We start from the raw sequence: 224528 nt of genomic DNA on the forward strand, positions 1-224528 counted from the left end.
GGGAGTTCCCCACCCCGAACGACGCCGTCGGGACGGACCCGGTCTGGGTCGGCCGGGTCAGGGTGGCGCTGGACGATCCCACCGCGCTCGACCTCTTCGTCTGCGGCGACAACCTGCGCAAGGGCGCTGCCCTCAACGCGGTGCAGATCGCCGAGCTGGTGGCGGGCGAGTTCTCCGTCCGGGGTTGAGCCCAGGTGAGTGGGCCTCCGTGGTCGGGCCCTTGCGGTTGAGTCCCGGTGAACGGGAGACGATCCGTCAGATTCCCCCGCAGGAGCACTGGAGGGGCTCCGGTCGGTGCGGGAGAATGACCCGCAGTCCGGGGCAACCATGACAGGGGATCAAGTGTCCAACATGCGTGGCGAACGTGGTGGTGGGGGCAGTGGTGGTGGGCACCGTGCGCGTGGCGGCACGGCCGGTCGATAGTCGGATGGGCACCGCCGCGGCGGGTGCGGCGGGAGCCAGCGTCGACCACCTCACCGCGACCTACCAGGCGCATTACCGCTCCCTGCTCCGGCTGGCGGCGCTGCTGCTGGACGACGTCGCCTCCTGCGAGGACGTGGTGCAGGAGGCGTTCATCCGGGTGCACGCCGCCCGCCGCCGGGTCCGTGAGCCCGAGAAGACCCTCGCCTACCTCCGGCAGACCGTGGTCAACCTGTCCCGGTCCACCCTGCGCCGGCGCATCCTCGGGCTGCGGCTGCTGCCCAAGCCGATGCCTGACATGGCCAGTGCAGAAGAAGGCGCCTACGATGCGCTGGAGCGCGACCAGTTGAAGGCCGCGCTACGGGGGTTGCAACGCCGTCAGCGGGAGGTCCTGGTGCTGCGCTACTACGCCGACCTGACGGAGGCCCAGGTGGCCGAAGCGCTCGGGATCTCGGTCGGCTCGGTCAAGGCGTACGGTTCGCGTGGACTGGCCGCCCTGCGGGTGCTGATGGAGAGCAGCAATGACTGACGATCAACGGTCCCCGGGGGAGGACGCGTTGGAGCACGCGCTGCGCGCGCGGCTGCACCGCGCGGTGGCCGAGGTGCAGCCGGACCCGACCGCGCTGCCCCGGCTGCGCAGCGCGGTGCCGCGGCGGCGGGCCAGGCACCGCTCGCTCTGGACCGGGGCGGCGGCCGCCGCCCTGCTCACCGTGGCAGTGCTGCCGACCCTCCGGGGCGTGCAGGAGCTCGACCTCTCCGGCGGTCCGGTCGACGGCCCGACCGTGACCGGTGCGACCGGCGCCACCACGGTGCCCCGGCCCTCCGCCGACGGCACCGCCCGGCCGAACCCGCCGCTGTCGTCGGCCACCGCCGCCGCCTCCGGCAGCCAGTCGGGACCGAGCACCGAGGTCACCGCCAGCGGGTCGCTGGCCGGCGTCCCCGGTACGCCGACGGCCGGGACGGGCCCGGCGCCCGGCTGCGGCCAGGCCGACCTCGGGCAGGGCAGCTCCCACCTGGAGGCGGCCGACGCGGACGGCCGGGTGTACGGCTGGTTCCGGGTGGTCAACACCTCGGGGCGGGCCTGCGAACTCATCGGCGGCGGGCAGTTGGTGACCGACTCGGCCAAGGTCAGGGTGGTCGCGCACACCGCCGGGGGGCCGGCCTCCGGGCTGGCCGACCCGGTCGCGGGCGGGCCGTTGCTGCTGGCGCCGATGAAGGGGTACCAGGTGCGGTTCGGCTGGGTGCCGGACGGTTCCTGTCCCGGTGCCGAGAACGCCAAGTCCCGGGCGGCGATGGCCGCCCTGCCGGGGCCGTCCGGTTCGGCCGCCCCGAGTGAGGCCCCGGGCTCCGACCCCTCGCCCACTCCGGCCCAGTCGCCCGAGCCGACCCCGAGCCCCACCGCCGCCCCGACCACCGTCACCCTCACCCACACCCCGGACCCCGGCGGCCGCCCGGTCGTGGCCACCCTCTCCAACGCCTGCACCGGCACCGTCTACCGCACCGGCGCGGAACGCATCCCGGAGCCCTCGCCTTCCGCGACTCCCTAGCCAGGGCGCGGCCAGCGGCACATGGGCGGCGGGCATCCGGGCCCCTGGTCGGGCGCTGCGGGACGGCCCTGGTGTCGGGGAGCGGTGTAGGGGTGGTTACCGTGGTGCGTGTGTACCGGTTTCTCCTGACTTCGCGCTGGCTCGGCGGCACCGTGGTCGCCGTCCTGGCGGTCGTGGTCTGCCTGTTCCTCGGTTCCTGGCAGCTCAGCCGGTTCGAGGACCAGGTGAACCGGCACCAGGACGCCGTCCGCTCCGCCGACGCGGCCACCAGCGGAGCGGCGGTCCCGTTCGCGGAACTGCTGCCGGACCCGCAGGCCCGCGTCACCACCGAGACGGTCGGCCGCACCGTCACCCTGACCGGGCGCTACGACCCGGCCCATCAACTGCTCGTCCCGAACCGGACGGTGGACGGCAAGCAGGGCTACTACGTGCTCACCCCGCTCTGCCCGGGCGAGGGCCGCTGCGTCGCGGTGGTCCGCGGCTGGGCGCCGGGACAGGCCACCGGCCGGACCGCGCCGGAGGTGGGCACCGACCCGGTGACCGTCACCGGGCGGCTGCAGGCGCCGGAGAACAGCGGCAGCAACGGCGCGGTGGCCGGTGGGCTGCCGGTCGGGCAGCTGGGCACGATCAGCCCGGCGGCGCTGGTGAACGTGGTGCCGGACGTCGGCTACGACGGCTGGGTGGCCGCCGACACGGTGCCGGCCGGGCTGAGCGCGGTGCCGACGGTGCAGCCGGAGGGCGGCAACGGGCTGAGCCTGCGGGCGTTCCAGAACCTCGGCTACACGCTGGAGTGGTTCGTCTTCGGCGGCTTCGTGGTGTTCATGTGGTTCCGGCTGGCCCGCCGCGAGGCGGAGAACGCCAGGGACCGGGCCCTCGGACTGGACCCGGTCACCGACTAGCAGCAGCCCTCAGTCGTCGCAGTCGTCGCCGTCCGCGCTGCGGTGGGTCGAGCCCTTGTGGCTCTTGGCCTTCTTCGAGGACTTCGACGACTTCGAACTCTTCGACCCCTTGCTCGACTTGGCCAGCAGCTGGGCCGAGACCGGTGACACCTGGGAGGTGCCGGTCACCCCCGCCGAGCGGTTGTCGTCGCAGTCGTCGTCCGAGCCGGTCGAGCAGCCCGCCGCGCCCAGCAGCAGCGCCAGTACGGCGGCGGAGGCCGCCACCCCACGTCCGATGGTCAACGCGTTCTCCCCAGGTGCCGCCGTGCGAAGTCGATCTCCAGTCGGAGCTGCTTGATCCGCTCCTCGACCACCAGCGAGCCGTGCCCGGCATCGTAGCGGTAGACCTCGTGCTCCTTGCCGAGCTGTTCCAGCCGGGTGACGTAGTTGTCGATCTGCCGGATCGGGCAGCGCGGGTCGTTCAGCCCGGCGCTCAGGTAGACCGGGGCCTTGACCTGCTCGACGTAGGTCAACGGCGAGGAGGCGTGCCAGAGTTCGGGCACCTCCTCGGGCGAGCCGCCGAACAGCGTGCGGTCCAGCGACTTCAGCGCCTCCATCTCGTCCTCGTACGCGGTGAGGTAGTCCGCGACCGGGACGGCGGCCAGGCCGAGGGTCCAGCTGTCGGGCTGGGTGCCGAGGCCGAGCAGGGTGAGATAGCCGCCCCAGGAGCCGCCGGAGAGCACCAGCTGGGACGGGTCGGCCAGGCCGGAGTCGACCGCCCAGGCCCGGACGGCGGCGATGTCCTCCAGCTCGATCAGGCCGACCCGGCCGTGCAGGGCGTCGGTCCAGGCCTGGCCGTAGCCGGTGGAGCCGCGGTAGTTGACCCGGACCACCGCGAAGCCGTGGTCGAGCCAGGCGGCGGGGCCGGCCGCGAAGGAGTCGCTGTCGTGGTGGGTCGGTCCGCCGTGCACCTCGAACAGGGTGGGGAACGGGCCGCTGCCGGAGGGGCGTTGGACCAGCGCGTGCACCCGGCCGCCGGGGCCATCCACCCAGACGTCCTCGACCGGCACCGAGCCGGGCGGCACCGGGCCGGGGGCCCGCAGCACCACGGTGCCCGCGGTCGACCGGACCGCCGAGGGCTCGGCCGCGGAGGACCAGAGGAACTCCACCGTCCCGTCCGGCCGGGAGGTCGCACCGGAGACGGTGCCGCGCGGCGTGTCCAGCCGGGTCAGCTCGCCGGAGGCCAGCTCGTACGAGAACAGCTCGCTGCGTGCCTCGTACTCGTGCTCCACCAGCAGGGCGCGGGCGTCCGGGCGCCACTGGGCGGAGAGGTCGCCGGGGAACTCCCGGCCCTGGTCGTCGCGGAGGGTCAGCGCGGTCTCGGTGCCGGTGGCCACGTCCCAGAGGGCGGGCTCCCAGCGGCCGGTGCGCTGGTGGGCGATCAGCAGCCGGGTGTCGCCGTCGGCCGGGGCGAAGCCCAGGCAGGCCACCCCGCACGGGTTCTGACGCCCGGTCACCTCGTCCAGCTCGGCCACCGTGGCGCCGTCGGCGAGCCGGATCACCCGGATCGCGGAGTGCATCGCGTCACCGTGCTCGGTGTGGTCGATCGCCAGCAGGGCGGAGTCGTGGCTGAGGTCGCCGACCCCGCCGTACTCCTCGTGCCGGTAGACCTGCTCCACCTCGGTGGCGCCGGGGCGGCGCAGGTAGAGGGTGGTGCCGTCCTCGTCGCCCGAGGTGCCGACCACCACGGTGCCGTCCAGGCCGAGCGCCAGGCCGGCGTCGTACGCGGCGGGCACCCCCGGTACTGCCTGTTCGTCGGGGCCGCCGGTGAACGGCTGGCGGCGCCAGACGCCGAGCTCGTCGCCGTCGGTGTCGTCGAACCACCAGATCCACTCGCCGTCCGGGCTCAGCTCGGCGTCGGTGGTCCCGTTCGAGCGGGAGGTCACCTGGCGGTGGGTGTCGGCCGCCCGGTCCCAGGCGTAGATCTCGTACGTGCCGGTCGAGTTGGAGACGTAGAGGGCTCGTTCGGGGGCCTGCTCGGCCCAGTCGGGCAGGGAGACCCGCGCCGCCCGGAACCGCTGCTCCCACTCCGGTACGGGACTCTTCTCGTTGCTCATCCCCCCATCAAACCCGATCCCGGCGGCCCGGCGGAACGCCGCGGACGCGCGGAACGGGGTACCGGCCGCCGGCTCAGGGGAACGCGCACTCCACCACCCGGATCCGGTCCCGCCAGACCGTCACCGCCGTGGAGCCGCCGCCGGGGCCGCCGAAGGACTCGGCCAGGGCCCGGTCGAACGAGCCGGACTCCAGGGCGTCGGCCAGCTGCCTGGCCCGGCCGAACCTGGCCCGGTCCGGGCCCTGGTACGGCAGCCGGCGCCAGCGCAGCGGGGAGGGGCCCGGGCCGTAGTGGTGGCCGCCGAGGCTGGGGTGGGGGAGGTCGAGCGAGAGCGCGTACAGGTCCTGTTCGGCGTGGTCGGCCGTGGTGCGGAACCAGGGCGGGCCGATCCGGAGCCCGGCCGAGCCGGACTCGCCGAGGCCGGGGCCGATCTGGGACCAGCCGAAGGCCGCGATCACCGGGTCCCGGAGCACCGCTTCGAACAGCGGCCGGAGCGCCGAGAGCGGGCGCTGCGGCACCCGGGTCGCGACGGGTTGGCGGCTCCGCTGGATCGGGACTCCGAAGAACTCGGTCGACATGCTCACGGATGGCCTCCTGCTGCTGCTCTGATCTGCTGCGCTGAACCCTCGGTCGTTGCTCGCGGACAGGACCTTACCTAGATGCGTTCGCGAACGCGAACACGTATTCGATTTATTTTCGATTCGCGGGGCACGTCACCGAACCGGCTGGTCATGGGCGCCGGTAAGTGGCAGCATCGGCAGGTTGGCGCTGTTAGCCTCGTTCGCGAACGCGGCTGTCGGCCCGCCGACCGCCCGTGCTCTCGCCCAGGCCGGGGCGAGGGGAGAGTGCCGCGAGGGAGACCACGAGATGCCTGCGACGACGACCGGCGGGGCCGACGACGCGCTCTCCCGGCTGGTCCGCGAGGCCCTCGACCGCCCAGGCGTGACCTTCCGCCGGCTCACCGAGTCCACCGTCGACCCGGCCACCGGCTACCGCCCCGGCACCACCTGGCTGCACAAGCTGGTCCGCAACGAGGTGGTCCGCGCGCCCGAGCCGCAGGTGCTCCGCGCGCTCGCCGCCGGGCTCGGCCTGCCGCTGCTCCGGGTCCAGCAGGCCGCCGCGGCGCAGTACCTGGACTACGTGACCACCGAGCTGACCGGCCTGCCCGCCGACGCCCGGGCCATCGTGGCGCACCTGGCCGAGCTCGACCCGGCCGACCTGCCCAAGGTCCGGGCCGTGATCGAGGCCTTCGTGGCCGGTCGGAGTGCTCCCCGGGGCCCCGGCGAAGGCTGATTGTCAGACCCGTGCGGTATTGCGGTACCGCGCCTTCCTCGCCAGCCCCCATAATCGGGTGTACGTTCGATTCCGTCCCGGGTCGAACGCGTCCGCCGTCGCCGGGAGGGGGCCGTATGAACAGAGTCACCTGGTACCACGCCGAACTCGACGACGGTGCTCCCCTCGTCCTGCTCACCTTCCCGGACGAGTCCGTCCTGATCGGCGACCCGCGCACCCTGCCGCCGAACCTGCTCCCCGACCTGGCCGCCACGCTGGCCAGCGGCCCGCTCACCGCGACCCGGATCGCGGAGCTGATGGCTGAGCTCTGGCGACCGCAGCTCGGCCCGCCGGCCTGAGCGGCCGCCCGGGTTTTCGCTTGGCGGTCAGCGGAAGGCCGCGGCGTGCTCGGCCGCCCAGGCCGCCAGGGTGCGGGCCGGGGCGCCGGTGACGTCCTGCACCGTGCTGGAGACCGGCTCGGGCGAGTCGATCCGGGCGGCCATGAAGTCCAGGGCGCCGTCGACGATGCCGGCCGGCCAGCCGGTGCCCAGCAGCCGTTCGCGGGCGGCGGCCCGGGGGAGCTCCTCCCATCGCAGCGCCCGCCCCACTGCCCGGCCGATGATCGCCAACTGCTCGGCCTGGGTGGGCGACTGGGGGCCGGTCAGGTCGTACGCGGAACCGTTGTGCCCGTCCTCGGTCAGGGCGCGGGCCGCTACGGCGGCGATGTCCCGCTCGTCGATCAGGGTCAGCCCGGCGGCGCCGCCGTAGCCCCGCACCGTGCCGTCGGCGCGGATCTCCGGCGCCCAGCGGAGCGTGTTGGCCATGAAGCCGTGCGGCCGCAGGAAGGTGTGCCGCAGGCCGGAGTCCGCGATCAGCCGCTCCAGTTCGGCATCCGGCCGCCCGGGTGACTCGGGCCCCCGGCCGGGGACGTCGCGGACGGCGGCCGAGGAGAGCAGGACCACCCGCCGGGCCTGCCGCGCGATCCGCCCCACCACCTCGGCGGCCCCGTCGGAGGTTCCCAACGGCCAGGCCAGGAAGACGCTTTCGACCCCGGCCAGGGCCTGCTCCAGCGACCGGGGCACGGTCAGATCGCCGGTCACCGCCACCGCTCCGTCGGCCCGCGCTCCGGGGTCCGCCCGCCGGGTCAGCGCCCGTACCTCGTGCCCGGCGGCCAGCAGCTCCGCCACCACGTGCCGCCCGACCGCACCGGCCGCGCCCGTCACCAGAATCCTCGCCATGTCCCGCTCCCTCTGCCCGTCCTGACGTCTGCTCAATGACCGTATGGGCGCAGCCGGAGCGGACCAATGCGTTCTCGTCCGCACTTCATACGCGATCGTCCACAGGCTGTGGACGTATCCTCGCCGGATGGACGTCCTGAGCGATGTGGTCTCCGTCATGCGCACCGGCGAACCCCGGTCGGCCCGGGTCGAGTGGTACGCGCCGTGGGGGCAGCACTTCCTGCCGGGGCGCGGGGTGGGGTTCCAGCTGGTGCTGCGCGGATCGTGCTGGCTGGTCCCGGAACACGGCGAGCCGTACGAACTGGGCGCGGGCGACCTGGTGTTCATGCCCCGCGGGCACGGCCACGCGCTGGCCGACCATCCGTCGACCCCGCTGCGGGAAGCCAGCTGCGACGCACCGGACGACGGCTCCCGGGTCGAACTCCGCTACGCCGCACCGCCGGTGGGGCGCCCGCGCCCGGACGGTCCGGAGCCGGGTGCGGTCACACTGTGCGGGGCGTACCAGCTCGACCCCGGGCGGGCGCACCCGCTGCTGGACGAACTGCCCGACCTGCTGTACCTGCCCGCCGGGCCCGGCCGGCCGCCCGAGATCCGGTCCGCCGTCGAGCTGCTGGCCGGTGAGCTGGAGCGTCCCCGGCTCGGTGCGGACACCGTCGTTCCGGCGCTGCTGGACCTGTTGCTGCTGTTCGTGCTGCGCACCTGGTTCGACCAACGGCCGCCACCGGAACGGGCGGTGGGCTGGGCCGCCGCGCTGAACGACCCGGCGACCGGGGCTGCCCTGCACGCCATGCACCGTGCCCCGGGGCACCCCTGGACGGTCGAGCAGTTGGCCGCGCTGACCGGGCTCTCCCGGGCCGCCTTCGCCAAGCGCTTCAGTGCGTTGGTGGGCCGCCCGCCGCTCGGGTACCTGACCTGGTGGCGGCTGACCACGGCGGCCCGGCTGCTGCGGGAGTCGGACGCGACGCTCGGCGCGATGTCGGCCCGGGTCGGCTACACCTCGGAGTACGCCCTGGCCAACGCGTTCAAGCGCGAGTTCGGGATGGCGCCGGGACGGTACCGGCGGCAGCAGCGGGCCCGCGGTTGAGGTGTCCGGTGGCCTCCCGGACCAGGACGGTCAGGAAGGCGGCGGTCAGCGGGTCGGGTTCGGTCCTGGTCCAGACGGCCAGCGGGCGTCTGACCGGCGGCTCGGGCCGCAGCAGCCGGCCGTCGAAGCCGGGCGGGACGACGTGCGCGGCCGCCAGGGTCGGGCCGAGTCCGGCAGCGGCCAACAGCGGTGCGGCAGCGGTCTGTTTGGTCCGGACCGCGGCCCGGGGGCGGAAGCCGGCCGCCGCGCAGACCCGGTCCAGCAGCTCGGCCAGGCCGTTGCCGGGGGTGTAGTGCACCCAGGCGCGGTCGGCGAGCGCGGCCAGCTCGACCCGGTCGGCGCCGTCCGCCGCCACCGGGTCGTCCGCCGCGACCACCACCACGAACTCCTCCTCGCCCAGCGGGTGGACCGGCCCGCTCCAGCCGGGCGGCGGCGGCCCGAGGGCCAGGTCGGCCTGCCCGGCGGCCATCGCGTCGCGCAGCTCGTCGGCGTGCCGGTGCTCGAACAGCCGGATGCCGATGTCGGGCCGGGCCCGCCGCCAGGCCCGCAGCACCACCGGCAGCAGCCCGAGGCTGTAGCCGTACAGCGTGGCCAGCTCCACCTCGCCGCTCGCGGTGCCGGCGGTCCGGCGGGCGGCGAGCTCGGCCCGCTGGGCCTCGGCCAGGGCGGCCCGGGCGTGCGGGAGCATCGCGCGCCCGGTGGGGGTGAGCCGGACCAGGCGGGGGAGGCGTTCCAGCAGCGGTCCGCCCGACTGGCGCTCCAGTACCCGGATCTGGTGGGACAGCGCGGGCTGGGTGACGTGCAGCAGCTCGGCGGCGCGGGTGAACGAGCCCTGGTCCACGATCGCCACCAGGTACTCCAACTGCCTCAGCGTCACCATGAGCCGATGTTATGACAGTCAGTAGAAAGAGAACCTGGACTCATGGCACGGGCCCGACGGAGGATCGGTGCAGGCCCGCAGCAGCGGTGCCGGCGCCAACACCCCCGGGAGCATCGGGACATGAGGACCGCACTTGTCGTCGGAGCGAACGGAGTGATCGGCCGCAACCTGGTCGACCACCTGGTGGAGACCGGCGAGTGGGAGGTGGTCGGCCTGTCCCGCCGGGGCGGCGAACCGGCCGAGCGGGTGCGGTACATCAGCGTGGACCTGCTCGACCGGGCCGACACCGAGGCGAAGCTGGCCGGGCTCACCGAGGTCACCCACGTCTTCTACACCGCCTACCAGGACCGGCCGACCTGGGCCGAGCTGGTGCCGCCCAACCTGGCGATGCTGACCCACGTGATCGAGGCGATCGAGCCGGTCGCGCCGGGCCTGCGGCACGTCAGCCTGATGCAGGGGTACAAGGTGTACGGCGCCCACCTCGGCCCGTTCAAGACCCCGGCCCGCGAGAGCGACCCGTACTTCATGCCGCCGGAGTTCATGCACGACCAGCAGGAGTACCTGACGGACCGGCAGCTCGGGAAGGACTGGACCTGGTCGGCGATCCGTCCCTCGGTGGTGACCGGATTCGCGCTCGGCAACCCGATGAACCTGGCCATGGTGATCGCCGTGTACGCCGCGATCTCCAAGGAGTTGGGCCTGCCGCTGCGCTTCCCCGGCAAGCCCGGTGCGTACGACGCGCTGCTGGAGGTCACCGACGCCGGCCTGCTGGCGCGGGCCACCGTCTGGGCGGCGACCGACGAGCGGTGCGCCAACCAGGCGTTCAACATCAACAACGGCGACCTGTTCCGGTGGAGCGAGCTCTGGCCGAGGATCGCCGGGTTCTTCGAGCTGCCGACCGCCCCCGGCCTGCCGCTCGCGCTCGACACGGTGATGGCGGACAAGGAACCGGTCTGGGACGCCATGGTCGCCAAGTACGGTCTGGCGCCGAACAGTTACCGCGAGGTGTCGTCCTGGGGGTTCGGCGACTTCGTCTTCTCCTGGGACTACGACATGTTCGCCGACGGGTCGAAGGCGCGGCGGTTCGGCTTCCACGAGTTCGTCGACACCGAGGCGATGTTCCTGGAGATCTTCGCGGACCTCCGCCGCCGCCGGGTGATCCCGTAGCCCTACCGTCCCCGGACCGGCAGCGGCCCTGCCGGGTCTCCCCGGCAGGGCCGCCGTAGCTCGGATCCGTCGGTCCGTCACTCCGTCCGACGGGCCAGCGGCACCCGCGAGCGGGTGAAGCCGGCCGCGAGCAGCCAGGAGAGCAGGGGCAGGCCGACCGCCAGCGCGGCCAGGAAGGCCCACGGGATCACCAGCGGTCCGGCGGTCGCCACCTGGAGGCTCCCGCTGGAGCCGGCCCCGCCGGTGAAGCCGAGGTTGAGCACCCGCTGGATCGCGGCGGCGGGCACCAGGCCCGCCAGCACCCCGGTCACGGCCCCCATCCCGGCGACCACGGCGCACTGGAATCCCGACAGCCGGCGCCGGACGCCCGGGGGAGCGCCCACGGCCGCCAGCGTTGCCAGGTCGCCCTGGGTGTCCGTCGCCGCCAGCCCGGTGGCGATGGCGGCGGCCGCGATCGCCACGGCTGCGGCGGCGATCGCCAGTCCGAGCACGACGGCGTTGGCGGAGCCCGCCTGGTAGCCGCGCTCGACGCTGAGCTTCCCGTGGTCGCCGGTCTGGACGACGGCCGCCTTGGTGCGCTGCTCCTCGGCCGAGGCCAGGGTCCGGGCGGGCCGCCAGACCGACTCGGTCGAGCTCGGGAGCAGCCCGGCCGCCTGGGCGGCGGTCGGCGACAGCACCGCACGGGCGCCCTGCACCTCGCCCTGGACCAGGGTGCCCGGCAGGCTGACCGTGCTGAGCTGGTTGCCGTCCGGGCCGGTGGCGCCGTACCGGGTGAGCTGGAGGACGACCTTGCCGTCCACCAGGTAGCGCGGGTCCTGCACCAGCACCCGGCCCTGGTCGAGCGCCTGGGTGGCTGCGGGGGAGTCCACGCCGAGCAGGTTGTGCAGCACGGTGGCGTCGCCGCTGATCAGCTCGCGGATGTCGTCGGGCTCGCGCAGCAGGGTCGCGCAGGCGGGGTTGGCAGCCGCCGCCCGCTGCACTCCCAGGTCGATCGCCCCGGGGCCGGACAGGTCCGGGCAGTTGCCCTGGATCAGCAGCCGCGCGTTGCCGCAGAAGGAGCCGGGCGCCCCGTCGCAGGCCCCGTAGCCGAGCACGGCCAGGTCCGCCCGGCGTCCCAGATCGGGGACGGTCCGCTCGATCGCGGTCCGCAGGTCGGTGGCGTTCTTCGCGCTGGCCGGGGCCGAGACATGGCCCCCCTCCGAGACCGGGTACGCCCGCAGGACCACGGCGCCGGTGGGCGCCGAGGCGGAGTACGAGGACCGGGAGGCCGAGTCGCTGCTCGACTGGAAGGTCAGCACCGCGACCGCGCCGGCCACGGCGGCCATCACGGCCGCGACGGCGGGTGCGGTGCGGCCGCGGTGCCGGGCCGAGTCGCGCAGCGCCAGCCGGGACGAGAGCGGGAGGAAGCGGCCGAGCCGGCCGAACAGGCTCACCAGCAGCGGGGTGCAGGCGATCAGTCCGAGTTCGGCGAGCACCGAGCCGGCCAGCACAGACCTCGACCCGGTGGACTCGACCCGGCCGAGCAGCGCGACCGCCACCCCGGTCAGGATCAGGCCCGCACCGGCGAAGGCCAGCCACCTGGCCGGCGGCCGGGCGGTGACCCGGCCGGTGAGCGCGGCCAGTACCGGCTGCCGGGCGGCCTGGACCGCCGGCACGATCGCGGCCAGCAGCCCGGTGACCAGACCGATCGTCATGATGCCGAGCAGATCGGCCGGTTCGAGCGCGAAGTGGCCGAACCGGACACCGGAACGGGCCTCCAGCCACGACCGGCCCGCCAGTACGGCGAGCCCGCCGAGCACCGCACCCGCGGCGGCGCCCGCCGTACCGAGCACGATGCCGCCGCCGAGCACCACCCGGCGGACGTGCGCGCGGTTGCCGCCGCAGGCCGCCAGCAGCCCGAGCTGCCGCCGCGACCGGCGGGCCCCGACCGCGAACGCGGGACCGGCCAGCAGCACGATCTCCAGCAGGGCCATCCCGACCACGGTGACCGCGATGGTGCGCTTGTTGAACGCGGTCCGGTCGTCCTCGGCCCGGGTGCTCGAACTGACCGCCGTGGCCGGCGGCGGGTCGGCGAGCACGGCGCGCGAAGCCACCGTGAAGCCGTACGCGTTGGCGTTCTGCACCGCCTCCCAGCTGAAGGCGGCGTGGCCGGGCAGGGCGAGCAGGTAGTCCCGGGCGCCGGGCGCCGTGGGGCTCGTGCTCTCCTCGGGCAGCGCCGCGAGCAGCCCGCTCAGCTCGCCGGGGCGGCCGGTCAGCCGGGACACCTTCAGGTCGCCGGGGTACTCGACCTCGGCGGTGATCCGCAGCGGCTGGGTGGTGCCCTTGAGAGTGGTGTCCTGCCCGACCTTCAGGCCGGAGTCGGTCAGGAAGCCGGTGGACGCCGCGATCTCGTACGGCGCGGCGGGCCAGCTGCCCTGACGGAGCGTCGTGATCCCCCGGGCGAGCGGATCGGCCAGGTCCAGGCCCCAGGTCTGGGTCTGCCCCTGGCCGTACGAGGTGCTGGTCAGGTGGGAGACGACGGTGGCCTCGACCGGAAGGAGCCTGGCCTCGGCCGGGAGCGCCTGCTTCAGCAGCCGCTCCAGCGGCAAGGCGGCCCTGGCCTCCTCCTCCGGGGTGGGCGTGGGCTTCGGGCCGCTCTGGGACAGGACCGTGGTGGTCCGCGGGTCCGGGTCCGGTGCCTGCACCAGCCGCCAGCCGGGCTGCCGGCCGGTGCTGACGTACGCGTCGGCGGTGCCCATCAGGCGGGTGCTGCGCTCCTGCGGGGTCAGCTGGCTGCTGCGGGCGACGATGTCGGCGCCGGTGACACCCACCACCGGGAGCGCGATCATGGCGATGATGAGGGCGCTGCGGCCCTTGGCGCGGAGCGCGTCGCGGCGGGCGATGCGGAGCGCGGCCCGCCAGGCGGAGAGGCTCATCGGGCCACGTCCGTCCCGGCGGCGGAGTCGTCCTGCCGTTCCCGCTCCTCGATCACCTGACCGTCGGTCAGCATCACCACCCGGTCCGCCCAGGCCGCGTGCCGGGAGTCGTGGGTGACCATGACGGCCGCCGCCCCGGCGTCGCAGCGGGCCCGCAGGACGGCCAGCACGGTCTCGCCGGTGGTCGAGTCGAGGGCGCCGGTCGGCTCGTCCGCCAGCACCAGCCGGCGTTCGCCGACCAGGGCCCGGGCGATCGCGACGCGCTGCTGCTGACCGCCGGACAGCTGGTCGGGGAAGCGGTTGGCGAGGTCGGCGACCCCGGTCTCGGCGAGTGCGCTGAGCGCCTCGGTGCGGGCCCGCCGGGTGGAGACGCCGTCCAGCTCGCGCGGCAGCGAGACGTTCTCGGCGGCGGTCAGCGCGGGGATCAGGTTGAAGTCCTGGAACACGTAGCCGATCGCCCGGCGGCGGACGGCCGACAACGCCGCCCCGGACAGCTTGCCCAGGTCCTGCCCCTCCACCCGGACCTGCCCCGAGCTGGCACTGTCCAGTCCCCCGGCCAACGTGAGCAGGGTCGACTTGCCCGACCCGCTGGGGCCCATGACGGCCACGAACTCCCCGGGACGGACCGTCAGGTCGATCCCGCGCAGGGCATGCACCCGGTTCGGGCCGTTGCCGTGCACCCGGGACACGCCCCGCAGGCGCAGGACCGCGCCCTCGGGGTCCCTGATCTCTGTGGTTGTCACTCGTCGGCTCCTTCTTCTCTGCCCTCGCCGCCCTCGCCCGAGGTGCCGGGCGCAGGCGCGGCTGCCGTTCCCCGTGGAGCCCGGTCCCCCCGGCCCGTCGGGGGCCGACACCCCGTCACTGTGCTGGCAGGCCGGTCGGTGAAGCACCGAAGAAGCCTGCATACCGAGTATGTATACCCGGTATGCAGGTCTACGTACAAGGGGAGACGCCCGTGGGAGGTGGTTCGGTTTCGTCGCCCCGGCAGCGCGAACCCGCAGGTCGGACCGCCTCCGGCCGCCCGTCCGACCGGGGCGAGGAGCGCGGTGGCGGCGAGCGGGCGAAGGATCTGCACGGGCCGCGGGATCTGAAGGCGGACGGGCCGACGCGGCGCCACGGCGACCGGCCGGACGATCGTGCAGTGACGAACCGTCGCGGTGAAGCGGTACCCCGGCAGCCGGGGCCGGAACGCCTCGGGGATACTGCTGTGCGCGTCGCCGGGTGATCGACATCCCTCCGCGGAGGAGGAGTCGCCGGCCGTCGCTCGTCCACTGGGGGATCAATCTTGCCAACACGTCGTCATGTCGGTCTGGCCGCAGCCTTCGTCAGCTCCACCGTGCTCGGAGCGGCACTGCCGGGCTTCGCCGCACAGGCCGATCCGACCACGCTCTACGTCAACAGCGCAGCCGGGATCTGCTCGGTGAGCGGACCGGGGTCCGAGGCGCAGCCGTTCTGCACCGTGCAGGCAGCGGCGGACGCCGCGCAGCCCGGTCAGACCGTGCAGATCGCACCCGGGAGCTACCCGGAGCAGGTCACCGTCACCCGCTCGGGCACCGAGGGCCATCCCATCACCTTCAAGGGTGCCGCGAACTACACCCAGGCCACCGCTGTGGTCGGCGTCCACCCGAGCAACGCGAACGCACCGACCCGGTCGCGCGCCTTCGTGCTCTCCGGCGTGCACGACGTCGTGGTGACCGGCCTGCGCCTGCAGGCGCTCCAGGAGGCGGTCCTGGTCTCGGACGCCGACCGCATCACGGTGGACGCGAACTCCCTCCGGCCGATCGGGTTCGCCGCTCCGCGGGCGGTACCCGGCATCCGGCTCACCGGGCGGACCACGGACTCGAAGGTCAGCCGGAACTTCGTCTACAAGGGCCAGAGCGGCATCGCGGTCGACGCCGGGGTCACCGGCGCAGTGGTCACGACCAACCTGGTCACGCTCAAGGGCGCGGGCATCACGGTCACCGACGCCCCTGGCACCGTACTGGCCGGCAACACGGTCTCCGCCGACTGCGGGGTCCCCGTGGTGCTCGCCGGAAACTCGGCGAACTCGGTGATCGTGAACAACGTCCTCTCGTCCGACAGCGATGGTGAGCTGTGCCCCACCCAGCCGGACCTGACGGTCTCGGCGGCCTCGGTCAGCGGGACCAGGGCGGACTACAACGTGGTGTCCTTCGGACCGGGCAAGACGAACTACGCCTGGGGCGGCAGTACGTACACTTCTCCGGCCGCATTCACCACCGCGACCGGTCGGGGCGGCCACGACGTGGCCGGCGCCGAGTACGACCTGAGCGAACCCATGCCGGCGGCCGTTGACTCGGCCGACGCCACCGCACCCGGCATGCCGGCCACCGACATCCTGGGCAAGTCGCGGATCGACGACCCTTTGGTCGCCAACACGGGCACCGGCGCCGGCACCGTGGACCGCGGGGCGGTCGAACTCCAGGACCGGCTCTCGTCCAGCGTCCAGGGCAGGCCGAGCCAGGAACTCTGGCGCCTGCTGGACGTGAACATCACGGCCCGGGCGAACGAAGCCTGGGGCCCGGTCACCGGGACGCTGGACTTCGGCGACGGCAGCCCGAAGGCAGCGGTCACCGACTGGGCCCAGGTGACCCACACCTACCCGAGCTCCGGCACCTACACCCTCACCTACACCGTCACCGACGGCGTCGTCACCAGCACGAGCACCAGCACGGTCACCCTCGACCCGATCGGGCCGATCAAGCCGGTGGTCTCGTCGTGGCAGCAGGACTGGTCCGTGCCCCGCACGTCGCTCAACGTCTACGCGGAAAGCCCTTGGCCCATCACCAAGTTCACGCTGGACTTCGGTGACGGTTCGCCGAAGGTGACCGCCCCGGGACCGTACTCCCCGGACGCGTTCGTGCACACCTTCCCGGGCTCCGGCACGTACCAGGTGGTCGCGACGGTGACCGACGACCACGGTCGTACGGCCACCAGGACCGAGCCCCTCCAGGTGGGCAAGCTGCTGCCGCTGAACCGCACCATCGAGGCGGTGAAGTACGGGCGCGTGACGGAGATGTACAACGACGGCGGCGTCTGGCACGACAGCGGCCTCGTCATCGGGGCGTCGTCGTCGCTGATCCCCGCGAGCGCGCTCGCCTTCACGTACAGCCCGTCGGGCGCCCGCGTGATCGAGGCGGTCGAGAACGGCGTGCTGCACGAGATCTACTCGGCCCCGGACGGCTGGCACGACGCCCCGATCGTCGGCGCCGGTGCCAACATCACCGCCCTCTCGTTCGCCTACAGCCCGTCAGGCGCCCGGGTGATCGAGGCGATCGAGAATGGTGTCCTGCACGAGATCTACTCGGCCCCGGACGGCTGGCACGACAACCCGATCGAGGGCGTCGCACCGAATGTCACCGCGATGAGCTTCGCCTACAACGCGGCCGGTCAGCGGGTCATCCAGGCGATCGAGAACGGCGTGCTGCACGAGATCTACTCGGCCGCCGACGGCTGGCACGACAACCCGATCGAGGGCGTCGCACCGAACGTCACCGCCCTGAGCTTCGCCTACAACCCCGCCGGCCAGCGCGTCATCGCGGCCGTCGAGAACGGCGTGCTGCACGAGATCCGCTCGGCCGCCGACGGCTGGCACGATACCCCGATCCCCGGCGCCGGCACCGACATCAAGAGCCTCTCCCTCAAGGTCCGCCCCACCGGCGACCGCGTCATCGAGGCCGTCGAGGGCAACACCCTGCACGAGATCTACACCAACGCAGGCACCTGGTACGACTCCGCCACCCCCATCAACGGCGGCGACCTGACCTCCATCTCCCTCAACCTGCGCTGACCCCACCCTCCCCAGCCGGCACGGCCCACCCACCCGGGCGGTCCCCGCGCAACGACTCAGGGCCCCACCGGATCCCTCCGGCGGGGCCCTGAGCCGTGGTCCTCGGGCGCACCAGGGCCAGCGGCGCTGACGTCCGCTCAGCCTGCAGCTCGGCGGCAACTGACGCGGGATCACGCCCACAGTGACGGATGGACAGTTCTGACGGCCGGTCACGCAGAACGAGGAAGGGCCCTGCCGGATTTCTCCGGCAGGGCCCTTCCTGCGTACTACTGGGTCGGGGTGGCGGGATTTGAACCCACGGCCTCTTCGTCCCGAATGAGGTCCGGCTGTCTCGCCCACCTGTGCGAACTGTCAGACTCGCAGTTCAGAGCATTGGGGTGCGTTGGTCTCACTAGTGGTTGAACGGTGCCGCTACCAAGATCATCTCCCAAACTTCTCCCAGCAGGGAGGCGGTGCTTGGCTGAACCGTACTGACCGGGCTCTCGATGATGGGCCTCAGACTGCGGCATCCTTCATTGTGGCCGGAGAGCACACGACCAGGAAGGGGCGGCCAGTGGCAGAGCGGAGTCCGCGTGGGACGTACTTGCAGATCGCCGAAGCGCTGCGGGCTGAGATCGGTATGGCTTCCGGAACGAGCACCTTGCCGTCCGAGGCCGAGCTGATGGCACGGTACGGCGTTGCGCGGAGCACAGTGGGACGCGCGCTCAAGATCCTGGCGGGCGAGGGGCTGATTCGCTCCCAGCAGGGTGCGCGCCGCACCGTGACAGCAACAGACCGGACGCCTTCGGTCTACGACCAAATCGCGGGTGTGATCGCCAGGGACGGGCTGGAGCCAGGCGATGCATTTCCGTCGGAGAGCGCACTTTGCAGCCAGACGTCAGCTTCGAGGGGCACTGTCCGACGGATCCTGGCACAGCTCGAAGGAGCTGGGATTCTGGAAGTCCGGCAGGGTACGGGCCGCTTCGTCCGCACGGTTCCGAAGCTGGAGAGCACACCACCCAACCTATAGAAACGGATGTTGCTGTGTGGGCCTACGACCTCGCTGAATCTCTTCTCTCGGACGATCTGCCCCGCCGATGGGCCCACTCCCAGGGCGTGGCCGGCCGGGCTCGCACCTTGGCACCGATCCTCGGGCCGAACGCCGAAACTCCTCGTGTCTGCAGCGGTGCTGCACGACATCGGGTACTCGCCGCGCCTCACCGACAGCGGATTCCATCCCCCTCGATGGCGCTCGCTTCCTGCGCAACGTCGAGCGGGCGGATGAGCGAGTTGTGCGACTGGTTGCGCACCACTCGTGCGCGCTACTGGAAGCAGAGGAGCGAGGGCTCCGCGGTGAGCTGGCGGCGGAGTTCCCGCTGGAGACTCCAGAGTTGGTCGATGCGCTGATCTACTGCGACATGACGACCACACCCGACGGAAGCCGAACCGGAAATCCATGCTGCGGTCGAGCGCGTGCAGCACCGGTTGACGCTTGTCCCGTCGCCCGAGTGAAGCCTGATGCGCCAGGCCAGCTTCGGGTGACCCCCGTATAGGGCGTGTGCTGGGACCCATCTAGCCATCCACGAGCCACAATGACGGGCCCATGCGAGGCGAAGTGCTCGTCGCACTTGCGCTCTCCGCTGGCGGGTGCTGGGTAGCGGCGCATACTGAAGGGGCGGATAAGCGAGGAGTCCGTCATGGGTGAACCTGAAAGCAAAGTCAAAGGACTTCAGCAATTCGAAAGCTCGACTCTGATTGAGCTGGCAGAGTTTATAAAGGCATTTGAAGAGAAGTTTGACATTAAGGCATCGGTGCCGGTGGCGGCAATGGTGGTCGGCGATATGGAGGGAATATCCGCAGGGGAATTCCTGCATCATGGGCTGATTGCTGAGCTTTATGAGGGGATGGCGAATCTGCGCGACAGGAGAGTCGCTGAAGAATCGCCTGTCCCCATGTCGGCCTCAGCTCAATCTGAAATAGGCGCTTCGGCGGGCAAAGTGCCGTCGGCTGCTCCGCCCTCCAGAGGGGAAGGGGGAATCGGAAAGCGGCCCACCTCGCGGGCGCACTGGGAGTGGCTGACGAACGCTCTGGTAAATGCCGCCGGTCTGTTCGATCTCTTCGGTGTGGCTGACCCGGTGCCATCCCGATTCGCTCCCCATCCGTTCACCGAAGGATTGGAGGAGCGAGTAGATGAGGCTCTTGCCCTTCTGAGTGCCAGCAGCGGCGAGCCCATAATCTATGGGGGTGAGCAGCGTTGACTCCGGAGGTGACCATGCCGACAACGGCTGACCAGGAAGCATTAATATCGGATCAGCTGGCTAAAAAGCTAGTTGCGCTACAAAAGGCATCACCAGCTGCCTTTGATGTGGTTGTGAAGAGATGGAAGTCGGATCAGGAACATGCTCAAAAAATGGAGCTAGCTCCTGGGCGTAGTGTCTGGATATGTCGGATTGCCGCTCTGGGGGCAGTTGCCGCACTCTGTGTTCTGGCGTGGCATGCCATTGATAAGGGCTATGCTGCCGAGGGTGTCACAATTGTCACATCTCTTGCTGCTTCGCTCGCCTTTGTCTTCATCACGGGACGCCTGACTGACGGCGATAAAAAGGGGTCGAGTGGAAAAGAGTGAGAGGGCTTTTCGTGGGATTTGTGCGGCTAGCCAATGTGTGGCTGAGTTCGGGCTGGGTCAATAGCATGCTCGATACGAAGCCGCATGGACGGGTGAATGGGAAGATCACGGAGGTCCGCTGGGTTAACCCAACGGACCTCTTTTGACTCCTCGCTCGTCCGGAGCGCTCCGCCGACAGGGCGGGCGAGGAAGCAAATGGAAAACTGCTGGCGAACCTCCCCGTTGTCGTACGCCATGCGGTGCCCGGGGTCGGTGTAGAGCCCCGTAATGGCGATGACCTCAACGTCGATACCTGTCTCCTCAAGCACCTCCCGGACCACCGTGTCGGCAACGAACTCTCCAATGTCGTGCCCACCTCCGGGGAGGGCCCAGAGCCCGTTGTCCGTCTTGTGGATGAGAAGTACTTGCCCAGCATCGTTCTGGACGAGTGCCACGACGGAGGGGACTACCGAGTTCGCCGCCGGCGCATCGGGGTCGTTGATGTAGTCGATCCTCGGCGGCCTCCCGGACACGATCATGAGCCGCTCCATCGTCATCCGGATGCGCCGCCGTGCCCCCAACGAGACGGTCGAGCCGTTCCGCGAGCGCATCAACGAGCCCGAGGGCCACGTGCTGCGCGACCGCCTCGCCGACTGGGCGGAGTCCGTGCGCGAGCTGGTCGACGGGGCGTGGCCCGAGATGCCCGACGGGGTCACTGACCGGCCCGCCGACGTCTGGGAGCCGCTGCTCGCCTACATCACTGCCCCCGTTGTTGGCGCCCCGACGGAGTTCACCACCGTCGGCTGACCGCCGTAACCGCTACAGCTACGCCATCCGCTACAACTGCACCCCATCTGAGCTGCGCTGTAGCGGCTGTAGCGGCACTTCAGAGAACAAGGCTTAGGGGAGGAACGATGTTGCCGCAGAACCGGACCGTGCTGGCTGCTCTCTACAACCCAGCCGACATCGCGAGGGCACTGGGTAAGTCCGAGTGGTGGGTGAAGGAGCAGGCCCGACGGGAGCGCATCCCGTTCACGAAGCCTGGCCGCGCATATCGCTTCACCGCCGAGCAGTACGAGGAGATCGTCCGGCTCTACTCGGTGCAGCCGATTGCGCCAGCCCGCTCCCAGGAGCGTCCGCCACCAGCTCGGCCCCGACCGACTGCCCAGACCGCCACCGCGATGGGAGCTGCGCGACTCCGGGCACGGACCCCGCGCCGCACAGCCGCGCACCAGCAGCAGGTGGCCTAGCAACTGCCCCGCCCGGCACAGCCGGGCGGGGCGCCAACTGAAGAAGGAACACGTGGGATACGCCGAGAACCGTGGTGACTACTGGCGCGGGCGCTACAAGATCGCCCCCAAGCAGTACGGAACCGTCAAGGACGAGAACGGCCGGACGCGGCGCTTCACCACGAAGCGCGCTGCAGAGAAGGCGGCGGCTGTGGAGGAGGAACGTGTCCTCACGGTCAAGCCGGTGACCGTGGTGAAGCGGGCCACCTTCGGGGAGTACGCAAACCGCTGGTACGAGCGGCAGGACCTCGCGTCCTCCACCATGCAGAACTATCGGCGGCACCTTGAAGACCACCTTCTACCAGCGTTCGAGGCTGTTTACATCGATGAGATTGAGCGAGACGCGGTGGATTCCTGGGAGAAGAGGGAGCGCGAGATCTACGCCGCGAGCAGCGTCAAGACCTGGCGGAGCACCCTCCATCTGGTCCTCAGTGACGCGGTGGACGACGGATTGCGTGAGTCCAACCCGGCCACCAAGCGGCGGGGCCGGGGCAAGCGTGCCGGCCGGTCACGCAACCGGGGCCCCGAGAAGGTCGTGACCAATGCGCTCGGCATCCTGCTGATCGCTGAGCGGGCCGCTCTGCTGGCCGGGCGGGAAGACGACTTCACCGCCGTGGTGCTCAAGGGGTACACCGGCATGCGTTGGGGGGAGATTGTCGGCCTGGAGCCGGAGTTCATCCGGCCGGCGGCAGTCCGGGTCGAGTGGCAGCTCTACGAGCTGGACAACGGAGCGTTTGACCGCTGCCCGCCGAAGGACGATTCGTACCGGACGATCGACTCCCCGGGATTCCTCTCCCGGCTGCTGGCTGACCAGGTGGAGCGCGCCCCAGCCAAGCCGTGCGAGTGCCACGGCCTGCGGTACCTGTTCAACGGTCACGGTGCCGCCAACGGCGCCGCGCGCCGACCGGGCGCGAAGCTCGTGGACGTGGCCCGGTTTGCCGGTGTCTCCACCGGAACAGTCTCCAACGTCCTTAACCGCCCCCATGTGGTCGCCCTCGATACCCGGGACCGGGTCGAGAAGGCGATGACCGATCTTGGCTACATCAGGAACTGGGCATCCGGGGAGAACGCCGCGCACTGGCGACGGAACGGCTTTGCCACCTGGCTGTTCAAGCCCGCGACGACGGGGTGGTACCCGAAGAAGGCACCAGAGGAGGCTCGCCCGGTGCCGCTGCTCGCCGAGCCGTGGCCGGGCATTCCGGCGCGTGGCCGGGGAGCGGCCGACCGGTCTGAGGCATGCTGGTTGCCGATCGCTCCGGGGCTCACGCCGCACGGGCTGCGGCACACGCACAAGACGATGATGGATCTCTTCCGGACACCCGAGAAGCTCAAGGACGAGCGCATGGGCCACGAGGACGGTTCGGTGCAGGCTCGGTACTCCCACATCTCGCCTGAGATGCGTGCCGAGCTGCTGGGGAGCCTCAGCCGGGCCTGGGAGGAGGCTCTCGCCGTCCGCCGGAGGATGTCGCCGGGCTTCCCGGTTCTGACACTCGACGCCCTGTTGAGGGAGGGTCAGTAACCGTTTGCCTGAGGGCCTTCCGGACCGCTTTTCTCCCAGGATTCTCCCGGGAGGGTCCTGAGAACCAGTCAGGGCCGGTCTCCCTTGCGGGAGACCGGCCCTGAGCTGGTCTTACTGGGTCGGGGTGGCGGGATTTGAACCCACGGCCTCTTCGTCCCGAACGAAGCGCGCTACCAAGCTGCGCCACACCCCGGTCCTGCTTCGTTGCTCTCCGTCTCCGGTGCAACGAGTAGAACTCTACCGGACGCCTGCCGAGAGACGAAATCCGGTTTCCCGGGGTGCTGAGCAGGGGGTCAGCGGCGGGGGGTGAGGGTGAGGAGGGTGGCCTCGGGGGGGCAGGCGAAGCGGACCGGGGTGTAGCGGTTGGTGCCGCAGCCGGCCGAGACGTGGAGGTAGGACTGGTGGCCGCCGGCGCGGTGGGCGGAGAGGCCCTTGACCCGGCGGGTGTCGATGTCGCAGTTGGTGACCAGGGCGCCGTAGAAGGGGACGCAGAGCTGGCCGCCGTGGGTGTGGCCGGCCAGGATCAGGGGGTAGCGGTCGGCGGTGAAGGCGTCGAGCACCCGGAGGTAGGGGGCGTGGACGACGGCGATCGAGAGGTCGGCCTCGGGGGAGGGGCCGCCGGTGACGTCGGTGTAGCGGTCGCGGCGGATGTGCGGATCGTCCAGCCCGGTGAACTCGACGTCCAGGTCGGCCAGCTTGAGGCGGCCGCGGGTGTTGGTGAGGTTGAGCCAGCCGGCCGCGTCGAAGCCGTCGCGGAGCTCCGTCCAGGGGTTGTGGACGGCGCCGGTGATGCCGCGTCGGCCGGTGCCGTCGGGGTTGTTCAGGCCGTGGACGCCGCTCTTCAGGGCCTTGAGGTAGCGGGTGGGGCTCTTCGGGCTCGGGCCGTAGTAGTCGTTCGAGCCGAAGACGTACACGCCGGGGAAGTCCATCAGCGGGCCGAGCGCGTCGAGGGTGGCGGGTACGCCGAGCGGGTCGGAGAGGTTGTCGCCGGTGTTCACCACCAGGTCGGGGCGGAGGCCGGCCAGGCTCTGCAGCCAGCGCTGCTTCTTGGCCTGCCCGTTGACCATGTGGATGTCGGAGACCTGCAGTACCCGTACCGGCTTGGCCCCCTTCGGCAGGATCGGTACCTCGACCCGGCGCAGCCGGAACGAGCGGACCTCGAACCCGGCGGAGTAGGCGAGGCAGGCGGCGCCGGTGGCGGCGATTCCGAGTGGGACGGAGTACAGCGGTCGCATCGGTCCATGGTCTCAGACGCATGATCGGAGCGGGAACGGCCGGGTACCGACGGGTGTACTGACGCTGCGTCAGCAGGCGGGCCGGGGGCAATCCGGTTGCCCGTAGCCGGACGGCGGCATATGAATGGCCTATGACTACGCTCAAGCAGCAGCTGCAGGAGGACCTCACCGCCGCGATCAGGTCCCGGGACGAGCTCAGCTCCTCCACCATCCGACTGACCCTGTCCGCCGTCACCGCCGAGGAGAAGTCGGGCAAGACGGAGCGGACGCTCTCGGACGACGAGGTGCTGAAGGTGATCGCCCGGGAGGCGAAGAAGCGTCGGGAGGCGGCTGAGGCGTTCGATGCCGCGGGCCGTACCGACTCCGCCGCGCAGGAGCGGGCCGAGGGCGAGCTGCTGGCGCGTTACCTGCCGAAGCAGCTGACCGACGAGGAGCTGACCGCGATCGTGGCCGAGGCCGTGGCGGCCAGCGGGGCGACCGGGCCGCAGGGCATGGGTGCGGTGATGAAGCTGGTGAAGCCGAAGGTGGACGGCCTGGCCGAGGGTGGCCGGGTGGCCGCCGCGGTGAAGGCCGCCCTGCAGTAACCAGCGAGCAGAGCAGCGCCGACGGATAGCAGCGCAGCGCAGACGGAACGCACAACAGACGCAGCGCACAGCAGAGGGCCCGCCCCGGTTCGACCGGGGCGGGCCCTCTGCTGTGTCGGTTACCGGCGGCCGTCAGTGCCGGCCGCCACCGTTACCGCCGTTGCCACCATTGCCGCCGTTCCCGTTGCCGTTCCCGCCGATGATGCCGGGCGGCAGGGTGAAGTTGCCGCCGATCAGCCCGCCGTTGGCGGTCGCGCCGTCGCTGGAGGGCGGGGAGGCGCTGGCGTTCGGGTCGGTCTTGGGCAGCGGGTCGGGGATGCTGACGGTCTGGAAGTTGCCCTTGGCGGTGCCGTCGAGGGCGTCGTCCATGGCCATCTTCCAGATCGGCCCGGGGCCGGTGGCGCCGTAGACGCCGCCGTTGAAGCGGGTCGGACCGATCTTGATGTTCTTCATCGAGACGTTGACGGTCGGGCCGCCGAGCCAGACCGAGGTGGCCAGCTCGGGGGTGTAGCCGGTGAACCAGGCGGCGTACCGCTCGTCGGTGGTACCGGTCTTGCCGGCGATCTGGCGGCCGTCGTCCAGCTGGAGCGAGGAGCCGGTGCCCTTCTCGGTCACGCCGAGCAGCAGCGTGTTGATGCCGTCCGCCGTGGTCTCCGACATCACCTGGGTGCAGTTGGCCGCCGGGACGGGCAGCTGGGTGCCGGCCGTGTTGACCACCGACTTCACCGCGACCGGGGTGCAGTACTTGCCGCGCGCGGCGAAGGTCGCGTAGACGTTGGCCATGGTCATCGGGGAGACCTCCTGGGTGCCGAGCACCATGGAGGGGACCTCGAGCAGCGGCTTGCCGCTGGCCAGGTTCTTGATGCCGAGCTTGTTGGACATCTGCTTGACCGCGCAGAGCCCGGTCTCCTGCTCCATCTGCACGAAGTAGGTGTTGACCGACTTCGCCATCGCCTCCTTGAGGGCGTACGGGCCGACCTCGCCCTTGCTCTCGTTCTCGACCGGGACGCCCTTCTCCTTCCAGGTGCCGGAGCACTGGGTCATCGAGGGGTAGTCCATCTTGTACGGCGAGGGGTACTCCTGGGTGATCGGCACCCCGCTCTCCAGCGCCGCCGCGGCCAGGATCGGCTTGTAGGTCGAGCCGGGGGAGAAGCCGTTGCCGCCGCCCATCGCCGCGTCGGCGTTGAGGTTGAGCACGGTCTGGTTCTGCTTGGCGTCCAGGCCGTACGGGCGGCTCTGGGCCATCGCCAGGATCTCGCCGGTGCCCGGCTTGATCATGGTGGCGGCGGCCGCGACCGAGTCGGTCGGGTAGACCTTGGTGGTCACCGCCTTGTACGCGGCGGCCTGCTTGTCCGGGTCGATGGTGGTGTAGATCTTCAGGCCGCCCTGGCTCCACAGCCGCTGCCGGTCGGTGGCGCTCTTGCCGAAGGTCGGGTCCTGCTTCACCACGTGCCGGACGTAGTCGCAGAAGAAGCCCATCCCCGCCTGGGCGGTGATGCAGCCGTTCAGCGGCTCCTTGTACTTGAGGTTGAGCGGCGTGGCGATCGCTTCCTTGGCCTGCGCGTCGGTGATGTGCTTGTTCTCGAGCAGCTTGCCGATCACCGTGTCGCGGCGGGCCTGGGTCGCCTTCGGGTGCAGCAGCGGGTCGTAGGCGGTGGGGTTCTGCACCAGCCCGGCCAGCGTGGCGGCCTCGGCGATGGTCAGGTCCTTGGCGCTCTTGCTGAAGTAGCGGTTGGCGGCCGACTCGACCCCGTACGCCTGGTGGCCGTAGAAGGTGATGTTCAGGTAGTTGGTGAGGATCTGATCCTTGGTCAGCTCCTCCTCCAGCTTGATGGCGATCTTCAGCTCCTGGATCTTGCGACCCAGGCTCTTCTCGGTGGCCTTGCGGAAGAGGTCCTTGTCGTCGCCGGCCAGCTCGACGTTGACGTTCTTCACGTACTGCTGGGTCAGGGTGGACGCGCCCTGCGAGGCCTCGCCCGACTCGGCGTTCTTCCCGATCGCGCGCAGCACGCCCTTGAGGTCGATCGCGCCGTGCTCGTAGAACCGGGCGTCCTCGATGTCGACCTGGGCCTGCCGCATGATCGGGGCCATCTGCTCCTGGGACAGGATGGTCCGGTCGCGGTCGAAGACCCTGGCGATCAGACCGCCCTTGGCGTCGTAGATGAACGAGGCCTGGGAGAGGGTCGGTGCCTTGAAGTCGGTCGGAACGTTGTCGAAGCTCTCGGCGGTGTCCTTGGCGGTCAGACCGAGCGCGCCGACGGCCGGTAGGGCCATGCCCGCGACCAGTACTCCGCCCAGCACGCTGATGCCCAGGAACTTGAGCCCGAGCCCGGCCTTGTCAAGCGGGGATCCCGCGGGTCGCTGAGGTGCCATGGAGAGAACACTACGTCGCTGATTCCCGTACATAGGGGCAGGTGTTCGCCTAGGCTTGTCACAACACTGCGACAGCTTCGCTCTGTTCATCATCGTCACTCTTGTGAGTGATGAGCTTTGCCCGAATTGACCGACTGTCGGGTGATATGTCGCCAGCTCTGCCGGGGGTGCTGTGGCAGAGGGTGACGAAAGTGGTCCGAGGGTCCCTGGCAAGGCCCCCGACCTGCGATCACTCCAACGAGTGAGAAGACGGATACCCATAGTCCGATTGGGCCATTTGAGATTGGGCCCGAAGGGGCTGTTGCGTGCTGCCGTTCTTCCGTAACGTCCTCAACTGGCAGCGGTGAATATGCCGTTGCCGCCGTGGGGGAGCCCCGATTCGGGAGAGGACGGCGCCGGGATGGGCTGGGTGGACGACTGGAGTGCGCAGGCAGCCTGCCGCACGAGTGATCCAGATGAGCTGTTTGTGCAGGGGGCGGCGCAGAACCGCGCCAAGGCGGTCTGCAGCGGGTGCCCGGTACGCACCGAGTGCCTCGCGGACGCGCTGGACAACCGGGTGGAGTTCGGCGTCTGGGGTGGGATGACCGAGCGCGAGCGGCGGGCGCTGCTGCGCCGCAGGCCGACGGTGATGTCCTGGCGCAGGCTGCTGGAGACCGCCCGTACCGAGTACGAGGAGTCACTCGCCACGGGTGTCATCCTGACCGACTACGCGCAGGCGGGCTAGCCCGGGCGGCGGGTTCCATCAGGTACGGCGCCGGCGGTCCAGGTCATCGGCGCCGGGGGGTGCCATCAGGTGGACGGCGACGGCGGGCTGACCTGGGGTCAGCCGCCCCGCCGGGCCGGGGCCCGTCAGCCCCGGCCGCCCAGGCGCTCGCCGATGGTGCGGAGCCCGGCCAGGTCGTGCACGTCGCCCGGCAGGGCCGGCACCTCGACGATCGGCACGTCCGGGTAGACCGAGACGAACCGGTCCCGGGTGAGCCGCTCGCGGTCCAGCACCTGCATCCGCTCGGCATGCAGGCGGAGCAGCCCTGCGGTCAGCGTCTCGGCCTCCACCGTGGTGCTGCCCGAGCCGTTCTCCTCCAGTGCCTCCGCCGCGGCCAGGGCGCGCTCGGCGGTGAGCTGCGGCGCGCCGGTGCGGTGCACCCGGTTGAGCACCAGGCCGGCCAGCGGCATCTCGTCCGCGGCCAGCCGGTCGACGAAGTACGCCGCCTCGCGCAGCGCGTCCCGTTCGGGTGCGGCCACCACCAGGAAGGCCGTGCCGGGGGCCTTGAGCAGCTGGTAGGTCCGGTCGGCGCGCTCCCGGAAGCCGCCGAACATCGAGTCCATCGCGGAGACGAAGGTCTGCACGTCGGTCAGCAGCTGGGCGCCGAAGATCTTGCCCAGGGTGCCGGTGATCAGGCCCATGCCGACGTTCAGCACCTTCATCGCGCTGCGCCCGCCGACCTTGGCCGGGGCGGTCAGTATCCGGATCAGCTTGCCGTCCAGGAACGAACCGAGCCGGTTCGGCGCGTCCAGGAAGTCCAGCGCGGAGCGCGACGGCGGGGTGTCCACCACGATCAGGTCCCACTCGCCGGCCGCCCGCAGCTGGCCGAGCTTCTCCATCGCCATGTACTCCTGGGTGCCGGCGAATCCGGCCGAGAGCGACTGGTAGAACGGGTTCTCCATGATCGCCTTGGCCCGTTCGGGCTCGGCGTGGGCCAGCACGACCTCGTCGAAGGTCCGCTTCATGTCCAGCATCATGGCCTGGAGTTCGCCGTCGCCGGTGACCTGCTCGACCACCCGGGGGGTGTTGTCGAGCTCGGTCAGGCCCATCGACTGGGCCAGCCGCCGGGCCGGGTCGATGGTCAGCACGACCACCTTCCGGCCGCGCTCCGCGGCCCGCAGGCCGAGCGCGGCGGCGGTGGTGGTCTTTCCCACCCCGCCGGAACCGCAGCAGACCAGGATCCGGGTCTTCGGGTCCCCGATCAGGGCGTCGATGTCGAGCTCGGTCATGCTGCCCCCTGCCGCTTCAGCTCACCCGCCAGGCGGTACAGACCGCCCAGGTCAACGCCCCCGCCGAGCAGCGGGAGCTCGTACGTCGGCCGCTTCAGCTGCTGCACCGCCGCCCGCTGCCGGGTCTCCAGCTCGACCCGCTCGGCGTGCTCGCGGGCCTGGTCCAGCAGCGGGTCGAGCAGCGGCTCGACCGCGGCCCGGACCGTCGCCGCGGTCCGGGACCGCCCGCCGAGGCCGGCCTCGCCGAGCGCCAGCGCGATCTCCTCGCGGTGGTCGCCGTCCACCGCCGTGACCGCGGCCGCGTCCAGCAGGGGCGGGCGGACCATGTTCACCAGTACGCCGCCGAGCGGGAGTTGGGCCTCGGCCAGCTCGGCGAGTCCGTCCACGGTCTCCTGCACCGGCATCTCCTCCAGCAGTGTCACCAGGTGCACCGCCGTCTCGGGTGATCTGAGCACCCGCATCACGGCCTGCGCCTGCCCGTGGATCGGCCCGAACCTGGCCAGCCCGGCCACTTCGGAGTTGACGTTCAGGAACCTGGTGACCCGTCCGGTCGGCGGCGCGTCCATCACGATCGCGTCGTACGTGCGCCGCCCGTCCGGGCCCTTGCGCCGGGCCGCCTCGCAGGCCTTCCCGGTCAGCAGCACGTCCCGGACGCCGGGGGCGACGGTGGTGGCGAAGTCGACGAAGCCGACCTTCTGCAGCGCCTTCCCGGCCCGGCCCAGCTTGTAGAACATGTCCAGGTACTCGAGCAGGGCCTGCTCGGTGTCGATCGCCAGCGCGTACAGCTCGCCCGCCGGACCCCGGCCGTCCAGGCCGAGCCTGGCCCGGGTGACGGTGGCGACCTTGCGCTCCTCGTACGGCAGCGCGGCTATCCCGAACAGCTCGGCGACGCCCTGCCGGCCCTCCACCTCGATCAGCAGGGTCCGGCCCCCCTCGGCGGCCAGGGCCAGCGCCAGGGCGGCCGCGACGGTGGTCTTCCCGGTGCCGCCCTTGCCACTGACCACGTGGAGTCGGACACCCTCCCAGTCCGGATCGCGCCGCTCGACCTGGTCCACGCTCCGCCTCCGTCCGTCTCAGCGGCACCGCACGCGCGGGGTGCCTCCTCCCGCGAGCGTAACCAGCCGCCGCCCCCGATGCCGGGAGCCCCGGGGGAACAGACGTGATTCATGCCCGCCCTGTGTCCCGGATCACACCCCTCCCGGTCGTCTAGAGTCACCCTCATGACCAAGTGGGAATACGTCACCGTGCCGCTGCTCGTCCACGCCACCAAGCAGATCCTGGACTCCTGGGGCCAGGACGGCTGGGAGCTCGTCCAGGTCGTTCCGGGCCCCAACCCCGAGCAGCTGGTCGCCTACCTCAAGCGGGAGAAGAGCTGATGAGCAAGGTTGAGCAGAGGCTGGCCGAGCTCGGCCTGACGCTGCCCGAGGTGGCCGCCCCGGTCGCCGCGTACGTCCCGGCGATCCGCTCCGGCGAGTACGTGCTGACCGCGGGTCAGCTCCCGATGGTCGCGGGCAAGCTCCCCAGCACCGGCAAGGTCGGCGCCGAGGTCACCGCCGAGGAGGCCAAGGAGCTGGCGCAGATCTGCGCGCTCAACGGCCTCGCCGCGATCAAGTCCGTGATCGGCGACCTGGACAAGGTCGAGCAGGTCGTCAAGGTGGTCGGCTTCGTCGCCTCCGCCCCCGACTTCACCGGCCAGCCCGGCGTGATCAACGGGTGCAGCGAGCTGCTCGGGCAGGTCTTCGGCGCGGCCGGCGTGCACGCCCGCAGCGCGGTCGGCGTCACGGTGCTGCCGCTGGACGCCCCGGTCGAGATCGAGTTCCAGGTCCGCGTCTCCGCCTGACCGCAGGACGCGCTGTCGCAGGAAGCGACAGGAAGCAGCAGGAAGCAGCAGCAAGGGGCACGGGGCTCCGCAGAGATGCGGCCCCGTGCCCCTTCTCGTACCACCCTTCCCGCATTAGCATCCGGATCATGAAGCCGATGCCACCGTCCTGGCCCGCCCGGATCAGGGCGCTCGCGGCGGGCGGGCTGACCCCGCCGACGCCGAAGCCGTCCGCCACCGTGGTGCTGCTGCGGGACGGGACGGCGGGCCCGGAGACCTACCTGCTGCGCCGCCGCACCTCGATGGCGTTCGCCGCCGGGATGTACGCCTACCCGGGCGGCGGCGTCGACCCGCGGGACGCGCAGGCCGAGATCGGCTGGGTCGGGCCGACCCCGGCCGAATGGGGCGAGCGGCTCGGGGTGGACGCCGCGACCGCGCAGGCGGTGGTCTGCGCCGCAGTCCGGGAGACCTTCGAGGAGGCCGGCGTCCTGCTGGCGGGACCGGACGCCGCGACCACGGCGGACCCGGCGGACTGGTCCGCCGAGCGGGCCGCGCTGGAGGCGCACGAGCTCTCCTTCGCCGACTTCCTGCGGGCGCACGGCCTGCTGCTCCGCTCCGACCTGCTCTCCGCCTGGGCCCGATGGGTAACCCCCGCGTTCGAGGAGCGGCGCTACGACACCTGGTTCTTCGTCGCCGCGCTGCCGGCCGGGCAGCGGGCCGCCGACACGGTCGGCGAGGCGGACCGGGTCGCCTGGCTGACTCCCGCCGAGGCGGTCGAGGGCCACGCCGACGGCCGGTACGGCATGATGCCGCCGACCGTGACGGTGCTCCGTGAGCTGCTGCCGGCCGCCACGGCGGCGCAGGCGGCCGTGCTCGCGGCGGACCGGAAGATCGAGCCGATCCTCGGTGCGGCGGAACTGACCGGTGATCGGATCTCGGTGCGATGGTCGGGGTATGAAGAGCTGACCATCGACGGTATTTTTCCTCCCAACTGACCGCTCCGTCCAGGAAGGACTCGCCCGATGACCCACAACGACGTGGCTCGCCGTGCGGCGCACACCCAGCCCGCCCTCTCCGCCCGCCCCCTGACCCTCCGTTCGCTGGCCGGACAGCTCGACCGCATCCCGGCCGAGCCCACCCTGCGCTCGCTCGAACGGCCGCTGCCCGCGCGCAGCCTGCACCGGATCACGGAGGGCGGCCGGTGAGCGGACTGCTCCCCGGTGACCCCGCCGCCGAGATCGGCGGCGGGGCCACCCCCCGGGCGTTCTGCGTACTGGCGCCGAACGCCTCGCCGATGACGCTCGACGGCACCAACACCTGGCTGCTGTCCGAGCCCGGCTCCGACCTCGCGGTGGTGATCGACCCGGGCCCGTTGCACGAGGGCCACCTGCGCCGTGTGATCGACACCGCCGAGCAGCAGGGCAAGCGCGTGGCGCTGACCCTGCTGACCCACGGCCACCACGACCACGCCGAGGGCGCGGCCCGCTTCGCCGAGCTGACCGGCACCGGTGTCCACGCGCTCGACCCGGCCCACCGGCTCGGCTCCGAGGGCCTGCACGGCGGCCAGGTGGTCGAGGTCGGCGGTCTGGAGATCCGGGTGGTCGGCACCCCCGGGCACACCGCCGACTCGCTCACCTTCCACCTGCCCGCCGACGGCGCGATCCTGACCGGCGACACGGTGCTCGGCCGGGGCACCACGATGGTCGCCCACCCGGACGGGACGCTCGGCGACTACCTGGACTCGCTGCGCCGGCTGCACACGATGGCGGCCGAGCACGGCGTCCGTACGGTGCTGCCGGGCCACGGCCCGGTGCTGGCCGACGCGCTCGGCGCGGTCGACTACTACCTCGCCCACCGGGCCAACCGGCTGGCCCAGGTGGAGACAGCGGTGGAGGCGGGCTACCGGACCGCCGAGCAGGTCGTCGCCCGGGTCTACGCCGACGTGGACCGCGCGCTCTGGCCGGCCGCCGAGCTCTCCGTCCGCGCCCAGCTGCGCTACCTGGAGGACCACGGCCTGATCTGACGGCCCGTACGTCTGACGAGCCGTACGCCTGACGGCCCGTCCTCCTGACGACCCACAGGTACGCCCGAGGGCCCGTGAGCAGCAGCTCACGGGCCCTCGGGGTCAGGTGTCAGCGCGACCGGCGGGAGAGCCGCTCGACGTCCATCAGGACCACCGCGCGCGCCTCCAGCTTCAGCCAGCCGCGGCCGGCGAAGTCGGCCAGCGCCTTGTTGACCGTCTCGCGGGAGGCGCCGACCAGCTGGGCCAGCTCCTCCTGGGTGAGGTCGTGCGCGACGTGGATGCCTTCGTCGGACTGCACGCCGAACCGGCGGGACAGGTCCAGCAGCGCCTTGGCCACCCGGCCGGGCACGTCGGAGAAGACCAGGTCGGACATCACGTCGTTGGTCCGGCGCAGGCGGCGGGCGATCGCCCGGAGCAGCGCGATCGAGACCTCGGGGCGGGCGTGCAGCCAGGGCTGCAGGTCGCCGTGGCCGAGGCCGAGCAGCTTGACCTCGGTCAGCGCGCTGGCGGTGGCGGTGCGCGGGCCCGGGTCGAAGAGCGAGAGCTCGCCGATCATCTCGCTCGGGCCGAGCACGGCGAGCATGTTCTCCCGGCCGTCCGGCGAGGCGCGGTGGAGCTTGACCTTGCCCTCGGCCACGACGTAGAGCCGGTCGCCCGGGTCGCCCTCGTGGAAGAGCGACTCGCCACGGGCCAGCGTCACCTCGGTCATGGAGGCACGCAGCTCGCCGGCCTGCTCGTCATCGAGAGCCGCGAACAGCGCGGCACGCCGCAGAACGTCGTCCACGTGCTTCCTCCTGCTGGTGGTGGGGCGGTGCTTCTGGTCAGGACTTGCATCACCAAGGATGACGCATGTCGCTCCGATCATATGAGGAGGGGTACGAGCGAGGAGTACGGTACGGGGCCATTTGTACTCATCGGCGCACCCCGGACGGCTCGAAGACCGCCCCATCACCTGTTTGCAGCAGCCCTTCCGGTCGGCCCGGGTCAGCTCCCCAGCAGGGCGTGCCCGACCAGCGCCGCCGCGTTGGCGTGGCCCTTCGCGTTGGGGTGCACGAAGGCGTAGCTCAGCGGCAGGACGCTGGTCATGATCCCGTCCACCCAGTTGTTGCCGCCGGCCCGGTCGCAGACGGTGTGCCCCTCGGTCGACGGGTACAGGTCGACGAAGGTGTCGCCGTGGTCGGCGGTGCTCTTCGCGATCACCGCGTTCAGCCGGTCCAGGATGTCGGTCCTGGCCCAGGCCAGGTCACCGGCGGTCATGGTGCCGAAGCCGAGCGGGTCGCCGAAGCCGCAGCGTCCGGTGTCGGCCGGGATCACCTGCGGGTACCCGACGGTGATCACCCGGGCGGACGGCGCCTTCGCGTGCAGCGCGGTCAGCATGGCGTCGTACTCCCGGGCCAACTGCTCCAGCCGCCCGGGAAGTCCGGCCGCCAGCTTGTCCCGGCACGGGGTGCCCCGGCCGCCGCCGAGCGCGCCCAGGGTGAGGCACTCGGTCAGGATCGGCCCGAAGCCCAGCGAGTTGCCGCCGATCCCGACCGTCACCAGGCCGGTGTCCGGGGACACCGCGTCGAGCTGCGGCGGCACCGGCGCGAACGGTGCGTCCGGGTCGGCGCCGAGCGGCGGCAGCGGCCGGCCGCTCGGGGCCTGCTGCGCCTGCTCGACGTCCGCGACCTTCGCCCCGCCGCAGCTGACGTTGCGCAGCGAGACCAGCGGCCCGAGCTCACGCGCGATCAGCTCCGGATAGGACAGGTCGGTCCGCGCGCAGCCGTCCCCCGGCTGCTCGAACTCCGCCCCGGCGGCCTGCACCACCCCCGCCGTGTACGAGTCCCCGAGCGCGGCCCAGGCCGGCCCCGGCCGCTTCGCCGCCTGCGCGGGCACCGTCACGGCACCGAGCGCCAGCACCGCCGCCGCCCCCACCGAACCGAGCCTGCGGAACCGCATTCCCGCCATCACCACTCCTCGTCGACCGACCCGGAACGCGTTCGCGCCCCGTCCCGGAGATCGGTTGCTCCCGGCGGGTGAATTGATAGGCCGTCAGGGTGGTCCTGCGGCAGCGCCGGTGACCGGCGGCGCCGGCGGGCGCCGCTCGCCCGCCGAACCGCTCCGCCCGGCCGACGGTTCGGCGTAGCCTTCGGGCATGGTGCAGAGCAAGACCGTGAAGCCGGGGAAGCCCGAGAGCCGGCTGGCGATGGTACGGCGGGCCCGGAAGATCAACCGGGAGCTGGCGGAGGTCTATCCGTACGCGCACCCGGAGCTGGACTTCGAGAACCCGTTCGAGCTGCTGGTGGCGACGGTGCTGTCGGCGCAGACCACCGACCTGCGGGTGAACCAGACCACCCCGGCGCTGTTCGCGAAGTACCCGACGCCGGAGGACATGGCGGCGGCGGTGCCGGAGGAGCTGGAGGAGATCATCCGGCCGACCGGGTTCTTCCGGAACAAGGCGAAGTCGCTGATCGGGCTGTCGATCGCGCTCCGGGACGACTTCGGCGGCGAGGTGCCGGGCCGGCTCAAGGACCTGGTCACGCTGCCCGGGGTCGGCCGCAAGACCGCCAACGTGGTGCTCGGCAATGTCTTCGGCGTCCCCGGGATCACCGTGGACACCCACTTCGGGCGGCTGTCGCGGCGGTTCGGGTGGACCACGGACGAGGACCCGGTCAAGGTCGAGGCCACCGTGGCGGAGATCTTCCCGAAGTCGGAGTGGACGATGCTCTCGCACCGGGTGGTGTTCCACGGCCGCCGGATCTGCCACGCCCGCCGCCCGGCCTGCGGCGCCTGCCCGATCGCCGCCCTGTGCCCTTCGTACGGAGTCGGTGAAACCGACCCCGAGAAGGCCGCGAAGCTGCTGAAGTACGAGAAGGGTGGCCAGCCGGGCCAACGGCTGAAGCCGCCGGCCGACTACCCGGGCGAGCCCGCGCGACCGGCCGGGACGGTGACGGTGGAGGTGTCCGGGTGACGGGGCTGGCGGAACTGATCCAGCGGGACGGGCTGCCGCAGTGGCTGCTGCCGGTACGGGAGGCGGCCGAGACCGTCCGGCCCGAGCAGCTCAGCCGGTTCCTGCCGCCGGCCGAGGGGGGCAGGGCATCGGCCGTGCTGGTGCTGTTCGGTGACGGCCCGTCGGGGCCCGACCTGCTGCTGATCGAGCGGGCCAGGGCGCTGCGCTCGCACGCCGGCCAGTCGTCCTTCCCGGGCGGGGCGCTGGACCCGGAGGACGGCGACCCGGCCGGCGCCGGCCCGGTGGCCGCCGCGCTGCGGGAGGCGGAGGAGGAGACCGGCCTCGACCCGTCCGGGGTCCAGGTGTTCGCCACCCTGCCCGCGCTGTACATCCCGGTCAGCGACTTCGTGGTGACCCCGGTGCTGGGCTGGTGGCGTCGGGAGACCCCGGTCGCACCGGTCGACCCGGCCGAGACCGGCGCGGTGTTCCGGGTGCCGCTGGCCGAGCTGACCGACCCGGCCAACCGGGCCCGGCTGAGGCACCCGTCCGGCCACGTCGGTCCGGCGTTCCAGGTGGCCGGACGGCTGGTCTGGGGCTTCACGGCGGGGGTGATCGACCGGGTGCTGCACTACAGCGGTCTGGAGCAGCAGTGGGACACCTCCAGGACCGTCGATCTCTAGGGCCTGTCGTCAGACCCCCGTCGTCCGCCCGGAGGGCGGGCGGGGCGGCGTTGGGGTGCGTGCATCGGCGGCGCCGAGGAGGAAGTAGATGCAGAGCATCGGCGACCGACGAGAAGCCGGCGAAGGGCCCCTCCTGCCCGTTGCCGGGCAAGGAGGGCGCGTGGCCCGGCGGCGGCCCGCAGACGGGGGTCTGACGACAGGCCCTAGGGTCCACCCCCTGGCTCCCGCCGGGCGTACCGCCGTTCGGGCGTCGGCCCGTGGGAGGGTAGCCGGGTGAACGTCCTGGATCTGTTGCTGATCGTTGCCGCCCTGGGCTTTGCCGTCACCGGCTACCGGCAGGGCTTCGTGGTCGGCGTGCTGTCGGTGCTGGGCTTCCTGGGCGGCGGTCTGATCGCCGTTCAGCTGCTGCCGCTGCTGCTGCGCCACCTCGACCCCGGCACGGTCGCCTCGGTGGTCGCGGTGGTGGTCGTGGTGGTCTTCGCGGCGGTGGGCCAGGCCGTCACCACCCACTTCGGCTGGAAGCTGCGGGGGAACATCGGGCGGCGCCCGGTCCGGGCGCTGGACGCGGTCGGCGGCTCGCTGGTCAACGTGGTCTCGATGCTGCTGGTGGCCTGGCTGATCGGCTCCATGCTGGCCCGGACCTCGATGCCGACCGTCTCCAAGCAGGTCCGCAACTCGCAGATCCTCGGCGGGGTGCAGGCCGCGCTGCCGGCCGACGCACCGAACTGGTTCTCCGACTTCACCAAGGCGCTGGCCAGGAACGGCTTCCCGGAGGTCTTCAACCCGTTCGAGCAGGAGTCGATCACCGAGGTCGAGCCGCCCGACCCGGCGCTGGCCGGCAGCCCGGTGGTGGCGAAGGCCAGGCAGAGCCTGGTCAAGGTGGTCGGCACCGCCAGCGCCTGCGGCAAGACCCTGGAGGGCACCGGTTTCGTCTTCGCCCCGCACCGGGTGATGACCAACGCGCACGTGGTCGGCGGGGTGGACGAGCCGACGGTGCAGATCGGCGGCACCGGCCAGCTCTACGACGCCACCGTGGTCCGGTACGACTGGCAGCGCGACATCGCGGTGCTGGACGTGCCCAAGCTGAACGCCCCCGCGCTGGCCTTCGCCGAGGAGGCCAGGACGAACGACAGCGCGATCGTCGCGGGCTTCCCGGAGAACGGCGCCTTCAACGTCCAGCCCGCCCGGATCCGCGGCCGGATCCAGGCCAACGGCCCGGACATCTACCACCGCGGCCAGGTGGTCCGGGACGTCTACTCGGTCCGCTCGCTGGTCCGCCAGGGCAACAGCGGCGGCCCGCTGCTCAGCCCGGACGGCCGGGTGTACGGGGTGGTCTTCGCCAAGTCGCTGGACAGCTCGGACACCGGCTACGTGCTCACCGCCGCCGAGGTGCGCGGCGAGGCGCAGGCCGGCGCCTCGGCCACGACGCGGGTCGACACCGAGGGCTGCGCACTCTGATCCGCCGCCCCCGCCGCCCCTGACTGGTAGCGTCGCCCCGGGCTCACCCGTTCGGCTCAACAGCCGTGCGGCGCACCGGGTCCGACGGCAGGTCAGAAGCGGTACAGGGCATTGGAGGACGGCCGGTCATGATGGGTCACTCGCACGCGGTCAGCGGAGCGATGCTGTACGCGGGCAGCGCGCCGTTCCTGGCGCCGATGCTGTTCGACGTCCACCTGGCGCCCGCGGACGTCATGATGGGCACCATCCTGGCGGCCGGCGCCGCCCTGCTGCCCGACCTGGACCACCACGACGGGACGATCGCCAACTTCCTCGGCCCGATCTCCAAGGTGCTCTGCCGGTTCGTGGCCTGGGCCTCCGGCGGGCACCGCAAGGCCACCCACTCGCTGCTGTTCGTGGCGCTGATGGGCGGCGGCGCCTGGGCGGGCGTGACCCACCTGGGCCGCAACTTCACCCTGGGCCTGACGTTCTTCCTGCTCGCGCTGGCGATCCGGGCGCTGCGGCTGCACCCGCCGGGCGACGGGCCGACGATGTGGATCACCATCATCGGCCTCTCGGTGCTCGGCACCTTCGGGATGAACAACTGGATGCCCAACGCGCCCGGCTGGCTGCCGTACGCGGTCGCGCTGGGCACCCTGGCGCACCTGCTGGGCGACTGCCTGACGAAGAAGGGGGCACCGCTGCTCTGGCCGCACAAGGAGCGCTACGAGGTGGTCCTGATCAAGCGCACCGGCAACTCGGTCGAGACCAAGGTGCTGGTGCCGATCATGTCGGTGGCGACCTTCGTGCTGCTCTGGTTCACGGCCGTCTCGCCGACCGTGCTGACCTGACGGCGGCCGGGGCCTGACGGCAGCTCAGGCCTCGCGCCGCAGGCGCGCCCCGACCCAGCGGGCGCGCCGCCTCAGGATGCGCGGGATGCCCATCGGGTGCGCCTCCGGCTCCCGCTGGCGGCCGATCCGGCCGTAGCCCTCGTAGTCGTGCGGCCAGTGGCCGGGCGCGGGGCGCGGCTCGGTGTGCTGTTCGGTGTACTGCGAGCTGCTGCTGCGGCGGCGTCGGCGCGTGACAGCTTCGCGATCGGGCATCCAGGTCATATCGGAGGGATGCCCGCCATCCGGGCGGAGTAACCGCTACCGGCTGGTCGGCCTGTCCTATGCACTTGTCATATGAACATGTGTCAATTCTGGTGCTCGCGGACCCAGTCGACCAGCTCGGCCGAGAACTCCGCCGGCGCCTCCTCGTGCGGGAAGTGGCCGATCCCGGGCAGCAGCCGCCAGCGGTACGGAGCCTCGACGAACTCGCCCGCCCCCAGCGCGGTGTGCGAGAGCAGCACCGGATCGGCCGCCCCCTGGATGTGCAGGGTCGGCGCGCTGATCGGCTTCTTCATCCGGCGGGCGAACTGGATGCCGTCCGGCCGCGCCATCGAGCGCAGCAGCCAGCGGTACGGCTCGATCGAGCAGTGCGCGGTGCTGGGGATCTGCACCGCCTGGCGGTAGGCGTGCAGCGCCTCGGGGGAGGGCTGGTTGGGGCCGCTCCACCGGGTCAGGTACTCGGCGACCAGCGCCGCGTCGTCGGCGACCAGGCGGCGCTCGGGCACCCAGGGGCGCTGGAAGCCCAGCACGTGGTCGAACGCGGCGATCTGCCGACGGTCCGTCAGCAGGGCCCGGCGCAGCTGCCGGGGGTGGGCGGCGGAGACCACGGTCAGGCTGCGGATCACCGAGGGCCGCATCACGGCCGCCACCCAGGCCAGCGAGCCGCCGAGCGCGTGCCCGACCAGGTGCGCCTGCCGCTCGCCGAGCGAGCGGATCACACCGGTGATGTCCAGTGCCAGGTTGCCCGGGTCGTAGCCCCGTGGGGTGCGGTCGCTGCCGCCGACCCCGCGCAGGTCCAGCGCCACCGCCCGGAAGCCGGCCCCGGCCAGCGCGGACAGCTGGTGTCGCCAGGCCCACCAGTACTCGGGCCAGCCGTGCACCAGCAGCACCAGCGGTCCCTCACCGGCCTCGGCGATGTGGAACCGGGCGCCGTTCGCCGCCAGGTCGCGGTGGGTCCACGGACCGGCGGAGCGGAGCTCCCACGGGGTCTCGGCGATCTCGGTGGTCCTCGGAGTACTGGCCCGGGAGGGCAGGGGCATCTGGTCCAGCGGCATACCGAGAGCCTGTCACACCCGGTTGCCGAACGCGTCTCCGGCACTCACCCGGGCCGCCATCGGTCTGCGCCGGGTCAGGGGCGGCGGCCCAGGCCCCGGTCGATCTCCTCCTGGGTGGCCGGGCGCGGCCGGGCGTTCTTCAGGACGTCCGCGGTCTTCTGCGCGCCCTCGATGGTCCGGTGCGGCTTCTCGATCTTCTTGAACGAGCGCAGCGCCAGCAGCCCGAGCAGCGCGGCCAGCAGCAGGTAGGCGCCGGCCACGATCAGGAACGACCAGCCGAGGGTCAGCCCGAGCGCCTGCAGGCCGTACGCGGCGGCGAAGCTGAGCATCGGGACGGAGGCCAGCGCCACCACGCCGGCCACGGCGAGCGAGACGCCGCCGGAGACGCCGCGCTTGACGTCCTGTCGGATCTCGGCCTTGGCCAGTGCGATCTCGTCGTGCACCAGGGCGGACAGGTCGGCGGTGGCCGCCGCGAACAGCTGCCCCACCGAACGCTCGCCCTCGTAGGGCGCCCGGGCGTCGCTGGTCGGGTCTGCGGTTCCTGCGGGCATCAGCGGTTCTCCTTCACGAGGCCGGGCAGTTGCGGTGGCGGGATTTGTTGCCGACAGCTCTGAATCATGCCCCTACCGACCAGTCCGGCACCACTCCGGGGCGGCCCTTTGGCGACGGCGTGTCACCTGACGGGCGCTCAGCGGCGCTGCGGGGTCAGTGCGCGGGCTGCTGGTAGACGTCGGGGATGCCGTCGCCGTCCTCGTCGAGGTTCTCCTCGTCGACCAGCTGCTGGTAGTGCCGGTTGCGCAGCTTGAGCAGCACGGTGGCGATCAGGGCGCAGAGCAGCGAGCCGACCAGGACGGCGGCCTTGGCCCGGTCGGCCAGTTCCAGGTCGTCCGGGAAGGCCAGTTCGCTGATCAGCAGCGAGACCGTGAAACCGATGCCCGCCAGGGTGGAGACCGCGAACAGGTCGGCCCACTTGAGCTGCGGGTTCAGCTCGGCCCGGGTGAACCTGGCGGCCAGCCAGGTGCCGCCGAAGATGCCGACCGTCTTGCCGATCAGCAGGCCGAGCACGATGCCGAGCGGCGCGGCCTGGGTGAACACCTCGCCGAGGGCCGGGCCGGTGATCGCCACACCCGCCGCGAACAGGGCGAAGACCGGCACCGCGAAGCCCGCCGACAGCGGCCGGACCAGGTGCTCGATGTGCTCGCCCGGGGAGACCTTCTCGTCGCCGACCTTGTGGCAGCGCAGGATCAGGCCCATCGCGACGCCCGAGACGGTCGCGTGCACCCCGCTCTCGTGCATCAGCGCCCAGATCACGAAGGCCAGCGGCACGAACAGGTACCAGCCGTGCACCCCGCGCCGGTGCAGGAACCAGAACAGCACCAGCCCGGCCAGCGACAGCCCGAGCGCCCAGAACTTGATCCCCGAGCTGTAGAACACCGCGATGATCAGGATCGCGATCAGGTCGTCCACCACGGCCAGCGTGAGCAGGAACGCCCGCAGCGCGGACGGCAGGTGACTGCCCACCACGGCCAGCACGCCGAGCGCGAAGGCGATGTCGGTCGCGGTCGGGATGGCCCAGCCGGCCGGGTGCCCGCCCGGGCCCGAGTTGGCCAGGGTGTAGACGATCGCGGGCAGCGCCACCCCGCAGACGGCCGCCACCACCGGCAGCATCGCGGCGCTCGGGCTGCGCAGCTCACCGGCCACGAACTCGCGCTTGAGCTCGATCCCGGCCACGAAGAAGAAGATGGTCAGCAGCCCGTCCTTGGCCCAGGCGTCCAGGCTGAGGTCGAGGTGCAGCGGCGCGGAGGGGCCGATGGTGTACCCGCGGACGGTGTCGTACGCGCCGGGCCAGAGGTTCGCCCACAGGAGTGCGGCGGCGGCGGCCAGCAGCAGCAGGATGCCGCCCACCGTCTCGGTGCGCAGGGCGTCGGCGACGTACGTCCGCTCGGGCAGCGAGAGCCGTCCGAGGAACTGACGGCGGGTGGGGCTGGGCGGCGGCGTGGCCACGTGGGAGACCTCCAAGGCGGGGAACGGCGGGTGGATACACCGGTGGTGCAGTGCCGACCAGTCTTCCCGGCGCGCCTCAGAAATCTTGTTGTGTTTTTGACAGTCTATCGGGTGGTCTGGGAGCCCTGAGGCGGTGTCCGGTTTGTCCAGTTTATGAAGGGAGCCCGCTTCCGCCCGGGGAGGTCCGGGCACTCCGCGCGCGCCCCTCCCGTGCGCTCGCTCGGATGGCTGCCGTGCGGTGCGGCCGACCTGCGGTGTTCCTATCGTCGGGGGCACAGGCCGCCCGGACCGGGCGGCTTCTCCTGATCCCGGAGCTCGTGATGCCCAGTCAGATAACCGACGACCCGCCCGCGCCCGCGTTACCCGCTCTCTCCCCCGAGCTGGCCCGGCTGATCCGGCCGCTGTTCAGCGGGGCCGCGCCGACCGGCGGCATCGCGGTCGCCGTCATCCGGGGCAACGAGCGGACGGTGATCTGCCGGGGGTACGCGGACCGGTCCGGCGCCAAGCCCGTCCGGGCCGACACCCGGTTCGCGCTCGGCTCGGTCACCAAGACCTTCACCGGGCTGCTGCTGGCCGAGATGGTGGCCCGGGGCGAGGTGGGCTACGAGGACCCGATCGACCGCTACCTGCCCGCCGAGGTGCTGCCCGGCTATCCGCAGGAGCGCCCGATCACTCTGCTGCACCTGGCCACCCACACCTCGGGCCTGCCCCGGCTGCCGGTCGGCCTGATCCCGGCGGCGCTGCCGCGCTGGTTCACCGATCCCTACGCCACGTTCAGCCGTTCGCACCTGCTGCGGGCCCTGCCGCGGACCCCGGTCCGGGGCATGCCGGGGGCCCAGGTCAGGTACTCCAGCCTCGGCTGCGGGCTGCTCGGGCTGGCGCTGGAGAACGCGGCCGGGGTCCGCTACGAGGAGCTGCTGGCGAGCCGGATCTGCGGGCCGCTCGGGTTGATCGACACCTCCTGCGGGCCGGACCGGGAGCCGTCGCACGGCTACCGGCGCGGCCGGCGGGTGCCGTCCTTCCGGCTGCCCGCCCTGCCCGGGGCGGCCGCGCTCAGCTCGACCGCCGACGACATGCTGCGCTACCTCCAGGCGCACCTGGCGGTGGACGCGGTGCCGATCCCGGACCGGGGCGGTACGGCGGCGGCGCTGAAGGCGGCGCTGCGGGAGGTGCGGCTGCCCCGGGTCGAACGGCGGCGGGCCGGGGGCGGGCGGTCCGGGGCGCGGATCGCCCTGACCTGGAATCAGCGGCAGGTGGAGGAGGGCGAACTGATCTTCCACACCGGGGCGACGGGCGCCCTGCGCGGTCGGGCCGGGCGGTCGGTGCCGAGCGCGCCGGGCGCGGTGGAGACCGGGGCGGCCTCGGCGGTCTTCGCCGGGTTCAACCCGGTGGCCCAGGTCGGGCTGGTCGCGATGGCCAGCACCCTGCCCGGACTGCGGCGGCGCTTCACCCAGACCGCGTACGCGACGCTGCGCCGACTGGCGGGCTGAGCGGACGGGCTTGGCGGACGGGCCGAGCGGGGGCGGAACGCTGCGGGCGGGGCCGGTTACGGCCCCGCCCGCAGTACTGCTGATGCCCGGTCAGCCCTGGTTCGAGCCGCCCGGCAGCTGGGACTGGATCAGGTTCATCACGCTGCTGTCGGCGAGGGTGGTGGTGTCACCGACCTCGCGGCCCTCGGCGATGTCGCGCAGCAGGCGGCGCATGATCTTGCCGGAGCGGGTCTTCGGCAGCTCGCTGACCACCTTGATCTGCTTCGGCTTGGCGATCGGGCCGAGCGTCCGGCCGACGTGGTTGCGCAGCTCGGCGACCAGCTCCTCGCTGTCGGTCGCGGTGCCGCGCAGGATCACGAAGGCCACGATCGCCTGACCGGTGGTGGCGTCGGTCGCGCCGACCACGGCGGACTCGGCCACGGCGGGGTGGCCGACCAGGGCGGACTCGACCTCGGTGGTGGAGATGTTGTGGCCGGAGACCAGCATCACGTCGTCCACCCGGCCGAGCAGCCAGATGTCGCCGTCCTCGTCCTTCTTGGCACCGTCACCGGCGAAGTAGCGGCCCGGGAAGCGGGACCAGTAGGTGTCGATGTAGCGCTGGTCGTCGCCCCAGATGGTGCGCAGCATGGACGGCCACGGCTCGGTCAGCACCAGGTAGCCGCCGGAGCCGTTCGGCACCTCGTTGGCCTCGTCGTCCACCACGGTGGCGGCGATGCCGGGGAGCGCGCGCTGGGCGGAGCCCGGCTTGGTCTCGGTGACGCCCGGCAGCGGGCTGATCATCATCGCGCCGGTCTCGGTCTGCCACCAGGTGTCGACGATCGGGGTCTTGTTGCCGCCGATGTGCTCGCGGTACCAGACCCACGCCTCGGGGTTGATCGGCTCGCCGACGCTGCCCAGCACCCGGAGGCTGGAGAGGTCGAACTTGGCCGGGATGTCGTCGCCCCACTTCATGAAGGTGCGGATCGCGGTCGGCGCGGTGTAGAGGATGGTGACGCCGTACTTCTGCACGACCTCCCAGAACCGGCCCTGGTGCGGGGTGTCCGGGGTGCCCTCGTAGATCACCTGGGTGGCGCCGTTGGCGAGCGGCCCGTAGACGATGTACGAGTGCCCGGTGACCCAGCCGATGTCGGCGGTGCACCAGTAGACGTCGGTCTCCGGCTTGAGGTCGAAGACCGCGTGGTGGGTGTAGGCGGCCTGGGTCAGGTAGCCGCCGGAGGTGTGCAGGATGCCCTTGGGCTTACCGGTGGTGCCGGAGGTGTAGAGGATGAAGAGCGGGTGCTCGGCCTCGTGCGCCTCGGGGGTGTGCTCGGTGGACTGGCGGGCGGTGATCTCGTGCCACCAGACGTCGCGGCCCTCGGTCCAGGAGACCTCCTGGCCGGTGCGGCGGATGACCAGGACCTTCTCGACGCCGTCGACCTTGGTCAGCGCCTCGTCGATGGCCGGCTTCAGCGCGGACGGCTTGCCGCGGCGGTAGCCGCCGTCGGCGGTGATCACGATCTTGGCGTCGGCGTCCTCGATCCGGGAGGCGACGGCGTCGGCCGAGAAGCCGCCGAAGACCACCGAGTGGGTGGCGCCGATCCGGGCGCAGGCGAGGATCGCCACCACTGCCTCGGCGATCATCGGCAGGTAGACCGCGACCCGGTCGCCCTTGCGGACGCCGAGCTCCAGCAGCGCGTTGGCGGCCTGCGAGACCTCGTCCTTGAGCTGAGCGTAGGTGATCGAGCGGCTGTCGCCGGGCTCGCCCTCGAAGTGGATCGCCACCCGGTCGCCGTTGCCCGCCTCGACGTGGCGGTCGACGCAGTTGTACGCCACGTTGAGCTTGCCGTCGGCGAACCACTTGGCGAACGGCGGGTTCGACCAGTCCAGCGTCTCGGTGGGCTCGACGGCCCAGCTGAGCCGGCGGGCCTGCTCGGCCCAGAAGCCGAGCCGGTCCTCGGAGGCCTGCGCGTACGCGGCCGCGGTGACGTTGGCGTTGGCCGCCAACTCCGCCGGCGGGGCGAAGCGGCGCTCCTCCTTGAGCAGGTTGGCCAGGCTCTCGTTGCTCAACGCGCACTCCTCATCGAGTCTCAATCTGCCGGGTGATCCCGTGCGGAAGGGATTGTCCCGTGTGTCCCAGCGCACAGCTCACCAGGCGAACCGGCATGTTGACAAGAGGGACCGGAGAATTGGTGTAGACCTTTGACCGATGTGTGACCGGCGCGCCGGAGGCCCGGTCGGCCGGCCCGGCCGACCGGCCGGTGCGGCGCACCTTGACGGAGCCTCCGGGCGGTACTCCACTGACGGTGAGGGTGGGGCCCGACCGGCACGGGGCCGGTGGCGAACCACCCTGGTGGGGGACAGCCGTGTCCGGACTTCCCGCGAGTGCCAACTCCCTTCCCACGCCCGACTCCCGGCCCGAACCGCAGCCCGGCGACTTCGCCGTGGTGCAGATGGGCGGCCGCGGCGGCCGCCTGATCAGGATCGGCCAGTGGCTCAACGGCGACGGATTCGCCGACTTCGAGCACGCCTTCGTCTACGTCGGCGGCGGAGAGCTGGTCGAGGCCCAGCCCGGTGGGGCCGAGCTCCGACCGCTCTCCGTCTACGACAACCGTCCGGCCCGCTGGTCCAGCGGGCGGATCCAGCTGACCGAGGAGCAGCGGCGGGCGGTGGTCGCGGCCGCCCGCGGCTACATCGGCACGCCGTACAGCGTGGCCGACTACTTCGCCATGGCCGCGCACCGCTTCCACCTCCCGATCGGACCACTGCTCAGGAAGTACGTCGCGGACAGCCGGCACATGATCTGCTCCCAGCTGGTGGACCAGTGCTACTGGGACGCCGGGGTGCACCTCTTCGCCGACGGCCGGTGGCCGGGCTACGTCACCCCGGCCGACCTGGCCGGGCTCCTCGGGCCCTGACCTCTGGCCGGGACCGGTGCTGCCGGTCCTTCCTGACGGCCGCTCAGGCCGCCAGGCTCGGGCTCTCGGTGGGGTCGGGGCCGACCGGGCCCCGCCGCAGCTCGGACACCGGGACGAAGCAGCGCAGCACCGGGTCGAGCACGTACGCCTGGGCATCGGCGAAGTCGAAGTACATGCCCACCAGGCGAAGGGTGCCCGCCGCGACCCGGCGCTCCACCGCCGGGTGCGCCAGCAGTTGGTCCAACTGCTGCACCACGTTGGTGATGCAGAGCTGCTCCACCTCGCTGACCACCGGCCGGTCGGCGAACTCGGCGGGGGCCCGGCGCAGCCGGTCCAGTGAGCCGCGCCCGTTCCGCAGCCAGCGTCCGAGCGGGGTGGGCGGGCCCGGCTCCAGGTGCACGCCGTCCAGCAGGGCCTTCATCGCCCCGCAGCCGGAGTGGCCGCAGACGGTGATGGAGCGGACCTCCAGCACCTCGACCGCGTACTGCACCGCGGCCGCCACCGAGTCGTCGGCGGCGCCGGGCTCGTACGGGGCCGGGACCAGGTTGCCGACGTTGCGGACGGTGAACATGTCGCCCGGCCCGCTGCTGGTGATCATGCTGGTCACCAGCCGGGAGTCGGCGCAGGTGAGGAAGAGCTGCGAGGGCGTCTGCCCCTCCCGGGCCAGCCGGGCCAGCTCGGGCCGCACCAGGTGGGCGGTGTGCTGCTGGAAGCCGCGGACACCGTCCAGCAGGCGCCCGTGCGGGTCGTCCGCCCCGGGCTCGATGCAGTGGTGTCCGGCCCAGGGCGTCCAGGCCCGGCAGCGGTGCGGGCCGGGCGAACTGCCCACCCGGACCGTGCCGTCCGGGTCCAGCACCTCCTCCTCGGGCACGGTCAGCATCGAGACCCGGCCGCCCGAGGCCTGGTGCCCGGCCCGCCAGGTGTGCACCTGCTCGTAGGCCGCGTGGTCGAGGAAGGAGCCGTCATGACGGACCGTCACCTCGGCGCCGGACGGGATCCCGGACAGCGCCCGGCTGAGCCGGGGCACCACGGCGAAGGTGAGCGGGCCGTGGGTGCGCACGGTGTAGGAGCCGTCCGGCTCGGCCAGCACGTCGACCCTGGCCCGGGTGAGCCGGTGCAGGGCGAGCAGGGCGGCGACGGCGCCACCGACCAGCACCCCGAGCGGGACGTCGAGCAGCACCACCCCGAGCACGGTGGCCAGGTAGACCGGGAACTCCCGGTGCCGGTGCACCCGCCGGATGTGCGCGAAGCTGACCATCTGGATGCCGATCACCAGCACCAGCGCGGCGAGCGCGGCCAGCGGGATCAGCCGCAGACCGCCGCCGAGCGCGAGCGCGGCCACCAGGACCCAGCAGCCGTGCAGCACGGCGGACCACCGACTGACGGCACCCGCACGGATGTTGGCGGTGCTGCGGACCGCGCCGCCGGCCACCGGCAGACCGCCGAGCAGACCGGTGAGCAGATTCGCGACGCCCTGGCCGCGCAGCTCGCGGTCGAGGTCGATCGGGCCCGGGGCCATCCGGTCCACCGCGACGGCGGAGAGCAGCGACTCCACTCCGGCCACCGCCGTCACCGTCAGCACGGCGGCCAGCAGGACCGGCCAGTGGGCGCCGAGTTGGGCGGGTGAGGGGAGGGCGGCGAAGTCGTGCTGCTCCCAGGTGGGGAGCTCGACCCGGGCCAGGGTGAGGCCCAGGGACATCGAGAGCCCGGTGGCGGCGGCCACCGCGACCAGCGCGGCGGGCACCCGGGCGGCGGCTGCGCCGATCCGGCCGGCCCGGCCGGGGAGCCGGCCGAGCCGGGGCCAGCCGAAGAGCAGCGCGATCGCGAGCACGCCGACCGTGAGGGCGGGCAGGTGTGGCACGGAGAGCTGGCCGGGCAGCGCGATCAGATTGGCCAGCGCGGCGCTCTGCGGCGATCCGCCGAGCACGACGTGGAGTTGGGCGATGGCGATGGTGAGCCCGACGCCGGCCAGCATCCCGTGCACGACGGCGGGGGAGACGGCCAGGGCCGCGCGGGCGACCTTGAAGGTGCCGAGCAGCAGTTGCAGCAGACCTGCGGCCACCGTGACCGCGCAGGTGACCTGCCAGCCGAACTGGGCGATCAGGCCGGCCACGACCACGGTCAGGGCGGCGGACGGGCCGGTCACCTGGAGCGGGGTGCCGCCCAGGGCTCCGGCCACCATGCCGCCGACGGCGGCGGCCACCAGCCCGGCGGTGAGCGGGGCTCCGGTGGCCAGCGCGATCCCGAGCGAGAACGGGACGGCGATCAGGAAGACCACCAGGGAGGCCGGCAGATCCCGGGCCAGCCGCTTGCGGGGGCCCGGCGGGGCGTGGTCGGTGGTGTCGGAGGCGATGGGTGCGGAGGAGATGTCGAGGGTCATGAGGTCCCGTCTTTTCCGGGGGAACGAACGCAGTCAGGTCCGGGGAGGTGCTTCGGGGGTCGGATCGGCTGTCGTGGGTCGCGACGGTGTGGCGGGGAGATGGTCGTGGGGTGCAGGCACGGCGGGGTTGGGCTCGTCCACCCCTGGAACCATCAAGATTCGGTAAACCGAGAGTAATGAGAGCTTTGCACAGCGTAAAATCGAGCGGTAGGCCTCGGCCCCTGATTCACCCCATTGGGGAGTGGTCGAACCATTGGGGAATATGCAAGGAGACGCACTGGGCGGCCCCGGAGTCCGGAGCCGCCCAGTGCACTGCGGCGATGGCCGCCGGTCGGTCAGACGCCCGCGGCGTCCAGGTGCTCGGCGCCGAGCACGAAGCCCTCGTCCACCTGGGTCGCCAGGTCGATGCCGGTCTTGGCGTTGCCCCAGCTCTCCGCGTTGCGCAGGTGGAAGTGGACCGCCTGGCCCGTCCACCGCTCCGGGTCGCGCCGCCCGAAGGCCTGGTCCGCCTGCTCCTTGAGCCTGGTCAGCACCGCCCGGTTGGCGGGCTCCAGGGCGCGCAGCGGCGGCTCCGCGCCCTGCTCCAGGCGGCGCACCCAGTCGGACTGGCCGAAGCAGGTGAGCAGGTCGTCGCCGACCTCCCGACGCAGAAAGGCGAGGTCGTCCGCCCCGTTCACCTTGTTGCCGACCACGCGCAGGGCGACGCCGAAGTCCCGGGCGTACTCCTTGTACTGGCGGTACACCGAGACGCCCTTCCGGGTCGGTTCGGCGATCAGGAAGGTCAGGTCGAAGCGGGTGAACAGGCCGGAGGCGAACGAGTCCGAACCCGCGGTCATGTCGGTGACCAGGTACTCCTCCGGGCCGTCGACCAGGTGGTTCAGCAGCAGCTCGACCGCGCCGACCTTGGAGTGGTAGCAGGCCACGCCGAGGTCCTGCTCGGTGAAGGCGCCGGTGGCCAGCAGCCGGACCGAGCCCTCGTCCAGCGCGACCGGCCGGGCGCAGGCGGCGTACACCGGGTTCTCCTCGACGATCCGCAGCAGTCGGGAGCCCCGGCCGGGCGGGGTGGTCTTGATCATCTCCTCGGCGGAGCCGATCAGCGGGTTGTCGCCGCGCAGGTACTCCTTGATCTCCGGCAGGTGGGCCCCGAGCGAGGGCAGCGCTGCGGCCTGATCGTCCGTCAGGCCGAGGGCCGGGCCCAGGTGCTGGTTGATGTCCGCGTCGACCGCGATCACCGGACAGCCCGCTGCGGCGAGGTGGCGGATGAACAGTGCGGACAGCGTGGTCTTCCCGCTGCCGCCCTTGCCGACGAAGGCGATCTTCATCTGAGACTCCGGCTCTCGGCCCGGTCGCAGGGCGGCCGGAAGTTTTTGGGAATCGTTATCGTCACCGATAGCGGTCATGCTATCGAGGGTTTGGCCCACCCGGAGGGCGGGAAAGGCGGATTGCCTCGAACGGGTGATGGTGGGGTTGCTGTCGGGCCCCGGGGAAGGGGTTCATTACCCTCGGGTAGGTGACCACTGGAACAGACCCTCTCGCCCCGCTGGCCGAACTCCCCGGAGTCCCCGAGGCCGTCGCGGAGGTGCGCAAGGCCGTGGACCGCCTGTACGGGCACCGGGCGATGCGCCGCCGGGCCGCCGAGGTGACCTCGGAGTCCGCCCTGCGCGGGGCCCGCGGCTCCGCCGCCCTGGACGGCGCGGACTGGCCGCTGGAGGAGGTCCGCCGCCGGACCGACTTCGGCGCCGACCCCGAGGCCAGGACGGTCGGCGGCGCGCTGCGGATCTCCGCCGAGGCCGGCCAGCTGCTCAGCGTCTGGCGGCACTCGCCGTTGCAGGTGCTGGCCCGGCTGCACCTGCTGGCGGTCGGCGACGGCGCACCGGAGGCCGGTCGCCCGCGCCGGGCCGGCGAGTCCGCCCCCGAGCCGTTCCCGCTGGAACTGGCGCCGGCCGAGGGCCTGGGGGAGGAGGGGCCGGAGCCGGTGGCCGTGACCCTGCCGCCCGCGCCGTCGGCGGAGGAGGCGGCCGCCCGGCTGGACCAGCTCGCCCAGCTGCTGGCCGCCCGCGCCGACCGCGCGCCCGGCGCCGGGGCCCCGGCCCTGGTGGTGGCGGCGGTGGTGCACGGCGAGCTGCTCGCGCTGCGGCCCTTCGCCTCCCACAACGGCCTGATCGCCCGGGCCGCCCAGCGGATCGTGCTGATCGCCGAAGGGCTGGACCCGAAGGCGATCTGCCCCGCCGAGGTCGGCCTGGCCGAACTCGGCACCGTGGCCTACCGGCAGGCCCTGCACGGCTACCTCAGCGGCACGGCCGAGGGCATGGCGGCCTGGATCGCGCACTGCGGCCGGGCGCTGCGGCTGGGGGTCCGGGAGAGCACGGCGGTCTGCGAGGCGATGCAGCGCGGCATGGTCTAGAAACTAGAAAAGCGTCCGGACAGAGTTGCGGCGACGCCTGATGGTGCCGGGCGTCGCCGCTGGTACAGGTACCGGGTTACCAAGCATGCACCGGAATTGCCCATCAGGTGGGGATCTACTGCCCGTTCACCTGGTGCGGCGGCCCGACAGCGGGTCGGCTGCATGTGGGTGCTCAGTTATCTGTACTCGGTCCGTGGGGCCTGAACTGCGTTGTCGGTTTGACCTCTCGGTCCTGACCGGGTCTCGCGGGCCGTAAGTCCTTTCTACCGCTAAATGGGACAAAGGGGAACCCGAAACGGGAAGTCTTTGTGCCGGAGCCGCAGTAGGGCAGTCCGGTCCGGAGGCCCGGCCGGGTCGGGCCGGGTCCGGCGGCGGATCAGGCGATCGGGCGGCGGCGCTTCGCGGCGTACCAGAGCATCCCGGCGGTCAGGGCCGCGGTGCCGATCGCGACCGCGAGCAGCACCGAGCGGCTCGGTGCGGAGAACTCCGGGAGCCGGCGGCGGAGTTCGACCGGCCGGTCGAAGACCAGGATCGGCCACTCCCGGGCCGCGGCCTCCTTGCGCAGCGCCCGGTCCGGGTTCACCGCGGACGGGTGGCCGACCGCCTCCAGCAGCGGCAGGTCGGTCGAAGAGTCGCTGTACGCATAGCAGTTGGCGAGGTCGTACCCCTCGGTGCCGGCCAACTCCCGGATCGCTGCTGCCTTGTTCTCGGCGTAGGCGTAGTAGTCGATCTCCCCGGTGTAGCGCCCGTCCTTGACCTGGAGGCGGGTGGCGATGACGTGGTCCGCGCCGAGCAGCTGCCCGATCGGCTCGACCACCTCCGAGCCCGAGCTGCTGACGATCACCACGTCGCGGCCGGCCTGGTGGTGCTGCTCGATCAGCGAGGCGGCCTCGTCGTAGATGATCGGGTCGATCAGGCCGTGCAGGGTCTCGGCGACGATCTCGCGGACCTGCTGTACGTTCCAGCCCTTGGTGAGGGCGGAGAGGTACTCGCGCATCCGCTCCATCTGGTCGTGGTCCGCGCCGCCGACCAGGAAGACGAACTGGGCGTAGGCGCTCTTCAGCACGGCCCGACGGTTGATCAGGCCGCCCTGGTAGAACGGGCGGCTGAACGCCAGAGCGCTCGACTTGGCGATGATCGTCTTGTCCAGGTCGAAGAACGCGGCGGTGCGCGTTGCTCTGAACGGGCGAACCGCGGCGGTCGAGGGCATCGGCTGCGGGCCCTGCGGGGCGCCCTCCGGCGCCGAACCGCGGGCGGAGTTCTCGCCGTGGTCGGCGGTGTCGGCGTTCTCGGTGGTGTCCACGGGATCAGAGGATAGAGGGCTGGGCAAAAGACCCCGCCATATGGCGTACTCGCAGCGATGCGGGTTTGTGTTTCTGGGCCGTCGGGTACACCATGGAAGTCACGGATCGTTCGCGACCGTGCTAACCCGGTCCGGCTCCTCCCCCCCGAGTCGGACCGTGGATAGACGACCCCCGCTCTCCCCCCCGGCGGGGGTCGTCGCACGTCCGGGGCCATTTTCCGGGCCCGAGGGCATCTGGGTGGGGGTCCGCAGTGCGGTGTTTCCTGCGGCGCCAAGGTGGTTGGGCGTTCAGCCGACCGGCACGAGATCGTCACTCTGCGTATCGAGATCGACGGGGCCTTTCGAAGCCCGGTCGATCTTCCTTTGTGTCCGTCCGGGGTCTTCCGGATCTTCTCCGTGACGAAGACTGCGTCAATTCATTGAGCAATCGCCCCCCGTGTGAGTGAACCGGGTTATCCACAGCCCCCGAGTTGTCCCCAGGAATCGGACCGGAGCTGACGGACTCCCGGCGAGGCCGGACCGTGGTGTCCGGCCGGGCACCGCCCGACCGCACCTCGCCGGAGGGACAGCCGCACCGGGGGAGACCGCCATGTCGACACCCACCACCGACCGACCGGCCCCGAGCGGGCCGCTGATCGTCACCGAGGACGAGAACCTCGCCGAGCACCTGCTGCGCCTCTGCGCGGCGGCCGGCACCGACCCCCAGCTGCTCTCCGGGGCACCGCCGCCCCGGGGGCTCTGGGAGAGCGCCCCGCTGGTCCTGGTCGGCGACGACCAGGCCGAGCGCTGCGCGGGGCTGACCCGCCGGGCCGGCGTGCTGCTGCTCGGCCTGGACCTGGACGACTGCGACGTCTGGGTCAGGGCGGTCCAACTCGGCGCCGAGCACGTCATCTTCCTGCCCGACGCCCAGGCCTGGCTGCTGGACCGGATCGCCGACGCCGCCGAAGGCGTCGGGGCACCGGCGCTGACCGTGGCGGTGCTCGGCGGCCGGGGCGGCGCCGGATCGTCCACGCTGGCCTGCGCGTTGGCCGTCACGGCGGCCCGGGCGGGCCACCGCACCATGCTGATCGACGCCGACCCGCTGGGCGGCGGCCTGGACGTGCTGCTCGGCGGCGAGGAGGCCAGCGGCCTGCGCTGGCCCGATCTGGCGGGCTCCCGGGGCCGGGTCAGCGGCTCCGAGCTGGCGAAGGCGCTGCCCTCGATGCACCGGCTGACCGCGCTGTCCTGGGACCGGGGGGACACCCTCGCAGTCCCGCCCGAGGCGATGCGCAGCGTGCTGGCCGCCGCCCGCCGCCGGGGCGGCCTGGTGGTGCTCGACCTGCCCAGACACCTCGACCCGGCGGCGGGCCAGGCCCTCGAACAGGCCGACACCGGGCTGCTGGTGGTGCCCGCCGAGCTGCGGGCGATGGCCGCCGCCGACCGGGTCGCGGCCGCCGCCCGGATGCGGCTGGCCGACCTGCGGGTCGTGGTCAGGGTGCCGGGGCCGGCCGGGCTGACCGGCGCGGAGGTGGCCCGGGGGCTGCGGCTGCGGCTGGCGGGCGAGCTGCCGGTCGAGCCCGGGCTCACCGTCGACGTCGAGCGCGGCTCGCCGCCCGGCATCCGGGGGAAGGGGCCGCTGGCCCGCTTCTGCGGCAGCTTTCTGACCGAGGTGATGCCGCCCGTGCCGGCGGCCGGGGGAGGTGCGTCATGACGGATCGTCAGCGCGGGCCCGGCGGGTCCGGGGGATCGAGGCAGGGCGGTGGGCCGCCCCGGCGGCCGTGGGGCCGGGCCGTCCCGGACGAGCGCGCGGCGGCCCTGGTGGACGCCGTCCGGCTCCGACTGGCCGAGGCCGGGGACGCGCCCACCGCCGGGTCGGTGGCGGCCGCCCTGCGGGCCGCCCGGCCGCCGCTGGGCGGGGGCGACGTGCTGGACGCCGTCCGGGTGCTCCGCTCCGAGCTGGTCGGGGCCGGGCCGCTGGACACCCTGCTCGCCGAGCCGGACGTGACGGACGTCCTGGTGAACGGACCTGACGAGGTGTGGGTCGATCGCGGCAGCGGGCTGCACCGGGTCCCGGAGATCCGCTTCCCCGACGCCGAGTCGGTCCGGCGGCTGGCCCACCGGCTGGCCACCGCGGCCGGCCGCCGCCTCGACGACGCCCGGCCCTGGGTGGACGCCCGGCTGCCGGACGGCACCCGGCTGCACGCGGTGCTGCCGCCCATCGCGGCCGGCTGCACCCACATCTCGCTCCGGATCTGCCGCAGCACGCCGTTCACCATGGACGAGCTGGTGGCGGGCGGCGCACTCCCGCCGATCGGGGCGGAGCTGCTCACCGCCGTGCTGCGGGCCCGGCTGTCGCTGCTGATCAGCGGTGGGACGGGCACCGGCAAGACCACCCTGCTGGCCGCCCTGCTCGGTCTGGTCGGGCCGGACGAGCGGATCGTGCTGGCCGAGGACTCGGCCGAACTACGGCCGGACCACCCGCACGTGGTCCGGCTGCAGAGCCGTCCGCCGAACCAGGAGGGCCTGGGCGAGCTGACCCTGCGCGACCTGGTCCGGCAGGCGTTGCGGATGCGCCCGGACCGGGTGGTGGTCGGTGAGGTGCGCGGCGAGGAGGTGGTCGACCTGCTCTCCGCGCTCAACACCGGCCACGAAGGAGGCTGCGGGACGGTCCACGCCAACACCGCGGCGGACGTCCCGGCCCGGCTGGAGGCGCTGGGTTCGCTGGCCGGCCTCGACCGGCTCTCCCTGCACAGCCAACTGCGGGCCGCCCTGGACGTGGTGATCCACCTGGTCCGCGACCAGCGGACCGGGCTGCGGCGGGTGGCCGAGCTGCACCTGCTGGTCGGGGACGAGCACGGGCTGGCGGTGACCGTCCCCGCGCTGGCCTTCACGGCGGCGGGCGGCTGTGCGGCCGGGCCGGGGTGGGAGCGGTTGCGCCGCCGCTGCACCGAGCGGGGCGTCGCGCTTCCGCCGCTGCCGGCGGCCGGGGAGTGACGCCCGAGGTGTGGGAGCTCGGCTGGGCCCTGCTGCTGTGCGGTGCGGCGGCGGCCGCCCGATACGTGCTCCGGAACACGAAGGACACGAAGGAGGGGCTGGGATGACACCCGATCAGGTACTGCTGGGCGCGGCCGGGGCCGGCGGGCTGGTGGCGGGGCTGCTGCTCCGCCGCCGGCAGCGGGCCCGAACGGTGCGACGGGCCAGGGCACTGCTCGACGCGACCGCCCGGGAGAGCGCCCGGGGCGGCCGGTGGGCTGCGTTCGGCCGGGCCCGGCCGGCCTGGCTGGTGCCGGAACTCCTGCTGCTGCCCGCCGGGTTGCTGGCCGGCCGGCTGAGCAGCTCGCCGGTGCCGCTGCTGGTGGCCGCACTCGCGGTGCTGCCGGTACGGCGATGGCGGAGCCGCCGTCGACGGGCGGCCGAGGCCGGGCGACGGGCCGTCGCGGTGATCGAGCTGTGCACGGGCCTGGCCGCCGAGCTGCGCAGCGGTGCGACGGCGCAGCAGGCCCTGCACACCGTGCTGGGCCGGGCGTCGGTGCTGACCGCGGGCCTCGGCGCCGAGTCCTCGGCCCGACTGGCGGCCGGGCGCTACGGCGCGGACATCCCGGCCGCGCTGCGCACCGTCGCCGAGCTGCCCGGCGGCCGCGGGGCGGCGGCGGTGGCCGCCTGCTGGCAGGTGACCGCCGAGAGCGGCACCGGCCTGGCCCCCGGGCTGGACCAACTCGCCGACGCGTTGCGGGCCGAGCGCGCCCTGGCGGAGGAGATCGAGGGCGAGCTGGCCGGTCCGAGGACCACCGTCGCGGTGCTGGCCGCGCTGCCGCTGATCGGGCTGCTGCTCGGGGCCGCGCTCGGGGCGGAGCCCGTGCGGATCCTGCTGCACACCCCGGCCGGGCTGGCCTGTCTGGCGGCGGGGGCCCTGCTGGAGGCGGCCGGGTTGGCCTGGACGGCCCGGATCGTCCGGGCGGCGGAGGATGCGCCGGAGCCCCGACCGGAGCCCCGACCGGAGCTCCGACCGGAGTCCCGGGCGGGGGCCGCCAGGCGGGCGGGTGGTTGCGGGCTCTCCCGGGTGCGGGCCGGTGTGCCGCCGCAGGACCGCTGGGTGGGGTCCGGCAGCTCGGCGGTCCGGGCGGAGGTGGCCTGGTGAGGCGGGAGCTGGTGTACGGGCTGGTGGTCGGGGTGGTGCTGTTCGGGGCCGGGGTTGAGCTGGTGCGGGTGGTCCGGCGGCGGAGGATCCGACGGCGGGTCAGGCGGTGGGGCGAGCCTGCCGGGAGGCCGTTCGCCCGACGTCGCCGGGCCGGGTCCGGTCGGCTCGGGCGGGCGCTGCGGGCCCGGGGGCTGACCAGACCGGTGCTGCTCGAACGGGCCGTCCCGGCGGCCGCAGGGGCAGGCGCGGCCGTGCTGGTCGGTGGTCCGGCCGGGTTGGTGGCGGGGCTGCTGGTCGGCCTGGCGGCCCGGCGGTGGCTGCCCCGGGTGCGCTCGCCGAGCGCCCGCCGGGCGGTGCTGGAGCAGGAGCGGCTGACCCGTCAACTGCCGCTTGCCGCCGAGCTGCTGGCGGCCTGCCTGGGCGCCAGCTCGGCGCCCGCCGCAGCCGCTGCCGCCGTGGCCGACAGCGTCGACCAGCCGATGAGCGGCCGACTGGCAGGGGTGGCAGCCGAGTTGGCGCTCGGAGCACCGCCGGAGGTGTGCTGGGAGCGGCTCGGCGCCGACTGCCCTTCACTCGCCCCGCTGGCGCGCTGCCTGGTCCGGACGAGCATCAGCGGCGCGCCGCCGATGGCCCCGCTGGTCGGCCTGGCGCACGCCCAGCGGGCCGCCGCGACCAGGGCCGCCCATGCCCGGGTCCGCCGGGCCGGGGTGCTGGCCACTGCGCCGTTGGGGGTCTGCTTCCTGCCCGCGTTCATTCTGATCGGCGTCGTGCCGGTGGTGATGGGGCTGACCGCGCTGTTCGCCGAGCGGGTGTGACCCGCGCGTTCCCGAGTGTCCGATCCAACCTGAAGGAGTCCCTGATGGCTGTTCACGTTGCCTACGCCCAGACCTACGCCCAGGCCCACGCCCGGGCCCAGGTCCAAGCCCGCCGCTCGCCCGGCCCGACCCGGCGGATCCGGGTGCTGCTCCGGCGGCGGGTCAGGTGGCTGGCGGTCCGGGCCCGGACCCGGGGCCTGGCCGGGCCCGGATCCCGGGCCGATGCCGGGATGACGACGGCGGAGTACGCCGTCGGCACGGTGGCGGCCTGTGGGTTCGCCGCGCTGCTCTACAAGGTGGTGACCAGCGGGGCGGTCTCCGGGGCGCTCAGCGAGCTGCTGACCCGGGCGCTCCATGCGGTGTGACCCCATGCGGGGCGACCGGAGCCGGGGTGACCGGCCGTCGGGCCCGCGCCGGCGCGGCGAGCGCGGGTTCGTCACGGCCGAGACGGCGGTGGCACTCCCGGCGCTGGTCCTGCTCTCCGCGCTGCTGGTCTGGGGCGTGGTCACGGCCGCCGCGCAGATCCGGTGCGTGGACGCGGCCCGGGTCGGCGCCCGGGCCGCCGCCCGAGGAGACGGCAACGCCGGGGCGCTGGCCCGCGCCGCCGCCCCGGCCGGTGCCAGCGTGAGCGTCTCGACCGGTGGCGACACCGTCCGGGTGACGGTCGAGGCCCCGAGCCCGGCCCCGGGGCGCCTTGGTGGCGCGCTGTCGGTACGGCTGCGCGCCGAGGCGGTGGCCGCCCGGGAGGACGTGCTCGGCTCCACGGGCGGGGGCGGGCCATGGCCGACCTGAGCGGCGGCGGGCCGGCCGGCCGAGCGCCCGACCGGGGCTCGGCGACGATCTGGCTGGTCGCCCTGGGGATGCTCGGCTGCGTGGTCTTCACGGTCAGCCTGGCCTTCGGTGCCGCGGTGGCGGCCAGGCACCGAGCGGAGTCGGCCGCCGACCTGGCCGCGCTGGCCGCAGCTGGCCACCTGATGCTCGATCAGGACGGCGGCTGCGGCCGGGCCGCCCGGATCGCGAGCGAGCACCGGGCCCGGCTGGTGAGCTGCACCGTGCGGGAGGCCATCGACGCGGTGGACGTCGTGGTCGAGGTCCCGGTCACCGGCCTGCCCGTCCCGGTCGGCCCGGCCCGGGCCCGCTCCCGGGCGGGGCCGGTCTGGGCCTGGGGCGACGGCGGCCCGGCGCCGGCCACCGACCGGTCGGGGGCCGCCCCGGCGGCCGGGGCGGAGCTGCCGGGCCGTCAGGGCCGGTCAGCCGCCCGGCCCGGAGCTCCGGCCAGCAGGATGTCCAGCAGCCGGACGGCCGCCTCCTTGTCCAACGGGTCGTTCCCGTTCCCGCACTTGGGCGACTGCACGCAGGACGGGCACCCCCGTTCGCACTCGCAGGCGGCGATCGCGTCCCGGGTCGCGGTCAGCCACTGCTCCGCGCCCAGGAAGCCGCGTTCGGCGAAGCCGGCGCCACCGGAGTGGCCGTCGTACACGAAGACGGTCGGCAGCCCGGTGTCCGGGTGCAGCGGCACCGACACCCCGCCGATGTCCCAGCGGTCGCAGGTGGCGAACAGCGGGAGCAGCCCGATCGAGGCGTGCTCCGCCGCGTGCGCCGCTCCGGGCAGCTGGTCGAACGGGATGTTCGCGTCCAGCAGCTGGTCCTCGGTGACGGACCACCAGACCGCGCGGGTGCGCAGCGTCCTGGGCGGCAGGTCGAGCTTGCTCTCGCCGAGGACCTCGCCGGTGGAGATCCGCTTGCGCAGGTACCCGACCACCTGGTTGACCACCTCCACCGAGCCGAAGCTGAGCCGGGCCTCGCCCCACTCCACGGTGGTGTCGGTGGCCAGCACCGAGATGGAGGTGATGTCCCGGGCGGACGTGCTGTAGGGCGGGGCGGCGGGCTCGACCAGGGCGACCGAGGTCTCCAGGTCGAGGTCCTGCACCAGGTAGGTGCGGCCCTGGTGCAGGTGGACCGCGCCGGTGTGCACAGTGGTGTGGGCGGCGGCCGCGTCCACGGTGCCGAGCAGCCGGCCGGTCGAGGCCTCGACGATCTGCACCGGGCTGCCGCCGCTGCCCCGCAGGTCCACCGAGTCCACGGCCCGCTCGCGCCGGGTCCAGTACCAGGAGCCCTCGGTCCGCTGCCGGAGCAGGCCGCGCTGTTCCAGCACCGGCAGCAGCTTCCCGGCGGAGGGGCCGAAGAGCGTCAGGTCGGCCTCGGTGAGCGGGAGTTCGGCGGCCGCCGCGCACAGGTGCGGGGCCAGGATGTGCGGGTTGTCCGGGTCCAGCACGGTGGCCTCGACCGGGGTGGCGAACAGCGCCTCCGGGTGGTGCACCAGGTAGGTGTCCAGCGGGTCGTCCCGGGCGATCAGCACGGCCAGCGCCCCCTGGGCCTCCCGCCCGGCCCGGCCGGCCTGCTGCCAGAGCGAGGCCCGGGTGCCGGGGTAGCCCGCCATCAGCACCGCGTCCAGGCCCGAGACGTCGACCCCGAGTTCCAGTGCGGAGGTGGAGGCCAGGCCGAGCAGCCGGCCGGAGTGCAGATCGCGTTCGAGCGCCCGGCGCTCCTCGGCCAGGTAGCCGCCCCGATAGGCGGCGACCCGGTCGGCGAGCGGCCGGCCGAGCTGGTCCTGGGCCTGCAGGGCGACCAGTTCGGCCGAGCGGCGGGAGCGGACGAAGACCACGGTGCGGGTGCCGCGCTCGACCAGTTCGGTGAGCAGGTACCCGGCCTCGGCGGTCGCGGTCCGGCGGACGGGGGCGCCCTGTTCGCCGACGTTCTCGGTCAGCGGCGGCTCCCAGAGCGCGAAGACCAGCGGTCCGCGCGGAGAGCCGTCCTCGGTCACCGCGACGGCGGGCAGCCCGGTCAGTCGGTGGGCGGTGGCCGCCGGGTCGGCGGTGGTGGCCGAGGCGAGCAAGAAGGTGGGGGAGGAGCCGTACCGCGCGCACACCCGCCGCAGCCGGCGCAGCACCTGCGCCACGTGCGAGCCGAACACGCCCCGGTAGCTGTGGCATTCGTCGATGACGACGTACTTCAGCGCCTTCAGGAACGAGGCCCAGCGCGGGTGGGCCGGCAGGATGCCCCGGTGCAGCATGTCCGGATTGGTCAGCACGTACGAGGCGTACTGGCGGACCCACTCGCGCTCCTCGGGCGGGGTGTCCCCGTCGTAGAGGGCGGCCCGGACGCGCTTCGGGGCGAGTTCGGCGGCCCGGCGGCGCTGGTCGGCGGCCAGCGCCTTGGTCGGCGCGAGGTAGAGCGCGGTGGCGCCGCGCCCGTTGCGGGCCTCGGTGCCCTCCAGCAGTTCGCTGAGCACCGGGGCCAGGTACCCGAGCGACTTGCCCGAGGCGGTTCCTGTGGCCAGCACCACAGTTTGGCCGGTTCTGGCCAATTTCATGGCTTCGGCCTGATGTGTCCAGGGTTCGTCGATGCCCAGGGCCTGCGCGGATGCGACGATCTCCGGGCGGATCCCGTCCGGCCACGGTGCACAGCGGGCCTGACGGGCGGCCAGATGCTCCGTATGGGTGAGGCGGTCGGCCCGGCCACGACTGGTGGACAGGGCGGCGAGCAGGGCCTCGGGCTGGTGGTGGCGGGGCGGCATGGGGACCCAGTGTGTCACCGGCGTGACGGAGAATCGCGCCAAGCCATCGTGCGGGCATGGTCGCAAGTGGTTGAATGAAGCCGTGACGGCCGCATGGCCGAGGGTCGCACCGCCGGGGCTCAACTGCCACGGCCGTGCCGTGCCCGGCCTGCGACCAACGCGGTGACGGCCACCCGGCCGAGGATCGCAATGACGTAGCAAGGCAAGGTGCTGGAGGTTCCGTGGACCTGTCCCTGTCGACCCGCACTGTCGGCGACCGTACGGTCGTCGAGGTAGGCGGCGAGATCGATGTGTACACCGCCCCCAAGCTGCGGGAGCAGTTGGTCGAGCTCGTCAACGACGGCAACTACCACCTGGTCGTCGACATGGAGGGCGTGGACTTCCTCGACTCGACCGGTCTCGGCGTACTGGTGGGCGGCCTGAAGCGAGTTCGCGCGCATGAGGGTTCGCTGCGCCTGGTGTGCAACCAGGAGCGCATTCTGAAGATTTTCCGGATCACCGGCCTGACCAAGGTCTTCCCGATCCACACCTCGGTGGACGACGCGGTCGCCGCCACCGACTGACCAGTCGTCAACGGGCCGGTGCGGGCGACCGCGTCGGCCCTTGGCGCTCTCACTGAAGCCCATCGGCTCGGTGCACCGGCGGGGCCCTCGGCCCCGCCGGTGGCCGGTGGTGGGCACTGCCCCGGCGGCGCATCGGCCAGCCCGCGCGAGTCCGAGGCGAGATCCCGGAGGGGAAGACAATGGCAACGGTCGAACTTCGGTTCAGCGCACTTCCCGAGCACGTCCGGACGGCCCGTCTGGTGGCCGCTGCGGTGGCGAGGCGCGCCGGAGTCGATGAGTCCGTCCTCGACGAGGTGCGGCTCGCGGTCGGAGAGGCCTGTTCGCGAGCGGTGAGCCTGCATCAGCGGGGCGGCGTGGAGGGCGCGGTGCGGGTCGCGCTGACCGACACGGAGAAGCGTTTCCTCATCGAGGTGGAGGACGAGGCCGGTCCGGCCGGTCTGCCCCCGGTCGGCTCCGACGCCGAGGAGATGGGCGAGGACGCCGAGGACGCGCTCGGGCTCGCGGTGATCACCGCGCTGGTCGAGGACGTCGAGGTCACCTCGGGTGCCAACGGCGGGCTGATCCGGATGAGCTGGGTCGTGTCGACGAACCCGGTGCAGCTCTGAGCCGCCCACTTTTCCAGGGTCGGCATTGACAAATTGTTGAAGTAGGCGGTTCCCTGCTCTCGGGCGCGATCGGTTCGGTTCGAGAGAAGGACACCTTTCGCATGCGCATCCGCATTCTGTGGCCGGCCGGTCAGGCCACTGCCACCCTGAGGCCGACGCCCACCTCCGAGGCGCTCCGGGCCGTCCTGCCGATCGCCTCCACCGCCCGCACCTGGGGCGAGGAGGTCTACTTCGACACCCCGGTCTCGGTGGCCCGCGAGGACGACGCCCAACAGGTGGTCGAGCCCGGCACGGTGGCCTTCTGGACCGACGGCGACAGCCTCGCCCTCCCGTACGGCCCGACCCCGGTCTCGCGCGGCGACGAGTGCCGGCTGGCCAGCCCCTGCAACCTGCTCGGCGTGCTGGACGGCGATCCGGGCGTGCTGCGCACCGTCCGGGACGGGGACCCGATCCGGGTGGAGTCGGCCTGAGCCTGCGGGGTCCCGTGTAGGTTCGGCTGCGTGAAGCGTGATGTGAAGCTCGAACGGCGGCTGTGGGCCGTCCCTGCACTGGGTCTCCTGCTGGCGGCTGGCGCGGTCGGGTGCGGCGGCAACGACACCGCCGCACTGGACTCCTGGGCCAAGAAGGTCTGCGACTCCGTGCAGAGCCCGATCGCGCAGTCCCAGACCGCGCTCGCCGACACCGGCAAGGTGACGCCGGGTGAGGCGCCGGTCGACCTGCAGAAGCGGCTCGCGGCCGACGTCGGGACGCTGGCAGCGACCAACCAGCAGCTGGCGGAGGCGATCTCCACCGCCGGTGCGCCGAAGATCGACGGCGGGGCGGGCGTGCAGCAGGGCGCGGCCGACGAGTTGAAGAAGGCGGCCCAGGGCTACCTGGACGTCCAGCAGAAGCTCACCGCGCTGCCCACGGCGGAGCAGGCGAAGTTCGCGGACGGTCTGCGCAGCGTCGGCGACCAGGTGCAGCGCCTGGCCCAGCAGTCCACCGCGGCGCTCAACAAGCTGCAGAGCGGCGAGTTGGGCACCGCCATCGCCAAGCAGCCGGGCTGCAAGCGCGATGCGCAGCCGGCCGTGAGCGCTTCCCCGGGGGCGGGCACGGGCACGGACGCGAGTGCGGCCCCGAGCACCGACCCGGGCGCGGCGGCGAGCACGCCCGCGGGCACGGCCCCCGCCGCCGCGCCCACCACCCCCGCTGCCACCCCCGCTCCGGGCACCAGCGGCTGAACCGGCCCGGTCACCGCGCGACAATGGGCGGGTGACCAACAGCCCTGTCCTTGACCACGACCGTCTCGCCGAGCTGCGCGAGGCGCTGCTCGCCGCCGCGTACACCGCCGACGGCTGCCTCGACCTGCTCGGGTCCACCGGGTACGCCGCGCTGGCCCGGAGCGAGGCGGTGCCCGCGCTGCGGGCCACCACCGGCGGCAGCCCGCTGGAGACGCTGGTGCGGCTGTTCCTGCTCCAGCAGCCGGTGCCGTACGCCGCTGCCGCCGCCGCGCTGCCGGTCGAGAGCTGCCTGACGGACCGTTGGCTGGTCCGCGACGGCGACGACGCGGTGCGGGCCACCGTGGACGTGCGCCCGTACGCCAACGAGGTGGCCGGGCTGCCGAGTGCGGACGCCTGGGTGGTGTCCGACCTGGGCTGCGCGGTCGGCGGGGCGGGCGGGATCGGCTCCGGGGAGGTCGCGCACGGGGTGGCCAGGAAGGACCTGGTGCTCGGTGTCGGCGGCGCCTCGACCACGCTGGCCAACCTGGCCGTGCGCCGCCCGGCGCGCCGGGTGCTGGACCTCGGTTCGGGCTCCGGCGTGCAGGCGCTGCACGCCGCCCGGCACGGCAGCCACGTCACCGCCACCGACCTCAACCCGCGGGCGCTGCACTTCACCGCGCTGACCCTGGCGCTGTCCGGCTTCACCGGGTTCGAGACCGCCGAGGGCAGCCTGTTCGAGCCGGTCGGGGAGCAGCGGTTCGACCTGATCGTCTCCAACCCGCCGTTCGTGATCTCGCCCGGCAGCCGGTTCGTCTACCGGGACGGCGGGATGGCCGGCGACGAGCTGTGCCGCAGCATCGTCCGGGGCGCCGCCGCGCACCTGGAGCCGGGCGGCTACTGCCACCTGCTCGCCAACTGGCAGCACGTCAAGGGCGAGGACTGGCAGGACCGGCTGGCCGGCTGGGTGGCCGGCACCGGGCTGGACGCCTGGGTGGTCCAGCGCGAGGTCCAGGACGTGGCCCAGTACGCCGAGTTGTGGCTGCGCGACGGCGGCGACCACCGGGGCCCCGGCTCGGACTACCAGGTCCGGTACGGGGAGTGGCTGGACGCCTTCGAGGCCGCCGGGGTGGAGGGCATCGGCTTCGGCTGGATCACCCTGCGGGCGGGCGGCGCGGCCGAGCCGGTGGTCCGGATCGAGGAGTGGCCGCACACCGTGGAGCAGCCGCTCGGCCCGCACATCGAGAGCTGGTTCGCCCGGCAGGACTTCCTCCGGACACACGACGACGCGGCGCTGCTGTCGGCCCGCTACCAGCTCGCCGACGAGGTGGTGCAGGAGCAGCTCGGCGCGCCCGGCGCGGAGGACCCGGAGCACGTGATCCTCCGGCACAACCGGGGCATGCGGCGGGCCACCGCGGTGGACACCGTCGGCGCCGGTTTCGTCGGGGTCTGCGACGGCACCCTGGCGGCCGGGGAGATCGTCGACGCGATCGCCCAACTGCTCGGCGAGGACCGGGTGGTGCTGCGGGACCGGGTGCCCGGGTCGCTGCGGATGCTGACCGAGCAGGGCTTCATCGAGCCGGTCGGGTAGTCGTACTCCGGTTCGGTTCATCTGCCGGTACCCCCGCTGTTGCCCGGCGTACGCCGGACGGCAGCCGCCGGTTGGCTGCGGCCTGCCACGCTCCCTGTCCACAGGCTGTGGACAGGGACGGGGCTGGGGAGCGATGGAGACGCCGACGGCGTTGGCCGCAGGGGTGGTACTCACGGGCTTCGGTGGCGCGCTGCTGCTCTGGTGCGCCGTCGAACTGCGCCTTCGCCACCACCTGCGCCGCCACGGCGTGCCCGCCACCGCCCGGGTGCTGGCCGACCGGGACCCGTACGGTGAGCCCTACGACGACACCTACGGCGAGCTCGACAGCGCCCCGCTGCTGTCCTTTCCGGCCGGTCCCGGCGAGTCGGTGCTGGCCCGGCCGCGCGGGTTCACCCCGCTGCGCCGGCCGTCCTGGCTCCGTCCGGGCACGACCGTACCGGTCGCATACGATGCACGGCGGCCGACCCGGGTCGTGCTGACCGTCCCCGACGCGGCCTCGGCGGTGCCCGGCGACGTGTTCTGGGCGCTGCTCGGCACCAGTGCACTGGCCGGCGGCCTGAGCCTGCTCGGCACCGTCCTGGCCCGTTAGCCGCAGCTCGCGACCGGTTCGGCCGATCGGCCCCCGGACGACCGGAATCCGACCCCGGGACACCCCGGAACCCCCTCCGCGCGGCAGGAACGCGCATCATCGGGTTACCGTTCGAGTGGCGTCGGTCGGCCTTGCCGGTGAAAAAGTGCGATCCGTTCGTTTGACAAGAGTGGCCGGGGTACGGTCACACTCCGCTGGTGGGGCCGTCGCACAGTGGCAGCCTCGACGAGGACCACGGGCAGGAGCCGGGGGTCGGGGGCGGGTCGAACGCCACCGGTCCACGGCCGCGTCGCCAGCAGACATTACGACCGGGAGAGAAGAGCGAAGGTGTCCCCGAGCAGCGAGACCGCGCACGGCAAGCGACTCGTGATTGTCGAGTCGCCGGCCAAGGCGAAGACGATCAAGGGCTACCTCGGCCCCGGCTACATCGTCGAGGCCAGCGTCGGGCACATCCGCGACCTGCCCGGCACGGCCGCCGAGGTCCCCGACCAGTACACCGGCGAGGTGCGCCGCCTGGGCGTCGACGTCGACCACGACTTCGCCCCGATCTACGTGGTGAACGCGGACAAGAAGTCCCAGGTCTCCAAGCTCAAGGCCCTGCTCAAGGAGTCCGACGAGCTCTTCCTCGCCACCGATGAGGACCGCGAGGGCGAGGCCATCGCGTGGCACCTGCAGGAAGTGCTCAAGCCCAAGGTCCCGGTCAAGCGGATGGTCTTCCACGAGATCACCAAGGCCGCGATCCAGGAGGCCGTGGCCAACCCGCGCGAGCTGAACCAGCGCCTGGTGGACGCCCAGGAGACCCGCCGCATCCTCGACCGCCTGTACGGCTACGAGGTCTCGCCGGTCCTGTGGAAGAAGGTCATGCCGAAGCTCTCGGCCGGCCGGGTCCAGTCCGTCGCGACCCGCCTGGTGGTCGAGCGCGAGCGGGAGCGGATCGCCTTCCGCTCCGCCTCCTACTGGGACCTGACCGCCACCTTCGGCACCGGCCGCACCGCCGCCGACGCCGCCAACCCGGAGAGCTTCGGCGCCCGGCTGTCCACCGTGGACGGCAAGCGGATCGCCAGCGGCCGCGACTTCGGCTCGGACGGGCAGATCAAGGGCGCCAACACCCTGCACCTGGACGAGACGGCCGCCCGCGCGCTGGCCGCCGCCCTGGAGCAGACCGCGTTCAGCGTCCGCAGCGTCGAGTCCAAGCCGTACCGCCGCTCGCCGTACGCGCCGTTCCGCACCACCACGCTGCAGCAGGAGGCCAGCCGCAAGCTGGGCTTCGGCGCCAAGCGGACCATGCAGGTGGCCCAGAAGCTGTACGAGAACGGCTTCATCACCTATATGCGTACCGACTCCACCACGCTGTCGGAGACCGCGATCAACGCGGCCCGGGCCCAGGTCACCCAGCTCTACGGGGCCGACTACCTGCCGGACGCGCCGCGCACCTACGCCAGCAAGGTCAAGAACGCGCAGGAGGCGCACGAGGCGATCCGCCCCTCCGGCGACCGCTTCCGCACCCCGGCCGAGACCGGGCTGAGCAGCGACGAGTTCCGGCTCTACGAGCTGATCTGGATGCGCACCGTCGCCTCCCAGATGAAGGACGCCGTCGGCCAGTCGGTGACGGTCAAGGTCGGTGGCCGGGCCGCCTCCGGGCAGGACGTGGAGTTCTCCGCCTCCGGCAAGATCATCACCTTCCACGGCTTCCTCAAGGCCTACGTCGAGGGCGCCGACGACCCGAACGCCGAGCTGGACGACCGCGAGCGCCGGCTGCCCCAGGTCGCCGAGGGCGACCCGCTGGCCGCCGAGCAGCTCAACCCGGAGGGCCACGCCACCAAGCCGCCGGCCCGCTACACCGAGGCCTCGCTGGTCAAGGAGCTGGAGGACCGGGAGATCGGCCGTCCGTCGACGTACGCGTCGATCATCGACACGATCATCAACCGGAAGTACGTCTTCAAGAAGGGCACGGCGCTCGTCCCCTCCTTCCTGTCGTTCGCCGTGGTGAACCTGCTGGAGAAGCACTTCGGCCGGCTGGTCGACTACGACTTCACCGCCCGGATGGAGGACGACCTCGACCGGATCGCCGCCGGTGAGGCGCAGTCCGTGCCGTGGCTCAAGCGGTTCTACTTCGGCGAGGCCGCGGGCGTCGCCGGTGTCGGTGGCGCGGCCGACGCGGGCAACGGCGACGGCGACCACCTCGGCGGCCTCAAGGAGCTGGTGACCGACCTGGGCGCGATCGACGCCCGGGAGATCAGCTCGTTCCCGCTGAACGACGAGATCACCCTGCGGGTGGGCCGGTACGGCCCGTACGTGGAGAAGGCCTCGAAGGTCGAGGGCGAGCCCGGCCAGCGCGCCGACGTGCCGGACGAGATGCCGCCGGACGAGCTGACCGTCGAGCTGGCCGAGGAGCTGCTGGCCAAGCCGAGCGGCGACTTCGAGCTGGGCCAGGACCCGGAGTCCGGCAACATGCTGGTCGCCAAGGACGGCCGCTACGGCCCGTACGTGACCGAGATCCTGCCCGAGGGCACCCCGAAGACCGGCAAGAACGCGGTCAAGCCGCGCACCGCCTCGCTGCTCAAGACGATGCAGCTGGACTCCGTCACGCTGGCGGACGCGCTGCGGCTGCTCTCGCTGCCCCGGGTGGTCGGCACCGACGCCGAGGGCGTGGAGATCACCGCGCAGAACGGCCGGTACGGCCCGTACCTCAAGAAGGGCACCGACTCGCGGTCGCTCACCGACGAGGAGCAGATGTTCACGGTCACCCTCGAGGAGGCCCTGGCCATCTACGCCCAGCCCAAGCAGCGCGGGCGGGCCGCGGCCGCGCCGCCGCTGAAGGAGCTCGGCAACGACCCGGTCAGCGAGCGTCCGGTCGTGGTCAAGGACGGCCGTTTCGGACCGTACGTGACCGATGGCGAGACCAATGCGACGCTCCGCAAGGACGACGACGTCGACACCATCACGCCCGAGCGCGGCTACGAGCTGCTGGCCGAGAAGCGGGCCCGCGGACCGGTGAAGAAGAAGGCCGTGGCGAAGAAGGCCCCGGCCAAGAAGGCCGCTCCGGCCAAGACGGCGGCGGCCAAGAAGACGGCCGCCAAGAAGACCACCACGGCGAAGAAGGCCACGACGGTGAAGAAGACCGCCGCCAAGAAGGTCGCGGCGAAGAAGACCGCGGCGGCTCCGGACGAGGGCTGACCCCCGGTCAGGACCGAGGGCCCGTGCCGCGGCACGGGCCCTCGGTGTGTCACAACCCAGTCATGACCGGGCATCCGGAGGGGCTTCCCCCCTTTGGGGGTGGGCGCCGACCGCTACGCTGACGGTATGACGAGCGAGGAGCAGCCCACCCGGACGAGCGCACCGGAACTTCCGGAGGTGCGGCCCGCCGGGACACCCGGCGAGCGGGCCAGGGCGCTGCTGCGGCTGCGCCCCTACCGGCGGCTCTGGACGACGCAGCTCGTCGGCGGCGCCGGCGACCGGCTCGGCCTGCTGGTGCTGATCGGCCTGACCTGGGTCGCGGCGCTGGTCGGCGGCCAGCTCGGCCACGGCTACCGGGGCCAGGCACTGGCGGTCGCCGCCGTGCTCGGCGCGCGGCTGCTCGCCACCCTGGTCTTCGGCGCGGCCCTGCTCGGACCGGTGCACAGTCTGTTCGGCGGGCGACTGGACCGGCGCTGGACCATGCTCGGTGCCGACGTCTTCCGAGCGGTTCTGATCGGTCTGGCGCCCTGGTGGCTCAGCTGGTCGGCCGGTTCGGCGACCTGGCTGCTGCTCGGCACCGCCTTCCTCACCGGTGCGGCCGAGCGGGTCTGGTCGGTGGCCAAGGACGCGGCCGTCCCCGGCCTGCTGCCCGCTGCCGATCCGTACGCCCCGCAGTCCGAGCAGCGGCCCTCGGCCTCGATGCTCGAGACCGTCCGGGCCGTCGACCTGCGCACCGGCTGGGCCACCGTGCCGATCGCGGGTGCGCTGCTGGTCGGGCTGACCCTGCTCAACAACGTCTTCGCAGCCTTCGGCTCGGACTGGCTGAGGGTGCATCAGTTCACCACCGCCGGGGTCGGTGCCGCCCTGCTGCTGGCCGCCTCCGCCGTGCTGACCTTCCTTCAGGAGCTGCCGAGCCGCGCCTTCGGCGCCCCGCGCTCCCCGCTGCAGGGCCTGCGCGCCCCGACCGACGCCACCGCCGGCCCCGCGCTGAGCAAGGGCCGGACGGGTTCGGCCCCCTTCTTCACCTTCGCCGTCGCCGCCGCGTACGCCTCGATGGCGGGCGTCGCCGCGCTCGGCCTGCTGACCGCGCTGGACCACCGGGCCGGACCGATCGGTTTCGGCCTGGTGGTGCTCGCCGCCGCCGGTACCCCCGCGATCGGGGTCCGGATCACCCGCTCGCTGCTGCCCTCGCTCTCCCGCCGCCGGCTGCTCGCGCTCGCCCTGATCACCGAGGGCGTGGCGCTGATCCTGGCCGGGCTGGTGCTGGACTTCGTGCTGGTCCTGCTGCTCACCGCGCTGGCCGGCCTGGCCGCCGGCGTGGTGGTCGGCACCGGCCGGACGCTGCTCGCCCAGGAGGTCGAGGAGCTCCGGCTGCCCAAGGTCACCGAGCACCTGTACGCGGTGCTGCGGGCGGTGGTCGGGGCCGCGCTGGTGCTGATGCCGCTGCTCGCCGCCGGGTACGGCGAGATCCGGTTCGGCCAGGTCAGGGCCGGCAGCTTCACCTTCATCCACGACGGTGCCGCGCTGGCGATCGGGACGGCCGGGCTGCTGACCCTGGTGCTGGCCGCCGTGGTGCTGCTGAAGACCGACGACCAGCGGGGCGACGTCCCGTTCGGCCGCGAGCTGGTCCGGGTCCTGCGGGGTTCCGACGCGGTGCCGCCGCACCGGGTGGGCGGCACCGGGTTCTTCATCGCCCTGGAGGGCGGCGACGGGGCCGGCAAGTCCACCCAGGCGACCGCGCTGGCCGAGTGGATCCGCAGCAAGGGCCACGAGGTCGTGGTCACCCGCGAGCCCGGCGGCAGCCCGATCGGGCAGCGGCTGCGCGCACTGGTCCTGGACGTCGGCAACACCGGGCTCTCGCACCGGGCCGAGGCGCTGATCTACGCGGCGGACCGGGCCGAGCACGTCGAGAACGTGATCCGCCCCGCGCTGGAGCGCGGCGCGGTGGTCATCACCGACCGGTACATGGACTCCTCGATCGCCTACCAGGGCGCGGGCCGGGACCTGGCCGCCACCGAGGTCGCGCGGATCTCGCGCTGGGCGACGGGCGGACTCGTCCCCGATCTGACCGTGGTGCTGGACGTCGCGCCGGAGGCGGCGCGCGAGCGCTTCACCGAGGCGCTCGACCGGCTGGAGTCCGAGCCGACCGAGTTCCACGCCCGGGTGCGCGCCGGGTTCCTGGCGCTGGCCGCCGCCGACCCCGCGCGCTACCTGGTGGTCGACGGCAGCCAGGCACCCGCCGCCGTCACCACCGCACTGCGGCACCGGCTCGACCGTGAGCTGCCGCTCTCCGACCAGGAGAAGGCCGCACAGGTCGAGCAGGACCGGCTGGCCCGCGAGGAGGCCCAGCGCCGCGCCGCCGAGGCGGCCCGGGTGAAGGCCGAGGCCGAGGAGGCCGAGCGCAAGCGGCTCGAACTGCTGGCGGAGCTTCGGGCCGAGCAGGCTGAGAAGGACCGGCTGGCGCGGGAGGAGGCCGAGCGGGTCGCCGCCGAGGCAGCCGCCAAGGCGGCCGAGGAGGCCCGGATCGCCGCCGAGGCCGAGGCCGCCCGGCGGGCCGAGCAGGAGGCCGTCCGCGCCGCCGAGGAGGCGGAGCGGCTCAAGGTCGAGCTGGCGGAGCGGGAGCGGCTGGCCGCGGAGGCGGCCGCGCAGGAGGAGATCCAGCGGCAGCGCGAGCTCCAGCGGGCCGAGCAGCGGCGCCGGGCGGAGGAGGCGTTGCAGCGGGCGGAGGCCGCGCGGGTGGCTGCCGCCGCGGCGGCCGGCGCGGCTGCCGCCGCCGGGGAGAGCACGACGACGGTGGAGCTGCCGCAGGTCGGCGGTGCCGGCGACGACAGCACCAGGGAGATCCGGAAGCCGGCGCCGGTGGACGAGACCGCGGTGCTGCCGAAGGTGCCGGCGGCGGACGAGACGGCCGTGCTGCCCGCGGTGCCTGCGGTGGACGAGACGGCGGTGCTGCCCACGGTGGCACCGGACCGGGCCGCGGCGAAGAAGGCGGAGCCCAAGAAGGCGGCGCCGAAGGCCGCGCAGGACCGGGTGCCGCCGGGGTTGTGGCGGGACGAGGCGCCGGTCGAGAGCCCGGCCGAGACCACCCGGGAGTTGCCGGTGGTCGAGCCGCGGCCGCGGCCGTCCTGGGCGGAGGAGACCCCGATGGACGACCTGCCCAGCCTGACCGACACCCTGCTCGGCTCCCGCGAGGAGTGGGCGCAGTGGCAGCAGGACGAGGAGCAGCCGCCGGAGGAGAAGCCGCGCAAGCGGCGCAGCTGAGGCACCCGGCCGCTCGGCCGGCCGGGGCTCGGGGTCGGCGTCGCGGTTCCCCCGAGCCCCTGATCGTGGCCTGAGCGGTTGCCAGGAGGTGTCCGCCCGGAGGGTTAGGCTCGGGGCGGGACGAGCGGCTGGAGTGCGGCGTGAGTGTGTGGGACGACCTGGTCGGCCAGGATCGGGTGGTCGAGCAGCTGACGGCCGCCGCGCGGGCCGCCCGTGCGACGGTGTTGGCGGGCCGTACGGCTGACGCCCCGGCGGGGAACGCCTCGCTGATGACGCACGCCTGGCTGTTCACCGGCCCCCCGGGAGCCGGGCAGACCACCGCCGCGCGGGCGTTCGCGGCCGCGCTCCAGTGCACCAGCCCGGACCTCGATCTGGGCGGCGTCCCGGGCTGCGGCTTCTGCGACGGCTGCCACACGGTGCTCGCGGGCAGCCACGCCGACGTGAAGTACGTCCGGACGGACGGGCTGTCGATCGGTGTGGGTGACATGCGTGAGCTGGTGATGCGCGCGTCCAGCTATCCGACCGGCGGCCGCTGGTCGGTGATCCTGGTGGACGCCGCGCACCGCCTGACCGAGTCGGCGGCCAACGCGCTGCTCAAGGGGGTGGAGGAGCCGTCCCCGCGGACGGTCTGGCTGCTCTGCGCCCCCTCGGTGCAGGACGTGCTGCCCACCATCCGCTCCCGCTGCCGGCTGCTGGTGCTCCGGACGCCGGCCGCCGAGGCGGTGGCGGACATGCTGGTCCGGCGGGACGGCGTCGAGCCGGAGACGGCCAGGCTGGCCGCGCTGGCCGGGCAGGGCGACGTGGAGCGGGCCCGGCGGCTCGCGGTGGACGACCAGGCCAGGGCCCGGCGGCTGGACGTGCTGCGGATCCCGCTCGAAGTGGCGGACATCGGCGGCTGCCTGGCCGCCGCCCAGCGGCTGGTGGACACGGCGAAGGCGGACGCCGAGGCGCTGGCCGAGACCCAGGACGCCAAGGAGACCGGTGATCTGCGGGCCGCGTACGGCGCGACCGAGGGCAGCCGGGCGCCGCGCGGCATGGCGGGTGCGGTGAAGGACCTGGAGAAGCGGCAGAAGAGCCGGGCCACCCGGACCAGGCGGGAGACGCTCGGGGTCGCGCTGCTCGACCTGCTGGGCTTCTACCGGGACGTGCTGGCGCTCCAGTTCGGTGCGGGCGGTCCACTGTCCAACGAGGACCAGCGCCAGGCGCTGGCCCGGGTCGCGGGCCAGGGCACGGCGGAGAACACGCTGCGCCGGATCGAGGCCGTGCTGGCCTGCCGCCGCGCGCTGGACCGGAACGTCGACCCGCTGCTGGCGGTCGAGGCGATGACGGTGGCGCTCCGCGCGGGCTGAGGTTTGAACGGCGATTGACGCTCCGTCACCTCCTCCCTTCGAGTGAATCCAGCACCCCGCCCGGGAGCCGCGCCGCCGTGTGCGGCTCCGTCTTGCACGCTGTGGTCCGAGTACGCGCCGTGGTCCGCGCCCCGCAGGCCGGCCGTTCGTGTTCGGTTCCCCCGAGGTGGTGCGCCCCATGCCCCGTCCGTTCCTCGTCCTCCCGCTGCTGCTGGCCCTGGCGGCCGGATTCTGGCTGACCCGGGCCGCGCTGGTGCGCTGGCGCGACCTGAAGGCTGCTCAGACGTACGAACTGGTGGCGGAGCAGCGGCCGTTGCTGCTCCGGGCCGGGGGCGCGGTACTGTGCGGCATGTGTGTGGCCGCGCTCACCGTCGCGGTGGCGCTGGACGGCAGGGGCGTGCGCCCGGCCCGGGCGGCCGTGGTGACCGCCGAGCGTCCGGCCGCCCCGCCGCTCGCCTCGGCCGGGCCCGAACTCCCGCCCGTGGTAACCCAGTTCGAGCTGATCGGCAAGCCCGCCGGGGGTGAGCTGCTGGAGGGTGCGGTGGCCGGTCCGGACGGGCGGCCGCGGACCGTACGGGTCTGGCTGCCGGAGCGGTACCGGACCGATCAGCAGGCCAGGTTCCCGGTGGTGGTGCTGCACGCGGGCACCGCGCGGCGGACCGCCGACGCCGAGGTCCCGGATGTCTTCGAGGGCATCGCCTCGGCGGTGAAGCTGGGCCGGGCCCGGCCGTTCGTGGTGGTCGCGCCCGAGGCGCCGAGCGGCACCGAGCACCCCTGTGAGCTGGTCGCCGCCGCCCCGCAGGCGCTCGCCGACGACCAGGCGCTGCGGACGGCGGTGGGCGCCGCGTTCCGCACCCTCCCGGCGGGCCCCGGCGGTTGGGGCGTGCTGGGCATCGAGGGCGGCGCGGCCTGCGCGGCCGCCGCCGGGCTGGCCAGGCCGGACCTGTACGGGGCGGCCGCCGCCGTCTCGGGCCGGTACGACGCCGCCGCGCTGGCGGGCACCGGGGCCGAGGCGCCGGAGGGGAGCACCGCCAAGCTGCTGCTGGCCGCCGCGAAGAACGACGCGGACGGGCTGGCCGCGGCCCGGAAGCTGCAGTCCGCGCTGCACGACGGCAAGGGCCGGGCGGCCAAGGCCGGGGTCCGGATCTCCGACGTGGTGCAGGACTTCGCGCCCGACCGGGAGCGCCTGCGGTTGGTCCGGGTGGCGGCCCAGTACCTGGCGGAGAGCCTGACCCGCACCGGCTGAGCCGGGCCGGAACGCTACGCTCGGGATCACCTGGTACCGAGCGCAGAGAGAAGCACCCATGCGAGCTGTCCGGCCGAACCGCCTCGTGCCCGCCGTCCTGGCCGCCGCCCTGCTGCTGGGGGGCTGCTCGTCCGGGGCCTCGACGCCCGCGCCGACCGCCTCCTCCGCGCCCTCCTCGGACCAGGTCAAGGCCCCGGCCGCCGCCGGGGCCACCCCGCTGGAGCCGCTGCCCGCCGAGATCCCGGCCGCGCTCTCCTCCTACTACGCGCAGAAGCTGACCTGGCAGGCCTGCGACGGCGAGTTCGAGTGCACCACCTTCAAGGTGCCGCTCGACTACGCCGCCCCCGCCACCGGCGACCTCACCCTGACCGCCGCCCGCAAGCGCGCCACCGGCGGCAAGCCCCGGCTCGGCTCGCTGCTGCTGAACCCGGGCGGCCCGGGCGGCTCGGCGGTCGAGTACGTCGAGGGCGTGGCCAAGGGCTACGACGCGGAGATCCGGGCGGCGTACGACCTGGTCGGCCTCGACCCGCGCGGCGTCGGCAGGAGCTCCCCGGTGACCTGCCTGTCCGGCGACCGGATGGACGTCTACACCGCTGCCGACATCACCCCTGACGACCAGTCGGAGATCGACGCGCTGGTGGCGGTGGACCGGGAGTTCGCGGACGGCTGCAAGCAGCGGTCGGGCGCCTTCCTCGGCCACGTCAGCACGGTCGAGTCGGCCCGCGACCTGGACGTGCTGCGGGCCCTGCTGGGCGACCAGAAGCTGAGCTACCTGGGCAAGTCGTACGGCACCTTCCTCGGCGCCACCTACGCGGGGCTGTTCCCGTCCCGGGTCGGCCGGATGGTCCTGGACGGTGCGATGGACCCGGCCCTCGACTCCCGGGCCGGCAACAAGACCCAGGCCGGCGGCTTCGACACCGCCTGGGCCGCCTTCGCCAAGGACTGCGCCAAGCGCGACGACTGCCCGCTCGGCCGCGACGAGAAGCAGATCGACCAGCAGCTCGACGACCTGTTCAAGCGGATCGACGGCGCCCCGCTGACCACCGAGTCCAGCCGGAAGCTGACGGAGGCCCAGGCCACCACCGGGGTGATCCACGCGATGTACGCGGAGTTCCTCTGGCCCCAGCTGCGCACCGCGCTCACCACCGCCAAGGCCGGGGACGGCAGCGCGCTGCTCAAGCTCTCGGACCAGTACTACGACCGGGCCGCCGACGGCAGCTACCCGAACCTGATGTACGCCAACATGGCGGTCAACTGCCTCGACCTGCCCGCCCCGTTCGCCACCCCGGCGGAGGCCGCGGCGGCGGTGCCCGAGTTCGAGCAGGCCTCCCGGCACTTCGGCCGGGACATGGCCTGGATGGCGCTGGCCTGCGCGTACTGGCCGGTCAGGCCGACCGGCGCCGCGCACACCATCCGTGCGGCGGGCGCCGCCCCGATCGTGGTGGTCGGCACCACCCGCGACCCGGCCACCCCGTACGCCTGGGCCCAGTCACTGGCGGGCCAGCTGGAGTCCGGCCGCCTGGTCAGCTACGACGGCGACGGCCACACCGCCTACGGCCGCCACAACACCTGCGTCGACGGCGCGGTCAACCGCTACCTGCTCGGCGGCGACGCCCCGGCGGCGGACACCCGCTGCGCCAAGTGACGGACCGTTTCGGGCCTGACCGGTAGGTATGTACGATGTCCGCCCCTGTCCATCTGCCATCGGCCGGTCCATTCGTCCGGCCGATCCGGCTCGCCCGCCGAAGGAATGCTTCGTGCTCGGAGTCAACGACCTGGCGACGTACGTCCTCGGCGCCCTGGTCATCGTCCTGCTGCCCGGTCCCAACTCCCTCTACGTCCTGTCGGTGGCCGCCCGCAAGGGCATCCGCACCGGCTACGCGGCCGCCGCCGGGGTCTTCGTCGGCGACTTCACGCTGATAAGCCTGACCGCGCTCGGCGCCTCCTCGCTGCTGAAGGCCAACCCGGCGGTCTTCGCCGTGGTGAAGTTCGGCGGCGCGGCCTACCTGCTCTGGATCGGCTTCGGCATGCTCCGGGCGGCCCGCCAGCTCTGGCGCGAACGGCACGCCGCCTCCGCCGGGGCCGAGGAGGCTCCGTCGGCGATCGAGCGGCCGTTCCGCCGCGCCCTGGTGATCAGCCTGCTCAACCCCAAGGCGATCCTGTTCCTGCTGTCGTTCTTCACCCAGTTCGTCGACCCCTCGTACGGGCAGCCGGTGCTCTCCTTCGCCCTGCTCGGCGGCGTCCTGCAGACCTTCAGCGTGCTCTACCTCTCGCTGCTGATCTTCGCGGGCACCACCCTCGCCACCGCCTTCCGCCGCCGCAAGCGCCTCTCGGCCGGCCTCACCAGCGGGGTCGCGGTCCTGTTCGCCGGCTTCGCCGCCAAACTGGCCGTCTCCTCCGCCTGAGAAAGCCGGGTGCGGACCAGCCGCGCACAGCGTGTAGACTGGCCCGCGTTGCCGACGGCGTGGTCATCCCGCCGGAGGCAGCGGTGCCGCCTTAGCTCAGTTGGCCAGAGCAACGCACTCGTAATGCGTAGGTCTCGGGTTCGAATCCCGAAGGCGGCTCTACGAAGGCCCCAGGACTCACTCGCCGTGACCTGGGGCCTTTGTTGTTTTCCGGGCCGGGCCCGGGGCTGATGGGCCGTCGGGTGGGGACGGGCGGATTCCGGACATGAAGGCGGGGGCAAGACTGCCGGGATCGTGCACTGCGGGCGGGATCTCCGGGCTGCCACGCTGACCCGGACGGCGCAGCGGTGCCGTCGACGGGGGACGGCGAAGGCGGCGACAGCAGGTGGGCGGGTTTCTGGGGGCGGTCACGGCGTATCCGACCGTGCTCTTCACCTTTGCGCTGGCGGTGGTTGCGGCGTACTGGGTGGTGGTGCTGGTCGGGGGGCTGCACCTCCACGGCGGGCACGGTCACGGGGGCCACGGGGGCCACGGGGGCCACGGCGGGCACGGTCACGGGGGGCACGGGGGCCACGGGCACGGCGGTCGTGGTGCGCACGGGGGGCACCACGGCGGAGTGCTGAAGGTGCTCGGGCTGGGCAGGGTGCCGGTCACGGTGGGGGTCTCGCTGGTGGTCGCGTTCGGCTGGTTCGGGGCGCTGGCCGGCCGGGTCGTGCTGGGGGAGCGGGCCGGGTGGGCGCTGTTGCCGCTGGCGCTGCTGACCGGGTGGGCGGGGGCGCGGGTGCTGGCGTGGCCGCTGCGGCGGTTGATGCCGGTTCCGGTGCCGCCGCCGACCCGGCGGGATTTCGTCGGCCTGGCCTGCGTGATCAGGACCGGGCGGGTCGGGCCCGACTTCGGGCAGGCCGAGGTGCATGCGGCCGACGGCTCCGCCGCACTGGTTCAGGTCCGGCAGAGCGTCGACGACGCGGCCGGGGCGGGGCGCGGCCTGACGGCGGGCGCGTCCGCGCTGATCTACGACTACGACGCGGTGGGCGAGTTCTTCCGGGTGATGCCCGAAGCTCTGCCCGAGCTGCCGTCCACCGGCTGATCCACCGGCTCGTCCGCTGCCTGATCAGTCGTCCGATCCGTCGTCATCATCCATTCACAGCGAGCTCGTCCAAGGGGCCGGCCATGTCTGTTGTCACCATAGGAATCGGCGTGCTCGTGGCCGTTCTGCTGCTCATCGGCCTGGGCAGCCTGCTGCTCTTCGGCCGGCTCTTCCGGAAGGTGGTGCAGGGCGAGGCGCTGATCATCAACCGGCCCAAGTCGGTCGACGTCACCTTCACCGGCGCCCTGGTGGTGCCGATGCTGCACCGGGCCGAGGTAATGGACATCTCGGTGAAGACGATCGAGATCTCCCGCACCGGCCGGGAGGGGATGATCTGCCAGGACAACATCAGGGCCGACATCCAGATCACCTTCTTCGTCCGGGTGAACAAGACGGTCGAGGACGTCATCAAGGTGGCGCAGGCGATCGGCACCGACCGGGCCAGCCACCAGGAGACCCTGCAGACGCTGTTCAGCGCGAAGTTCGCCGAGGCGCTGCGGACCGTCGGCAAGCAGCTCGACTTCACCGATCTCTACACCAAGCGCGAGGAGTTCAGGGACCGCATCATCGCGGCCATCGGCACCGACCTGAACGGCTACCACCTGGACGACGCCGCGATCGACCACCTCGAGCAGACCCCGATGGTGCAGCTCGACCCCGCCAACGTCCTGGACGCCCAGGGCATCCGCAAGATCACCGAGCTGACCGCGCTGGAGCACATCCGCACCAACGACTTCCAGCGCAACGAGGAGATGGAGATCACCCGGCAGGACGTGGACGCCCGGGAGGCCGTGCTGGAGCTGGAGCGCCGGCGGGCCGAGGCGGAGATCCGGCAGCGCAAGGGGATCGAGACGCTGCGGGCGCAGGAGGAGGCGGCCACGGCGCAGGTCCAGGAGGAGGAGCGGCTGCGGGCGCACGGTGCGCTGCTGCGGACCGAGGAGCTGCTCGGGGTCCAGCGGGAGAACCAGCAGCGGGAGATCGCCGTCGCCGAGAAGAACCGCGAGCGGGTGATCGCGATCGAGACCGAGCGGATCGAGAAGGACCGGCTGCTGGAGGTGGTGAACCGGGAGCGCGAGGTCGAGCTGTCCCGGGCCGAGATGGACCGGCAGGTCGAGGTGGAGCGCCGGGGCGTGGCCGAGGTGGTGCGCGAGCGGGTCGCGGTGGACCGCACGGTGGCCGAGCAGGAGGAGGAGATCAAGCGGGTCCGGGTGGTCCAGGAGGCCGAGCGGACCAGGCAGGTCGTGATCATCACCGCCGAGGCGGAGGCGCAGGAGCGGCTGGTCAAGGACATCAAGGGGGCCGAGGCGGCCGAGCAGGCCGCGCACTTCCGGGCGAAGGAGCTGCTGGTGCTGGCCGAGGCCGGCGAGCGCGGGGCCCGGCTCGACGCCGCCGCCGCGACGCTGGCGGCGGAGGGCGAGCGGGCCAGGGCCGGCGCGGCCGGGCTGGCCCAGGCCGAGGTGGCGGAGCGTCAGGCGCTGGCCGAGGCGGCCGGGGTCCGGGCCCGGCTGGAGGGCGAGGCCGAGGGCATGAAGCAGAAGGCGGAGGCGATCGAGAAGGTCGGCCTGGCCGAGGCGGCCGTGGCCGAGAGCAAGGCGCTGGCCGAGGCGGTCGGGATCAGGGAGCGGCTGCTGGGCGAGGCCACCGGGCTCAGGGAGAAGGCGGCGGCGATGGCCGCGCTGGACGAGGTCTCCCGGGCGCACGAGGAGTTCCGGCTCCGGCTGGCCGCCGACAAGGAGGTCCGGCTGGCCGCGCTGGAGGTCCAGCAGAAGGTCGCCGAGGCCCAGGCGGCGGTGCTGGCAGCCGGATTGGAGAGCGCGGACATCGACATCGTCGGCGGGGACAGCGTGTTCCTGGAGCGGCTGGTCGGTGCGGTCTCCTTCGGCAAGGGCATCGACGGTGCGGTGCGAAGCTCGGAGACCGTGCAGACCCTCGGGGCGGAGTGGCTGAGCGGGGACCGGAGCTTCGGCGCGGACGCGACCGAGGTGCTCGGTTCGCTGGCGGCCGGCGGGCCGTGGAACCTGGCGATGCTGCTGAAGCTGCTCGGTACCGAAGGCGTCGCGGCAACGGCGACGGCCCCGGCCGTGCCGGTCATCCCGGTGCCGTCGGTCAACGGCAGCGGCAAGTAGGGGAGCGGCAGTGGGCGTCGAGGACGGTACCTACCAGGTCCTGCGGGCACGGCTCGCCGACCGGGCCGCCGAACTGGGGCGGCGGATCGCCGAGTTGAACGGCCGCAGGCAGGAGGTCTTCGGCGCCCGCGGCCTGGAGCTGACGGGATCGGCCCGGCTGCGCACGGCCGGGGAGGCCACCGCCTGCGGTCTGGTCGCGGTCCGCCCCGGCGTGCTGCTGCTGGGGACGTCCGCGCCGGACCTGGCCGCCGGGCTGCTCTCGCTGCACGCCCCGGACGGTTCGCCGCTGGAGCCCGCCGCCGTCCCAGGCCTGCTGGACGACGACCGGTTCCACCGCGACCTGGCCGAACTGCTGCGCTACTTCCGGGAGTCCCGGCTGGTCGACCTGGTCCGCACTCCGGCCGGGCGGTTGCTGGCCGTGTTCCGCACCGGTGCGTACGAGGGCGACCTCCGGGTGCTCCGCTGGCAGCTGGCGGACGGGCGGGCCGAGTACCTGGACAACCACGGGGAGCGGGATCTGCCCCGCCCGGCGGCGTTCGAGCTGCCGTGGACGACCGCCGGGCGGGACCAGCACGAGCAGGGCCGGATCAGGATCGAGGGCGGCGAGGGCACGGTCTCGGTCGCCGCCACCGAGGGCAGCCTGACCGTCCGCTCGGTGCCCGACGGCCGGACCCTGTTCGAGCAGCCGGTGGACGACCCGCTGCAGAGCCTGGCCGACGCCACCGTGGCGTACGCCTCGACCGGGCCGCTGCTGCTGCTCAAGGTCCGCCCGTACAACGAGGCGGCCGACCGCTGTCTGGTCGTCAACACCCGGACCTGGTCGGTCCGGCGGCAGGACTCGCTCGGGTACGGGGTCCGGCTGCTCCCGGCGGAGCAGGGCCTGATCTTCCCCGGCGGCTACGAGCTGGCGGACGGCAGCCACCGGGCCTTCCGGCTCGGCGACCGGAGCGGGGCGGAGCCGGAGCAGCTGCACTTCGACGCGGTGCTCCCCGCGCCGAACGGCGAGGACCTGCTCTACGTCCTGCGCCGGCCCGGCCGGGCCGAGGTGCTGCTGCTGCCGTGGAACACCGTCCGCCGGGAGGCCGGTGCGGTGCTGCACGGCGCGGGCGGCGCCCTGCTGCCGGATGGTTCGCTGGCCCTGCTCAGGCCGGACCGCGAGCCGGTCCGGACCCATGAACTCCAGCTCTGGCGCACCCCGTTCCTCTCCGCCGAGTACGCCGCCGCCCAGCCGGTGGGGGACGGGCTGCTGGAGCGGATCGGCAACGCGGACCTGGTGCGCGGCATCGCGGACTGCCTCGACGTGGTCCGGACGGCCGGGGCCGAGACGATCGCACCGGCACTGCTGCTGGACGGCTGCGCCAGGGTCGCCGACCGCCACTACTGGCTCGCCGACACCGGGTTGCTCGAACCGCTCACCGAACTGCGGTCCGCTGCCGGGCAGTTGGCCGCCGAGCAGGCCAGGGTCGACGCGCTGGCCACGCGCGCGGCCGAGGCGCTGGAGCGGGCCGGGGCCGAGACCGCCGCGCTGATCCGCCGTTCGGTGGGCGAGCCGCCCGCCGACGCCGACGCCTGGACCGGCCTGCTCGCCGAGCTGCGCCGGGCCCAGGGCGGTCTGCGGACCCTGGCCGAACTGCCCGGGCTCGACCCGGCCGCGCTGGAGCCGGTGGAGGCGCTGCTGGCCGCCGAGTTGGCCGCGGCGACGGAGCGCGCCTTCGCCTGGTTCGCCGGGCCGGACGCCTTCACCGCCTCGCTGGCCGCCGCCCGGGCGGCGGCGGAGACCGCCGCCGCCGCGGCGACCACGGCCGAGGCGGCGCAGCTCGCCGAGCGGCTGTCCGGGCAGGCGGACGCACTGGCCGTGGTGACCGACCTGGTGACCGGCGCGGTGGGCGCGGACCCGGCGGCGGGGACGGCCGTGCTGCTCGCGATCGGCGAGGTCCTGGCCCTGGTCAACCGGGCCCGGGCGATCCTGGAGACCCGCCGCCGGGCCCTGCTGGAGCAGGAGCAGCGGGCCGCGTACGCCGCCGAGTCGGCACTGCTGGCCCAGGCGACCACGGCGGCACTGACCGCCGCCGAGACGCCCGCCGACTGCGACGGCAGGCTGTCCGGGCTGCTGCTGCGGCTGGACGGCATGGCGGCCCGGTTCGCCGAAGTCGCGGATTTCGCGGTCGAGTTGGATGCCAGAAGGGAGGAGCTCGGGCAGGTCTTCGGCGTCCGCAGGCAGGCGCTGCTGGACCAGGCCGCCGCCCGGGCGGGCCGGAGCGCGGCCTCCGGACGGCGCGCCCTCGAAGCGCTCCGCCGCAGGCTCACCGCGCTGCCCAGTCAGCAGGACATCCACGCGGCCGCGGCCGCCGACCCGATGGCGCTGCGGGTCCGGTCCGCCGCCGCCGAGCTGCGGGAGCTGGACGACCAGGCGGGCGCCCAGGAGCTGGCGGACGGCCTGACCGGTGCCGTCCGGGCGGCCGTCCGGACGCTGCGGGACCGGGGCGACCTCTCGGACGACGGCGGTGCGAGCGTCCGGCTCGGCCGGCACCGCTTCGCGGTGCGGCGCGAACCGGTCGAGCTGACGCTGCAACCGGAGGGCGAGCAGCTGGTGTTCGCGGTCACCGGTACGGCCTACCGGCGGACCGCACAGGCGCCGGAGCTGTTGGCGGGCCGGGAGTTCTGGACCCAGCCGCTGGTGAGCGAGTCGCCCGCGCTCTACCGGGCCGAGTACCTGGCCACCGGCCTGCTGGCCTCGGCCACCGAGGAGCCGCCGCTGGTCCAGGTCCGCCGCGCGGCCGAGCTGGCGTACGAGGAGGGGTACGAGCGCGGGGTGCACGACCAGGACGCCGCGCTGATCCTAGGCGCGCTGCTCCGACTCCGTTCGGGTGCCGGGCTGTTGGCGCATCCGGCCGAGGTGCGGGTCGCCGCCCAGCTGTTCTGGGCGCACGGCGCGGACGGGCCCCGGCGCGGATCGTGGCAGCGGCGGGCCCGCTCGCTGGTACTGGCCCGGGAGGCCTTCGGCCCGTCGGCGGCCCTGACCGAGCTGGCGGACGAACTGTCGGACCAGGTGAGGGGATTCCTGTCCGCCCAGGGTCTGCCGGAGGTCGCTAGGGCGGGCGGCTACCTGGTCGAGGAGCTCGCCGACGTACGGGAGGGCTTCGCGGGCAGTGCCGCCGCGCGCGCCCTGCTGGACGGCTTCGGGGGCATCGCGGCGGCTCCGCAGCTCACCGCCGATCTCGGGGCGCTCGCCGGGGACCTGCCGGCCTGTCACCAGCTGGCCACCGCCTGGCTGGGCTCCTACGCCGGGCGGGCGGCCGGTGACCCGGTGGACGGCGGGACCGTGGCCGAGGCGGTGGCCCGGCTCTGCGCGCCGGCCCTGCCGCGCTACGAGCTCGACGTGCCGCTCGCCGAGACGGTCGAGGGCCTGCTCGGCGCCCACCCCCGGGTCCGGGACGGGCGGTTGGCCGTCCGGATCGACCGACTGCCCTATCAGGCACAGCAGTTCAGGGAGACCAGGGTGGCCGCCTTCCGCGCCTTCCAGCGCCACCGGACGGACGCGCTGGCCGCCGAGCGGGCCCGGCTGCGGCTGGAGGACCACCGCCCCCGCCCGCTGGCCGGGTTCGTCCGCAACCAGCTGATCGACCAGGTCTACCTCCCGCTGATCGGCGACAACCTCGCCAAGCAGCTCGGCACGCTCGGCACCACCGCCGACCGGAGCGGGCTGTTGCTGCTGCTCTCCCCGCCCGGCTACGGCAAGACCACCCTGCTGGAGTACGTCGCCGACCGGCTCGGGCTGCTGATGGTGCGGATCGACGGACCGGCCCTCGGCGCCGGGACCACCTCGCTGGACCCGGACCGGGCCCCGGACGCGGCCGCCCGGCACGAGGTCGAGAAGATCGTCTTCGCGTTGGAGGCGGGTGCCAACGTGCTGCTGCACCTGGACGACATCCAGCACCTCTCGGCCGAACTGCTGGAGAAGTTCCTTCCGTTGTGCGACGCCCAGCGCCGGATCGAGGCGGTCAGCGAGGGCCGGGCGCACAGCTTCGACCTGCGCGGGCGCCGCTTCGCGGTCTGCCTGTCCGGGAACCCGTACACCGCGAACGGCCGGCGGTTCCGCATCCCCGACATGCTCGCCAACCGGGCCGACGTCTGGAGCCTGGGCGAAGTCCTGGCGGAGCGCGAGGAGTTGTTCGCGCTCTCGTTCCTGGAGAACGCGCTCGCCGCGAACCCGGTGCTCGCGCCGCTGGCCGGGGCCGAGCCGGCCGAGCTGCGGCTGCTGGTCGCGCTGGCGGACGGCGACCCCGCCGCCCGGGCGGACCGGCTCGCCCGGCCGGTCGAGGACCTGGACCGGGTGCTGGCCACGCTGGCCGGGCTGCGCCGGGTCCAGCGCACCGTGCTGGCCGTCAACCGTGCGTACATCGCCTCCGCCGCCCAGCAGGAGGCGGCCAGGACCGAGCCGCCGTTCCTGCTCCAGGGCTCCTACCGGACCATGGCCCAACTCGCCGCCCGGGTCGACCCGGTGCTCAACGAGGCGGAGCTGGAGGCGCTGGTGGACCAGCACTACCTCGCCGAGGCCAGGACGCTCGGCAGCGCGGCCGAGGCCAACCTGCTCAAGCTGGCCCGGCTGCGCGGCCGGGCCACCGCGGCCGAGGCGGAACGCTGGCAGGTCCTCTGCGCGGGCTACCCGGCCGCCGGCTGAGCGCCCCGGCCATGGCCACGGGTCCGGTCGTCCGGCCATCCGGTCACCCGTGCCGGGGCTCCCAGCGGAACAGGCGGCGGCCGAGGGCGGCGGCCCCGGCCGTCCAGGCCGCGATGACCAGCAGCGCGGGCAGGGCGTGCTGCCAGCCCTGGACCAGGTCGAGCCGGGCGAGCGGCGCCCCGGCCCAGGTCTCGGCACCGAAGCCGCGGCCGAACCAGGCCGTCCGCAGGGTCTCCACCACCGGGGCCAGCGGGACGGCGTGGGCCGGGCCCTGGAGCCAGTGCGGCATCGAGCTGAGCGGAGCCACCACGCCGCTGCCGAACATGCACAGCAGCAGCACCGGGGTGGCGATCATCGGCGCGGCCTCCGCGCTCGGGGTCAGGCCGGACAGGGCCGCGGCCAGCACGGCGAAGAGCAGGAAGCCACCGGTCAGCGCCAGCAGGAACAGCACCGGGTCGGCGGGCAGCGGTGCGTCGAACCAGGTGACCGCCACCCCGCCCAGGACCAGCACCTGGAGCAGCACCACCGCCCCGGCCGCGCCGAACTGCCCGGCGAAGATCGCCGTGGCGGGGACCTCCGTACCGCGCAGCCGCTTGAGGATCAGGTCGTCCCGCCGCGCCACCACGCCGTTCAGCAGGTTGATGAACGAGGTCACCAGGGCGAAGCCGATGAACCCGACCGTGCTGTAGGCCGCCGCGCCCACCCCGGCGATCTGCTGGTCGCGCAGCGGCGCCGCGACCACCAGGTTCAGCAGCACCGGCAGCAGGAAGCCGATGAAGGTCGAGCGCCGGTTGCGCCAGAACACCCGCCAGGAGAGCAGGAACTGGCCGCGTGCGTAGGCGGGCCAGGCCAGTTCGCGCCGGGCGGTGGCCAGGGTGGTGGCAGGGGTGCTCATCGGGTCTCCGCCTTGTCGTGGGCCAGCTGCAGGAAGACGTCCTCCAGGGAGGCGTTGCGCGCCTCGATCCCGTCCAGCTCGACGCCCTGCTCCGCCGCCCAGGTGTGCAGCGCGGCCAGGGCGGGGGCGGTCCGGGACGCGGCGTAGAGCACCGTTCCGTCGGTCAGGGTCGGCAACTCGCCCAGCACGGACGGCAGTCGGTCGGGGGACAGGCCGGCGGGCAGCGGAAAGGTGATCCGGGTCGCGTGACCCGAGAGCACCTGCTGCACCGTGCCGACGGCGGCCAGGCGCCCGCGGTCCATGATGGCCACCCGGTCGGCCAACTGCTGGGCCTCCTCCAGGTAGTGGGTGGTCAGCAGCACCGTGGTGCCGGCCGCGCGGAGCTCCCTGACGAGCCGCCAGGTGGCCTGCCGGGCCTCCGGGTCCATGCCGGTGGTGGGCTCGTCCAGGAAGAGCAGCTCCGGGGTGTTCAGCACGGCCAGCGCCAGGTCCAGCCGCCGCCGCTCGCCGCCGGACAGCTGGGCCACCCGGGTGCCGCCCCGCTCGGTGAGGCCGACCCGCTCCAGCACCTCCGCCGCCGGCTGCGCGCCGGAGACGAAGGACCGCCAGGCGTCGACCGTCTCCCGGACCGTCAGCTCTTTGAAGAAGCCGCCCTCCTGGAGCATCACGCCGGTCCGCCGCCGGAGCAGGGGGCCCTGGGCGTACGGGTCCAGCCCCAGCACCCGGACGGTGCCCGAGCTCGGCGCCCGGTACCCCTCCAGCACCTCCAGGGTGGTGGTCTTCCCGGCGCCGTTGGTGCCGAGGAGGGCGAACAGCTCTCCCCGCGCGACCGTGAAGGAAATGCCCCGGACGGCTTCGTAGTCGCCGTAGTTGCGCTGCAGGTCGCGCACCTCTACGGCTGGTTCCCCGGGAATTCCCGGGCCACTGATGAGTGTCATGGAATACAGGGTGAACCTGCGCGCCCATAGAAGGCAAGTAGCCTTGACTGTGCAGGTCAGAGGCTGTTCAAAATGTCATGGCCGAGCATGTGGCATTTTGCAGGGGGGACTTCCTGACATCCCGTACTGCCGCACTCGTGCATTCCCGGTGCATAGTTTCCTCATCGCCGAAAGCGAGCCGGAGAAAAGGCCGGAAAGCGAATAGGCGCCGATGGTGACCAGCCCCGCCGGGGCCGGCGCCACACCCCGAAGGGAGCCCACCATGGCTGACAACGAGATCACCTCGAACGACCAGTTCGACATCGAGATCGAGGAGCTGGACACCGTCAACGGCGCCGGCGTCAGCGTCTCCTCGCTGGCCTGCGCGGCCTGCCCGGTCTCGAGCTTCAGCTCGGTCTCCAACGCCGCCACGGACCTCACCGTCCAGTAATTCGGGTCCTGTGCCGCGGTGAGCCCGCCCTCGGACGGGGTCACCGCGGCACCCTCATCGGCCCATCGGGCCAACTTCCAGCAGAGAAAGGGAGCCGGGCCATGGAGAGCCTCCGGCAGGAGCTGACGCGGTTCATCCAGCAGCCCGCCACCCAGCAGGACCCGCCCGCGCTCTACCGCCGCCTGCTGACGGAGGCGCCGGTGCTGGACCTCGGCCGGGTCCACGTCGTCTCCGGCTACCAGGAGATCGTCACCGTCCTGATGCACCCGGGGACGGCCGTCGACCCGACCACCGTCGGTCTGCCCAGGGCGGGTTCGACCGCGCTGGCCCGGATCGTGAACCGGATGCTCCCGATGCGCGACGGCGCCGACCACACCCGGCTCAAGCGCCTCGCCACCACCGCCTTCAGCGCCCGCCGGCTGGAGCAGATGCGCTCCCGGATCGAGGGCACCACCGTCCGGCTGCTCGAACCGCTGCTGGAGCAGGGGCAGTTCGACGTGGTCGCCGACCTCGCCGTGCCGCTCCCGGTCGCCGTCTCCTGCGCCATCCTCGACATCCCCGACTCCGAACAGGAGCGCGTCACCGGCTGGGCCGGCCTGATGGCCCGCTCGCTGCTGGACGACTTCGGCGGACAGGGCGGCCGGGCCGATCCGGACCGGATCGCCGAACTGGACGCCGAGTTCGAAGCGTTCCGCAGCTACGTCGAGGAGCTGTGCGCCGCCCGGGCCGCCGATCCGGGCGACGATCTGATCAGCCGTCTGACCGTGGCGCGGGCCGAAGGCCGGCTGGACGACGAGGACCTGCTCGCGTTCGTGGTCATGCTGCTCGCCAACGGGCTCGAGACGCTGACCTCCGGACTGGCCCTGGCCGTCTGGCAGCTCCTGCGCACCCCCGACCTCGCCGAACTGATCCGGAACCGGCCCGATCGGGCCGAAGCGGTCTTCGACGAGGCCCAACGCCTCGGCAGCCCGGTGCGCGCCAGTGCGCGCGCCCTCACCCACGACGTCGTCCTCGGCGACACGGTGGTCCCGGCCGGCCGGGTCGCGCTGCTGCTGTACGCGGCGGCCAACCGCGACCCGCGCCGCTTCACCGACCCGGACGCCTTCGACCCGGACCGGGCCGAGACCCGGCACCTCGCCTTCGGCCACGGCCCGCACCACTGCCTGGGCGCACCGCTCTCGCTGATGGCGGGCGCCGCCGTGCTGCGCGGCCTCGCCGAGGCGGGCCGCACCCGGGAGTTGAGCACCCCGCTGACCGCGGCGACCGTGCCGTGGAGCACGCAGTTCGTCTTCGGCGGCATGCGCGAGCTGCCGCTGCGGTGCTCGCTGCGGGACCAGCCCGCCCTCGCCGGGGCAGGGCGGCCGTGACCACCGCGGCCACCAGGAAATCGCCCGAACGGGCACCGGAGAGCGGGGAGACCGTGACTGTCGCCACCAGGCCGAACGGCCCGGACACCGAGCAGCCGAGCGAGGCACCGAGCGCGGCCACCGCCGTCGCCGCCGCCCGCGCGGCCGCCGTCCTCGAACCCGGGCTGGACCGCCCGGTCGGACTGGTCGGAGCCAGGCTCTGGGCCGCGGCCGCCGCGCTGCTGCTGGTGGTCGGTGCGGGCGGCGGCTGGACGGTGTTCGGCACCCTGCCGCACACCCTCGCTCTCCCTGCCGTCCTGGCCCACGGCACCGCCCCGGAGACCGTCCGGGCCGACCGGGCCGGAGTGCTGTCCGACTACCGGATCACCACCGGCGCCCGGGTGGCGCCGGGTCAGGTCATCGCACTGCTCCGGACCCAGGCGGGCGAAGAGCTCGCCGTCCGGGCGCCGTACGCCGGCACGGTCACCGCACTGCTCGCCACCCCCGGCGGCGCCCTCGCGCCCGGGGCGGCCGTCGCCGCCCTCGATTCGCGCGAACAGCCGCAGACGGTACGGATCTTCGCCACCTCGCTGCAGGACGCCGGGCGGCTCGCCCCGGGCCGGACGGTGCTGGTGCCGATACCCGGTGCGGGGACGGTCCGGGTCACCGTCACCGCGGCGGACGCCCTGCCGGTCCGGGCCGACTCGCTGGACGGGACGTTCACCGTGCCGCTGCCCGGCCTGCCCGCCGGAGCGGCCCCGGTGTGGACCGCGTACGCCCAACTTCCCACCGGTGAACTCGGGTTGCCGGGTCCGGTGCCGCTGACGGTCGCGGTCGACCTGGGGGCCAGGCACCCGTACCAGGCCGTGTTCGGATCGGGGGAGGGGCGATGAGCCTCGACGTCCGCGAGACGGCGGCCGCCCCGACCGCCCGGGCGGAGCAGCCGGTCCGGCCGGAGCCGGCGCCGAAGCCTCCCGGGCGCAGGGCCCGCCGCTACCTGCGGACGCCCGTGGTGCCGCAGATGGAGGAGCAGGACTGCGGGGCGGCCTGCCTCGCGGTGGTGCTGGGCGCGTTCGGCCGCCGGGTGACCCTGCACGAGGCCTCCCGCGCCTGCGGGGTGAGCCGGGACGGCGTCAGTGCGGCCGTGGTCGCCAAGGCGGCCGGCCGGTACGGCCTGCTGGCCAAGGGGCGCCGGGTGGTGCGGACCGAGGAGCGGCTGCTCGGACTGGCGCAGCTGCAGGTGCCGTCGATGGTGCTGGTCACCGGCCCGCACTTCGCGGTCTTCGAGGGAATCAAGCGCGGCCGGGTGCACGTCAACGACCCCTCGCTGGGTTCGTACTCGGCCACCCCGGCCGAGTTCTGGGAGTCGTTCTCCGGGATCGCGGTCGGGTTCGAACCCGGCCCCGACTTCGAGGCCGGCGGCCGCCGCTTCCCGCTGTTGCGGGCGCTGACCGCGCGGATGCGCCCGTTCGCCGGGCCGCTGCTGCTGGCCGTGCTGCTCGCGGTCCTGCTGGCGGTGCCGGGGGTGGCGGCGGCGTTCCTGCTGCGGGCCTACCTGCGGTCGGTGCTGCTCGACGGCACGGCCGCCTGGGCGGTGCCGCTGACGCTCGCGGCCGCTGCGGTGGCCGGGACGGTCCTGCTCGGCACCTGGCTCCAACAGACCCTGGTCAACCGGGTGCTGGAGGCGATGGCGGCCCGGGCCTCGGCCGGCTTCCTGTGGCGGCTGCTGCGACTGCCCGGGTCGTTCTTCCACCGCCGCCAGCTGGGCGGCCTGGTCACCCGGGTGCAGATGAACGACGGCCTGGCGATGCTGCTCTCGCACCGGGTCGCCTCCGCCTCCGCCTCCGCTGCGGCTGCGACCGTGCACTTCGCCGCACTGGCCTGGCTGGAGCCCCGGCTGGTGGCGGTGCCGGTCGTGGTTGCGGTGCTGGACGTGCTGGCGCTGCGGATCGCGGACCGGCGGCGCGGCGGCCTGGTGCACCGGCTGCACGCCGAGCAGTACAAGCGGGACGGGGTCGCGTTCGCCGGTGTGTCGGCGATCGAGACGCTGAAGGCCGAGGGGGCGGAGGACTCGTTCTTCCGGTCCTGGGCGGGCTGGCAGGCCCGGGCGATGGAGACCGGCCAGCGGGTCACCGAGGCGGTCATCGTGCCGCTCTCGCTGCCCGGTGCGCTCAACTCGGCGGCCACCGCCACCGTGGTGGTGGCCGGCACCTCGATGCTGCTCGGCGGTTCGCTCTCGCTCGGCACGCTGCTCGCCTTCCTGCTGCTGCTGAACGGATTCCTCTCGCCGGTCGGCCAACTGGTCTCCGCTGGATCGGAGTTCACCATCGCCAGGGCGCAGAACGCGCTGCTGGAGGATGTCGAGGGCACCGAACCCGACCCCTACCTCGCCCCGGTCCTGGACGCCCCGGACCCGGCTGCCCGGCTGAGCGGCGAACTGGAGCTGCGCGACGTCGCCTTCGGCTACGACCCGAACCGGCCGCCCGCGCTGACCGGGATCTCGCTGCACATCCGCCCGGGGGAGTGGGTGGCCGTGATCGGCGGCAGCGGCAGCGGCAAGTCGACCGTGGCCCGGCTCGCGGCCGGGGTGCTGCGCCCCTGGTCCGGCCAGGTGCTGCTGGACGGCCGGCCCCGCGAGGACTGGCACCGTGGCGTGGTGACGAGTCAGGTCGCTTACGTGGAGCAGCAGTTGCGGCTCTTCGAGGGCACCGTCCGGGAGAACCTGACGCTCTGGAACCCGGCCGCCGACGAGGACGCGCTGCGGCGCGCCCTGGACGACGCGGAGGTCACCGAACTGGTGGCCCGGCGCGGCGGGTTGGACGGCGGACGGATCGACGAGGACGCCCGCAACCTCTCCGGCGGCGAGCGTCAGCGGCTCGAACTGGCCCGCGCCCTCGCCCTCGACCCGGCCCTGCTGGTCCTCGACGAGGCCACCTCCGCACTGGACGCGCACACCGAGGCGGCCGTCAACGAGCACCTGCGCCGCCGGGGCACCACCTGCCTGGTGCTGGCCCACCGGCTGAGCACCATCCAGGCCGCCGACCGGGTGGTGGTGCTGGCGGGCGGCCGGATCGTCCAGCAGGGCACCCCCGCCGAACTCGCCGCCGTCCCGGGCCCGTACCGGTCGCTGCTGGCCGAGAGCAGGACCACCGGGACCACCGACATCACCGAGACCGAGAAGGAGGGGAAGTCATGACCGCCACGGCCACCGCCGAGGCCAACCGCGCCGCGCTGGCCGCCGCCGTCGGCACGCTGCACGCCGGCCGGGGTGGACGGAGGACGGCCGGGGGGCCGGTCGCCGCCGACTCCGCCGGGCAGGCGCAGGCCGTCCTGCGCGCGCTGGGGATGCTGCCCGACGGCAGCACGGACCTCCCGGCGGCCGTACGCGGCGCCCGCGACCCGATCACCGCGCTGCTGCGGTCGACCGGGGTGCGGTACCGGCCGGTGACCCTGCCGGCCGGGGCGGACGGGCACGGCGATCCGGCCGGTACGGCCGGGCCGATGGTGGGGTTCGCGGCGGACGACGGCCGACCGGTCGCGCTGGTGCCGCGCCCGGCCGGCGGCCACCGCCGGTACGACCCGGCCGACCCGTCCGGGCGGGGCCCCGTGGCACTGCAGGCCGGAGCGCTGCTGCTCTACCTGCCGCTGCCCGCGGGTGAGCTCGGTCCGGCCGACCTGGGCCGGTTCGTGCTGCGGGTGCCGGGCGCGCGGCGGGACCTGGGCCGGCTGACGGCGGCCGGTCTCGGGGCGGCGCTGCTCGGGTTGATGGTGCCGCTGAGCACCGGCGTGCTGCTGCCGGAGCTGATGGCGGCCGACCGGCACCCGGTGCGCTGGCTGGCGCTGTTGGTGGGTTCGGCGGTGCTGGCGTCCTGGTTGCTGGTGATCGTCCGGAACACCGCTGCCGTCCGGCTCACCGGGCGGGTGCAGAGCGCGTTGGAACCGGCTGTCTGGGACCGTCTGCTCGGTCACGACGCCCGGTTCTTCCGCGACTACACCACGGGCGACCTGGTGCATCGCGCCAACGCGGTCGCCCAGGCAAGGGCCGCGCTGTCCGAAGTCCTGGTCAGCGCGGTGCTGGGGGCGGTGTTCGCCACCTCGGGACTGACGGTCCTGCTGGTGGTGGACCTCCGGCTCGGCGGGCTGCTGCTGCTCGCCGTGCTGGCGGTGACCGGGCTGCTGCTTCAGCTCGGTCGCCGCCGCCAGCGTCACGAGAGCGAAGTGTTCGCTCTGCACGGGAAGTTGAACGGCGTGCTGTACGGGCTGCTGCTCGGGATCGACAAGGTCCAGACGGCCGGCCGGGAGATCCAGGCCTTCGCCCGCTGGGCGGTGCCGTTCGCGGCGCAGAAGCGGGCCGACGCCGCCGCCCAGCGGTCCGACGCGGCCGCCGGCGCGCTCACCGCCGGACTCCAACCGCTGCTGCTGGCCGTGCTGTTGGCGGCCGCGACGGCCGACGGTTCGACCCCGGCGGGCCATCTGATGGCGGCCGGGGTGGCAGCCGGCCAGGTCGCCGCGGCCCTCGGCCAGGTCACCCACGCGGCAGCCAGTGCCTACGGCATCGCGCCGGTGCTGGACCGGATCCGGCCGATCCTGGCCGAGGCCCGGCCGGCCGCCGAAGCCCATCGGCTGGCCGACCCCGGCGAGTTGCACGGTGCGGTCGCGCTCGACCGGGTGACGTTCCGCTACCCCGGGACGGCCGCGCCCGCACTGGACGGGGTGTCGCTGCACGCCGCACCCGGCGAGCTGGTGGCCGTGGTCGGGCCGTCCGGGGCGGGCAAGTCCACCCTGGTCCGGCTGCTGCTCGGCTTCGAACAGCCGGAGTCCGGCGCGGTCCGCTACGACGGACAGGACCTGGCGGGGCTGGACGCCCGGCTGGTCCGGCGCCGGCTCGGGGTGGTGCTCCAGCACGGCCGGATGCTGCGCGGCTCGCTGCTGGAGAACCTGGCCGGCAACGACCCCGACGTGACCGAGGACCGGATCTGGGAGGCCGCCGAACTGGCCGGGATCGCCGATGAGTTGAGGCGCCTCCCGCTCGGCCTCGGGACCCGGGTCGGGGAGGACGCCCAGGGCTTCTCCGGGGGCCAGGTGCAGCGCCTGCTGCTGGCCCGCGCCCTGGTCCGCCGCCCCGCCGTCCTGCTGCTGGACGAGGCCACCTCGGCCCTGGACAACGCGACCCAGCTGCGGGTCGCCGAGGCCGTCGCCGGCCTCGACCGCACCCGCGTGGTGATCGCCCACCGACTCAGCACCATCCGCACCGCGGACCGGATCCACGTGCTCTCCGGCGGCCGCCTGACGGCCTCCGGCACCTACGACGAACTGCTCGGCCACGACCCGCTGTTCACCCGACTCGCCCGACTCCAGGAGATGTGAGATGCCGCTCGACCTGCAGACCTGGCTCCGCCCCGTCGACGGTGCCTCCGCCCCGGCCGCCGGCCGCCCGGACACCGACGACCGCGCCGCCACCGGGCTGCTCCCCGGCCCCGCCCGGGGCGAGGAGCGCCTGCGTGCCCTGGTGACCGCCGCCGCCTCCTTCGCCGACCGGGCCGAGGCCCGGCCGGACGGGAGCACGGTCTTCGCCCCGGACCCGGACGAGGACCGCCGCGGCCGCACCGCCGCCGTGGACACCTGGCTCCGCCGGGCGGCCGGTGAGCACGGCGGCGCCTCGGTGCTGCTGGACCACCTGGCCGAGACCGGTCGGCCGCTCGGCGACGGGCTGCGCCCGGTGGTCCTGGCCGACCCGGTCGCGCTGCCGGACTGGGCCCTGGCGCTGGCCGTCTTCCTGCGGACGCTGCCGGTCGCCCCGAGCGCGGAGACCGCCGCCCCGGGTGCGCTGAGCGCCGCCTTCGCGGCCGCCGCCGAGGAACTGCTGCCGCATGGGACGGGGGGCATCCTCGGCATCCCGGTCACCGACCGGGCCCGGGCCGACCTGGCCGCCACCCTGACCAGCCGGCTGGTCGAGGCCTGCAACCTGGCCTTCTGCCACGAGCTCCAGGCCGCCACCGGCCGCCCCCGCGCCACCGACTGGGACGCCGCCGGCGGCCTGGACACCTCGCAGGAGGGCTGGCTGGCCCGGCTGGAGCGGCTGCCCGCACTGGCGTACCTGGTCGGCACGGTGTGCCGGCAGTGGCAGCACGTGCAGACCGAGATGTTCGCCCGGCTGGCGGCCGACCACGCGCTGCTGGTCGAGCAGATGTGGGAGGGCGAGGACCCGGGCCCGCTGGACTCGCTGCGCGGTGAGGCGGGCGACCGGCACGCCGGCGGCCGCTCGGTCGCGCTGCTGTACTTCGCGAGCGGCCGGGCCGTGGTCTACAAGCCGAAGGACATGCGGCACGCCACCGCCTACCTGGACCTGGTGCGCCGGCTCAACGGCGAGCTCTCGCTCGACCTGCCGGTGCGCACCGTACTGATCCGCAGCGACCTCGGCGACGACGGCAACGGCGCCTCGCTGGCCGCGCACTGCGAGAGCGACTACGGCTGGGAGGAGCTCGTCCCGCACCGGCCCTGCGCCGACGCCGGCGGCTTCGCCCGGTTCTACCGGCGGCTCGGCATGACGATCCGGCTGGTGCAGCTGCTGGAGGGCCGCGACCTGTGGGCCGACAACCTGCTCGCGGACGGTGAGCACCCCGCGCTGATCGACCTGGAGTGCCTGCTCTACCCCCGGGTGCAGACGCCGCCGACCATCAGCGCCGACCAGCACGGCCTGCTGGACGAGCTGGAGTCCACCGTGGTGCGGACCGCGATGGCGTTCCAGTCCTGGACCCCGGCCAAGCAGAGCGGCGCCCTGGACATCGGCTGCCTGTCCCGGATCGGCAGCCTGGAGATCACCCCCGGCGTGCCCGCGCTGCCGCTGCCCCCGTACCGCCCGGTCCACCTGGACCAGAGCGGTGCGACGGTCACCGCCGACCCGTGGCAGTACAGCGAGGAGCTGACCGAGGGCTACCGCGAGATGCACCGGACGCTGCACCGACTGCGCGCCGAACTCGCCTCGGCGGACGGCCCGTTGGCGCCGTTCCGGGGCATCTGGGTGCGCTACATCTGGCGCCACACCTGGGACGGCTACAAGATCATCCGAGCCTCCACCAGCCCGCTCGCCCTGGACAGCGGCGCCACCCGCGAGACGGTGATCGCCGGCGCGCTCCAGGGTGCCATCACTGCGGTGGCCGGCGACCCCGGGCGCGGTGACCTGCTGGAGGTGGTGCTGGCCGAGCTCGACTCGTTCCGCCAGCTCGACATCCCCTTCTTCCGCTCGCTCACCTCCTCCTCGTCCGCCTTCACCGCGGACGGCCGGGAGATCCCCGGCCACTTCTCCGGCACCGGCTGGCAGCGGCTCCAGCAGCGCGTCGCCGAGCTGGACGGCTTCGACCTGGACGCCCACCTGGCCGTCCTCTCCGGCTGCGTGGACGCCGCCCGGGGCGGCGCCGAGCAGGACGCCCCCGCCGCCCGGCGCACCGCCAAGGCCCGGATCCCCGGCAGCGGGGAGCTGCTCGACCACGCCGTCCGGATCGGCGACCGGATCCTCGCCGACCGCCGCGGCAAGGGCTGGCTCGGCCAGAGCTGGTACCCCGGCAGCGGCCTGCGCCAGGTGGAGGTGCTCGGCCTCGACCTGGTCAGCGGCACCCCCGGCCTCGCCGTGCTGTTCGCCGAACTCTGGGCCGCCACCGGCGAACCGCGGTTCCACCGTGCCGCCCACCACACCCTGGCCGCCGCCGCCCGGCTGATCGACCCGGCCGCACCGAGGGCCTTCGCCTTCGCCGCCGACAGCCGGCTGGCGGGCGGCGACCCCGTCCCCGGCGGGTTCGCCGGACCGGGCGCGCTGATCCACGCGCTGGCCCGGGTCGGCACCCTGCTCGGCGACCCGCAGCTGATCGCCTCGGCCCAGGCCCTGGTCCTCGGCGCGGTCGCGGTCGCCACCCCGGCGCCCGCCCGCCCCGGCCGACAGCCCCGGACCCCCGCCCCGGACGCCCCGCTCGGCAGCGCCGGCCTGCTGCTCAACCTGCTCCGGCTGCGCCGCGCCACCGGCCCCGGCCACGCCCCGACCGACGACGGCATCCGGGCGCTGGCCGCCGCCGCCCTGGACCGGCTCGCGGCCGACCCGGCCGACGGCACCGACGGCGAGGCCGACCAGCGCTTCCTCGACCTGGTGCCCGCCGGTGCCGACTCGATCGCCGCCGCTCTGGCCCGCACCGTGGCCGAGGCGCCCGCCCTGCTCGCCAACCCGGAGGCCGTGCGCGAGCTGCTGCGCGGCCACCGCTTCGCCACCGCCACCCGGGCCGGCCGGCTGGCCTGCCTGGACACCGCCGTCGCGCTCGGCGCCGGCACCGTCGACCCGGCCGAACTCGCCTCCCTCACCCCGCCGGTGAGCGCCCGCCAGATCTCCGGCCGGAGCACCCGGGACCTGGTCGCCACCGCCGGCGAGGCCCTCACCGCCGCCGAGGCCGGCCTGCTGCACACCGTCCCCGAGGCGCTGGACTCGCTGCTGCCGGGACCGTTCTACGACGGCCGGGAGGCGGCCGCCCTGCTGGTCGGGGAACTGATCGCCCGTCATGACGACTCCGGCAGCTGGTACCCCGACCGGGCCGCCGACGACCGGATCAACCTCGGCGCCCTGGACGGCGCGGCCGCCGTCGGCCTGCTCCTGCTGCGCCTGCTCGACCCCGCCACCGCTCCGCTCGCCACCCTGCGCTAACGCCGACCGAGATCCGAGGGACCGTCATGTCCGACACCTCCGCGCCGACCTCCGCGATCGGCTTCAAGCGCCACTACACCCCGTACGTCGTTCCCGGCGAGGCCGTCTACCTGGTCTCCGAGCGGGGCGTGTCGGTGGTCGACGGCGGGCTGGCCCAGGCGCTGGCGCCGCTGCTGGACGGCACCCGCACCGCCGAGCAGATCGGCGAGGCGCTGGGCGGCACCGTGCCCGCCGACAAGGTGCGCACCGCCGTCGACCGGCTCCGGGAACGGGGCTACCTGGCCCCCGCGGGCACGGTCGAGGACCCGGCCGGGGCCGCGTACTTCGAGATGGCGGGCCTGGACGGCGACGCCGCGAGCACCGCGCTGCGCACCGCCCGGGCCCGGGTCGAGGTCTACGGCGAGCTGGACCCGCAGCCCTTCCTGGACGCCCTCGCCGCCGCCGGGGTGACCGCGGATCCGGCGGCCGACTTCACCATCGCGCTGACCGAGGACTACCTGCACCCCGGCCTGGCCGAGCGCGACCGGGAGGCCAGGGAGAGCGGCCGCCCCTGGCTGCTGGCCCGTCCGGTCGGCTCGATCCTCTGGGTCGGCCCGGTCTTCGTGCCGGGCCCGGCCGAGCAGGACGGGACCACCGGCTGCTGGGAGTGCCTGTCGCACCGGCTGTCCGCCAACCGGCAGTCGCTCAGCTACCTGCAGCACCGCCTGGGCCAGGACGGCCCGATCTCCACCGCCGGGGCCCAGCTCGCCCCTTCGCTCGGCGCCGGGGCCCAGCTCGCCGCCCTGGAGGCGGCCAAGTGGCTGGCCGGGGTGCGCCCGGCCGAAGCGGTGGTGCTGACCCTCGACACGGTGCTGCTGGAGACCGAGCGGCACCGCCTGATCCGCCGCCCGCAGTGCCCGGCCTGCGGCGACGAACAGCTGATGGCGGAGCGCCAGTTGAAGCCGGTCCGGTTCGAGCGGCGCCCGAAGGCGTACACCGCCGACGGCGGCCACCGCTCGGCCTCGCCGGAGGACATGCTGGACCTGTACCGGCCCCAGCTCTCCCCGGTCACCGGGGTGGTGACCTCCCTGGTGCCGGCCGGCCGGACCCCGACCGGGCTGCGGGTGTACGTCTCCGGGCAGAACCTGTCCCGCCGCAGCGGCGACCTGCGCCAGCTCAGGACCGGTCTGCGCTCGGTCAGTTGCGGCAAGGGCCGGACCGACGTCCAGGCCAGGGCGAGTGCGCTGGGCGAGGCGATGGAGCGCTACTCCGGGGTCTTCCAGGGCGACGAGGCCCGCCGCCGGGCCAGCTTCGCCGAGCTCGGCGACGCCGCGATCGACCCGGCCGCCACCCTGCTCTACAGCGAGCGCCAGTTCGCCGAGCGGGAGCGCTGGAACGACCAGCCGTCGATGTTCAACACCGTCCCCGAGCGGTTCCGGGCGGACGACCCGATCGAGTGGTCCCCGGCCTGGTCGCTGACCGAGCAGCGCACCCGCTGGCTGCCCACCATGTCGCTGTACTACGGCTACCGGCACCGCGACGGCTTCTTCGCGGCCGGTGACTCCAACGGCTGCGCGGCCGGCACCTCGTTCGAGGACGCCGTGCTGCAGGGCTTCCTGGAGCTGGTCGAACGGGACGCGGTCGCGCTCTGGTGGTACAACCGGGTGCAGCGCCCGGCGATCGACCTGGACGCCTTCGGTGACCCGTACATCGGCCAACTCCGGGAGATCTACCGGGGGTTGAACCGCGAGATCTGGGCGCTGGACCTCACCTCGGACTTCGGCATCCCGGTGGTCGGCGCCTTCTCCCGCCGCACCGACAAGCCGGCCGAGGACGTGCTGATCGCCTTCGGCGCCCACCTGGACCCGCACATCGCGCTGACCAGGGCGCTCACCGAGATGAACCAGTTCCTCGGCCCGGTGGCCGGTGACGCGGACGGCCACGTCAGCTACGCGGGCGCCGACCGCGAGCAGAAGCAGTGGTGGACCACCGCGACCGTGGCCAACCAGCCCTACCTGCTGCCCGACCCGGCCGCTCCCGCGGCCGGCCCGTCCCGCTGGCAGCAGTTGGCGGGCGACGACCTCGCCGACGACCTCGCGCTGGTCCAACGCCTGGTCGAGGAGCGGGGGATGGAGTTCCTGGTGCTGGACCAGACCCGCCCGGACATCGGCCTCCCGGTGGCCAAGGTGATCGTCCCCGGGATGCGGCACTTCTGGGCCCGCTTCGCCCCCGGCCGGCTGTACGACGTCCCGGTCGCCCTCGGGTGGCTCGACGCGCCGACGCCGGAGCAGGAGCTCAACCCGATCCCGATCTTCATCTGACGACGCGCCGGGCCGCCGCCGCAGCAACGGCGGCGGCCCGTACGCCCGGCCCGGAAAGAGGTACCCGATGACCGTGACCGAACAGCTCCCTCCCGACCTCACCGCTGCGGGCGCGGCGCCGCGCACGCTGCTGCGGCTGCGCCCCGAGGTGGAGGTCACCGCGCAGGGCGAGGACCTGGAGCTCAGCCACCCCTGGGGCCGGCAGCGCGTGCACGCGCTCGGCGCCGAGACCGTCCAGCGGCTCGCCGCACTGACCCGGAATCCGCTCGACGTGGACGAGATCGCCGACGGCGGCCGCCTGTTCCACCTGCTGAGCCGGTTCCCCTACCTCGTCACCACCACCCTGGCCGACCCGTTCGGCGAGCCGCTGGCGACGGCCGTGCCGATCGCCCGGGCGGCCGGCCTGCCGGGCCTGGTCCGCCCGCCGGCCGCCGTGGTGCTGTCCCGCTTCGCCTATCTGCGCCGGCTGCCGGAGGAGCACGCCGGGGCGTGCGTGCTGGAGTCGCCGATGGCGCCGTTCCGGCTGACCCTGCACCAGCCGGCGGCGGGGGCGTTCGTCGCGGCGGTGACGGCCTCCCGGTCGGTGGCCGAGGCGGCGATGCTGGCCGGGATCAGCCCGGCGGCCGGGCAGGCGCTGGCCGGACTGCTGGCCGGGGCCGGGTTCCTGGACGACGGCGCGACCGGCGAACCGCCGCTCTGGGACTTCCACGACCTGCTGTTCCACGCCCGCAGCCGCCCGGGCCGGCACGACTACCCGAGCGGCGGCGTGTTCGCCCACACCGACATCGCCCAGCTGCCCGCGATCCCGGGGACCGGGGCCCGGGAGGACGGCACCGGGATCGACCTACCGGTCCCGGACTGGGACGAGGTGCTGGCCCGCGACCCGGCGCTGAGCGAGGTGCTGGAGGGGCGCCGCTCGGTCCGCTCGTACGCGGAGACCCCGGTCACGCTGGAGCAGTTGGGCGAGCTGCTGTACCGGGTGGCCCGGGTCCGCCGGATCATCCCGGGTGATCCGGCCGACCCGCACGGCTACGACATCGTGGACCGCCCCTACCCGGCCGGCGGCGCGACCGGTGAACTGGAGGTCTACCTCTCGGTGGTGCGCTGCGACGGCCTGGTGCCGGGCGTGTACCGCTACGACGCGGCGGCGCACCGGCTCCGGCCGCGCCCGTTCGCCGGTCCTGGCGACGAGGCGGCGTTCCGCGAGCTGATGACGGCGGCCTGGCGGGCCACCGGCTGCGCGGTGGACCCGCAGGTGCTGCTGACCGTCACCTCCCGGTTCGGCCGGCTGTCCTGGAAGTACAGCCAGATCGCGTACGCGCTGACGCTCAAGCACGTCGGCGTGGTCTACCAGACGCTGTACCTGGTGGCGACGGCGATGGGGCTGGCACCGTGCGGCCTCGGCTCCGGCGACACCGACGCGGCGGCGCGCGCGCTCGGCCTGGACTGGACGGCGGAGTCCTCGGTCGGCGAGTTCCTGATCGGCAGCCGCCCGGCCGACGTGCCGCGCACCGCGCACGGGTTCAACGACATCGTGGCGTCCGCGCGCGGCTGACGCCCGCTCATCAGCACCGCTCGGCACACCTCTGTGACCCCGCCGTCCCACGGCGGGGTCACAGAGGTGTGCTGGGGTCGGCCTCAGAGCCAGCCGCGTTCGCGGGCGATCCGGATCGCGTCGCAGCGGTTGCGGCCCCTGGTCTTGGCGATCGCGGCCGAGACGTAGTTGCGGACGGTGCCGGGGGAGAGCGACAGGGCTGCCGCGACCTCGTTGATGGTCGCCCCCTCGGCCACGTGGCCGAGCACGGTGAGCTCGCGGGGGGTGAGCGGTGCCCCGGGGGCGCGGACCACGTCCAGCACCAGCCGGGGGTCGTACACCCGGCCGCCCCGGGCGAGTTCGCGGACCGCCGCGATCAGGGCGCCCGGCGGTACGTCCTTGAGCAGCACCCCGGCGACGCCGTCGGCGACCGCCCGCTGGAGGTCGGCGGAGCGCGGTACCGCGATGAGCAGCAGGACGGCGGTGGCCGGTGCCTGGTCGCGGATCAGGGCGGCGGTGGCCGGTCCGCCGGGCCCGGGGAGGTCCGGGTCGAGCACGGCGACGGTCGGCCTGGTCCGGGCGGCCTCGGCGGCGGCCTCCTCGGCGGTGGTCGACTCGGCCACCACGGCGAGGTCGGCCTCGCGGTCGAGCAGGGCGCCGAGTCCCGAGCGGAACAGGTGGTGTCCGTCGGCGAGCAGGACGCTCACGGTCGGGGTCCCGGCGGGGTGGGCCGGGGCCGGGCGGTACGGCGGTTGGTCCAGCAGGGTGATCATCCGGCTACCTCGGTGGCGTTGAAGTGGCGGGCGAACGGGCGTGCGGGCGACGGGTGGTGGCGGCGGCTCACCCCCAGCCCCAGGTCTCCTGCGGGCCGGTGGGCAGCGGGGAGGGGGTCGGGGAGGCAGCGGGAGCCGGAGCCGGCGGCGTGACGGGCTGACCGACCTGGGCCGGTGCGTCGGGCCCGTCGGCCGAGACGACGACGTTCGTCGGAGTGGAGGAGATCGACTGGACGGTGGCGGCGGTACCGGCCAGGACACTGAAACCCAGGGCGACAATCGTGATGAAACGGACCTTCTGCGTCATGGGGGTGCCGATCCTCTCGCAATTCGACTGATCCCTGGGCTGCTTCCGGGGACCGGGGGTGTACGGCGGGGGGTCCGACGGCGGTCCGTACCGGGCCCCTGAGGGGCTGCTGTCCCGGTGCTTCGGTCCGTCGTTCCTGCCGACACCATGAGAGTGGCCGCCCGGGGGTATCCGTGTCAGTAGCCGGAGCTGGCACCAGAGTGCCGTGACACTGTGAGGCCAGCTCGGGCCCGGCCTGCCGGACCCGGTGCCGGGGCCGTCACAACGGCCCTGACCTGCACGGACGGTGGGATCAGGGGTGGCTGGGCAGCTCGTGCAGGCCCAGCGCGATCCGGGCGTCGGCCTCGCAGTGCAGCAGCTGCCAGCCGCTCAGCACGCCGCCGGTGCGGGTCATTTGGTGCCAGGCGTCGCGCAGGCCGTCCTCCGCGTCCAGCAGGGTGCCGGCCGCCACGAACACCATCGCGTCCAACTCCTGCGCCGTCGCCCGGATCCGCGCATGGCTGAGCCGGGCCCGGCCGTGGAGCCCCTGCTCCAGGCCGTCCCGCACGACGGGTGTCGCCGGCGGGCCGAGCGGTCGGCCGCCCGGCGTCTCCAGACGGACGCGGATCGCATACACGTCTGCCAGCCTGAAGCACCGTCAGCCCGCCGACAGGCAGTGTCCAGTGGCATCTCACTGCCTGGCAGGAAGATGTCGGGGGCAGTGGAAGCGGCTGCCCCGGTTCCGCCGGCTGACGTCGCCGCGGGTGTGCGGTCCTTCACCGTTCGTCCATCGGACCGCCGTGATTGTCCGTAAGACTGTTCTATGTTCCAGCTCGTGACGGTACGCTGACCGCCTGTCAGGTCGACCTGCAGATCGGCCGGTTCGATTCCGGTTACGGGGAGAGTGTGATGTGTTCCGCACTTCTGGTGACGAGCAGTTGACCGAGTACCGGCCGATGGGCCTTGACCCGTTCGGCGAAGCGGTGTACCGGACGATGCTGCTCCATCCCGAGCTGGACACCCAGGGCATCGCGGGCCGGCTGGAGGTCCCCGAGGCCGAGGTCAGGGCGGCCCTGGACCAGCTCGCCGACCTGGCCCTCACCAGACCCACCGGCGCCGAGGACCGCTGGCGCGCCGTCAACCCCGAACTCGGGCTGGCCACCTTACTGGCGCGCCAGGAGGCCGAGGCGGCCCGCCGGCAGCAGGAGATCGAGCGCAGTCGGGCCGCGATGGCCGGCCTGATCGCCGAGTACGCCAGCGTCCGCGCGCCCGCCAACCAGTCGGGGGTCGAGGTGATCGCCGACCTCTCCGAGGTCCGGGACCGCCTGGTCCAACTCGCCTCCGACGCCGCCGTCGAGGTGCTGGCGCTGGCCCCCGGCGGCCCGCAGCCGCCCCAGGTGATGGAGGCCAGCCGCGCGCTCGACCAGGAGACGCTGGAGCGCGGGGTCCGGATGCGCACGGTCTACCAGGACAGCGTCCGCAACGACCCCGCCACCGTGCAGTACGCCCGCTGGCTGCACGGCCTGGGCGGCGCCGTCCGGACCACGCCCACCCTGCCGCTGCGGATGATCCTGGTCGACAACGCCACCGCGATCGTCCCGATCGACCCGGAGGACCCGCGCAAGGGCGCCGTGCTGCTGCACAGCCCGGGCGTGATCGCCGCGCTCCGGGCCCTGTTCGAGCAGCTCTGGGACCAGGCCCGCCCACTCGGCGAGACGGTCCAGCGGGACCCGCGCGGCCTCACCGCGCAGGAGCGTGAGCTGCTCCGGCTGCTGGCCGAGGGGCTCACCGACGAGCGGGCCGGCCAGCGGCTCGGGGTCTCGCTGCGCACCGTCCGCCGGATGATGGCCGACCTGATGATCCGGGTGGACGCCCGCAGCCGGTTCCAGGCGGGCATCCAGGTGGCCGCCCTCGGCTGGCTCGGCGAGACCACCCCGCACTGACCGGCGCGCCGCTCACCCCGCCGGGGGCTGCCCCGGCCACCCCAGCAGCCGCGCACCGAACGCCGCCGTCTCCAGGGTGTAGCGCTGGAGCGCGTCGTCCGGGTCCAGCCCGGTCAGCCGGACGATCCGCTCCAGCCGGTACGACAGCGCCCGGACGCTGAGTCCGAGCCGCCGGGCGGCCTCGGCCAGCACGTAGCGCGAATCGGCGTAGGCGGCCAGCGTCTCCAGCAGCGGCAGCGGCCCGCCGCGCGCCTCGCGCAGCGGACCGAGCACCCCGTGCACCAGCTCCTCCAGCGCGTCCCGGTCCCGCAGCAGCACCGGCAGCACCAACAGGTCCGCCGCGTACAGCAGATGGCCCGGCAGCCGGAGCCGCTCGGCCTGCTCCAGCGCGGCCCTGGCCTCCTCGTACGAGCGGACCGCCCCGCCGGGGCCGCCGTGCGGGCGGCCGACCACCACCCGCCGCCGGCCGGTCAGTTCCGCGAACGCCTCGATCGCCGCGCCCTCGCCGGGGCCCGCGGGCAGGATGCAGACCAGCCGCCCGTGCTTCACCGCGAGCAGCACCTCCTGCTCGCCGAAGCGGCCGAGCAACTGCCGCTCCACCCCGCGCACCAGCGGGTCCTCGGGGTTGTAGCCGTCGCCGTCCGCCACCGCCACGATGTGCGCGCAGGCCAGGTTGAGCCCGAACCGCTCGGCGTGCTCGGCCAGTCGGCCCAGGTCGCTGCGGCTGCTCAGCAGGTCGGCGACGAACTCCCGCCGCCCGGCCTCCTCCTGGCGCAGCCGCTCCCGGTAGGCCCGGCCGTGCCCGGCCGCGAGCGCCGCCACCGCGGCCCGCAGCGCCGCCATCGAGGCCCCGTCCACCGGCCGGCCCGCCCAGACCCGGCCGCTCGTCTCCAGCCGCTCGTCGATCAGCTCGGCCAGCCCCCGACCCGCCTCGGCCCCCCGGTCGCCGCACTCGCGCAGTGCGTCCAGCTCCTCCCGCCGCAGCCGCCGTCCGGTCCGGCCGATCTCCTCCAGCAGCGGCCCCCACGACTCCGGGTCGGCCGCCCCCGGCCCCGACGACGCTGTCACCACGGCCATTTCCGGTTCCTTCCCCCACCCAGGACAACGACGCGTCAGCGTACCCGCCCCCCACCGGTGCACCGCTGGCGGGTTTCTGACAGATCATTGCCCCGGGCCCCGGCGGTGAGCACGATGGGCCGGTACACGCAGGTCCGGGCCGGTCCGGGGAGGGCCGGGCCCGGGAGACCGAAGGGGGACGCAATGACCGGGGACGTGGCCGACAGAGCACCGGCCGAGGAGCGTGAACGCGCCGAACAGCGGGTCACCTGGGCGGAGTTGTTCTTCGACCTGGTCTGGGTGTTCGCCATCACCCAGATCGCGGTGGCGGTGGCGCACGCCCACTCGGTGCTGGACCTGGCCACCGCGATCATGCTGTTCCTGCCGCTCTGGATGGGCTGGGTGGGGGCGGCGCTGCTCGGCAACGCGACCGGGGAGAGCCTGGACGGGGTGCACGGACGGCTGCTGGTCTTCGCGCTGGCGGCGTGCGGGCTGGGCATGAGCGTGGCGGTGCCGGAGGCGCTCGGGGACCGGGGGGTGCTGTTCGGGGTCTGCTACGTGCTGATGCGGCTGATCCTCTGGCAGCGGATGCGCCGCTGGCCGACCTTCGGCGGCCTGCGGATCGAGCCGTTCTCGGTCAGCCTGCTGGCGGCCGGCCCGCTGTTCCTGGTCGGCAGCTTCCTGGACAGCGGTCCGCGCCAGCTGCTCTGGGCGCTCGGCGCGGTGATCGAGGTGCTCGGTACGGCGCTGCTCGGGAAGCGGCTGGACCGGGCCAGGTTCGAGACCTCCCATCTCCCGGAGCGGTTCGGGCTGTTCGTCATCATGGCGCTCGGCGAGACGGTCATCGCGGCCGGCGGGCACGTCTCGGAGGGGCACCTCGGGACGGTCGCGCTGGTCACGCTGGGCGTGGCCTTCGTGCTGATCGTCCTGCTCTGGTGGGCGTACTTCCACTACAGCGCCCCGGCCGCCCGGCACAGCCTGGACCAGGACCCGGTGCAGGCCAGGATCGTCCGGGACGTGTTCAGCTACGCGCACCTGGCGTACGCGGTGGCGATCATCCTGATGGCGGTCGGCCTGGAGGAGTTGCTCGCCCACCCGATGGAACACCCGCACGAGCTGCCGCAGTTGGTGCTGGCACCCGGCGCGGCGCTCTACCTGGCGGGCTTCTGCTACGCCCGCTGGCGGATGTTCGGCGCCCCGGCGGTGCCGCGCTCGACCGGCGTGCTGGCCTGCCTGGGCGTCGCGGTGGCCGCCCCGGCACTGCCGCTGCTGGTCACGGCGGTGCTGGTGGCGCTGGTGCTGGCCGCGGTCAACGGGGTGGAGGCCTTCATCGTGGAGACCGGCCGCCCGCTGCCGCTGCTCCGGGTGCCGGGGGCTAGGTCGGCCCGCCGCTGAGCAGTGCCTCGCCGAGCGGGGTGCGCAGGTAGAGCACGCTGCGGCCGGTGCGGTGCGAGACGGCCAGCCCGGCCGCCCGCAGCGTGGTGAGGTGGTGCGAGACGGTCGGCGCGGGCATCGCGGTCCGGGCGGCCAGCTCGGTGGTCGAGGCGGGGGAGCCCAACTCGGCCAGCAGGCGGGCCCGGGAGCGGCCGAGCACGGCGGCGAGCGCGTCGGGGGTCCGGTCGGGACCGGACTCCCAGAGGGTGGCGATGCCGCGCGGCGGGTAGACCAGGCCGGGCTGGCGGGGCGGGGTGCTCTGCGAGAACACGCCGGGCCAGACGAAGACGGTGGGCACCAGGACCAGCCCCCGGCCGCCGTCCAGGGTCCGGGTGGCCCGGTACGAGCGGTGCCGGACCCGGAGGGTGTCGTCGGACCAGCCGACCTGGGGGTGCAGCGCCTCGAACAGCTCGGCGGCCCCGCCGCGGGCGATCGACCGGGCGCGGTACATCACCTCGCCCTCGACCAGGCGCTGGATCCGGCTCCAGTGCGGCTCGATCGCCGCCTCCCAGTAGGCCCTGATCTGGTCGGCCAGCCGGGCCAGCCCGTCCCCGGGGTCCCGGTACAGCGCGGCGACCGGGGCCGGCAGCGCGACCGGGAACCGGTCGAGGTCGGCCCGCACGGTCTCCGCCGGGGTGGCCGCCAGCGCGGCCAGCTCGTCCTCCAGCGCGGGCGATCCGGTCCTGGGCACGGGAGTCAGGAAGCTCGGCACGTACGTGGTGGGGATCGGGACCAGAGCGAACAGCAGCGACAGGTCCGCCGCCGGGAGGGCGGCCCGGGTCTCCCGGGCCCAGCCGAGGTGCAGCGGTTTGCCGCCCGGGTCCTTGAGCGCCTCGACGCTGGTGACCACCTCCCAGAGCGGGGAGTGGCCGAACCGGGTCCTGGCCAGGTCCTGGGCGGAGAACCGCAGGGTGAGCACGGGCCGCCTCCAGACGGGGTCGAGCCGGATTCGATCAGGATGAAATCTGTGGGCGGCCCGGGACCGCGCTGCCAGTGTCGTCCCCGGGACCGGCACTCATTCCAGCAGACCGGTCCGCGTCCTGGATGAGGGGGCCTTCGGCCATGCGTACCTTGCGGAGATTCGGCCTGCCCCGGGTGGCGGGGAACGGCGGGCTGGTCGGTGCCAGCGTGATCGACAGCCTGGGCAGCGGGCTGGTGCTCGCGTTCGTCCTGGTCTACTTCGCCCGCACCACCGAGCTCTCGCTGCCGGCCATCGGCGGGGCGCTCACGCTGGCCCGGCTGCTCGCGGTGCCGACCGCCGTGACGGTCGGCCCGCTGATCGACCGCTGGGGCGCCCGGGGGCCGGCGCTGACGGGCAATCTGATCGCCGCGGTCGGGTACGCGGGCTTCCTGGGCAGCCACCAGGTCTGGCAGATCGTCGTCTCCGCCTGGCTGGCCCAGGTCGGCGCGGTGACGTACTGGACCTCCAGCACCGGCCTGGTGGTGCTGGCGGCGGAGGGGGCGGAGCGGCCGCGCTGGTTCGCCCTGCTGCACATGCTGCGCAACGTCGGGCTCGGGCTCGGCGGCGCCCTCGGCGCCTTCCTGGTCGGCGTCGGCGGCACGGCCGGGCTGCGCCTGGTGGTGGCCGCCAACGTGGTCAGCTACCTGGTCGCCGCCCTGCTGCTGCGACGGTGGCGCCCGGCCCTGCGGGAGCGGCCCGCACCGGCGGCCGCCACCGCGGGCGGCTACCGGACGGTGCTCCGGGACCGGCGCTACCTGCTGCTGGTGGCGGTCAACGTGTGCTCGGTCTTCGCCGCGCTGATCCTCAGTCTGCTGCTGGCCGTCTACATCACCGAGGGCCTGCACCGGGAGGCCTGGATCGCGGGTGCGCTGCTGGTGCTGAACACCGGTCAGGTCGCGCTGACCCAGACCGTGGTGAGCAGGTGGCTGGAGCGGTTCCGCCCGACCCGGGTGATGGCCGCCGCCTGCGGCGTCAACACGCTGGCCTTCGGTGTCTTCGCCCTGCTCACCGACGCTCCGGGCCGGCTGGTGCCGGCCGGCCTGGTCCTCGCCATGCTGCTGTACACGCTGGCCGAGACCGCCGCGACGCCGTTCGCCGAGGAGCTGAGCGTCTCGCTCGCTCCCGAGCGGCTGCGCGGCCGGTACCTGGCGGTCTATCAGCTGTCCTGGACCTTCGGCCAGACCGTGGCACCCGGGCTGCTCACCCTGCTGTTGGCCGGGGGCGCGAGCCGACCGTGGCTGTTCCTGATCGGGCTCAGTCTGGCGGCCGTCCCCGCGCTGCTGGTGCTGGAACGCCTGGCGCCGGCCCGGGCGGTGTCCGCCGAGCCGGCCCTGGCGGCCTGAACCGAACAAGCCTGAACCGCACGGGCCCGGTCCGGACGATCCGGACCGGGCCCGTGCGGCACCGTCAGACCAGCACGGGCTGCTGCTCCGCCACCTCGGCCCCGGCCTCGGGGGCCGGGTGCGGTGCCCGGCGCGGCAGCGCGAAGATCAGGACGAAGACCAGCAGCAGTCCGCCGGTCACCCACCAGAGCGCGTGCTGGAAGGCGTTCACGAAGACCGGCCCCATCGCCTGCACGGTCGGGTCGGCGGCGTCCACCACGGTGAAGAAGGCCACCGAGGAGAGCCCGAGGCCCATCGCGATGCCCAGCTGCTGGGTGGTGTTGATCAGCCCGGAGGCCGAACCCGAGTGCTCGCGCGGCACCTCCGACAGCACCAGGTCGGTCAGCGGGGCGACGATCAGGCCCATCCCCAGACCCATCACCACCAGCGGCAGCGCCATCTGCCACGGCTCGATCCCGGTCCCGTACCGGGCCGCGCCGGCCAGGTAGAGCAGCGCGCCCGCCGCCATCACCAGCGCCCCGGTCTGGAGCACCCGCCGACCGAACCGGGGCACCAGCACCTGCACCGAGAGCCCGGCCGCCGCCGACACCGCGATCGAGAACGGCACCCCGGTCAGCCCCGCCCGCAGCGGGCTCCAGCCCAGCCCGAGCTGCATGTAGAGGGTCCACACCATGAAGAAGATGCCGGAGGCGATGCCGAAGCTCAGCTGCACCCCGATGCCCGCCGCGAAGCTCTTCACCCGGAACAGCGCCAGCTCCACCAGCGGCGAACCGTCCCGCCGGGTCTTCGCCCGCTCGAACAGCACGAACAGCACCAGCACCGGCAGGCTCAGCCCCATCGACACGAAGCCCCACACCGGCCAGCCCGACTCGCGGCCCTGGGTCAGCGGGTAGAGCAGCATCAGCAGCCCGGCCCCGGCCAGCAGCATGCCGACCAGGTCCAGCCGCAGCGCCTGCGGGGCCCGGGACTCGTCGACGTACTTCGCACCGAGCAGCAGGCCGGCCACACCGATCGGCAGGTTCACCAGGAAGATCGGCCGCCAGCCCAGGCCGAACAGGTCCCACTCCGTCAGCAGCGCGCCCAGCAGCGGCCCGAGCACCGCACCGAGCCCCACCATCGCGCCGAACATCCCGAACACCTTGCCGCGCTCGTGCGCGGGGAACGTCACATGGATGATCGACAGCACCTGAGGCACCATCAGCGCGGCCGTCGCCCCCTGCAGCACCCGGGCGCCGACCAGCATCTCCGGGCTGCCGGCCAGGCCGCAGAGCGCGGAGGCCAGCGTGAAGCCGGTGATCCCGAGCAGGAACAGCCGCTTGCGGCCGTAGATGTCACCGAGCCGCCCACCGGTGATCAGGCCGATCGCGAAGGCCAGTGCGTACCCGGCGGTGATCCACTGCAGCGTGCTGTAACCCGCGCCCAGGTCCTGCTGGATGCTCGGCATGGCGATGTTGACGATGGTGACGTCGACCAGGTCCATCAGACTGGCCGTCATCACCACGGCGAGCGCCAGCCAGCGGCGGCGGTCGGGGGCGTCCGTGACGGGGGACATGAGAGGGGACTCCTTCGGCTGGGAACGAGTCGAAGCTATCCACCATCTAGGTCAGATCCTGACCGCTTGGTACGGCATGCTGAACCTCATGACCGACACCCCCGCGAGACTGCTCAGCCTGCTCTCGCTCCTGCAGACCCCGCGCGAGTGGCCCGGCAGCGAACTGGCCGAGCGGCTGCGGGTCAGCCCCCGCACCATCCGCCGGGACATCGAGCGGCTGCGCGAGCTGGGCTACCCGGTGGAGGCCAGCAAGGGCGCGATCGGCGGCTACCGGCTGGTGGCCGGGGCCGCGATGCCGCCGCTGCTGCTGGACGACGAGGAGGCGGTGGCGATCGCGGTCGGTCTGCGGGCCGCCGCCGGGCAGGCGGTCGAGGGCATCGAGGAGGCCTCGGTCCGGGCGCTGGCCAAGCTGGTCCAGGTGCTGCCCGCCCGGCTGCGCCACCGGGTCGGCTCGCTCAACGCCGCCACCGTCCCGATGGCCGGCGGCGGCCCCCGGGTCGACCCCGAGGTGCTCACCACCCTGGCCTCGGCCGCGGCCGGCCGGGAGAAGCTCCGCTTCCACTACCGGGCCGGGGACGGCGCCGAGACCAGACGCCTGGTGGAGCCGCACCGGCTGGTCGCGGCCGGCCGCCGCTGGTACCTGGTCGCCTTCGACAACGAACGGGACGACTGGCGGATCTTCCGGGTCGACCGGGTCAGGGAGCCGCAGCCGACCGGGGCCCGCGCACTGCCGCGCGAACTCCCGGCCGAGGACGCGGGCGCCTATGTCGCCGCCCGGCTCACCAACCGCAGCCGCACCTACCGGGCGGTGGCCACCCTGCACGCCCCGCTCGCCCGGCTGGAGGGCCGGCTCGGCTTCCCCGGCGACGAGGTCGAAGCCCTCGATGCGACCCGCACCCGGCTCTCCACCCACGCCGACTCACTGGAGTGGCTCGCCCTCCGCCTGGCCAGTCTGGGTTGCGAGTTCGAGGTCCACGAGCCCCCCGAACTCCGCACCCACCTGCGCGAGTTGGCCGACCGGGCCAGCCGCGCATCCGGCTGACGAACGCCTGCGGACTACTTGCCGAGAGCGGCCACGCCCGCCTGGGCGAACTTCTCGTCCAGGTCGCCGCTCGGTGCGCCCGCGACGCCGATGCCGGCGATCGGAGCGCCCTGGGAGGCGACCGGGGCGCCGCCGCCGAGGAAGAGCGTGCCGGGGATGTCCTTCAGGTTCGGGGTCTGGGCGAGCCGCTTGACCAGCTCGGAGGTGGGCGCGTTCCAGGACACGGCGGTGAACGCCTTGCGCTCCGCCGACTCGTACGACTGCGGTCCGGCGCCGTCGCCGCGCAGGGTGACGATGGTGTTGCCGTTGCGGTCCACCACCGCGACGCTGACCCGCTGGTTCTCCTTCTCGGCGGCGGCGAGCGCGGCCCGGGCCGCCTTGGTCGCGGCCTCGATGCTCAGGTGGGTACTGGTGAACGTCTCGCTCTTCTTGAGATCGGCCGCGACGGCGGCCGGCCTGGCCTGGTCGTCCTTCGGCGCGGCGGAGGCCGACATGGCCCCGAAGCTGCCCGCACCGACGGCCACCAGGGCCACCGCGCCGGTCAGTACCCGGGTCCGAACGCTCATCTTCTGCATGGGAGTTGCTCCTCGTCGGTAAGCCTTCGGAAGCCTGCTGCTCCCGCTCTGCTTCGATCCTCACCCGGCCGCAGCCCCGACCCCGTCGACGCGACAGCCGACCCGGGGGTCAACCGATCGGTTGATGCCGCACCACCCGCCCGACCCACGCTCGGACACGCCGCCAAGCGGGCGACGGTGCGCAGCGCGCCCGCCGGAGTCGGATACTGCTAGAGGACCCCCGGGGCAAGCCGGGGCTCCGCATCAGCAGGGACGGACGCCATGCCCCAGAATCCCGAGAACCCCGAATTTCCCGAGGACTTCGACGACTTCGAGGAGGAGTCGGCGCCGGTCGCGCAGGCCGCGGCCGCCGATGAGCGGGCGGTCGCCGAGCATCCGGGGGACGACTACGAGCAGCTCAGGGAGCGCCGTTCGCTCGGTGCCGACACGGCGGACGACGCGGATGCGGCCGAGCAGGCCCGGGTGGTCGAGCTGGACGAGGACGAGTACCGGTAATCGGGTCAAAAGCTTAGAATCCGGGCATAACTGCCTGGCGTCCGGATCGCCGCGCACACCGGCGGGACGATCGGTCGCCGAACGGAGGTCGACCATGACCCAGCAATCCACGGGCAAGATGACCAAGCTCCGACGCGGTACCCAGGAGCTGCTCGAACGCCGCGCCATGGTGGCCGACCCCGGGCCGCAGCCGCCCGTCACGGGCGGTTCCGCCATGGCCGGCGGACCGGCCGGGCCGCACTTCGGGGACACCGCGTTCAGCCACGGCGGTCGCCGCTCGTTCAGCGCCCCGGCGATGGCGGGCGGCCCGGCCCACCACGCCGAGCTGCCCGGCCACCGGCACCGGGGCGCCGAGAAGCACTCCGCCCACTGACCGGCGAAGCACTGTGCCGGGGTGGCAACCCGAATTCCGGGTTGCCGCCCCGGCACAGTGCTTCGGTGCGGCAGAGTGCGAAAGAGTGGGGCCGAGAAGCCGTCTGCCGAAGGAGAGCCATGTCCCAGGAGATCGAACCGCTGCTTCCCCGCGAGGTGTGGCTGGCCTCGCTGCCCCGGGTGTTCGCGGCGGCGGGCTGCCTGATCCGCGACCCGGAGGGCCGGGTGCTGATCGTGAAGGCGGGCTACCGCCCGGACTGGCAGTTCGTCGGCGGGACGGTGGACCTGGGCGAGGACGCCGCGCAGTGCGCGGGGCGCGAGCTGCTGGAGGAGACCGGCCTGACCGGGGAGGCCGGAGCGCTGCTGACGGTCGCCTGGACCCACCCGGTCGGGGACATGCCGCACCCGGCCGTGCACTTCCTGTTCGACTTCGGCACCATCCCCGCCGACAGCCCGGTCACCCTCCCGGCGGGCGAGCTGGACGCGTACCGCTGGGCCACCACCGAGGAGGCGCTCACCCTGCTCGGCCCGACCCGCGCCCCCCGGCTGGCGGCCGGCCTGGAAGCCCTGGCGGACGGCCGGACCCGGATGGTCACCACCCCGGCCGGGGGTTTCTGACCCCGGTCAGGCCTTGCGCCAGACGTACGCGGCGGAGACCGGGACGCCCCGGAACCGGGCCCACTTGGGCTTCAGTGCGATCCACTCGTCGCCGACCGTGCCCTCCCGCATCTCGGCCAGCTGCCAGCCCTCGGCCAGCGCGGCGGTCAGGTGGTCGCTGACCAGGTGCAGGTGGGTGTCGATGGCGAGGTCCTCGCCGTCCTCGGTGGTGAAGTGGGTGGGCATCCCGGCCGCCATGATGAACTGCGGGTGCAGGCCGACCAGGACGCACAGCCCGCCGGGGGCGGCCAGCCGGTACGCCTCGCGGTAGAACGGGGTGAGGTCGGCGAGGTGCTCGTCGACCAGCGAGGAGATCACCAGCCCGTACCCGCCGCCCGGCAGCCCGGTGGCGGCCAGGTCGGCCTCCACCAGCCGGTCGTGGGCGCCCCTGGTGCGGGCCAGGGCGAGCATCTCGGGGGTCAGGTCCACGCCGTCCACCACCGGGACGCCCCGGCCGCGCAGCCAGGCGCCGGTGCGGCCGGTCCCGCAGCCGAGGTCGGCGGCCCGGCCGGCGGCGGCCCAGTCGGGGGTGGTCAGCCGGTCCAGTACCGCGAGGTCCATCAGGTCCTCGACGGTCCGTTCGTAGCTGCCGACCCACCGGCCGTATCCCGTCCGGACGTCCACCATCGGATAGCCGCGGGTGTCGAAGTCTGCGAATTGCGCCATGGTCGGCAGTGTTCTCGCCGCCGGTCCGGGGCGCCAGTGAATAAAGCCCCGGCCCCACGCGTGGGCTGACGGGTGGTCAGCTGTCCGGGGGGTGGAACGCCCAGAGCCCGCGCCCGAGCGAGTTCTCGCACCTGACCTGCCGGAAGCGTTCGTCCCCGGCGTCCAGGAAGCCCTCCGCGACGCCGGCCAGCACCTGCTGCGCCACCGGGTCGGACCGGCTCCAGGCGCCGGTCAGCACGAGGGAGTCGCCGACCAGTTCGGCCCGCTGGATCCGGGCCACGGCGGCGGTCAGCAGGGCGGCGTTGACCTCGTCGAGCTCGGTGGCGGTGAGGTAGGTCTCGGTGGCCGGTCCGGTCCGGTGCTCGGCGGCCAGCCTGCGGCGGAGCTCGGGCAGGGCGTAGTGCCGGACGGCGGCGACCGAGTCCTCGACCGCGACCAGCCAGCGGGGCCCCGGCGAGACCTCCCACCAGATCTCGTCGTCGACCGGCATCAGCTCGCCGATCCGGGCCCGCCAGCGCTCGGTGCCGGTCGGGCGGTTGGGGTCGGGGTGCTCGCCGGGGCCCGGCCAGTCGGCCTTGGCGGTCAGGCTGAGCGTGACGGTGTAGCGGACCGCGTGCTCGTCCCGGCCGAGCACCCGGACGCCGAGCAGGGCCCAGTGGCCGGGGGAGGGGAGGTCGAACGCGCCGCGCCGGTCGGTCAGCCCCAGTGCGCGGAGGGCGGGCGCGAAGTGGTCGCGCATCCCCTCGGCGAAGAGGTCCTGAGCAGCGGTCATCGCAGGCGTCCTTGTGGTGGTGGAGGGGAGCGGTCCATTCCGCTTCGTCTGCCACCCAACTTATGTCTGCGACCGAGCTATGCACTGCGGGCGAAGGGCCGGAGCCCCGGGGCCTTTGGGCCCGGCCGGGCGGTGCCGTCGGTCCGCCCGGTGCTGCGCTGCTCCGGCCCGGGCGGGTCTCCCGGGGCGCCCCGGCATGCCGCATGATGTGGCGGGTGCACAGTCCCGAACACCCGCCCCCCGACCTCGCCGACGCCGTCCGGGCGGCGCAGCGCGGCGACGAGGAGGCCTTCCGGCTGCTCTTCCGGGCCGTCCAGCCCGGTCTGCTGCGCTACCTGCGGGTCCTGGTCGGCGGCGGTCCCGAGGACGCCGAGGACATCGCCTCCGAGGCCTGGCTGCAGATCGCCCGGGACCTGGGCGGCTTCAGCGGGGACGCGGACGGCTTCCGGGGCTGGGCCGCGACCATCGCCCGCAACCGGGCGATGGACCACCTCCGCCGGGTCCGCCGCCGTCCGATCGCGGATCTGCCGGAGGAGTACCTGGCCGAGCTGGCCGCGGCCGAGGACACCGCGGGCAGCGCGGTGGCGCTGGTCTCCACCGCCGACGCGCTGGCGCTGATCGCCCGGCTGCCACCGGACCAGGCCGAGGCGGTGCTGCTCCGGGTGGTGGTGGGCCTGGATGCGGAGGGCGCGGCCAAGGTGCTCGGCAAGCGGTCGGGCTCGGTCCGGATGGCCTCGCACCGGGGCCTGCGGCGGCTGGCCAAGCTGCTGGAGGCGAGCGGCGGCCGGTCGGGCGGCATCCCCGCGCAGCAGCCGGCCGCACCATCCACCGGAAAGATCCCGCCGCAGGGTGTGACAGCAGGCAGGTCCGCGACGCTGAAGGACATGAGATGAGCACCAACCGATCCCGACGGATCGACCGAGCCGCCGCCGAGCACCTGCTCGCCGGGGCCCCGGCCGACCCGTCGGCCGGTCAGGACCGGCTCGCCGGCCGTACGGTTCCAACCGACCACGCGGCCCTCGCCGGGCTGATCGCCTCCGCCGCTGCCCCCGCAGTCGACGGCGGCGAACTGCCCGGCGAGCAGGCGGCCCTGACGGCGTTTCGGACGGTGCGGGACCAGCCCGCCGCAGCACCCCGGAGACGTACCGCCATGGCAGCCACCGCGACCGCGCGGGCCCGGGCCTTCAGTGCGAAGGCCCTGCTCGCCGCGTGCGCGGCCACCGCGCTCGGCGGGGTCGCGTTCGCCGCGAGCACCGGCGGCCTGGGCCACCTGCCGGGCGGTCTCGGCGGCGGTCCGGTGGCCCACGCGCCGGAGAGTGCGCTGGCGAAGGCGTCCGCCCCCTGGTCCGGGACGCCGTCCGGGCAGCCGTTCCACCAGTCCCCGACCGGTGCCTCCTCCGGTGCCGGGCCCCGTTCGGCCCGGCCCGAGCCGAGCCGCAGCGCCTCGGCCGGCCCGGCCGTGCCCAGTGCCACGGCCGACGGCACGGCTGTCCCCACCCCCGCCCCGTCGACCGCCGTCCCGACCGAGCTGGAGCGGCTCTGCCAGGCCTACGGCGAGCGGCTCGCGGCCGGGGACAAGGCGAAGGCCCTGCTCGCGGACCCCCGGTTCGCCCCGCTGCTCAAGGCGGCGGGCGGCGCCGACGACGTGCGCGAGTACTGCGACCTCGACGAGGACCGGCCCGCCCCGGCCCTGGGCGGACCGAAGCCCACCGACCGGGGCCGGCCGAGCGAGACCGCGAACCCGCCGACCGGTCACCAGACCCGCGAGGGCACGGAGCCCGACCGGCAGTGACCCCCAGACTCCGGACGGACGGTGGGTGAACCATCCCCCCGGTCCACCGTCCGTCCGGACCGCACGTCCCGCCCGCCCGCGCTGCTGGACCGGGCGCCCGGGCCCAGCGGCTATCGTGCTCGGAGCGCAGGGGACCTCGACCCTGCGGTCGAGGGCGGGAAGGAGCTGGTGGCGGTGATCGGACGTGCGCTGAACGGGCGTTACGAGCTGGGGGAGATACTCGGCGTCGGCGGCATGGCCACCGTGTACCGGGGCCACGACCACCAACTCGGCCGCCCGGTCGCGGTCAAGGTGCTGAACGGCGGCCTCGCCGACGACCCCCGGTTCGCCGAGCGGTTCGGTCAGGAGGCCCGGCACGCGGCCCGGCTGACCCACCCGAGGATCGTCACCGTCTTCGACTCGGGCGTGGACCAGGGCTCTCCGTACATCGTGATGGAGCTGGTGCACGGCCGCCCGCTCGGCCAACTGATCGCCGAGACCACCTGGTTGCCGGTCGAGCGGGCGGTCGGGATCGCGGCCGCGGTCTGCGAGGCGCTCGAAGTCGCCCACGCCGCAGGGCTGGTGCACCGGGACATCAAGCCCGGCAACATCATGATCACCCACGACGGCGGGGTGAAGGTGGTGGACTTCGGCATCGCCAGGGCGAGTTCCTCCGGTGCCCAGCTGACCCAGGCCGCCGCCGTGCTCGGCACCGCCGCCTACCTTTCGCCCGAGCAGGCCACCGCGAGCCCGCTGGACGGCCGCTCCGACCTGTACGCGGTCGGCTGCGTACTGACCGAAATGCTCACCGGGGAACCGCCGTTCACCGCCGACACCTCGGTCGCCATCGCCTTCAAGCACGTCACCGAGCACCCCGCCCCGCCGTCCTACCGACGGCACGGGCTGTCGCCCGCGCTGGACCACGCCGTGCTCCGGCTGCTGGCCAAGAACCCGGCCGACCGCCCGGCCGACGCGGCTGCCGCCCGGGCCGAACTGCTGGCCGCGGTACCGGTGTTCACTCCCGTCGACCGGACCAGCGAGCTGCTCGCCGACACCCGGGCGATGCCCCCGGTGCCCGCCGCTCCGTACCAGGAGCAGCACCGCACCTCGCTGCTGCCGCCGCTGCGGTACGAGCAGGACGGGCCCCGGCCGACCCGGGACCGCCGTCCGCTGCTCTACGCGGGTGCGGGGCTGGTGGCGGTGGCCGGGGCCGCCGTGATCGGGCTGCTCACCCTCGGCGGGCCCGCCCCGTCCACCGCCAAGGCGGCCCCGACCGCCGCCGCCACCACCGCCTCGCCCGGCTCCGGTCCGACCCCCAGCCCGAGCCCGTCCCCGAGCCCCACCCCGTCGGTGAAGCAGAGCCCGAGCGGCAAGCCCTCGCCCACCCCCAAGCCGGGCCCGGCCGCCGCCCTGGCCGCGCTGCGGGCCGCCGTCGCCCAGGCCGACACCGGCCGGGAGCGCGAGCGGCAGGGCGCGCTGCTGGAGGAGCTCGACCAGGCCGCCCAGGCGCTCGCCGGCCGGGACCCGCAGGACGCCGAGAGCTCGCTGCGCAACGCCCAGCGGCTGGTCCGCGACCTGGCCAAGAAGCACGCCATCGACAACGCCACCAACCAGGCCTGGCAGGCGAAGCTCAGCTCACTGCTCGCCGCCGTCGACTGAGCCGCGGGCCCCGCGCCGGCCGGTGCGCTCGACCAGCCGGCCGTGCAGCCGACGGGTCAGGGCGGTGGCCGCCGCGGTCAGGAAGATCAGGGTGTAGAGGATCTGCAGCATCACCACCACCCGGGCCTCCTGCCCGACCGGGGAGACGTCGCCGTAGCCCACCGTGGACATGGTGATGACGGTGAAGTAGAGCGCGTCGATCCGGGTGCTCAGCCCGGTGAACTGGTCCGGGGCCCGTGCGAGTCCGTAGTAGGTGGAGGCGAAGACCACCAGGGACAGGCAGATCAGCAGCATGATCATCAGCCCCGGCCGGCCCGGCAGCCCGAGCAGCTCGCGGCGGATCTCCCGGACCAGCAGACCGGCCAGCAGGGCCAGCCCGGTCCCGAAGCTGAGCCACCCGAAGACCGGGTGCTCGGGCCCGAACAGGTCGAACGGGACGGTGAAGTAGAGGACCAGCAGCACCAGCGGGCCGGCCAGCAGCAGGCCGAGGGCGAGCCGGTCCGCCAGGCTGCCGGGATGCTTCGCCACCGGCCGGTCCTCCGCGTCGTCCGGCACTCCGTCAGCCCACCGGCTCGGGGCGGTCGTCCAGCAGCTCCAGCACCGCCAGCGCACCGATCAGGCCGACGCCGAGCCAGAGCACCACCGCGCCGGTCGGGTAGCTCCACAGCAGGAAGGCCAGCACGAAGCCCGCCAGCACCGCGCCGACCAGCCAGCCCTTGAACCGGTGCACGAACCGGCCCACCGGGCCGAGCCGCAGTCCGGCCCGCCCGGCCACGCCCCGGACGGCGCCGAACCCGGCCTCCCAGAATCCGCGCACGGTGCCGGCCCACCGGCCGGTGCCGCTCACCCAGGCGCCGAACGCCACCAGCACGCCGAGCACCAGGACGGCCCGCACCGTGTTGCGCAGGTAGTGCACCAGCGCGTCGTACACGGCGGCCGCCGCGTCCTGGCTGACCCCGGCGGGCAGCCGGTCCAGATAGAGGGTGCGGAAGACGGTGAGCCCGAGGCCGAGCAGGGCGGCCCCGGCGGCGATGCCCAGGGCGGCGGTGACCAGCGCCCGGCGCCGCCGCCCGGCCAGCAGCACGCCGGCGCCCGCGCAGACCGTGGTCAGCACCGGCAGCCAGAAGCCGGCCAGGTCGAGCAGCCGGAACGCGGTCCTGACCTTCGGGATGGCGTCCGACTGCACCAGCACGAACTGGGTGTGCACCTCGGGGATCTTCGAGGCGATCCCGAGCCCGTCCGCGACCAGCCGGTTCTTCACCTGCTCGATCAGCGGGGCCAGGTCGAGCGTGACGGTGTCGCCCTGCACGCCGACGGCGCCGCCGCCCTCGCCGGTGAGCACCCGGTCCAGGGCGGCGTGCGCGTTCCGGTTGACGGCCACCCAGATGGTGACGAAGGCGTCGCTGTCCACCACCTTGGCGACCTGGTTGTGGACGAAGCCGGTCAGCCCGTCGGTGATGGCGTTGCCGACCCGGCCGAGCGCGGCGTTCAGCAGCGGCCGCTGATCCGGCGTCACCTCGTCCAGCAGGGTGCCGACCGGCAGGTAGGTCATGATCTCGGTGGTCACCCGGTCGGTGACGGCGGCCCGTACCGCCGGGTCCTCGGCCAGCGGGGTCACCGTGGCCAGGTACCGGTCGGTGTCGCCCACCTGCGAGGAGGTCCAGGCGGCGACGGCGCTCAGCGGGGTCAGCACGCAGGCGACCAGGATCAGCAGGACGGCGAAGAAGGACCTGACCCGGTGCCGGGGCGGGGCCTGCCGCTCCGCCTTCTCCTGCTCCAGCCGGGCCAGCCGCTGCCGCAGTTCGTCGAGATCGGCCTGCGGATCGCCGAACGACATCCGGTACCTCCAGCTGGTCGGGCAGTGTCTACCAGGAGATACCAGAACATTTCGGACGGCCAGTCAGAAACGCCGCCACGCCGCCGCCGGAGCCGCCGGTGGCGGGTACGACGAAGGCCGCCGACCCGTCCAATGGACGGATCGGCGGCCCGTGAGGCCGACCGCTGGGGTCAGGCCTTGTCGGTCGTCTTGGTCGCCTCGGCCGCCGTGGTGACGATGGTCGGGGTGACCGCCGGACGGGGCTGCTCGGTGGCGGTGCTCTGCGCCGTGCCGTCGGCCGGAGCGGCAGCACCGGCGGCGGGGGCGTCGTCCTCGCGCAGGGCCTTGGTCTCGGCCTTGAGGATCCGCATGGACTTACCGAGCCCGCGGGCCATCTCGGGCAGCTTCTTCGAGCCGAAAAGCAGAATGACAACAGCCAGCACCACGAGAAGGTGCCAGGGCTCCAGACCGTTGCGCAGCATCCTGACCACCGGTCCCTTCGGATATCTAGCTGTTCAAGGGCCGGGCGTACTTGCCCGGCCTCGGCCAGTATGCATGGCGGATGCCGCGAACGTATACATCGGCCGAGAAACATCGGTCAAAAACCAGGTGTCCACCCGAGCCCCCCTTTTTCATGTGGTCTGGACCACTTCTCAGCCCGGCGGCCCGAGCAGCACGCACCACCCGGCAGCCGCCGCGACCAGGCAGACCGCCCCGGCCATGGCCCGCAGCGGGCCGGCCGGAATCCGGGCCGGCCGCCGTTCCAGCCCGGCCCGCCGGCGCAGCCCGTAGCCGTACGTCGCGCAGGCGGCCAGGGCCAGCAGCACGCCGAGCGCGGTCAGCCCCGGTTGACGGGCCGCCAGGCCGGAGCGGAGCACCAGCGCCGCGTTGACGGTCAGCACCAGGGCGGTCCGGCTCCAGGCCAGCAGCGTCCGCTCCGGCTGGAGCCCGGGGTCGCGGCTCACCGCGCGTACCCGACGATCAGCACCGCGAAGGCGAACGAGATCACCACCACGCAGCAGGTCACCACCAGCAGTACATGGGTGCGCGGCAGCGGCCCGCCGGCCCGGATCGCCCGCTCCACCCGGTCCCACCGCCGGTACGCCGCCGCGCCCAGCCCGGCCGCCCCGAGGGCCAGCACCACCCCGAGCCCGGCCCGCACCGCTGCGGGCGCCAGCCCGGGGGCCAGCTGGTCCAGCGCGATCGCTCCGGCCAGCAGCGCCAGGGCGGTCCTGATCCAGGCCAGGAAGGTGCGCTCGTTGGCGAGCGAGAACCGGTAGTCCGGCTCCTCGGGCTCCTCGGGCGGGCTCGGTTCCGGCATGGAACGCAGCTTAGCCACGAGCCCCCGGGGGGACTCGTGGCCAGGCGGACCGTACGGACCGTGTCGCGGATCAGGCGGCCAGGGCGGGCTCCTCGACCGGGTCGGCGGCCTCGGCGGGCCGGGCCGGCAGCCCGCCCAGCAGGCGGTGGGCCACCACGGATCCGGCCACCAGGCAGACCGCGCCGACCACGGCGGCCAGGTGCAGACCGTCGGTGAACGCGTCCCGGGCGGTGCCGAGCAGCTGGGCGGCGAGGTCGGCGGGCAGCCCGGCGGCGACCGTGACCGCACCGCCGAGGGTGTCCTGAGCCGCCGTCAGCGCGCCCTCGGGCAGCCCGGCGGGCAGCCCGCCGTCCAACTGCGTGGTGTAGACGGCGGCACCGGCGGCGCCGAGCACCGCGATGCCCAGCGAACCGCCCAGCTCGCTCGCCGTCTCCGAGCAGGCGGCGGCGGCACCGGCCTGCTCGGCCGGGGCGGCGGTGACCACCAGCTCGGCGGTCTGCATCACGGTGCTGACGGTGCCCGCGGCCAGCACCCCGGCGCCGACCAGGATCAGCGCCAGCGGCGAGTCCGCCCGGACCTGCGTCATGATCCCGAAGCCGAGTGCCCCGACCAGCAGGCCGCCGGCCATCTGCACGCCCGGCCGGACCTTCCCGGCCAGCGCCCCGGAGATCCCGACCGCCGCGCCGACCCCGACGCTCGGCAGCAGGGCCCAGAGCGAGGCGGTCAGCGGGCTGAAGCCGCGCACCAGCTGGAGGTACTGCGAGGTGAAGAGGGCGAAGCCGAGCATCGCCAGCATCGCGACGGCGTTGACCGAGACGGCGCCGGTGAAGACCGGGTTGCGGAACAGCGCCGGGTCGACCAGCGGCGTGGCGGCGGTGCGCAGCCGCCGCACCAGCAGGGCGCCGAGCAGCAGGCCGGCCACGATCGCCAGGGCGGGCAGCAGGGCCCAGCCGTCCACCGCGAGCTGCTTGATGCCGTAGACCGTCGGCAGTACGGCGGCGACCGAGAGCAGCGCACCGGGCAGGTCGAACCGGCCGGCCTGCGGCGCCCGGTACTCGGGCAGCAGCGCGGGGGCGGTGGCCAGCACCAGGGCCATCACCGGGACGGAGCAGAGGAAGACCGAGCCCCAGTGGAAGTGCTCCAGCAGCAGCCCGCCGGCCACCGGGCCGAGGGTGGCACCGGCCATCAGCACGCCGCTCCAGGCGCCCATCGCGGCCTGCCGCTGCTTGCTGTCGTGGAACATGTTCCGGATCAGCGCCAGGGTCGAGGGCATCAGGGTCGCCCCGGTCAGCCCGAGCAGCGCCCGGGCCGCGATCAGCTGCCCGGCACCGTCCGCCGTGGCCGCCAGCACCGAGGCGGCGGCGAAGCCGAGCGCGCCGGCCATCAGCAGCTTGCGGCGGCCGATCCGGTCGCCCAGCGCGCCCATCGGGATCAGCATCCCGGCCAGCACGAACGAGTACATGTCCATGATCCAGAGCTGCTCGGTTCCGCTCGGCCGCAGCTCCTTGCTGATGAAGGGGAGGCCGAAGAACAGGATCCCCATGTCCATCGAGATGACGAGGGTCGGCAGGAGGAGGACGGCGAGTCCGGTCCATTCGCGGCGGCCGGCGAGGCCGTGGGTTGCGGTCATGAGGAGAACCATACGGATGTGTCAGACGTCTGTCTAGTACAGATGTGCAAGACAATCGTCTCGACCGGGCGTTAGGCTTCCGGGCATGGGAAATCGTGAGGATCTGCTGGCCGGTGCCACGCGCTGCCTGTTCGAGAAGGGCTACAGCCGGACCACCGCCCGGGACGTGGCCAACGCCGCCGGCGTGAGCCTGGCCGCCATCGGCTACCACTTCGGTTCGAAGGAGGTGCTGCTCAACACGGCGATGATCGAGGCGATCGGCGGCTGGGGCGACGCGGTCGAGCGGGCGGTCGCCGAGGCGGTGCCCGCGGACGCGAGCCCGCGCGAGCGCTTCGTCGCCACCTGGGACTGCGTCCGGTCGACCCTGGTCGAGTACCACGGGCTCTGGGCGGCCCAGTTCGAGGCGGTGGCCCGGCTGGACGACATGCCCGAGATCCGGCAGTCGTTCCAGGCGGTCCAGCGGCACGCCCGGCTGGCGATGTCCGCGATGTTCACCGAGCTGACCGAGGTGCCCGACACCGAGGACGAGGTGGTGGTCGGCGCCTTCCACCAGGCCGTGCTGGCCGGCCTGGTGACCCAGTGGCTGATCGACCCGGAGCAGGCGCTGACCGGGGCCCAGGTCCTGCGCGGCCTGGAGCTGACCGGTGCCCGGGTGCTCGGCTGACCGGGGCCGCGGTCAGCCGGTGACGGCGGTGAGCAGCACCACGGCGTCGGTGTGCGCGAGCAGCCCGTGCCGCTCCGGCGGGATCGGGTGCAGCCGACCGGCCGTCAGCTCCACCCGGCGCCCCGCGATGGTCAGCGAGACCCGGCCGCTGAGCACCTGGAGGCTGGCGGCCGGCGGGGCGTTGTGCTCGTCCAGCGCGGTGCCCGCGGTCAGGGCGATGACGGTCTGCCGCAGCACGCCGTCGTGCAGCAGCAGGTGGGCGCTGCGCCCGTGCGGCGAGGCGGCCGCCTTGGCGGCGTGCTCCTCGGCGACGGCGGCCAGGTCGATTCCCATACCCATGCCGCGACCCTAACCGGCGCCGGTACGGGCGGCCCGGTGGCCGAACCCGAACGGGGCAGCCCGGCATGCGGCGGTGCCCGGGGTGGCCGATGGTGGGTCACATGGCGACGTATCAGAAGTTCATCGGTGGGTTCGAGGTCAATCGACAGCTGCTGGGCGCCGGTGCGGTGCTCACCGGGATCGGTGCGCTGGTGGGGCTGGCCGGCACCGCCATGGTCGGGGCGGCGCTGCTGTCGGCCGGGCGGGGCTGGATGCAGCAGCTGGAGACCCCGCCCACGGAGCTCGCGCACCGCACCCTCAACCAGGCCCGGGCCGCCTCGCTGGCCGGGCTGGAGGCCTGGCGGGCCGAGCACCCGGGCGCCGGCAGCCACAACTGACCGGACCGTCTGCCCCGTTGGCGCCCCGGCGTCAGCGGGGCAGCAGCACGTCCAGTTCGGCCCTGAGCTGCCGCTTGACGATCTTCCCGGTCGGATTGCGGGGCAGCTCGGTGGTCCGCAGCAGCACGTACGCGGGCACCTTGAAGGCGGCCAGCCGGCCGGCGACATGGGCGCGCAGCCCGTCCGGGTCGACGGTGGCGCCGGGCCGCAGCACCACCACGGCGGCCACCTCCTCGCCCAGCACCGGGTGCGGGACGCCGAGCACGGCGGCGTCGGCCACCTCGGGGTGGGCCGTCAGCACGCCCTCGACCTCGATGCAGTGGACGTTCTCACCGCCCCGGATCACCAGGTCCTTGAGCCGGTCGACCACGGACACCTCGCCGTCCCGCACCAGGGCCAGGTCGCCGGTGCGGAACCAGCCGTCGGTGAAGGCGGCGGCGGTCGCGGCCGGGTTGTTGCGGTAGCCGCGGAACACCGGCTGGCCGCGCAGCCAGAGTTCGCCGACCTCGCCGTCCGGCAGCGGGTGCCCCTCCGGGTCCGCGATCCGCAGGTCCAGGGCGGGGGAGGGGCGGCCGATGCTGTCGGGACGGGCGAGGTAGCGGGCGCCGAAGTTGGCGAACACGCCGCCGCAGGTCTCGGTCAGGCCGTAGCCGTTGCGGGCCTCGACCCGGCCGCCGAAGCGGTCCGCGATCCGGCCGGCCAGGCCGGGCGGGGGAGCCGCGCCGCCGGTGTTGACCAGGCCGAGCCCGGGCAGGGCGTCCCCGGCGGCGTCGGCCGCGTCCAGCAGCCCGATCGCCGTGGCCGGTACGCCGACGAAGGCGGTGACCCGGTGCTCGGCGATCAGCCGGAGCGCCTCGGCCGGGTCCCAGCGCGGCATCAGGACGGCGGTGCCGCCGCTCGCCATCAGTGGGAACATCGCGGTGAAGGCCGCGACGTGGAAGAACGGGAAGGTCATCAGGGTGGTCGGGGGCCGGGTCGCCGCCGGGTCGCCGCCCGCGCAGAGCACCGAGGCGGCCGCGAAGAACCGGGGTGAGGCGGCGGCCGCGCACCAGGCCGCCTGGGTGGCCTCGACCCCCTTGGGGCGTCCGGTGGTTCCGGAGGTGTAGAGCAGGGTGGCCAGGTCGTCCGGCTCGATCCGGACCTCGGGGGCGGTGCCGTCCCGGGGCAGGCCGGTCAGGTCGGTGAGCAGCGGCACGCCGTGCCCGCCGGCCCAGCGGGCCACCCGCACGGCGCGCTCGGGGTCGGCGATCACCAGACCGGGCGTGCAGTCGTCCAGCGCGTACGCCAGCTCCTCGGCGGTCCACCAGGCGTTCAGCGGCACGGCCACCAGGCCGGCCAACTGGCAGCCCCAGAAGGCGACCTGCCACTCCGGCAGGTTCCGCATGGCGATCGCCACCCGGTCGCCGGGGCGGAGCCCGTACGCGCCGAGCAGGTGGGTGGCCAGCGAGGCGGCGGCGCCGTGGTGCCCGGCGTAGCTGTACCGGCCGGAGGCGGCGACCAGGAACGGGCGGTCGCCGTGCGCGAGGGTGGCGTCGAGCAGCTCGCGCAGGGTGTGCGGTGCGCGCAGGTAGCGGGGGCCGTCGGGGGTGGCCTCGACCTCGAACGGCGCGCCGGGCGCGCGCAGGGCGGCCTGCACCCGGGTCACCAGGGCGAGCGAGTCGGCGTGCTGATCGGTCATCAGGTCCTCTGCGGCCGGGGCGCGGACGGGCGGAGGGGTGGGGCAGCGGGCCGATGGGGGAACGGCCCGCTGCCGGGGGCCCGGTCCGACACTAGGCCGGACCGGCCCGGGCCCGGCGAGCTGGGGGACGTGGGGGTCCTCGCCGGGCTGGTCCTGGGTGCTACAGGCCGAGCGACTTGGCGATGATGGTCCGCATGACCTCGCTGGTGCCGCCGTAGATCCGGAAGACCCGGTTGTCGGTGTAGAGCCGGGCGATCGGGTACTCCAGGATGTAGCCGTAACCGCCGTGCAGCTGGAGGCACTTGTCGATCACCTGGGAGGCCGACTCGGTGCAGAACAGCTTGGCCGCGGCGGCGTCCGCGACGGTCAGCTCGCCGTGCTGGTAGAGCTCCAGGGCCTGGTCGACCATGGCCTGCTGGGCCAGCACCTGGGCCTGGCAGTCGGCCAGCGTGAACTTGGTGTTCTGGAACTCGGACACCGCCTGGCCGAAGACCTTGCGGTCCTTCACGTACTGCACCGCGAAGCGGATCGCGGCTGCGGCCGAGGCGTACGCGCCGACGGCGATCGCCAGCCGCTCCTGCACCAGGTTGTGGGTCAGGTAGGCGAAGGCCCGGCCCTCCTCGCCGAGCAGGTCGGCGACCGGCACCTTGACGTCGGTGAAGGAGAGCTCGGCGGTGTCCGAGGTGCGCAGGCCGATCTTCTTCAGCTTGCGGCCGACGGCGTAGCCCGCGGAGGTGGTGTCCACGCAGAGGATGGAGAGCCCGGCCCGGCGGTCGGCCGGGTCGTACGCGGAGGTGCGGCAGACCACCAGCACCAGGTCGGCCAGCACGCCGCCGGTGATGAAGGTCTTGGCGCCGTTCAGGACGTAGTGGGTGCCGTCCTCGGAGAGCCTGGCCGTGGTGGTGATCCCGGCCAGGTCGGAGCCGGCGCCGGGCTCGGTCATGGCGATCGCGGTCATGATGTCGCCGGAGACGAAGCCGGGCAGCCAGCGCTGCTTCTGCTCCGCGTTCGCGTACTCCAGGATGTAGGGGAGCACCAGTCCGGTGTGCACGCCGGAGGAGCCGAAGGTGACGCCCGCCCGGGCGCACTCCTCGCTCACCACGGCCTGGTACTTGAAGCCGCTCTCGCCCGCGCCGCCGTACTCCTCGGGGACCTCGATGCCGTAGACGCCGAGTTCGCCGAGCTTGCGGTAGAAGTCCCGGGGCGGGTGGCCCTCGGTCTCCCAGCTCTCGTAGACGGGCACGACCTCCTTGGCGATGAAGCCCCGGATGATCTCCCGGAACGCCTCGTGGTCCTCGTTGAACACGGTGCGGCGCACGCGGCGCTCCCTTCGTGGTGCCCCCTGATCGCTCGATAAGTTAATCGCCGGTAGCTTCCGCTGTCCAGCGTTGTCGGCGGTGGTTTTCCCTACGGTTCACCCGTTGGCCGGGCTTTCCACGGCCGCACAAGTGAATCCTTGCTACCCTGGGCCGACGGCCGCGGGTGATCGCTTGCAGGGGGCGCGAGGGTGACGACGGAGCACGGTGCGGCCCGCCGCCCGCCCGGGCGCAAGGCGCAGGTCCTCACTGCGGCGGGCGAGCAGTTCCACCGGCACGGTTACCACCAGGTCTCGATGGCCGAGGTGGCGTCGGCGGTCGGGATCACCGCGCCGGCGCTGTACCGGCACTTCCGGGGCAAGCCCGAGCTGCTCCGCCAGGTGGTCCGGGCCGAACTCGACGGCCTCCGGGCGGCGGTGGCGGCGGGCGGCGCGGGGCCGGCCGAGCTGTGCGCCGCGCTGGCGGCGGCCGCGATCGACCTGCGCGCGCTGGGTACGCTCTGGCAGCGCGACGCCCGGCTGCTGCCGGCCGCGCAACGGGCCGAGCTGCGGCGGGAGTTGCGCGCCGACGTACGGGAGATGGCCCGGGTGCTGGGCGAGGCCAGGCCCGAACTCCGCCGGGCGGACGCGGAATTGCTCTGCTGGTCGCTGCTCTCGGCGTACGGCGGCCTGTCCTACCACACCTTCGCTCCACCCCGGCGGCGGTTCGAGCGGCTGCTCGCCGGGCTGGGCGAGGCGCTGCTGGCCGTCCCGTTCGGGCCGCCCGGGCCGCCGGTGCCGGTCCCGGTGGAGCAGCCCGTCGGCGACTCGCGGCGGGAGGAACTGCTGGCCGCCGCCGCCCGGCTGTTCCACCAGCGCGGCTTCGACAACGTGAGCACGGACGAGTTGGGCGCGGCGGTCGGCATCGCCGGGCCCAGCGTCTACAAGCACTTCGACACCAAGGCCGAGCTGCTGGCGGCGGCGCTGGTGCGCGGCCGGGAGCGGCTCTGGCACGAGGTCGCCGGTGCGATCGCGTCGGCGGGTGCCCCGGCCGACGCGTTGGACGCCGGGCTGCGGGCCTACGTGGACTTCGCCCGCAGACACGTCGACTACCTGGGTGTGACGGTCAGTGAGACCGAGCGGCTGGCCGAGCCGGACCGGAAGGTGGCGATCGACACCCGGCGGGACTTCCTGCGGACCTGGGTCGTGCTGCTCCGGCAGGTGCGGCCGGAGTACGACAAGGCGGAGGCCCGGATCCGGGTGCACGCCATGTTCTCGCTCGTGAACGACGGGGTGCGGAACCGGCCGGGCAGTCAGCGGGACGATCTGACGGAGCGTCTGCTCCTTTTCGCCCGAGCGGTGTTGGGGGTCGGGTGACGGGTACGCCCGTGCGGGGCGGGTCCGTTGTGGACCCGCCCCGCACGGAAAGCCGTTGTGGCCCGGTGCCGGCCTAGTAGAGCACGAAGGGGTAGTAGACGGAGTGGGCGAAGGCCCCGTTCCCCTGGATCACGCCGATGCCGCCGGAATTGCCGGCCACCCCGGAGCTGTTGTTCTGGTTCGCCGCACCGGAGCCGGTGGCGGCCTGCTGGGTCGCGTTGCCGTTGCCGTTGACGCTGCCGACGACGTTGCTGGAGCCGATGTTGCTCACCACGCTGCTGTTGGAGCCGTGCGCGGCGCCCGCGCCGTTGTCGGCCTGGGCGGTGCCGGCTCCGAGGAGCAGAAAGGCGGCGAGGGCGGTGACGGTGGCGGCTGCGCGAATTCGGGACACGGTGGTCTCCCTGCTAACTGGTGCGAATGTGGCACGTGCGGGGTGGCCGCCCCGTAACGCGCCGGTACCTGACGTCGCGTGACCAGCATTCACCAGACGGTTGATTGACTTCAATGGTCGGCCGTCCGGTTCGCCCGAAAGTGTCATGGACTGCGTGCCGGGATGGCGGTCGACAATCCGGGGAGCACCCGGAACGGGCAATTCCCCCCCGTCTGAGCAGGCATGCAGCCGGTAACTCGCTGCTAGGTAACGGAAAAGCGAAAAACCTAGTAGGTGGATTGTCTTACTGGCAGACTTGGGCCCCATGTCAGAAGGTCTTCAGCCCGGTCGGCTGCCGGAACGGAATCTGCGTACGACCGAGGTCGATCTCGGGGGTCTGGTCGGCGTGCTGGCCACGCATCTCTACTCGACCCCCTTGGTGGCGCTGCGCGAACTCGTCCAGAACGCCCACGATTCACACACCCGACGCGCCCTGGAGGACCCCGGCTGCGCCCCCGGCGTGATCAGGGTCGGTGCGGACCAGGCGCGCCGGACGATCACCATCGAGGACGCCGGGGCGGGGCTGACCGAGCCCGAGATCCACGCCTACCTGGCCACCGTGGGCACCGGGTACACCCGGCTGCTGCGCGACCTGACGGGCAACCAGGAGCTGATCGGCGCCTTCGGGCTGGGCTTCCTGTCCGCCTTCTCGGTGGCCGAGGAGGTCACCGTCACCACCACCTCGCACCGCGAACCCGGGCTCGGCCACCGCTACCGCAGCCGGGGCGGCGAGCAGTACAGCGTCGAGCCGGTCCCGCCGCGCCCGTCCCCGGGCACCGTGGTCGAGCTGCTGCTGAAGGCCGAACACGCGCAGCTGGCCGACGAGTACGCGCTGCGCGAGGTGCTCACCCGGTACTGCGTGCTGCTGCCGGTCCCGGTGCACGTCGGCGCGGACGAGCGGCCGGTGAACGGCACCCCGGTGCCCTGGCGGCAGGAGGAGGCGGAGGACCGGTATGCGGACCGGATGCGGTTCGCCGCCGCCTTCGGCCGCCGCTTCGAACCGCTCACCACCTTCCCGGTCACCCCGGTCGAGGACCGGACCGACGCGGTCGGCCTGCTCTGGGTGCAGGACGGCGGCAGCTACGGCTCCACCGACAACCGCGACCTCAGCCTCTACCTCCGCGGCATGCTGCTGGCGGAGGACGCCCGCGACCTGCTGCCCTCGTGGGCCGGGTTCGTCGGCGGCGTGATCGAGTCCAGCCGGCTGACCCCGACCGCCAGCCGGGAGGACCTCCAGCGCGACGAGCACTACCGGGCGCTCCAGCAGGCGCTCGCCGACGCGATCGTGGACGGGCTGTACGAGACGGCCCGGCTGCACCCCGCCGCCTGGCGCCGGATCCTGGCCCGGCACGGCCAGGACCTGCTCGGCGCCGCCCTGGTCGACGACCGCCTGTTCACCCTGCTCGCGGACGACGTCCCGGTGCCCACCTCGCAGGGCGACCTGACCGCCGGGGCGCTGCGCGCGGCGGGGAACGGCGCGGTGCACGTCACGCTCGGGGCCGGGGGCGGCTTCGAGGAGATGCTCTACCGGGCCATGCAGGTGCCGATCGCCCGGGGCGACCGGTACGCGGTGCTGCCGTTCCTGCGCCGCTACGCCGCGCTGCGGGACTGCCGGATCGTCGAGCTGGGTGGCGAGAGCGGCAGCCGCGAGCTGTTCCGGGACCCGGAACGTCCGCTGCCCGCCGAGGAGTTCGGCTGGCTGTCGGCCGCGCTCACCGACCCGGGCGAGCAGCTGGTGCCGGCCCGGTTCGACCCGCCGGGGCTGCCCCTGGTGCTGGTCCCGGACCGGGAGGCCGAGCTCAAGGCCCGGATCGAGGACGACCAGGCGGACGCCCGGATCCCGTCCGCCGCCCTGCGGTTGGCCCGCGCCTTCACCGCGCGGACCGACGACACGGTCAAGGCCAGGCTCTACCTGAACCTGGCCGCACCCGCCGTCCAGCAGCTGCTGGCGGCGTACCGGACCGGCCACACCGGCAGCGCCACCGCCGCCGGGCTGCTCCGTTCACTGAAGGTGATCATGGCGGCGGCGGCCGGCTCGGCCGCCGGGGACCTGACCGCCGCGCTGGGGGGAGTGGGCACCGCGGTGGCGGCGCTCACCGCCTCCGTTCCCGAAGTGCCGTCCACGGGGGACGGTTTGACGTCAGGACAGGACGGTTCGCAGAACCGATGACCGCACCGAACGGCCCGGGCACGCCCGGCAAGGGGGACACCGCATGAGTACCGACATCTGGGCCTGGGTGCACGAGAGCCACGGGCAGCTGATGGAGTCCGGCCAGCACCGGCTTGCCACCGCGCTGGCGGAGATCGCCGGCCACGCCGTCGAGGGGCGGAACGAGCAGCTCGACGCGGTCTACCCGGAGGCGCTGGCCTCCGCCCGCGCGCTCGACCTGCCCTGGGTCGAGGTCTTCCTGCGGCACTGGCGGCTGCAGAACCTGCTGAACAAGCGCCACCAGGGCGAGGCGGCCCTGACCGAGGCGGTCTCGCTGCTGGAGTTCGCGCACCGCCCGGAGACCGAGTCCTGTCCGCAGGCGGTCTGTGCCGTCCAGGACTTCACCATCTGCCACGCCAACATCGACGGCCCCGGCTACGTGCCCGAGCGGCTCGCCGTGCTGGAGGAGACCCTGGAGCGGGTCGAGCCGGCCCGGGCCTGCTTCGACTGCCTGTCCCGGGAGTACGCCGACACCCTGGAGGACGACGGCCGGGCCGAGGCCGCACTGGCCCATCTCGACCGGGCCCAGGCCCGCATCCTGGCGGCCGGCGAGCAGGTCTCGCTCGCCTTCGGCCACAGCCGGGCCTCCGCGCTGCACCGGCTCGGCCGCTACCAGGACGCGCTGGACGCCTACGACACCGCCGAGGCGGGAGTCCGGGCCACCCGGCGGGAGTTGGACGACGACGACCGGCGCAAGCTGGCGGTCGGCCGGGCCCTGATGCTGGCCTCGCTCGGCCGGACCGAGGCCGCCCTGGAGCAGCTGCCCGAGCCGGAGGAGGCGGAGAACTACGCCGACATCCGGTTCCGCTGGGCCACCGCCGTGGCCGCGCTGGTCGAGGCCGACGCCTACCTCAACGACGTCGAGCTGGGCGCCCGGCTGGCGCACTGGGTCGGCTACCTGGACGCCTCCGGGTCCCACCGTCCGTGCCTGGACCTGCTGTTGATCGCAGGCCGGCTGGCCGTCCGGCGCGGCGCCCGGGAGGTGGCCCGGACGCTGGCCGCCACCGGCGAGCGCAAGCTCGGCCGGCTCCGGCGCACCGACGGCGTGGCCGCGGAGGTGGCCGCCCTGCGGGCCGCCGCCGAGGCCCTTCCGGTGGCCGAACTGCCGGTCCCGATCGATGAGTTCCGCGCCTGGCTGGCCGAGCACCCGGTGGCCGGCGAACAGGCCGCGGACCTGCTCGCCGCCGCCCACGCGGCCGCCCCGGCCACCGACCTGGTGGCCGGTCTGGCCGGTGCGCTCGGCGCCCTCGGCCATGCCGGGGCGGCCGCCGAGCTGCTCTGGGAGCGGCTCGAAGTCGACCCCACCGACGGCCAGTTGGCCCGGATGCTGTCCGCCGCCCTGATCGAGGCCGGCGACGGCGACGGCATCCGCAGGCTGGCCGACCGGCTGATGGCCGACAGCCCCGCCGACGCGTACTGGGCCCGGGCCCGCTGGGCCGCCGCCGAGGGCCGCTGGGCCGAGGCCGGCGAGCACTGTGCCGCGATGGTGGCCGAGGACCCGACCCGGATCAACCCGCGCCGGCTCGGGGCGCTGGCCGCCACCCGGCTGGGCGACCACGCCACCGCCCAGCGGCTCTACCTGGAGCTGCTGGAGCACGCCCTCCCGGCCGAGGGCACCGCCGCCGACCTGCAGTACCGGACCGTCCAGCCGGCCGACCTCTGGCACCTGGTCACCGCCGCCACCGCCAACCGGGACTGGGAGGTGGTCCGCTCCACCGGTGCCCTGCTGGGCATCGACTTCGATGAGGAGAGCGGCCCGGTGGACGAGGAGTGGCAGGTCGTCACCGTCCGCGCGCGGCGCAGCAACGGCACCCCCGTCGACCTCCCGGCGATCCGGACCGGGCCCGCGACCGCGCGCATCCTCCCCGTGCTCGGCGACGACCTGACGCTCAACCACGGCGACGTGGTGGTCTTCGGTCCGGCCCTGCTGAACGAGGCCCCCGACGACGGCACCGACGGTACCGACGGCGGCAGCGACGACTGGCGGCCCGCCTTCGAGCTGCTCACGCTGCTGGACCCGGCCGGGTACACCACCTGGTGGCTGGACGGTGCCTGGCCGGGGACGGCGCAGTGGGTGGCCTTCCGGGAGGCGCTGAGCGACGCGGGCTACGCGATCTGGGCCCACAGCGGGGACGGCTACACCCTGGTCGACCCCGGTACGGGGGAGTCGCTGCCCGGGGTCTACGCCGCCCTCGGGGTCCCCCCGCTGGTCTCCTCGGCGGAGGCCGACGCCGTCCTCTCCACCCTCACCCGGGACTGGGCCCACCCGCTCAGCTGGCCCGAACTCGCCGCCGCAGCGGGCGCCGACGTCACGCCCCACCGCGAGATCGCGGAGCGGTACGGGCTCTGACGCAGCCAGGGGCCCGGGGCAGCGACCTTCGGCAGGCGGCCCGCCATGGCGCAGCCAGGGGCTCGGGGAACGGCGACGCTACCTGGCTGGCGGGGCACCATGCGAAAGTGCCTGGCCATGTACGCACGTTGAACGCTCCTGAGGTGGGCGCCGCCGTTCCCCGGGCCCCTGCCTGTCAGGCGGGTGGGCCCGGGGTGGGGTCGAGGTAGATCCGGGTGACGGCCGGGTAGGCGGTGCGGACGGCGTGTTCGGCGGTGTCGCAGGCGCGTTCGACCTCGGCGGCGGTGGCCAGGTCGGAGAAGTCGACCTTGGCGGCCACCAGGACCTCCTTGGGGCCGTGCACGATGGTGATCAGATCCAGCACGGCGTCCACGTGCGGCTGCCGCCGGAGCGTCTCCTCGATCCCGTCCTCCAGCCGCTGCGGCAGTGAACGCCCGATCAGCAGTGAGGAGTTGTCCCGCCCGAGCACGTACGCGACCCAGGCCAGCAGGGCGCCGATCAGCAGCGAGGCCACCCCGTCCCAGACGGCGGAGCCGGAGAGCTGGGCGCCGAGCAGGCCGCCGAAGGCGAGCAGCAGGCCGATCAGTGCGGCGGCGTCCTCCAGGAACACCGCCTTCACGGCGGTGTCGGAGGTGTGCCGCAGGTACTGCCGGGTGACGGTGCCGAGCCGGGCCGATTCGGCCCTGACCTGGAGCACGGCCCGGCGCAGCGAGACGCCCTCCAGCACGAAGGCGATCGCGAGCACGACGTAGGAGAGGGTCGGGCTGCCCAGTTCCTCGCCGTGGACCAGGGTGTGGATGCCGTCGTTGACGGAGAAGACCGCGCCGCCGACGAAGGTGGCGACCGAGGCGAGCAGGGCCCAGAGGTAGCGCTCCCGGCCGTAGCCGAACGGGTGGGCGTCGTCGGCCGGGCGGGCGCCGCGTTTGATCGAGGCGAAGAGCAGCAGCTCGGTGACCGTGTCGGCGAAGGAGTGGGCCGCCTCGGAGAGCATCGCGCTGGAGCCGCTGACCACCCCGGCGACCGCCTTGGCCACGGCGATCCCGAGATTGCAGAGCCCCGCCACGATCACCGTGGTCAGGCTCTCCTCCGCTGCGCCGTCGCTGCTCATAGTCGGACAGTATGTCCAGTTTGCCGGGAATCAGGGGCCGCCCGCGCCGCTTGCTTGGTCAATGCTTTACTATTTCTTTGCCTAAGCTGTCCGCCCAGAGGAGCCCCTGACCGTGACCAGCCTCGCCCTCGGCCCCTCCTGGCTCGACCCGACCACACTGATCTCCACCTTCGGGCTGGTCGGCATCCTGGCCATCGTCTTCGCCGAGTCCGGCCTGCTGATCGGCTTCTTCCTGCCGGGCGACTCGCTGCTGTTCACCGCCGGACTGCTGGTGGCGGACGGCACCTACCTGGACCAGCCGCTCTGGCTGGTCTGCCCGCTGATCGTGCTGGCGGCGGTGGCCGGCGACCAGGTCGGCTACCTGTTCGGGCGCAAGGTCGGACCGGGCCTGTTCCGGCGGCCCGACTCACGGCTGTTCAAGCAGGAGAACGTGGAGAAGGCGGCTGCCTTCTTCGACCGGCACGGGCCGAAGGCGATCGTGCTGGCCCGGTTCGTGCCGATCGTCCGGACCTTCACCCCGATCGTCGCGGGCGTGAGCCGGATGAACTACCGCACCTTCGTTCTCTACAACGTGGTCGGCGGCGTGCTCTGGGGCGCCGGGGTCACCGTGCTCGGCTACTACCTCGGGCAGATCCCGTTCGTCCGCGACAACATCGAGGCGATCCTGGTCGCCATCGTGCTGGTCTCGGTGGTCCCGGTCGCGGTCGAGCTGCTGCGGGCCCGTCGGAGTGCGCGGCAGGCGGCCTGAACCCAGGCTGTTGTGCATCCGGCCCCTTGATCAGGCAAGGTGGGAGCGACCAAGCGGGACGGGGCGGTGGAGGAGCGGCAGTGCCGAAGCGGGGCCGGGGCCGACCGGGTGGCGGCAAGAAGGTCAGGGGCGGCAGGCCGCCCGGGCCGGCCGCGGGGAAGCCGCTGCCCCCGCGCGACGCCCCGCCCACCGAAGGCCTGCTCGGATCGGCCGCGCCGCCGGTCGAACACCCCACGGTCATCCCGATGGCGCCGCCGCCGCAGCAGACCGAGGGCCTGCTCACCCCGGCCGAGGCGGCCGAGCCGCCGGCCTGGAACCCCGAGGACACCCTCACTCCCGAGGTGTGGAAGGCGGTCGGCTTCAGCCCGCCGACCGGGATCGCGGTCCCGATGCTCCGTCAGGGCGCCCCCGGCGAGGCCCCCTGGCCGGACCGGATGCGCACCCTGCTGCGCACCCCGATGGCCGAGCGCCCGGCGTACGAGCGGACCCAGCGGGAGCAGAAGCCCGAGTCGGCGGTGAAGCGGAACGTCCCGCGGATCCTCGACCTGACGCTGCGGATCGGCGAACTGCTGCTGGCCAGCGGCGAGGCGGCCGAGGACGTCGAGGCGGCGATGCTGGGCATCGCGCACGCCTTCGGCCTGGACCACTGCGAGCCCCAGGTCACCTTCACCCTGATCGGCATCTCGTACCAGCCCTCGCTGGTGGAGCCGCCGGTCACCGCCGACCGGGTGGTCCGCCGCCGGACCTCCGACTACACCCGGCTGGCGGCGGTCTACCGCCTGGTCGCCGACATCACCGCCGAGAAGCTGACGGTCAACGACGCCTACCGCCGGCTGGCCGAGATCCGCCGCAACCGGCACCCGTACCCGACCTGGCTGATGGCGCTGGCCACCGGACTGCTGGCCGGGGCGGCGACCTTCCTGGTCGGCGGCAGGCTGGACGCCAAGGCCTGGCTGGTCTTCGCCAACGGCTTCGTGGCGGCGATACTGGGCGACCGGCTGGCCTCGCTGATCGCCCGGCGCGGGCTGCCGGAGTTCTACCAGTTCGTGCTGGCGGCGATGCCCGCCGCGGTCTCCGGGATCATCCTGTCGCTCAACCACCTCGGCCTGCGCGGCTCGGTGGTGATCACCGGCGGGCTGTTCGCGCTGCTGCCGGGGCGGGCCCTGGTGGCCGCCGTGCAGGACGGTCTGACCGGCTTCTACATCACCGCCGCCGCCCGGCTGCTGGAGGTGCTGTACCTGGTCGCGGGCATCGTGATCGGCGTGATGCTGGTGCTCTACGCGGGCTCCAAGCTCGATCCGAACCTCAATCCGAGCGAGAGCCTGATCGGCGTCAGCCATCCGCCGGTGCAGCTGGTGGCGGCGATGGTGCTCACGCTCTCCTTCGCGATGCTGCTCCAGACCGACCGCAGGATCCTGCTGCTGGTCACCCTCAACAGCGGCATCGGCTGGTCCACCTACGGGGTACTGGCGTACAACGCGGACATCTCCCCGATCGTCGCCACCGGGATCGCGGCCGGGCTGGTCGGCCTGTTCGGCCAACTGACCGCCCGTTACCACGCGACCTCCGCGCTGCCGTACGTGACCGCCGCGCTCGGCCCGCTGATGCCCGGCTCGGCGATCTACCTGGGGATGCTGGCCTTCACCCAGAACGACCCCGACGGCGGGCTGGTCCAGGTCGGCCGGGCCGCCGCGCTGGCGCTCGCGCTGGCGGTCGGGGTGAACCTCGGCGGGGAGATCGCGCGTCTCTTCATGAAGATGCCCAGCACCCTGCCGGGCGGTCCGGCCGGCGCGGGCGCCCGCGGCCCGGGCGGTTCGGCCGAGCGGCTGGCCCCCTACCTGCTGGTGCCGCGCCGGGCGGCCAAACGGACCCGCGGCTTCTGAGCCGCCGTCAGGGACGGCGGAGCACCACGACGGAACGAAGGTACGGCCCATGATCGAAGCCCTGTCGGACGGCTACCGGACGCACATCGTGGCCGCGCACAAACAGCCGCTGTTCCTGCTGCTGGTGGGCTTCATCCTGTCCTTCGTCTTCATCCGGGTCAGCGTCCGGATGATCCGGGCCAAGGTGCGCTGGTGGCCGGGCAACATCACGCCCGGCGGCCTGCACATCCACCACATGGTGTTCGGCCTCGGCTTCCTGCTGCTCGGCGGGGTCGGGGTGTTCGCCACCAACGGCGGGCACCCGTGGATCGACTGGTTCGGCCTCGGCTTCGGGATCGGCTGCGGGCTGGTGCTGGACGAGTTCGCGCTGATCCTGCACCTGGACGACGTCTACTGGAGCGCGCAGGGGCGGAAGTCGGTGGACGCGGTGATCTTCGGCATCCTGTTCACCGCGCTGCTGCTGACCGGGTACGTGCCGCTCGGGGTGGTGCCCGGGCAGGACACCCGGTGGGGCCTGGTGGCGGTGATCGCGGTGAACGCCCTGGTCTCGATCGTCGCGCTGCTCAAGGGCAAGGTGTGGACCGGGCTGCTCGGGATCATGGTCCCCGGCCTGTCCTGGATCGGGGCGGTCCGGCTGGCCCGGCCGACCAGCCCGTGGGCCCGCTGGCGGTACGCGAGCCGGCCCCGGCGACGGGCGCGCGCCGTCCGGCGCGAACGGCGGCTGCACGCCCGCGCGGACCGCGCCAGGACCTGGCTCTTCGACCTGATCGCAGGCGCCCCCGACAAGGTCCCGGCCCACCACACCGCCACCCACCGGGTGGCCGAGCGGATGGCCGCCCGTGCCACCGCCCATCTGGACGCCCACTCGGCCCGGGCGCTGGCCCGCCGCTCCGCCCGCCTGACCGACCGCCGGGCCACTCCGCTCGCGTCCGGCACCCCCGGCGCGCCGGAGCGCACCGCCCCGGCGGTGGCGCGCCGCCGTACCGTCCGCGCCGGGCGCACCAGGACGTACGCCGTCCGCCCGGTCCCGCCGACCGGGCCGGAGCCGCACCTGCCGCAGCGGCGGATCCGCGGTGCGGCACCCCGGCTGCCGCACCCGCAGGGCCGCCGGCCGCACTGACGGCGGGTCAGGCCAGGGGGCGCGCCCAGGGTCCGCGGGGGCCGCCGGGAGTCCGCCCGGCGTGCGCCGGGCGGATCGGGCCGACAATCCGACATCTCACCCGACCGGCCGTGTGGGGATAGCGCTGAGGGACCGTCAGGTCTGAAACTATGACAACGAGTGACCGATTTGTCACTTGATGGGATATTTGACTGGCCGTCAGCCGTCGCGAGAGGGCACCCCGTGGCACGAAGAATCCTCCCAACGCTCCTGCTCACCCTCGCCGGCCTGTTCGGACTGCTGCCCGCCGCCGGAGCCGTACCCGCCGCCCCTGGCTACGCCGCCCCCGCCGACGACCCCTTCCCGACCGCCGACGACATCGCCGCCGCCCAGGCCGAGGAGGCCGCCCGGGCGGCCGACACCGCCGCGATCGAGGCCAGGCTGACCGCGGCCCAGGGCGACCTCGACCGCGCCGCCCGGGAGACCGAACAGGCCGTCGAGGCCTACAACGGCGCCCAGGCCGCACTGACCCGGGCCCGGGCCGAGGCCACCCGGACCGCCGCTGCCGCCGCGATCGCCGCCGCCGCCAGGCTGGACGCCGCCGACCGGGCGGCCGAGCTGGCCGGGGAGACCTACCGGCAGGGTGCGAGCGGGCAACTCTCGGCGCTGGACGCCCTGCTGGGCGCCGACGGGCCCCGCGCGGTGGGTGCCCAGGTCGCCGCGATCGACATGGCGGGCACCCGGACCAAGGAGATCCTGGACGCCGCGACCGATGCCGCCGCCGAGGCCGACCGGACCGCCGGGGCGGCTGGAGCGGCCGAGGAGGCCGCCGTCCGGGCCGCCGACGCCGTCCGGCTGGCCAAGGAGCAGGCCCAGGCCAGGCTGGCCGCCCAGCAGGCGCAGGTCACCGAGATCGCCGCCCGCCGGGAGCAGCTGCTCGGCGCGCTGGCCGCCGCCCGCCACACCACCGTCGACCTGGAGCGGCAGCGCCGCGAGGCGCTTGAGGCGATCGCGGTCCGGGCGGCGGAGGACGCCGCCAGGGCGGCCGCCGCTGCCGAGGCCGCCGCCGCCCGCCCCTCGGCCGACTCCTTCGTCGAGACCCCCTGGTCGGCCGGCGGGGCCGACGCCGCCATCGCGTTCGCCCGCTCCAAGATCGGCCTCCCCTACATCTGGGGCGGCGAGGGTCCGGCCGGCTACGACTGCTCCGGCCTGACCATGATGGCCTGGCGCCGGGCCGGCAAGACCCTGACCCACTTCGCCGCCGACCAGTACGCCGAGTCCACCCCGGTCAGCTACGCCCAACTCCGGCCGGGCGACCTGGTGTTCTGGACCGACACCGGCCGGGCCCGGGACATCCACCACGTCGCCCTGTACATCGGCAACGACCAGATGATCGAGGCCCCCCGACCCGGCATGGCGATCAAGCAGGCCAGCCTCTGGATCATGGGCCGCCCCGACTTCTACGGCCGCCCCTGAGCCCGGCCCGGGGCGGGGTGCTACTTCCCGTCTGTCGCCGAACCGTCCGCGGTGGGGTCAGATGTCGCGGAAGGTCTCGATCGAGGCGCCGATCGAATTGAGGCGTTCGGCCAGGTCCTCGTAACCGCGGTTGATGACGTAGACGTTGCGCAGCACCGAGGTGCCCTCGGCGGCGAGCATGCCGAGCAGCATCACCACGGCCGGGCGCAGGGCCGGCGGGCAGACGGTCTCGGCGGCGCGCCAGCGGGTCGGGCCCTGGACCAGGACGCGGTGCGGGTCGAGCAGGGTGACGGCGGCGCCGAGCCGGGTCAGGTCGGTGAGGTAGATGGCCCGGTTGTCGTAGACCCAGTCGTTGATCTGGGTGGTGCCGTGGGCGGCGGCGGCGATCACGGCGAAGAACGGGACGTTGTCGATGTTGATGCCGGGGAACGGCATCGGGTGGATCCGGTCGACCGGGGCGGTCAGCTTGGACGGGCGGACGGTGAGGTCGACCAGCCGGGTGCGGCCGTTCCGGGCGGGGTACTCGGGGGTGCGGTCGTGGTCCAGGCCCATGCCCTCCAGCACCGCGAGCTCGATCTCCAGGAACTCGATCGGGACCCGACGGATGGTCAGCTCCGAGGCGGTCACCACGGCGGCGGCGAGCAGGCTCATCGCCTCGACCGGGTCCTCGGCCGGGGCGTAGTCGACGTCACAGGTGATATCGACCAGGCCGTGCACGGTGAGCGTGGTGGTGCCGATGCCCTCGATCTTGACGCCCAGCTGCTCCAGGAAGAAACACAGGTCCTGGACCATGTAGTTCGGGCTGGCGTTGCGGATCACGGTCACGCCGTCGTGCCGGGCGGCGGCCATCAGCGCGTTCTCGGTGACGGTGTCCCCGCGCTCGGTCAGCACGATCGGCCGGCCGGGCGAGACGCCGGCCTCGACCCGGGCGTGGTAGCTGCCGTCGGTGGCGGCCACCTCCAGGCCGAACTGCCGCAGCGCGCCCAGGTGCGGCTGCACCGTCCGGGTGCCGAGGTCGCAGCCGCCCGCGTACGGGATCCGGAACTGCTCGGCGCGGTGCATCAGCGGCCCGAGCAGCATCAGTACGCTGCGGGTCCGCTTGGCGGCGGCCTCGTCCATCGAGTCGAGGTCGAGCCGGGCCGGCGGGGTGAGTTCGAGGTCGCGGCCGTCGTTGGTCCAGCGGGCCTTGACGCCGATGCTGGCGAGGACTTCGAGGATCCGGTAGACCTCCTCGATCCGGGCGACCTGGCGCAGCGTGGTGCGGCCGGTGGTGAGCAGCGAGGCGCAGAGCAGCGCGACCCCGGCGTTCTTGCTGGTCCGGACGTCGATCTCGCCGCTCAACTGCCGCCCGCCGTCGACCCGCAGGTGCATCGGGCCGGCGTAGCCGAGCGAGACGATCTCGCTGTCCAGGGCCTCGCCGATCCGGGCGACCATCTCCAGGGTCAGGTTCTGCTGGCCCTTCTCCATCCGGTTGACGGCGCTCTGGCTGGTGCCGAGCGCTGCCGCGAGCTGGCCCTGGGTCTTGCCCTTGTGCTCGCGGGCGGTGCGGATGAGACCGCCGATGCGCTGGAGGTAGTCGTCGCTCATCCGGCAGACGATATCTCACATGTGAGATGAGGCAGTCGGTGGGGGTGGTGCCGGATAAATCGGATGCCGCTCCTGACGGTGCGTCGTACCGTGACGGGATGGGCAACGCGCGGAATGACGACGTCGACATCCGGTACATCACCGAGGACGAGATCCCGGTCTGGGACCGGGCGATCGCACGGGGGTTCCTGCGGCCGCACGTCGAGGACGGCAGTCCGTTCCGCCGCCTGCAGTTCGAGCCGGACCGCTGGCAGGGCGCCTTCGACCCGTTCGACCCGAGCCGCTGCGTGGCCACCTTCCGCAGCTTCGACACCGAGCTGACCGTTCCGGGCGGGGCCACCGTCCGGGCCGACGCGATCACCGGGGTGACGGTCAACTCGACCCACCGCCGCCGGGGCCTGCTCAGCCGGATGATGTCCACGGACCTGGTGGACGCCCACCGCCGCGGTTGTCCGGTGGCCATCCTGATCGCGGCCGAGTACAACATCTACGGCCGGTTCGGCTTCGGCCCCGCGACCTGGAACGGCGGGCTGCGGATCGACCGCCAGGCGTCCGGCGGCCTGCGCGCCGACCTGCCGGCGAGCCGGGGCCGGGTCGACTTCGTCACCATGGCCGAGCTGCGCGAGCTGGGCCCCGGTCTGCACGAGCGCTGGCGCCGCACCCAGCCGGGCGCGATCGGCCGCAAGCCGTACTGGTGGCAGCTGGTCACCGGCGACGCGACCCTGCCCGGCTTCGACTGGAAGGAGCAGTTCGCGGCGCTGCACCGGGACGAGGACGGCACCGTGACCGGCCTGGTCTCGTACCGGCTGGACGACGACTGGGACGGCTCGGTCCCCAACTGCACCCTCACCGTGGACGACTTCATCGCCCTGGACGCCCCGGCCGCGGTGGCGCTCTGGCGGCTAGTCTTCTCGGTGGACTGGGTCCGCACCATCAAGATCGAGAACCTCGCCCCGGACGACCCGCTGCCGCTCTGGCTGAACGACGCCCGCCAGGCCAGGCCGGGCGAGGAGGTCTCCGACTTCACCTGGCTGCGGGTGCTGGACGTGCCCGCCGCCTTCGCCGCCCGGAGCTACGGCGCGGCCAGCCGGACGGTGCTGGAGGTGACCGACCGGGACGGGTTCGCGGCGGGCCGCTGGGCCCTGGAGGCGGCCCCGGACGGCTCCGGTCGCTGCACCCGGACCGAGGACCCGGCCGATCTGGCGCTCGGCGCGAGCCAGTTGGGCTCGCTCTACCTGGGGGCCGAGAGCGTGCCCCGCCTGGTCGCGGGCGGCCTGGTCACCGAGCTCCGCCCCGGCGCGGCGGCCGCGGCCGACCTGCTGCTGCGCACCCCGCTCAAGGCCTGGAACCCGGACGGCTTCTGAGGGTGGATCAGGACTTCGTCGTCCGGCCGATGGTCGGCAGGATGAAGTCCTGGATCAGGCCCTTGGCGTCCCGGACGATCGGGCGGAACACCCGGTAGCGGGACAGCGCCAGGACCCTGGCCGCCATCGGGGTCGAGCGGCGGACGAACTCCCTGGTCCGCTCGGTGTCCGGGGTGCGGTCGAAGACCCAGTACAGGACCACCACCATCAGCTGCAGCCAGAGCAGGTCGGGCAGCAGCTCGGCCAGTTCGGCATCCAGCTTGGTGCTCAGGTCGGACCCGGTCAGCACCTCGCGGAAGAGCTCGACCGCGGTGGCCCGGGCCGGGTGCGACTCGTTGGAGAACGGGCTGAGCGAGCTGTTCGGGTCGGCGGCGGTCCGGAAGAACTGGGACGCGAAGGTGTGGTACTGCGCCGCGCAGTCCACCCAGGAGGTCAGCGCGATCTCCAGCCGGTCCGCGAAGTCGGTGTGCCCGGCCATCCGGGCCCGGGCGTCCGCGGCGTGCTCGTACGTCATCAGGTCGTAGAAACCCTGGATCAGGAATTCCTTCGACTCGAAGTAGTAGTAGGCGTTGCCGACCGACACCCCGGCCTCGGCGGCGATCGCCCGCATCGTGGTCTTGTCGTACCCGCGCTCCTTGAACAACCGCATCGCGGTCTCCAGGATCAGCGCCCGGGTCTGCTCGCTCTTGTCGGTCTTCGGCCTGGCCCGACCGCCCGGCAGCTCGGAGTTTCCGGGGTCGCTCGCGGCCGGTGCCGGCTCCGTGACGTCATTGGGCTCCACGCCTGTGGAGCCTACCTTGGCCGTCCGGAGAGGCCGGGGCGGTCGCTGTGGCAGGCTCGGGGCCATGCGCTCCGAGATCCGCCCCGGTACCGCCGCCGACGCCCCGGCGGTCGCCGCCCTGCACAGTGCCAGCTGGCTGTCCGCCTACGCCGGCCTGCTCCCGCCCGAGGCCCTCGGCGACGGGCTGGTCCAGGAGCGCCGCGAACTCTGGGAGATCCGGCTGACGGTCGACTACGGGGAGCCCGCGGACACCCCGGTGCTGCTGCTGGCCGAGAGCGGGCGGGGGCTGGACGGCTTCGGGTACCTGATCCCGCAGCCGGACGGCCGGGTGCTGCTGGACAACCTGCACGTCCGCCCCGGCCTGACCGGCGGCGGGATCGGCTCCGCGCTGCTGGCCGCCTGCCGGGAGCACTGCCGGGGCCGGGTGCTGTACCTGGACGTGCTGGCGGCCAACACCCGGGCGGTCGCGTTCTACGAGCGGGCGGGTGCGGTCCGTACCGGCAGCGGGGCCGGCTGGTTCCCCGGCGGCGTCCGGCTGCCCGAGTACGGGTACGGCTTCCCGGTCACGCCGCCGGTGCGCTGACGGGCGGCGTGACCGGCGCGACCGGCGCGTCCGGCGCCTCTGGCCGCCCGAGCAGTCGGCGGCGTCCGGCCAGTGCGGCCAGCAGGGCCACCGCGGCCGCGCCGGCCGGCACCAGGAAGCCGGTGCCGGGTGCGGTGTGCTGGGCGACCGCCCCGCCGAGCGCGGCCCCGGTCGAGATCCCGACCAGGATGCCCGCCACGGCCACGCCCATGCCCTCGTTCAACTGCCGTGCGGGCAGCACCTCCTGGACCATCGTCATACCGGCCACCATGGTCGGCGCGGTCCCCGACCCGGCCACGAACAGGGCCGCCCCGAGCACCGCGAGCCCGGCCCCGGCGAGCCCGGCCGCCAGCGGGAGCAGCAGCAGCCCCGCCATCGCCGCCACCCCGGCCAGCAGCCGGCCCGCGGCCCCGGCCCGGCTGCGGACCGTCCCGAGGACCAGCCCGGAGACGCAGGACCCGGCCGCCACCAGCGCCAACAGCCCACCGGCCAGCGGCTTCTGGCCGAGCGAGTCGGCGTACGCGATGGTGCTGACCTCCATCGAGCCGAACACCACGCCGGTGGCGGCGAAGACCAGTACCAGCACCCGGAGACCGCCCGCCCGCAGTGCGCCCCGCCCGGCGGCGGCCACCGGCTGCACGGGTGGCTCGGTCCGCCGCTGGGCGGCGAAGACCAGTACCCCGGTGGTGCCGAGCACGGTCGCGGCGAGCAGCCCGGCGGCCGGGAAGAGCGTGCTGCACAGCAGCATGGCGAGGACCGGAGTAGGTAGAACACTCTGGGACCTACTCGGTAGCGGACCGTTTCCGCAGGCCACAAGGGGTCCGCCATGGTCGCCGCCACTCTCACCCGCCCCGCCGGGAACCTTTCCCTCCCCACAGAGGGCATGAAATCGACCACGTCAGCGGGGGTGTGTGCTTGCCACGGCCGCCCGCAAGTTGACCTGTTGCTCCGTAAGTCGAAGGTAGTCCGCGAGGGAGAGCGCGCACTGTCCATCCGTGCGCAGGAAGACCGGGGACGCGCATGGGCCGAGGAAAACGGCTACTGCGTCCGTAAGGTCTGGCGCGAGAACCTGAGTGCCTGGTCCGACGTGAAACGCCCGCAGTACGACGCCGCCATGACCGCCGTTCTCGATGGTGAGGTGCCGTGCCTGTGGGTGTACGCCCTCGATAGGTTCTCCCGTAAGGGGGCCGAGGCGGTCGTACCCATCTTGGGCCGGGCTCGCGTGATCTTCGACTATGAGCGGTTGGATAGCTCGGAGGAGCGCGACCGCAAGTGGATCATTGACAGGGCCGAGACTGCCCGCGAGTACAGCGAGCGGCTGAGCTACAACGTGCGCAGCACAAAGGCGAAGCAGCGCAACGAGGGGCGTTGGCTCAGCCAGGCCCCGTTCGGCGTGGTGGCCGACCCCGTTACCCGCCGGCTCCGCCCTGACACCGCGCCGTACCTGTGCCTGATAGACGGGCAGCGGGAGGTGAGCCCGTGGGATGTGGTGTCACGGATCTTCCGAAAGATCGCCGACGGGATTTCCGGCCGGGCGCTGGCAAAGGCCATGAACCGCGAGGGACTGCGGACCGTCACGGGGGCACAGTGGAACGTTTCGCAGATCCGCCGAATCGTGATCCACCCGGTGTACGAGGGGTGGCTGACAGTCGCGCACGGGGGGTCACATGAGCCAATGCAGTACGTCGACACCGACGGGCAGCCCGTGCGGTGCGTTGAGCCGGCCGTGGTGGATCAGATGATCCCGGCCGAGCTTGCGGCTCGGGCTCGCCGGGTCATGTCCGGTAACCAGCTCATACCGCGTACCCGGGCGGAGGGGCGGACGGCGCACCCCCTCTCGCGTCGAATGACGTGTGCCGGGTGCAACCGGGCAGCATCTCTAAGCGGGACTTCGTACGCGTGCACTACCCAGAAACTCGGAGGGCTCTGCCCTGCCCCGGTCTCCGTGAGCGCCCGCGCCCTTTTGCGGTTCGTGGTCCAGCAGTGGGCGGACCAGTTGCACAACGCCGCCGACGACGACGACGTCATGCTGGCAGTCGCCGAGCGGTGGCAGGCCCTTGCCCGTCCGGAGGACACTCAGGCGCTCCGGGACGCCCGCGCGGAGCTCAAGGCGGCACAGGCCAAGCTCGACAAGTTCCACGCCGATGACGCGTCCGGCACGTTCTATGTCGGTCGCTCGGCGCGCTACCGCATCCCGCACAAGGTCGCCGCCGAGGCACAGATGGACATTGCCGAAGCGCGCATCGCTGAGCTGTCCGGCGGGGGGCGGGTGGACATCACGTTCCTCACCGAGGGGCACGCGGCAGAGTTCTGGGAGACGGCCGCCCCGGAGTTGCGCCGTGACCTGCTCGGGCTGGCCATTGACTCCGTGGTGGTCAGTAAGGCGCCCAGGGGCATGGGCAGCCGGTTCAAGGGCTCCGAGCGGGTGAGCATCCGGTGGGCGGTGTCCGAGGACGCACGCCTTGAAGCCGAGGCCCTAACCATGGCTGCCTGACGGCCCCATACAGCCCCTAGAAGCCCCGGTCTGGCCCTGTGCCCGGCCGGGGCTTCTCCGTGCCCGCCGGCTCGGCCTCGGGCGCACCAGCGGGCAAGGGGGGTGCGGGTGGTGGTTCGGACCCTTTTTTCACTTCTCCCTATGTTTCCTAGAGAGAACTAGAAATTGGTCTCTAACCACCACCCCTGTCACCTTCGGCGTCACGGGAATTCCTCCCGCCCTACTACTCCCGGAAGCAAGTACGGAGCGAGCGAGCCCACCAGGTACCGACCAGCGCGAAGCGGCGGTCCGGTGGGAATCCCTCCCGCCCTACTACTTCCGAGAGAGGGACTGCGGGACTACCGCGCACCCCACCGACGGACAGGCGGACCGAGTGCCCGCGTTTCTCTCTCGCTGCTCTGCCCGTGCACCACGCACCCTCTCGGGGGTGGCCGCCGGAGTCGTGAGGCAGAGCACCAGCGGGGCCGCACTTGCCCGGGAACCGGCGTCCGCCAGGGCGAACCGACCGGGACGACCGAGTGCGGCCCCTCGGCCCCTACAGCGTGGCCACGATCACCCGTGGGCCGGACGTGTCGGTGTCGTCATACTTTGGCGCGTCCAGCTCGGCATCCGGCGCGTCCAGCTCGGCATCCTGCGCGAGCGCTTCGGGGTCCGTGGTGGTCGGGTCGCCTGCACCTCGGGCACCGGAGTGGTACCCGGCGACGCCCTCGCATACAGGCATTGGCGAAGCGGGGTCGTGCGGCACTCGAATGCCCGCCACGGTCGGTGACCAGCAGAAACAGCACCGTTCAACGGTTCGGGGCCCCTCGGTGACGGGTGGCACCTTCACCATGTCGAGATGGGCGCTGCGGTTCTCCGGGTCGAGCTGTCCGGGACCGCACACCCAACAGCTATCGCACATCACATGATTCACACGGCCAACCTAGCGCCGTGCGCTGACAGTTCAGACCGGGGGCCGCACCAACCCTAGTAACGACGCCCTCGGGCGCACCGAATGGGACTAACTGGGTGCGGTCCCCTGCCCGACCCGGCCGAGCCGGCGAGGGCCACCAGGACCACCAGGAACGGCACCGGACGGCGACGTGGTCGGGGTGTCCGAGGCAGGGGTGATCCGGTTCGCCTGCCACACAGAGCCCACCTAGCCGAAACGGCCAGGCAGCGTGCCCACCAGGGCGCGTGTTATCCCGGTTCGAGTCCGGGGGTGGGCACTGACCTACAGAGCTGCTACCTGCCGCTCCAGACCCGTGAGCAGGGTGTCGACCGCTGACAGGAACTCAGCCTGTGCAAACCATTCTTGGGACCGTGCGGGTAGCTCGGCCAGGTCGGCACTGATCTCGCCTCGGCGGGTCCTGATGCTGGCGGCTACGGCCATCAGTTCGTTTCGGTCCATTCGGGCAGCCTACGGGCCGCCACCGACTACGACGGGCGGGTGCCAGGACGGGCCACGGCCGGACATCTCGCTGTGGCCCGTTGCCCTACTGCCGACCAGGGCGACTACTGCGCGACGACGTGCACCACGTCTACGGACAGGGTCGTGTCATCGATCTCGACTTCCGCCCCATCCCACTCTTCGGCGATTGCCTCGGCGATGGATTCCGGGGAACATGCCGGCCCGCCCTTGCGGGTGACCTTGATTTCCACCGTGAACGTTACGAACTTCGACCTAGGCATGGCTACTCCCTAGCGGGTTGGGGCTGAACTGCCTTGAGCCTATGTGGAGTTGAGGGTCCGACCAAGCGGCCTGAGAATGCACTGCGGGAAGCAACTTCCGGCGCTACCAACACCATTGGGGCCCGTTGTGGGACCGGCGCACTCGGCTCGCTTCGCACGTGGTGGATCGCTACCCCCTTGGGACGGGAATGGCCTCCCCGTGGCCTTAAGTCACGACTTGCTAACGACTCGGAAGGGGCGGGACATGCGCTGTATCGACTGCACCGAGCCCGCCACCCACCGAGGGCGCTGCGAAGTTCATCACGGGGCGTACGAGGGCCGTCCGACGGTCCGTGCTCGGCGTGTCAGACAGGCTCAGGCAGCGTGGACCTACAACGGGGCCGCACGCCTACGGAAGCGGATCGAACTAGCCGGCACGGGTCGGTGTGAATGGTGCTGGCAAGACTTCCCGCCGAGTGCCATCGACGTGGACCACATCATCCCGCTTGCCCTCGGTGGCGAAGACACGGACGGCAACGTCCAAGCGCTCTGTAGGCCCTGTCACAAGGGCAAGACGTCACGGGACTTCGGGGCGGCCAGTACACCGTTCTGACGGCCCGTAGGTCACGCCAGCAGACCCCCGCGCATGCGGGGAGGGTGTTGCTCAGGTGGGGCATCCCCGCGAGTGCGGGGCCGACAAAGCGAAGTCAGGAAACGGTGAGCGGGAGACGGACCCACATAGCGCGCCCGGCCAGGATGACCGGTTCCATGTCCGGCAGCCCAGCCATGGGGCCAGTCACCATGACGAGAGATCCGGCGGCGGCCACCTTGGACAGCCATGGGCCGTTCGTCGGCATGGTCCCGTCGTAGAACACAAGGCCGTTCGGGTAGTGGATCACCAGTTCGTCAGTCCGGGCGGTGAGCCGAGCTTTCCAACCGGGCGCCACCTCGGGCCCGAACGTCTGCGGGAGCACCAGGGGTTGCCCGCCGGACTCACGCACCGACAGTTCGACAGTGTCCGCTGTGAGTAGCTTCCCGTCCAGGCTGGTGAAGCTGATCGTGTCGGGCTGGATCATCACCACCACGGGCTCACCCAACAGGCTCGCCGACTGGGCTCGAAGCCTGCTGACAGGCGGAGTTGAGAACACCCCATGGGATGGTGCGGCCGGCTCGGTGATCCGGCGTTCGTGCTTAGTCATGGCGAAAAGCATAGCCACGGGCACCCACCCTGACGCCCGATTGGAGGTGCCCCGTGCCACGCAGACCACGCCCCCCGTGCTCTGTCCCGGGGTGCCCCGAACTGACCACTGGCGGACGCTGCCCGGCTCACCAGCGTGAGGCAGAGCAGCAGCGAGGAACGGCAGCAGAGCGAGGCTATGACGCCCGCTGGCGACGCATCAGGCGTGCCTACCTGTACGCGCATCCGTGGTGCGTGCTGTGTACCGGGACAGCGACGGTCGCTGATCACTTCCCCGAGTCACGCCGCTCACTGGTCGCTCGGGGTGTCTCTGACCCTGACGCGTGGCACCGCTTGCGTCCGCTGTGCACGCAGTGTCACAACCGCGAGACGGCTGTTCATCAGCCTGGCGGTTGGGCTGCCGAGCGAGTGAAGCCGAAAAGGCTCTGACCTGCACGTTTACCAGGGGGGTGGCCCCTCTCCCACCTGCCATTTTCCGGCAGGGAGGGAAAAAACTAGCGCCGCAACCAGCCCTGTTTGCGCGGAGCGTGACGAACCGAGAAGGGAGTGATCATGGCCGATCCGACCAGGCGCAGGCCGCCACTACAGGTGATCCGAGAGGGGAATCCGGGCAAGCGGCCGATCCCCGAGGGCGTCGCGGTCCCGCCGGCTGAACTGACCGAGCCCGATTGGGTCGAGCTGTTCACCGACCAGGGCGAGGGCGACCAGGCCGACGTCAACGCAAGGTGCCGCCTGGTGGCCTCGCGGGAGTGGCGCCGGGTGGTTCCGGTGCTGGAGCACGTCGCCGGTATCGGCAGCGTCGACACGGCCACGCTCACGGACTACTGCGTGTGTGTCGCCCGTATCGACCAGTGCGAGCGGGAGATTTCCGCAAACGGCATTCTCATGCAGGGCGAGCGCGGGTGGCAGAAGAACGGCGCAACCACGATTGTGGGGCAGTACCGCTCCCAACTCGCCCGCTACATCGGTGAACTCGGGCTGTCTCCCTCGGCTCGGGGGCGTCTGACGCCGCCGGAAATCGGGGGCGATGATGACGGAGTTTTCGACTGATGATCTGCCGGTCCCTATCGGGGCCCTGCGGGAACTCGGTCTCTCCGAGGATGACATAGCCTCGGCCGTTCGCTCTCGCCCGCTGGTGGTCGCCGCACAGGCAGGGAGTGCACCCGGCGCCTACTTTGACGTTGAGGCCGCTCGGCGGGCTGTCTCGGCCATCGAGAGTTTCAAGCATACGAAAGGCCGTTGGGGCAACAGTCGGCTAAAGCTGGCACCCTGGCAGGTCGTGTGGGTGATCGCCCCGGTATTCGGGTGGCTCACTTATGACGAAGAACTCGGCCGGGCCGTGCGGGTAATCCGCTCGGTCTGGTGTGAGGTTCCGCGTAAGAACGGCAAGTCGACCTTGTCATCCGGTATCGGCCTGGTGCTGCTACTGGCGGACCGGGAGATCGGTGCCGAGGTTTACGCGGCAGCCGGCTCGCTCCCGCAGGCGGAACGTGTTTTCGATGACGCTAAACGCATGGCAGTCACCTCTCACGCCGTGCGCGGCCGGGTCGAGGTACTCCGTGGCGTAATTCGTGTCCCTCGCACTGGCGGGGTATTCCGGGCCCTTTCCAAGATCGCCGAAACGGCCCACGGTCTGAATGTGTCCGGCGCGCTGGTGGATGAAGTCCACGTGCATAAGCGTCGTGACCTTATCGACGCCATTGAAACTGGCACCGGTGCTCGTGATCAGCCGCTGGTGGTTTTCATCACGACTGCTGATGAGGGCACCGAGGGCAGCATTTACGATGAGAAACACACCTACACTCGGCGCTGTGCCGACGGTGTGGTTTTCGATCCGGGGCACTACGGGGTCATTTGGGCCGCCGAGGAAAAGGACGACCCCTTTGCCGAGGAGACTTGGTACAAGGCGAATCCTGGTCTCGGTGTCTCGCCGACGCTGGCGTACATGCGCCGTGAGGCGAACAAGGCCAAGAGTACGCCGTCCTACTTCCCGACGTTCTGCCGGCTGTCGCTCAACCGCCGAATGCGGGCCGCCTCACGGTGGCTTCCGCTTACGGTCTGGGATGAGAACACCGGGGAGGTCAACGAGAAGACTTTCCGCTATCGCCGGGCGTGGGGCGGGGTCGACCTGTCGGCCGTTTCCGACCTTTCGGCTTGGGTGCTCGCTGTCGAGTCCCGGACGCCCGGGGTCGAGTTGGACCTAATCGCCCGTTTTTGGTTGCCCGAGGAACGCCTGGCGGAACTCGAACAGCAACTACAGGTCCCATTGGGGCAGTGGGTGCAGGACGGTTTGCTGATGCTGACCGAGGGCGACGCGATTGATTACGGGGCCATCGAGCGGCAGATCATCGAGGACTGTCGACGGCTGGACGTGCAGCGGATCAGCTATGACCGAATGTTCGCCGGTCAGCTTGTCCAGCGCGTACAGGCGAAAACCCGAGGGGTCGACCTGGTACCCGTCGCGCAGACCTATCTAGGCATGTCGCCGGGCTGTAAAGAGCTGGAGCGACTGCTGCGCGAGAACCAAATTCAGCACGGCGGAAACCCCGTCCTGCGCTGGAACGCCAGTGTGGTCGAGGTCTACCGGGACGGCAACGACAACATGCGGCCCGTCAAGCCGGACAGGAACAAATCCTCGGCCCGTATCGACGGCATTGCAGCCGCCGTGATGGCCCTTGACGGCTATGTCCGCAGGCCCCTTAAGCGGCCCCGTGCGGCCAGTGCCTAGCCACGGCGGAGCCCGTTTACGGCCCGCTGTAAGGCGATGACCGATGGGGCTGTCATTTGGTCGGGCATCCAGAGCTTCCGACCGTCGGCGAGTTCACTGCCATCGAGCCGGTAAAGCAAGTCTTCCCAGTCGATCCGGCAGTCTCGATACCAACCCTCTGCGATTTCATAGGCGAGCGTGACGATTTCCTCGGTCACTTCTCCCGCAGTATGCGGGGTGAATTCAGCAGGCATGCCGAGGACGGTATCGGAAGGCTTTTTGGTAGTCAAATAGCCGCTTACATACATCGCTGTGGGGCTTATTTAAGAGGCGCGCTCCGTGTTGGCGAATCCAATCCAGCCCCGTCCGGGCGTAACCGGGCGGGGCTTTTTCTTGCCCAAGGGGGTGCGGCGTGGCTGAAACCCCGCTGGAAATGACCATCCGCCTGCGGGCGAAAATCGAGCGGCGCAAGACGGCCGCTAAGAAATGGTCCCGCTACTACGACGGAACCCATCCACTCCTGTTCACGTCGCCGGAGTTCACGGCGCAGACCGGTGGGCTGTTCACCGAGTTCTCGGATAACTGGTGCTCGGTCGTCCCGGACGCGACCGTCGAAAGGCTTATGCCGCTCGGATTCCGTCTCGAAGACGGCTCGATAGATACGGCAGCCGGCCGAGCGTGGCGCAAGGCTGAATGCGATGTCGAGATCGGCCTAGCGCTGCTCGAAGCTCTGATCACCTCACGTTCCTACGCGCTGGTCTGGCGGCCGAACGGGCAGGATACCGAAATCACCTTCGAGCATTCCTCGGGTGCTGTTGTCGAGTACGCCCCGGGGCGTCGGCGAGTCCGTTCCGCCGGTCTCAAGGTCTGGCATGACGGCTCGGCCGAGTTTGCCACGCTGTTTCTCCCGTCCATGGTGTACCGCTGGCAGCGACCGATGCGGGACGGTGGGCAATGGGTCGAGCGGACCGAGGGCCTTTCCCCGAGCGAACCGGCGCACATCCCGAACCCTCTCGGTGCCGTCCCGCTGGTGGAACTCCCTAACCGGTCCCGGCTGTACGGGTCGCCACGTTCCGAGATCCAGAACGTGGTGCCGCTACAGGATGCCGTGAACACCCTGTGGGCTCACCTGATGACCGCCTCGGATGGTCTCGCCCTGCCCGCGCGTGCCGTGCTCGGAATGGACCGTCCGGTACGAGAGATCCTTGACGAAACCGGTGAGGTAATCGGCGAGGAGGATCTGCCGCTCGACAAGTTCCGCTCTGACCGCCTGCTCTGGCTCGAAAAGGAGGGGGCGGCGATCGCCGAATTCTCGGCCGCCGATCTCGCCAACTACACGAACGTCATCGATATCGCTGTCCAGCACATCGCCGCACAGACCCGAACGCCCGCAACGTACCTGACCGGTCAGCTGATCAACGTCTCGGCCGACGCGCTCGCCGCATCCGAGGCCGGTCTAGTGGCCAAGGTGACCGAGAGGCAGCGCCATTTCGGTGCCGCTCTCCGTGAGGTAATGCGGCTCGAAGCGGTCGCCAACGGTGAGACCGGCCGTGCCGAGTCGCTGGCCCTGGGCTCGGTCATTTGGCGCGATCCACAGTTCCGTTCGGACTCTCAGTACTCGGATGCGCTGGTCAAGCTCAAGGCGATTGGCGTTCCGGATGAGGCCCTGTGGGAGCGAATCCCCGGGGTCACGCCGGATGAAATCAAGCGGTGGCAGCGCATGCGTGCCGACCAGGCGGCGGCCATTCTCGGGGGCAGCATGGGCGACCTGTTCGGCACCAAGCCGACCCCCGCCAGCGGCGACCAGGACGACCCCGCCGAGGGCGCGTGATGGCCGACTCCGCCGCTCTGGCAGACGCCCGGTACCGGGAAGTGCAGGCGCTGACTCGGGCCGTGGTTGGGGCAGTTGGGGACCTGTGGCGAGACGTGTCCCCGGATCGCATCCTGGCGGCCCTACAGGGCGAGACGGGGTTGGCGATCCTGCGGGCCGTGACGGCCGGACAGGCAACCGCAGCAGCCGGGGCACAGGCTTTCGTGGCAGCGTCAATGTTGGCGCAGGGGGCAACCCTGGCACCGCTCGGCGTGCTCGACCCGGCCGCCCTGGTCGGTATGGCGATGGACGGCCGATCCCTGGCGTCACTGCTGTACCTGCCCGGTATCACCACCGCACGGGCGCTGGCAGTCGGTGAGGCTCCAGAGCTGGCGGCCCTGCGGGGCATGACCCAAATGGCGATGCTGACCGGCACCACGATCGCCGACACGGCGCGTACGGCTACGTCGGTCGCCATGGCGGCTGAGTCGTCATGTGTGATGTACGTCCGGGTTGTCAGCCTGCCAGCGTGCTCGCGGTGCATCGTGCTGGCCGGCCGAACGTACTCGTACTCGACCGGGTTCAAGCGGCACCCGCAATGTGACTGCGGCATGCGTCCGCTGTCTGAGCGGCAGTGGAATGACCCTGCGGAGCTGGACCAGGTCAAGACTGCTCGGGAGTTGTACGACTCTATGTCCCCCGCCGAGCGACACCGCCGGTTCGGCGGCGCTGCGGTTAAGGCCATGGAGCACGGCGCCGATATCGAGCAACTAGTCAATGCACGGCGGGGATTGGCCACGGCGGCCACCCGCAACGGCGATGCACTGGTGACCACCGAGGGGACCACCCGCCGAGGGATCGGGGCCCGAGCGATCGGGGCCGCCTATGAGAAGCAGGGCGGAGAACGGTACGCACGGTCCACCGAGCGCCGCCTCATGCCGGAAACCATTTTCCAACTCGCCAAGGGGGACCGGGAGTTGGAGATCGCACAGCTCAAGAAATTCGGATACATCACCTAGGAGAGCACCATGCCCGAGAACCCGAACCCGAACGGCCCGACCCCGAACGGCCCGACCCCCGAGGACCCTGCCAAGGGCGCCCCGACTCCGGCCCCCGCCAGCGGCGACCAGGGCGACCAGGCCGACGCGCTCGCTGCCGCAGAGCAGCGCGCCACCGAGGCCGAGGCCGAGGCCGCTCGACTCCGCCGGTCGAACGCCGCGCAGAAGGGGACCGACGTGGCGGCTCTGCGAAGCGAGCTACAGGCCGAGATCCGGAGCGAGTTTGCCGCCGAGCTGCTGCGGGCCGAGGTACGCGCTGCCGCCGCTGGTCGTCTCGCCGACCCGTCCGACGCGCTTGCCCTGCTCGACCTGTCCACGCTTGCCGGCCAGAACGGCAAGGCGGACCCGGCGGCCGTAACTGCCGCGCTGGACAAGCTGGTCAAGGACAAGCCCTACCTTGCGGCCACTCCGCCGCAGGGGGCCGCACCGTGGGGCGACGTTGGCGCCGGTCAGCGTCGCGCCGCCGAGCCCGAGCCGTCCAGCCCGTTCGACCGCCTGCGCCGGGCTTACTCGAAGTAGGACGCCAGCTCCGGGGCTTTCTCAAATGAGAGGCCCCTTTTTCATGCCCACAAACAGGGGGAATTCACCTTATGGCTATTTCGCTCGCCGAGGCCGCGAAGCTTTCCACGACCGATCTTCAGCGCGGCGTCATTGAGACGTTCGTGCAGGAGTCGAGCATTCTCGACCGCATCCCGTTTCTCACCATCGAGGGCAACGCCTACGCCTACAACGAGGAGGCCACGCTCCCCGGTGTGGAGTTCCGAGCGGTTAACGGCGCCTACTCCGAGAGCACCGGCACGGTCAACCAGAAGTCCGAGAGCCTGGTCATTCTCGGTGGTGACGCCGACGTGGACAAGTTCATCGTCCGCACCCGGGGAAACCTCAACGACCAGCGCGCGATCCAGACCCGAATGAAGGTGAAGGCCGCTTCCTACAAGTTCGCCGAAACCTTCTTCAATGGCGATATCGCCACCGACCCGAAGTCCTTCGACGGCCTGCGCAAGCGTCTCACCGGCGGGCAGGTTCTGACCGCTGGCACCAACGGCGCGCCCGTACTCGGCAACGGCACCACGGACCCGCACGCCTTCTTTGACCTGCTGGATTCCCTGGTGGCCTCGGTCCCGGGTCTGACGGCCGGCAACGGCGCGCTGTACGCCAACCGGCAGGTTCTCGCGAAGGTTCGTAGCGCCGCTCGGCGTATCGGTGGTGTCGAGATCGTGCGGGAGGATCTGACCGGTAAGCGCGTGCTGACCTACAACGGGATTTCGTTCCTGGACCCCGGCCAGAATGCGGCGGGCGTGGATATCCTCCCGCAGACCGAGACGCAGGGAACTGCCGTGGACGCGTCTTCGATCTACGCCGTGCGATTCGGTCAGGGCGAGGACGACCGGGCCGTTACCGGTCTCACCAACGGCGGCGTTCAGGTTTATGACCTGGGCGAGCTGGAGTCCAAGCCGTCCTACCGGACCCGAATCGAGTTCTACACCGGCGTTGCCGTTTTCGGTGGCAAGGGTGCGGCCCGCCTTAACGGCGTTCTGGCCAAGTAGAAAAGGGGCCCGGAATGCCGCCGCGTAAGCGCGCAACGGCACCGATTCCCCGCCTTCCGCATGACGAATTCTGTGAAGCCCCGTCCCGGTTTGAGCGTTTTCCTGTGCTCGACCAGGACGGGGCCGAGCGGATCGTCACACGGTGCATCGGGTGCGGTGCCCAACTGACCAGCAAATAGAGGGGGTTGACCATGACCACACTTCCGGCGCTGGCCACTGTGGACCAGCTGGCCGCCTGGTTGCAGCGGGCCCCCGAGGACATGCCGCCGGGGGCCGCAACGGTGCTTGACGTGGCGTCAGCCGTGGTTCGCACCGAGGCCCGGACCGACTTCGCACGCCGGGCGACCACCGTTCTTCTGCACCCCCGAACAGGGTGGATCACGTTGCCGCTCCGGCCGGTCGTATCGGTCGACGCCGTCACGGTCATGGGCGGCCCGCTGGAGCACGCGCAGTGGGAGTTGCACGGTGACCGCCTGCGGGTGCTCCCATACCCCCACAGTCCGGCCCTGGTGACCTACACATCAGGACACGGCAGCGTGCCAGGCGACGTGCTGGCGATCGTTCTGACGCTTGCCGGCCGGATCATCACCAACCCGGCCGACCTGCGGCAGGAAACCGCCGGAGGGGTGTCCGTCACCTACGCCGCCGAGACCATCGGGGCCTCACTCGCCCCGGTCGAGCGTGACCAGCTCGCTCGGTACCGGCGCCGCTCCGTGGTGGTGATCCAGACGTGAGCCTGTACCGGCAGACGGTAGTGATCTACCGGGCCCCGTACCGGCTCGATCGCTACGGCAACGCGACCACCGAACGTGACTGGACCCGAGCGACCGCAACGACCGTGCGGAGTGTGGCAGTTCAGCCGGACTCGACCGCCGAGGCGGACGGGGATCGTCCCGCCGTGACAACCGGGTGGCGCCTGATTACCCGGCGCGGCGTCGACCTGGACCTGATCCCCGGTGACCGGGTTCTGTCCGCCGGGCGCCTGCTGGAGACGGACGGCGAAGTGGCTCGGTGGTGGGAATCCGCCGGGCGCATCCATCACGCCGAGGCCCGTTTGGTGGTGGTGGCGGGGTGAGTCGCTTTCGCCGCTTCAAGGCCAACAGGGCTGGTATCCGCAGCCTCATGAAGTTGCCCGGGGTCGGTGCGGAGCTGGACCGTATCGCGCGCCGGATCGCTGCCTCGGCCGGGGGCAACGGTGGGATTTACAAGACGGACCAGGAAACGGGCCGCCTGCGAATCCGGTCCGCCGTAGTGGGTGACTACGACTGGGGCCACTCCGATTACGAGAGCTCCCGGCGCGACCTGTTGCGGGGCCTGGACGGCGCCAATGACTAGCCGCCCGACCATCCTCATGCCGGACGCCGTAGCGGTCGTCACGGGCTACCTGCGGGCCGCGCTTTCGGCAGCCGGCCGACCCGTGCCGGTCGTCTCTCGCATCCCGATGGCACGGCCGCCCGAGTTTGTTCGGGTCGAGCGGGTCGGCGGGACCAGGGCGACCGTCGTATCCGACCGGCCCCGCCTCGATATCCATGCGTGGGCTGCCACCGAATCCGAAGCGCACGATCTCGCCGCCCTGGTTCGCGCACTCATGGACTCCATTCCGGGCGTGCGCGATGAAGTTACCGTCTACCGGATCACCGAAGTCGGGGGCCTGCAATGGCTGCCTGACAGTGAGACCAGCAGCCCCCGTTACGCGTTCGCCGTCGAAATCCACATGCGCGGACGCGTGCTCTAGGGGCCTAGCGACGGCGCTGGGAGGGTTGGAGCCCGTCGTCATCCAGTGCCGCCCGCGCGGCTATTGCGAAATCTTGAATTAAGTCCTGAAGCTGCGTTCCAATTAGTCGGACGGTTTCTAGGTCAGACGGCACACGCGCTCCCGGCGCATGGGAAAGCCCTCTCTGCACAATTCCGAGAGCTACACCCACATGACTGGAAATTGGGCTTGCGACGGCCACTACCGAATCAGGGCCCACTAGTGCGACCTCTGCCCATGCCTCTCTCATCTCCTCTTCCATGGCGGGTGCCGCTGCACGGGATTCATCTGTGATGGCATAAAAACTTTCCCGCGCGGCGGAAGCAACAGAGATCAGATGCATGTAGGCGGAATGGCGGGGCTCGCGCCGCTCTTTGAGGTGTGTGGCCCGAGCGTTCATTCTTATGCCTTTTTGCTGAGCCCACCCCGCTGCAAATGCCGCACCGATTGTTGTCGCTGACCCCGCTAGTGCGCCGCACACGGCGGCCAACCCCGCATCCATGCGAAGCAGCTTACCCACGCAGTCAAGAGGGCATGCCGCGTACTGCCAATTTACAGGAGTAGATGATATATGACCCTAAATGCAAATGCCGTGCGCGTCGCCATTACCGGCGCCGCATACACCGCGCCGAAGGGAACTACGGCCCCGGTCGACGCCACAACCGCATGGCCGGCTGCCGCTGTCGATATCGGCTGGATCAGTGACGACGGGATCACCGAGTCCAATGCCGCCGATACAACCGAAATCAAGGCGTGGCAGGGCGGGGCCACGGTCCGAAAGGTCGTCAGTTCCTCGGAAATGACGTTCAAGTTTACGGCCATCGAGACCAGCAAAACCACGCTGGAGCTTTACCACCGAGGCTCGAAGGTAACCGGAACCTCGGGTAAGGCGGTGCTCGCAATCAAGGCGCCGGGTCCGGACCGCAGGATGTTCGGATTCGATGTGGTCGACGGCACCAGCCATATCCGCATCGTGATTCCGGATGGTGAGGTAACCGAAGTTGGCGACCTGACCTACAAGGGTGACGAAGCGCTCGCCTACGAGCTGACGGTCACGGCCTACCCCGCTGCGGACGGGACCGTCGCAATCAAGTTCTCCGACGATCCGGCATGGCTCAGCACTCCGGCACCGTAACCCGTTTCTGCCCTGCGGCAGGAACGTTCCTGCTAGATCGTGAGGTGTTTTCATGAGTGACGTTTTCAATCTTGACGTGTGGGTGGCCGAGGCCAAGCGCGACCCGTTCCGTTTCGCTCTCGGCGGGACCACGTTCGTACTCCCGGCGGCCAGTGATCTCGACAAGGCGATTCTCTCCGAGGTGAACACGGAGAGTCCGTCCGCAGCGGATATCGTCGCGCTGCTGCGGGCCGGTCTCGCTGACCAGTGGGCCGACTTCGACAAGCTGCCCGTACCTATTAGCGCGGTCGGTGAACTGTTTCGCCGCTGGCAGCGGCACGAGGGCGTGACGCCGGGGGAACCCGAGCCCTCGCCCGCCTCCTGACCGAGCACGGCGAGGCTATAGAAGCCGATTTCCAGCGTTACTACGGGACCGATATCCGGGACCTGTGGCGGCCCGGTTCCGGGCTGACGTGGCGCCGCCTGCGGGCACTGATATCCGGACTGCCGACCGATTCCGCCCTGGCCCGTTCGCTGGCCGGTCCTGACGCTGTGTGGACGCTGGAAAACCAGCTACTCGCGGCCGTCCACGACCGGCTGAACGAAGCGAATTGGCAGCGCGGAAATGCCGGGGCCAAAAGTCCGAGTCGGCGCCCGGAACCCATTCCTAGGCCGGGTATCAAAACTGGCCGGATCGGCTCGACCAAGCGCAGCCCGCAGGACGTCGCCGCGTACCTGGCGCGATTCCAACCGACGGACGGGGGTGAGTAATGGCCGTCGAGGTCGGAATGGGCTATCTGTCGATTGTCCCTGAAGTTCAGGGGTTCGCCAGAGAGCTGCAACAGCAAGTCACAGGCCCTACGGAGCAGGCTGGCGAGGCGGCCGGGCAGGGCGGCGGGCAGGCAGCCGGCGAGAACTTCACCAGCAAAATGGGAGGCGTCCTAAAGGGCAGTCTCCTGGCGGTCGGCCTGGCCGCTGCTGCCGTTCTGGTAAAAGGTTTCTCGGACGCTCTCGACCAGGGCGCCATTAACGGGAAGATCCAAGCGAGCCTAGGCAGTACGCCCGAGGCAGCCGCCCGGTACGGAAAAGCCGCCGGGCAGCTCTATGCGCACGGCGTCACAGAAAATGTCGAGGACGCTGCACAGGCACTATCCGGTGTGATGCGCGCTGGCATCCTTCCTCCGGACGCCACGAACGCTCAAATCGAGTCCATTACCGGGAGGGTAGCGGATCTCAGCGATACGTTCGAGCTCGACCTGGGGCAGACTGCAAATGCGGTCGGTCAGATACTCAAGAACGGACTAGCCAAAGACGGCACCGAGGCTCTAGACATTCTCACTCGGGGAATGCAGCAGATGGGCCCGCGCGCCGATGACATGGCCGATACGTTCAATGAGTATTCGACCAAGTTCCGTGACTTGGGATTGTCGGCCGCTCTCGCCATGGGGCTTATGTCTCAAGGCATGCTGGCGGGTGCGCGTGATACCGACGTGGTCGCCGACGCCCTGAAGGAATTTCAGATCAGGGCCACGGACGGATCTAAAGCCAGCACCGAGGCGTACGAGGCTATCGGCCTGAACGCCGAAGAGATGACCACCAAAATCGCCAAGGGCGGCCCTGGTGCCCGAGAGGGATTGCAACAGGTCATAGACGGGCTGAAGGCAATTCCCGATCCTGCGGCCCGTTCGGCTGCCGCTGTGGGCCTTTTCGGAACCAAAGCCGAGGACATGGGCCAGGCGCTTTGGGCCCTTGACCCGAGCACTGCTATAGCGGCCCTAGGGGACACCGCAGGGGCCGCCAACGCAATGGGCGACGCGCTGCACAACAACGCGAAAACCAGAGTCGAGGGATTCAAACGGTCCCTTGAAGTCGGACTGACCAATTTCATGGGTGACAAGGTCATCCCGATGTTGGAACAGGGCGGCGCCGTCGTGACTGGCGTATTCGGCCCTGCGCTTGAGTACGGCCGCCAACTGGTCGGCCCGTTCTTCGACCTCTTCAAGGGCCCCGGACCCGAGGCGGTAGGGGCATTCGGGCAAATGCTGGTAGGCCTCGGTGGCGACGCCAGAAACGATCTGCTGCCGGTTTTCGAGCGGCTGGTTTCGCTGGCACGGGGGACGCTGTTCCCTGCTTTGCAGGGCCTCGGGCGGGTCGTCTCGGGCGAGTTGCTGCCCGCGCTTATGGGCATGTATTCGGCGGTCGCCTCGGCGGTCATGCCGGTACTGTCCGGAATCGGCCGGGTGATGGGTGACACCATCGTGCCCGCTGTGATGCGCGTCTATTCAGCGATCGCCGAGAACCTGCAACCCATCTTCTCGGCGGTATCGGAGTTCATCCGGGACAGGGTCGTGCCGGCTGTTGAGACGGTCGGCGACAAGTTCCGTGAGCTGGTCGACAAGGCTCAGCCGCTGATCTCTGTGGTGACGTCGGTCCTGTCGTGGCTCGGACGGCTCGCCGCCGACATTCTCGGCGTCGTGATCCCGGTGATCATTCGACTCGCGGGACCAATTTTCGAGAGCCTGTTCAGTGCCATTGGCCTGGTTATCGATGTGGTCGGCGAGTGGATCGGATTCATGGGAAGGCTCGCAACAGCCTTCCGTGACGCCGCTCGACCGGTGGCCGAGTTTGTCGAAACGGCGGTGTCCAAATTCGGCGAGTTCATCACATGGGTTGGCGGCCTGGCGGTCCGGGTCATGGACGCTGTCGGCGATTTCCGAAGCCTGCTGGTCGAAAAGGGCAAGGACCTGGCTCGCGGAATTTGGGACGGCATTTCCGGCATGGGCGGCTGGCTGAAAGACAAGCTGATCGGGTGGGCCAAGGATTCAATTCCTGGTCCGATTGCCGACGCGCTCGGCATCCATTCCCCGTCACGGGTCATGGCGGCGAGGGTCGGCCGCTGGATTCCCGCCGGTATCGCCGCTGGCGTCGACCAGGCCGAGCCGGATCTCACGGCCCGACTGCGGACCCTGGTCACGATTCCGCCCGTGCGGGTGCCCGCCCCCGTGCTGGCCCTGCCGGGTGCCTCGGCGACCAGCTCGGCACCGTCCATCACGGTCAACGCGACCACCAACGCCAGCCCGTACGAGATCGGGCGAGAGCTGGCGTGGCAACTACGAACAGGGGGTGGGTAGTTGGCTGCCGTTTCATACTCGGGGCAGCCGTGGACCATGGAGTACGGGGGTGTCCTACTCGGCGCCCCCGGCTCGGTGGTGCTGCACGAACCGTCAGGGCTGCTCGACTCGCCCGAGGTCCGGTCGTCCGATCGGACGCTGCTGCAACGGCACGGGGCCTCGGCCGGGACCGACTATCTCGGGGCCCGGGTACTGCACTTGGGGTTCACCGTGTTGGACGACCCCGGCACCCTGGCGGAAGTGCTGGCAGCGTTCCAGCCCGCCGCAGGGGACAAGGTTCTCAGGTTCGCGGTGCCCGGCCTCGCTGGCGGGTCCGGCCGGCTGACGGCCCGAGTCCGCAAGCGCTCGGCGCCGGTCGGCTCGGTCTACGCCGCCGGGGCGGTCCGGTTTGACGTGGAACTGTACGCGGCCGATCCGGTGCTGTACGCGGACCAGGAAGCGACAGCGCGGGTCCTGCCGCTGGCCCCTCGGGGCTCGGTCAAGATTTTTCCGATGCGGTTCCCGTGGGGCGTGATGAAATCCGGGGCGGTCTATATCGCGCCGCCTGTAGACATCACGGTCGACGGCAATACGCCCACGTGGCCGACTTTCACCATCGCGGGCCCGGCAGTGAATCCGACGGTTATCAACCGTCGGACCGGCGAGCGGATCACCGTGCAACTCAACGTACCCACCAACGAGGTACTGACAATCGACACCAGGGCGCGAAGCGTGCTTCTCAATGGCGCTTCCCGATACGGCGCACTGACACCCGAAAGCACATGGTTCGCGCTTACGCCGGGAACGGTACGGCTCGAATTCGATGATCTGCTCGGTGATAAAAACCGGGGCGCTGACGTGCGTTGGCGCTCCGCATGGATCTAAGGGGGGAAATATGGCGGGAGGTATCCGAGCGCCGATCTACCTGCACAAGGGTGAATACGACTCCGGCGACTTCCGGGCGGTCCTGGCAGATATCCGAGGGCTGAATATCGGGGTGATCCCTGGTTTCGCAGGCGACGGATTCAAGACCACGGCGGTAGCCGGAAGTTCCGCCCGTGTGGCGGTCGCCGGTGGCCGGGCATGGGTGCCGCTGACCAAAGCTGGCGTCCGTGATTTCCGGCACGCGTATTACATCGACCTGCCGAGCCCCGGTGTCCAATTCAACCTGGCCACTGCCTCGGCGACAGCAGACCGCTATGACCTGATTGTGGCGCGTGTCTCCGATGACACCGACGCGACGACGTACGCCGAAGTGGCCCTAGCAAACTATGCCCCGGGCAATCTCGCCCCGGGGTGGGCGGTCGACGTAGTCCGGGGAACGGATGGTGCGGGCACTCCGAGCGTTCCGTATGACAGCTATCTAGTCCTCGCCAGGGTCCGAGTGAAGAAGGGCGCGACAAGCCTTTCTGCGGCCGATATCGAGGACATGCGGTACGCGACCACGGGGCAGGGAGATCCGACCCCGATCACCCCTCTGCGGACCGCTCCGGGGCAGAGCGTCGCAGCGGTGGCCGGCAATCAATACAAGGGCGGGCTGATCTATGCCGCCGATGAAGACCGGGTGTATGTCAAGGGGGCAACCGACGCGCGGCCCCTGGTCAACCGTGCCTTTATGACGGGGCAGACGTCTCGGGGCTCTACCGGGTGGTGGGGCGTGGACGCTCCCGGCGCGGACATGTCCGGCATGGTGCTGCGGTACGACGGTCCTGCGGCCACCTATGATCGGGTGGGCATTCTGAATTATCAGATCAGGGTAATCGGCGCCCCGGGGCGTGAGGGGTGGCACTCCATTATGACGTTCTCCGATACGGCGAACTACTGGGAATCCCTCCGCAAGTACGAGGCTGCCGCAGCGATCACACCGCACGCCGGAACGGCCCATGTCCTGATCCCCAAGAACAAGCCTTTGAAGGTCTGGCACGCACTTTATGCCCAGCTCGGTTGGGCGTATCTCGATGAGTGGCAGTCCTATTCACAGATGACCGTTGTTCCGCTTGAGTAGGGGGCGAGGATGGCACAGTACCGCGTAATCTTCGCCGAGTTCCTGACCGGTGCCCTGTGGGGAGAGCTGGCCGTTTCCGAGCTCTCCTACTCCCTGGCGCTCAATGGGCCGGGATCGGCCACGGTTAAAATCCCGCTGTGGGCATTCGACTGGTCGGCTCTTTCCCCCTGGCGGACTCTGGTCTACGTCCAACGGGGTGAGCAAATCCTGTGGGGCGGTCCCCTGGTCGCCTTCGGTGTGGACCTTGAGTCCGAGGATGCGGAACTCAATTGCGCCGGGCTCTGGGCCTACTACCGGCGCCGGCTGATCACCTATGATTCGGCGTTCACGCAGCGGGATCAGGGTGAAATTGTCAAGGCGCTGGTGCAGGATTTCGGTGACGGCACCGGGCAGTACCCATGGAACTCGGGTCCTCGGGCCCTCATGTGGGACGGCTCGACCACAACCGGAGTCCTGCGGGACCGCACCTACCGCAAGTACGAGCGGAAGGCCCTCGGGCAGGCTGTCGAGGACCTGGCAGGGGTCCGGAACGGATTCGATTTCCGAATTGGCTTCGGGTGGTCCGGCAGCCGTGTCGCGAATTTCTTCCGGCTCGCTCCGGCCTCGGGGGTTCCCACGGATCTCGTGCTGGAGCACGGCGCGAATTGCGATATCCCGAGTTTCAGCGTGGACGGTACGAGCATGGTCACCGAGGCTGTGACGACGGGCGGGGGCCAGGCTGACGACCAACTCGCGGTGTGGTGGTACAACTTGCCCGCCGAGCTTCGGATGCCCCGGCTGTCGGCCGTTCAGTCCCGGCAGGACGTGACCACGGTCGACGTGCTGACCGGGTACTCGCAGCAGATGATCTCCGAGGGCTCAACTCCGGTTGTGATTCCGTCAGTTCGGCTCTACCCGGACAGCTACCCGGGGCCCGGCGACGTACAGCCGGGGCAGCTGGTCAGGGTCCGTGCGCGAGTCGGCGGCCGCCTGGTGCTCGACAGGACATACAAGATCACCGGCGTCTCGGTGAAGCTGACCGATGCTGGCGAGGAGACCACGCTGGCCCTGGTCCCGGAGGGGGTGTACGCCAGTGTCGGGAGCGCTGCAACTCCCTAGCCTGGCAGGGGAATTCGCCGACCTGCGGCGGCGCCTTGACGCACTGGAGCGCAACCCCGGTGCGGGTGCCCGCGATGAACCGTTGCCCATGTCCCCGTATACCCCGTGGTCCGGCGGCGCGGCGTTCAGAGCCGTTGCTCAGATCGGCGTTGGCGGGCTGAACCGGCCGGTGGTCCGCCTGGATTTCTGGGCGACGGTCACGGGCGCCGGGTCAGTTGAGTTCCGCCTGTTCGACGTGGACTCGGGCCGCACCACGTCGGCCGTGATTGCCCTCGGCGCCGGGACCGGGCAGTGGGTGCGCGCCGAGTGGCTGCACACGCTCGACCCGCCGCACACCCGAACCGGGACATGGCGCCGCGTGCTGCTACAGGCCCGGCAGTCGGTCGGCACTCCAACCCTGACGCTCGGCCTCGGCCTCGCCTCGGGGGTGTCGACCACCACGGCCCCGGGCGCCACCACGGCCGGGACCTGGTCCACCGTGACCGCCCCGGCCGGCTACTGAGAGGAGAGAGCGTGTCAGACGCACAGGCGTACACCCTGTCCATCGTGCTGCCCGCCGAGGACGTACGGGCAATCGTCGCCTATGCCACCGGGCAGGACCCGGGGCCACCGACACCAGACACCTACCGCAGGGCGGGCGAGGAGGTACAGGCCGTGGCCGAGTCGGCCGTAACCGCCTTACTCCGCCGGACGGTCGACTACCGACCGCTCTCCGCTGCGGTCACCATCCGCCGAGAGGAGACCGACCCGAATGCACCCGTCCCGTTCACCGGACCCGCAGACCCCGCCTGATCAGCTCGGCGTGGTCAGCGTGGGCGCGCGAGAGATCTATGACCAGGTCATCGAACTTCGTTCAGAGGTCCGCAGCATCGGCCAGCAGGCCGAGGGCGTGCGCGCCGAACTGGACGACCACGAAAGCAGGCTAAGGGCCCTTGAGGCATGGCGTTACGCGCTGCCCGTCGCCGCGCTGACAGGCGTAGGCGGCGCCCTGGTCGCCATTGTGCAGGCGGTTGCCAAGTAGGCGACCACACAACCGAGTTCACAACACGCAGCCCCGTCCGGGCGCTACCGGGCGGGGCTTTTCTATGCCCGAAAGAGGTCACTATGAGCGTCGATATCGTCTCCCGCAGCGCGTGGGGCGCCCGTCCCTGGACTAACGACGTGGCGACCGTGCCACTGTCCGAGCGCACCGAGTTCTATATCCACTACGACGGCGGAACTCCCGTCAGCCGCACGGGAGTTGCGGTCCCGCAGGCCATCGAGCGCGAGCACCTGGGCAACGGGTGGTCGGGCATCGGCTATCACTTCGTCGTCGACCAGGCCGGCACGGTCTACGAGGGCCGAGGGTGGAACCTACAGGGCGCCCACTGCCCGAACCACAACCGCAGCGCGATCGGCGTACAGATCGCTGTCGGCGGCGACCAGGCCCCGAGCGATGCGGCCCTGCGGTCGGCCCGTGCGCTCTACGACATGGCGTGCGCCCGCACCGGTCGCCAGCTGGCAATGCGAGGCCACCGGGACGGGTTCGCAACTTCCTGCCCCGGTACCCGCCTGTACGCCTGGGTCAAGGCCGGGATGCCCGCCCCGGGTGGTGGCTCGACCGGTGGCGGCGCGGCTACCCCGTACCCGGGCTACCTGATCCGGCGTGGCTCGACCGGCGGGGCCGTCCGGGTGGTGCAGTCCGTGCTCACCCGGCGCGGCTACAGCGTCGGCCGGTTCGGTGCCGACGGCGTGTTCGGTGGTGACACCGAGGCGGCCGTACGCCGGTTCCAGTCGGACCAGCGGATCAGCTCTGACGGGGTGGTGGGCCCGGTCACCTGGTCCCGCCTCATGCCGTAGCGCAGAGTGCGCACTTCCTAGCCGGACATGTCCGTTTCAGTCGTCTATAGGCCGCCCCGCGGGGCCGTTTTTTCTCTACACACAGTCACTTTCTAGGGGGCTTCAATGCAGTTCATCTACACCCATCCGGCCCGGATCTATGCGGTTCTGGTCGCCGCGCTGGCCCTGGTCGCGCACTACGTCCCTTCCCTTCCGTCCGCCCTGGTGCTCGGCCTCGCTGCGGCGGTGCTCGGTACCGGCGAGGCGGTGCAGCGGTGGGAGGACGCGAAAACCATCGCGGCGGGCATCACTCCGCCTGCGGCCGTCGGCCCGTACGAGGACTGATGTCCTACCGCCATGTGGCGCTGCTCGGCCGGGCCCGAGCCGGCAAGGACTCCATCGGGGCCCGGCTGGTCCACCAATTCGCGTTCATCAGGGTGGCGTTCGCCGACCCGTTGCGGGATGCCGCGCTCGACCTGGACCCGATCGTGGGGGCCGAGCGCACCGCGTATGGCCACCTGCCCGTCCGGCTGTCCGATGTGGTCGGCAGGTACGGGTGGGAGAGGGCCAAAGCGGAGCACACCGAAGTACGGCGCACGCTCCAGCGGCTCGGCGAAGCGGTGCGAACGCACGACCCGGACTACTGGTTGCGGCTCGCCCTCGCCCGGGTCGACGTCGCCGAGGCGTGGAACCTTCCGACGGTCGTCACCGACGTGCGGCACACCAACGAGGTTGAGGCACTGCGGGAACGCGGGGCCCTGGTGGTGCGGGTCGAGCGCCCCGGGCACCAGCTCAGCGGCTCGGCCGGCGAGCACGTCACAGAGACGGAGCTATCCGCCTACCCGGCGGACGTGACGATCACCAACGGCGGGACGCTCGCCGATCTGCACCAGCTTGCCGACGCCCTTGCCGTTCGGCGCTGACAGCCGGGTGGCAAGGGTGGTGGTTCGGACCCTTTTTTCACTTCTCCCTATGTTTCCTAGAGAGAACTAGAAATTGGTCTCTAACCACCACCCCTGTCACCCTTCACCACTACCCGAGGGGGACACCCATGCCCGGACAGGTCCGGACTATCAAGCGGGGCGGGTCGCGCTTCTATGTGCACCCCGAGACCGCCGTAAAGTACCCGGGAGTGACTTCCGTCGTCGGAATGCTCCCCAAGCCGTTCCTAGTCCATTGGGCGGCCCGCATGGCTGCCGAGACGGCCGTATCCAGTCTCGCCGCTGTGGCGAGCATCGCCGAGCGCGACCCGGACGGCGCCGTGGACTACGTCCGAAACTCCCACCTGCGCTACACCAAGATTCGGGCCAAGGTCGGAAGCGATGCCCACGACATGTTCGAGCGCATGATCCGTCTTGAGGAAATCGACCGGGTCCATCCCGACCTGGAGCCCTACCGCAAGGGGTTCGCCGAGTTCCTTACCGTTGTCCGCCCCGAGCTGGTGCGGGCCGAGGATATCGCCTGGTCCGACACGCACGAGTACGCCGGTTCGTTCGACGCCATTCTGCGCGTGTGGCTCGGCGAGGACGGCAAGCCGACTCCCGACCACAGTGGCACTCCGCATCTGCTGATCGTGGACTGGAAAACGTCGAAGTCGACGTATCCAGACGTCGCACTCCAGCTCTCGGCGTACGCGAACGCTGACCGGATCATCGCCGCCGATGGCACGAGCGAGCCCATGCCCGAATTCGACGGCGCCGCCGTACTCCATATCACCGGCGAGGACTGGGCATTCAAGCCGGTCCGGATCGACAGTGAGGTTTTCGGCGTGTTCCTCACGCTGCGGCGCGTCTTCGAGTGGGACCGCGTGATCAGTAAGACAGTGATCGGCCGCGCTATCGCGCAGAGCGCCCGCCGGCTGGTGACAGGGACTCAGCGCCGGGCCTGATACAGCGCCCGCAGGACCTAAGTGCAGGGGTACGCCCAATATGGGCTGCCCCTTTTTTCATGCCCAAAATCAGGGGGAATCCAATATGGCTATGCGCATTTTCGAGACCGACCCGGACGCGATGCCGAAGGGCACTTTCTCGGATGACACCGTGGGGCGTTTCCATTCGGGCAAGGCGGTTGACGGCCTGCCCGTCGCCCTTTCCGAGTGGCGGGTGTCGACCGGTGACCCCGATGTGGCTGCCGCAATCGCGCAGCTTCTTGGCGGGACTCCGGTCGAGACCGATTCCCAGTCGGAGAACTTCATCGAGGTGGAAACCTCGGTCGACAAGGTCAAGGTGATTCTTGCCGGTTCCGGCGCGATCACCTCGGATCTCAAGCTGTGGAACGGCTCGAACCTTATTCACCACTGCGACGGGGTCGAGTTCCTTTCGCCGGATGAGGACAAGGGCAAGCCCTGCCGCTGCCCCGCCCTCATGGAGGACCGAAAGGCAGCCGCGAAGTCCAAGCGGGGCCCGTCGCCGTCCATCTCGGTTTCCTTCCGGCTCGCCGATGACTACCACCTTGGCCTTTTTCGGTTCCAGACCGGTTCGTGGATGCTGGCGCAGGTCCTGCACGAGGTGGAGAACGCACTCGACCGAATTGACGGCGAGGCCCTGTGCTCGCTTGAGCTGGAGCTGGTCGAGTACACCACGAAGAAGGGCCGTGACGTTTCCTACCGCAAGCCGGTAATCCGCGTTCTCAAGAGCTGGAACGACGCCATGGCGGACCCGAAGTTCTAGCCGGCCGGGGCTCCGCTGCTGGTCAGCGGGGCCCCTGCCCTGTCTCTTGGGGGAGAGACCTATTCCGATTCTCGAACTGTGCGCGGGATACGGCGGGCTCGGCCGCGCGGTCGAGTCACTGACCGGCGAGCGAGTGCGCTATGTCGCGGAAATCGATCCGTACGCCGCTCTGATCCTCGCCACCCGGTATCCGCACGCCCCGAACATCGGGGATATCACGCAATACGACTGGTCCAAGCTCCGAGGCCAGGTCGACATCATCACGGCAGGTTTCCCCTGCCAGGACATTTCTAACGCAGGGAAGCGGGTTGGGATTCGTGGTGCGCGCTCGGGCATCTGGGAAAACGTCGCGGAATCCGTTCGCGTTCTACGACCACGGTACGTCTTCCTGGAGAACGTATCCGCCATCCGAACGCGGGGCCTCTCGGTCGTACTCGGGGACCTGGCCGAGATCGGGTATGACGCGAAGTGGACTTGCTTCCGAGCGTCCGGAACTGGTGCCGCCCACGTGCGAGATCGGTGGTTCTGCATCGCTACTCCTGCTACCGACTCCGACGGCAAGCGACGCATCGCGCGGGCCTGATTTCGCTAAGGCAGAACGCGAGGGCGCCGGGGGCGACGACCTTGTTACTGCGGTCGCCCGCCTATTCGATAAGGACCGGGCGCACAAGCTTTTCAAGACACCCACCGCCAATCTCGGATCGAACGGCGCCGCACAGCATCCGGACAAGCGCCGTGCGGGTGGTCACGGGCCCAATCTCGATGATGAGGTCTCGTTCCTGCTGCCCGTTGACCCGGACATTGCCGAGGAGACGCCGGGGGCGTTCCATTCGCCCCGGGAATGGTGGCAGGACTACGGCCCGGCGGTTCATCGGTGGGAAACCATCACCGGCCGCCCCGCGCCCGTCCCGGTCGAATTCGGACCCCGAGGCGGTAAGCGGCTTGCGGCTGTTTTCGCCGAGTGGCTTATGGGCCTTCCGCGCGGGTGGATCACACACATTCCGGGCCTTAACCGGGCCCGTCAGCTCAAGGCAGCCGGTAACGGCGCCGTTTCTCAGCAGGCTTTCACGGCCTATCTGCACCTGATGAACCACAACGAGGGGGACCACACCGATGGGTAAGCGCGGCGTTATCACGGACTATGCGGGCGAGGAACTTCACAAGGGAGACCTGATCGTCTACGCGGCCCGGCAGGGAAACCGTGTCAGGCTCGCTGACGCCCTGGTCGACAAGGTCACGGCCAAATTGGTCGACGGCCGCCTGCGGCCCATGCTGCTGGTTCGCCCGACCGGTACGGAGTCCGGATTCACGCGCCGTAAGAGCCTGCGCCGGGAGTGGATTTCCAGTGAGCACGTCCGCCTTGTCATTCCGGGTGTGGCGGACATCTACGAGGACTAGCCGCCCCTAGCGGCCCGCACCGAGCCGGAGAGTATCCCCACGATGCTCTCCGGCTCTTTCCATTTCTAGGGGGAACCGTGATTCTCGTGACCAACGAGCCGTTGGCTTTTTTCCTGATTGCCTCACTGTCGGGCATCGTCTTCTGTTGCATCATCCTCGCCGTTGTCGCCGTTTGGGGGCGTGATGAGGATGAGTAACCCGAACAAGGCGCGCGGCACCGCATGGGAATCGTCGGTGCGCGATTACCTGAACCGACATCTCGGCCTGGTCGACCCGGACGGCCGATTCCTGCACCCTGCCAGCGCCGACAACGTCCGCCGGGCCGCACAAGAGGGCGCCCGAGACGTGGGTGACATTCACTGCCACCCGTTCATCCTGGAATGCAAGGATGTGAAGAGCCCGGCCGTACCGACGTGGCTCCGGCAGGCGGTCACCGAGGCGGGCCACGCCGGGTATCCGTTCGGGGTCGTGGTGCACAAGCGCCGGGGCGCGGGGGCCAGTTCCGGGCGGGTGCACTTCCCCATCAGCACATGGACGGCCGTACGCGACACGCTCGGCATGCCCGTGGACGACGCGGCAGGGCTGTACGGGGCGGTCTACTCTGCCCGGGGCACCGACACCAACCGCTGGTACGTGACTATCTCGCTCGCCGACTTCGCCGATCTGCTCGCCGATATTCGGGGGGCGCATCGTGTTCCTAGCTGATCTGCTCTCCCGATTCGGCGATGTGACCGAGCACCAGGACGGCGGGTACTCGGCGCTCTGCCCCGCACACCCCGACTCAACTCCGTCTCTGCGGCTATGGCGGGGCGAAGATCACAAGCTTCGGGTGCACTGCCGCACGGGCTGCACCCCCGAGGCGGTTGCAGCTGCTGCTGGACTCCGCATGCGGGACCTGTTCGACGTGACCGGACCCGGTGCCACGGTCAGCAGCGCGCGCCCCGAGCTGGTCACCGTGGGACACACGGCCGCTCTCGCCGCGTACGTCGACCGGACTTCGGCGGCACTGGCCGGCCCGGCGCTCGACTACCTTGCCGACCGGTTCGGGGTGGACACCGAGACGGCCGCTGATCTTCGGCTCGGCTACGACCAGGGCGACCAGGGCGAGGCACCCGACGCGTTCGCGCATCTCTCCCGTGGCTACCGCGCGCACCCCCGGCTGACCGTCCCCCTGGTCGGGTTCGACGGGGTTGCCCGGGGCCTACAGGGGCGGGACCTGTCCGGTCAGTGCCCCGCCCGATGGGTGAGCCTGATGAACCCGAGGGGGCACAGGTGGGCCCCCTACGGCGTCATGCACGGGCAGGGTGGCTACGGCACGGTCCTGCTCTGCGAAGGCCCCGGCGACGCCCTGACGGCCGTTGCTGTCGGGTACGACGCCGTAGCGATCCGAGGCGCGTCCCTTGCTGGCAGTCCCGAGCTGGTCGCCGAGCTGGCCGAGGGACTGCGCGGCTCGCTGGTGATCCTCGCGGGTGACCAGGACCAGGCCGGGCAGGGATTCTCAGCCCGTCTTGCCGAGGGCCTGGCCGAGCACGGCGTTACGGCCCTGGTGCTCGAACTGCCATCTTCTGTAGGGGACTTGACCGACTGGCGCGAGTCGGACCCGGCCGGATTCCCGGCAGCGCTGCACCGTGCGGTCAAGGCAGCCCGTCCGGCAAAGAACAGCACGGATGCTCAAGTGGCTAGCCGGGACGCCGAGTTGGCGGTTCGGACCGGCGCCGACACGGTCAGCCGGGACCAGGGTGCCGAGGCGGCCGAGATCCTGGCACGCCTGGTGGGCCAGCTCGGCGAATCCGACGCGATGAACGCACACGCGCTGGTCGCTTGGTGCGGGGGCCGAATCCGGTACGCCCCCGGAATGGGATTCCACACGTGGAACGGACGGATTTGGGTCCGCAGTGACGTACGGGTCCGGCAGGAAATCCACCGGATGGGCGCCGCCCTGGTGCTGGCCGGCCAGACTCAACCCGCGCGGGGCTTCACCATGACGACCCGCATTGACGCGCTGATGACCGAGCTGCGATCCATCCCGTCCGTCTATGTCACGCCCGAGGAATTCGACGCGCACCCCGATCTGCTGACGTTTCGAAACGGCACGGTCGACCTGCGGACCGGAGCGATCCGGCCGCACGACCAGCGCGACCTAGCCACTTTCGCACTCGATATCGACTACAACCCGGAAGCGACCTGCCCACGCTGGGAGAGGTTCCTCACCGAAGTGTTCCCCGGCAGCCCCGACATGCCCGCGTATCTGCGGCGCGTCATCGGCTACGGAATCACCGGGCACACGTCGGAACAGGTTTTCGCGATTCTGTGGGGGAAGGGAGCGAACGGCAAAAGCGTCTTCCTCGACACCCTGACGGCCGTATTTCGGGCGATCACCAAGACGACGGGATTCAGCACGTTCGAGGAGCGTAAGGGCGGCGGAATTCCCAACGACCTTGCTGCCCTGCGCGGGGCCCGGCTGGTTATGGCATCCGAGGGCGAGGCTGGCAAGCCGATGTCCGAGGCAGTTATCAAGCGCTCGACCGGCAGTGACGTGATACAGGCACGGTTCCTGCACCATGAGTTCTTCGAGTTCAAGCCGAGTTTTCTTCTGCTTCTCGCGACCAACCACAGGCCCAAATTCAGAAGCCAAGATGAGGGCCTGTGGCGACGTGTGCGGATGCTCCCGTTTCTGCGCTTCTTCGCTCCGGCCGAGCGTGATCCCGATCTGCTGCGGAAGCTCCGGGCGGAGGCCGAGGGGATCGCCGCATGGGCCGTACGCGGGGCCGCAGAGTGGTACGCCGAGGGCCTACAGGACCCGCCGGACGTGTCCAGCGCAAGCCAGGAGTACCGGGCCACCAGCGACCAGCTTGCCGGCTTCTTCCCCGGGGTCCTGGTTCGGGACGAAAGCGCGCAGATGAACGGCAACGAGGCGTTCACGGCCTACCTGGAATGGGCCGAGGACGAAAACCTACCGGCTCGGGAGCGGGGTACGCGGCGGGCATTCTACGACGCCATGGAGGAAAGGGGGGCGGTCCGGAAGTCCACGAAACGGGGAATCGCCCTGCTGGGAATCCGCCGAGCCGACCAGAGCCCCGACGCGAAGGGGGTAGGTATCTTCGCGACCTGAAATCGGGCTGTCTGCCATTGCGGCGGGCAGCCCCCTTTCGGGCTATGCGGACCATTCTTCACCAGGTGGCCGGCGAGACCGTCACCGTAAATGTACCCGAGGACACCGACGACCTACGTAAATTCTGGGAGTGGCTTTACGAAGTACGGCACCGTGGACCTATCGCGGTGGATACAGAGACCAGCGGTCTCGACCTATTCTCAACAGGCTACCGTCTTCGCACGGTGCAATTCGGCGACGCCCGAACGGCTTGGGTCCTGCTCTATGAGCGCGGGGGTTACTTCGCCTCTTACGCCCGTGACGCCCTGCGGCGAATCCCGCAAATTCTCATTCATAACGCAGCCTTCGACTGGCTTGTGCTGGACCGGCACGCGGGAATTCCGCTCGAAGACCTCGCACCGCACACCACCGACACTCGCATTCTGGCAAGCCTCATTGACCCGAGGCAGCCCCAAGAAATGGGCATCGGGACCGCGCTCAAGCCGCTGACGGCCTATTGGGTGGACCCGGCGGCCCCGGACACTCAGGCAGGGCTCAACGCTGTTTTTCGCTCGCACGGTTTCACCAAAGAGACCGGCTGGGCGGGCATTCCGGCGACGGACGAAACCTATTTGCTCTACGCAGGTCTCGACGTCATTTTCACGGCACGGCTGGAGACCGTCCTGCGGCGGGAACTCGCCCGGCTAGAGGTACGGGACGCCCTCATCCCGTACGAGCACGAGATAGCCCGTATCTGTGCCCACATGCAGCGCAAGGGCATGGTCCTAGACGTGCCGTACACCGAGGCACTGAACGGCCAACTCGCCGAGGACGCGCAGCACTTCGCTGCCCTTGCGGGCCGGTACGGGGTCGACAACGTCAACTCGACCGCGCAGATAGCGGCGGCCCTGGTGGGCATGGGCGAAGCCCTGACAGAGACAACTGCCAGCGGTGCCCTGCGAGTTGATAAGTCGGTCTTGTCAGCCCTCGCGGACGTGTCGCTACAGGGCGAACCCCTTGGCCTGCGGACGCCGAACGCGCTTGCCCTCGCCGTAATCAAATCCAAGCGCGCGGGGAAATGGCGCTCGGCCTATACCGGCACGTTTCTCGACACGGTCGACGCCGAGGGGCGGTGCCACCCGTTCATCAATGCCCTACAGGCTCGAACGGGGCGCATGTCGATTACGCGGCCCGCTCTCCAGACGCTTCCGGCCTCGGATCAGATGATCCGCCGGTGCCTGCTGGCGGAGGAAGGACATGTATTCATCTCGACCGATTTCAAGGCGGTCGAACTTCGCGTACTCGCCGCCCTGGCGGACGTGCGCAGGATGAAAGAGGCGATCCGGGACGGCCAGGATCTGCACGATTTCACGGCGTCGATTCTGTTCGGCGAGGGCTTCACCCCGAAGCAAAGGAAGCTCAGCAAGTCGACCGGTCTCGGAAAGGTCTACGGGGGCGGCGCGGCCACGATCGCCCGTCAGTCTGGCGTGCCCGTCGAGGACGTACAGCGCGCTATCCGGGCGTATGACCGCCTCTACCCAGAGATCAAAAAGGCGGCCCGCAGGTGGCAGCGTGAGGCTTTCGAGACCGGAATGGTGTCCATCTCGGCGACGGGCCGAAGGCTTCCTTTGGATAGGGACCGTACATACGCTGTAACAAATTATATGTGTCAAAGTGCGGCGCGCGACGTTCTCGGGCAGAGCCTTATCAATATCGAGGAAGCCGGACTGCTCGACATGTTGCGCTTGCCGATCCATGACGAATGCCTCGTGTCGGCTCCGGCCGGCGAGGCTGCCGAGATCGCCCGGGAAATCGAGCGGTGCATGACCTGGGACCTGCGGGGCGTGCCCATCGAAGCGGAGTCCGAGATCGGCGGACGTTCGTGGGGGTCGCTGTACGGATCACCGTACTAGGCAGATGTCAATCGGTTTTCTGAGCCCCGAAGGGTCATTTTCCTAGGGGCGCAAGGGCCCTGGTGCCTGGTGGCCGCCATAACGATTTGGAAAGTTGAGTCACCAAACGGCCGAATTTTGGTAACGATCTGACCCGCTGTAGTCGGAATATGCCCCTGGCTATCGCTCTCGTATCGACTCGGGACCTTTGTCACGGCTCGCCCATGTCTGGCCGCTTTATGTGCATTGCCGCTCTGCGCACTCGAATCTAAATTCAGTGCCTCGCAGCGATTACGGCAATAGCTAAGCCCCGTCCTGCTAACCCGGGACGGGGCTTTTCCATGCCCATTTCCAAAACCACGTGAGTACCGGCAAGGGGTGAAGTCTGCCCTTTTCCAGCTCCGTTCCGGGAATCCGTCCCGCCCCACATGGGGCGACAAATCCCACTTGGAACGGTGCCCCTTGACTCAGCTCACGCATGCCCAAATTCAGGCCGCCAAGGCGAAAGACCTTGCAGCAATCACGGCCGTAATCGCCGAAACCGACGACCTACTCACGGCCCGCGCCCGCCGGCTCGCGTCCACCGGCGGCCATACCGACACCGACCTGATAGAAGATCTGGCGCAAGCCGGACGCATAGCAGTCTGGCAGGCGATCGCCGACTTCGACGGCGACAGTCCTGCGCAATTCATGGCGTTCGTGGATCGCAAGATTACCCGCGCCATGGCGGACGCTCGGCGGGAAGCGACCCGCCCAGGAGTGGACCCGCATACCGCGAAGGTATTCGAGGATGCGCTATGCCTGGCAGCCGGCGACCCCTACAAGGCAGAACTATTGGCAGTCACGGGGGTTCGGCGTAATGACCGGATGAGTCCGGAGCTTGCCTATTCCGCCCGGCTGTCTTGGATGGGGGTTGACTCATTGGACCGGCCGTTCAACGTCACTACCCTCGGAGAAAATGTCACCCTCGGGGACGTTGTGGCCCGCGATATCGAGCTACCCCCGGACCTGGTCGAATCCCGCGATGTCGAGACACACCGTCGGAAGGTCATCCGTAACCAGGTCCACCGCACGCTCGGCCTGCTGAGTGAGCGGCAGCGGCACGTACTCAAGGCCGCCGAAGGCGTGTCCCCGGTCGACCAGTACCGCGAGGGCACCGACGACGATCTGTTGGCAGCGGACATGCGCGTCACGCCGTACCAGGTCCAGCAGGCCCGGACCAAGGGGAAGACACGTTTCCGTGAGCTGTACACCGCCGGAGCGCAGCAGTGGTGATCGTCATCGGCACCGTGGACGGGGGGACGGTCACGATCACCCGGCGGGGCCGCCTGGTCGACATGCACCTACGCGACGCCGAGGGGAGCAGCGTGGCGACCGTGGTCCGTCCGGCCAGCGAGGTGGGGCGCACCCTGGCGGGCCGTGGCGCAGCGCGGCGGCGCAGCAACGGCCAGCGGGAGTAAGGGAATTACTAGCGGGGGCGGGTGCCAGGGTGCCACACGTGCGGGTGCCCGCCCTTCGGGGCCTAGCGGCCCCTGCGGGTGAGATCCGGGCGCCTGCGGCGCGTTCACCGGATCTCAGTCCCCTTACGGGGACCGCCCTTAGCCGGGCGCCTACGGCGCGTTCACCGGCACGGGTCGGCAGTCCTGCGCCTACGGCGCGCACCGGACCGCCGAGGCTCCCACCCGCGCGGCTCTCTGGTACCCGTCCCCGAATACAGGCCGGGGCTTATGAGGAGTAACTATGTTTGTTGCCGGGCGAGTTGACGTGAAAGAGCTTCGGAGTCTGCGGGCAGTCGGCACCGCCGAACTGTCGGTAGCCGTGATGCTGGCCGACCCCGGGGCAGGACGGGACCGCATGATCACCCAAGCCGTCGAAGCGGACCCGAAGTTGGGGCCCGAGCTGGTCGAAGGCGTGACGTACATCCTGTCCGTCTACCGGCTGAACCGAGCCGAGTCGGAGTCGGCCGACTGGTTCGTGATGCGCCGCTCGGGGCTGTACCGCACATGTGAGGGTCCGGCCGAGCACGAGGAGAGCACGGGCGAGTCCAAGGGGGCCAGTTTCTACGTGATTCTGCCCGGGGGCGTCACCCCGCTGTGCATCACGTGCCATCGGCGGGTGACGGCATGAGTGCCTGCCACGCCTGCGACAGCGGACGTTTCGCGTGTCCTCGGGACGACGGTAGGCCCCTGCTCTGCCCGTTCGTGACGGAGTCCGAGAGCGCGGCACTGGCCGAGGCGTACGGCACGGATGACCAGGAGTAGGGCCAGCTAGGGCGGGTCGGCTGATTACCAGCCGGCCCGCTCGGTCGTGCTAGTCGACGGCCTACGGCCGGACTCGGCCCCCTATGGCGCTTCGCGCCGGGCCGAGACGGGAAACCGCCCCCAAGTTCGCTGCGCTCACGGGCGGTGCTGCCCTTCGGGCAGGGGCTGTCGCCCCGGGCCCCTCAAGTTCGCTTCGCTCACGGGCCCGCCCCTGCGGGGCATGGAACCGGCCTGCGGCCGGAAACTTCAATCGTCTAAACGTTGCACAGGCAACTGACTGTCCGTCACATCGTTGCCTCGCTGGCGCAGGGGACTTTGTGTTTTTGGTCACAAGGTGCCGTCGAAAAATTGTTCGCACAAATGTCAGTCCAACGTGCAACCTTTAGGCCTGGTCAGCGTCCTACAGGGCAAGGGGCGCTTGGGCAGGACGCTTTTACTGAACACGTTCAATCCGGGCTGTTCAGAGTCGAAACTGTGTACTAGGGTTAGCGGATGGTTACGCACGGCGAGGAGATGTACGTCACTACTACGGTTTTTGTCACTCCTTGTGAGCAAGGGAGCGGCGCGTGGGAGGTCTGCCCGAACCTTCCGGAGGGTCTGGATACCACTCTGATCCGGGCCTGTGAGGATCTGCCCGCCGTGCTGGAGACGCAGGGCGGCGTGATCGCTGCCGTACTGCGGCACGTCGTCAGGTACAGGGGTTTTCGTCTGCTCGCCCGAGAGACCAGGACGCATGCGCTGGCGGGCGGGGTCGAGTGGGTGCACGACCGGGCAACCGGCACATGGCGGATGCATGACCAGCCGTGGACCACCTGTGACTACGGACTGCACGACCCGGCCGCTTTGGAGGTGGCAGCGTGACCAGGACAAGGCATTTCATAGTGAGCCGGGACGACCGGGCCGAGGCGAGCGAGATCAGGATTCGCCTCGCCTCGGCGCTGACTCGGGCGGGCATCACCGAGCGGTACGGCATGGACGTCCGGCAGACGGCTGGAGCGTGGGGCGTCTACCTGGTCGACCGTGAGCCGGCAACCCCGACCCCGGCCGGGCTGGTCCTGCTCACTCCGGTGCGCGACACACGTGCGCTGGTGGTCAAGCTGCTCGCCCTGGCGGCGTAGCAACGGCCGAGGCCCCACTACCCATCGGCGGGTGGTGGGGCCTCGGGGCGGGCTCTCACACGTCGAACGTGGCGGACCATGTCGCGAAGGCGGCCCATGCCTCGGCGGGGAAGATAAGCGCGGGACCGGTTGGGTCCTTGGAGTCACGGACGGGAACCACACCATGCGTTTGGGCATAGTTCAGTGCGGGCTCAACGCATCCTCCGCTGCCGTTGCTGTAAGAGCTCTTGCGCCACTGGGCGTCAGATAGGTCAACGTGCATGACGTTCAAGGTCCTTCCGTATTTCACGGATCATCGCCTGTGATGCCCCTTTGCTGAGTGCGTCGACCTGTAGCCGATCGAAGGCTCCAGCCCATGTGGCAACTGTCTCAGAGTCTCGTTCCAAGTATCCCCGTTGCAGCGTCTCGGTGTAGCCGAGTATTGCCCGGTTTGGCATGGTCAGCAGGACCACGGGATGCGAGAACGGATGATCTTCAGCCAGGCTGTAGGGGGCGACCTGCAAGATCACGTTTGAACGCTCGCTCAACGACTCCAAATGCTTGAGCTGGCGTGCCATCACGGCCGGTCCGCCGACCGGACGGTACAAGCAACTTTCGTCGATGACCGCATGCACAACTGGTGCGGGAGTGCGCTCTAGGCCACGCTGACGCGCTGCCAGCGTGGCTACGCGGGCGTCGGCTTGTGTAGGTGTCGCGCTCCCGCGTCGAACGTTCCCTGCTTCCCAGGCGGCGGCGTGCTCCAGCGTCTGAAGTGGGCCGGGGATCAGCCGGAAGTCAACCAGGCGGATCACTAGTGCTTCCGCCTCTCGCGGCGTGTAGTCAGCGAACCCAGGGATCAGGGCGCCGTTCTTCCAGCTCCACCACAGGAGTTCCAGCGTGCCCTGTGCGCCCAGTGCCGCATCGGCCAGGGAGACGAACTTTAAGCTCGGCGGCTGTTTGGCAGTCTCAACGGTCGAAATGTAGACGCTGCTGTACTGGATCAGCTTGCCTAGTTCAACTTGCGTGAGTGCGCGCGCCACCCTTGACCTGCGCAGATGAACAGCCAACGCTGCCAACGGTGATGACGTTGGGTCAAGTTGCTTCGGAGGCATGTTCGATCCTCACTTAAAGTCCGGCTCACTACAGAGTTAAGACGCTTCCGATCCTAGGCCCGGATGCCGATCCTGGTAACAGGCAGGAACCGCCCCGTTACGGGTGGTCCGCCGTCATCCCCGACTCTGCGCGAAGGGACGCACCGCCATGCCCGCGAAGCTCACCACGTCACCCCCACCGAAGCGCCCGCCAAGGGCGAGGCAGATGCCAGCGAGCTGGCTGGAGCCCCCGCCCGAAGCCGCCAAGCCTGCGCCGCCGAGGCCGGGTTCACCGCTCGCTACCTACCAGCGGGCCCGGACGGCCGGATCGGTACTGCCGGGAGACTCCGGACTGTCCCGCGATGCGATCCGCTCGACCTGCCCATGCTCCAACTGCACTGAGTGGCGGGCCGGATGACCGACGACCGGACCAGGGCCACCCTTCGCGGCCTGCTTGCCAGCGCGCTGAAGTCGAGACCCCTACCGGCCGTGACGCCCCTCATGACGCCCGAGGAGCACGCCGGACGGCCCCTCTCGCCGGCCGAGACCGCTAGCCGGGAACGGCTGCTCGCCGACACGAGGGCGTGTACCGAGCTGACGCGGTGGCGCATGCAGGATCTCAACAAGGAAGGCAGCGAAGCGTGTTGACGCGCATGCAGGGCGAACCGCCTTGGACCCTGGCCCGGAACCCTGACCCCGACGCGCCGAGCCCGCTGTACCAGCTTCGGTGCACCAGTACCCGGGACGACGGGCAGCCGTGCACTGCCAGGAGCGCGGAAACGTGGGACTACGACACGGTGCAGGAGTGGGCGTTGGGGCACCTGGGTTACTACCCCGACCACCGGAACTACGCACACGTCAGCGCGGTTGCGTGGGTGGCCACTCCCAGTGTCGGCCTCGACCCGCCGCAGGGCCTCGCCCACACCGTGTGCGTGCCCTCGGTGCCACTCGACACGGGCTCATGATCAGCCGTCTGAGCCTGGTTGTGGGGGCCGTGCTGGTGGTCCAGTCTCTGGCCGGTCTCTCGCTGGCCGTGGTGATGCTCGACCCCGCTGACGCTGGCCGCTGGTCCGTGTGGGGGGTCCTCTCACTGGCCGCTGTGATCGGCACCGTGTGCGGACCGGACTGGGCCGAGCGTTGGCAGCGCCGCAGACGGGCACGGGCACGGCGGGCCGGTACGTGAGCGGCGAGGAACCGCCCGAGTGGCGGGCCGGATTCTGTGTCCCGTGCGGCGCGCAAGCCGAAGTGACCCCGATACCGTCCACGCCCCAACGCAAACAGATCACGGTCTGTCGGGGGCACCACGTGCGCTACGTCCGTCGGCTGAACCTCGGCTCGAAGCTGAACACGTGGGCTGGTGCGCTGAACCGGCGCCGAGGCTCCGTGCGGGTCGACGCCACCGTCTAACTTCCTGATCTCCCGTCCCCTGTGCGCCCGTTTCCTGGCGTACTCGGACGGGTCGGCCCCGCTGCCTGATCCCCCCGACAGGCGGTGTGTGGGCCGGTACTCCGCCGGATGCATCCTGCGGAGTTGTGCGCGCGGCGGTGCGCACAGGTCGCCCTGGTCCTGGTTGTTGGGACTGGGCCGGGGCGACCCCCTTGATTCCCGTTGGACTACTGACCCGGCGGGAAGCACACCCCCCTGCCCCGGTGACCGTTGAGAACGGACGGGGGCGACCAAGGGCAGGGGGCCCGACGCCAGGACAAGGAACCGAATGCGAACATCCAAGCCGCTAGATCCACTTCTCGCGGCGGTCTACGTGGCAGCGCGAGAGCGGGAGCGCTCTGCGGCGCTGCTCGAACAGGCCCTACGCGATGCCTGCCGGGCGGCGAAGGTGAGTGGGCTGCTGCTCAGCAACATAGCGGATGCTGCCTGCGTGTCCTTGGCCATGGCGAGTTACTACGTAGCTCCGGCAGCTCCAAAGCCCCTCCGGTTCCCTGGGACGCACGTAGTGCACTGATCCACGACTCCCGTCCGACATACCTAGTTGGAGGTAACACCCATGGCACACAGTGACATTGAGCGATCTGAGCAACCCCGGCGCCGCCTCGGGTGCGTGGTGCTGATCACCCGCGATGACACCGGGGCGGTGCTCATGGTGCAGCCCACGTACAAGGACAAGCCGATCTTGCCCGGTGGCGGCGCGCACGAAGATGAGGTGATCGCCGACGCTGCCGCGCGGGAACTGCTGGAGGAAACCGGACTGACCCGGACCCTGACGCGCATCCTCGCCGTCGACCAGATGGAGGCGAACGCGACGACGGGCGCCACCGAGGGCCTGAACGTCGTGATCGACGGCGGGACGCTGACCGCCGAGGAGGTCGACGGCTTGTCCATCCCGCCGAAGGCTGCCGAGGAGATTCGGGAACTGGTCTGGATGCAGCCCGCAGACCTTCACAAGCGGTGCGAGCCGTACCAGGCCGACCGCATCCGCGAGGCCCTCGCTGCCCGCGAGGCCGGGATGCACCTGCCGCTGTTGTTCCTCGGCGAGCCGGGCGGATACCACCCCGCCGCGTGACCATGAGCCCGCCCCGTTCGGTAAACGCGCCTGTGCGCAGGAACATCGGCATGGAGCCGCCCACCCGGGCAGCAGTCGTGCACGTGCAAGACGTGGACTGAACCACCCGCGTCCGCCCCAACAACCGGGGCAAGCCCACACAGAGGAGTGCTCAACATGGCACCATTGAACGTGCTCGACCGCCCGACGCTGACAGCCGTACCGCTTATACCCGCACCGTTGCCGGCCGAGCTGGGCACGATCCCGTGCAGCTCGTGCGGGGGGCAGGGGTACACCACACAGAACGGCTTGCGGTACCAGTGCAGTACCTGCGGTGGCACTGGCCGCGTCACGGTCTCTTAGGAGTCGCCATGTACTGCAATGTCTGCCAGGGGACCGGGTTCGTGTCGGTGCAGATCGCCAACAGCAAGGACGAACTCAAGCACGCGTGCGAGGCGTGCGACGGCACGGGACGCCGGCCGGAACGCCAGCGGCCCCAGGCGAAGTAGCCCGGGGGCCGGACGGGATGATCCATCCTGCCCGTGAACGGTGGCCAGTCCTAGACGGCTGACAGTGGCGGGTAATCTCGACCAGGCGCGGGCTGTCAATGATGTAACGACCCACTGCCACCCCGCGCCCCTCGGCCCCGTCCCGCTGGTGAACTCCGGTAGGACGGGGCCGTTTCCCGTTTTTCATCTCGTTCTGCTGATGAACTCCGGCAGGGCTGAGCCCCACCCGGCCACTAGGCTGCGAAGCATGACCACCAGCGCTGAACGGCTCGCCCGGTACGCCGATCTTGTCGAGCGGGGTGTCCCCTCCGAAGAGGCGAACGAGATCGTTCAGCGGGAGATGCCAGAGCCAGAGCCGGTCCAGTACACGCCCGTCCCGGACGACGGCCCGGACATGCCCGAACTGCCCTACTGAGTGATCTTGGGCTAGCGCGGGTGCTCGGTCACAAAGGTCCCCCGAGGGTGCCGGATCTCTAGCAGGCCCTCGGTGATCAGTACCTCTACAGCACGGCGGACGGTCGGCCGAGAGAGCTTGTACTGCTCGCCGAGCTGCTCAGCCGGAGGAATCTGCCGCCGGGGCTGCCAGTCGCCCCGCGAGATCCGGGCGCGCAGGATCGCCGCAAGCTGCTCGAACGGCGCTTCGGGTGCCTCGCGGTCGATCACGTCATCCGGCCCAAATTCCATGGTCAGACGGTATCGGGCGCGCGGCTGCTCGCGCACCTAGGCCCCTTGCCCTTTACATTGGCTTACATTGCCTTACGTAAAGGTCTATCGTTGCCAACGAACGAACCCCGAGCCGAATAGGCCCGGCCCGGGGTTCACGTCCGCACAGCTATACAGGAGCTGCCGACATGCCTGACTCTACCTTTGAACTCTGGTCCTGGAGCCTCGCCGGCTGCCTGGTCCTCGCGTTCGCCCTGGCGTGGCTCATGAGCGCCGCCGAGCCCCCGACGGGCCGTCACCGGGCAGGCGATCCGTTGCCGGAGTCCGTGTTCCTCGCGGGGCAGCGACTCGCCCCGTGGGCCGTGCGAGAGAACCCCTACGGCAGTCCGATGGCACGCCGCTCCGCTAGTGCGTGGCAAGACTGCCTCGACACGATGGAGCAGGAGTTCCGGCGGGGCGAGTACCTGCGGACCGGCGCCGAACTGGCCCGAGAGCGCCGAGCCGCCGCGTGGGCCGCAGACGCCAAAATGCCGGACCCGGTGCACTGGGTGGACGCCCCCGCTATGGCAGAGCACCAGCAGACGGACGCGGCAGCGTGATGGCCGAGCCGACCGGAATCACGCGAATCTGCAACGCCTGCTATCGCACCGAGGATGTTCGCCTGGTGCGTACGGTGGAGCGGCAGAGCGGCCCCTCATGGGAGCTTTGGGGCTGCCCCGACTGTTACCCCCGTCTCGCTGCCCTGAGTGCCCCTGTGAAGCCCCTGACCAACCCGGAGGAACCGAAGTGACCGCCGTCCGTGAACTTGTCGAGGAACTGACCGCAGAAATCAGCGAGGCATACGCCCGGATCGTTGCTGAAGCTTGGGGCCTCGCCCTGCGGACGGAGCAGCGCGGAAGCAGCGCGGTCAAGGCCCGTGTGGTGCAGACGGTCGGCGGCATGATGCGTGCGGCGCACATCGTGATGACCCTTGCCGACTACACCGAAGAGGACATGAGCACCGAGGAAGCACGGAACGCGCGACTCAAGGCCGACCGAAAGCGCTACGAAGCGGCGTTCCGAGCCGACGAAGCCGAGCGCGCCAACTACTGACCCCACCTCGCCAACGCCCCTCCGGTTCACTGAATCGGGGGGGCGTCTGTGTGCGCAGCATGGTAGATGTTTGATCTTCGTTCACATGATCGACAAGGGGAGGGACGTTGCGACTCGCAACGCGCATCATCGGAACCGCTCTGCTCGCCGGACTCACACTGACCGGGTGCAACTCGGCCAGCACCACCAGCAGCAGCCCTAAGGGGGCCTTCGGTGCCTCACAGAAGTCCGAGGCGCCCAAGGCTGAAAGCCCCGCTCCGGCCCCCGCGCAGAGCAGTACGGCCCCCAAGCCGGCGAGCGCGATCCCGTCGCCCGATGCGGCACAGACGGCCGTCCTGGTGGCCACGCTCAAGGCCGTGAACCCTGCACTGGTCGAGAAGACGGACAAGGCTGTAGACCGGGCCCGGAACGTCTGCTCCGACGTGCAGGCGGGCAAGGATGCGGCGACCGTCGCGAAGAACGCTAAGAGCCGTTTTGAAGGCGGCGCCGTGACGCTGACGGACGCTCAGGCACTGGCGATCGTTGAGGCCGTGAAGGCCTCGTTCTGTAAGTAGCACCAACGCGAAAGCCCCGTCTGAGACAGTCTCAGACGGGGCTTTTTCGTTGCCGTGACTGGGCTTCGTGGCACTTCCAAGGGTGTACTGTCTACCGGGGCGCCCATGAAGCAGAGCTCGTCCAGCGCCTGCTCCAGCGAGTTGGCGGTGTGCCGGGCGGCCGGGTCGTCGCGGTAGAGGTGGGCCCAGCGGGCCCGCGCCATGCCGCCGAGGTTGGGGGTGACCGAGGCGGCGGCGTTGCAGGCGAACAGGGTCCAGACCGGAGCGCCGAGTCGGACGCAGAGCAGCAGGCCCGCCATCGGCACGGCCGTCAGCAGCACCGTGGGCACCGCGACCCTGGACTGCCCGTACCGGTCCACCAGCCGCCCGATCGCCGGCATCCCGAGCGCGACCGCCGCCACCCCGATCGCGGAGACCGCCCCGGCCAGCGCGTACGAGTCGTGGCTGTCGGCGATCAGCACCACGGTGCTGACGCCGGTCATGGAGAAGGAGAGCCGGGCGAACAGCCCGGCCAGGGTGAATGCGAGCGCGCCGGGGGCAGCGAACAGGCGGCGGTACGAGGCGAACACGGGGCTCCAGAGGTGGCGCGGGGACGTGCGCCCAGCCTTCCGGGGCCGCTCCGGTCCGGTCCAACACCTGTTCTGCCCGATTCACGCACTCCTGTTGTCAATAGGCGGGCGTTAGGGTGCGGGGATGCCCCGTGATCTGCACCCGCGTCTGCTGCGCGGTTTCGCCACCACCGCCGAGACGCTGCACTTCGGCCGGGCCGCCGAACGGCTGCACGTGGCGCAGCAGGCGCTCAGCCGGGACGTCCGGTCGCTGGAACAGGCGCTCGGGCAGCGGCTGTTCGACCGGAGCACCCGGAGCGTACGGCTCACCCCGGAGGGCGAGCTGCTGCTGCCCAAGGTCCTCCGGCTGCTGGCGCTGCACGACGAACTGCTGGCCGGGCAGGCCGGGCACCGGCCGCTGCTGGTGGACCTGAACAACGACGTGACCGGGGACGACCTGACCGCCGTCCGGCTGCTCGCGGCGGCGCGGGCGGCGCGGCCCGAGCTGGAGCTGCTGGCCCGGTTCCACGGCGGGCTCGCCGCTGCCGCGGTGGAGCTGACGGCCCATCGGTTGGACGTGTCGTTCGGCCGGTTCGCCGGGCTGCCGGCCGGGATGCGGTCCCGACTGGCGCAGCTGCCGGTGCGGTTCGAGGCGATGGCGGTCTTCCTGCCGCTGGCCCATCCGCTGGCGGCGCTGCCCGAGGTGCCGCTGGGCGCGCTGGCGGGGTACCCGGTGGACATCTGCGCGGGGAACCCGGCCACCACCGAGTGGACCGCGCTCGGACAGCGGCTGCTGGGTGCGCACGGGCTGTCGGCGGCGGCGCCGCACAGCCCGCCGGTCGGGGTGGAGGAGGTCGGGCACTACCTGGCCCGGCACGGTGAGGCGATGCTGACCACGACCGGCGGCCCCGGGATACCCGGGGCCGTCACCCGTCCGCTGGTCGATCCGGTGCCGCTTAGTCTGGTGAGCCTGGTGCACCGCCCGGAGCTGCGTCATCCGGGTTTCACCGCGTTGCGCGAGGCCGTGGCCGGACTGGGCTCGCGCGAGGGGTGGTTGCGGCGTCCGCCGGTGAGCTGGCTGCCCGCCGAGGATGCCGCGCTGCTGGTCTGCTGAGGCCGGCTCAGATGCTCTTCACGGCGGAGATGTCGAAGTTGAGCTTCACCTTCTCGCCGATCAGCACGCCGCCGGTCTCCAGCGCGGCGTTGTAGGTCAGGCCCCAGACAGTGCGGTCGACGGTGGCGCTGCCCTCGAAGCCGACCCGCTGGGCGCCGTAGACGTCCGTCGCGCTGCCGGTGTACTCCAGGTCGAGGACCACCTCGCGGGTGGTGTCCTTGATGGTGAGGTCACCGGTCATCCGGTACGAGTCGCCGCCCAGCCGCTCGGCCGAGGTGGAGCGGAAGGTGATCTCCGGGAAGCTCTCCGCCTCGAAGAAGTCGCCGGTGCGCAGGTGCTCGTCGCGCTGGGTGTTGCCGGTGTCGATGCTGGCGACCTTGATCGTCAGTGCGGCGGTGGAGTTCTCCGGGTGGCTGCCGTCCAGGTGCAGCAGGCCGTCGTGCTCGGTGAAGGTGCCGCGCACGTTGGTCACCATCGCGTGCCGGACGGCGAAGCCGACCTGGCTGTGCGAGGCGTCGACGGTGTAGTCGCCGGTCAGGTGGGCCAGGTCGGGCCCGGCCGGGGCCTCGGTGACGGTGGTGGTGGCGGCCTTGCTGGTGCGGTTGAAGATGCCCATGGCTTCTCCTCGGGTCGGAAGCCGTTTGTTTAGGCTTCAACTTGTTGGCGTGCCACCACCATAACCCCACTTCGTTCAATGTTCAACCAAGGTGGGCGCGGAGCGCCGGGCTAGGGTGAAAGTCCGCTGCCGTCCCGGGAGGCCCGTCCATGTACGCCCTGCACGCGCTCTGGCGGGCCGACGGCCGGCTCGCGCTCTGGGCCGAGGACGCCCGGGCCTACACGGCGGCCCGGCTGCACCGGCCGCCGACCGCACCGTCGGCCGCGCCGCCGACGGCTGCCGCGCACCCGTTCGCCGCACCGGCGGCCGAGGTCGCCCGGCTGCTCGCCGCGCTCGGCCCCGGCCCCGGCTGGCTCGCCGAGCAGGCTCCCGAGCGGTGGAGCACCCTGCGGCTGCCCAGCCTGAGCGGCGCCCCCACCCCGTCCCCGCAGCTGCCGATCGGCGCCACCGGCCGGGGCGTCTCGCTGACCGCCTGGCGGGTGCCGGTACTGCTCTTCCCGCCCGCCGAGGCGGCCCAGCTGCTCGGTGAGCTCTTCGACCCGTACTGGTCCGGCGCCAGCCTCGAACTCCCGTACACCGCCGGGTCGGTGGAGCTGGCGTACGGCGCCTCGCTGCGCTGGCTGACCGCCGTGCACGACCTGGCCTGGCGGCTGGCCGGCCGGGGGCGGGCGCTGCCGGTGGTGCGGGAGCGGGACGGCGGCCCGTACGCGCACTGGCAGCCCGCGCCCGGGCCGGCCGACCGGCGGGAGGCCGAGGCGCTGGTGCGCGGCTGCCCGCCGATCGTGCTGGCCGAGCACGGGATGGGGAGCGGGGTGGGGGCGGCCGACCTGGTGGCCGGGCTGCTGGACCGCTTCGTCGACCACGAGATCCGGGTCGCGCTGGAGGGGGTGCCGGACCCGGCGGGGGAGTCGGTACCGGCCGCCGACGGTGCGCCGGCGGCCTGGTGGGCCGCGCTGCACCGGACGGACGGCCGGTTCGAGGCGCCCGCGGGGGAGGTCGAGGACCTGCGCGAACGGCTGGCGGCCTGGTACTCGGGCTCGCCCCCGGCGGACAGCCCGGTCCGGCTCTGCTTCCGGCTCTCCGAACCGCTCGGGCCCTCCGACGACGACCCCGAGGGCCGTCCCTCCGACGACGACTGGCGGCTCGACTTCCTGGTCCAGCTGGTCGACCAGCCCTCGCTGCTCCTCCCGGCCGCCGAACTCTGGGACGGCGGACCGGCGTTCGCCGCCCTGGCCCGGCTGCTGCCCGACCCGGTCGAGAGCTACCTGGCCGAGCTGGACCGGGCCGCCCTGCGCCGCCCCGAGCTGCGGCCGGCCCTGGCCCGCACCCGCAGCTCCGGCCTGCGGCTCGACCGAGCGGGTGCGCTCGACTTCCTGCGCCACGCCGCGCCCGCGCTCACCGGGGCGGGGTTCGGGGTCCTGCTGCCCGCCTGGTGGCAGCGCAGGCCGAGTCTCGGCCTCGCCCTGACCGCCGCCAGGACCGCGCCGCCCGGCTCGGTCGAGCGGGCCGCCCAGGTCGACCGGGACTCGGTGGTGGACTTCCGCTGGCAGGCCGCCCTGGGCGAAGTCAAGCTCACCCAGCAGGAGTTGACTGATCTCGGGGCCGCCCAGCAGGGCCTGGTCCGGCTGCGCGGGCGCTGGGTCGAGGTGGATGTCGATCAGATCGCCGCCGCGCTCGGCTTCCTCACCCGGCACGGCACCGGCTCGCTGCCCACCGCCGAACTGCTCCGGCTCGCCCTCGACCCGGCCGCCACCGTCGGCGGTCTGCCGGTCACCGGGGTCACCGCCACCGGGCCGCTCGGCGAGCTGCTGGCCGGCCGGTCCCAGGACAGCGCGGCCCCCGCGCTGCCGCCGGACTTCGGCGCGGTCCTCCGCCCGTACCAGGAGCGGGGGTTGGCCTGGCTGCACGGTCTGTCCCGGCTCGGTCTGGGCGGTGTGCTGGCCGACGACATGGGCCTCGGCAAGACCGTCCAGACGCTGGCCCTGCTGGCAGCCGAGCAGTACGCGGGCAACGCGACCGGGCCCACCCTGCTGGTCTGCCCGATGTCGCTGGTCGGCAACTGGCAGCGCGAGGCGGCCCGGTTCGCGCCCAAGCTCCGGGTGCACGTCCACCACGGCAGCGAGCGCGCCGGGTCGGTCCCGGACGCCGATCTGGTGATCACCACCTACGGGGTGCTCCAGCGGGACGCCCGCACGCTGGCCCGGACCCGCTGGCGGCGGGTGGTCGCGGACGAGGCGCAGTACGTCAAGAACGCGGCCACCGCCCAGTCCAGGGCGCTGCGTTCGCTCCCGGTCGAGGTGCACCGGATCGCGCTCACCGGCACACCGGTGGAGAACCGGCTGGCCGAGCTGCACGCCGTGCTGGACTTCGCCAACCCCGGCCTGTTCGGCAGCGCCGAGTCGTTCAAGGAGCGGTTCGCGATCCCGGTCGAGCAGCACGGCAGCGCCGACGTCGGGGCCCGGCTGCGGCGGCTCAGCGGCCCGTTCGTGCTCCGGCGGCTGAAGACCGATCCGGCGATCGCCGCCGAGCTGCCCGCCAAGCAGGAGATCACCGTCTGGTGCAACCTGACGGCCGAACAGGCCGGGCTCTACCAGGCGGTGGTGGCCGACGTGCTGCAGCGGGTCCAGGGCATCCGGGGCGTCGAACGCAAGGGCACCGTGCTGGCCGCGATCGGCAAGCTCAAGCAGGTCTGCAACCACCCGGCCCAACTCCTGCACGACCGTTCGGCGTTGGGCGACCGCTCGGGCAAGGTGGCCCGGCTGGAGGAGCTGCTCACCGAGGCACTGGCGGAGGGGGACCGGGTGCTGGTCTTCACCCAGTACGCGGAGTTCGGACGGCTGCTCCAGCCGCACCTGACCGAGCGGCTCGGCGAGGAGGTGCTCTACCTGCACGGCGGCGTCCCCAAGCACCGGCGGGAGGAACTGGTGGCCAGGTTCCAGGCCCCCGGCGGCCCCCGGGTGTTCCTGCTCTCGCTCCGGGCCGGCGGCACCGGCCTCAACCTGACCGCCGCCAACCAGGTGATCCACCTGGACCGCTGGTGGAATCCGGCGGTCGAGGACCAGGCCACCGACCGGGCCTTCCGGATCGGCCAGCGCCGCGACGTCCAGGTCCGCCGGCTGGTGTGCGTCGGCACCGTGGAGGAGCGGATCGGCGAGCTGATCGAGGCCAAGCGCGCGCTGGCCGAGGCCGCCGTCTCCACCGAGGAGCAGTGGCTCACCGGCCTCGACCCCACCACCCTGCGGGAGTTGGTCACCCTCTCCGCCGACGCGATCGGAGCCTCCTGATGGAGCAGCTGGACGGTTTCTGGGACGGTGACTTCACCCTGCGGGCCGCGCCGCCGGCTCCGGCCGAGGCCGCCCCGGCCGAGGGCCTCGGCCCGGCCGGGATCAGGATCGGCGGCCGGGACCTGAGCCGGCTGCTCGCCGAGACCGGCCGCAGACTGGCCGACCCGGACGGGACCGGCGACCGACCCGGCCTTTGGTAAGGTGCCGCTCTCGGCAGTACACGATGCGACCCAGGAGGTGACACCCATGACCGCTCGGCCCGTTCGGGTGCTCTCCTCCGTCGCCCCGCCGCACTGACCGGCAGGCCACGAGGGCGCCCTTCGTCCGCTCGAAAGGCCTCCGTCATGTCGTACGCCACCATCGTCACCACCCTTCGCGCCGCCGGCTGTGTCTTCGCCGAGGACGAGGCGGACCTCCTCGTCGCCACCGCCACCACCCCCGAGCAGCTCGCCGCCATGGTCGGCCGCCGGGCCGAGGGCTTCCCGCTCGAACACGTCCTGGGCTGGGCCGGGTTCTGCGGCCTGCGGATCACCGTCACGGCCGGCGTCTTCGTGCCGCGCCGCCGGACCGAGTTCCTGGCCGGACAGGCCGCCGCACTGCTCCGGCCGGACGGCGTCGCGCTCGACCTGTGCTGCGGCGCGGGTGCCGTGGCCGCCGTACTGGCCGTCGCCGCCCCCGGGGCCGAGCTGCACGCCGCCGACCTCTCGCCCGCCGCCGTCGACTGCGCCCGGAGCAACCTCCCGCCCACCGCCCAGCTGCACCGGGGCGACCTGTACGCCCCGCTCCCGCCCGGCCTGCGCGGCCGGATCACCGTCCTGGTGGCGAACGCCCCGTACGTCCCCACCGACGCGATCCCCTTCCTCCCCTCGGAGGCCCGCGACCACGAACCGCGCTTCACCCTGGACGGCGGCGCCGACGGCCTGGCGGTCCAGCGCCGCGTCATCGCCGGCGCCCCGCACTGGCTCGCCCCCGGCGGCCGCCTGCTGATCGAGACCAGCACCCGTCAGGCCCCGGGCACCGCAGCCGCCATGGCCGCCCACGGCCTGACCGTCGAACTCCGCACCTCCGAGGACCACGACGCCACCGTGGCCATCGGTACCCTTCCCGACCGGCCGGACCGACAGCTGGGCCGGCTGGTAACGTCGTGATCTTCGCCGGTCGGCCGGACGGAGTTCCCGGCAGGTCGGTATGACGGACCATCAGCAGCGCCTCGCCTCGGCCCTGGACGCCCTCGGCGCGGCCCTCGCCCCCGACCGGCTGTTCGAGCTGGTCGGCTGCACCTACTGCTACGACGAGGACGACCGGCGGCTGCTCGCCGGGCCGCCCGACCGGGTGCCGTCCAGGCTGCTGGCCTCGGTGGTGATGAGGACGCCCTCGCACTGGGAGGACTTCCCGGGCCTGTTCCGCCGGATGGCGCCCGCGATCGTCCGGGCCGTGATCGGCAACGAGCTGCACGTGGACGGCGCCTGGGTGGCCACCCGGCTGGTGGAGGCGGACTGGCAGGCCTGGCCACTGCCCGCCCGGGCCGCCCTCACCGAGGTCTGGCAGGCCTGGCTGGAGCAGACCCTGCACCGGTTCCCGGCCCCGGTGCCGGTGGCCGAGGTGCTGGAGCTGCTCGCGGTCAGCACCGGCACGCTGCAGCCCTGGCTGGACCTGCTGGCCGCCACCCGGACGCGGGCGGCGGAGCAGCACCTGGCCGACCTGCTCGAGGAGTGGCTCGTGCTCCGCTCGCCGGCCGACCTGCGCCTGGGCTTCTGGGCGGAGTTCGATGCCGCTCCCGAGCTGCTGTCCTGGCTGCACGGACTTGACCGGAGTCGTCTGACTCGCACTCAGGCGGCCTGTCTCTCGTCCTGGCCCGGCATCTGACGCCCCCTCGGCACCGGAGCCCCACGAATCGTCCCGGTAGGTCGAGTGTCGGAGGCGTGGGGCAGTCTTCGGTGCTGTAGACCCGAGGTTCGGACCTAACAGGAGCGGTTTCCCATGCGCATCGTGATCACCGAGTTCATCAGCCTGGACGGCGTCGTGCAGGCCCCCGGCGGTGCCGAGGAGGACACCGACGGCGGCTTCGCCAACGGCGGCTGGTCGCACCCCTTCTTCGACCCAGAGGTGGTCGGCGGCGCGTTCGACGGGGCCACCGCCAAGGCGGCCGGCCTGCTCTTCGGCCGCCGCACCTGGCAGACCATGGCCAGCGCCTGGCCCGACCGCGCGGGCGACCCGTTCGCCGACCGGATGAACGCGCTGCCCAAGTACGTCGTCACCGGCACCCTGGCGGACGCCGACCTGACCTGGCACAACAGCACCCGCATCCCCGGCGACCAGGCCGTCGCCCGGCTGCGCGAGCTGCGCGCCGCCGAGGGCGGCGACCTGGCGCTGATGGGCAGCCCGACGCTGGCCCGCACCCTGCTGAGCGAGGGCCTGGTGGACGAGCTCCGCCTGATCGTGATGCCGGTGATCGTCGGCGGCGGGAAGACGATCTGGCCCACCGACGGCACGCACCAGGCCTTCGAGCTGGTCTCCACCGAGACCAGCGCCGCCGGTGTCAACGTCTGCACCTACCGCCCGGCCGCCGCGAACTAGAGCCCGTCCGACAAGTCCCGGCGGTGCTGTCGGCGGGCCTGCTGCAGCTCGCGGTGGACGGCCCAGGCGTCGGCGACCTGGCCCAGGTGCCCGAGCTTGTCGGGGTTGGTCACCGAGCGGATCGCCTGGATCTGTCCGTCCAGCACATCGAGCACCAGCGTGTGCAGCACCTTGCCGTCCCGGTCCCGGAAGACCGCGCCGGGCTGGCCGTTGACCTCGTGCGGCTCGAAGGCGACGTCGATCCGGGCCAGCCAGGGGAAGACCGCGGCGAGCAGCCGGGCCACGTTCCCGGCGCCACTGACGGCGTTGGCGAGCTGCGGGGTCTTGCCGCCGCTGTCGCCGACCAGCGACACGTCGGCGGCCAGCAGCTCCTGCAGCCCGGCCACGTCGCCCTCGCGCAGGGCGTCGAAGAACCGCGCCGCCAGGGCGTCCCGCTCCTCGCGGGCCGCCTCGAACCGCGGCCGCCCGTCCGCCATGTGCCGCCGCGCCCGCACCAGCAGTTGCCGGCACGCCGCCTCCGACCGCCCGACCGCCGCGGCGACCTGGTCGAAGTCGAAGTCGAACACCTGCCGCAGCACGAACACGGCCCGCTCCAACGGGCTGAGCCGCTCCAGCAGCAACAGCGCCGCCATCGAGACCGAGTCGGCCAACTCCGCCGACCGGGCCGGGTCCTGGAACGGATCGCTCAGCAGCGGCTCGGGGAACCACGGCCCGACGTACTGCTCCCGCCGGACCCGGGCCGACCGCAGCACGTCGATCGCGATCCGGGTGACGGTGGCCGACAGGAAGGCCTTGGTGGAGACGGGCCGGGTCGGTGAGCCGTCGAAGCGCAGCCACGCCTCCTGCACCGCGTCCTCGGCCTCGCCCACGCTGCCCAGGATCCGGTACGCGATCGAGAACAGCAGCGGGCGCAGCTCCTCGAACTCCTCGACCTTGCTCATTCCGACATCCTCCCCTTCGTCGTCCGGCCGGCTGGTGACGCGGTCTCAGTGCAGCTGTCCGGCCCGGTAGTTGCCGGCCGGCTGCCGGGTGATCACGTTCATCCGGTTGGCCAGGTTCATGAAGGCGATCAGGACCACCAGGGCCCCGAGCTGCTCCTCGTCGTAGTGCTTCGCGGCCCGCTCCCACACCTCGTCGCCGACCCCGCCGGCCGCGTCCGCGAGCCGAGTGCCCTGTTCCGCCAGCTCCAGCGCGGCCCGCTCGGGCTCGGTGAAGACGGTGGCCTCCCGCCAGGCCGCGACCAGGTGCAGCCGCACCGCGGTCTCGCCGGCCGCGTCCGCCTCCTTGGTGTGCATGTCGATGCAGGCGGCGCAGCCGTTGATCTGGCTGACCCGCAGCGCCACCAGCTCCTGGGTCGCGTTCGGCAGCGGTGAGTCCTGGAGCACCTTGTGCATGCCCATCAGCTGCTTGACGGCCCGGCCGGCGGTCGGGGTGGCGAAGAGGTTCAGCCGTGCGTCCATGGTGTGCTCCTCAGCGGTAGTGGCTTGCACCCCTTGGGACGAGGCAGCCCGATCCGCTGTGACACGGCCGGATGTGACCTGCGCCATGCCGGGGCGCCTACTGCGGCGGGTCCTCCCCGACCAGCCCGTCCACGGCCTCGCGCAGCAGGTCGGCGTGGCCGACGTGGCGGGCGTACTCGTCGTGCAGGTCCACCACGATGCGCCGCAGGTTCGGCGGGACGCCGTCGGCCGAGGCGGTGTACTTGGCCGGCTGGTCGAGCCCGCCGTCGGCGAGCGCCTTTGCCAGCGAGTCCCGGGCGTGCTCGACGGCGCGGCGCCACAGGCCGTAGAGCTGCTCGGGGGTGTCGTCGTCGGCGCTGCGCCAGGCCCAGTCCGGGTCGGACATGGCCTCCGCCGTGTCCAGCGGCGGTCCGGGCGCCTCGCCCGTGAAGTCGATGGTGTAGCGCTGCTCGACCAGGGCCATGTGCTTGACCAGTCTGCCGAGGGTCAGCGTCGACGGCGGGAGCGGCCGGTTCAGTGCGGCCGCGTCCAGCCCGCCGCACTTCCAGGCGAACTGGGCCCGGGAGCGGTCGAGCGCGAACAGCAGCATCTCGACCTCTCCGGCGGTCATCGAGGGCTCGTGAATGGTGGTGTCGAGGACGTTGTCGTCGGTCATGCGGAGCACAGTAGGCTCGGTTCCGGACGTTCTGCGTCCGGAATCTCCGGGGCCGGGGAAGTACCGCGGTGACCCGGTCGCCGCAGTGAAAGGACGCCGGGTGGAGCCCGACGCAGGCCCCCTCGCACGCGTGCTGCGCACGCTCGAACTGATCCAGGCCGCCCCGGGCATCACCGCCGCCCGGCTCGCCGAGAAGCTGGGCGTCTCGGACCGGGCCGCGCGGCGGTACGTCGGCATCCTGCGCGAGGCGGGCATCCCGATGGAGTCGGTGCGCGGACCGTACGGCGGTTACCGCGTCGGGCGCGGCCTGCGACTGCCGCCGCTGACCTTCAGCGCGACGGAGGCGCTCTGCCTGGTGATGGCGGTCCTCGACGGCCACCACGACGCGAACGACACCGCCGGCCCGGTCGGCAGCGCACTGGGCAAGATCATGCGAGCACTGCCCGAGCCGGTCGCCACCCAGGCCGAATCCGTCCGCCGGGCCGCCGCCCCGGCCCACGACCGCGCCGCCGCCCGCCCCGACCCCGGGACCACGACCGAGCTGGTGCAGGCGTGCTCGGCGCACCGGCGGGTGCGGCTGGCGTACTGCTCCGAGGCCGGCCCCGAGCGCGAGGTCGAGGTCGACCCGTGGGCCGTGGTGGTGCGCCACGGCCGCTGGTACCTGCTCTGCTGGTCGCACACCTCGAACGGCCGCCGGGCCTACCGGATCGACCGGGTCCGCACCGTCGAGGTACTCGCCGACGGCTTCGACCCGCCGGTCGGACTCGACCCCGTCGCCGTCCTGGAGGAGCACCTCGCCGTCGGCTGGGAGTACACCGCAGAAGTACTCATCGACGCCCCGCACCCCGAGGTCGCCCCGTACGTCCCGCGCACCCTGGGCCGGCTGGAGCCGGTCGACGCCACCACCTGCCGCCTGACCGGCACGACCAGCAACCCCCGCTGGTACGCGGAGCAGCTCGCCTCCCTCCCGGCCCCGTTCCGGATCACGGGCGGCCCCGAAGTACGCGCCGCCGCCCGCGCCCTGGCCCACCGCCTGCTCGCGGCAGCGGGGGACGGACCCTCCGACTGAAGGTGCCCCGAGGCGGCGGCGGTGGTTGCTGGTGTTAGCGCTGTGCTTGCAATTGCAAGCACGGTGGGGCAGAGTGCTGGCATGGCTTCACTGAAGGTCGGCTCGCTCGGGGAGTACATCCGGGAGCAGCGGCGGAACGCGCAGTACTCGCTGCGCCAGCTGGCGGAGGCGGCCGGGGTTTCGAACCCGTACCTCAGCCAGATCGAGCGGGGGCTGCGGAAGCCGAGCGCGGAGATCCTTCAGCAGATCGCCAAGGCGCTGCGGATCTCGGCCGAGACGCTGTACGTGCAGGCCGGGATTCTGGAGGAGCGGCAGGGTGAGGGGCTCGAACTGCGGGCTGCGATCCTGGCCGATCCGCTGATCAGCGAGCGGCAGAAGCAGGCGCTGCTCGCGGTCTACGACGCCTTCCTGAAAGAGAATCAGGAGAGCGTCGGGAAGCCCGGGGAAGCAGGAGAGGGACAGGCCGACCGCCGGACTGTCGAAGGGTAGTAGGAGGACCGGTCATGCCGATCACCGACGAGATCAAGAAGACGCTGAGCGACCCGACCCCGCTGTACGCGATCGCGGGCGCCGGGGACCTGGCCTACGAGAAGCTGCGGGAGGTGCCTGCCAGGGTCGAGGCGCTGGCGGCCGACCGCAAGGGCACCCAGGAGAAGGCCGCGGCCAGGCTCCAGGAGGCGCAGACCCGGTTGGTCGAGGCGCAGGCGAAGGTGACCGAGACGGTCTCCACGCTGCCCGGTGACCTCAAGGGGCTGCAGGAGAAGGCGCAGACCTTCGCGCTCCAGCAGGTCGGCCTGGCGCTGGAGTTGGCCGTGAAGGCCAAGGAGGCGTACGAGGAGTTGGCGGTCCGCGGCAAGGCCGTGGTCGAGAAGGGCCAGCCGGCCCCCTCGGCCGAGGAGCCGACCGCCTGGGCCGCCGCCGACGACTTCGCCGACGACTTCGCCACCGCCGAGGTCGAGGTCGAGGCCGAGGCCGAGGCCGAGGTCGAGGCCGAGATCGTGGTCGAGGCGGTCGTGGTGGACCTCGAGCCGGACCTGGACCCGGACGCGGCCCCCGAGCCGAAGCCGAAGCGGGCCCCCCGGGCCCGGAAGAGCACCGGCACCACCGAGAAGTAGACCGGGCACGACCGGGCTTACCGGTGCGTTGTCCTGGGTACGGTCATCCGGCCGTGCCACGACGGGCGGCAGTACGGCCGGAGCCGCAGTGAGGAGTCCGCAGTGTCCGAGATCCTGGCGTTGGACTACCTGAATCCGTTCTGGTGGCTTGCCGTGGCGATCGTGGGGTTCAAGCTGACCGCCTTCGTGGACGCGGTGACCCGCCGGGAGGACGCGTACCGGGCGGCGGACAAGAAGACCAAGACGTTCTGGCTGGTCGTGCTCGGGCTGGCGCTCGGGCTCGATCTCCTGCTCGGCGCGGCGGTGTTCGGCATCCTGACCCTGGTCGGGCTGGCCGCCGCGATCATCTACATGGTCGACGTCCGCCCCGCGATCAAGCAGCTGACCGATGGCCGGGGCAACGGCGGCAAGCGCAACACGGGTCCGTACGGGCCCTGGTGACGAGGTGTCACCGGTGATGGGGAGCGGCTCCGGGCCGCTCCCCATCGGCGTTTCCGGGGGCGGGTTCAGCGTGCGGGGGGGTCAGCCCATGATGAGCGGGGCCGGGTTGCGCTCCAGCAGCAGCACCGCGACGTCGTCGGTGAGCGCGCCGCCGTTCAGCTCCTCGACCTCGGCGATGGCGCTGTCGACCAGTCGGCCCCGGGTCAGGCCGCCGGCCTGGTGGTCGCCGATCAGCTCGACCAAGCCGTCCTGGCCCAGTCGGCGGGAGCCCGCGCCGACCCGGCCCTCGACCAGGCCGTCGGTGTAGAGCAGCAGCGTCCAGCCCGGGTCGAGGGCCAGCTCCTGGGCCGGCCAGGCGGCGCCGGGGTCGTCGCAGTGCAGCAGCCCGAGCGCCGGGCCCGCCTGGTCGGCGGAGAGCAGGGCCGGCCCGGCGTCGGCGCCGAGCAGCAGCGGGGCGGGGTGCCCGGCCAGGTAGAGCTTGGCCTGCTCGGCGTCGGCCGGGTCGCGGCCGTCCGAGGGGGAGAGCACCAGCATGCAGAGCGTCGCGAAGATCTCGTCGCTGCGGCGCTCGTGCTCCAGCACGTGCTGCAGCGTGGTGAGCAGCGCCTGCCCGGTCAGCCCGGCGAAGACCAGCGAGCGCCAGGCGATCCGGAGCGCGACCCCGAGCGCGGCCTCGTCCGGGCCGTGGCCGCAGACGTCGCCGATCACCACGTGGACGATCCCGTCGTCCGTCCGGACGGCGTCGTAGAAGTCGCCGCCGAGCAGGGCCCGGCTGCGGCCGGGGCGGTAGCGGCGGGTGAAGGAGAGCCCGGCGCCGTCGAGCAGCGGGGTGGGCAGCAGGTGGCGCTGGAGCCGGGCGTTCTCCTGGCCGCGCAGCTCGGCCTCGACCAGGCGGCGCTGGGACTCGTCGGCCCGCTTGCGCTCGACCGCGTAGCGCAGGGCCCGGGCCAGCAGCGCGCCGTCGGTCTCGTGCCGGATCAGGAAGTCCTGGGCACCGGCGGCCACGGCGGCGGCGCCCAGCTCGGCCCCGGCGGCGTCGGTGAGCACCACGACGGCGGTCTGCGGGGCGCAGCGGAGCAGCTCGCGCAGACCTTCCAGGCCCTGGAGCGGGCCGGTCTGGTCGGCCGGGTCGGCGAGGTCGAGCAGGACGCAGCCGAACTCCACCTCGCGCGGACGGCCGCGCCGGGAGCCGGGCCGGGCCAGCCGGGCGGCGGCGGACTCCACGCCCTGGGCCCAGTGCAGCTCGATCGCCGAGCCGCTGTCGGCGACCAGCTGCTCCAGGAAGGCGGCGTCGGTGAAGTCGTTCTCGATCACCAGCAGCCGGAACGGCGCGTCGGGCGTCCCGGCGGTGGCCCGGGGGTGCGGTATCGGCGCGGGCCCAGCCCCGACCGCCTCCGCACGCGGGTCGCGTGCTTCGGTGACGGCGCCCGGCCGGTACGAGGCACGCGGTGCCCGCCCGTCTCCCGTTGCGGGCATTGGTCGGTCCTCCCTTTCCCCGACTGGGCAACGGCTGAGGTCCGCGCGCAGTGCCCGCATGGCACTGTGTGTCGGGGAGCTTCCCGCGACCATAACGTGATCTCCGGAGATTTCTCCGGCCGACCGGCGACTCTGTGGCTATTGCCACGCCGCCGAAACAGCCGGGCGGTGACGGCGGGCACACGTGGATGCGGTGCTCGGCATGGAATATGACGGAAGGTCGGTGCGGTGACACGGATCACGCTGGTCGAGGGTGACATCACGGAGCAGCAGGTGGACGCGGTGGTGAACGCCGCCAACACCTCGCTGCTGGGCGGCGGCGGGGTGGACGGCGCGATCCACCGCAAGGGCGGGCCGGAGGTCCTGGCCGAGTGCCGGAAGCTGCGCGCCTCGCACTACGGCAAGGGCCTGCCGGTCGGCCGGGCCGTCGCCACCACGGCGGGCCGGCTGCCGGCCCGGTGGGTGGTGCACACGGTGGGGCCCGTCCACCTGCCGGAGGAGTACGAGGAGCGGGCCGGACTGCTGGCGTCCTGCTATCGGGAGTCCCTTCGGGTCGCGGCGGAGCTGGGGGCGCGGACGGTGGCCTTCCCGGCGATCTCGACCGGGGTGTACCGCTGGCCGTTGGAGGACGCGGCGCGGATCGCCCTCGCGGCGGTGGCGGAGGTCGTGGACGGCGGGTCGGAGCTGGTGGAGGTGCGGTTCGTGCTGTTCGGGGCCGAGGCGTACGGGGTCTTCGAGCGGGCGCTGGCGCAGCGGAGCTGACCGCGGTCCGGTGTTCCCATGGTGGCGTGACGAGGCGTCAGCGCACCAGAGGTAATCGATAACTCGTTCGAGTGAATCGTGAATCATGGAGCGTCACCCGCGGGGCCTACGGCGCCAGCGCGCTCCACGGCACCGTGACCTCGCCCTGCCGCCACCGCCCCCGCGCGTCCACCAGCGGCCAGCTCCCGGACAGCGCCCGGCAGGCGGCCACCCAGCGCTGCCGGGCGCCGAACGCCCCGTACGGCGCGGCGGCCGACCAGGCCCGGTCGAAGTCGGTCAGGAAGGCGTGCACCGGGCGGCCGGGCACGTTGTGGTGGATCAGCGCCTTCGGCAGCCGCTCGGCCAGGTCGGACGGCCGGTCCAGGCCGCCCAGCCGGGCCGCGAAGGTGACCGTCCGGGGCCCCTCAGGGCCGAGCGCGACCCAGACGTGCCGCCGCCCGATCTCGTCGCAGGTGCCCTCGACCAGCAGCCCGCCGGGCGCCAGCCGTCCGCACAGCCGCTCCCACACCGCCGCCACCGCCGACTCCTCGTACTGCCGCAGCACGTTGGCGGCCCGGATCAGCAGCGCCCGCTCCCCGCCGTCCAGCGGGACCTCGAAGCCGCCCCGGCGGAAGGTCAGCAGCGGCGGCTCGGCGTACGGCAGCGCCGCCGCCACCCGGTCGGGCTCGATCTCGATGCCGACCGTGCGGACGTCGGGCCGCACCGCGCGCAGCCGCCCGGACAGCTCCACGGCCGTCCACGGCGCGGCGCCGTAGCCGAGGTCGACCGCGGTCGGCGGGCGGTCGGCGGAGCGCAGTGCCGGGCCGAGGGTGTGGGCGATCCAGCGGTCCATCCGCCGCAGCCGGTTGGTGTTGGTGGTGCCCCGGGTGACCGTTCCGACCGGGCGGTCCCGCCGTCCACGGGCGGCGGAGCTGGTGGGATCGAACGAGGCGGCCATGCGCAGCAGCCTACGGCGGAGCCGGTGCGGGGCCCCAGCGGGCGGGCGGGAATGCCGTCCCCATCCTCGTGGGTTGTCACACTGGATGAATGCCCGCGACCCCGCGGGCGGCCGACGGGGAGCAACGAGGAGGTTTCCGCAGGTGACCCAGCACCCTGCAAGAACGGCTCGCCGTGCCCAGATCCTGCCCCCGTCCCGGGGCAGGCTGCAGGCCCTGGTCGGCGGCCGCTCCCGTCGACCGCGCCGGATCGCGATGCTCAGCGTCCACACCTCCCCGCTGCACCAGCCGGGCACCGGCGACGCGGGCGGGATGAACGTCTACATCGTCGAGCTGGCCAAGCGCCTGGCCCAGCTCAACATCGAGGTCGAGGTCTTCACCCGGGCGATCAGCTCCGACGACGCGCCCACGGTCGAGCTGGCCCCCGGGGTCCTGGTGCGGCACGTCACGGCCGGCCCGTTCGAGGGCCTGGTCAAGGAGGACCTGCCGGCCCAGCTGTGCGCCTTCACCCACGCGGTGCTGCGCACCGAGGCGGGCCACCGGCCCGGCCACTACGACCTGGTGCACTCGCACTACTGGCTCTCCGGCCAGGTCGGCTGGCTGGCCGCCCAGCGCTGGGGCGTCCCGCTGGTGCACACCATGCACACCATGGCCCGGGTGAAGAACGCCGCGCTGGCCGAGGGCGACACCCCCGAGCCGGCCGCCCGGGTGATCGGCGAGAGCCAGGTGGTCGAGGCCGCCGACCGGCTGATCGCCAACACCGCCGAGGAGGCCGCCGAGCTGGCCCTGCACTACTCCGCCAGGGACGACCAGCTGGCCGTGGTGCACCCCGGGGTCAACCTCGACGTCTTCCGCCCCGGCGACCGCAGGGCGGCCCGGGCCCGGCTGGGCCTGCCGCAGGACGCCGCCGTGCTGCTCTTCGCCGGCCGGATACAGCCGCTGAAGGCACCGGACGTGCTGCTGCGCGCCGTCGCCGCGCTGGTGGAGCGCGAGCCGGAGCTGCGCCACCGGCTGGTGGTGCCGGTGGTCGGCGGCCCGTCCGGCAGCGGCCTGGCCAAGCCGGAGAGTCTGCAGAAGCTGGCGGCCCAGCTCGGCATCGGCGACGTGGTCCGGTTCCACCCGCCGGTCGGGCAGGCCGCGCTGGCCGAGTGGTACCGGGCCGCCACGGCCCTGGTGATGCCCTCGTACAGCGAGTCGTTCGGGCTGGTCGCGCTGGAGGCGCAGGCCTGCGGCACCCCGGTGGTGGCCGCCGCCGTCGGCGGGCTGCCGGTCGCGGTCCGGGGCGGGCGGACGGGCACCCTGGTGACCGGCCACGACCCGCAGGACTGGGCCCGGGCGCTGCGCCCGTACGTGACCGACGCCGAGCTGGTGCACCGTCAGGGGGCGGCCGCCGCCGCCCACGCGGCCGCGTTCGGCTGGGAGACCGCGGCGGCCAGTACCGCCGAGGTCTACACGGCCGCGATGCACCGCTCCGGGCTGCTCGGCGGCCTGCGGCTGGCCTGACGGGGAGTCACGCCCGCGCTCCCCGGTACCGCCGAGTAACGTCTCCCTCATGGCAACCCGTACCAAGGACGACGCCCTCGCGCTGCTCCGCAGTGCCCTGGACGAGGCGGGCGTGGCCTGGGAGCCCGCCGCGACCGACCCGTACACGCTGGTCGCGACGCTGCCCGGGACGCGCAAGCTGGCCACTCCCTGCGCGCTCCGGGTCGGCGACCACACCCTCTCGGTGAACGCCTTCGTGGTGCGCCGCCCGGACGAGAACCACGAGGCGGTCTACCGCTGGCTGCTGGAGCGCAACACCAAGCTGTTCGGGGTCGCGTACGCGATCGACGCGCTCGGGGACGTCTACCTGGCGGGGCGGCTGCCGCTGGAGGGGCTGACCGCCGAGGTGGTGGACCGGCTGCTCGGCACGGTGCTGCAGGGGGCCGACGAGCCGTTCAACACCCTGCTCGAACTCGGCTTCGCCACCGCGATCCGGCGCGAGTGGGCGTGGCGGACCAAGCGCGGCGAGTCCACCCGCAACCTGGAGGCCTTCACCCACCTGGCCGCTCCGGCCGACGAGCTGCCGGAGACCGACTGACCGTCAGGCACCGACCGGCCGTCAGGCGCCGACCCGCACCGGCCCGGTGTCCGCGGTCGCCGCCGCGGGCTCGGGCGCCGGCCGTCGGCCGAGCAGTAGGAATCCGACCGCCGCGGCGGTGCCGAGCGCCGCGCAGGTGCCCCAGACCGCGGTCCCGCCGCCGTACTGGAGCAGCAGCCCGCCGCCGAGCGGGCCGAGGAACCCGGCGAGCGACCAGGAGAGCGAGTACATGCCCTGGTAGCGCCCCCGGGCCCGGGCCGGGGAGTGCTCGGCCACCAGCGCCATCATGGTCGGCGCGTTCATCATCTCGCCGACCGTCCAGACCACGACGGTGAGCGCGTAGAACACCGCCGACGAGCCCGCGAACATGGTCAGCCCGAAGCCCCAGCCGATCAGCAGCACGCTGACGGCCAGCAGCGCGGTCCGGTTCCGGCCCTCCATCAGCCGGGTCAGCGGGAGCTGGAGCAGTACGATCAGCAGGCCGTTCAGACCGACCACCAGGCCGTACTGCGAGGCGGGGATGCCGGCCAGGCCCATGTCGATGGCGAGCGTGCTGCTGCTCTGCTGGACGATCAGGGCGAGCAGCAGGTTGATGCCGACCACCGCCATGAACCGGCCGTCCCGGAGCACGGTGCCGAGCCCGACCTTGGGTCCCGACCGGTCCACGGCGGTGGCGGCCGGCTTGGTCTCCGGGATCTTCACGAAGATCACCACGGCGCAGGCGAGCGTACTGACGGCATCCAGCAGGAAGAGCGTCAGGTACCCGTGCGCCGCGATCAGGCCGGCCAGCGCCGCGGAGACGCCGAAGCCCAGGTTGATGGCCCAGTAGTTCAACGAGTAGGCCCGGGTCCGGTCCTCGGCCGGCACCACGTCGGCGATGATCGCCGACACGGCGGGGCGGGAGGCGTTGCTGGCCAGGCCGACCAGGAAGGCCACCACCGCGATCGCCGTCCGGCCGTCGGCGAATCCCAGCACCGCCATGCTGACGGCCGTCCCGAGCTGGGCCGCGAGCAGTGTCGGCCGCCGCCCGATCCGGTCGGTCAGCACCCCGCCGCCGATCGCCGCGATCGCCGAGCCGAGCCCGAACAGCGAGGCGACCAGGCCCGCGTACGCCGCCGAGTAGCCCCGGTCGGCGGTCAGATACAGGGCGAGGAACGGGACCACGAAGCCGCCGATCCGGTTCACCAGCGTGGAGATCCAGAGCCACCAGAACTGGCGCGGGAGTCCACCGGCCGTCTCCGATAGTGAGACGCGCAGGCGCTGGGGGACGGGCATCTGGGGGCTCCCGGGGTGCACGGAGTCCCGCTGAACGGACCGGGGCAGGCCGGATCGACCGCTCAGCGCAACTGTAAGTGGCTCATCTTCGATCTGCACATTACTGGTGGACCTTGGTCCCGGCCAGGGGTTATCCGGCTCTATTAAGCTGAGCACCATGGCTGACACGACCTACCGACTGATCCTGCTCCGTCACGGCGAGAGCCAGTGGAACCAGAAGAACCTCTTCACCGGTTGGGTCGATGTCGACCTCAACGAGAAGGGTGAGAAGGAGGCCGCACGCGGTGGCGAGCTGCTCGCCGCCGAGGGCTTCCTCCCCGACGTACTGCACACCTCCCTGCTCCGCCGCGCGATCCGCACCTCGCAGATCGCCCTGGACAAGGCCGACCGGCACTGGATCCCGGTCAGCCGCAGCTGGCGGCTGAACGAGCGCCACTACGGCGCCCTCCAGGGCAAGGACAAGGCCCAGACCCTGGCCGAGTTCGGCGAGGAGCAGTTCCAGCTCTGGCGCCGCTCGTACGACACCCCGCCGCCGGCGCTCGAGGACGGCACCGAGTACTCGCAGTCCGGCGACGCCCGCTACGCCGACATCCCGAGCGAGCTGCGTCCGCAGACCGAGTGCCTCAAGGACGTCGTCGACCGGATGCTCCCGTACTGGTACGACGCCATCGTCCCCGACCTGGCGGCCGGCAAGACCGTCCTGGTCACCGCGCACGGCAACAGCCTGCGCGCCCTGGTGAAGCACCTCGACGGCATCTCCGACGAGGCCATCGCCGGCCTCAACATCCCCACCGGCATCCCGCTCGTCTACGAGCTCGACGCCGACTTCAAGCCCCTCACCAAGGGCGGCCGCTACCTGGACGCGGACGCCGCCGCGGCCGCCATCGAGGCGGTCAAGAACCAGGGCAAGAAGTAAGCCCGAAAGTCCATCGAACCCCCGGTCGGCGCTTCGGCGCCGACCGGGGGTTTCGTGCGGTCGGGGGCACCTCCGCCGAATGGGCAGCCACCAACTCGGCGCTGTGGGGCGGGGGTTCAGGTGGTTCAGACCATTGACGGGTTGACCGGGCGCTCCTACGGTATGCACCAGCGCTGGCGCGAGCACGCCAAGATCCCCCACCGGCGGCCGGGCGCCAGTCATGCACTCCATCCACCCCCACAGCTCGCTCCGGCCTGCCCGGAGACGAGTCCGGAAGGAGCACCATGCGTAAGCGCCATCTGTTCGCGGCCCTCGTCGGGGCCCTGGCTGTACCGGTCGCCACCGCGATCCCGGCCTTCTCGCACGGCTACATCAGCGGCCCGCCGAGCCGGGCCGCGTACTGTGCGGCGGGCACCGTCACCGGCTGCGGCGACATCCAGTGGGAGCCGCAGAGCGTCGAGGGGCCGAAGGGCTTCCCGAACAGCGGCCCGGCCGACGGCAAGCTCTGCGCCGGCGGCAACAGCCGGTTCGCCCAGCTGGACGCGCCCCGCAACGGGGCCTGGCCGACCACCAAGGTGACGGCGGGTCAGAAGCAGAACTTCACCTGGAAGTTCACCGCCAGGCACGCCACCTCCTCGTACCGCTACTACCTCACCAAGCCGGGATACAACGCCTCCACGGTGCTCAGCCGGAGCAACCTCAACCTCACCCCGCTGCTCAACGTCCCGGGCAACAACCAGCAGCCGCCCAGCACGCTGACCCACAGCGTGCCGCTGCCGGCCGGGCTGACCGGGCACCACGTGCTGCTCGCGGTGTGGGACGTCGCCGACACCACGAACGCCTTCTACTCCTGCGTCGACCTGCAGTTCTAGGCGTGCCGCAGTTCTAGCGGCGGACGGCATACGTCGGCCGGGCGCCCCGCTCAGGACAGGGGCGCCCGGCCGACGGGCGAAGGGGATGGGCCGCTCGGGCGGACGGGCTCAGTGGCCGCAGCAGCCGCCGGAGACGCCGCCGCACTGGCAGGGCGCACCCGACTGGCAGCCGCAGCCGCAGCCCCCGCCGCAGCCGCAGGTGGCGGCGAGGACCGGCAGCAGGGCGGGGGTGGTCGGCTCGACGACGCTCGACGGCGGACTGGTCGGGGCAGTGGTTGCCTTCATCGCGCTGGGCCCTCCTCGGCACTGGCACACGGCGGCACACACGGAGCTGTGGCCACCCCATGAGTGAAGCCCCGCCGGTGACGGGGCGTCAACGGGCGCGCAGGGGCGGTTCCCCACCACCCCGTGCGCCCCCGTCATCGCACCCCCGCGGTCACGCCCCCGCCCGCTCCGCCTGCCCTGCCTGCCCGGCCCGCTCCGTCTGCCGGACCTACTCCGCCGACTCGGCGTTGGCGACGAAGTCGGCCACGTGCTCGCCGGTCACCAGGAAGACCACGCGCTTGGCCACCGAGACCGCGTGGTCGGCGAAGCGCTCGTAGTACCGGCCGACCAGTGTGACGTCCACCGCGGTCTCGATGCCGTGCTGCCAGCGGTCGTCCAGCAGGTGCGAGAACAGCTCGCGGTGCAGGGCGTCGATCGCGTCGTCGTCCTGCTCCAGCTCCAGCGCCTTCTCGACGTCCTTGGTGGCGATGACCTGGCCGGCCTTGGCCACCAGGCGCTGGGCGAGCTGCCCCATCTCCAGCACGATCGGGTGCAGGTCGTTCGGGACGGCCGTCTCCGGGAAGCGCAGCCGGGCCACCTTGGCCACGTGCCGGGCCAGGTCGCCGCAGCGCTCCAGGTCGGAGCTCATCCGCAGCGAGGTGACCACGATCCGCAGATCGGTGGCGACCGGCTGCTGCCGGGCCAGCAGGTCGATGGCTCGGTTCTCCAGGTCGTGGTGCAGGGCGTTGACCTTGTCGTCGGCGGCGATCACGCTCTCCGCCAGCGCCAGGTCGGCGTCGAGCAGCGCGGTGGTGGCCCGACCCATGGCCGAGCCGACCAGCCGGGCCATCTCGACCAGGCCGTCGCTGATCGAGTCGAGTTCCTCGTGGTACGCGTCGCGCATTCTGCTCTCCTCAGTAGCTCTGTCGGTGGCGGTGCCGACCGGTCATCCCGTCAGGACGGCCGCTGCTGGTGGCGGCATCGTAGTGCCGTCACCGCCCGCTCGGGCTGCGCAACCCACCCTGGGCCGTTCGGGCGACCACGCACGGCCGCGGCAGTGAACCAGTGGCAGCGTGAAGGTGAATTCTCGGCAACGCGCGGCCGATGCCTTGATCGGACCCCGGGGGTGGGCCGCCCCGATGCGCTTACGCTGGCCACATGGACGTGAATGTGGCCCTCGCCGCAGCCTGCGCCATAGCCGGGCTCGGTGTCGGTCTCACGGCCGCGATCGCCTTCCGCTGGAGTGAGCGGGAGCAGGCCAGGGCAGGCAGCGGAACCAAGGGCAGTAAACCGGGCGTGCACACGCTCACCCAGGAGCCGCCGCTCCCACCGGGCGTGGACACCGTGCTCTCGGTGCTGCGCTCCTGCGCGATCGTGCTCGGCGAGGGCGACGAGGTGGTCAAGGCCAGCTCCGCCGCCTACGCGATGGGCCTGGTCAGGGGCGGGGCGATGGCGGTGGAGCAGATGCTCTCACTGGCCCGCGCCACCCGCAGGGACGGCGAGATCCGCCAGGTGGAGCTGGAGGTGCCCAGGCCGGGCGCGGCCCGTGCCACCGACCCGCTGGCGGTGTCCGTCCGGGTTGCTCCGCTCGGCTCCCGGCTGGTCCTGGTGCTGGTCGAGGACCTGACCGAGCGCCGCCGGATCGAGGCCGTCCGCCGCGACTTCGTGGCCAACGTCTCGCACGAACTGAAGACCCCGGTCGGCGCCCTGTCGCTGCTCTCCGAAGCGGTCGCGGACGCCTCCGACGACCCGGAGGCGGTGCAGCGCTTCGCCGGCCGGATGCAGATCGAGGCGACCAGGCTGGCCAGCCTGGTGCAGGAGATCATCGACCTGTCCCGGGTCCAGGACGACCAGCTGATGGTCGACCCGGAGCCGGTCCCGGTCGACACCCTGATCGCCGAGGCGATCGACCGCTGCCGCCAGCCCGCCGCCGCCAAGCAGATCCACATCGCGGCGGGCGGCATCGGCGGCCTCTACCTGCACGGCAACCGCGGCCAGCTGGCCGCCGCGCTGGGCAACCTGGTGGAGAACGCGGTCAACTACAGCCCGCCCCGCACCCGGGTGGCGATCGCCACCCGGCGGATCTCCAGCGCCGCCGCCCTCGGTGAGGCGGACGGCGAGCTGATCGAGATCTCGGTGACCGACCAGGGCATCGGCATCTCCGAGAAGGACCGCGAGCGGATCTTCGAACGCTTCTACCGCGTCGACCCGGCCCGCTCCCGGGCCACCGGCGGAACCGGCCTCGGCCTCTCCATCGTCAAGCACGTGGCCGCCTCGCACGGCGGCACCGTGTCGGTCTGGAGCGTCGAGGGCCAGGGTTCCACCTTCACCGTCCGACTCCCCGCCGGGCAGGCTCCGGCGGCGAGTCAGCAGAGCCCAACCATCCTCCCCAACCCCCTTCCTGCCCCGGAGGCCCGATCGTGACCCGAGTACTGGTGGTCGAGGACGAGGAGTCGTTCAGCGACGCCCTGTCGTACATGCTCCGCAAGGAAGGCTTCGAGGTGGCCATCGCCGCCACCGGCCCGGACGCGCTGGAGCAGTTCGAACGCAATGGCGCCGACCTGGTGCTGCTCGACCTGATGCTCCCCGGCCTGCCCGGCACGGAGGTCTGCCGTCAGCTCCGGGTCCGCTCCAACGTCCCGGTGATCATGGTCACCGCCAAGGACAGCGAGATCGACAAGGTGGTCGGCCTGGAGATAGGTGCGGACGACTACGTCACCAAGCCCTACTCCACCCGCGAGCTGGTGGCCCGGATCCGCGCGGTGCTCCGCCGTCGCGGCGAGGACGGCGGGGTCGGCGACAACGGCGGCGGCCCCGGCGCGCTGGAGGCCGGCCCGGTCCGGATGGACGTCGACCGGCACGTGGTCACGGTGGACGGCGCCAAGGTCGACCTCCCGCTGAAGGAGTTCGACCTGCTGGAGATGCTGCTGCGCAACGCCGGCCGGGTGCTCACCCGGATGCAGCTGATCGACCGGGTCTGGGGCGCCGACTACGTCGGTGACACCAAGACCCTGGACGTCCACGTGAAGCGTCTGCGGGCCAAGATCGAGCCGGACCCGGGCGCCCCGCGCTACCTGGTCACGGTCCGTGGCCTGGGCTACAAGTTCGAGCCGTAAACCGCACACCGAAGGCCCCCGCTCGGTTCGAGCGGGGGCCTTCGGCATGGCGTGGTGTCAGTGCGAGGCCGCGACGCTGGTCGACGGGGAGGCCGAGGCACCGGCGGACGGCGAGGCGGAGCCGGAGGCGCCGGCCGACGCGGACGCAGACGCGGACGCCGACGGGGAGGCCGAGGCGCCGGTCGAGGCCGAAGCGGACGCGGACGGCGACGCCGAGGCGGCGGCCTTCGGGCCGTAGCCCGCGTACAGGCCGTCGGCCGGGTGCACCTGGGCCTCGGTGGAGACCTTGCCCGCCTTGGCGAAGGAGAACGAGGTCGGCGCGAAGCCGCCCACCTCCAGCTTGGCCGAGCCGACCCGGGCGACCGGCTGGCCCTCGCCGCCGAGCAGCACCGCGCCGCCGGCCGGGATGACGATCTCGGACAGCGCGGCGCCCTTGGCGTCCGCGAAGGTCGCGGTGACGCCCTCGCCGATGGTGACCGACTGCAGCGTCTCCGGGCTGCTGCCCGAGTTGCTGATGTTCACCGTGAGGTTGGCCGGCCCGGCGTGCTCCGAGCTGGAGCCGACCGCGGTCACCACCACGATGTTGTTGAGCTTGAGGTCGTTCCCGATCGACGTCGCGGCGTTGTCCGGCTTGATCTGCAGGGTGTCCGGGGAGTTCCCGGCGGCACAGGCGGACAGCGGGAGGATCGCGGCGAGGGCGATCACGGCGATCGCGCCGCGTCGAAGGCTGCGGCTCACGGCGGCGGCATCTCCTTGGAATCTCGGGTCGGTGGTCAAGGTCAGATTACCGACCGCAGTTATCCGGTTCTCACGGGGTGGCCCCGTGTCGCGGGTGGAGTACGGCCGGGTGCGCGGCGGGAGGGCCGGCCGGGGTGCCGCCGGGGGTGTCCGGCGGGGCCCGCCGGAGGCCACGAGCGCGTATACGGCAAAAACCCATGATCCAATCATGGTTTCGGGAGTGTTGCCAGAGGTTTCGTCAGGTGCGTACACCGCCTCCGACCTGCGGTAAGGCCCCGTCGAACACCGGTCGCAGCATGCCGGAGGTGCCCTTGTCAAGCCCCGAGACCGGCTCTGACCTGCGAAAACGCCCTTCGGGTGGGCCGAGAACCGTGTTATTCTGGTAAGCCACGGAAGGGGCCCTGTCACATGACGTTCAAGGTTGGCGACACGGTGGTCTACCCCCATCACGGGGCTGCGCTGATCGAGGCCATTGAGATTCGCCAGATCAAAGGTGTGGACAAGACCTACCTGGTGCTGAAGGTGCAGCAGGGAGACTTGACGCTGCGCGTGCCCGCGGAGAACGCGGAGTTCGTCGGTGTGCGTGACGTAGTTGGCCAGGAAGGCCTCGACCGGGTGTTCGAGGTGCTGCGGGCGCCGTACACCGAGGAGCCGACCAACTGGTCGCGCCGGTACAAGGCGAACCTCGAGAAGCTCGCCTCCGGCGATGTGATCAAGGTGGCCGAGGTCGTTCGCGACCTGTGGCGTCGTGAGCGTGAGCGCGGTCTCTCGGCCGGAGAGAAGCGGATGCTCGCGAAGGCACGCCAGATCCTGGTCAGCGAGCTCGCGCTCGCGGAGAACACCAACGAGGACAAGGCGGAGACGCTGCTCGACGAGGTCCTGGCCTCGTAACAGCAGTCCTCTGCAGGTCGAAGCGCCCGATGCCGGTGCGTCACCATGGTCACGTACGTGATCCAGGTGGCCACCCGGCACCTCGGGCGCTTCGGCGTACCCGGGCACGGATCCGAACGCCCTGACGGGACCCGGTGCTTTTCGGAAGGGGCCGGGGCACCGTCGGGCGTTCGCCAGGGCCATACCCATCGTGCCGAAGGCGCGAAACCTGACCGCGTGCACCCGAATCGCGAGTATCCGACGCGAGTATCCGAACAGAGAACGGCACAGCGCCGAAGGAGCGAAACCCTGAACGGCACAGCAGCAGTCGCAGCAGCCGTGGTCCCCGCCGCCGGGCGGGGCGAGCGGCTCGGCCCCGGAGCCCCGAAGGCCCTGCGTGAACTCGGCGGGGTGCCCCTGCTGGTGCACGCCGTCCGGGCGCTGGCGCGCAGCCGGGCGGTCGGCCTGGTGGTGGTGGCGGCCCCGGCGGACGGGGTGGCCGAGGTGGTCGCCCTGCTGGACAGCCACGGGCTGGACGGCAAGGACATCCGGGTGGTGGCCGGCGGTGACACCCGGCAGGAGTCGGTCCGGCTCGGCCTGGCCGCGATCCCGGCCGGGGTCGGCATCGTACTGGTGCACGACGCGGCCCGGCCGCTGGTGCCGGTCGAGGTGGTGGACGCGGTCGCCGCGGCCGTCCGGGCCGGTGCGGAGGCGGTGGTGCCCGCGGTGCCGCTGGCCGACACGGTGAAGCTGGTCGAGCCGCAGCCCGCCGGAGTGCCCGAGCCGGTGCTCGGCACGCCGGACCGGTCCGCGCTGCGGGCGGTCCAGACGCCGCAGGGCTTCCGCCGGGAGGTGCTGGCGGACGTGCACGCGCGGGCGCTGGCCGAGCCGGTGGCGGTGACCGACGACGCGGGCCTGGTGGAGCACTTCGGCGGCCGGGTGGTCGTGGTGCCGGGCCACGAGGAGGCGTTCAAGGTGACCCGACCGCTGGACCTCGTGCTCGCCGAGGCCGTACTCGCCCGACGGAGGGCCTCCGATGGCTTCTGAGACCTGGCCGACGCCGCTGATCCCGCTGGTCGGGATCGGCACCGATGTGCACGCCTTCGAGGCCGGTCGCCCGCTCCGGGTGGCCGGGCTGGACTGGCCCGGTGAGGAGTTCGGCCTGGCCGGGCACTCGGACGCGGACGTGGCGGCGCACGCCGCCTGCGACGCGCTGTTCTCGGCGGCCGGCGTGGGCGACCTGGGCGCGCACTTCGGCACCGACCGCCCCGAGTGGTCCGGTGCCTCCGGCGTCACCCTGCTCGCCGAGGCGGCCCGGATCGTCCGGGCGGCCGGGTTCGAGATCGGCAACGTCGCGGTCCAGGTGATCGGCGTCCGCCCGAAGATCGGCAAGCGCCGGGCCGAGGCCCAGGCCGCGCTGTCGGCGGCGGTCGGTGCCCCGGTCTCGGTCTCCGGCACCACCACCGACGGCCTCGGCCTGACCGGCCGGGCGGAGGGGCTGGCGGCGATCGCCACGGCCCTGGTCTACCGGGCCGGGACCGATCCGGCTTAGTCCTTTCGGTGGTCTGACGGGTGTCCGAGTCCGTTCGGGTGCGCCCGGTTCACTAGCGTGGCGGGTGAACCGGGCGTACCGACGGAAGAGGCCCCGCATGGCTGTCCAGCTCTCCGACCAGGCCAAGGCGCTGTTCGACGCCAAGTCCTTCGTCAGCATCTCCACCGTCCAGCCGGACGGCAGCCCGCAGTCCTCGGTGGTCTGGATCAAACGGGACGGCGACGACGTGGTGTTCTCCACCGTGGAGGGCCGCCGCAAGCACCTCAACATGCTCCGGGACCCGCGGGTCAGCCTGCTCGTCAACCCGCCGGACCACCCGTACCGCTACCTGGAACTGCGCGGCGAGGTGACCATGACCAGGGAGGGAGGCCGGGAGCTGATCGACGAGCTGTGCCGGAAGTACCTCGGCCACGACTACCGCAACGACGGCCCGGAGGACGTCCGGGTGGTGGTCCGGCTGTCGCCCCGGAAGGCGGTCGGCAACGCCTGAACCGGGCCCAGTTGACGCGACCATGGGCGAAAGGTGGCGGGGCACCCCCCGTGGCCCACTACGCTTGACGCTGTGAGCCTTCGCCTGTACGACACCAGCACCCGCCAGGTACGCGACTTCGTCCCGCTTGTACCGGGCTGTGTCTCCATGTACCTGTGTGGCGCGACCGTCCAGGCGCCCCCGCACATCGGACACGTCCGGTCCAACCTGAACTTCGACGTGATGCGCCGTTGGTTCGGCTACCGCGGCTACCAGGTCACCTTCGTCCGCAACGTCACCGACATCGACGACAAGGTGATCGCCAAGGAGCGCGAGCTCGGCACCCCGTGGTGGCAGATCGCGTACACCAACGAGCGCGCCTTCGACGACGGTTACCAGGCGCTGGGCTGCCTGCCGCCCTCGGTGGCGCCGCGGGCCACCGGCCACGTGCCCGAGATGATCGAGATGATGCAGACGCTCATCGCGAAGGGCCATGCCTACGAGTCCGAGGGCAACGTCTACTTCGCGGTGACCACGTACCCCGAGTACCTGGCGCTCTCCAACCAGGAGTTGGACAACCTCCGGCAGCCGGAGAGCACCGGCGAGACCGGCAAGCGCGACTCGCGCGACTTCGCGATGTGGAAGCGGTCCAAGGAGGGGGAGCCCAGCTGGGAGACCCCGTGGGGTCACGGCCGTCCGGGCTGGCACCTGGAGTGCTCCGCGATGGCGCACAAGTACCTCGGGAAGTCCTTCGACATCCACGGCGGCGGGCTCGACCTGATCTTCCCGCACCACGAGAACGAGATCGCCCAGTCGAAGGCGTACGGCGACGACTTCGCCAACTTCTGGGTGCACAACGCCTGGGTCACCATGAGCGGCGAGAAGATGTCGAAGTCGCTCGGCAACTCGGTGCTGATCTCCGAGATGCTCCAGCGCCACCGCCCGATCGTGCTCCGGTACTACCTGGCCGGGCCGCACTACCGCTCGATGATCGAGTACAGCGAGGAGTCGATCCAGGAGGCCGAGACCGGCTTCGCCCGGATCGAGGGCTTCATCCAGCGGGTGGTCGAGCGCTGCGGTCAGGTGGACGCGGCGCCCGAGGTTCCGCTGGCCTTCGCCGAGGCGATGGACGACGACCTGGGGGTGCCGCAGGCCCTGGCCGTCGTGCACACCGCCGTCCGGCAGGGCAACAGTGCGCTGACCGCGGACGACAAGGACAGCGCGGTGGCGCGGCTGGCCGAGGTCCGTGCGATGCTCGGTGTACTGGGCCTCGACCCGCTCGACGAGCAGTGGGCCGATGCCGACCGGGGCGACGACCTGCACGGGGTGGTCGACTCGCTGGTCCAGCTGGTGCTGGAGCAGCGGCAGGCCGCCCGGGGCCGCAAGGACTTCGCCACCGCGGACGCGATCCGCGACCGGCTCGTACTGGCGGGGCTGTCCATCGAGGACGGCCCGACCGGCTCGCGCTGGACGCTCAACAACCAGTAACCCCGCTATCCGGGGTGAGGGTGGGCCGTACCGCACCGGTACGGCCCATCCGCATGACGCAGAGCATGCCGTCGGCGATCGCCGCCGGGGCGTGCGAGACAGACAAGGGAAGTACAGCCATGGCCGGCAACAGCGCTCGCAGGAACCGACGCAACCCCGGATCGAAGAAGGGCGCGGCAGTCGGCACCGGCGGGCACAGCCGGAAGGCGCTCCAGGGCAAGGGCCCGACCCCGCCCGCCTCGGCCCGCAAGGGTCACGTGAAGCAGCGGCAGGCCAATGCGGCCGTCAAGCGCGAGATGGACGCCAAGTCGCGGGCCGGCATGCGCCGGGCCGGCGCCGGCGGCCGTGGCGGTCGCGGCGGCTCGGGCTCGGCCGAGCTGGTCTTCGGCCGCAACTCGGTGGTCGAGGCGCTGCGCGGCGGGGTGCCCGCCACCGCGCTGTACGTGCTCCAGTTCATCGACACCGACGACCGGGTGCGCGAGGCGCTGCAGGCCGCCACCGAGCGCGGTGTGCCGCTGATGGAGGCGCCGCGGGTCCAGCTCGACAACATGACCGGCAACATGAACCACCAGGGCATGGTGCTCCAGGTCCCGCCGTACGAGTACGCGCACCCGGAGGACCTGCTGGCCGACGCGGCCGACAACGGCGAGGACGCGCTGATCATCGCGCTGGACGGGGTCACCGACTCCCGCAACCTCGGTGCCGTGGTCCGTTCCGCCGCCGCCTTCGGGGCACACGGCGTGGTGATCCCGGAGCGCCGGGCCGCCGGCATGACCGCCGGGGCGTGGAAGACCTCCTCGGGCGCCGCGGCGCGTCTGCCCGTGGCGCGCGCCACCAACATGACCCGCGCGCTGGAGGCATACCAGAAGGCCGGTCTGCTCGTGGTCGGCCTGGCGGCCGACGGCGAGGCGGAGATCGGCGACCTGGGGGCGCTCAGCGGCCCGGTCGTGATCGTGGCCGGCAGCGAGGGCAAGGGCCTCTCCCGGCTGGTCTCGGAGACCTGTGACATCCGGGTGCGGATTCCGATGCCCGGCGCGACCGAGTCGCTGAACGCCGGTGTCGCGGCCGGCATCGTGCTCTACGAGGCCGCGCGGCTGCGGGCCAAGGGCGTCTGAGCCGGCCCGGCCCGCGTCGGTCGGGCACGTCGGGTGGGTCCGCCGTCCGGGTGACGGCTGACGCTCATTTGTCGCAGTGATGTCGTGGTGAACCGATCGGGCCTGGTCAGGCCCGATCGGTTTACTCATGATCACTTCAATCGGCGTCAGGAATCCACCCGGGAGAGTGTCCTAACCGGCTGTCACCCGGTTAGACGGGTGTGGACACCAGAACACCTCGGCGCCCTGCCCCGGGCGGCATGGCGGGAATAGATGCCGGCCCCGGCCTCAACACGGTCAAGGTGCCGTCCGACCCGGCACGGCTCAGCAGTACCCAGGCCAGCTTCCGGGTCAGGCTGGCGGCCCCGGTGGCTCCGCTGATCGACGCCCCGGCGGGCGCGGCCTTCGGCGATCCGTACGGAATGGCGGCCTTCACCCCGGCGGGCTTCACCCCCCGCCCGATGGTCACGCCCCAGGTCGTGGTCGGCGGCGCCCAGGTGCCGGCCCTGGCCGGTGCGGCCGGCGCGGTGGTGGCTGGTGCGACCCCGCTCCGCCGCAAGGGTCGGGTCACCGCGGTCACCTGGACCGGTCAGGCCGACCCCGGCGACCTGGCGGCCACCCAGCTGCTGGAGGCCGTCCGCCTCAACACCGTCCCGGCTCCGGCCGGACCGGTCGGCGGTGAGGGCACCGAGCAGCTCCAGGCGTACCGTCAGGCCGCGGCCAGGACGGCGGCCCAGGAGCCGGTGGACAGCTGGGCCCCGGTGGGCGAGCTCCCCGAGGTCTCGGCCACCGGAGTCGACTTCGGCCAGGGCAAGTACCCCGGCCGCAAGGTCGACCTCGGCCTGGTGCTGCTGCCGCTGCGGATCGTGCTCGGCTCGCTCTCGGTCTACGCCGGGTTCAGCAAGCTGTGCGACCCGGTGTACTTCGACGGCGGCGACCGCGGCTCGATGATGCGCTGGCTCGCCTCGCTGCACCCGTGGGGCGTGGCCCAGCCGCTGCTCGACTTCGCGATGGCCCACCCGGTCGGCTCCGGGCTCGCGGTCGCCTTCATCCAGATCGTGGTCGGCGTGCTGTCGATCCTCGGCCTCTGGCAGCGGGCCGCAGCCGGGACGGCGATGGCCCTGTCGGCCGCGCTGCTGTTCACGGTCAGCTGGCGGGCGGTGCCGGTCTACGACACCCCCGACCTGATCTTCCTGGCCGCCTGGAGCCCGCTGCTGATCGCGGGTGCGCCGTTCGGCTCGCTGGACGGGCGGATCGCGCTGGAGGCCTGGCGTCGGTACGGCACCTCGGCACCCGCCGCGCTCCGGCGGCGGATCCTGCGCCGCAGCGGCGTGGTGACGGCGGTGGTGGTCGGGCTGACCCTGCTGCTCGGCTCGATGCTCGGTGCGGCGGTCCGCACCGGCGGCCGTCCCGACCCGACCCCGGCCAAGCCCCCGACCGACTTCGGCTCCCCGATGTGGCCGGGCAACGGCCCCTCCCCGACGCCGGCCCCGACCACTCCCGCGCCGAAGTCGCCCACCCCGACCCCCTCGCCCAGCAAGAGCGGGAGCGCGAAGCCCCGTTCGACCAAGTCGGAGTCCGGTTCTATCGCACCCACCACCCCGGCCAAGGGCACCCCGGCGGGCGGCGCCGGGACCACCGGCGGGACCACGGGTGGTGGCGGTACACCGCCCAAGCCGGCTCCCGCCAGCACGCCGAGCGGGCTGCTCGGCGGGGTGCTCGGCGCCCCGCTGCTCGGCGCCTCGCACTGGCTCGCCCCCGGCGGCCGCCCGGTCGGCCGGGTGGACGCCTAGCCGCCCGGCTCGGCTCCGGTCTCCGGTACCGGGGTACAGGAAAGGAGCGCGGTGGACCGTGGGGGTCCACCGCGCTCCTTGCTGTGCTGTGTGTGGCGCTCCGTCAGGACCGGTCGGCCGCCAGCTCCTTGGCCGCCTCGGTGAGGTCCTTCGCGGTGTCGATCGCGCGCCAGTAGCACCCCTGCGGCAGCTGGTACCCCGCCAGCCGCTTGCTGCGGGCGAGTTGGGGGAAGGTGGTGCGCTCGTGGTCGCCGACGTCCGGCAGCAGCTCCTGGAAGCCGGGGGCGAAGACGTACAGCCCGGCGTTGATCAGGAACGGGGAGGGCGGCGCCTCGATGAAGTCGAGCACGTTGCCGAACTGGTCGGTCTCCACCGCGCCCCAGGGGATCCGCGGCCGGGCCAGCGCGAGCGTCGCGAGGGCGTCGCGCTCGTGGTGGAAGGCGGCCATGTCGCGCAGGCTGAACCTGGTCCAGATGTCGCCGTTGGTGGCGTACCAGGGCTCCTCGGGCCGGGGGAGGGCCTTGGCCGCGTGCTTGAGACCGCCGCCGCGGCCGAGCGGGACGGTCTCCACCACGGTGCTGACGGCGAGCGGCAGGTCGGCGTGGTCGAGCCACTCCTGCAGCACCTCGGCGAGGTGCCCGCAGGAGATCACCACATCGGTCACGCCCTCGGCGGCCAGCCAGGCGAGCTGGTGCCCCACGATGGGCGTCCCGGTACCCGGGATCTCGACCAGCGGCTTGGGCCGGTCGTCGGTGTACGGGCGGAGCCGTGAACCCTGGCCGCCCGCCAGGATGACGGCCTGCGTCACGGCGGGGGAGTGCGGGTGCGGGGCGGTGGAGTCAGCGGTCATGGCAGCACTCTAGGGCTGCCCCTGCGCGCGGACCTACCGGCCGGGCTGCTTCGCGGGCAGGTCCGCGCACAGGCCGACCTGCCGGGCTGCTTCGCGGGTGGGCCGACCTACTGGCCGACCACGCCTGCGGCGAAGGCTCCGTCGCAGACCGGCCGGGCGAAGGAGCGGGCCCGCTGCGCGTCGCCCTGGTACTTGCGCACGGCGGCCTTGCCGAGGTCGGCGGCCAGCGTGCTGCAGTACGGGGTGAGCGCGGGCTTCTCCCGCATGGTGCGCTCCAGCAGGTCGAGCGCGGTACCCGGGTTGTGGGTCCGCAGCTCGTCCATCAGGTCGACCCGGAGGGCGTCCTGCGGAGCCATGCCCTGCGTGTTGGTGGCGGTCGCGGTGCGGCCGATGGTGCCGTCACCGCTGGAGGCGGCCACCACCTGCTGGTCGAGTCCGGTCGGTGGCGCCCAGGGGACGCGGGTGACGGCGAGCGTGCCGGTGGTCACCAGGATCACGGGCAGGGTCAGGGCAACGGTCTGGCCGATGCGGCGCACGAGCTGCTTCACGGTCAGGAGCGTAGCGGTGCGTGGGGCCCAGGTCGCCCTCCGTTACCCCAATGAGTGACGCGTGTCCCGGTTCGTCCTGTCGCCGGGTTGACGCACGGCGCACGGACGACCGAGCCCCCGACCGGTGGTTCTCCGGTCGGGGGCTCGGGATGTCGACAAGTCGTCAGGCGCCGCCGCGCCCGCCGACGGGTCGTCAGGCGCTCAGGCGGGCACCGCTGGTGGTGTTGAAGACGTGGGTCTCGCCGCCGGTCGGGACCACGTGGATAGTCTCGCCCTTCTGCGGGATCTGACGGCCGTGCACGCGCACGACGATGTCCTTGTCGTCGCCACCGATCTTGGTGGTGCCGTAGACGAAGCCGTCCGCGCCGAGCTCCTCGACCACGTTCACGGTCACCGCGACGCCCTCGATGCCGCCCGCGGGGACGATCTCGAAGTGCTCCGGGCGGATGCCGACGGTCACGCTCTTGTCGGTGCCGGCGCCGGCCAGCTCGTCACGCGAGATGTTGATGACCGAGCCGCCGAACTTCACGCCGCCGTCGACCAGCGGGACGTCCACCAGGTTCATCGCGGGCGAGCCGATGAAGCCGGCCACGAAGAGGTTGGCCGGGCGGTCGTACATGTTGCGCGGGCTGTCGACCTGCTGCAGCAGACCGTCCTTGAGCACCGCGACGCGGTCGCCCATGGTCATGGCCTCGACCTGGTCGTGGGTCACGTAGACGGTGGTGATGCCCAGGCGGCGCTGGAGCGACGCGATCTGGGTACGGGTCGAGACGCGGAGCTTGGCGTCCAGGTTCGAGAGCGGCTCGTCCATCAGGAAGACCTGCGGCTCACGGACGATCGCGCGGCCCATCGCGACACGCTGGCGCTGGCCACCGGAGAGCGCCTTCGGCTTGCGGTCCAGGTAGTCAGTGAGGTCGAGGATCTTCGCGGCCTCTTCGACCTTGGTGCGGATCTCGGCCTTGTTCACGCCGGCGATCTTGAGCGCGAAGCCCATGTTGTCCGCGACGGTCATGTGCGGGTACAGCGCGTAGTTCTGGAACACCATCGCGATGTCCCGGTCCTTCGGCGGCAGGTGGGTGACGTCGCGGTCGCCGATGCGGATCGCACCGCCGTTGACGTCCTCGAGACCCGCGAGCATCCGGAGGCTGGTGGACTTGCCACAGCCGGAGGGGCCGACCAGGACCAGGAACTCGCCGTCCTCGACGTGCAGCTCGAGGGCGTCGACGGCGGGCTTGGTGCCGCCGGGGTACAGCCGGGTCGCCTTGTCGAACGTGACAGAAGCCATGGTTCTTACACTCCTTCACCGGCAGGAACGTGCCGGACGATCCGAGTAAAGGTTGGATTGTCGCCGCCGTCCCGGGCAGTGGTCTGAACCACCACCGCGACGACTCCTCGCGACGCTACCCGCCGGGTGATCGGATTGTCAGCCCTCCGGGCGGCCGATTTCGGCATCAGTCCGGTCACGACCCGCTCCCGGCCCCCCGATAACCCTCCCCACCAGCCCACCCCCGCCCGGTACACTGCCCACTGGTGCCGCCGTGGCCTCGCTGCGGGCGGTCACCGCGCCTCCTTAGCTCAGTTGGCCAGAGCACCGCTCTTGTAAAGCGGGGGTCGTCGGTTCGAACCCGACAGGGGGCTCCGCATTCGTAGCGTCGCGAGACGCATACAGGGCCAGCTCGCCGGTGTGATCCCGGGGAGTCGGCCCTGCGTCGGTTTCCGGGGTGTCGACTACAAGGGCTTGATCACTCGGCGAGGATTCTCGATGAGCAGGCTGTACTTGTGGGTGCGGTACACCTGGGTCGGGTCGGGGTCTTCCGTTTCCAGGGCCAGGAGCCAGCTGGGGAGTTGGGAGAAGTCGGTGAACTTGAGGACAAGTACGGACCCCGACTTGCCCCGCTCGCGGCCCGTGACCTTGACCCACTGGAGCTCTCCCAGGCGATGAAAGACCGCGCGCCGAGGCTCCGCGATCTCGACGGGGCCGGATCGGTTCTTGTGGACGCCCCGGATCGCGCCCGCCCCGTCCGCAATCGGGGCAGTTGTTTCTATGTTCAACGGTCGCTCCTCTGCTGATGCCGGGTGATGCAGTCAGTCTGCGATGCCGCGGAGGGCGGGGTCGTGGGCAAGGTCGGCGAGGAGGGCGTCGAGCTTGGTGCGGTCGACTGAGGACATCAGGAAGACGTGGACGTAGCTGCGGCGGGTGGATTCGTCGCCGGGGGTGGTGAGGACGTCCTGGGAGGACAGGGACCACTTCGTGACCAGGTCGGGGCTGGGTTTGCGGAAGCGGACGGTGATGGCGCCCGGGGTGCGGGCGGGCCAGAGGGTGAGGTTGTGGGAGAGCTCGAGGGCGCGGAGTTGGTGTTCGAGGTAGGCGGCCAGGTGTTGGGCGTGGCGGATGCGGTCGACCTGGTCCTGGTGGGAGTGGCGGGAGAGGTGGTCCCAGAGGATGAGGGGGGAGAAGCCGTTGCGGGAGCCGGCGAAGGTGGTGTCGGGGGCTCCGGTGTAGTCGGGTTGGGACGGCGGGGCGATCTGGTACTTGACCTTGGTCATGTAGATGCCGCAGGGCCAGGGGGCGCCGGGCCACTTGTGGCCGCTCATGGCGATCGAGGAGACCAGGTCGAGGTCGCCGAACTCCCGGGTGGGCAGGGTGAGTCCGAAGTCGAACTCGGGGAGTTCGGTGGCGGGGGTCCAGCCGTGGGCGGGGTCGGCGGCGGCCATCCGGACGAAGGGGGCGTAGCCGGCGCCGAGGGCGCCGTCCACGTGGATCCAGAACCGTCGGCGCAGGTCGGTGCGGGGCTCGCCGGTGTGCGGGTCGCGGCCGTGGGTGACCTGCGCCTGGATCAGGCCGTGCCGCTCGAAGATCGGGAGCAGCCGCTCGCAGACCTGGCGGACGTCGTCGTGGGCGCCCTTGAAGGTGCTGCCGAGGTTGAGGCTGACGAAGATCGGGTGGCCCTTGGCGGCGAAGAACTCGACCAGGGCCGCCAGGGCGTCGACGTCGATCTCGCCGGTGCCGTCCCAGGAGCGGCCGGAGGGGCCGCTGCTGGACGGCACCTCGGCGGGCCAGTCCGGCAGGCCGGGGAGGGGGCACTCGCCGGGGTACTGCTCGGAGCCGACGGCGTGGAAGGTGTCGACGCCCAGGACCCGGACCGCCTTGGCGAACGAGTAGTGGGTGTCCTCGGAGTAGAAGGCCACCGGGCGACGGGCGCCGGGGTGCTCCGGGGCTGGCCCGGAGGTGCCGGTCGGCGGCTGGATCAGCGGTTTGCCGCTCAGGTAGTCCCGGGCGTTCCAGAGCGCGTACATGTTGCCCTCGGTGGAGCCCATGGAGAGCACGTACCCCCAGTAGGACTCGGGGTCGCCCGGGTCGTGCGGGCCCCGGGCGTGCCAGAGGTCGGCGTAGTAGTCGAGCACCGCGCGTTCGACCACCTTGGTGTTCGGCTTGTAGCCGCCGCTCCGGAACGGGTCGCCGAGGTTGTTGATGTTGTGCTGCATGAACCGGCCGAGGTCGAACGCGCCGGCGCCCATCTCCTGGGTGGCCTGGAAGCCGAGCAGGTTCCGGCGCTTCCTGGTCAGGTAGCCGTCCAGCCGGTCGAGGGCGCGCAGCCGCTGGCCGTTGGCCAGACCGCCGGGCGGGAGCGCGAAGTCGGCGGCGTCCGGCTCCTCGGCGGTGCCGGCCACCAGGGGGGCGGCGGGTCCGAGGGGTACGGCCAGGGTGTCGGTTCGGCTCATGGCGCAGCGCTCCTGGTTCGCTGGGTCGGCCGGCTCGGCGAGGGGTGGTGCCGACCCGGTCCGGTCGAGAGCCAGGATGAACTTCACGCCGGGACGGGGGAAGCAGTCTGCAGAAGATTCGGAACAGGCCGGGAAAACCTTGCGGATCGTCGCCGAGGAGGGGGAGTCTGACCCCCGTGCCGAACATTCCCCCAGCCCGGCAGGCGCCCCTCGACGACACCGACCGGGCGATCCTGCGCATC

Annotated in this window: 214 protein-coding genes, 3 tRNA genes and 4 pseudogenes (2 of these 221 only partly in view); 148 read left to right on the forward strand and 73 right to left on the reverse strand. The window is 72.1% G+C overall.

Annotation, left to right across the window (positions count from 1 at the left end):
* The 4 genes from ABT118_RS01790 to ABT118_RS01805 all read left to right on the forward strand — a co-directional run.
* Positions 1–188, forward strand: partial view of an aspartate-semialdehyde dehydrogenase gene (locus ABT118_RS01790; protein WP_350644192.1) — the final stretch only. 877 nt of this gene lie to the left of the window's left edge; only the last 188 of its 1065 coding nucleotides appear in the window; its start codon lies off the left edge, out of view; it ends in the stop codon at positions 186–188.
* 239 nt (positions 189–427) lie between these two features.
* Positions 428–949, forward strand: coding sequence for a SigE family RNA polymerase sigma factor (locus tag ABT118_RS01795; RefSeq protein WP_350644194.1), 522 nt, complete (start codon positions 428–430; stop codon positions 947–949).
* Positions 942–1967 (forward strand): dihydrolipoyllysine-residue succinyltransferase component of 2-oxoglutarate dehydrogenase complex, encoded by a 1026-nt coding sequence (locus tag ABT118_RS01800; protein ID WP_350644195.1) that lies wholly within the window; start codon positions 942–944, stop codon positions 1965–1967. Before ABT118_RS01795 ends, ABT118_RS01800 begins: the two co-directional genes overlap by 8 nt.
* 110 nt (positions 1968–2077) lie before the next feature.
* Positions 2078–2866 carry an SURF1 family protein gene (locus tag ABT118_RS01805; protein WP_350644196.1) on the forward strand — a complete coding sequence of 263 codons (789 nt, stop codon included), beginning with the start codon at positions 2078–2080 and terminating at the stop codon, positions 2864–2866.
* A gap of 9 nt (positions 2867–2875) precedes the next feature.
* Here the strand turns inward: ABT118_RS01805 and ABT118_RS01810 are convergent, their stop codons facing one another.
* From ABT118_RS01810 to ABT118_RS01820, 3 genes are all read right to left on the reverse strand, one after another.
* Positions 2876–3148 carry a hypothetical protein gene (locus ABT118_RS01810; protein ID WP_350644197.1) on the reverse strand — a complete coding sequence of 91 codons (273 nt, stop codon included), beginning with the start codon at positions 3146–3148 and terminating at the stop codon, positions 2876–2878.
* Positions 3145–4962: a S9 family peptidase gene (locus ABT118_RS01815; RefSeq protein WP_350644198.1), complete on the reverse strand. Its 1818-nt coding sequence runs from the start codon at positions 4960–4962 to the stop codon at positions 3145–3147. The genes ABT118_RS01810 and ABT118_RS01815 overlap by 4 nt, the downstream gene beginning before the upstream one ends.
* 73 nt (positions 4963–5035) lie before the next feature.
* Positions 5036–5545: a hypothetical protein gene (locus ABT118_RS01820; RefSeq protein WP_350644199.1), complete on the reverse strand. Its 510-nt coding sequence runs from the start codon at positions 5543–5545 to the stop codon at positions 5036–5038.
* 283 nt (positions 5546–5828) lie between these two features.
* Here ABT118_RS01820 and ABT118_RS01825 point away from each other — a divergent pair, with 283 nt between their 5' ends.
* Positions 5829–6254: a hypothetical protein gene (locus ABT118_RS01825; RefSeq protein WP_350644200.1), complete on the forward strand. Its 426-nt coding sequence runs from the start codon at positions 5829–5831 to the stop codon at positions 6252–6254.
* 116 nt (positions 6255–6370) lie between these two features.
* A complete protein-coding gene (locus ABT118_RS01830; RefSeq protein WP_350644202.1) occupies positions 6371–6592 on the forward strand; it encodes a hypothetical protein in 222 nt (73 codons plus the stop codon).
* A 27-nt stretch (positions 6593–6619) separates the two neighbouring features.
* On the opposite strand, the gene ABT118_RS01835 is transcribed toward ABT118_RS01830, so the two are convergent.
* Positions 6620–7471, reverse strand: coding sequence for an NAD(P)H-binding protein (locus ABT118_RS01835; RefSeq protein WP_350644203.1), 852 nt, complete (start codon positions 7469–7471; stop codon positions 6620–6622).
* A gap of 127 nt (positions 7472–7598) precedes the next feature.
* On the opposite strand from ABT118_RS01835, the gene ABT118_RS01840 reads away from it, so the two are divergent.
* Positions 7599–8555 carry an AraC family transcriptional regulator gene (locus tag ABT118_RS01840; protein ID WP_350644205.1) on the forward strand — a complete coding sequence of 319 codons (957 nt, stop codon included), beginning with the start codon at positions 7599–7601 and terminating at the stop codon, positions 8553–8555.
* On the opposite strand, the gene ABT118_RS01845 is transcribed toward ABT118_RS01840, so the two are convergent.
* Positions 8494–9435 carry a LysR family transcriptional regulator gene (locus ABT118_RS01845; RefSeq protein WP_350644206.1) on the reverse strand — a complete coding sequence of 314 codons (942 nt, stop codon included), beginning with the start codon at positions 9433–9435 and terminating at the stop codon, positions 8494–8496. The genes ABT118_RS01840 and ABT118_RS01845 overlap by 62 nt on opposite strands.
* A 120-nt stretch (positions 9436–9555) precedes the next feature.
* Here ABT118_RS01845 and ABT118_RS01850 point away from each other — a divergent pair, with 120 nt between their 5' ends.
* On the forward strand, positions 9556–10602 hold the full coding sequence (locus ABT118_RS01850; protein WP_350644207.1) for an SDR family oxidoreductase: 1047 nt from the start codon (positions 9556–9558) through the stop codon (positions 10600–10602).
* Between the two features lie 77 nt (positions 10603–10679).
* Here ABT118_RS01850 and ABT118_RS01855 read toward each other — a convergent pair whose 3' ends face one another.
* Both ABT118_RS01855 and ABT118_RS01860 read right to left on the reverse strand, forming a co-directional pair.
* A complete protein-coding gene (locus ABT118_RS01855; protein WP_350644209.1) occupies positions 10680–13517 on the reverse strand; it encodes an FtsX-like permease family protein in 2838 nt (945 codons plus the stop codon).
* Positions 13514–14260, reverse strand: coding sequence for an ABC transporter ATP-binding protein (locus ABT118_RS01860; RefSeq protein WP_350644211.1), 747 nt, complete (start codon positions 14258–14260; stop codon positions 13514–13516). The genes ABT118_RS01855 and ABT118_RS01860 overlap by 4 nt, the downstream gene beginning before the upstream one ends.
* A 542-nt stretch (positions 14261–14802) precedes the next feature.
* Here ABT118_RS01860 and ABT118_RS01865 point away from each other — a divergent pair.
* From ABT118_RS01865 to ABT118_RS01885, 5 genes and pseudogenes are all read left to right on the forward strand, one after another.
* Positions 14803–17325: a PKD domain-containing protein gene (locus ABT118_RS01865; RefSeq protein WP_350644213.1), complete on the forward strand. Its 2523-nt coding sequence runs from the start codon at positions 14803–14805 to the stop codon at positions 17323–17325.
* A gap of 583 nt (positions 17326–17908) precedes the next feature.
* Positions 17909–18334: a GntR family transcriptional regulator gene (locus ABT118_RS01870; protein ID WP_350644215.1), complete on the forward strand. Its 426-nt coding sequence runs from the start codon at positions 17909–17911 to the stop codon at positions 18332–18334.
* Positions 18331–18752 (forward strand): annotated as a pseudogene (locus ABT118_RS01875) (HD domain-containing protein); the annotation flags it as partial. The gene ABT118_RS01870 and the pseudogene ABT118_RS01875, both read left to right, overlap by 4 nt.
* A 249-nt stretch (positions 18753–19001) precedes the next feature.
* A pseudogene (locus ABT118_RS01880) lies at positions 19002–19169 on the forward strand (hypothetical protein); the annotation flags it as partial.
* A 401-nt stretch (positions 19170–19570) separates the two neighbouring features.
* The gene (locus ABT118_RS01885; protein WP_350644217.1) at positions 19571–19930 is read left to right on the forward strand and encodes a hypothetical protein; all 360 of its coding nucleotides are present in this window, start codon (positions 19571–19573) and stop codon (positions 19928–19930) included.
* A 26-nt stretch (positions 19931–19956) separates the two neighbouring features.
* Here ABT118_RS01885 and ABT118_RS01890 read toward each other — a convergent pair whose 3' ends face one another.
* Positions 19957–20448 carry an NUDIX domain-containing protein gene (locus tag ABT118_RS01890; protein WP_350644218.1) on the reverse strand — a complete coding sequence of 164 codons (492 nt, stop codon included), beginning with the start codon at positions 20446–20448 and terminating at the stop codon, positions 19957–19959.
* Between ABT118_RS01890 and ABT118_RS01895 the strand changes: the two are divergent.
* Both ABT118_RS01895 and ABT118_RS01900 read left to right on the forward strand, forming a co-directional pair.
* Positions 20423–20674: pseudogene (locus tag ABT118_RS01895) on the forward strand (DUF3631 domain-containing protein); the annotation flags it as partial. The gene ABT118_RS01890 and the pseudogene ABT118_RS01895 overlap by 26 nt on opposite strands.
* A gap of 537 nt (positions 20675–21211) precedes the next feature.
* Positions 21212–22717: a LacI family DNA-binding transcriptional regulator gene (locus ABT118_RS01900; RefSeq protein ID WP_350644222.1), complete on the forward strand. Its 1506-nt coding sequence runs from the start codon at positions 21212–21214 to the stop codon at positions 22715–22717.
* Between the two features lie 119 nt (positions 22718–22836).
* Here ABT118_RS01900 and ABT118_RS01905 read toward each other — a convergent pair.
* Positions 22837–22910 (reverse strand) — tRNA-Pro (locus ABT118_RS01905).
* 100 nt (positions 22911–23010) lie between these two features.
* On the reverse strand, positions 23011–23952 hold the full coding sequence (locus ABT118_RS01910) for a metallophosphoesterase (RefSeq protein WP_350644224.1): 942 nt from the start codon (positions 23950–23952) through the stop codon (positions 23011–23013).
* A 131-nt stretch (positions 23953–24083) separates the two neighbouring features.
* Between ABT118_RS01910 and ABT118_RS01915 the strand changes: the two genes are divergently transcribed.
* Positions 24084–24536 carry a GatB/YqeY domain-containing protein gene (locus tag ABT118_RS01915; protein WP_350644226.1) on the forward strand — a complete coding sequence of 151 codons (453 nt, stop codon included), beginning with the start codon at positions 24084–24086 and terminating at the stop codon, positions 24534–24536.
* Positions 24537–24668: 132 nt separating this feature from the next.
* On the opposite strand, the gene ABT118_RS01920 is transcribed toward ABT118_RS01915, so the two are convergent.
* On the reverse strand, positions 24669–26909 hold the full coding sequence (locus ABT118_RS01920) for a transglycosylase domain-containing protein (protein WP_350644227.1): 2241 nt from the start codon (positions 26907–26909) through the stop codon (positions 24669–24671).
* A gap of 400 nt (positions 26910–27309) precedes the next feature.
* Here ABT118_RS01920 and ABT118_RS01925 point away from each other — a divergent pair, with 400 nt between their 5' ends.
* Positions 27310–27633 (forward strand): WhiB family transcriptional regulator, encoded by a 324-nt coding sequence (locus ABT118_RS01925; protein ID WP_033333275.1) that lies wholly within the window; start codon positions 27310–27312, stop codon positions 27631–27633.
* A gap of 125 nt (positions 27634–27758) precedes the next feature.
* Here ABT118_RS01925 and bagB read toward each other — a convergent pair whose 3' ends face one another.
* Both bagB and bagA read right to left on the reverse strand, forming a co-directional pair.
* Positions 27759–28901 (reverse strand): ATPase BagB, encoded by a 1143-nt coding sequence (gene bagB, locus ABT118_RS01930; protein ID WP_350644228.1) that lies wholly within the window; start codon positions 28899–28901, stop codon positions 27759–27761.
* Positions 28898–29956 carry an ATPase BagA gene (bagA, locus tag ABT118_RS01935; RefSeq protein ID WP_350644229.1) on the reverse strand — a complete coding sequence of 353 codons (1059 nt, stop codon included), beginning with the start codon at positions 29954–29956 and terminating at the stop codon, positions 28898–28900. Before bagA ends, bagB begins: the two co-directional genes overlap by 4 nt.
* A gap of 165 nt (positions 29957–30121) precedes the next feature.
* Between bagA and sp36 the strand changes: the two genes are divergently transcribed.
* The 5 genes from sp36 (at position 30122) to ABT118_RS01960 (ending at position 32743) form a co-directional block, all read left to right on the forward strand.
* A complete protein-coding gene (gene sp36, locus ABT118_RS01940; protein WP_157531528.1) occupies positions 30122–30277 on the forward strand; it encodes a Sp36 family protein in 156 nt (51 codons plus the stop codon).
* Complete coding sequence (locus ABT118_RS01945; RefSeq protein ID WP_350644230.1) at positions 30277–30741, forward strand: RidA family protein; 465 nt, start codon at positions 30277–30279, stop codon at positions 30739–30741. The genes sp36 and ABT118_RS01945 overlap by 1 nt, the downstream gene beginning before the upstream one ends.
* A gap of 128 nt (positions 30742–30869) precedes the next feature.
* Complete coding sequence (locus ABT118_RS01950; RefSeq protein ID WP_350644231.1) at positions 30870–31715, forward strand: NUDIX hydrolase; 846 nt, start codon at positions 30870–30872, stop codon at positions 31713–31715.
* Between the two features lie 27 nt (positions 31716–31742).
* The gene (locus tag ABT118_RS01955) at positions 31743–31925 is read left to right on the forward strand and encodes a hypothetical protein (protein ID WP_350644232.1); all 183 of its coding nucleotides are present in this window, start codon (positions 31743–31745) and stop codon (positions 31923–31925) included.
* Positions 31922–32743 (forward strand): MBL fold metallo-hydrolase, encoded by an 822-nt coding sequence (locus ABT118_RS01960; RefSeq protein ID WP_350644233.1) that lies wholly within the window; start codon positions 31922–31924, stop codon positions 32741–32743. Before ABT118_RS01955 ends, ABT118_RS01960 begins: the two co-directional genes overlap by 4 nt.
* 109 nt (positions 32744–32852) lie before the next feature.
* Here ABT118_RS01960 and ABT118_RS01965 read toward each other — a convergent pair whose 3' ends face one another.
* Positions 32853–33527: a Crp/Fnr family transcriptional regulator gene (locus tag ABT118_RS01965; protein WP_030392646.1), complete on the reverse strand. Its 675-nt coding sequence runs from the start codon at positions 33525–33527 to the stop codon at positions 32853–32855.
* Between the two features lie 200 nt (positions 33528–33727).
* Positions 33728–34690 carry an SGNH/GDSL hydrolase family protein gene (locus ABT118_RS01970; RefSeq protein WP_350644235.1) on the reverse strand — a complete coding sequence of 321 codons (963 nt, stop codon included), beginning with the start codon at positions 34688–34690 and terminating at the stop codon, positions 33728–33730.
* A gap of 187 nt (positions 34691–34877) precedes the next feature.
* Here ABT118_RS01970 and nth point away from each other — a divergent pair, with 187 nt between their 5' ends.
* The 4 genes from nth (at position 34878) to ABT118_RS01990 (ending at position 38640) form a co-directional block, all read left to right on the forward strand.
* On the forward strand, positions 34878–35693 hold the full coding sequence (gene nth / locus ABT118_RS01975) for an endonuclease III (RefSeq protein ID WP_350644237.1): 816 nt from the start codon (positions 34878–34880) through the stop codon (positions 35691–35693).
* Entirely contained in the window at positions 35690–36352 is a 663-nt protein-coding gene (locus ABT118_RS01980; RefSeq protein ID WP_350644238.1) for an NUDIX hydrolase, read from the forward strand. Before nth ends, ABT118_RS01980 begins: the two co-directional genes overlap by 4 nt.
* Before the next feature lie 273 nt (positions 36353–36625).
* A complete protein-coding gene (locus ABT118_RS01985; RefSeq protein ID WP_350644240.1) occupies positions 36626–37810 on the forward strand; it encodes a MarP family serine protease in 1185 nt (394 codons plus the stop codon).
* 128 nt (positions 37811–37938) lie between these two features.
* The gene (locus ABT118_RS01990) at positions 37939–38640 is read left to right on the forward strand and encodes a metal-dependent hydrolase (RefSeq protein WP_350644241.1); all 702 of its coding nucleotides are present in this window, start codon (positions 37939–37941) and stop codon (positions 38638–38640) included.
* A 24-nt stretch (positions 38641–38664) separates the two neighbouring features.
* On the opposite strand, the gene ABT118_RS01995 is transcribed toward ABT118_RS01990, so the two are convergent.
* The 4 genes from ABT118_RS01995 to nhaA all read right to left on the reverse strand — a co-directional run bounded on the left by ABT118_RS01995 (position 38665) and on the right by nhaA (position 41957).
* Positions 38665–38892, reverse strand: coding sequence for a hypothetical protein (locus ABT118_RS01995; protein ID WP_350644243.1), 228 nt, complete (start codon positions 38890–38892; stop codon positions 38665–38667).
* Positions 38893–38984: 92 nt separating this feature from the next.
* Positions 38985–39953, reverse strand: a complete 969-nt coding sequence (locus tag ABT118_RS02000) for an alpha/beta fold hydrolase (protein WP_350644244.1) — start codon at positions 39951–39953, stop codon at positions 38985–38987.
* Positions 39954–40027: 74 nt separating this feature from the next.
* Positions 40028–40504, reverse strand: coding sequence for a phage holin family protein (locus tag ABT118_RS02005; RefSeq protein ID WP_350644246.1), 477 nt, complete (start codon positions 40502–40504; stop codon positions 40028–40030).
* 154 nt (positions 40505–40658) lie between these two features.
* Positions 40659–41957: a Na+/H+ antiporter NhaA gene (nhaA, locus tag ABT118_RS02010; protein ID WP_350644247.1), complete on the reverse strand. Its 1299-nt coding sequence runs from the start codon at positions 41955–41957 to the stop codon at positions 40659–40661.
* A gap of 320 nt (positions 41958–42277) precedes the next feature.
* Here nhaA and ABT118_RS02015 point away from each other — a divergent pair, with 320 nt between their 5' ends.
* Positions 42278–43447, forward strand: a complete 1170-nt coding sequence (locus ABT118_RS02015; protein ID WP_350644249.1) for a serine hydrolase domain-containing protein — start codon at positions 42278–42280, stop codon at positions 43445–43447.
* A gap of 90 nt (positions 43448–43537) precedes the next feature.
* Here ABT118_RS02015 and acs read toward each other — a convergent pair whose 3' ends face one another.
* Positions 43538–45493 (reverse strand): acetate--CoA ligase, encoded by a 1956-nt coding sequence (gene acs / locus ABT118_RS02020; RefSeq protein ID WP_350644251.1) that lies wholly within the window; start codon positions 45491–45493, stop codon positions 43538–43540.
* 296 nt (positions 45494–45789) lie between these two features.
* Here acs and ABT118_RS02025 point away from each other — a divergent pair, with 296 nt between their 5' ends.
* Positions 45790–46341, forward strand: a complete 552-nt coding sequence (locus ABT118_RS02025; protein ID WP_350644253.1) for a hypothetical protein — start codon at positions 45790–45792, stop codon at positions 46339–46341.
* Positions 46342–46384: 43 nt separating this feature from the next.
* Here ABT118_RS02025 and ABT118_RS02030 read toward each other — a convergent pair whose 3' ends face one another.
* The gene (locus ABT118_RS02030) at positions 46385–48721 is read right to left on the reverse strand and encodes a SulP family inorganic anion transporter (protein WP_350644254.1); all 2337 of its coding nucleotides are present in this window, start codon (positions 48719–48721) and stop codon (positions 46385–46387) included.
* Between the two features lie 335 nt (positions 48722–49056).
* Positions 49057–50043 (reverse strand): ATP-binding protein, encoded by a 987-nt coding sequence (locus ABT118_RS02035; RefSeq protein WP_350644255.1) that lies wholly within the window; start codon positions 50041–50043, stop codon positions 49057–49059.
* Positions 50044–50231: 188 nt separating this feature from the next.
* On the opposite strand from ABT118_RS02035, the gene ABT118_RS02040 reads away from it, so the two are divergent.
* On the forward strand, positions 50232–51125 hold the full coding sequence (locus ABT118_RS02040) for a Fic family protein (protein WP_350644256.1): 894 nt from the start codon (positions 50232–50234) through the stop codon (positions 51123–51125).
* A 376-nt stretch (positions 51126–51501) separates the two neighbouring features.
* Here ABT118_RS02040 and ABT118_RS02045 read toward each other — a convergent pair whose 3' ends face one another.
* Positions 51502–52335: an HAD family hydrolase gene (locus tag ABT118_RS02045; RefSeq protein WP_350645085.1), complete on the reverse strand. Its 834-nt coding sequence runs from the start codon at positions 52333–52335 to the stop codon at positions 51502–51504.
* 682 nt (positions 52336–53017) lie between these two features.
* Here ABT118_RS02045 and ssd point away from each other — a divergent pair.
* The 7 genes and pseudogenes from ssd to ABT118_RS02080 form a co-directional block, all read left to right on the forward strand.
* A complete protein-coding gene (gene ssd, locus ABT118_RS02050) occupies positions 53018–54118 on the forward strand; it encodes a septum site-determining protein Ssd (RefSeq protein WP_350644257.1) in 1101 nt (366 codons plus the stop codon).
* Positions 54115–55401, forward strand: a complete 1287-nt coding sequence (locus ABT118_RS02055; RefSeq protein ID WP_350644258.1) for a TadA family conjugal transfer-associated ATPase — start codon at positions 54115–54117, stop codon at positions 55399–55401. The genes ssd and ABT118_RS02055 overlap by 4 nt, the downstream gene beginning before the upstream one ends.
* Positions 55402–55504: 103 nt before the next feature.
* On the forward strand, positions 55505–56545 hold the full coding sequence (locus tag ABT118_RS02060; RefSeq protein WP_350644259.1) for a type II secretion system F family protein: 1041 nt from the start codon (positions 55505–55507) through the stop codon (positions 56543–56545).
* Positions 56542–57360, forward strand: a complete 819-nt coding sequence (locus ABT118_RS02065) for a type II secretion system F family protein (protein WP_350644260.1) — start codon at positions 56542–56544, stop codon at positions 57358–57360. The genes ABT118_RS02060 and ABT118_RS02065 overlap by 4 nt, the downstream gene beginning before the upstream one ends.
* 44 nt (positions 57361–57404) lie before the next feature.
* Positions 57405–57725: a DUF4244 domain-containing protein gene (locus ABT118_RS02070; RefSeq protein WP_350644261.1), complete on the forward strand. Its 321-nt coding sequence runs from the start codon at positions 57405–57407 to the stop codon at positions 57723–57725.
* Positions 57726–57729: 4 nt separating this feature from the next.
* Complete coding sequence (locus tag ABT118_RS02075; RefSeq protein ID WP_350644262.1) at positions 57730–58152, forward strand: TadE family type IV pilus minor pilin; 423 nt, start codon at positions 57730–57732, stop codon at positions 58150–58152.
* Positions 58140–58454 (forward strand): annotated as a pseudogene (locus ABT118_RS02080) (Rv3654c family TadE-like protein); the annotation flags it as partial. The gene ABT118_RS02075 and the pseudogene ABT118_RS02080, both read left to right, overlap by 13 nt.
* Positions 58455–58600: 146 nt before the next feature.
* Here the strand turns inward: ABT118_RS02080 and ABT118_RS02085 are convergent.
* Positions 58601–60937 (reverse strand): DEAD/DEAH box helicase, encoded by a 2337-nt coding sequence (locus ABT118_RS02085; RefSeq protein ID WP_350644263.1) that lies wholly within the window; start codon positions 60935–60937, stop codon positions 58601–58603.
* A gap of 221 nt (positions 60938–61158) precedes the next feature.
* Between ABT118_RS02085 and bldG the strand changes: the two genes are divergently transcribed.
* The 16 genes from bldG to ABT118_RS02165 all read left to right on the forward strand — a co-directional run bounded on the left by bldG (position 61159) and on the right by ABT118_RS02165 (position 84813).
* On the forward strand, positions 61159–61500 hold the full coding sequence (gene bldG, locus ABT118_RS02090) for an anti-sigma factor antagonist BldG (RefSeq protein ID WP_014178436.1): 342 nt from the start codon (positions 61159–61161) through the stop codon (positions 61498–61500).
* Between the two features lie 179 nt (positions 61501–61679).
* Positions 61680–62105: an ATP-binding protein gene (locus tag ABT118_RS02095; RefSeq protein ID WP_350644264.1), complete on the forward strand. Its 426-nt coding sequence runs from the start codon at positions 61680–61682 to the stop codon at positions 62103–62105.
* 101 nt (positions 62106–62206) lie between these two features.
* Positions 62207–62575, forward strand: a complete 369-nt coding sequence (locus ABT118_RS02100) for a cyclophilin-like fold protein (protein WP_350644266.1) — start codon at positions 62207–62209, stop codon at positions 62573–62575.
* Between the two features lie 30 nt (positions 62576–62605).
* Positions 62606–63325, forward strand: a complete 720-nt coding sequence (locus tag ABT118_RS02105) for a hypothetical protein (RefSeq protein ID WP_350644267.1) — start codon at positions 62606–62608, stop codon at positions 63323–63325.
* Positions 63326–63356: 31 nt separating this feature from the next.
* A complete protein-coding gene (locus tag ABT118_RS02110) occupies positions 63357–64892 on the forward strand; it encodes a DUF7059 domain-containing protein (protein ID WP_350644268.1) in 1536 nt (511 codons plus the stop codon).
* Between the two features lie 133 nt (positions 64893–65025).
* On the forward strand, positions 65026–65481 hold the full coding sequence (locus tag ABT118_RS02115) for a DUF3592 domain-containing protein (protein ID WP_350644270.1): 456 nt from the start codon (positions 65026–65028) through the stop codon (positions 65479–65481).
* Positions 65482–65808: 327 nt separating this feature from the next.
* Positions 65809–68658: a type I DNA topoisomerase gene (gene topA, locus ABT118_RS02120; protein ID WP_350644271.1), complete on the forward strand. Its 2850-nt coding sequence runs from the start codon at positions 65809–65811 to the stop codon at positions 68656–68658.
* A gap of 126 nt (positions 68659–68784) precedes the next feature.
* A complete protein-coding gene (gene tmk / locus ABT118_RS02125) occupies positions 68785–71919 on the forward strand; it encodes a dTMP kinase (protein ID WP_350644272.1) in 3135 nt (1044 codons plus the stop codon).
* A gap of 140 nt (positions 71920–72059) precedes the next feature.
* A complete protein-coding gene (locus ABT118_RS02130) occupies positions 72060–73268 on the forward strand; it encodes a DNA polymerase III subunit delta' (protein ID WP_350644273.1) in 1209 nt (402 codons plus the stop codon).
* 178 nt (positions 73269–73446) lie between these two features.
* Positions 73447–74514 carry an alpha/beta hydrolase gene (locus tag ABT118_RS02135; RefSeq protein WP_350644274.1) on the forward strand — a complete coding sequence of 356 codons (1068 nt, stop codon included), beginning with the start codon at positions 73447–73449 and terminating at the stop codon, positions 74512–74514.
* A gap of 58 nt (positions 74515–74572) precedes the next feature.
* Positions 74573–76159: an alpha/beta hydrolase gene (locus tag ABT118_RS02140; RefSeq protein ID WP_350644275.1), complete on the forward strand. Its 1587-nt coding sequence runs from the start codon at positions 74573–74575 to the stop codon at positions 76157–76159.
* A gap of 112 nt (positions 76160–76271) precedes the next feature.
* Positions 76272–76919 (forward strand): leucine efflux protein LeuE, encoded by a 648-nt coding sequence (gene leuE, locus ABT118_RS02145; RefSeq protein ID WP_350644276.1) that lies wholly within the window; start codon positions 76272–76274, stop codon positions 76917–76919.
* A gap of 85 nt (positions 76920–77004) precedes the next feature.
* Positions 77005–77078: transfer RNA gene (locus ABT118_RS02150), tRNA-Thr, on the forward strand.
* A 457-nt stretch (positions 77079–77535) separates the two neighbouring features.
* Positions 77536–78006, forward strand: a complete 471-nt coding sequence (locus ABT118_RS02155) for a hypothetical protein (RefSeq protein WP_350644277.1) — start codon at positions 77536–77538, stop codon at positions 78004–78006.
* A gap of 83 nt (positions 78007–78089) precedes the next feature.
* Entirely contained in the window at positions 78090–80132 is a 2043-nt protein-coding gene (locus ABT118_RS02160) for an SPFH domain-containing protein (RefSeq protein ID WP_350644278.1), read from the forward strand.
* Positions 80133–80142: 10 nt separating this feature from the next.
* On the forward strand, positions 80143–84813 hold the full coding sequence (locus ABT118_RS02165) for a DNA repair ATPase (RefSeq protein ID WP_350644279.1): 4671 nt from the start codon (positions 80143–80145) through the stop codon (positions 84811–84813).
* Between the two features lie 43 nt (positions 84814–84856).
* On the opposite strand, the gene ABT118_RS02170 is transcribed toward ABT118_RS02165, so the two are convergent.
* Entirely contained in the window at positions 84857–85708 is an 852-nt protein-coding gene (locus tag ABT118_RS02170) for an ABC transporter permease (RefSeq protein WP_350644280.1), read from the reverse strand.
* Positions 85705–86598 carry an ABC transporter ATP-binding protein gene (locus ABT118_RS02175; protein WP_350644281.1) on the reverse strand — a complete coding sequence of 298 codons (894 nt, stop codon included), beginning with the start codon at positions 86596–86598 and terminating at the stop codon, positions 85705–85707. The genes ABT118_RS02170 and ABT118_RS02175 overlap by 4 nt, the downstream gene beginning before the upstream one ends.
* A gap of 310 nt (positions 86599–86908) precedes the next feature.
* Here ABT118_RS02175 and ABT118_RS02180 point away from each other — a divergent pair, with 310 nt between their 5' ends.
* The 8 genes from ABT118_RS02180 to ABT118_RS02215 all read left to right on the forward strand — a co-directional run bounded on the left by ABT118_RS02180 (position 86909) and on the right by ABT118_RS02215 (position 100960).
* Positions 86909–87076 carry a thiocillin family RiPP gene (locus ABT118_RS02180; RefSeq protein WP_350644282.1) on the forward strand — a complete coding sequence of 56 codons (168 nt, stop codon included), beginning with the start codon at positions 86909–86911 and terminating at the stop codon, positions 87074–87076.
* A 101-nt stretch (positions 87077–87177) separates the two neighbouring features.
* Complete coding sequence (locus tag ABT118_RS02185) at positions 87178–88443, forward strand: cytochrome P450 (RefSeq protein WP_350644283.1); 1266 nt, start codon at positions 87178–87180, stop codon at positions 88441–88443.
* A gap of 53 nt (positions 88444–88496) precedes the next feature.
* Positions 88497–89315 (forward strand): biotin/lipoyl attachment domain-containing protein, encoded by an 819-nt coding sequence (locus tag ABT118_RS02190; RefSeq protein ID WP_350644284.1) that lies wholly within the window; start codon positions 88497–88499, stop codon positions 89313–89315.
* Positions 89312–91618 (forward strand): ATP-binding cassette domain-containing protein, encoded by a 2307-nt coding sequence (locus ABT118_RS02195; protein WP_350644285.1) that lies wholly within the window; start codon positions 89312–89314, stop codon positions 91616–91618. The genes ABT118_RS02190 and ABT118_RS02195 overlap by 4 nt, the downstream gene beginning before the upstream one ends.
* A complete protein-coding gene (locus tag ABT118_RS02200) occupies positions 91615–93789 on the forward strand; it encodes an ATP-binding cassette domain-containing protein (protein WP_350644287.1) in 2175 nt (724 codons plus the stop codon). The genes ABT118_RS02195 and ABT118_RS02200 overlap by 4 nt, the downstream gene beginning before the upstream one ends.
* Position 93790: 1 nt before the next feature.
* Positions 93791–97105: a DUF4135 domain-containing protein gene (locus ABT118_RS02205; protein WP_350644288.1), complete on the forward strand. Its 3315-nt coding sequence runs from the start codon at positions 93791–93793 to the stop codon at positions 97103–97105.
* A 26-nt stretch (positions 97106–97131) separates the two neighbouring features.
* Positions 97132–99405: a TOMM precursor leader peptide-binding protein gene (locus ABT118_RS02210; RefSeq protein WP_350644289.1), complete on the forward strand. Its 2274-nt coding sequence runs from the start codon at positions 97132–97134 to the stop codon at positions 99403–99405.
* A 67-nt stretch (positions 99406–99472) separates the two neighbouring features.
* The gene (locus ABT118_RS02215) at positions 99473–100960 is read left to right on the forward strand and encodes a SagB family peptide dehydrogenase (RefSeq protein ID WP_350644290.1); all 1488 of its coding nucleotides are present in this window, start codon (positions 99473–99475) and stop codon (positions 100958–100960) included.
* Positions 100961–101043: 83 nt separating this feature from the next.
* On the opposite strand, the gene ABT118_RS02220 is transcribed toward ABT118_RS02215, so the two are convergent.
* From ABT118_RS02220 to ABT118_RS02230, 3 genes are all read right to left on the reverse strand, one after another.
* Positions 101044–101712: a response regulator gene (locus tag ABT118_RS02220; protein ID WP_350644291.1), complete on the reverse strand. Its 669-nt coding sequence runs from the start codon at positions 101710–101712 to the stop codon at positions 101044–101046.
* A gap of 67 nt (positions 101713–101779) precedes the next feature.
* On the reverse strand, positions 101780–102019 hold the full coding sequence (locus tag ABT118_RS02225) for a hypothetical protein (protein WP_350644292.1): 240 nt from the start codon (positions 102017–102019) through the stop codon (positions 101780–101782).
* 292 nt (positions 102020–102311) lie between these two features.
* On the reverse strand, positions 102312–102635 hold the full coding sequence (locus ABT118_RS02230) for a hypothetical protein (RefSeq protein ID WP_350644293.1): 324 nt from the start codon (positions 102633–102635) through the stop codon (positions 102312–102314).
* A 274-nt stretch (positions 102636–102909) separates the two neighbouring features.
* Here ABT118_RS02230 and ABT118_RS02235 point away from each other — a divergent pair, with 274 nt between their 5' ends.
* Complete coding sequence (locus tag ABT118_RS02235; RefSeq protein ID WP_350644295.1) at positions 102910–103941, forward strand: LuxR C-terminal-related transcriptional regulator; 1032 nt, start codon at positions 102910–102912, stop codon at positions 103939–103941.
* A 12-nt stretch (positions 103942–103953) separates the two neighbouring features.
* Here the strand turns inward: ABT118_RS02235 and ABT118_RS02240 are convergent, their stop codons facing one another.
* Entirely contained in the window at positions 103954–105018 is a 1065-nt protein-coding gene (locus tag ABT118_RS02240) for a PucR family transcriptional regulator (RefSeq protein WP_350644296.1), read from the reverse strand.
* Positions 105019–105201: 183 nt separating this feature from the next.
* On the opposite strand from ABT118_RS02240, the gene ABT118_RS02245 reads away from it, so the two are divergent.
* Positions 105202–106392: a low temperature requirement protein A gene (locus tag ABT118_RS02245; RefSeq protein WP_350644297.1), complete on the forward strand. Its 1191-nt coding sequence runs from the start codon at positions 105202–105204 to the stop codon at positions 106390–106392.
* Here ABT118_RS02245 and ABT118_RS02250 read toward each other — a convergent pair.
* Entirely contained in the window at positions 106373–107350 is a 978-nt protein-coding gene (locus ABT118_RS02250; RefSeq protein ID WP_350644298.1) for an ArsR/SmtB family transcription factor, read from the reverse strand. The two genes, ABT118_RS02245 and ABT118_RS02250, sit on opposite strands and share 20 nt — an antisense overlap.
* Positions 107351–107493: 143 nt before the next feature.
* Here ABT118_RS02250 and ABT118_RS02255 point away from each other — a divergent pair, with 143 nt between their 5' ends.
* Entirely contained in the window at positions 107494–108735 is a 1242-nt protein-coding gene (locus ABT118_RS02255) for an MFS transporter (RefSeq protein ID WP_350644299.1), read from the forward strand.
* A gap of 64 nt (positions 108736–108799) precedes the next feature.
* Here the strand turns inward: ABT118_RS02255 and ABT118_RS02260 are convergent, their stop codons facing one another.
* Positions 108800–110287 carry an MFS transporter gene (locus ABT118_RS02260; RefSeq protein WP_350644300.1) on the reverse strand — a complete coding sequence of 496 codons (1488 nt, stop codon included), beginning with the start codon at positions 110285–110287 and terminating at the stop codon, positions 108800–108802.
* 88 nt (positions 110288–110375) lie between these two features.
* On the opposite strand from ABT118_RS02260, the gene ABT118_RS02265 reads away from it, so the two are divergent.
* Entirely contained in the window at positions 110376–111329 is a 954-nt protein-coding gene (locus ABT118_RS02265) for a helix-turn-helix transcriptional regulator (RefSeq protein ID WP_350644301.1), read from the forward strand.
* A gap of 14 nt (positions 111330–111343) precedes the next feature.
* On the opposite strand, the gene ABT118_RS02270 is transcribed toward ABT118_RS02265, so the two are convergent.
* Positions 111344–111904, reverse strand: a complete 561-nt coding sequence (locus ABT118_RS02270; RefSeq protein WP_350644302.1) for a GlcG/HbpS family heme-binding protein — start codon at positions 111902–111904, stop codon at positions 111344–111346.
* 261 nt (positions 111905–112165) lie between these two features.
* On the opposite strand from ABT118_RS02270, the gene ABT118_RS02275 reads away from it, so the two are divergent.
* The 3 genes from ABT118_RS02275 (at position 112166) to ABT118_RS02285 (ending at position 113389) form a co-directional block, all read left to right on the forward strand.
* Positions 112166–112399: a hypothetical protein gene (locus ABT118_RS02275; protein WP_350644304.1), complete on the forward strand. Its 234-nt coding sequence runs from the start codon at positions 112166–112168 to the stop codon at positions 112397–112399.
* Positions 112400–112493: 94 nt separating this feature from the next.
* Positions 112494–112772, forward strand: coding sequence for a hypothetical protein (locus ABT118_RS02280; RefSeq protein WP_350644305.1), 279 nt, complete (start codon positions 112494–112496; stop codon positions 112770–112772).
* A gap of 119 nt (positions 112773–112891) precedes the next feature.
* Positions 112892–113389: an NUDIX domain-containing protein gene (locus ABT118_RS02285; protein ID WP_350644306.1), complete on the forward strand. Its 498-nt coding sequence runs from the start codon at positions 112892–112894 to the stop codon at positions 113387–113389.
* Positions 113390–113395: 6 nt separating this feature from the next.
* On the opposite strand, the gene ABT118_RS02290 is transcribed toward ABT118_RS02285, so the two are convergent.
* Positions 113396–114094 carry a class I SAM-dependent DNA methyltransferase gene (locus ABT118_RS02290; protein WP_350644307.1) on the reverse strand — a complete coding sequence of 233 codons (699 nt, stop codon included), beginning with the start codon at positions 114092–114094 and terminating at the stop codon, positions 113396–113398.
* Between the two features lie 76 nt (positions 114095–114170).
* Positions 114171–114866, reverse strand: a complete 696-nt coding sequence (locus ABT118_RS02295) for a hypothetical protein (protein ID WP_350644308.1) — start codon at positions 114864–114866, stop codon at positions 114171–114173.
* Between the two features lie 206 nt (positions 114867–115072).
* On the opposite strand from ABT118_RS02295, the gene ABT118_RS02300 reads away from it, so the two are divergent.
* From ABT118_RS02300 to ABT118_RS02310, 3 genes are all read left to right on the forward strand, one after another.
* Entirely contained in the window at positions 115073–115759 is a 687-nt protein-coding gene (locus ABT118_RS02300) for an RNA polymerase sigma factor (protein WP_350645086.1), read from the forward strand.
* Positions 115756–116658: a hypothetical protein gene (locus tag ABT118_RS02305; RefSeq protein ID WP_350644309.1), complete on the forward strand. Its 903-nt coding sequence runs from the start codon at positions 115756–115758 to the stop codon at positions 116656–116658. Before ABT118_RS02300 ends, ABT118_RS02305 begins: the two co-directional genes overlap by 4 nt.
* A gap of 174 nt (positions 116659–116832) precedes the next feature.
* Entirely contained in the window at positions 116833–118296 is a 1464-nt protein-coding gene (locus ABT118_RS02310) for a protein kinase domain-containing protein (protein WP_350644310.1), read from the forward strand.
* On the opposite strand, the gene ABT118_RS02315 is transcribed toward ABT118_RS02310, so the two are convergent.
* From ABT118_RS02315 to ABT118_RS02340, 6 genes are all read right to left on the reverse strand, one after another.
* Complete coding sequence (locus ABT118_RS02315) at positions 118273–118824, reverse strand: potassium channel family protein (protein ID WP_350644311.1); 552 nt, start codon at positions 118822–118824, stop codon at positions 118273–118275. The genes ABT118_RS02310 and ABT118_RS02315 overlap by 24 nt on opposite strands.
* 31 nt (positions 118825–118855) lie before the next feature.
* Positions 118856–120133, reverse strand: a complete 1278-nt coding sequence (locus ABT118_RS02320) for a hypothetical protein (RefSeq protein WP_350644313.1) — start codon at positions 120131–120133, stop codon at positions 118856–118858.
* A gap of 170 nt (positions 120134–120303) precedes the next feature.
* Entirely contained in the window at positions 120304–120594 is a 291-nt protein-coding gene (gene tatA, locus ABT118_RS02325) for a Sec-independent protein translocase subunit TatA (protein ID WP_350644314.1), read from the reverse strand.
* 171 nt (positions 120595–120765) lie between these two features.
* Complete coding sequence (locus tag ABT118_RS02330; RefSeq protein WP_350644315.1) at positions 120766–121077, reverse strand: DUF202 domain-containing protein; 312 nt, start codon at positions 121075–121077, stop codon at positions 120766–120768.
* Positions 121074–121433 (reverse strand): DUF202 domain-containing protein, encoded by a 360-nt coding sequence (locus ABT118_RS02335; protein WP_350644316.1) that lies wholly within the window; start codon positions 121431–121433, stop codon positions 121074–121076. Before ABT118_RS02335 ends, ABT118_RS02330 begins: the two co-directional genes overlap by 4 nt.
* A gap of 70 nt (positions 121434–121503) precedes the next feature.
* Entirely contained in the window at positions 121504–123063 is a 1560-nt protein-coding gene (locus tag ABT118_RS02340) for an MFS transporter (protein WP_350644317.1), read from the reverse strand.
* 85 nt (positions 123064–123148) lie between these two features.
* Here ABT118_RS02340 and ABT118_RS02345 point away from each other — a divergent pair, with 85 nt between their 5' ends.
* A complete protein-coding gene (locus ABT118_RS02345; RefSeq protein ID WP_350644318.1) occupies positions 123149–123727 on the forward strand; it encodes a TetR/AcrR family transcriptional regulator in 579 nt (192 codons plus the stop codon).
* A 12-nt stretch (positions 123728–123739) separates the two neighbouring features.
* Here the strand turns inward: ABT118_RS02345 and ABT118_RS02350 are convergent, their stop codons facing one another.
* Positions 123740–124066, reverse strand: coding sequence for a cupin domain-containing protein (locus tag ABT118_RS02350; RefSeq protein WP_350644319.1), 327 nt, complete (start codon positions 124064–124066; stop codon positions 123740–123742).
* 101 nt (positions 124067–124167) lie between these two features.
* On the opposite strand from ABT118_RS02350, the gene ABT118_RS02355 reads away from it, so the two are divergent.
* Complete coding sequence (locus tag ABT118_RS02355; protein ID WP_350644320.1) at positions 124168–124443, forward strand: hypothetical protein; 276 nt, start codon at positions 124168–124170, stop codon at positions 124441–124443.
* Positions 124444–124474: 31 nt separating this feature from the next.
* On the opposite strand, the gene ABT118_RS02360 is transcribed toward ABT118_RS02355, so the two are convergent.
* Both ABT118_RS02360 and ABT118_RS02365 read right to left on the reverse strand, forming a co-directional pair.
* A complete protein-coding gene (locus tag ABT118_RS02360) occupies positions 124475–126121 on the reverse strand; it encodes a class I adenylate-forming enzyme family protein (RefSeq protein ID WP_350644321.1) in 1647 nt (548 codons plus the stop codon).
* A 160-nt stretch (positions 126122–126281) separates the two neighbouring features.
* The gene (locus ABT118_RS02365; RefSeq protein WP_350644322.1) at positions 126282–127439 is read right to left on the reverse strand and encodes an acyl-CoA dehydrogenase family protein; all 1158 of its coding nucleotides are present in this window, start codon (positions 127437–127439) and stop codon (positions 126282–126284) included.
* 189 nt (positions 127440–127628) lie between these two features.
* Here ABT118_RS02365 and ABT118_RS02370 point away from each other — a divergent pair, with 189 nt between their 5' ends.
* The gene (locus tag ABT118_RS02370; RefSeq protein WP_350644323.1) at positions 127629–128792 is read left to right on the forward strand and encodes a TetR/AcrR family transcriptional regulator; all 1164 of its coding nucleotides are present in this window, start codon (positions 127629–127631) and stop codon (positions 128790–128792) included.
* Positions 128793–128865: 73 nt separating this feature from the next.
* On the opposite strand, the gene ABT118_RS02375 is transcribed toward ABT118_RS02370, so the two are convergent.
* Positions 128866–129183, reverse strand: coding sequence for a hypothetical protein (locus ABT118_RS02375; protein WP_350644324.1), 318 nt, complete (start codon positions 129181–129183; stop codon positions 128866–128868).
* A 304-nt stretch (positions 129184–129487) separates the two neighbouring features.
* Between ABT118_RS02375 and ABT118_RS02380 the strand changes: the two genes are divergently transcribed.
* Together ABT118_RS02380 and ABT118_RS02385 are read left to right on the forward strand one after the other, a co-directional pair.
* On the forward strand, positions 129488–131392 hold the full coding sequence (locus tag ABT118_RS02380; RefSeq protein WP_350644325.1) for an ATP-binding protein: 1905 nt from the start codon (positions 129488–129490) through the stop codon (positions 131390–131392).
* Positions 131393–131435: 43 nt separating this feature from the next.
* On the forward strand, positions 131436–133781 hold the full coding sequence (locus ABT118_RS02385; protein ID WP_350644326.1) for a hypothetical protein: 2346 nt from the start codon (positions 131436–131438) through the stop codon (positions 133779–133781).
* 175 nt (positions 133782–133956) lie between these two features.
* On the opposite strand, the gene ABT118_RS02390 is transcribed toward ABT118_RS02385, so the two are convergent.
* Entirely contained in the window at positions 133957–134889 is a 933-nt protein-coding gene (locus tag ABT118_RS02390; protein WP_350644327.1) for a cation diffusion facilitator family transporter, read from the reverse strand.
* A 112-nt stretch (positions 134890–135001) separates the two neighbouring features.
* Here ABT118_RS02390 and ABT118_RS02395 point away from each other — a divergent pair, with 112 nt between their 5' ends.
* The 4 genes from ABT118_RS02395 to ABT118_RS02410 all read left to right on the forward strand — a co-directional run bounded on the left by ABT118_RS02395 (position 135002) and on the right by ABT118_RS02410 (position 140095).
* Entirely contained in the window at positions 135002–135637 is a 636-nt protein-coding gene (locus ABT118_RS02395) for a DedA family protein (protein ID WP_350644329.1), read from the forward strand.
* A gap of 245 nt (positions 135638–135882) precedes the next feature.
* Positions 135883–137520: a threonine/serine exporter family protein gene (locus tag ABT118_RS02400; RefSeq protein WP_502884476.1), complete on the forward strand. Its 1638-nt coding sequence runs from the start codon at positions 135883–135885 to the stop codon at positions 137518–137520.
* A gap of 49 nt (positions 137521–137569) precedes the next feature.
* Positions 137570–138640, forward strand: coding sequence for a hypothetical protein (locus tag ABT118_RS02405; RefSeq protein ID WP_350644332.1), 1071 nt, complete (start codon positions 137570–137572; stop codon positions 138638–138640).
* Between the two features lie 222 nt (positions 138641–138862).
* On the forward strand, positions 138863–140095 hold the full coding sequence (locus tag ABT118_RS02410; RefSeq protein ID WP_350644334.1) for a C40 family peptidase: 1233 nt from the start codon (positions 138863–138865) through the stop codon (positions 140093–140095).
* A gap of 57 nt (positions 140096–140152) precedes the next feature.
* Here the strand turns inward: ABT118_RS02410 and ABT118_RS02415 are convergent, their stop codons facing one another.
* Positions 140153–141682 (reverse strand): helix-turn-helix domain-containing protein, encoded by a 1530-nt coding sequence (locus ABT118_RS02415; protein ID WP_350644336.1) that lies wholly within the window; start codon positions 141680–141682, stop codon positions 140153–140155.
* 98 nt (positions 141683–141780) lie between these two features.
* Here ABT118_RS02415 and ABT118_RS02420 point away from each other — a divergent pair, with 98 nt between their 5' ends.
* On the forward strand, positions 141781–143046 hold the full coding sequence (locus ABT118_RS02420) for a GNAT family N-acetyltransferase (RefSeq protein ID WP_350644338.1): 1266 nt from the start codon (positions 141781–141783) through the stop codon (positions 143044–143046).
* A gap of 7 nt (positions 143047–143053) precedes the next feature.
* Here the strand turns inward: ABT118_RS02420 and ABT118_RS02425 are convergent, their stop codons facing one another.
* Entirely contained in the window at positions 143054–143827 is a 774-nt protein-coding gene (locus tag ABT118_RS02425; protein ID WP_350644339.1) for a TetR/AcrR family transcriptional regulator, read from the reverse strand.
* A gap of 64 nt (positions 143828–143891) precedes the next feature.
* Between ABT118_RS02425 and ABT118_RS02430 the strand changes: the two genes are divergently transcribed.
* Positions 143892–144410, forward strand: a complete 519-nt coding sequence (locus ABT118_RS02430) for a GNAT family N-acetyltransferase (RefSeq protein ID WP_350644340.1) — start codon at positions 143892–143894, stop codon at positions 144408–144410.
* On the opposite strand, the gene ABT118_RS02435 is transcribed toward ABT118_RS02430, so the two are convergent.
* Positions 144391–145158: a hypothetical protein gene (locus ABT118_RS02435; RefSeq protein WP_350644342.1), complete on the reverse strand. Its 768-nt coding sequence runs from the start codon at positions 145156–145158 to the stop codon at positions 144391–144393. The genes ABT118_RS02430 and ABT118_RS02435 overlap by 20 nt on opposite strands.
* A 135-nt stretch (positions 145159–145293) precedes the next feature.
* On the opposite strand from ABT118_RS02435, the gene ABT118_RS02440 reads away from it, so the two are divergent.
* Complete coding sequence (locus ABT118_RS02440; protein ID WP_350645087.1) at positions 145294–146904, forward strand: recombinase family protein; 1611 nt, start codon at positions 145294–145296, stop codon at positions 146902–146904.
* 535 nt (positions 146905–147439) lie between these two features.
* Here ABT118_RS02440 and ABT118_RS02445 read toward each other — a convergent pair.
* The 3 genes from ABT118_RS02445 to ABT118_RS02455 all read right to left on the reverse strand — a co-directional run bounded on the left by ABT118_RS02445 (position 147440) and on the right by ABT118_RS02455 (position 148575).
* Positions 147440–147817 carry a hypothetical protein gene (locus ABT118_RS02445; protein ID WP_350644343.1) on the reverse strand — a complete coding sequence of 126 codons (378 nt, stop codon included), beginning with the start codon at positions 147815–147817 and terminating at the stop codon, positions 147440–147442.
* Positions 147818–148117: 300 nt separating this feature from the next.
* Entirely contained in the window at positions 148118–148294 is a 177-nt protein-coding gene (locus ABT118_RS02450; protein WP_350644344.1) for a hypothetical protein, read from the reverse strand.
* Between the two features lie 104 nt (positions 148295–148398).
* Entirely contained in the window at positions 148399–148575 is a 177-nt protein-coding gene (locus ABT118_RS02455; RefSeq protein ID WP_350644345.1) for a hypothetical protein, read from the reverse strand.
* 244 nt (positions 148576–148819) lie between these two features.
* Here ABT118_RS02455 and ABT118_RS02460 point away from each other — a divergent pair, with 244 nt between their 5' ends.
* Positions 148820–149167, forward strand: a complete 348-nt coding sequence (locus tag ABT118_RS02460; protein ID WP_350644347.1) for an HNH endonuclease — start codon at positions 148820–148822, stop codon at positions 149165–149167.
* A gap of 94 nt (positions 149168–149261) precedes the next feature.
* On the opposite strand, the gene ABT118_RS02465 is transcribed toward ABT118_RS02460, so the two are convergent.
* The gene (locus tag ABT118_RS02465; protein ID WP_350644348.1) at positions 149262–149753 is read right to left on the reverse strand and encodes a hypothetical protein; all 492 of its coding nucleotides are present in this window, start codon (positions 149751–149753) and stop codon (positions 149262–149264) included.
* A 551-nt stretch (positions 149754–150304) separates the two neighbouring features.
* Between ABT118_RS02465 and ABT118_RS02470 the strand changes: the two genes are divergently transcribed.
* Both ABT118_RS02470 and ABT118_RS02475 read left to right on the forward strand, forming a co-directional pair.
* Positions 150305–150802, forward strand: coding sequence for a phage terminase small subunit P27 family (locus tag ABT118_RS02470; protein WP_350644349.1), 498 nt, complete (start codon positions 150305–150307; stop codon positions 150800–150802).
* 229 nt (positions 150803–151031) lie between these two features.
* Complete coding sequence (locus tag ABT118_RS02475; RefSeq protein WP_350644350.1) at positions 151032–152480, forward strand: terminase large subunit; 1449 nt, start codon at positions 151032–151034, stop codon at positions 152478–152480.
* On the opposite strand, the gene ABT118_RS02480 is transcribed toward ABT118_RS02475, so the two are convergent.
* Positions 152477–152713 (reverse strand): hypothetical protein, encoded by a 237-nt coding sequence (locus ABT118_RS02480; protein WP_350644351.1) that lies wholly within the window; start codon positions 152711–152713, stop codon positions 152477–152479. The genes ABT118_RS02475 and ABT118_RS02480 overlap by 4 nt on opposite strands.
* Before the next feature lie 158 nt (positions 152714–152871).
* Between ABT118_RS02480 and ABT118_RS02485 the strand changes: the two genes are divergently transcribed.
* The 32 genes from ABT118_RS02485 to ABT118_RS02640 all read left to right on the forward strand — a co-directional run bounded on the left by ABT118_RS02485 (position 152872) and on the right by ABT118_RS02640 (position 180201).
* Positions 152872–154290 (forward strand): phage portal protein, encoded by a 1419-nt coding sequence (locus ABT118_RS02485; RefSeq protein WP_350644352.1) that lies wholly within the window; start codon positions 152872–152874, stop codon positions 154288–154290.
* Positions 154290–155288: a VG15 protein gene (locus tag ABT118_RS02490; protein WP_350644353.1), complete on the forward strand. Its 999-nt coding sequence runs from the start codon at positions 154290–154292 to the stop codon at positions 155286–155288. The genes ABT118_RS02485 and ABT118_RS02490 overlap by 1 nt, the downstream gene beginning before the upstream one ends.
* A gap of 9 nt (positions 155289–155297) precedes the next feature.
* Positions 155298–155846, forward strand: a complete 549-nt coding sequence (locus ABT118_RS02495; protein ID WP_350644354.1) for a hypothetical protein — start codon at positions 155298–155300, stop codon at positions 155844–155846.
* Positions 155847–155917: 71 nt separating this feature from the next.
* Positions 155918–156874, forward strand: a complete 957-nt coding sequence (locus ABT118_RS02500) for a major capsid protein (protein WP_350644356.1) — start codon at positions 155918–155920, stop codon at positions 156872–156874.
* 191 nt (positions 156875–157065) lie between these two features.
* Positions 157066–157608, forward strand: coding sequence for a hypothetical protein (locus ABT118_RS02505; RefSeq protein WP_350645088.1), 543 nt, complete (start codon positions 157066–157068; stop codon positions 157606–157608).
* Entirely contained in the window at positions 157605–157949 is a 345-nt protein-coding gene (locus ABT118_RS02510) for a hypothetical protein (protein WP_350644357.1), read from the forward strand. The genes ABT118_RS02505 and ABT118_RS02510 overlap by 4 nt, the downstream gene beginning before the upstream one ends.
* Positions 157946–158209 (forward strand): hypothetical protein, encoded by a 264-nt coding sequence (locus ABT118_RS02515; RefSeq protein ID WP_350644358.1) that lies wholly within the window; start codon positions 157946–157948, stop codon positions 158207–158209. Before ABT118_RS02510 ends, ABT118_RS02515 begins: the two co-directional genes overlap by 4 nt.
* A 16-nt stretch (positions 158210–158225) precedes the next feature.
* Positions 158226–158609, forward strand: a complete 384-nt coding sequence (locus ABT118_RS02520) for a hypothetical protein (protein ID WP_350644360.1) — start codon at positions 158226–158228, stop codon at positions 158607–158609.
* Positions 158610–159198: 589 nt separating this feature from the next.
* Entirely contained in the window at positions 159199–159762 is a 564-nt protein-coding gene (locus ABT118_RS02525; RefSeq protein WP_502884453.1) for a phage tail tube protein, read from the forward strand.
* 52 nt (positions 159763–159814) lie between these two features.
* Complete coding sequence (locus ABT118_RS02530; protein WP_350644363.1) at positions 159815–160126, forward strand: hypothetical protein; 312 nt, start codon at positions 159815–159817, stop codon at positions 160124–160126.
* A 385-nt stretch (positions 160127–160511) separates the two neighbouring features.
* The gene (locus ABT118_RS02535) at positions 160512–162872 is read left to right on the forward strand and encodes a phage tail tape measure protein (protein WP_350644364.1); all 2361 of its coding nucleotides are present in this window, start codon (positions 160512–160514) and stop codon (positions 162870–162872) included.
* A 36-nt stretch (positions 162873–162908) separates the two neighbouring features.
* A complete protein-coding gene (locus ABT118_RS02540; RefSeq protein ID WP_350644365.1) occupies positions 162909–163736 on the forward strand; it encodes a phage distal tail protein in 828 nt (275 codons plus the stop codon).
* Between the two features lie 10 nt (positions 163737–163746).
* Positions 163747–164856, forward strand: coding sequence for a hypothetical protein (locus tag ABT118_RS02545; RefSeq protein ID WP_350644366.1), 1110 nt, complete (start codon positions 163747–163749; stop codon positions 164854–164856).
* A gap of 9 nt (positions 164857–164865) precedes the next feature.
* A complete protein-coding gene (locus ABT118_RS02550; RefSeq protein WP_350644368.1) occupies positions 164866–165954 on the forward strand; it encodes a hypothetical protein in 1089 nt (362 codons plus the stop codon).
* The gene (locus ABT118_RS02555; protein WP_350644369.1) at positions 165929–166456 is read left to right on the forward strand and encodes a hypothetical protein; all 528 of its coding nucleotides are present in this window, start codon (positions 165929–165931) and stop codon (positions 166454–166456) included. The genes ABT118_RS02550 and ABT118_RS02555 overlap by 26 nt, the downstream gene beginning before the upstream one ends.
* 11 nt (positions 166457–166467) lie before the next feature.
* Complete coding sequence (locus tag ABT118_RS02560) at positions 166468–166746, forward strand: hypothetical protein (protein ID WP_350644370.1); 279 nt, start codon at positions 166468–166470, stop codon at positions 166744–166746.
* 19 nt (positions 166747–166765) lie between these two features.
* Complete coding sequence (locus tag ABT118_RS02565; RefSeq protein WP_350644371.1) at positions 166766–166975, forward strand: hypothetical protein; 210 nt, start codon at positions 166766–166768, stop codon at positions 166973–166975.
* An 83-nt stretch (positions 166976–167058) separates the two neighbouring features.
* Entirely contained in the window at positions 167059–167793 is a 735-nt protein-coding gene (locus ABT118_RS02570; RefSeq protein ID WP_350644372.1) for a peptidoglycan recognition protein family protein, read from the forward strand.
* 105 nt (positions 167794–167898) lie between these two features.
* The gene (locus ABT118_RS02575; RefSeq protein WP_350644373.1) at positions 167899–168117 is read left to right on the forward strand and encodes a hypothetical protein; all 219 of its coding nucleotides are present in this window, start codon (positions 167899–167901) and stop codon (positions 168115–168117) included.
* On the forward strand, positions 168117–168695 hold the full coding sequence (locus ABT118_RS02580; protein WP_350644374.1) for a deoxynucleotide monophosphate kinase family protein: 579 nt from the start codon (positions 168117–168119) through the stop codon (positions 168693–168695). Before ABT118_RS02575 ends, ABT118_RS02580 begins: the two co-directional genes overlap by 1 nt.
* Before the next feature lie 209 nt (positions 168696–168904).
* Complete coding sequence (locus tag ABT118_RS02585) at positions 168905–169660, forward strand: hypothetical protein (RefSeq protein WP_350644375.1); 756 nt, start codon at positions 168905–168907, stop codon at positions 169658–169660.
* A gap of 91 nt (positions 169661–169751) precedes the next feature.
* Complete coding sequence (locus ABT118_RS02590; RefSeq protein ID WP_350644376.1) at positions 169752–170441, forward strand: recombination directionality factor; 690 nt, start codon at positions 169752–169754, stop codon at positions 170439–170441.
* Between the two features lie 46 nt (positions 170442–170487).
* A complete protein-coding gene (locus ABT118_RS02595) occupies positions 170488–171024 on the forward strand; it encodes a DNA cytosine methyltransferase (protein WP_350644377.1) in 537 nt (178 codons plus the stop codon).
* A 530-nt stretch (positions 171025–171554) separates the two neighbouring features.
* Positions 171555–171839 carry a hypothetical protein gene (locus ABT118_RS02600; RefSeq protein ID WP_350644378.1) on the forward strand — a complete coding sequence of 95 codons (285 nt, stop codon included), beginning with the start codon at positions 171555–171557 and terminating at the stop codon, positions 171837–171839.
* A 189-nt stretch (positions 171840–172028) separates the two neighbouring features.
* Positions 172029–172544 (forward strand): hypothetical protein, encoded by a 516-nt coding sequence (locus tag ABT118_RS02605; RefSeq protein WP_350644379.1) that lies wholly within the window; start codon positions 172029–172031, stop codon positions 172542–172544.
* Positions 172545–172725: 181 nt separating this feature from the next.
* Complete coding sequence (locus ABT118_RS02610; protein ID WP_350644380.1) at positions 172726–174951, forward strand: phage/plasmid primase, P4 family; 2226 nt, start codon at positions 172726–172728, stop codon at positions 174949–174951.
* Between the two features lie 65 nt (positions 174952–175016).
* Complete coding sequence (locus tag ABT118_RS02615; RefSeq protein WP_350644381.1) at positions 175017–176843, forward strand: DNA polymerase; 1827 nt, start codon at positions 175017–175019, stop codon at positions 176841–176843.
* Between the two features lie 441 nt (positions 176844–177284).
* Positions 177285–178097 carry a sigma factor gene (locus tag ABT118_RS02620; RefSeq protein WP_350644382.1) on the forward strand — a complete coding sequence of 271 codons (813 nt, stop codon included), beginning with the start codon at positions 177285–177287 and terminating at the stop codon, positions 178095–178097.
* A complete protein-coding gene (locus ABT118_RS02625; protein ID WP_350644383.1) occupies positions 178091–178282 on the forward strand; it encodes a hypothetical protein in 192 nt (63 codons plus the stop codon). Before ABT118_RS02620 ends, ABT118_RS02625 begins: the two co-directional genes overlap by 7 nt.
* Positions 178283–178562: 280 nt before the next feature.
* Positions 178563–178949 (forward strand): hypothetical protein, encoded by a 387-nt coding sequence (locus ABT118_RS02630; RefSeq protein ID WP_350644385.1) that lies wholly within the window; start codon positions 178563–178565, stop codon positions 178947–178949.
* A 626-nt stretch (positions 178950–179575) separates the two neighbouring features.
* Positions 179576–179944: a hypothetical protein gene (locus ABT118_RS02635; protein WP_350644386.1), complete on the forward strand. Its 369-nt coding sequence runs from the start codon at positions 179576–179578 to the stop codon at positions 179942–179944.
* A 20-nt stretch (positions 179945–179964) separates the two neighbouring features.
* A complete protein-coding gene (locus ABT118_RS02640; RefSeq protein WP_350644388.1) occupies positions 179965–180201 on the forward strand; it encodes a hypothetical protein in 237 nt (78 codons plus the stop codon).
* Positions 180202–180256: 55 nt separating this feature from the next.
* Here ABT118_RS02640 and ABT118_RS02645 read toward each other — a convergent pair whose 3' ends face one another.
* Positions 180257–180463, reverse strand: coding sequence for a DUF397 domain-containing protein (locus tag ABT118_RS02645; protein ID WP_350644390.1), 207 nt, complete (start codon positions 180461–180463; stop codon positions 180257–180259).
* Positions 180453–181292 (reverse strand): helix-turn-helix domain-containing protein, encoded by an 840-nt coding sequence (locus ABT118_RS02650; RefSeq protein ID WP_350644392.1) that lies wholly within the window; start codon positions 181290–181292, stop codon positions 180453–180455. The genes ABT118_RS02645 and ABT118_RS02650 overlap by 11 nt, the downstream gene beginning before the upstream one ends.
* A gap of 632 nt (positions 181293–181924) precedes the next feature.
* Here ABT118_RS02650 and ABT118_RS32695 point away from each other — a divergent pair.
* The 3 genes from ABT118_RS32695 (at position 181925) to ABT118_RS02660 (ending at position 184692) form a co-directional block, all read left to right on the forward strand.
* The gene (locus ABT118_RS32695) at positions 181925–182236 is read left to right on the forward strand and encodes a DUF7848 domain-containing protein (protein ID WP_502884477.1); all 312 of its coding nucleotides are present in this window, start codon (positions 181925–181927) and stop codon (positions 182234–182236) included.
* Between the two features lie 1091 nt (positions 182237–183327).
* Entirely contained in the window at positions 183328–183789 is a 462-nt protein-coding gene (locus ABT118_RS02655; protein WP_350644394.1) for an NUDIX domain-containing protein, read from the forward strand.
* Between the two features lie 735 nt (positions 183790–184524).
* The gene (locus ABT118_RS02660) at positions 184525–184692 is read left to right on the forward strand and encodes a hypothetical protein (RefSeq protein ID WP_350644396.1); all 168 of its coding nucleotides are present in this window, start codon (positions 184525–184527) and stop codon (positions 184690–184692) included.
* Between the two features lie 11 nt (positions 184693–184703).
* Here ABT118_RS02660 and ABT118_RS02665 read toward each other — a convergent pair whose 3' ends face one another.
* Positions 184704–184997, reverse strand: coding sequence for a GntR family transcriptional regulator (locus tag ABT118_RS02665; protein WP_350644398.1), 294 nt, complete (start codon positions 184995–184997; stop codon positions 184704–184706).
* A gap of 729 nt (positions 184998–185726) precedes the next feature.
* On the opposite strand from ABT118_RS02665, the gene ABT118_RS02670 reads away from it, so the two are divergent.
* Together ABT118_RS02670 and ABT118_RS02675 are read left to right on the forward strand one after the other, a co-directional pair.
* Entirely contained in the window at positions 185727–186032 is a 306-nt protein-coding gene (locus tag ABT118_RS02670) for a hypothetical protein (RefSeq protein ID WP_350644400.1), read from the forward strand.
* Positions 186033–186139: 107 nt separating this feature from the next.
* Complete coding sequence (locus ABT118_RS02675) at positions 186140–186586, forward strand: DUF732 domain-containing protein (RefSeq protein ID WP_350644402.1); 447 nt, start codon at positions 186140–186142, stop codon at positions 186584–186586.
* On the opposite strand, the gene ABT118_RS02680 is transcribed toward ABT118_RS02675, so the two are convergent.
* Complete coding sequence (locus ABT118_RS02680) at positions 186538–187155, reverse strand: MFS transporter (protein ID WP_350644404.1); 618 nt, start codon at positions 187153–187155, stop codon at positions 186538–186540. The genes ABT118_RS02675 and ABT118_RS02680 overlap by 49 nt on opposite strands.
* Before the next feature lie 124 nt (positions 187156–187279).
* Here ABT118_RS02680 and ABT118_RS02685 point away from each other — a divergent pair, with 124 nt between their 5' ends.
* The gene (locus ABT118_RS02685) at positions 187280–188248 is read left to right on the forward strand and encodes a LysR family transcriptional regulator (RefSeq protein WP_350644405.1); all 969 of its coding nucleotides are present in this window, start codon (positions 187280–187282) and stop codon (positions 188246–188248) included.
* A 7-nt stretch (positions 188249–188255) separates the two neighbouring features.
* Here ABT118_RS02685 and ABT118_RS02690 read toward each other — a convergent pair whose 3' ends face one another.
* Positions 188256–188864, reverse strand: coding sequence for a YceI family protein (locus ABT118_RS02690; RefSeq protein WP_350644406.1), 609 nt, complete (start codon positions 188862–188864; stop codon positions 188256–188258).
* 149 nt (positions 188865–189013) lie between these two features.
* Here ABT118_RS02690 and ABT118_RS02695 point away from each other — a divergent pair, with 149 nt between their 5' ends.
* The 5 genes from ABT118_RS02695 to ABT118_RS02715 all read left to right on the forward strand — a co-directional run bounded on the left by ABT118_RS02695 (position 189014) and on the right by ABT118_RS02715 (position 194725).
* The gene (locus ABT118_RS02695) at positions 189014–192148 is read left to right on the forward strand and encodes an SNF2-related protein (protein WP_350644408.1); all 3135 of its coding nucleotides are present in this window, start codon (positions 189014–189016) and stop codon (positions 192146–192148) included.
* Positions 192148–192348 (forward strand): hypothetical protein, encoded by a 201-nt coding sequence (locus tag ABT118_RS02700; protein ID WP_350644409.1) that lies wholly within the window; start codon positions 192148–192150, stop codon positions 192346–192348. Before ABT118_RS02695 ends, ABT118_RS02700 begins: the two co-directional genes overlap by 1 nt.
* Positions 192349–192492: 144 nt before the next feature.
* Complete coding sequence (locus ABT118_RS02705) at positions 192493–193296, forward strand: putative protein N(5)-glutamine methyltransferase (protein ID WP_350644411.1); 804 nt, start codon at positions 192493–192495, stop codon at positions 193294–193296.
* A 40-nt stretch (positions 193297–193336) separates the two neighbouring features.
* Positions 193337–194014, forward strand: coding sequence for a hypothetical protein (locus tag ABT118_RS02710; RefSeq protein ID WP_350644412.1), 678 nt, complete (start codon positions 193337–193339; stop codon positions 194012–194014).
* A gap of 114 nt (positions 194015–194128) precedes the next feature.
* Positions 194129–194725 carry a dihydrofolate reductase family protein gene (locus ABT118_RS02715; protein ID WP_350644413.1) on the forward strand — a complete coding sequence of 199 codons (597 nt, stop codon included), beginning with the start codon at positions 194129–194131 and terminating at the stop codon, positions 194723–194725.
* Here the strand turns inward: ABT118_RS02715 and ABT118_RS02720 are convergent.
* From ABT118_RS02720 to ABT118_RS02730, 3 genes are all read right to left on the reverse strand, one after another.
* Positions 194722–195666, reverse strand: a complete 945-nt coding sequence (locus ABT118_RS02720; protein WP_350644415.1) for an RNA polymerase sigma-70 factor — start codon at positions 195664–195666, stop codon at positions 194722–194724. The two genes, ABT118_RS02715 and ABT118_RS02720, sit on opposite strands and share 4 nt — an antisense overlap.
* Before the next feature lie 45 nt (positions 195667–195711).
* Entirely contained in the window at positions 195712–196185 is a 474-nt protein-coding gene (locus tag ABT118_RS02725; protein ID WP_350644416.1) for a carboxymuconolactone decarboxylase family protein, read from the reverse strand.
* A 97-nt stretch (positions 196186–196282) separates the two neighbouring features.
* The gene (locus tag ABT118_RS02730; RefSeq protein ID WP_350644417.1) at positions 196283–196840 is read right to left on the reverse strand and encodes a DinB family protein; all 558 of its coding nucleotides are present in this window, start codon (positions 196838–196840) and stop codon (positions 196283–196285) included.
* A gap of 100 nt (positions 196841–196940) precedes the next feature.
* Between ABT118_RS02730 and ABT118_RS02735 the strand changes: the two genes are divergently transcribed.
* From ABT118_RS02735 to ABT118_RS02750, 4 genes are all read left to right on the forward strand, one after another.
* Positions 196941–197909: a helix-turn-helix transcriptional regulator gene (locus ABT118_RS02735; protein WP_350644418.1), complete on the forward strand. Its 969-nt coding sequence runs from the start codon at positions 196941–196943 to the stop codon at positions 197907–197909.
* Positions 197910–197990: 81 nt separating this feature from the next.
* Positions 197991–198398 carry a helix-turn-helix domain-containing protein gene (locus ABT118_RS02740; protein WP_350644419.1) on the forward strand — a complete coding sequence of 136 codons (408 nt, stop codon included), beginning with the start codon at positions 197991–197993 and terminating at the stop codon, positions 198396–198398.
* A 14-nt stretch (positions 198399–198412) separates the two neighbouring features.
* Positions 198413–199024, forward strand: a complete 612-nt coding sequence (locus ABT118_RS02745; protein ID WP_350644420.1) for a hypothetical protein — start codon at positions 198413–198415, stop codon at positions 199022–199024.
* A gap of 102 nt (positions 199025–199126) precedes the next feature.
* A complete protein-coding gene (locus tag ABT118_RS02750) occupies positions 199127–199465 on the forward strand; it encodes a DUF2516 family protein (protein WP_350644421.1) in 339 nt (112 codons plus the stop codon).
* 81 nt (positions 199466–199546) lie between these two features.
* Here the strand turns inward: ABT118_RS02750 and ABT118_RS02755 are convergent, their stop codons facing one another.
* On the reverse strand, positions 199547–200941 hold the full coding sequence (locus tag ABT118_RS02755; RefSeq protein WP_350644422.1) for a PP2C family protein-serine/threonine phosphatase: 1395 nt from the start codon (positions 200939–200941) through the stop codon (positions 199547–199549).
* A 228-nt stretch (positions 200942–201169) separates the two neighbouring features.
* Here ABT118_RS02755 and ABT118_RS02760 point away from each other — a divergent pair, with 228 nt between their 5' ends.
* Positions 201170–201703, forward strand: coding sequence for an O-acetyl-ADP-ribose deacetylase (locus ABT118_RS02760; protein ID WP_350644423.1), 534 nt, complete (start codon positions 201170–201172; stop codon positions 201701–201703).
* Between the two features lie 106 nt (positions 201704–201809).
* Here ABT118_RS02760 and ABT118_RS02765 read toward each other — a convergent pair whose 3' ends face one another.
* Entirely contained in the window at positions 201810–202640 is an 831-nt protein-coding gene (locus tag ABT118_RS02765) for a class I SAM-dependent methyltransferase (RefSeq protein ID WP_350644424.1), read from the reverse strand.
* A 142-nt stretch (positions 202641–202782) separates the two neighbouring features.
* On the opposite strand from ABT118_RS02765, the gene mshA reads away from it, so the two are divergent.
* Positions 202783–204141 (forward strand): D-inositol-3-phosphate glycosyltransferase, encoded by a 1359-nt coding sequence (gene mshA / locus ABT118_RS02770; RefSeq protein WP_350644425.1) that lies wholly within the window; start codon positions 202783–202785, stop codon positions 204139–204141.
* Positions 204142–204190: 49 nt separating this feature from the next.
* A complete protein-coding gene (locus tag ABT118_RS02775; protein ID WP_350644426.1) occupies positions 204191–204718 on the forward strand; it encodes a YbjN domain-containing protein in 528 nt (175 codons plus the stop codon).
* Between the two features lie 21 nt (positions 204719–204739).
* On the opposite strand, the gene ABT118_RS02780 is transcribed toward ABT118_RS02775, so the two are convergent.
* The gene (locus tag ABT118_RS02780; RefSeq protein ID WP_350644427.1) at positions 204740–205993 is read right to left on the reverse strand and encodes an MDR family MFS transporter; all 1254 of its coding nucleotides are present in this window, start codon (positions 205991–205993) and stop codon (positions 204740–204742) included.
* 157 nt (positions 205994–206150) lie between these two features.
* Here ABT118_RS02780 and ABT118_RS02785 point away from each other — a divergent pair, with 157 nt between their 5' ends.
* Positions 206151–206909, forward strand: a complete 759-nt coding sequence (locus tag ABT118_RS02785; protein ID WP_350644428.1) for a phosphoglyceromutase — start codon at positions 206151–206153, stop codon at positions 206907–206909.
* A gap of 284 nt (positions 206910–207193) precedes the next feature.
* On the forward strand, positions 207194–207781 hold the full coding sequence (locus ABT118_RS02790; protein ID WP_350644429.1) for a lytic polysaccharide monooxygenase auxiliary activity family 9 protein: 588 nt from the start codon (positions 207194–207196) through the stop codon (positions 207779–207781).
* Between the two features lie 108 nt (positions 207782–207889).
* Here the strand turns inward: ABT118_RS02790 and ABT118_RS02795 are convergent, their stop codons facing one another.
* A complete protein-coding gene (locus ABT118_RS02795; protein ID WP_350644430.1) occupies positions 207890–208066 on the reverse strand; it encodes a hypothetical protein in 177 nt (58 codons plus the stop codon).
* Positions 208067–208274: 208 nt separating this feature from the next.
* Positions 208275–208949 (reverse strand): phosphate signaling complex protein PhoU, encoded by a 675-nt coding sequence (gene phoU / locus ABT118_RS02800; protein ID WP_184917955.1) that lies wholly within the window; start codon positions 208947–208949, stop codon positions 208275–208277.
* Positions 208950–209203: 254 nt separating this feature from the next.
* Between phoU and phoR the strand changes: the two genes are divergently transcribed.
* Positions 209204–210469 (forward strand): two-component system sensor histidine kinase PhoR, encoded by a 1266-nt coding sequence (gene phoR, locus ABT118_RS02805; protein WP_350644431.1) that lies wholly within the window; start codon positions 209204–209206, stop codon positions 210467–210469.
* Positions 210466–211161: a two-component system response regulator PhoP gene (gene phoP / locus ABT118_RS02810; RefSeq protein ID WP_350644432.1), complete on the forward strand. Its 696-nt coding sequence runs from the start codon at positions 210466–210468 to the stop codon at positions 211159–211161. The genes phoR and phoP overlap by 4 nt, the downstream gene beginning before the upstream one ends.
* A 57-nt stretch (positions 211162–211218) precedes the next feature.
* Here phoP and ABT118_RS02815 read toward each other — a convergent pair whose 3' ends face one another.
* Positions 211219–211899 (reverse strand): DUF461 domain-containing protein, encoded by a 681-nt coding sequence (locus tag ABT118_RS02815; RefSeq protein WP_350644433.1) that lies wholly within the window; start codon positions 211897–211899, stop codon positions 211219–211221.
* 408 nt (positions 211900–212307) lie between these two features.
* Between ABT118_RS02815 and ABT118_RS02820 the strand changes: the two genes are divergently transcribed.
* The 7 genes from ABT118_RS02820 to ABT118_RS02850 all read left to right on the forward strand — a co-directional run bounded on the left by ABT118_RS02820 (position 212308) and on the right by ABT118_RS02850 (position 219165).
* Positions 212308–212790: a CarD family transcriptional regulator gene (locus ABT118_RS02820; protein ID WP_030244332.1), complete on the forward strand. Its 483-nt coding sequence runs from the start codon at positions 212308–212310 to the stop codon at positions 212788–212790.
* A 288-nt stretch (positions 212791–213078) separates the two neighbouring features.
* Positions 213079–213816 carry a 2-C-methyl-D-erythritol 4-phosphate cytidylyltransferase gene (ispD, locus tag ABT118_RS02825; RefSeq protein ID WP_350645089.1) on the forward strand — a complete coding sequence of 246 codons (738 nt, stop codon included), beginning with the start codon at positions 213079–213081 and terminating at the stop codon, positions 213814–213816.
* Positions 213806–214321, forward strand: coding sequence for a 2-C-methyl-D-erythritol 2,4-cyclodiphosphate synthase (gene ispF, locus ABT118_RS02830; RefSeq protein ID WP_350644434.1), 516 nt, complete (start codon positions 213806–213808; stop codon positions 214319–214321). The genes ispD and ispF overlap by 11 nt, the downstream gene beginning before the upstream one ends.
* Positions 214322–214418: 97 nt before the next feature.
* A complete protein-coding gene (locus ABT118_RS02835) occupies positions 214419–214811 on the forward strand; it encodes a PPOX class F420-dependent oxidoreductase (RefSeq protein ID WP_350644436.1) in 393 nt (130 codons plus the stop codon).
* A 72-nt stretch (positions 214812–214883) separates the two neighbouring features.
* On the forward strand, positions 214884–216278 hold the full coding sequence (cysS, locus tag ABT118_RS02840) for a cysteine--tRNA ligase (protein ID WP_350644437.1): 1395 nt from the start codon (positions 214884–214886) through the stop codon (positions 216276–216278).
* A gap of 119 nt (positions 216279–216397) precedes the next feature.
* Positions 216398–217393 (forward strand): 23S rRNA (guanosine(2251)-2'-O)-methyltransferase RlmB, encoded by a 996-nt coding sequence (gene rlmB / locus ABT118_RS02845; RefSeq protein ID WP_350644438.1) that lies wholly within the window; start codon positions 216398–216400, stop codon positions 217391–217393.
* A 239-nt stretch (positions 217394–217632) separates the two neighbouring features.
* Positions 217633–219165 carry a DoxX family protein gene (locus ABT118_RS02850; RefSeq protein ID WP_350644439.1) on the forward strand — a complete coding sequence of 511 codons (1533 nt, stop codon included), beginning with the start codon at positions 217633–217635 and terminating at the stop codon, positions 219163–219165.
* A 103-nt stretch (positions 219166–219268) separates the two neighbouring features.
* On the opposite strand, the gene ABT118_RS02855 is transcribed toward ABT118_RS02850, so the two are convergent.
* The 3 genes from ABT118_RS02855 to ABT118_RS02865 all read right to left on the reverse strand — a co-directional run bounded on the left by ABT118_RS02855 (position 219269) and on the right by ABT118_RS02865 (position 221848).
* Positions 219269–220015 (reverse strand): nucleotidyltransferase family protein, encoded by a 747-nt coding sequence (locus tag ABT118_RS02855; protein WP_350644441.1) that lies wholly within the window; start codon positions 220013–220015, stop codon positions 219269–219271.
* Between the two features lie 107 nt (positions 220016–220122).
* Entirely contained in the window at positions 220123–220563 is a 441-nt protein-coding gene (locus ABT118_RS02860) for a hypothetical protein (protein ID WP_350644443.1), read from the reverse strand.
* A 193-nt stretch (positions 220564–220756) separates the two neighbouring features.
* Complete coding sequence (locus tag ABT118_RS02865) at positions 220757–221848, reverse strand: ABC transporter ATP-binding protein (protein ID WP_350644445.1); 1092 nt, start codon at positions 221846–221848, stop codon at positions 220757–220759.
* Between the two features lie 279 nt (positions 221849–222127).
* Between ABT118_RS02865 and ABT118_RS02870 the strand changes: the two genes are divergently transcribed.
* Positions 222128–222201 (forward strand) — tRNA-Thr (locus ABT118_RS02870).
* A 90-nt stretch (positions 222202–222291) separates the two neighbouring features.
* Here ABT118_RS02870 and ABT118_RS02875 read toward each other — a convergent pair.
* Together ABT118_RS02875 and ABT118_RS02880 are read right to left on the reverse strand one after the other, a co-directional pair.
* Complete coding sequence (locus ABT118_RS02875; protein ID WP_350644446.1) at positions 222292–222615, reverse strand: hypothetical protein; 324 nt, start codon at positions 222613–222615, stop codon at positions 222292–222294.
* 33 nt (positions 222616–222648) lie between these two features.
* Entirely contained in the window at positions 222649–224286 is a 1638-nt protein-coding gene (locus ABT118_RS02880; RefSeq protein ID WP_350644447.1) for a PLP-dependent aminotransferase family protein, read from the reverse strand.
* Between the two features lie 176 nt (positions 224287–224462).
* Between ABT118_RS02880 and ABT118_RS02885 the strand changes: the two genes are divergently transcribed.
* Positions 224463–224528, forward strand: the 5' end (the start) of a protein-coding gene (locus ABT118_RS02885) for an Lrp/AsnC family transcriptional regulator (RefSeq protein ID WP_350644448.1). The gene runs 423 nt beyond the window's last position; 66 of the gene's 489 nt are visible here — the first part of the coding sequence; its start codon is at positions 224463–224465; the stop codon falls past the right edge of the window.

It is taken from the genome of Kitasatospora sp. NPDC002040 (assembly GCF_040296785.1).
GTDB lineage: Bacteria > Actinomycetota > Actinomycetes > Streptomycetales > Streptomycetaceae > Kitasatospora.

Bases quoted from the DNA above. Each gene is read 5' to 3' on its own strand.
- ABT118_RS02745 (WP_350644420.1), top strand. From the start codon at position 198,413: ATGCCGATCACCGACGAGATCAAGAAGACGCTGAGCGACCCGACCCCG.
- ABT118_RS01815 (WP_350644198.1), bottom strand. From the start codon at position 4,962: ATGAGCAACGAGAAGAGTCCCGTACCGGAGTGGGAGCAGCGGTTCCGG.
- ABT118_RS02775 (WP_350644426.1), top strand. From the start codon at position 204,191: ATGGCAACCCGTACCAAGGACGACGCCCTCGCGCTGCTCCGCAGTGCC.
- ABT118_RS02220 (WP_350644291.1), bottom strand. From the start codon at position 101,712: ATGATCACCCTGCTGGACCAACCGCCGTACCGCCCGGCCCCGGCCCAC.
- ABT118_RS02635 (WP_350644386.1), top strand. From the start codon at position 179,576: ATGGTTACGCACGGCGAGGAGATGTACGTCACTACTACGGTTTTTGTC.
- ABT118_RS01830 (WP_350644202.1), top strand. From the start codon at position 6,371: ATGAACAGAGTCACCTGGTACCACGCCGAACTCGACGACGGTGCTCCC.
- ABT118_RS02835 (WP_350644436.1), top strand. From the start codon at position 214,419: ATGGCTGTCCAGCTCTCCGACCAGGCCAAGGCGCTGTTCGACGCCAAG.
- ABT118_RS02690 (WP_350644406.1), bottom strand. From the start codon at position 188,864: ATGGGCATCTTCAACCGCACCAGCAAGGCCGCCACCACCACCGTCACC.
- phoR (WP_350644431.1), top strand. From the start codon at position 209,204: ATGGACGTGAATGTGGCCCTCGCCGCAGCCTGCGCCATAGCCGGGCTC.
- ABT118_RS02505 (WP_350645088.1), top strand. From the start codon at position 157,066: ATGACCACACTTCCGGCGCTGGCCACTGTGGACCAGCTGGCCGCCTGG.
- ABT118_RS02600 (WP_350644378.1), top strand. From the start codon at position 171,555: ATGGGTAAGCGCGGCGTTATCACGGACTATGCGGGCGAGGAACTTCAC.
- ABT118_RS02550 (WP_350644368.1), top strand. From the start codon at position 164,866: ATGGCACAGTACCGCGTAATCTTCGCCGAGTTCCTGACCGGTGCCCTG.
- ABT118_RS02605 (WP_350644379.1), top strand. From the start codon at position 172,029: ATGAGTAACCCGAACAAGGCGCGCGGCACCGCATGGGAATCGTCGGTG.
- ABT118_RS02645 (WP_350644390.1), bottom strand. From the start codon at position 180,463: ATGCACGTTGACCTATCTGACGCCCAGTGGCGCAAGAGCTCTTACAGC.
- ABT118_RS02240 (WP_350644296.1), bottom strand. From the start codon at position 105,018: ATGGCCGTGGTGACAGCGTCGTCGGGGCCGGGGGCGGCCGACCCGGAG.
- ABT118_RS02435 (WP_350644342.1), bottom strand. From the start codon at position 145,158: ATGCTGCTGTGCAGCACGCTCTTCCCGGCCGCCGGGCTGCTCGCCGCG.
- ABT118_RS02300 (WP_350645086.1), top strand. From the start codon at position 115,073: ATGTGGCGGGTGCACAGTCCCGAACACCCGCCCCCCGACCTCGCCGAC.
- ABT118_RS02160 (WP_350644278.1), top strand. From the start codon at position 78,090: ATGTCTGTTGTCACCATAGGAATCGGCGTGCTCGTGGCCGTTCTGCTG.
- ABT118_RS02715 (WP_350644413.1), top strand. From the start codon at position 194,129: ATGCGCATCGTGATCACCGAGTTCATCAGCCTGGACGGCGTCGTGCAG.
- ABT118_RS02115 (WP_350644270.1), top strand. From the start codon at position 65,026: ATGGAGACGCCGACGGCGTTGGCCGCAGGGGTGGTACTCACGGGCTTC.
- ABT118_RS02070 (WP_350644261.1), top strand. From the start codon at position 57,405: ATGGCTGTTCACGTTGCCTACGCCCAGACCTACGCCCAGGCCCACGCC.
- ABT118_RS02280 (WP_350644305.1), top strand. From the start codon at position 112,494: ATGACCCAGCAATCCACGGGCAAGATGACCAAGCTCCGACGCGGTACC.
- ABT118_RS02305 (WP_350644309.1), top strand. From the start codon at position 115,756: ATGAGCACCAACCGATCCCGACGGATCGACCGAGCCGCCGCCGAGCAC.
- phoU (WP_184917955.1), bottom strand. From the start codon at position 208,949: ATGCGCGACGCGTACCACGAGGAACTCGACTCGATCAGCGACGGCCTG.
- ABT118_RS02085 (WP_350644263.1), bottom strand. From the start codon at position 60,937: ATGCCGCCCCGCCACCACCAGCCCGAGGCCCTGCTCGCCGCCCTGTCC.
- ABT118_RS02270 (WP_350644302.1), bottom strand. From the start codon at position 111,904: ATGCAGAAGATGAGCGTTCGGACCCGGGTACTGACCGGCGCGGTGGCC.
- ABT118_RS02720 (WP_350644415.1), bottom strand. From the start codon at position 195,666: ATGAGCAAGGTCGAGGAGTTCGAGGAGCTGCGCCCGCTGCTGTTCTCG.
- ABT118_RS02170 (WP_350644280.1), bottom strand. From the start codon at position 85,708: ATGAGCACCCCTGCCACCACCCTGGCCACCGCCCGGCGCGAACTGGCC.
- ABT118_RS01845 (WP_350644206.1), bottom strand. From the start codon at position 9,435: ATGGTGACGCTGAGGCAGTTGGAGTACCTGGTGGCGATCGTGGACCAG.
- ABT118_RS02290 (WP_350644307.1), bottom strand. From the start codon at position 114,094: ATGGCGCAATTCGCAGACTTCGACACCCGCGGCTATCCGATGGTGGAC.
- ABT118_RS02095 (WP_350644264.1), top strand. From the start codon at position 61,680: ATGGCAACGGTCGAACTTCGGTTCAGCGCACTTCCCGAGCACGTCCGG.
- ABT118_RS01910 (WP_350644224.1), bottom strand. From the start codon at position 23,952: ATGCGACCGCTGTACTCCGTCCCACTCGGAATCGCCGCCACCGGCGCC.
- ABT118_RS02610 (WP_350644380.1), top strand. From the start codon at position 172,726: ATGCGGGACCTGTTCGACGTGACCGGACCCGGTGCCACGGTCAGCAGC.
- ABT118_RS02345 (WP_350644318.1), top strand. From the start codon at position 123,149: ATGGGAAATCGTGAGGATCTGCTGGCCGGTGCCACGCGCTGCCTGTTC.
- ABT118_RS02005 (WP_350644246.1), bottom strand. From the start codon at position 40,504: ATGCCCGCAGGAACCGCAGACCCGACCAGCGACGCCCGGGCGCCCTAC.
- ABT118_RS02215 (WP_350644290.1), top strand. From the start codon at position 99,473: ATGACCGTGACCGAACAGCTCCCTCCCGACCTCACCGCTGCGGGCGCG.
- ABT118_RS01890 (WP_350644218.1), bottom strand. From the start codon at position 20,448: ATGATCGTGTCCGGGAGGCCGCCGAGGATCGACTACATCAACGACCCC.
- ABT118_RS01835 (WP_350644203.1), bottom strand. From the start codon at position 7,471: ATGGCGAGGATTCTGGTGACGGGCGCGGCCGGTGCGGTCGGGCGGCAC.
- nth (WP_350644237.1), top strand. From the start codon at position 34,878: ATGGTGCAGAGCAAGACCGTGAAGCCGGGGAAGCCCGAGAGCCGGCTG.
- ABT118_RS02650 (WP_350644392.1), bottom strand. From the start codon at position 181,292: ATGCCTCCGAAGCAACTTGACCCAACGTCATCACCGTTGGCAGCGTTG.
- ABT118_RS02265 (WP_350644301.1), top strand. From the start codon at position 110,376: ATGACCGACACCCCCGCGAGACTGCTCAGCCTGCTCTCGCTCCTGCAG.
- ABT118_RS01840 (WP_350644205.1), top strand. From the start codon at position 7,599: ATGGACGTCCTGAGCGATGTGGTCTCCGTCATGCGCACCGGCGAACCC.
- ABT118_RS01800 (WP_350644195.1), top strand. From the start codon at position 942: ATGACTGACGATCAACGGTCCCCGGGGGAGGACGCGTTGGAGCACGCG.
- ABT118_RS02060 (WP_350644259.1), top strand. From the start codon at position 55,505: ATGACACCCGATCAGGTACTGCTGGGCGCGGCCGGGGCCGGCGGGCTG.
- ABT118_RS02400 (WP_502884476.1), top strand. From the start codon at position 135,883: ATGGCGCCGCCGCCGCAGCAGACCGAGGGCCTGCTCACCCCGGCCGAG.
- ABT118_RS02035 (WP_350644255.1), bottom strand. From the start codon at position 50,043: ATGAAGATCGCCTTCGTCGGCAAGGGCGGCAGCGGGAAGACCACGCTG.
- ABT118_RS02295 (WP_350644308.1), bottom strand. From the start codon at position 114,866: ATGACCGCTGCTCAGGACCTCTTCGCCGAGGGGATGCGCGACCACTTC.
- ABT118_RS02045 (WP_350645085.1), bottom strand. From the start codon at position 52,335: ATGCCCTCGACCGCCGCGGTTCGCCCGTTCAGAGCAACGCGCACCGCC.
- ispF (WP_350644434.1), top strand. From the start codon at position 213,806: ATGGCTTCTGAGACCTGGCCGACGCCGCTGATCCCGCTGGTCGGGATC.
- ABT118_RS02790 (WP_350644429.1), top strand. From the start codon at position 207,194: ATGCGTAAGCGCCATCTGTTCGCGGCCCTCGTCGGGGCCCTGGCTGTA.
- ABT118_RS02440 (WP_350645087.1), top strand. From the start codon at position 145,294: ATGAAATCGACCACGTCAGCGGGGGTGTGTGCTTGCCACGGCCGCCCG.
- ABT118_RS01850 (WP_350644207.1), top strand. From the start codon at position 9,556: ATGAGGACCGCACTTGTCGTCGGAGCGAACGGAGTGATCGGCCGCAAC.
- ABT118_RS02725 (WP_350644416.1), bottom strand. From the start codon at position 196,185: ATGGACGCACGGCTGAACCTCTTCGCCACCCCGACCGCCGGCCGGGCC.
- ABT118_RS01990 (WP_350644241.1), top strand. From the start codon at position 37,939: ATGATGGGTCACTCGCACGCGGTCAGCGGAGCGATGCTGTACGCGGGC.
- tmk (WP_350644272.1), top strand. From the start codon at position 68,785: ATGACGAGCGAGGAGCAGCCCACCCGGACGAGCGCACCGGAACTTCCG.
- rlmB (WP_350644438.1), top strand. From the start codon at position 216,398: ATGGCCGGCAACAGCGCTCGCAGGAACCGACGCAACCCCGGATCGAAG.
- ABT118_RS01825 (WP_350644200.1), top strand. From the start codon at position 5,829: ATGCCTGCGACGACGACCGGCGGGGCCGACGACGCGCTCTCCCGGCTG.
- bagB (WP_350644228.1), bottom strand. From the start codon at position 28,901: ATGACCGAGCTCGACATCGACGCCCTGATCGGGGACCCGAAGACCCGG.
- ABT118_RS01915 (WP_350644226.1), top strand. From the start codon at position 24,084: ATGACTACGCTCAAGCAGCAGCTGCAGGAGGACCTCACCGCCGCGATC.
- ABT118_RS02740 (WP_350644419.1), top strand. From the start codon at position 197,991: ATGGCTTCACTGAAGGTCGGCTCGCTCGGGGAGTACATCCGGGAGCAG.
- ABT118_RS02260 (WP_350644300.1), bottom strand. From the start codon at position 110,287: ATGTCCCCCGTCACGGACGCCCCCGACCGCCGCCGCTGGCTGGCGCTC.
- ABT118_RS02630 (WP_350644385.1), top strand. From the start codon at position 178,563: ATGTTTGTTGCCGGGCGAGTTGACGTGAAAGAGCTTCGGAGTCTGCGG.
- tatA (WP_350644314.1), bottom strand. From the start codon at position 120,594: ATGCTGCGCAACGGTCTGGAGCCCTGGCACCTTCTCGTGGTGCTGGCT.
- ABT118_RS02350 (WP_350644319.1), bottom strand. From the start codon at position 124,066: ATGGGTATGGGAATCGACCTGGCCGCCGTCGCCGAGGAGCACGCCGCC.
- ABT118_RS02015 (WP_350644249.1), top strand. From the start codon at position 42,278: ATGCCCAGTCAGATAACCGACGACCCGCCCGCGCCCGCGTTACCCGCT.
- ABT118_RS02850 (WP_350644439.1), top strand. From the start codon at position 217,633: ATGGCGGGAATAGATGCCGGCCCCGGCCTCAACACGGTCAAGGTGCCG.
- ABT118_RS01945 (WP_350644230.1), top strand. From the start codon at position 30,277: ATGAGCAAGGTTGAGCAGAGGCTGGCCGAGCTCGGCCTGACGCTGCCC.
- ABT118_RS02535 (WP_350644364.1), top strand. From the start codon at position 160,512: ATGGCCGTCGAGGTCGGAATGGGCTATCTGTCGATTGTCCCTGAAGTT.
- ABT118_RS01925 (WP_033333275.1), top strand. From the start codon at position 27,310: ATGGGCTGGGTGGACGACTGGAGTGCGCAGGCAGCCTGCCGCACGAGT.
- ABT118_RS01855 (WP_350644209.1), bottom strand. From the start codon at position 13,517: ATGAGCCTCTCCGCCTGGCGGGCCGCGCTCCGCATCGCCCGCCGCGAC.
- ABT118_RS02195 (WP_350644285.1), top strand. From the start codon at position 89,312: ATGAGCCTCGACGTCCGCGAGACGGCGGCCGCCCCGACCGCCCGGGCG.
- ABT118_RS02575 (WP_350644373.1), top strand. From the start codon at position 167,899: ATGCAGTTCATCTACACCCATCCGGCCCGGATCTATGCGGTTCTGGTC.
- ABT118_RS01970 (WP_350644235.1), bottom strand. From the start codon at position 34,690: ATGGCGGGAATGCGGTTCCGCAGGCTCGGTTCGGTGGGGGCGGCGGCG.
- ABT118_RS02135 (WP_350644274.1), top strand. From the start codon at position 73,447: ATGCCCCGTCCGTTCCTCGTCCTCCCGCTGCTGCTGGCCCTGGCGGCC.
- ABT118_RS02705 (WP_350644411.1), top strand. From the start codon at position 192,493: ATGTCGTACGCCACCATCGTCACCACCCTTCGCGCCGCCGGCTGTGTC.
- ABT118_RS02820 (WP_030244332.1), top strand. From the start codon at position 212,308: ATGACGTTCAAGGTTGGCGACACGGTGGTCTACCCCCATCACGGGGCT.
- ABT118_RS02000 (WP_350644244.1), bottom strand. From the start codon at position 39,953: ATGCCGCTGGACCAGATGCCCCTGCCCTCCCGGGCCAGTACTCCGAGG.
- ABT118_RS02785 (WP_350644428.1), top strand. From the start codon at position 206,151: ATGGCTGACACGACCTACCGACTGATCCTGCTCCGTCACGGCGAGAGC.
- ABT118_RS02755 (WP_350644422.1), bottom strand. From the start codon at position 200,941: ATGCCCGCAACGGGAGACGGGCGGGCACCGCGTGCCTCGTACCGGCCG.
- ABT118_RS02200 (WP_350644287.1), top strand. From the start codon at position 91,615: ATGACCGCCACGGCCACCGCCGAGGCCAACCGCGCCGCGCTGGCCGCC.
- ABT118_RS02285 (WP_350644306.1), top strand. From the start codon at position 112,892: ATGTCCCAGGAGATCGAACCGCTGCTTCCCCGCGAGGTGTGGCTGGCC.
- ABT118_RS02100 (WP_350644266.1), top strand. From the start codon at position 62,207: ATGCGCATCCGCATTCTGTGGCCGGCCGGTCAGGCCACTGCCACCCTG.
- ABT118_RS02405 (WP_350644332.1), top strand. From the start codon at position 137,570: ATGATCGAAGCCCTGTCGGACGGCTACCGGACGCACATCGTGGCCGCG.
- ABT118_RS02140 (WP_350644275.1), top strand. From the start codon at position 74,573: ATGCGAGCTGTCCGGCCGAACCGCCTCGTGCCCGCCGTCCTGGCCGCC.
- ABT118_RS02490 (WP_350644353.1), top strand. From the start codon at position 154,290: ATGGCCGACTCCGCCGCTCTGGCAGACGCCCGGTACCGGGAAGTGCAG.
- ABT118_RS02570 (WP_350644372.1), top strand. From the start codon at position 167,059: ATGAGCGTCGATATCGTCTCCCGCAGCGCGTGGGGCGCCCGTCCCTGG.
- ABT118_RS02340 (WP_350644317.1), bottom strand. From the start codon at position 123,063: ATGACCGCAACCCACGGCCTCGCCGGCCGCCGCGAATGGACCGGACTC.
- ABT118_RS02335 (WP_350644316.1), bottom strand. From the start codon at position 121,433: ATGCCGGAACCGAGCCCGCCCGAGGAGCCCGAGGAGCCGGACTACCGG.
- ABT118_RS02765 (WP_350644424.1), bottom strand. From the start codon at position 202,640: ATGGCCGCCTCGTTCGATCCCACCAGCTCCGCCGCCCGTGGACGGCGG.
- ABT118_RS02685 (WP_350644405.1), top strand. From the start codon at position 187,280: ATGCCCCGTGATCTGCACCCGCGTCTGCTGCGCGGTTTCGCCACCACC.
- ABT118_RS02275 (WP_350644304.1), top strand. From the start codon at position 112,166: ATGCCCCAGAATCCCGAGAACCCCGAATTTCCCGAGGACTTCGACGAC.
- ABT118_RS02880 (WP_350644447.1), bottom strand. From the start codon at position 224,286: ATGAGCCGAACCGACACCCTGGCCGTACCCCTCGGACCCGCCGCCCCC.
- ABT118_RS02185 (WP_350644283.1), top strand. From the start codon at position 87,178: ATGGAGAGCCTCCGGCAGGAGCTGACGCGGTTCATCCAGCAGCCCGCC.
- ABT118_RS02780 (WP_350644427.1), bottom strand. From the start codon at position 205,993: ATGCCCGTCCCCCAGCGCCTGCGCGTCTCACTATCGGAGACGGCCGGT.
- ABT118_RS01995 (WP_350644243.1), bottom strand. From the start codon at position 38,892: ATGCCCGATCGCGAAGCTGTCACGCGCCGACGCCGCCGCAGCAGCAGC.
- ABT118_RS01920 (WP_350644227.1), bottom strand. From the start codon at position 26,909: ATGGCACCTCAGCGACCCGCGGGATCCCCGCTTGACAAGGCCGGGCTC.
- ABT118_RS02385 (WP_350644326.1), top strand. From the start codon at position 131,436: ATGAGTACCGACATCTGGGCCTGGGTGCACGAGAGCCACGGGCAGCTG.
- ABT118_RS02320 (WP_350644313.1), bottom strand. From the start codon at position 120,133: ATGTCGTTCGGCGATCCGCAGGCCGATCTCGACGAACTGCGGCAGCGG.
- ABT118_RS02415 (WP_350644336.1), bottom strand. From the start codon at position 141,682: ATGAGCGACGACTACCTCCAGCGCATCGGCGGTCTCATCCGCACCGCC.
- ABT118_RS02460 (WP_350644347.1), top strand. From the start codon at position 148,820: ATGCGCTGTATCGACTGCACCGAGCCCGCCACCCACCGAGGGCGCTGC.
- ABT118_RS02730 (WP_350644417.1), bottom strand. From the start codon at position 196,840: ATGACCGACGACAACGTCCTCGACACCACCATTCACGAGCCCTCGATG.
- ABT118_RS02545 (WP_350644366.1), top strand. From the start codon at position 163,747: ATGGCGGGAGGTATCCGAGCGCCGATCTACCTGCACAAGGGTGAATAC.
- ABT118_RS02430 (WP_350644340.1), top strand. From the start codon at position 143,892: ATGCGCTCCGAGATCCGCCCCGGTACCGCCGCCGACGCCCCGGCGGTC.
- ABT118_RS02700 (WP_350644409.1), top strand. From the start codon at position 192,148: ATGGAGCAGCTGGACGGTTTCTGGGACGGTGACTTCACCCTGCGGGCC.
- ssd (WP_350644257.1), top strand. From the start codon at position 53,018: ATGTCGACACCCACCACCGACCGACCGGCCCCGAGCGGGCCGCTGATC.
- sp36 (WP_157531528.1), top strand. From the start codon at position 30,122: ATGACCAAGTGGGAATACGTCACCGTGCCGCTGCTCGTCCACGCCACC.
- ABT118_RS02540 (WP_350644365.1), top strand. From the start codon at position 162,909: ATGGAGTACGGGGGTGTCCTACTCGGCGCCCCCGGCTCGGTGGTGCTG.
- ABT118_RS02470 (WP_350644349.1), top strand. From the start codon at position 150,305: ATGGCCGATCCGACCAGGCGCAGGCCGCCACTACAGGTGATCCGAGAG.
- ABT118_RS02390 (WP_350644327.1), bottom strand. From the start codon at position 134,889: ATGAGCAGCGACGGCGCAGCGGAGGAGAGCCTGACCACGGTGATCGTG.
- ABT118_RS02465 (WP_350644348.1), bottom strand. From the start codon at position 149,753: ATGACTAAGCACGAACGCCGGATCACCGAGCCGGCCGCACCATCCCAT.
- ABT118_RS02030 (WP_350644254.1), bottom strand. From the start codon at position 48,721: ATGACCCTCGACATCTCCTCCGCACCCATCGCCTCCGACACCACCGAC.
- ABT118_RS02210 (WP_350644289.1), top strand. From the start codon at position 97,132: ATGTCCGACACCTCCGCGCCGACCTCCGCGATCGGCTTCAAGCGCCAC.
- ABT118_RS02355 (WP_350644320.1), top strand. From the start codon at position 124,168: ATGGCGACGTATCAGAAGTTCATCGGTGGGTTCGAGGTCAATCGACAG.
- ABT118_RS01795 (WP_350644194.1), top strand. From the start codon at position 428: ATGGGCACCGCCGCGGCGGGTGCGGCGGGAGCCAGCGTCGACCACCTC.
- ABT118_RS02855 (WP_350644441.1), bottom strand. From the start codon at position 220,015: ATGACCGCTGACTCCACCGCCCCGCACCCGCACTCCCCCGCCGTGACG.
- ABT118_RS02710 (WP_350644412.1), top strand. From the start codon at position 193,337: ATGACGGACCATCAGCAGCGCCTCGCCTCGGCCCTGGACGCCCTCGGC.
- ABT118_RS02360 (WP_350644321.1), bottom strand. From the start codon at position 126,121: ATGACCGATCAGCACGCCGACTCGCTCGCCCTGGTGACCCGGGTGCAG.
- ABT118_RS01950 (WP_350644231.1), top strand. From the start codon at position 30,870: ATGAAGCCGATGCCACCGTCCTGGCCCGCCCGGATCAGGGCGCTCGCG.
- ABT118_RS02450 (WP_350644344.1), bottom strand. From the start codon at position 148,294: ATGGACCGAAACGAACTGATGGCCGTAGCCGCCAGCATCAGGACCCGC.
- ABT118_RS02660 (WP_350644396.1), top strand. From the start codon at position 184,525: ATGACCACCAGCGCTGAACGGCTCGCCCGGTACGCCGATCTTGTCGAG.
- ABT118_RS02075 (WP_350644262.1), top strand. From the start codon at position 57,730: ATGCGGGGCGACCGGAGCCGGGGTGACCGGCCGTCGGGCCCGCGCCGG.
- ABT118_RS01955 (WP_350644232.1), top strand. From the start codon at position 31,743: ATGACCCACAACGACGTGGCTCGCCGTGCGGCGCACACCCAGCCCGCC.
- ABT118_RS02695 (WP_350644408.1), top strand. From the start codon at position 189,014: ATGTACGCCCTGCACGCGCTCTGGCGGGCCGACGGCCGGCTCGCGCTC.
- ABT118_RS02245 (WP_350644297.1), top strand. From the start codon at position 105,202: ATGACCGGGGACGTGGCCGACAGAGCACCGGCCGAGGAGCGTGAACGC.
- ABT118_RS02180 (WP_350644282.1), top strand. From the start codon at position 86,909: ATGGCTGACAACGAGATCACCTCGAACGACCAGTTCGACATCGAGATC.
- ABT118_RS32695 (WP_502884477.1), top strand. From the start codon at position 181,925: ATGCAGGGCGAACCGCCTTGGACCCTGGCCCGGAACCCTGACCCCGAC.
- ABT118_RS02225 (WP_350644292.1), bottom strand. From the start codon at position 102,019: ATGACGCAGAAGGTCCGTTTCATCACGATTGTCGCCCTGGGTTTCAGT.
- ABT118_RS02255 (WP_350644299.1), top strand. From the start codon at position 107,494: ATGCGTACCTTGCGGAGATTCGGCCTGCCCCGGGTGGCGGGGAACGGC.
- ABT118_RS02520 (WP_350644360.1), top strand. From the start codon at position 158,226: ATGCCGGACGCCGTAGCGGTCGTCACGGGCTACCTGCGGGCCGCGCTT.
- ABT118_RS02380 (WP_350644325.1), top strand. From the start codon at position 129,488: ATGTCAGAAGGTCTTCAGCCCGGTCGGCTGCCGGAACGGAATCTGCGT.
- ABT118_RS02530 (WP_350644363.1), top strand. From the start codon at position 159,815: ATGAGTGACGTTTTCAATCTTGACGTGTGGGTGGCCGAGGCCAAGCGC.
- ABT118_RS02865 (WP_350644445.1), bottom strand. From the start codon at position 221,848: ATGGCTTCTGTCACGTTCGACAAGGCGACCCGGCTGTACCCCGGCGGC.
- ABT118_RS02500 (WP_350644356.1), top strand. From the start codon at position 155,918: ATGGCTATTTCGCTCGCCGAGGCCGCGAAGCTTTCCACGACCGATCTT.
- ABT118_RS02480 (WP_350644351.1), bottom strand. From the start codon at position 152,713: ATGCCTGCTGAATTCACCCCGCATACTGCGGGAGAAGTGACCGAGGAA.
- ABT118_RS02795 (WP_350644430.1), bottom strand. From the start codon at position 208,066: ATGAAGGCAACCACTGCCCCGACCAGTCCGCCGTCGAGCGTCGTCGAG.
- ABT118_RS02420 (WP_350644338.1), top strand. From the start codon at position 141,781: ATGGGCAACGCGCGGAATGACGACGTCGACATCCGGTACATCACCGAG.
- ABT118_RS02455 (WP_350644345.1), bottom strand. From the start codon at position 148,575: ATGCCTAGGTCGAAGTTCGTAACGTTCACGGTGGAAATCAAGGTCACC.
- ABT118_RS02205 (WP_350644288.1), top strand. From the start codon at position 93,791: ATGCCGCTCGACCTGCAGACCTGGCTCCGCCCCGTCGACGGTGCCTCC.
- ABT118_RS02590 (WP_350644376.1), top strand. From the start codon at position 169,752: ATGCGCATTTTCGAGACCGACCCGGACGCGATGCCGAAGGGCACTTTC.
- ABT118_RS02580 (WP_350644374.1), top strand. From the start codon at position 168,117: ATGTCCTACCGCCATGTGGCGCTGCTCGGCCGGGCCCGAGCCGGCAAG.
- ABT118_RS02055 (WP_350644258.1), top strand. From the start codon at position 54,115: ATGACGGATCGTCAGCGCGGGCCCGGCGGGTCCGGGGGATCGAGGCAG.
- ABT118_RS02495 (WP_350644354.1), top strand. From the start codon at position 155,298: ATGCCCGAGAACCCGAACCCGAACGGCCCGACCCCGAACGGCCCGACC.
- ABT118_RS02525 (WP_502884453.1), top strand. From the start codon at position 159,199: ATGACCCTAAATGCAAATGCCGTGCGCGTCGCCATTACCGGCGCCGCA.